Source organism: Klebsiella sp. 1SOBk10mer, assembly GCF_046602535.1.
Taxonomy (GTDB): domain Bacteria; phylum Pseudomonadota; class Gammaproteobacteria; order Enterobacterales; family Enterobacteriaceae; genus Klebsiella; species Klebsiella quasipneumoniae.
In genome coordinates this window covers 1-224,486 of record NZ_JBKIUP010000003.1, presented here as the reverse complement: position 1 = coordinate 224,486, position 224,486 = coordinate 1, and the positions used below count along the sequence as shown (strand labels likewise).

Here is a 224,486-nt window from a genome sequence, read left to right as displayed (position 1 = left end):
GTGGCCTCCTATCTGTTCAACAGCCAGCTGCTGAGCAAACCCGACGGCAAGATGCTGATTGTGGTGCCAGAGGAGTGCCGCCAGCGGGAAAACGTCTGGCGTTACCTGAGCGATCTCGCGGCCGACAGCGCGTCGCCGATCGATGAAGTGGCGGTTTTTGACCTGCGGGAAAGCATGCGCAACGGCGGCGGCCCGGCCTGCCTGCGGCTGCGGGTGGTGCTCAACGAGTCTGAACGTAAGGCGGTCAACGCCCACAGCCTGATGAACGACGAACGTTACCAGCAGCTGACGGCGTGGGTGGAAAAACATTACCGTGACCGGCTGCACGCCCGCGATCTGGCAGACCCGCAGCTGCTGCGCGAGGTTTATCAGGCGCTGGATGAGCTGACGCAGATCCTGCGTCTGGGCGCTGTCTATGATTTTCAGCGTTAAGGAGCGGCAGATGGAGCATCTGGTTAACGATTTACTGCACTGCCGCCTGCAGGCGTGGACCTTTCCGGCGGACATCGAGGCCCGCTGGCTGGGCGAGGGCATCCTGCAGCTGCTGCCGGCCACGCCGTGGCGTCAGGCGACGATCCTCTCCGCTGGCGTCCATGGCAATGAGACCGCGCCGACCGAGCTGCTGCTGCAGCTGACTCACGATCTGAGCCAGGGGCGGCAGCCGCTCACCCAGGCGCTGCTGATCGTTTTTGGTAACCTGCCGGCGATCCGCGCCGCGCGTCGCTATCTGCACAACGACCTCAATCGCCTGTTCGGCGGCCGCCATCTGGCGGTCACCCCGGGCAATGAGTCGCGGCGGGCTTTTGCTCTCGAGCAGGCGGTGCAGGCCTTCTATCGCGCCGCCGATGCGGCGGGGCCGGTCAGCCGTAGTCATCTCGATATGCATACTGCCATTCGCGGGTCGCTGTATCGCCAGTTTGCGCTGCTCCCGGCCCACGAGGAGGATTTTTCGCCCGGCTTCTATCAGCTGCTGCAGGCCAGCGGGATGGACGCCATCGTGCGCCATACCGAAGCGGGCGGGACCTTCACCCACTTCACCTGCGAAAAGTTCGCCGCGCAAAGCGCCACCCTTGAGCTGGGAAAAGTGATGCCGTTCGGCGCCAACGATCTTAGCCTGTTCGCCGCCGCCGACGCGGCGATCCGGGCCTGGATTTCTGACGCGCCGCTGCCGGCGCGCGATAAAGCGCCGGTGGATTACTTCCTGGTCGAGGAGAGCATCATCAAGCGCGAAGGGGAATTTACGCTCAATCTGGCGGCCAACGTCGAGAACTTCACCGCGCTCCCGGCAGGGTATGAGATCGCCCGCCAGGCAGAGAAACGGTGGGTGGTGCAGGCCCGTGCCCCCTATATTCTCTTTCCCAATGCCGGGGTCGCTACTGGCCAGCGCGCCGGGCTGCTGCTCCGCGCCGCGGCGCTTCACCTCCCGCAACCAGCCTGAGGAAACACCATGACTGAACATCAACATCAGGCGCCATCTGCCGCCGGAGGTGAAGGCGCGTCACAGCTTAAGCGCGGGCTTGGCGCCCGCCATATCCAGATGATTGCCCTCGGCGGCGCCATCGGCACCGGGCTGTTTATGGGGGCGGGGCGCAACATCGCCGTCGCCGGCACCTCGATCCTGGTTATCTATGTACTGGTCGGGTTCTTTACCTATATGGTGATGCGGGCGATGGGGGAGCTGCTGCTCACTCGCCATGACTACCGCTCGTTTGCCGACTTTGTCGGCGAGTATCTCGGACCGCAGGCCAGCTTTTATCTCGGCTGGACCTACTGGCTGAGCTGGGTGGTGACCTGTATCGCCGACGTGGTGGTGTGCGGGAGCTATATGCAGTACTGGTTCCCCGAGCTGTCGGCGTGGATGCCGGCCCTCAGCATGCTGGCTATCCTGTTCCTGCTCAACCTACTGTCGGTGAAGATGTTTGGCGAGGCGGAGTTCTGGTTCGCCCTGATCAAGGTGATCACCATTATCGCCCTGATCGTCACCGGCGGCTGGATGATTGCCACCGGCTGGACCTCTCCGGATGGCGTGACGGCTTCCCTGAGCCATCTCACCGACCCGACGGCCTTTATGCCTCACGGTATCACCGGCTTTTTCGCCGGCTTCCAGATAGCGATCTTCTCTTTTACCGGTATCGAACTGCTGGGGACGATGACGGCGGAGACCCGCGATCCGCAGCGCATTTTGCCCAAGGCGATCAATGCGCTGCCGCTGCGGATTATCATCTTCTATCTGCTGTCGATGGTGGTGATCATCGCTGTCGCCTCCTGGCCGGGGGTGTCGGCGGAGACCAGCCCCTTCGTAACGCTGTTTGCCAAAGCCGGGCTGCCCGCGGCGGCGGCGGTGATTAACTTCGTGGCGCTGACCTCGGCGATGTCCTCGGCCAACAGCGGGGTCTTCTCCAGCACCCGCATGCTGTACGGCCTGTCGGTGGAGAAGCATGCGCACTGGCAGTTCCGCATTCTGTCGCGCAGCACCCGCATTCCGGTGCGCAGCCTGCTGTTCTCCTGCTTCTGCATGCTGATCGGTACGCTGCTGCTGTTCCTGGTGCCGAATGTGATGACCCTGTTCACCATCGTCTCGACCCTGGCGGCGATTATGGTGGTGTTCAGCTGGGGGATGATCCTCGCGGCCTATCTGGTTTATCGCCGTCAGCGTCCGGACCTGCATGCCGGTTCGATCTTTAAGATGCCCTTTGGCGTGGCGATGAGCTGGGTGAGCCTGCTGTTTTTCGCCTTCGCCATCTTCATCATGATCTTTGACCCGGACACGCTGCTGGCGCTGCTGGCTTCTCCGCTGTGGTTTATCGCGCTGTGGGCCTTCTGGAAGCTGAAGCAGCGGCGCGAAGGGCAGCTTCAGCTGGACAATCAGAGCGCCTGACACCCGCCGGCCCTGGCGGCCGGCTAAGGGGTGTGGCCAGGGCGTCTTAGCCGTTGTTCCCGTTCGTCTGCCCGGTGGCGGCTGGCGCCTTACCGGGCCTACTGTCTTACTGAGCCTGGGATGAGCGGTTTCCCCCGCGGCGTGATCCCCCTGTAGGCCCGCGCAAGCGCAGCACCCGGGCAGGATGGTCGGCGCCGAGGTAGCCCGGACCGGCTGCGGTTAGGCGCTTTCCGCCCGGGAGCGCGCCGCGCCAGGGACGGATTTCATCCGGCTGGCGCAGAATATCGCCAGCAGCGAAATCGCCACCGTCACGCCCAGGTAGACGGCCACCGGTCGCCAGTCACCATCGTATTTCGCCAGCAGACCGGTGGCGATAAGCGGCGCGGTGCCCCCGGCCAGCGCGGCGCCCAGCTGGTAGCCGAGGGTGATCCCGGTATAGCGCACATTGGCGCTGAAAATCTCTGAGCACAGGGTGCCCAGCACCGCGGTCACCGGCGCCCACAGGATGCCGAAGGCAACGATCGTCGCCAGCATAATGCCCCAGCTGGTGCCGGTGTCGAGCAGCAGGAACCACGGGACGATAAACAGCCCCAGCAGCACCACGCTCAGGGTGTACATTTTTTGCCGACCCACCTTGTCGGACAGCAGCCCCATCAGCGGGATCATCACGGTGGCCACCAGCGCGCCCAGGGTGACGGATTCCAGCGCCTGCGACTTCTGATAGCTCAGGGTGGTGGTGGCGTAGCTGACCACAAAGGTGGAGAAGATATAGAAGGGGGCGGTCTCCACCACTTTCAGACCCGCGGCGATCAGCACTTCCCGCCAGTGGTGTTTGAGCGTCTCGCGCAGCGGAGCCTTCGCCACCTGGCCAGACTGTTTCACCTGCTTAAAGGCGGGCGTTTCGTCGATGTCTTTGCGGATCCACAGGCCGAGGAAAACGAGGACGGAGCTGAGCAGGAACGGAATGCGCCAGCCCCAGGCGAGAAACTGCGCCTCATCGAACAGGGTCATCAGCGAGACGATGAAGGTTGCCATCAGCATGCCGATGGTCACGCCGGCCTGGGGAATACTGCCGAAAAAGCCTTTCCGCTTTTCCGGGGCGTATTCGTAGGCCAGCAGCAGCGCGCCGCCCCATTCGCCGCCGATACCCATGCCCTGAATAATGCGCAGGGTAATCAGCAGGGCCGGTGCCCACAGGCCCACCATCTCGTAGGTGGGCAGCAGGCCAATGGCCACCGTGGCGCTGCCCATCAGCGACAGGGTGAGCACCAGCGTCTTCTTGCGACCGATGCGATCGCCGATATGGGCGAAAATGACTCCGCCGATGGGGCGGATAAAAAAGGTGAGCGAAAAGGAGAGCCAGGAGAGGATCAGACCAATGACCGGGTCGACCATCGGAAAGAAGATTTTGTTAAACACCAGCGCGGCGGCGGTGCCATAGAGAAAATAATCGAACCATTCGATGGCGCTGCCGGTCAGGCTCGCGATCAGTACCTTCTTGTTTTTCTGCAGAATGGATGCAGTGTTGCTTGCTGGATTGCTCATTACGAAACGTTCTCCCGCCACGGTAAAAGGTCAGGTGTCACTCTGTGCGTGCAGGGTGCAACCTGATGTGAAAAAGGTTGTGCAATTGTTAAGCAACTTAGAGTTGATGGTTACAATTGGCAAGTTATCCCTCGGCAATGCGGGCAAGAAAACGCGCTTTTGTCTGGTGTAACCGCGAGGTAAATTTTTATTTTCCACCTGTTTTTGCTGTTTTTTGTTATTTTCATGGTCAGTTATTCAGGTGCAACCTGCGTGTTTTTAGATGTTTCTTGTTATTTCAAAATAGTTACAAATCAGCGTCGCTTTGCGCCCCGGCAGGCGGCGTTTATGATGGCCAGACTATTCTCTCTGCGCGGCTGAGAGGTGATTAAGGAGATCAGAATGGCAGAACACTTTCCCCCGCTGTCGGCGACGACGCTGGCGGCGGCAAACCTGACCGGCGGCTGGCTGGCGCAAAACGATCTGGCGACGCTGACCGCGCCGCCGGCGGTGGATGTGGTGGTGCTGGCTGGCAACGCCGTGATCCCTACCATCGACGCCGCCTGCCGACTGGCGGCGGAGCAGGAGGTTCCGCTGCTGATCAGCGGCGGCGTAGGGCACTCCACCGGTTTTCTGTATGAGGCGGTGCGCGAAGATCCGCGCTACCGTTCGCTCGCGGTGGAGGGGCGTCCGGAAGCGCATATTCTGGCTGATATTGCGCATGACTTCTGGCACATTCCTCGCCCGCGGCTGGTGGTGGAGGATCGGTCGACCAACTGCGGCGAAAACGCGCGCTTTACTCGCACAATGCTGGAGAGTCGGGGGATCCCCCATCGTCGCGGGATCGTCATTCAGGACCCCACCATGCAGCGGCGGACGATGGCCACCTTCGCCCGCGTCTGGCAGGGGGCGACGACGCCGCCGCAGTGGCTGAGCTTTCCCGGCTGCACGCCGGTGCTGCAACAGACCGACGGCCAGCTGGGGTTCGTGGGCGGCGGGGCGGGGCTGTGGCCGGTGACCCGCTACCTGGCGCTGCTGCTCGGCGAACTGCCGCGTCTGCAGGATTCCCCTGAAGGGTACGGTCCACGGGGGAAAGACTTTATCAGCCACGTGACTTTCCCGCCGGAGATCCTCGACGCCTGGCGACAGCTGCGGGAGGATGACCGGCTCGCCGGGGCGCTGCAGGCCCGCATCCTCGGCTGATAAATGCCCGTTTGCGGCAGATTTATCGCAAACGGGCAATTTGTGTTATTGAAATGTAACCTCAACCGGGTATTTTTGGCCCGGTTTTATGAATCAGCTCACAAAACTGCGCCAACGTGCTGCGAAGCCACGGCTTATCCGCCCGATATTTAACAAAAAAATCACTTGTTAAATACAAATGCACCACAGGAGCAGCCATGACAGCACCCGTTCAACACCAGATGTATATTGATGGCCAGTTCGTTTCCGGTCACGGCGACGGCTGGATCGACGTGCTTAACCCGGCGACCGAAGCGCTGCTGTCGCGGATCCCGGACGGGACCGCGGAAGAGGCGCGGCTGGCGATTGACGCGGCGGAGCGCGCCCAGCCGGCCTGGGAGGCGCTGCCGGCCATTGAGCGCGCGGGCTGGCTGCGCAAAATTGCCGCCGGCATCCGTCAGCGTGCCGATGACATCGCCGGGCTGATCGTCGCTGAAGGCGGCAAGATCCAGCAGCTGGCGGCGGTGGAGGTGGCGTTCACCGCCGACTATCTCGACTACATGGCCGAATGGGCGCGGCGTTATGAAGGGGAGATCGTGCAGAGCGACCGTCCCGGGGAAAATATCCTTGTCTTCAAACGCGCGCTGGGGGTGACCACCGGGATCCTGCCGTGGAACTTCCCGTTTTTTCTTATCGCCCGCAAGCTGGCGCCGGCGCTGATCACCGGAAATACCATCGTCATTAAGCCCAGCGAATTCACGCCCAATAACGCTATTGCTTTCGCCGAGATCGTCCACCAGGTTGGGCTGCCGAAAGGGGTCTTTAACCTGGTGCTCGGCCGTGGGGAAACCGTCGGCCAGGAGCTGGCCGGCAATCCGAAGGTGGCGATGGTCAGCATGACCGGCAGCGTGGCGGCGGGGGAGAAAATCATGGCCGCCGCGGCGAAAAATATCACCAAAGTGTGCCTTGAGCTTGGCGGCAAAGCGCCGGCCATCGTCATGGACGATGCGGATGTGGAGCTGGCGGTGAAGGCGGTGGTGGACTCGCGGGTGATCAACACCGGGCAGGTGTGCAACTGCGTCGAGCGGGTCTATGTTCAGCAGGGGATTTACGACCGCTTCGTCAACCGCCTCGGCGAGGCGATGAAGGCCGTGCAGTTTGGCGACCCGGCGGCGCGGGATGACATCGCGATGGGGCCGCTGATCAACGCTGCCGCGCGGGATCAGGTGGCGCGCAAAGTGGCGAAGGCGGTGGCGCAGGGGGCGCGGGTAGCGCTGGGCGGTCAGCCGCTGGAGGGGAAAGGCTATTTTTATCCGCCGACCCTGCTGCTGGATGTGCGTCAGGAGATGGATATTATCCATGAGGAAACCTTCGGTCCGGTGCTGCCGGTGGTGGCGTTTTCAACTCTCGATGAAGCGCTGGCGATGGCCAATGACAGCGATTATGGCCTCACCTCCTCAATCTACACCCGCGATCTCAACGTGGCGATGAAGGCGATTAAGGGGCTGAAGTTCGGCGAAACCTATATCAACCGCGAGAACTTTGAGGCGATGCAGGGATTCCACGCCGGCTGGCGTAAATCAGGGATCGGCGGCGCAGATGGCCGCCATGGCCTGAATGAGTACCTGCAGACCCAGGTGGTCTATCTGCAGGCCTGAGACGCTCAATGCAGAATCGGCGGGCAGCGCAGGCTGTCCGCCGTTCACTTAGCGGGCAAATTTCTCCAGCACGCGGATCAGCTGGGTGACAAAACCGTATTCGTTGTCGTACCAGGCGACGGTTTTCACCAGCTGTACGCCGCCGGCCTCCACAATCTCCAGCTGGGTGGCATCGTAGATTGAACCGAAATGGCTGCCGATGATATCGGAAGAGACAATCTCTTCTTCGGTATAGCCAAAGGATTCATTGCCCTCAGCCGCCTGCTTCATCGCTTGATTAACCTCATCCGCAGTCACCTTTTTCTCAAGCACCGACACCAGCTCTGTCACTGAGCCGGTTTTGGTCGGTACGCGCTGGGCATGGCCTTTCAGCTTGCCGCTCAGGGCGGGGATCACCAGGCCGATAGCTTTGGCCGCGCCGGTGGTGTGCGGGATGACGTTTTCCGCCGCCGCCCTGGAGGCGCGCAAATCTTTACCGCGCGGTCCGTCCACCAGCGACTGGGTGCCGGTATAGGCGTGGATGGTGGTCATGGTGCCTACGGTGATGCCGAAGGCATCCTGCAGCACTTTGGCCATTGGCGCCAGGCAGTTGGTGGTGCAGGAGGCGACGGAGATGATGGTGTCATCCGCCGTCAGGGTGTCATCGTTGACGTTATAGACGATGGTTTTCATCTCGCCGGCGGGGGCCGAAATCAGTACCTTGCGTGCGCCGGCCTGAAGATGGGCCTGCGATTTCTCTGCCGAGGTGTAGAACCCGGTACACTCCACAATCACTTCCGCGCCCGCCGCCTGCCACGGAATATGTTGCGCCTCTTTTTCGGCATACACGGTGATGGTCTTGCCGTTGACGATCAGCGCATCTTCCGTGAAGTCGACGCTCCACGGGAAGGGGCCGTAGTTTGAATCATGCTTTAACAGGTAGGCCAGCACTTTTGGCGAGGTGAGGTCGTTGATGGCCACCACCTCGAGGCTGCTGTCGACTTCTAATAAACGGCGTAACACCAGACGTCCGATACGACCAAAACCATTAATCCCAAGTTTACTCATGGATATTCTCCGGTTGGTAAAACGACTCGATGTGATAAAACTTCTCCAGGCTTAGTCCTGACTGGCAGCCAGGTCAACTGACAATCTGTGCGGTTCGCTGTCAGGCCCACAGCATGAGGCAAAAAAGTGGATGTTTTGGCGGACTTTTTTATCCGTGACGGCAGGAAATAATTTTTGTTACCGGAGATGAGGGCGCAGCCTGCTGGCGAAGCGGTGAAAAGCGTCTATGCTTAACTATTGAATAGCTTAGTAAAATGTTGACATTAGATGAAGGGAGAACTTATGGGATTCTGGAGAATCGTTTTTACTATCATTCTGCCGCCGCTGGGGGTTCTGCTGGGGAAAGGTTTCGGCTGGGCGTTTATTCTCAACATTATTTTGACCCTGCTGGGCTATATTCCAGGCCTGATCCACGCCTTTTGGGTGCAGACCCGCGATTAAGAGCTGGCCCCGCAAACCAGACTTCCCCCCGGGACCCGCTCAGGGGGGAATCAGGCTCTCTTTATACAGCAGCCTGTTATCCTTCGACCAGTAGTGGCGAGTCTCCTCGTCCAGGTCGACGCTCCACTTAAACACCCCGGCGCTGGCGAGATCCTTACAGTATTGTTCAAAGTTGATGGCGCCGGCAAAATGGCGGATGACCGCAGCCGAGGTCAGCTGCTGGTTGGGGGCGCTGCGCACGCGCAGCAGGCTGCGGGCGCTTTTTATCGTGATCACCTTGTCGTTTGCCATCACGAAATTCATATTGCCGGTGGAGACAAAGTAGATGTAACACGAGACCTGGTGCCGACGTAGTTCATTGGCGAAGGTGGCAAAATCGGCATCTGCACGCACTTGCTCAAAAAAATAACCCAGCCTGGCCAGCAGTTCCATTTCTATCCTTATTGTATTGCTGTGTGCGGCTTTGGCCGGTAGCGGCAGAAACCATTCACGAAGTTACTTATTCGTATTTTAATAATATAGCCGCGTTATATTAATGGTTATTTGATGACTGGAACACCGTTTCAAGTGTTACAATCTATTGCAATCGTTTGCCTGCACGGCCCATCTGATGGTGAGGACATGGCGAGACGGGGAAATCCATGCCGGCGATGAAGGTCGCCGGCGGGAAAACGGGATTACTTCTGGATCAGATAGCGAATGGTCGGGCCATCCTGCTGAATATCCAGCACCGTATAGCCATGGTTCCTGGCATCGAGCGGAATGTTATTGATCGACTGCGGACAGTCGCTTATCACTTCGAGGATCTCGCCTTTTTGCAGAGAGGGCATCGCCTCCAGGGTGGCGACCGCCGGATAAGGGCAGGGCTCGCCGACCATGTCCAGGCGATAATCAGGGATGATGTTTTTCATGCACTCTCCTTCACGGTCCGGACCGCTGCCGACTGGCGGCGGAAAAAATGTCTCTCCCAGGCGATCACCAGCAGCAGGGCGATCAGCAGCAGCAGATAGGTCGCCAGCAGTCCGCCGAAGGGACCAAAAGCGTTCAGCAGGTTGACCTTTTGCCAGTGGGTGGCGAGCGGGGCGGCGATATCGTCCCAGCACCAGGCGAGCAGCGTGGAGCCGATGATGTTGCCCAGCCCCACCCACCAGTAGTGAACCTGACCTTCCACCGCCCGGTACATCCAGCCGGTTTCACAGCCGCCGGCCAGCACGATGCCAAAGCCGAACAGTAGCCCGCCGATCGCCGCGTTGGGACCGGCCCACATGATTTTCGGCGCCATCCCCAGTTGCACATAGCTGAAGATGCCGATGGCGCTCGCCGCCATGCCGAAGATTATCGCCTTCGCCATCACCGTCCGGCCGGTGATCCACATATCGCGAAAGGCGGAGGTAAAGCAGATCTGCGCCCGCTCGATAAGCAGACCGAAGCCGATGCCGAACAGCATCGCCAGGCCGAGCGCAGGGTGGTCTGCGGCGGTGAGCAGGCCCCAGCCGATCATGGCGAAAAAGACCACCATGCCCAGGCGGAAACGGCGGCGTGCCTGCAGCGGTTTTTGGGTTAACGGCGAAGCGGCGGATACCTTTTGCATTTTTACCGGGATGCGAAATAGAGGCAGCAGGGTGAAGCGAGCGCCAAACCAGGAGCCGATGGCGGTGGCGATGGCAAACAGCCAGGCGTGCAGGGAGAACTGCGGAATGCCGGTGAAAAACGCCGCCAGATTGCAGCCCATCGCCAGCCGCGCGCCGAACCCGGCGATGATACCCCCGGCCACGGCCTGCACTATGCGGATCCGGCTGCGTGGCAAGCGCAGTTTGACGTTATTGGCCCACAATGCCGCGGCCAGGCAGCCGCCGAACATGCCGATGATCATCCTGCCGTCGATGCGGGTCAGCGGCGTCCCGTCGAGATGGATCAGCTGATAATAGCCCCACTGTTCGCTGTGGACCCCCAGCAGCTGCAGCAGCTGGCCACCCCAGCGGGTAAATTCGCCGGTCACCGCCCAGAAGGTGCCGGTGATGCCAAAATAGTAGGTTGAGAGAATGCCCGCGGCGATGACCGCCGGGACGGGAGACCAGAACCGGATAAGCCAGGCCTGTTTGAAGGATTGCCATGTCATAAAAATGCCTCTGAACTCAGAAGGTATTAACGGTCGATGACCGACCGAAGGGGGCACATAGTATCCGCCTTAGCGCCTGCTTTCTCTGTTTTGGATCAAGACCCTACGCCTGCGCCAGCACCGCAAGCAGCGCCAGCAGCGCGGGCAGCGCCTGAATATAGAGAATTTTGCGGCTGGCGGTCAGCGCGCCGAATATCCCGGCGGCCAGCACGCAGGCGAGGAAAAAGATCACCACCTGCACGCCCGATGCCCCCAGCCACAGCCCCCATGCCAGGCCGGCGGCCAGGAAACCGTTATACAACCCCTGGTTGGCCGCCAGCACCCGGCTTTCCCGGGCGAAATCGGCGCTGAGGTTAAAGGCCCGGCGCCCGGCGGGCGCTTCCCAGAAAAACATCTCCAGCACCAGGATGGCGAGATGAATAATAGCGACCAGCGCAACGAGGAGAGTGGCTAACACAGCAGTCCTTAATCAATAAGATGAATGTGTCAGCAGTATAGCCGCTGGCGCTCACCAGGCGAGAGGGCGACTGCTATAGTGCTTATAGCATCATGTTTGCCTGCCGCGAAAAGCGTCGGTGTATCTGATTGCCCTTTGGTTTAGCTTCGCGGTGATAGTATGCCGGGTTCTTTTTTTACAGGTGTGGCGTAGGTTACTGAATGTTAAATAAATTATGGATTTTGTTATCCGGGCTATTGTTGGTTGCCATGCCGTCGGCGCAGGCCGGGGAATTCAATCTTTATTCGATGAATACCGGCTCCTATGTTTATCACATGACCGGTAACCACGGACAATATAACGAGCATTTCAACAACAACTTTTTCTCGGTGGAGCGCAAGTTTTCAGCGGATTCAAAATACAGCGCGCTGGTCGGCACCATGAAAAACAGCTTCGACGATCGCTGTCTGACCCTCGGCGTGCGCCGCGACTGGCTGAAAAACGACACCGGCTGGCTGCTGAAAGGCGTGTATGCCTATACCGGGGAATTTTTCTTTGACGCTTTCAGCCACTGCGGCGACTCAGGCACCTACCGCACCGCCAAAAAAATCACCGGCGTCGGTTTTTCGCCCTATATTTATCATGGTCTGCAATACAACTTTACCGATTACTTCGGCGTCGAGGGCGGGATTATTATACCGGCGATCTTCGTGATGAGTATTCAGTGGAGCTTTCGCTAAGCGCCTGGATCAGCCTGAAAAAGAAGAGGCCACGCTGGGTGGCCTGCTCATGGTGCCTTGACGGCAGGGATTAATGGAAACCGAGACGGATCAGATCTAACGGGCAGAAGCGTTCCTCGCAGCCGTCGATTTCCACGCAGTCCGCCCGACGCAGCTGCTCGGCGGTTTTCCCCTCGCCATGGATCGCTTTAATCACGCCCGTCGTACCGTTACCAGCGATCATGACCATACTGCCGGTAGCAATAGCGTTACGATTACGGTCATAGGTTTTCATGGTCTCCTCCTCAATAAACCAGGGTAAGCAATGATTAAGCGGCCAAATTAATACCGCTTCCCGCCTAAAAAAGTTTTGAGGAATATCAAAATTATTTTAATAGTGACGATAAAAGCACAGCGAGAAGGCCAGATCGTCGCGCGATGCGCTTGGTCAGCACGCCGGGTATGACTCAGGCATGCTGCCCGAAATATGTCCGTCAGATGACGGTTTTGCGGCAGGATTATTAACCTTGCCAGTCCGCGAAAAATAGCGAAATATGGCGCTATCTGGGCATCAACGGTGCCAGTGCCTGTCCTGAGGGAGCCATGAGTCAAGACGTCACCGCGAAGATGTTAAAGCCCGATTTTGATATGGAAGTGTCCGGCCTGGTGTATGGCTATCTGTTTCACGAAGATCACCCCCCACAGCCTATTGCCTCTGGTGAGGTATGTGCCAGCTATCAGGCGCTGGCTGACGATAAGGCCTTTATCTGGCTGCATCTTAATCTCAATCACGCCACCGCCGAAAAATGGCTAATCAGTCACTTTCCCGTGGCGGACTTTTTCTTTGAGGAGATCCGCAGCGGCTCGCATACCACCCGTATTGAACGGCAAGGGGAAAATCTGTTCGCCGTGCTTAACGACGTGCTGTTTCGTCCGCAAGACACCAGCGCGGAAACCGCCACGCTGTGGCTCTACTGTAGCCCGAAGCTGGTGGTGACAGCGCGTTTCAAACCATTGCGGTTTATCGAATGGATGCTGCCGCGTCTGCATACGCTTAAGGTGCATACCTCCGCTGAACTGCTGGCCTTTTTGCTGGAGGAGCAGGAGGAGGTGCTGGAGCAGGTGGTGCGCCAGGCCAGCCGCCACGTCGACCTGATTGAAGAGCGACTCCTGAGCAATCACGTGCAGCGTAATCGGGCCGATCTGGCGCGGCTGCGGCGGATGCTGCTGCGTTTTCAACGGCTGCTGGCGCCGGAACCGGCGGCAATGTTCCGGCTGCTTAACCGGCCGCCAGCGTGGATGGATCGCGCGGTGGTGCAGGCATTTCGTCAGTTCACCGAAGAGTTTAGCGTGGTGCTTAATGACCTGTCCGGCCTGATCGAGCGCATCAGCCTGCTGCAGGAGGAGATCGGCGCCCGCCAGCTGGAGCAGAGTAACCGCACCCTCTACACCCTGACGGTGATCACGGTCCTCGCGCTACCGATTAACATTGTGGCCGGTTTCTTCGGCATGAACGTCGGCGGGATCCCGCTGGCGAGCAATCACCACGGGTTTATCCTGCTGGTGGTGATTGTCGGCATCTTTACCCTCGGCGCCGGCTACCTGGCGTTCCGCCGGCGTGACGATCTGTAGTCAGTGCCGCGCGTCAACTGAGGCTGCGCAGGGCGGCTATCAGCCCTGCGACACCGCGCTCCAGCTTCTCGCGTGGACAGCCGACGTTGAGGCGCAGAAAGCCATTGCCTTCGGGACCATAGGTATATCCCGGCATAATCGCCACCTTCTGCCCGGCGATCAGCGCCTGCTGCAGTGCGCGGTCGTCAATGTTGAGGGGGCGCAGGTCGATCCACGCCAGGTAGGTGGCCTCCGGCGGCTGCCAGCGCAGCGCAGGGAAGGCGCGATTGAGCGTATCAGCCACATAGCGCAGGTTCTCCTGCAGGTAGTCGCGCAGGGCGTCGAGCCAGGGCGCCCCGTCGCGGTAGGCGGCGATATGAGCCAGCAGCGCCGGCACCGAGGGCGACGAGAGTCCATCGCGCGCTTTCAGCGCCTGCAGATAGCTGTCGCGGCAGTTTGCCTCAGGGATAAAGCCATAGGCCCCGGTAAAGGCCGGAATATTGAAGCTCTTTGATCCGGAGGTGAACAGCGCCCACGGCCCCTGAGCCACCTCGCTCCACGGGATATGACGGTGGTCGCCCCAGGTCATGTCCATATGAATTTCGTCGCTAATCACCCTGACGCCATGCTTTTGGCACAGCGCCGCCATGGTCTGGAGCTCCTCGCGGCGCCAGACTTTGCCCGTTGGGTTGTGCGGGCTGCAGAGCAGCAGCAGGGTATTCTTCGGCTCCGCCAGCGCCGCTTCCAGGCGCGCCATATCGCAGTGCCATTGATTGTCCGTCAGGGTCAGTGGCACCGGGGCGATCTGTCGGCGGTTAGCGGTGATAGTGTTATAGAACGCATCGTAGGCGGGAGTATGGACGACGACGCCGTCGCCTACTTGCGACCACTGGCGGATGGTTTCCGCCACCATATAAATAACCGACGGTCCGTAAACCACCGTTTGCGGATCGATGACGCTGTGAAAGCGGCTGGCGTACCAGTGGGCTATCGCCCCGAGAAACGCCTCGTTCTGCCAGCGGCTGTAGCCGAACACGCCGTGGGCCAGCCGCCGGCTGACGGCGTCGAGGATGCAGGGCGCGGTGGCGAAATCCATATCGGAGATGGTGAACGGCAGCAGGTCGGGGACGCCAAAGCGGTCTGCGACATAGTCCCACTGCGTGCACCAGGTGCCGTGGCGGTCGATGGGTATGGAAAAATCAAACATCGGAACTTCCTTAGCAAGGGTCCCCCTCCGTGCCGGAAGGGGACCGGTGAGATCAGGCCTGAACGGTATTCATCAGCGTGGCCATTTCATCTTTTACCGACTGCACCTGCGGGCCAATCACCACCTGCAGATTATGCTGGTTGAGCTGAACCACCCCGATGGCGCGGTGGGCTTTCAGCGCGGCAGCGTCCACTTTGCTCATATCGTGTACCGACAGACGCAGACGGGTAATGCAGTTATCCAGCGAGACAATGTTGTCGGCGCCGCCGAGGGCCGCCAGAATCGCCGGCACGTTATACCCGGATTTACCAATGGTGCCAGCGACCGCTTTCTCCACGCTGGCGGCGGTGTCGATATCGCGGCCCGGCGTTTTCAGATTGAAGCGGGTGATGGCGAAGCGGAAGATGGCATAGTAGGCCGCAAACCAGATTGCCGCCACCACCGGCACCAGATACCACTTGGTCGCCAGACCATGCAGGATGCCAAACACCACGAAGTCGATAATATTGCCGTCGGTGTTGCCGATGGTGACGCCGAGCACCGCCATGATGGTAAAGCCGAGACCGGTCAGCAGGGCGTGGATGACATACAGGACCGGCGCCACGAACAGGAACAGGAACTCCAGCGGCTCGGTGGTGCCGCCCACCACGCAGGCGATCACCCCGGAGATCAGCAGGCCTTTAATTTTATGCCGGTTTTCCGGACGGGCGCAGTGGTACATCGCCAGCGCGGCGCCCGGCAGACCGCCGAGGAAGGCTGGCATCTTACCCTGCGACAGGAAGCGGGTGGCGCTTTCGGCGAAGCCGTGGGTGGTCGGGCAGCTCAGCTGCGCCTGGAAGATGGTCAGCGCGCCGCTGACGCTGTGGCCGCAGACGTCGAGGGTGCCGCCGGCTTCCGTGAAGCGGATCAGCGCCACCAGGATGTGGTGCAGGCCAAACGGCAGCAGCAGTCGCTCGCCGGTGCCGAAGATCATCGGCCCAAAATCGCCGGCGCTATTGATCATCTTCCCGAGGGCGTTGATCCCCATGGCGAAGACCGGCCACACCAGCGGGATCGCCAGCCCGACCAGACCCAGCACCACGGTGGTGACGATCGGCACGAAGCGGGTGCCGCCGAAGAAGGCCAGGGCGTCCGGCAGGCGAATGTTGTGAAAGCGCTCATGCAGCAGCCAGACGATAATCCCGGCGATAACCGCCCCGAGGATCCCGGTATCGATCGATGGAATACCGATGATGTTCTGGATATTGTTGGCCTTAAGGATCGCGGCGTCGGTGGTGGGCAGAATGCCTTTCGCCGTCAGCCAGAAGTTGACCGCCAGGTTCATGACCGCGTAGCCGACAAAACCGGCGAAGGCGGCGACGCCTTTGTTCTCCCGTGCCAGCCCCAACGGGATGGCGATACAAAACATCACCGGCAGGAAGCTGAAGGCAAAGGAGCCGACTTTGCTCATCCAGATAAAGATGGCCTGCAGCAGCGGCATATCCAGCCACGGCAGCAGGGTCAAAACATCCTGACTGCTTAACGAGCTGCCGATCCCCAGCATGATCCCGCAAAACGAGAGCAACGCCACGGGCAGCATAAAGGTTTTTCCCAGCTGCTGGAAAAATTCCCACAAGGTGATTTTTGGTGCGGTTTTCGCCGTCATAGCACGGTTCCTGATTCTCAAGTGGTCGGGAAGAACTAACGCCACGGCAAGATAAAACGTTTTACCACTTTTTAGTGCGATAAAAATCACATATTCAAGCGATAATAAGGTTTATAAAGATCGCACAATGATAAAACGTTTTATCGACAGGCAAGGGAGTCAGCCAGCAGGTTATGGCAATCGCAAAAAAGATCACCATCAATGATGTGGCACTGGCCGCCGGCGTCTCCGTGAGCACCGTTTCGCTGGTGCTGAGCGGCAAAGGGCGCATCTCCAGCGCCACCGGCGAGCGGGTTAATCAGGCCATCGAGCAGCTGGGATTTGTGCGCAACCGTCAGGCCGCCTCGCTGCGCGGCGGACAGAGCGGGGTGATTGGCCTTATCGTCAGCGATCTCTCTAAACCGTTCTATGCCGAGTTAACCGCCGGCCTCACCGATGCCCTGGAGAGGCAGGGGAAAATGGTGTTTCTCACCCAGGGGGGACGCAGCGGCGAGAAGATGGCTCAACGGTTTGATACGCTGGCGGCGCAGGGGGTGGACGGGGTGATCATCGCCGGGGCCATCGACCGCGGCAGCGAGCTGCGCGAGCGGGCGGCGGAGGCGGGGGTGCCGCTGGTGTTCGCTTCCCGCGCCAGCTATCTCGACGATGTCGACCTGATCCGCCCGGACAACATGCAGGCGGCGCAGCTGGTGACCGAGCATCTGATCCGCCGCGGCCATCAGCGGATCGCCTGGCTTGGCGGCCAGAGCTCGTCGCTGACCCGCGCCGAGCGGGTCGGCGGCTATTGCGCCACCTTGCTGAAATACGGTCTGCCGTTTCACAGCGAATGGGTGCTGGAGTGCGAGTCGAGCCAGAAGCAGGCGGCGGAGGCGATGAGCGCGCTGCTGGGGCAAAATCCGACCATCACCGCGGTGGTGTGCTACAACAACGTGGTGGCGACCGGCGCGTGGTTCGGTCTGCTGCGGGCTGGAAGGCAGAGCGGGGAAGATGGCGTCGACAGCTACTTCGAGCAGCGGGTGGCGCTGGCGGCGTTCGCCGATGTGCCCGAGGCCGCACTTGACGACCTGCCGCTTACCTGGGTCACTACCCCGGCGCGCGAGATGGGCAAAACGCTGGCGGAGTCGATGCTGCGGCGGCTGGAGGAGGGCGCGGGCGAGACGCGAAACCAGATCATGCCCCCGCGGCTGGTGACGAGAAAATGACGGAGACGGCGCGCGGTGGCCGTCTCCTGAGCCGATACGTTACGGCTGCGGGGCGGCGTCGTCCTGCTGAGGCGCGGCGTCATCCTGCTGCGGCTGGCCGTCCTGCGGCGCGCCGTCCGGTAGCGAAGGCGCTTCCAGACCAAACATCGCGGCAAAATCCTCCAGCGGCATTTTCTGGCCGTTCAGCGTCACCTGGCCGTTCGCGTACTGCAGGCTGCTGCTGATGGCGTTATCTTCCATGGTGGTGATGCGGAACATCTGGCCCATCGCCGCCAGGCCTTTGACCTGCTGATCGGCGAGTTTGGCGGCGTCGGCTGGCTGGTAGCCTTCCAGACCGGCGATCTTAGTCATAAACTCCGTCGCCATATCCACCGGGATCACCATTTTGCCGTCAAGGGACTGCACCACGCGATCCAGGCTGTCCGCCAGCGTCTGCGGCGGAGCGGTCACCTGGGCCGGATCTTTCAGCAGAACCGAGAGGTTGAGGGTGCTTTCGCCTTTGGCATTGCGCCAGCTCAGCGGGGAGATGGTCACCGACGGATTGCCCTTAAGCAGGATCGGCAGCGCATTGAACAGGGTTTCGGTAAGCGCCTGCTGGTACAGCTCCGGGTTCTGCGCCAGCTCTGGCTTCGCCAGCAGCGCCTGAGACTGCGCGCTGTACTGCTGGCTGAACTGGTGCCACGCCTGACCGTCGACGTTATCCACTTTCAGCGTCAGTTTGCCGCTGCCCATATCCTGACCCTGCAGCTTAAGGCTGTTGACGGTGTAGTTCACCTGGCTGTTCACGCCTTTGCCGTCCTTGGTCAACGTCGAGCCGCCGTCCAGCGCCATGCCGTCAACCAGCGCCAGCTCTTTGCCTTCGACGCTGATGGCCAGCTTATCGAGGGTCATTTTTTGCTGGCCGATACGCTCGTTGAAGCTGGCCAGCTCGGTGGCGCCGTCGGTGGTCAGGTTGACGAAGCGCAGTTGCACCTTCTGGTTATATTCGTTGAGGGCATCGATCTGACCGCTGCCGGCCTGGCCCTTCAGGCTGATGTTTTTGCCGTCGCGGTCGGCGTCGAGCTGGAACTGGCCGCCGCTGAAGGTGACTTTCTCATCCCCTTTGGCGTAGTCGAGGGCATTGAGAACGATCGCCGACTGGCTGTCGCCGCTGTAGGCGATGCGCGTATCAACGGTGAAGGGGGTAGTGCCTTTGGCTATCTCGAACAATGCCTGGCTGGCGTCGTTTTTCACCAGCGTGGTGTGGACCGAAGCCATCGCCGGAGCCAGATTAAAGGTTTTTAACGAGGCCAGCGGGAAGGGGCCGTGATCGACCACCTCGTCAAGCACCACGCTCTGTCCGGCGGCCAGCCAGCCGTTAGCCTGACCGGCGATGGGCTTCACCACCAGCTGCAGATGGCTGCTGAACAGCCCGCGCTGGTAGTCCTGATAGCTCAGCTCCAGACCTGACTCCGGCGCGCTGCTGCGTAGCTGTGCGTTAGCCTGCTGCACCATATCGGCAATTCGGCCTTCCAGCTGTTTACCGGTGTACCAGGCGCCGCCTGTCCATACCACGCCCAGCGCCACGATGATTCCTGCTGCGACCAGCGATTTTTTCATAGCATTTGTCCATAAATGAAGCCAGGCGGAGAGACCGCCTGGCTGAGTTGTCATAATCAGTAAGCGAGACCTGAAAGGTCAGTCGTTTACTGGAGCTTATTGAACACGCGCGCCACGCGGCCATGGCCGCTGACCTGCACCGGCGATTCATTGGCGGCCACAAAGGCCGATTCGCCCGGCTTGAGGGTCAGGCTCTGGTCGCCTTTGCGCAGCACGGCTTCGCCGTCGACGCAGAAAACGATCGCCGCGCTCGCCTGGGCCAGATCGCTGGCCTCGGTGGAGAGATCGTGCAGCGAGAAGGCAAAATCTTCCACCGGGATCGGGAAGTCCAGTTCCGCGCCGTGGCGCTGCGGCTGGGTCAGCAGCTCACCCGCCGGTTTAGCCTCGAACTTAACGTTGGCCACCAGCTCAGGGATATCAATGTACTTCGGCGTCAGGCCGGCGCGGAGCACGTTATCCGAGTTGGCCATCACCTCCAGCGCTACCCCTTGCAGATAAGCGTGCGGCGTTTCGGCAAACAGGAACATCGCTTCGCCAGGATTCAACTTCACCACGTTCAGCAGCAGTGGGGAGAAGAGGCCGCTGTCGTCGGGATAGAATTCCGCGATCAGGCGGATGGTTTGCCACGGTTCGCCCTGCTCACGGTCCAGCACCTCGCGCAGCGCCTGCAGCGCCTGGGCTTTTTCCTCGCCCTGCATATTCAGCAGGCTGGCAAACAGCTGGCTCAGGCGAGTCGCGTCCGGCTGCTGCAGGAAGGCGCCGATCGCCGGGTGTGCGTTGGCCACCGGCTGCAGCAGGCTGACAATTTCGCTGAACTCGCGAAACGCGTTCATCGCCAGGAACGGGGTCAGGGCGAAAACCAGCTCCGGCTTGTGGTTCGGATCTTTGTAGTTACGTTCGGCGGCGGAGAGGGGGATGCCGGCGGCGTTCTCGCGGGCGAAACCCTCTTCGGAGGCCTGCTTGTTAGGATGGACCTGAATGGAGAGAGGCTGCGCGGCGCACAGCACTTTAAACAGGAACGGCAGCTCACCGAAGCGTTGCGCCACTTTTTCGCCGAGCAGGGCGGCTTTATCCGCGTCAATCACCTCGCGCAGCGAACGCGGCTGGCCATCGGCCGTCAGGACCTGCGAGCTGCTCTTCGGATGCGCCCCCATCCACAGCTCTGCCATCGGCTGGTTGTCCGGGTTGGCGATGCCATACAGTTCAGTTAAGGCGGTATGGCTTCCCCAGGCATAGTTCTGTACGGCGTTGATCAGCTTTTGCATTCTCATTCCCTGTATCAATCAAAGTAAAATTATCGCCCTATTAAACCAGCAAACGCTGGAGAAGCAACTGCTGAAAGAAAAAGTCGTCCCTGTCTCAGTTTTTGTTAAAAAATTGTGTAAGATTGATCGACTCGCTTTTCTACAGGCACATGGAGTCCCTGCCTGAAACATAATCAGCCAAAGCAGTAAGTGAGAGTACAATGTCGAATAAACCGTTTGTTTACCAGGATCCTTTTCCCCTCAAAAAGGATGACACCGAGTATTATCTCCTCAGCAGTGATTACGTCTCCGTCGCCGAATTTGCCGGCCAGGAAGTGCTAAAAGTTGACCCTCAGGCGCTGACCCTTCTGGCGCAACATGCCTTCCACGACGCCTCCTTTATGCTTCGCCCGGCGCATCAGCAGCAGGTGGCGGATATCCTGAACGACCCGGAAGCCAGCGAAAACGACAAATACGTCGCCCTGCAGTTCCTGCGCAACTCCGATATCGCCGCCAAAGGCATTCTGCCCACCTGTCAGGACACCGGCACCGCGATCATCATGGGTAAAAAAGGTCAGCGCGTCTGGACCGGCGGAGGCGATGAGGCCGCCCTGGCGCAGGGGGTGTACAACACCTATATCCAGGACAACCTGCGCTATTCGCAGAACGCCCCGCTGGATATGTATAAAGAGGTTAACACCGGCACCAACCTGCCGGCGCAGATTGACCTCTATGCTACCGATGGCGATGAGTATAAATTCCTCTGCATCGCCAAGGGTGGCGGCTCGGCTAACAAAACCTATCTGTACCAGGAAACCAAAGCGCTGATCACCCCGGCGAAGCTGAAAAACTATCTGGTCGAGAAGATGCGCACCCTGGGGACCGCCGCGTGTCCGCCGTACCATATCGCCTTTGTCATCGGCGGGACTTCGGCGGAAGCGACGCTGAAAACCGTCAAGCTGGCCTCCACTAAATACTACGATGGCCTGCCGACCGAAGGTAACGAACATGGGCAGGCTTTCCGCGACGTGCAACTGGAGCAAGAACTGCTGCTGGAAGCGCAGAACCTCGGCCTCGGCGCGCAGTTCGGCGGCAAATATTTCGCCCACGATATCCGCGTGATCCGTCTGCCGCGTCACGGCGCTTCCTGCCCGGTAGGGATGGGCGTCTCCTGTTCCGCCGACCGCAACATCAAAGCCAAAATCAACCGCGACGGCATCTGGATTGAGAAGCTGGAGAGCAATCCGGGGAAATATATCCCTGAGCATCTGCGCCAGGCTGGGGAAGGCGAAGCGGTGAAAGTGAATCTTAACCAGCCGATGAGCGAGATCCTGGCGCTGCTGTCGCAGTACCCGGTGTCCACGCGTCTGTCGCTGAGCGGCACTATTATCGTGGCCCGCGATATCGCCCACGCCAAGCTGAAAGAGCTTATTGATAATGGCGAAGCCCTGCCGCAGTACGTCAAAGATCACCCGATCTACTACGCCGGCCCGGCCAAGACGCCGGACGGTTACGCCTCCGGCTCCCTCGGCCCGACTACCGCAGGGCGCATGGACTCTTACGTCGATCTGCTGCAGTCGCACGGCGCGAGCAAGATCATGCTGGCGAAAGGCAACCGCAGCCAGCAGGTCACCGACGCCTGCCACAAGCACGGCGGCTTCTACCTCGGCAGCATCGGCGGCCCGGCGGCGGTACTGGCTCAGCAGAGCATCCGCAGCCTTGAGTGCGTGGCGTATCCGGAACTGGGGATGGAGGCTATCTGGAAAATCGACGTGGAAGACTTCCCGGCGTTTATTCTCGTCGATGATAAAGGCAACGACTTCTTCCAGCAGATCCAGACGTCGCAGTGCGCCCGCTGCGTGAAGTAAACCTGGCCGCCCTTCGGGGCGGTTTTTTTATGCCGCTTCGCGGCACGAACCACCAAAACAACTTTTCAATCTGGCCAATACTTACTCTTTTAAGCAGGTGAGCTTTGTCGCTATGACGCACTTTTCATCCAAGGAGAAAGTAATGACAACGCATCGCAGTGAAAAAGACTCGATGGGCGCCATCGACGTCCCGGCCGATAAACTCTGGGGCGCCCAGACCCAGCGTTCTCTGGAGCATTTCCGCATCTCGACCGAAAAAATGCCCGGGGAACTGATATATGCCCTCGCGCTGACCAAGCGGGCGGCGGCGAAGGTCAATCAGGATCTTGGCCTGCTGACGCCGGAGAAAGCCGGGGCGATCGTCGCCGCCGCTGACGAAGTGCTGGCCGGAAAACACCCCCAGGAGTTCCCGCTGGCTATCTGGCAGACCGGTTCCGGCACCCAGAGCAATATGAATATGAACGAGGTGCTGGCCAACCGCGCCAGTGAACTGCTCGGCGGTGAGCGGGGGATGGCGCGAAAAATCCACCCCAATGACGATGTCAATAAAAGCCAAAGCTCGAATGATGTGTTCCCCACCGCCATGCACGTCGCGGCGCTGATTGCCCTGCGGGAAAAATTGCTCCCGCCGCTGCAGGCGCTGCGGGCCACGCTCAACGAAAAAGCGGTGGCCTTCAGGGATATCGTTAAGATCGGTCGCACCCATCTGCAGGACGCCACGCCGCTCACCTTAGGCCAGGAAATCTCCGGTTGGGTGGCGATGCTGGACCATAACCTGAAGCATCTTGACGCCAGCCAGCCGCATCTCGCCGAGCTGGCGCTGGGCGGGACGGCGGTGGGTACCGGGCTGAATACTCATCCGGAATATGCCGTGCGGGTGGCGGCCGAACTGGCATCGCTCAGCGGACAGCCGTTTGTCACCGCGCCGAACAAATTCGAAGCGCTGGCCACCGTCGATGCCCTGGTCCATGCCCACGGCGCGCTGAAAGGTCTGGCGGCCTCGCTGATGAAAATCGCTAACGATGTCCGCTGGCTGGCCTCCGGGCCGCGCTGCGGGATTGGGGAAATCGCCATCCCGGAAAACGAGCCCGGGTCATCGATTATGCCCGGCAAAGTCAACCCGACGCAGTGCGAAGCCCTGACCATGGTCTGCTGCCAGGTGATGGGTAACGACGTGGCAGTGAATATCGGCGGCGCCTCGGGTAACTTCGAGCTCAACGTCTATCGGCCGATGGTCATTCACAACTTCCTGCAGTCGGTGCGTCTGCTGGCGGACGGCATGTCGAGCTTTAACGAGCACTGTGCGGTGGGGATTGAGCCGAATCGCGAGCGGATCAACCAGCTGCTCAACGAGTCGCTGATGCTGGTGACCGCGCTGAATACCCATATCGGCTATGATAAAGCGGCGGAGATCGCCAAAAAAGCGCACCATGAGGGGCTGACCCTGAAGGCCTCGGCGCTGGCGCTGGGCTACCTGACGGAAGCCGAATTCGACAGCTGGGTGCGCCCGGAGCTGATGGTCGGCAGCCTGGCTACTCGCTAGCCAGCCAGAGGTGCAGGCGAGGGATCAGTAATCTCAGCGACTGCGCCTCCGGTTTGTAGCGGTATTGCACGTTGTCGGCATCGTAGTTGAGCAATTCGCCCATATCCGGCACGCTGACCCCCTGGCTGCCGGATATCAGGGCGATCAGCGGGCTGGGGCAGGCGTACTGCACCTGTTTCTGCTCGCTGGCATACCAGACGCGGGCAATCGGCTGTACTTTCACCGGCCGTTTAATTTTCAGCCGCGCCCGCTGCGGCAGGGCGGCGATATCCTGATACTCCCTCTCCAGTTTGCTCTGCCACTGCTCGCGGGTCCAGGGCGGCACCGCCCGCGGCGATTGCAGGCTTTTCTCCAGCATCATCAACACCTGGTCGCGGGTCAGGTTTTTGATCACGTGCTTATTGGCCCAACCGAAGCGGATAGTGCTCGGGTCGAGAAGGGGCGTTAGCGTGCGATAGGCGCTGAGGGTAATTAATCCAGGCAAATGGCGATGCACCCACTCAAAGCGGGCGGTGGGGGGCAGGCCAGAGTCGACGGTGACGATTTTCTCGAAGGTGGCCTTAAGGGTGTTGATCTGCTGAATGCGCGCCAGCAGCGCCTGCTGTTCCGCGGCGGTGACCTGCAGGCAGATAGCACCCGGCAGGCGGACGGCGGCTTTGCTGCTGCGGGTTTCCGATTGCTGCTGGATAAACAGATGGCCATAGTGTCGCAGGGCGAGATCCAGCGCCGCCTCCCCGGTGTGCTGGACGACAGTAATGTTCGCCAGCGGGTCATGCTCGGCATCTTTACTGATTGCCGGCAGCTCAAACACCCGGCCCGCCAGCAGTCGACAGGTCGTTAACGCCTGGCGCAGCGCCTGCAGCTCCAGCTCGATCTGGCGAAAGGTATCATTCAGACGTTCAACGAGGTCGTAGCTGGCCATCGCATTCACCTTAGTTACAACATACTATTCGATTTTTACAGCATACCCAGCCCGCGGCCGCTGTGCAACTTTTATTCAGGCAGAGGTAAAATCGGGCAACTGATGATAGACCGGCCAGCTAAAACAGAAACGGGCGCCGCCGAGAGGACTGGCCTCGCAGCGAACCTCGCCTCCCATCGCCTGGGCGATACTGTGGACGATGGCCAGGCCGAGGCCACAGCCTCCGGTCGCCCGATCGCGGCTGGGGTCTAGACGAACAAAAGGCTCGAACACCCGCTCGCGCTCCTCGGGGGCAATGCCCGGGCCGTCATCATCGACCTGCAACGACGCGCGGGAACCCTGCAGGGTCAGGCTGACCGCCACCCGCTGACTGCTGTAGCGCAGGGCGTTATTCACCAGATTATCCAGCACCCGCTCCATCAACCGCATATCCAGCGCGCCATAGTTGCCGCGGGTCAGCGTCGCCAGGCAGACCTCGCGCTGCGGGTTGACCATCTGGATATCCTCGACGTGGTCGCTGATCCAGGCGGGAAAATCGGGGGTGGTCAGGCTGAGCTCCGTCTGCGGGCGGTCGAGACGGGCGTAGGTCAGGAGCTCTTCAATGAGCGCCTCCAGCTGGCCGATATCACGGTTCAGCGCCTGCGATTCCGCCTCGGTGAGGTTTTCGCTCATCTCCAGACGGTAGCGCAGGCGCACCAGAGGCGTCCTGAGCTCATGGGCGATGCCGTCAATCAGCTGCTTTTTGCTGGCAATGAGGGCGTTAATGTTGTCGGCCATCTGGTTAAAGGCCACCCCGAGCCGCTCAAAGCTGGACATGCTGTCAAAATGAATACGCTCGCTGAGGTGGCCTTCGCCAAAGCGCTGGGCGGCGGTCTCAATGCGCAGCATGTCCTGCCAGTGCGGACGCATCCAGATAAACACCGGGAAGGCCAGCGAGATAGCGATAAACGCCATCAGCGCCACGTCCAGCAGGCGCATTTCATGCAGAAAATAGAGATAGGGTACCGGGCCCACGGATAACACATAGTGGCTGCGGGGGATGCGCTGGATAAAGGTGTACTGGTCGTCGAGCGCAACAATATCCCCAGCGCGCAGGTGCTGCATCGAGCTTTCCGACAATTTAAATTTGCTCATCGGCTCGATGTGCAGGTCGAACGACAGATTAAGGTCCAGCTCTTTAAGCGTCTTGCTCCAGTCGCGAGGGGGAATTTCCCGCAACTCGCTGCGCATCAGATACAGTGAGCTTTTCATCAGATCGTCAAGCGACTGCCTTCCGGCGCGTTCAGCGGTAAATTTATAGACCAGGCCCACCAGCATGGTCATCACCAGAAAGCAGACGAAGAGCAGAAGATAGAACTGCACGAACAGCTTTTTCATTACATTACCGCATATTCAAAAAGAGAAACCTGCCGGCGCCCCGGACCATCTGCAGGGCAGGGCGAAAACGTCACGGATTTACCGGGGCGAGCCGAAGCCCGCGCGGGCATAACCGATACGCTATCAAAGCAGGGTTTATGCCCCCTGACAATAGCCAGCCGGGGGGAGCGACGCCGTTAAAAATGTGACGCTGTCACTCATTGCGGGCTTACGTCTGCATGAGGCCAGGATTGTGGCCAGCGTATTCTGCGCGCCGCTGGGCGCTACTCGCGATAGTAGGGTATATCCACCGGATAGAGGGTGGCCAGGCTCAGCAGCCGACAGCGCACCAGCTGTTCTGCTTCGGCATACCAGTAAGCAAATTCGCCGGTGGTCTGGTGGTAAATCATCTGATCAAGATTAGCAAACGGGATCACCAGCAGCGGCCCCTGGCGCACGTATCCGCCGCCGGTTTCGAAATGGTGATCTCCCCAGGATTGCTGGGTATGTTGATAGCGGTGAAGAAGCACCTTAATCTGCCCGCGCTGTGGACAGAGGAGCCGGATATCGGCGTTGTCGAGAGAAAAAGCCCAGCCAGAGAGTGACGTGAAGAGAGTAAGTGCCAAAAGTACAACGTATTTCATCATGCAAAAGTCCTGTGTTTTCAGGCTTTATGCCACTCTGATAACGCTAAGTCCTTGAACACAATCATATTGAGGGGTTATGTGATGGGCTTCTGTACGGCGAAACATATTGATTTACTCAATATGACAAATGGGCGGCGGTCAGCCAGCGCGAAGGTGGCGAAAAAATGCGATGCGCTTGCCGCCGGGGAACAGGCGGTGAAACGGGCCCCTTTCAGGGCCGCAGACTGACCGCTCAGTTATCCCAGGCGTGGGGGGCGAAGAGGTAGCCTTTGTTGCGTACCGTCTTAATCCGGTAGGGTTCGGTGGCGTTGTCGAGCAGTTTTTTGCGCAGGCGCGAGATAGCGACGTCAACGCTGCGATCCATCCCGTCGTAGGTGACGCCGCGTAAATTTTTCAGCAAGGCGTCGCGGTCCATAATCTGCCCGGCGTGGGTGGCCAGTTCCCACAGCAGGTCGAAATCGGCGGTGGACAGGGCGATGCTTTCTCCGCCGAGCAGCACCTGGCGGTTGACCGGGTCAATGGTCAGTGAGCCAAAGGAGATGGTCTTGTGCGGGGTCAGCGTCGAAGGCGCGCCTGTACCCGCCGGGGCGATATGCTGGCGCAAATGCAGACGCAGTCGCGCCAGCAGCACCGCCGGCGGTGTGGTCTTCAGGATATAATCGCTGGCACCCATCTCCAGGGAGAGGATATGGTTCATATCGCTGTCGAGCGAGGTCAGCAGAACAATCGGCCCTTGCCATTGCCCACGCAGATCGCGACAGAGGGTCATTCCGTCCTTGCCGGGCAGCATAATGTCCAGCAGCACGAGGTCCGGTTTCTCCCGCGCGATCACTTCCTCTGCGCGGTCGCCGCGAGGCTCGACCACCACCTCCATATCATGCTTGCCGAGATAGGCGGCGATCAGCGCTCCTACCTCAGGATCATCCTCAACAAAAACGATTTTATTCATGTCTATTGCACATCAGTAAAAGAAGTAACATACACCGCGGCTATTTTACCCGCCATTCCTGTTTTATAAACAGCGCTAATTCCGCTATGCTGCGCTAACTTGTTGATTCATTGTTAAGGCATATGGACATGGGGCTGTTACTCAAAGGGCTGCTGGGCGCGCTGGTGGTGGTGCTGATTGGCGTGCTGGCGAAAACCAAAAACTACGCCATCGCCGGGCTTATTCCGCTGTTTCCCACCTTTGCGCTCATCGCCCACTATATTGTTGCCAGCGAGCGTGGTATTGAAGCCCTGCGCGCCACTATCGTGTTCGGCATGTGGTCGATCGTTCCCTATTTTATCTATCTGCTGTCGCTGTGGTACTTCACCGGCATCATGCGCCTGCCGTTAGCGCTGGCAGGCGCAGTGGGGTGCTGGGGGCTGTGCGCCTGGCTGTTGATTGTTGGCTGGAGCCGCTTCCACTAACGCAGAGGGCGACCGCCGTCGACGGCGTATGACCGGCCGGTCACGTAGCGGCTGGTAAACAGATAGTCGATAAGGTCGCTGATCTCTTTCTCGCCCGGGGCGATTTTCATCAGCGATTTATCCAGCGCCTGCTGACGATACGCCTCGTCGTCACCTTCATTGAACATGATCAGCGACGGGGCTATAGCGTTGACTTTGATCTCCGGCGCCAGCTTGCGGGCGAAGGAGCGGGTCATGTTGTCCAGCGCGGCCTTGCTGGCGGCGTAGGCGATATGTTTATCGCTCCCGCGCTCCACCACGTAATCGGTGATATGGATAATGTCGCTGGCGGCATGGCCGTGGCCGCGCAGGAGTTCTTCCAGCGCGTGGTTGAGCAGATAGGGGGCATGGACGTGGATCTGCATCATGCGGTTGATCACCGTGCTGAGCGGTACTCCCGGCTTCTCCGCCATCCAGTCGCTGGCGTTGTGGATGATGGCCCGCAGGCCGCTGGTATGCGATTTAACCGCTTCGGCAAAGGTCAGAATGCCGTCATCGCTGCTGAAGTCGGCCTGCAGACAGAGAGCGCCTGCCTGGCGCAGGTCATCGATCGCCGGATAGGGCGTGCGATAGCTGACGATGACCGGCTGATGTTGCTGCAGAAAATGGTGCGCCAGCGCGAGGCCGATGCGGCGGCCTCCTCCTGTGATCAGAACCGGGCGGGGCTGTAGTTCAGCCATGGGTATCTCCTTTGATTTAGGCGGCAGGGCGACCGCTTACCCCACCAGCATCCACGTTGCCGGCACAGCGGCAACCAGCAATAAACCAATTAGCGCCAATTCGCGGCGTTTGAGCGAACGATCGTGCTGGTGCGTACGCCGCGCGTACAAAAAGACCAGAAGACCCGGAGCGTAAAGTACCACCGACAACAGCAAATGCACAGGTCCCGACGCGTATAATAACCATAAGCCATAAATGCAGGCGCCGATACCCACCGCTTGATGCAGCGGACGGGTGGCGATTTTCAGCAAAAAGGCGCCGACCAGCAGATAGGGCACGAGGATCATCTCTGACGCAATAGTCAGCAGGGTGCCGTAGTCCGAACCGGTCAGCCAGATCAAAACCAGCGACGCCTGAACGCTGATATTGGTCAGCCACAGCGAGGCGGAGGGGGCGTTGTTGCGGTTCTGACGGGCGAACAGGCGCGGGAAGGCTTTGTGGGTGGCCGCGAGGTAAGGCACTTCGGCGGCCATGATGGTCCAGCTGAGATAGGCGCCGCACACCGACACGATAAGCCCGGCGGCAATCACAATTTCACCCCACGAGCCCATCAGTCTGACCATCAGTCCCGCCATCGACGGGTTGCGCATTTCGGCCAGTTCGCTACGCGGCACCACGCCCAGCGACAGCAGGGTGACCAGCAGATACACCGCGAGGGCCGAAAGCACCGCCAGCAGCGTCGCGCGCCCAACGTCGCGCTTGTGACGCGCGCGTGCGGAGACCACCACCGCGCCTTCGACGCCGATGAACACCCACAGAGTGATCAGCATCGTGTTTTTAACCTGCTCCCACACCGGTACGCCCAGCGCCAGGCCGCTGAAATCGAGGCGGAACGTATCCAGCTGAAAGGCCAGGGCGGCGAGGGCGACAAACGCCCCCAGCGGCAACAGCTTGGCGAGGGTCGCGACCAGGTTAATCCCCGCCGCCGTCTGCACCCCACGCAGGACCAGAAAGTGGACTACCCACAGCAGAACTGAAGCGCCGACGATCGACTGCCAGGTGTTGCCATCGCCAAACAGGCGCAGCTCAGGGGTATCGGTGAAGAAACTGAGCGCCGAAAAGACGATCACCAGATAAGAGACATTGGCAATCACCGCGCACAGCCAGTAGCCCCACGCGGAACAGAAGCCGATCAGCTCGCCGAACCCTTCACGGGCGTAGGTGAAGATCCCGCCGTCGAGGTCGGGGCGAATACGGGTCAACAGCAGCATCGCGAAGGCGAGGAACAGGATCCCGACGCCGGTGATCGCCCAGCCGATGAGCAGAGCGGAAGGGCTGGCCACGGCCGCCATATTTTGCGGCAAACTGAATACGCCAGCGCCGAGCATTGAGCTAAGGACCAGGGCGGTCAGGGCGCTCAGGCCCAGTTTCTTTTCCATTGCATTCCCGAGGTGAAAATGGCTGTTCCAGAATATTTATTTTGCGAAATCGCATAAAAATGGAGGATTGCGCTAAGGCGCGGGATTTTACGGAGTGTCCGGGGGCCATGCAATGGCGGGGGATGAAAAAAAATGAAAAGGCGGCAATGCGCCGCCTTTTTAGCCAGTCTGCAGCGATTATTTGTACAAATCGGCGCTGATGGTGATGTTGCCGCCGCGTTCCTGCCACTGGCGGGTAATGTGGTAGTACTTCGCCCCTTTCTTCGCCGCGCGTTTCGCCGTCTGATAAGAGATTTCCGTCATGTTGCCATAGTTGCCGGTGAACTTGATGTTATCGAACGGCACCATTTGCGCCGCGGTCACTTTGTTCACTTCTTCAACTTTGGTGCCGTCCGGCAGCGTGACAGTGTAACGTCCGCCTTTCGACGACTGGGTCTCGAAGAAACGACCTACGCCGGTGCCGGAGCCAACCGCCGCGGTGGTGGCGACACCCGGGATTTCGACGTTTTTCGCCGCTTCGCCGCCTTTGGCCAGCGCCGCGCGGCCGGCTTCAGAATCAGCCGGGATAGCGTCCGGGCTCTGCAGAACGCGTTTCTCCGCATCTTTTTTGTAAATATAGGCGGTAATGCGCTGGTTGCCGCCCTGGTTGGCGTCCACCTGGCGGACGATGAAGAACGCATAGGCGCCTTTCGCTTTCGCCGCTTTGGTGATGGCGTCGTTCACTTCCGGCTGACTGCGATAGAAGCCCTGGACGGTGACGGTGTCGTAAGGCATCAGCTCAACGGCCTGATCTTTCGGCAGCTCCATCACGCCATTGATGATGCGATTTTTCGGCGCATCCGCTTTCGGCGCGTCGTCTTTATAGAGGTCAGCCGTGACGCGCCAGTTGCCGCCATTGCCGTAATCCGACGTGTCGACAACATAGAATGAGGCCGCGCCGTCTTTGTCAGCTTTGCGCGATACCGCTTGCACCGCGTCGCCAATGGCATTAAACCGGCCGGTGACGACAACGCGATCGTAGGGCTTCAGCGCAGCCGCCTGCTCCGGGGTCAACTCGGTCGCTGCGTGGGCAGACAACGTGGCGGTTGTCAGGAGAGCAGACGCCAGGAGGGTGTTTTTAAGCTTCATAAAAATAATCCTTTGCCTTGCGCAAACCATATACTGGTGTTGTTGTTGACTGAAAACGTTTGATTATTGCATTTAATCGCTGTGACTGTCTGCGTCATTTTTTGCTTGCCGCCCGAATCGTATACCACGGAAAGATAACATTTTTCGATATGTTGAAAAAACAGCCGCTTGACCAGCAAAAACGATAATCGATACCACTTTTATTAGTTAATGTAATGTTAATACAATGATCTCAATGGCGATAAATGGCGTTTTATACCACTGGATAAGCGGATTATCAGGCCTGAAAGGCAAATTCAGGTAAATATTGCTGCCCGGAACCATCTGTGCTGACAATAAGCAATAAAATCAAAATTTCTGTTTTATCGCTGTAGATCACAATCGCTATTTTCAGTAGGTTATAAAAAGTTTGTTACTGTTTCATTTTGCAGACAGCGAAAGACGGCGAGGACGATTTTGCCGTCCTGTCGTTGTTGGTCAGAAAAGTAAACCATCATCAAAAACCGATGGAAGGGAAAACTATGCGTATTGGTGTACCACAAGAAAGGCTAGCCCAGGAGACCCGGGTCGCCGCCACGCCGAAGACCGTTGAGCAGTTGCTCAAACTCGGCTTTAGCGTCGCGGTAGAAAGCGGCGCCGGGAAGCTGGCCAGCTTTGACGATGAGGCCTTCGCCCAGGCGGGAGCTGAGATCGTGACCGGCGATGAGGTGTGGCAGTCTGATGTCATCCTCAAGGTCAATGCTCCGAATGACGATGAAATTGCCCTGTTGAATCCAGGAACCACGCTGATTAGTTTTATCTGGCCGGCGCAAAACCCGCAGCTGATGGAAAAACTGGCGGCCCGCAATATCAACGTGATGGCGATGGATTCGGTGCCGCGTATCTCCCGCGCCCAGTCGCTGGATGCGCTCAGCTCAATGGCCAATATCGCCGGGTACCGCGCTATCGTTGAAGCGGCCCATGAATTCGGCCGTTTTTTTACCGGGCAGATTACCGCGGCAGGCAAAGTTCCGCCCGCCAAGGTGATGGTTATCGGCGCCGGGGTGGCCGGTCTGGCGGCGATTGGCGCCGCCAACAGCCTGGGGGCGATTGTTCGCGCCTTCGATACCCGTCCGGAAGTGAAGGAGCAGGTGCAGAGTATGGGCGCCGAATTCCTCGAACTGGATTTTAAAGAGGAAGCGGGCAGCGGCGACGGCTATGCCAAGGTGATGTCCGAGGCCTTTATTCAGGCCGAAATGGCGCTGTTCGCCGCCCAGGCGAAAGAGGTCGATATTATCGTCACCACGGCGTTAATTCCGGGCAAGCCGGCGCCGAAGCTGATCACCCGGGAAATGGTTGACGCCATGAAGTCGGGCAGCGTGGTGGTCGATCTCGCCTCGCAAAACGGCGGCAACTGCGAGTACACCGTGCCGGGCGAAGTGGTGACCACCGCCAACGGCGTGAAAATTATCGGTTATACCGACCTGCCAGGCCGTCTGCCGACCCAGTCCTCCCAGCTCTACGGCACCAACCTGGTGAACCTGCTGAAGCTGCTGTGCAAAGAGAAAGACGGCAATATCGTCATCGATTTCGATGACGTGGTGGTGCGCGGTGTGACCGTGGTGCGTGAAGGCGAAATCACCTGGCCGGCGCCGCCGATTCAGGTCTCCGCTCAGCCGCAGGCCGCGGCGAAAAAAGTGGAAGCGCCGAAAGAAGAGGTGAAACCGGCGTCGCCGTGGCGCAAATATGCGCTGATAGCGCTGGCGATTATTCTCTTCGGCTGGCTGGCCAACGTGGCGCCTAAAGAGTTCCTCGGCCATTTCACCGTCTTCGCGCTGGCCTGCGTGGTGGGTTACTACGTGGTATGGAATGTCTCCCATGCGCTGCATACGCCGCTGATGTCGGTGACGAACGCCATTTCGGGCATTATCGTGGTTGGCGCGTTGCTGCAGATAGGCCACGGCGGCTGGGTCAGCTTCCTGAGCTTTATCGCGGTACTGATCGCCAGCATTAATATTTTCGGTGGTTTTACCGTGACTCAGCGCATGCTGAAAATGTTTCGCAAAGGATAAGGGGTAGCACATGTCTGGTGGATTAGTTACAGCTGCATACATTGTTGCTGCAATCCTGTTTATTTTCAGCCTGGCGGGTCTGTCGAAACACGAAACCTCGCAGCAGGGCAACTATTTCGGCATCGCCGGGATGGCCATCGCCCTGATCGCCACTATTCTGGGTCCGGACGCCGGCAACGTCGGCTGGATTATCCTCGCGATGGTGATCGGTGGGGCAATCGGTATTCGTCTGGCGAAGAAGGTCGAAATGACCGAGATGCCGGAGCTGGTGGCCATCCTGCACAGCTTCGTGGGCCTGGCGGCGGTGCTGGTAGGGTTTAACAGCTACCTGCAGCATGAAACCGGCATGGAGCAGATTCTGGTCAATATCCATTTGACCGAAGTGTTCCTCGGCATCTTCATCGGCGCGGTGACCTTCACCGGTTCGGTAGTGGCGTTTGGTAAACTGCGCGGCAAGATCTCCTCCAAACCGCTGATGCTGCCTAATCGCCATAAGCTTAACCTGGCGGCGCTGGTGGTTTCCTTCATCCTGATGGTGATTTTTGTGCGCTCCGATAGCACCGGCACCCAGGTCCTGTGCCTGCTGGTGATGACCGCGATCGCGCTGGCCTTCGGCTGGCACCTGGTGGCCTCCATCGGCGGCGCGGACATGCCGGTGGTGGTCTCGATGCTCAACTCCTACTCGGGCTGGGCGGCGGCGGCGGCGGGCTTTATGCTGAGCAATGACCTGCTGATCGTCACCGGCGCGCTGGTGGGCTCTTCCGGCGCCATCCTCTCTTACATTATGTGTAAGGCGATGAACCGCTCCTTTATCAGCGTGATCGCCGGCGGCTTCGGCACCGATGGTTCCTCCAGCGGCGGCGATGAAGAAGTGGGCGAGCACCGTGAAATTAGCGCCGAAGAGACGGCGGAGATGCTGAAAAATTCGCACTCGGTCATCATCACCCCGGGCTATGGTATGGCGGTGGCCCAGGCGCAGTATCCGGTGGCAGAAATTACCGAGAAGCTGCGGGCGCGCGGCATTAAGGTGCGCTTTGGCATTCACCCGGTCGCCGGCCGTCTACCGGGACATATGAACGTCCTGCTGGCGGAGGCTAAAGTGCCTTACGACATCGTGCTGGAGATGGATGAGATCAACGATGATTTCAGCGATACCGACACCGTGCTGGTCATCGGCGCTAACGATACCGTCAACCCGGCGGCGCAGGACGATCCGAAGAGCCCGATCGCCGGCATGCCGGTGCTTGAGGTGTGGAAAGCGCAGAACGTGGTGGTCTTTAAGCGTTCGATGAACACCGGTTACGCCGGCGTACAGAACCCGCTGTTCTTTAAAGAGAACACCCATATGCTGTTCGGTGATGCCAAAGCCAGCGTCGATGCGATCCTGAAAGCGCTGTAATGTAACATTATTGTTTTACAACGTTTGTTTATAAGCCGTCTCCTGTGAGACGGCTTTTTTATATGCACAAGGATGCCAGGGATTGTTCATAAAATAAGCGGTAAAAGGTGATATAATGTTCCGGTTCTTACATCAGACAGAGGATATTATGGATACCGAGTTAACCCCAACGCAGATGGCCATCGAATTCTTACGCCGCGACACCACCGTCATGACTCCAGCGCAGTATCTGAAAAAACTTAAACTGCTGGAACTGGAGTTTGCTGACCTGATGGCGCTCTCCTCGCTGGAGCTGAAAGAAGAGATCGATCTGGCCTGGCGTCTGGGTATCCACTGAGTCGTTCAGGGTCGCCATGCCATGACGGGGCCGCAAGCGGCCCTTTTTTGTGCCTGAGGGAAAGCGGGCAAAAAAATCCCCCGCGAGGCGGGGGATGATGAACGTTCCGGGAGGGAAGATTAATCGTCGTCGTCGTCGTCCAGTTCCACCGGCGTCTGATAGGCCTCTGGTTTAAGCACCAGCAGATCGCAGCGCAGGTGGTCGACAACCTGCTCCGCGGTATTGCCAAGGAACGCCGCGGAGAGGCCGGTTCGTCCGACCGTACCCAGCACCACGATCCCCGCCTGCAGATGCTCGGCGAGATCCGGGATCACCTCCTCAGGCAACCCTTTTTCCACGTGGGTGAATTTCTCGTCAATGCCAAACTTCTGCCGCAGGGCTTTCATCGCCAGCAGATGCTGGCCGCGGATGGCGTCGTTGTAGACGCTGGGATCGAAATCCGGCAGCTCAATCGCGATATTGATCGGGGTGACCGGATAGGCGCCGATAAGGTGCACTTCAGTGTGGTTGACTTCTTCCGCCAGCGACAGGGTCTCGCGCACCAGCTTCTCGTTGAGGGTGTTGTGATAATTTTCTTCACTGGCCAGATTGACGGCGACCAGCGCTTTACCGCCTTCTGGCCATGGCTGGTCTTTCACCATCCAGACCGGGCAAGGGCACTTACGCAGCAGATGCCAGTCGGTCGGGGTGAAGATCACCGCTTCCAGCTTGTCGTGTTGGTGGGCCATCTTCAGCAGCAGGTCGTGTTTCTCACTGATCACTTCCTGAATAATGGCTTCGAAGGGGCGGTTGTGCCACACCACCTTCACGTCAATCGGCACACCGGATTCAAGATAGAATTTCGCCTGCTCGCGGATCCAGGCCGTTCGTTGGGCAATGACGCCCTGACGCATCGCCGTCCGTTCATCCGGCGACAGCAGGGTGGTCATTTCATAAGAAAAATCATAGATCGGCAAAAAGGCTTTGATGCGTCCACCAATCCGTTGGTGCAGGTACACCGCTCGCCTTAGCGCCGGCTGGTCGTCCTGGTTAGGATCGATTACTACCAGCATGCTCTGATACTTCGCCATACAGGGTCTCCTTACAACTGCAGCTACCGTCAGTTATTAAAAAGATAACCTATATGGATGAATTGAAACAGGGGAGGAGCCTGGTCAGATCAACAAATCTGAAAAAATTGCCGATCCTGACCAGGTGTTGCGCGGAGATTAAGCGACGTTACGCGCCTGACCGGCCAGCTGGGCCAGCAGGTCGCCGTTTTCAATGGTGATGTATTTGCCTTTCACCGCCAGCATGCCGCTCTTCTGGAAACGCCCCAGCAGACGGCTGATGGTTTCGACGGTGAGGCCGAGATAGTTGCCAATGTCGCCGCGGGTCATGGTCAGACGGAACTCACGGGGAGAGAAACCGCGCTGCGCGAAACGGCGGGACAGGTTATAGATAAACGCGGCCAGGCGCTCTTCGGCGTTCTTTTTGGAAAGCAGCAGGATCATATCCTGGTCGCCTTTGATCTCACCGCTCATCAGGCGCATCATCTGCTGACGCAGATTCGGCATTTTTCCGGAAAGATCGTCGAGGGTTTCAAAGGGGATCTCGCATACCATCGACGTTTCCAGCGCCTGGGCGAAGCTCGGGTGCAGGCCGGTGCCGATGGCGTCAAAGCCCACCAGATCGCCCGCCAGGTGGAAGCCGGTAATCTGCTCATCGCCTTGCTCGGTGATGGTGTAGCTTTTGATGGTCCCGGAGCGAATGGCATACAACGATTTCAGCTCATCACCGGCTTTGAACAAGGTTTGACCTTTCTGGATGGGCTTTTTCCGCTCGATAATATTATCCAGCTGATCAAGCTCGTGCTCGTTCAGAGTAAAGGGGATGCAGAGCTGGCTGATACTGCAATCCTGACAATGGATAGCACAACCGCCAGACTGAATGCGTCGAATAATTCGCTTCTCAGGGATCATATGTCTGCTCAGGCCTTAATTGATATTGGTCAATTTTAACATCTTTTTGATGAGCAGGTAAGTCTTCAGGCTCTGAAACACGTAATATCAGCAGGGGAAATCAAAACAGGCTGATATCTGCTTGATTAAAAATAGATTATTCAGCCACATTTGATTGTAAAATTACCTGAAAATTCCAGAAAAGGCATTTTCAGTCAAAGCAACAGATAGCCCTCGTGGCGCAGAAGCCACTCTTTACGCTGCACGCCGCCGGCATAGCCGGTCATCGTACCGTTACGTCCGATGACCCGATGGCAAGGCACCACAATACTCACCGGGTTGGCGCCATTGGCGGCCCCCACCGCGCGCGCCGCGCCGGGACGACCAAGCGCTTCGGCCAGCTGACCGTAGTGCATTACCTGGCCGCAGGGGATATCGCGCAACGCCTGCCAGACCTGGCGCTGGAAAGGGGTGCCGGCGGTGGCGGTAGGCAGGGTCTCGATAACGGCCAGGTCGCCGGCAAAATAGTCGTTCAGCTTACTGCTGAGACCGCCCGGATTGCGGCAGTCGACGCGCTGATAGCCTTCCCGGCGATAGTGTACGTCGAGCAGGGTTTCCATCCGATCGCGGTGCTCGTCCCACTCGACGGCGCGTAAATTAAACTGTTCGTCGCAGAGTACCCACAGCGCCCCCAGCGGGGTATCCATTTTATCCTGCAGCAAGGTCAACATCGTTTCAGTCATCCACCATCGTACACGAGGGCCACACGATACCACGCACCGGCGGCGGTCAACTATACTCCCAAAAGATAAACCCGTATCCCCGGCCGGCTTCCTGCGGCCTGTACGTTGATTTATTTTTGGATCGATCCTGGCGGGTTATCGGGCATGGTTTTTGCTACTTTTAAGCTGACGACGCCGGTCCTCCGCGCCGCTTTGCGCGCCCGGGAAGGTGCCACCGCGTCGTCGCGGCGCGGTTAATAACTCAGAGGTGGGGCTATGCAATATATACTGACTGGTGTAATCGTATTGATCTTCAGCGGCCTGGTTATCCACGGCCTCACGCTGTTGCTCGAACGCGGGTATCGCGCGCTTTTCGGCTTCTTCGCCGGAGCCGCAGATGTCCCCCGTAAGGTCAAAATGAAGGTGCCGCGTTAAGAGTAAGCAGCCGTCCCTGGCGCTTCAACGGCTTAAGGGAGCCGCGGATAAATGCCAGGGCCGATGGGCAGTCCTGCCAGATACCAGCCCACCAGCAACAGCAGCCAGACGGCGAGAAAAATCAGCGGGTAAGGGAGCACCAGCGAGTAGTAAGTCCCGAGGCGGGCGTCGGGTCGGTAGCGCTGTAAAAAACCGAGAAACAGCGGTACAAACGGTGAAACCGGCGCCAGCGGCAGCACCGATGAATCGGCGATGCGAAACAGGATCTGCGCAAACGCCGGGTGGAAGCCCAGCAGCATAAACATCGGCACGAAGATCGGCGCCAGAATCGACCAGATGGCCGAGCCGCTGGCGATAAACATGCACAGAAAAGCCGACAGCAGCGCCAGACCGACAAACGCCGGGACGCCGTTCATGCCGGCGCTCTCCAGCAGGTCCGTCAGGCCAACGGCCATAAACTTGCCCATATTGCTCCAGTTGAACATCGCCACGAACTGCGCCAGCGGGAAGACCATCACGATAAATCCAGCCATCTCTTTCATCGGCTCAATCATCAACTGCGGCAGATCGGCCTGACGGCGAATTTTGCCAGTGGCGATGCCGTAAGCCAGCGACACGACAAAGAAGAAAAAGATGATCAGCGGCACGATGCCTTTGATAAACGGCGAGGGCATCACCGTGTGCTGAACCGGATCGCGAAGAATGCCGTTTTCAGGAACCACCATCAGGGCGATGACCGCCACAAACGCCAGCGTCGCCACGCCGGCGATGCGCAGGCCGAAACGCTCCTCAGTGGTCAGGGTTTGCAGCTTTTCGTCGCGGCTGCCTTGCCACTGTCCCAGCCTCGGCTCCACCAGCTTGTCAGTGATTAAACCGCCGACGAGGGTCAGGAGGATCACCGAGGTCGCCATAAAGTACCAGTTGTCGATCACGCTGACGTGCAGAGAGGCATCGATGGATTTGGCCGCCTCGGTGCTGATCCCGGAGAGCAGCACGTCGGTGGTGACGATCAGTAAATTGGCGGTAAAGCCGCAGCCCACGCCGGCTATCGCCGCCAGCAGGCCGGCGACCGGATGCCGACCGACAGCGAGAAACATCAGCGCCCCCAGCGGCGGCATGATCACCAGCGCGGCGTCGGAAGAGATATGGCTGAAAAAGGCGATGAATAGCACCATATAGCTGGCATAACGGGCGCTAACGTGGGAGGCCATCTTGACCATCAGCGCGGGCAACAGGCCCACCCGCTCGGCAAAGCCGGCGCCCAACACCAGGGCGAGGATCGCCCCCAGCGGCGCGAAACCGCTGAAGTTTTTAATCACGTTCGGTAAAAACCAGTGCAGCCCTTCCACGCTGAGCAGGTTTTTGACCACCACCCGCGACCCGTCCGCCGGGTTTTGCACCCCGACGTTGAAGGCGGAGAGTATCGCCGTGGCGGCGATCAGCGCCACGATAAGATAGATAAACAGCAAAAACGGGTGCGGGACCTTATTACCGATCTTCTCTACCCAGCCATAGCGCTTTCCGGCGGGTGAAGGCGACGGTATGGATGACATACTCATGGGCGTTCCTCTGTTGTCGTTGTTGTGTTGGGCAGGCCTGCTCCCGTACTGCCGGCGGTTATTATGGTCGGTGCGTGCCGCTATGCCGGTCAGCGTCTGTCAGGAGCGGTCTGGTCTTATGGTTATCGTAAAACCGACGGTCTCACCTCCGCCGGAATCGGGCAGCGGTAAGGATGTTCGGCCAGCGCCTGCCTGAGCTCTCGCTGGCTGGCCTCCAGCAGCGCGCGGTCGCTGAATAAACGGATCGCCGTCGCCGCGAGGACTTTCCCCGCCAGCAGCATCCCTTTATGGGCGATGGCGGTGCGTCCCTGGCTCACCAGCTGCCAGCTGTGCAGCGGGGTACCCACCGCGAAGCAGGGGCTGAAGCATTGGGCCACCGGCGCTTTCCAGCTGACGTCGCCGACGTCGGTGGAGCCGGCGAGAATCGTATCCGTGGCCGCCCACGGCGCCACCTCATCAATCAGCAGCGTATCGCGGTGGCGACAAGCGAAGGTTTTCCCCGCCTCGCCGCCGGTGCCGGCGATATTGTTCAGGCTGTTGTTGATATCGTTGGCGCTGAGCGTGGCGCGGATCGCCGCGGCAAAGGCGCGATCGTCGTCGCTCCATGCCGGCGTGCCGTAATGCGCTACCGCCTGATACATCGCCGCTTCGAGCGTGCGGTTGGGCAGATAGCTGGAACAGGCTTTTTCAAAGCGGCAGCTGACGTGGGTCTCGGTCATCAGCGCGGCCCCCTGGGCAATCTTCTCAATGCGGGCGAAGATCTGTTCTACATCTGCCATCTCCGGGGCGCGGATCAGATACAGCACTTCCGCCTGGGCCTGGACGACGTTGGGCGAGACGCCGCCGGTATCGGTAATGGCGTAATGAACCCGCGCCTTTTCGATAATATGTTCATTCAGGAAGTTACTGCCGGTGGTCATCAGGGTGACCGCGTCCAGGGCGCTTCGCCCCAGGTGCGGCGAATTGGCGGCGTGGGCGGCGGTGCCGGTAAAGCGCCACGCCGCCTGAATGTTGGCGAGGGTGCGGGTGCTGAACATCCCGGCCCAGGCCTCCGGATGCCAGGTGAGGGCCGCATCGACGTCATCAAACAGCCCTTCGCGCACCATGAACGTTTTGCCCGAGCCGCCTTCTTCCCCCGGGCAACCGTAGAAGCGCAGGGTGCCCGCGCCGCCGTGCTGCTGCAGCCATTTTTTGGCGGCAACCGCCGCGGCGAAAGCCGCTGTCCCGAGCAGGTTGTGCCCGCAGCCGTGACCGTTGCCCCCCGGCGTTGACGATGTCGGCTCCGCGCAATGGGCCTGCTGGCTGAGACCCGCCAGGGCGTCAAACTCGCCCAGCAGGGCAATAACCGGTTGGCCCTCGCCGAGGCTGGCGATAAAAGCATTGGGGATCCCGCCAGCATCACGGGTCAGCTGGAAACCTTCCGCTTCCAGGGCGTCCGCCAGCCGCCGGGCGGACCAGAACTCCTCAAAGCGCGTCTCCGGGTGGTCCCAGATATCATCGGCGATGGCGCAATAGGTCTCGCGGCTTGCCTCAATTACCTCTTCAACAAACTGAAAAATCGGGTCCATCACACCCCCCGCTGCCAGGGAAAGTTAAGCGCGACGCGCGCCAGGGTGTCGACCGCGACCGTCATTACGCTCTCGTCGAAGTCAAACTTCTCGTTGTGATGACCGGCGCTCAGTTCGGTGCCGAATATCATGTATGACGCAAGGCCGCCGCGCGCCTGGACCCGGGCCATCATCAGGGTGGCGTCTTCCGATCCCGCCGGGGCGGCGATGCGATCCACCGCCTGCTGCACGCCGGGCACCCGCGCGGCCTGTTCGCGCAGGTACGCCACCCACGCCGGCGACGGGGCGCTGGCGGTGGCGGCCCCCATCATGCGTAACTCGTACCCGGCTTGATACATCGCCGCGGCCCCGGCGATGACGTGCTGCGCCCGGTCAAAAACATACTGGTTGATGGCTTCGCTTTCGCCGCGGGTTTCCACTTTTAACAGAGCCGAGGAGGGCACCACGTTGCGTCCGGTGCCGGCCTGCATCACCCCGACGTTGACCCGCGAAGCGCCGGCGCTGTGCGGTGGGATGGCGTGCAGGGCAAGGGCGGCCTGGGCGGCGGCGAGCAGCGCGTTGCGCCCATCTTCAGGCTTGCCGCCGGCATGAGCGGCCACGCCGCTGAACTGCACATCGAATTTGGTGGTGGCCATAAAGTTGTCGCCACCGCACACCACGGTGCCGACCGGGACGCCGGTGCCGATATGGATGGCGGTAAAATAGTCCACCTCGTCCACCACGCCGGCGGCCACCATCGCGCGGGCGCCGCGGGTACCCTCTTCAGCAGGCTGGAAAATCAGTTTAATGACGCCATTGAGCTGGGCGACATACTGCTTGAGCACATGCGCCAGCCCCAGCCCGATGGCGGTATGCCCATCGTGGCCGCAGGCGTGCATCATGCCGGCGTTGCAGGAGGCGAAATGGTCGCGATGGGGGCGATGGCTGTCATCGTGCTGCTCATTGAGGTCGAGGGCGTCCATGTCGACGCGAAAGGCCAGGGTTGGGCCGGGACGTCCGGTGTCGAGCGTCGCCACCACGCCGGCGAACCCGCCTTCAAACGCCGGCAACCAGCGTTCCGGCGCCCCTTGCTCGCGGGCGCGCTCGAAAGCCTTGGCCAGGGTCTCCTCATCCGGCAGCCCCATCCGGCTGTCGGCATCGATGACGTCGCGCCCCAGCGCCAGCTGGTAGCCGAGCCCGTCGAGGATCTTCGCCACCTTACTGGCGGTGCGAAACTCCAGCCAGCCGGATTCAGCGTGCAGGTGAAAATCGCGGCGCCATTGGGTCATGGCTGGCGCCAGCTGGCGCAGGTATTCATCAAGTTGCGGCATAGCTTATCCTGTCATAAGTAAAAAATGTGATGGCGTTCACGATGTGATAGCTTTTATTTATCACTGACGCGCTACAGGCCTTAACGCTCTTAACCTGCCACAGCCTGATGGATTACAGTAGATGTCATTTTCTTGCGTCTGATAAACAACGGTTATCACCAAAAGCATGGCCTTTCAGATCAAATTTCATCAAATTCGCGCCTTCGTCGAGGTGGCCCGGGAAGGGAGTATTCGCGGCGCCAGCCGCTCGCTGGCGATCTCGCAGCCGGCCCTGACCAAAGCGATTAAAGAGCTCGAGGAGGGGCTTTCCGCTCAGTTGTTCGTCCGCCGCCGCCAGGGGGTGGCGCTGACTGACAATGGCGAAAGTTTTTATCAACATGCGAGCCTGATACTTGAGGAGCTGCGGGCGGCGCAGGATGAACTGCTGCAGCGTCAGGGAGAGCAGGCCGGGCAGATCAATATTGGCCTTGGCGCCAGCGTCGCCCGGTCGCTGATGCCGTCGGTGATCTGCCGCTTTCATCAGCAGCATCCTCAGGTGAAGGTGCGGATCATGGAGGGCCAGCTGCTGGCGATGATCAATGAGCTGCGCCAGGGGGAGCTGGATTTCACCATCAATACCTACTATCCCGGGCCGTACGACCATGAGTTCAGCTTTGAAAAACTGTTTGAGAAACCGTTCGCGGTGTTCGCTCGGGCGGGGCATCCGGCGGCGCAGGCCACCTCGCTGGTGGAGCTGATGGATCACCACTGGACCATGCCGACGCCGCGCGGCAGCTACTTTAAACAGCTGCAGGACAGGTTTAATCAGGCCGGGCTGGCGCCAAAGGTGAATATTGTGTGCGAGACCTTCTCGTCGTGCATCAGCCTGGTGGTGAAAAGCGATTTTCTCAGTATCCTGCCGGTGGAGCTCGGCAACGATCCGCTGATGGCGGACAAGCTGATGATGATCCCCGTCCGCGAAGCGTTGCCGACGGCGGCCTATTTTCTGATCCAGCGGCGCGACACCCGACAGACGCCGCTAACGGCGTCATTGATCACCCTGTTTCGCCGCCAGAGTCGACAATGTTTTCCTTAACCGCCCGTCGCGCTCACTTTGCCAGCAGACGGGGATAAACGCATTGAGGGGGGAGCACGAGGCGGCTATAGTAGCTGGCGACAGCCGCTGGAGGAGAGCCCATGAACCTTGATGACAAATCCCTGTTTCTTGACGCCATGGAAGATGTCCAGCCCCTGAAACGTAACAATGACGTGCACTGGCATCCCGGGCGCAACAGTCGCGCCCCGCAGCGCGTCGACACCCTGCAACTGGATAATTTTCTCACTACCGGCTATCTCGATATCGTACCGCTCGCCACGCCGCTGGAGTTTAAGCGCGAAGGGCTGCAGAGCGGCGTGCTGGATAAGCTGCGGCGGGGGAAATACGGCCAGCAGGCGAGCCTCTCCCTGCTGCGCCAGCCGGTGGAGCAGTGCCGGCAGATGCTCTTCGCCTTTATGGTGCAGGCGCAGAAAGAGGGGTTACGCAATGTGCTGATCGTTCACGGCAAAGGCCGCGACGATCAGTCCCACGCCAATATCATCCGCAGCTATCTGGCGCGCTGGCTGGAAGAGTTGCCAGAGGTGCAGGCCTTCTGCGCCGCGCTTCCGCACCACGGCGGCAGCGGCGCCTGCTATGTCGCGCTGCGTAAATCGGCCGAAGCGAAGCAGGAGACCTGGGAGCAGCACGCCAAGCGCAGCCGTTAGCGCATCAGCAGCGTCAGCTCGCGGGCGGCTTTTTGCAGCTCCGGCAGCACGCGGTCGATCATTTCGCGGGCCGACATCTGGCCCGCATGCACCCCGACGTTCAGCGCCGCCTGCACCTGACCCTGGGCGTTAAACAGCGGTACCGCGAGGGAGCGCAGGCCCATCTCCAGCTCCTGATCGTTGAGGGCATACCCCTGTTGATGCACCCGTTTCAGCTCGGCGCGCAGTTTCGCCACCGAGTCCACCGTCTGCGGGGTATAGCGGATCATGGTTACCCTCGCCAGCATATCGTTGAGCTTCTCCTCTGGCTGATGGCTGAGCAGCACCCGGCCCATCGAGGTCGCCCACGCCGGAAGGCGGCTGCCGATATCGAGGTCGATGGTCATGATCCGCGAGCTGGAGGCGCGGGCGATATACAGAATATCGTCGCCATCGAGGGTGGCGATGGAGCAGGACTCGTTGAGCATTTCGCTCAGATGCCGCAGCACCGGCTGCGCCGAACGCGCCAGCGGCGTCGAGGCCAGCCAGGCGTGACCGAGGGCCAGGATCCGCGGCCGTAGCTGAAAGTTTTTACCGTCTTCGGCATAGACGAACCCCAGCTTGCTCAGGGTATACAGGCAGCGGCGCACCGCGGCGCGCGGAATACCGGTCTTCTGACTGATCTGTGAGATAGACAGCAGGGGCCGCTGCGGCGTGAATGCCTGAATGACCTCCAGGCCGCGCGCCAGCGAGGCCATAAAGTTAGGATCGCCCTTAAACGGATCGCCGTCGCCGGTCAGTAAATCGTCTGGATGCTTATCCATTTCTGTTCCCCATATTTGCCATCGATCACATTCTTTCGCTAAAGATAACCGATGTTCGATTATCGCACCATATTTCGATTATCGCCCTTGACCGACATCGTTAAGCGGGTCACATTTTGTGCGAACAACGAATAAAAGTGCGATTACCGCACATCAATGGAGCGACCTGATGATTGATAAAAGCGTATCGACGCTGAGCGAGGCCATCGCCGGGATCCACGACGGGGCGACTATTATGATCGGCGGCTTTGGTCCTGCCGGCCAGCCGACCTTTCTGATTGACGCCCTGATAGACCAGGGCGCCCGCGACCTGACCATCATTAACAACAACGCCGGTAACGGCGAAGTGGGGCTCGCGGCGCTGCTGAAGGCTGGCCGAGTGCGCAAAATGATCTGCTCCTTCCCGCGCCAGGTCGATTCACAGATTTTTGATGACCTCTATCGCCGCGGCAAAGTGGAGCTTGAGCTGGTGCCGCAGGGCAACCTCGCGGCGCGGATCCAGGCCGCCGGCGCAGGGCTGGGCGCGGTCTTTACCCCCACCGGCTACGGCACGCCGCTGGCGGAAGGGAAGGAGACACGGGAAATCGACGGCCGCCACTATGTGCTGGAGTATCCGATCAAAGCCGATTTCGCGCTGATTAAAGCCCACCAGGGCGACCGCTGGGGCAACCTGGTGTATCGCAAGGCAGCGCGCAACTTTGGCCCGATTATGGCGACGGCGGCGAAAACCACCATCGTTGAAGTCTCGCAGCTGGTGTCGCTGGGCGACCTCGACCCGGAACACATCATCACCCCCGGCATTTTCGTCCAGCGCGTGTTCTCGCTGGAAAACCTGACTGCCGCACAACGCGCCTGAGGAGCCCGAGATGCAAAAACTGACCCGTGACGAAATGGCCCAGCGCGTGGCCCGCGATATCCCCGAAGGCGCTTACGTTAACCTCGGCATTGGCCTGCCGACCCGGATTGCCAACTACCTGCCTGCCGACAAAGAGGTGTTCCTGCACAGCGAGAACGGCCTGCTGGGCATGGGGCCGAAGCCGCAGCCCGGAGAAGAAGATCCCGAGCTGATCAATGCCGGTAAAGAGTACGTCACCCTCCTGCAGGGCGGCTGCTATTTCCACCATGGCGACTCCTTCGCCATGATGCGCGGCGGCCATCTCGATATCTGCGTGCTGGGGGCCTATCAGGTCTCCGCCAGCGGCGATCTCGCCAACTGGAGCACCGGCGCGCCGGACGCCATCCCGGCGGTCGGCGGGGCGATGGATCTGGCCATCGGCGCTCGCCAGGTGTTTGTGATGATGGACCATCTGACCCGCGACGGCGAGTGCAAGCTGGTGGAACAGTGCAGCTACCCGCTGACCGGGGTCGGCTGCGTGAGCCGGCTCTATACCGACCTGGCGGTGATCGACATTACCGACCGCGGCCCGGTGGTGCGGGAAATCTTTAACGGTCTCTCTTTTGAAGAGCTGCAGCGCATCACTCCGGTGACGCTGACCTTTGAACAACTGGCGGAAAGCGCGTAAGGAACCTATGATGAATCAGGCATTTATCTGTGATGCGGTGCGTACACCCTTTGGCCGTTTTGGTGGTACCCTGGCGACGATGCGCGCTGACGACCTGGCGGCGCTGCCGCTGAAAGCGCTGCTGGAGCGTAACCCGGGACTGGATCCTTCGCGCATTGACGATGTGATCTTTGGCTGCGCCAACCAGGCCGGGGAAGACAACCGCAACGTGGCGCGGATGGCGCTGCTGCTGGCCGGGTTGCCGGAGAGCGTGCCCGGGAGCACCATCAACCGCCTGTGTGGCTCCAGCCTCGACGCGATCGGCGTCGCGGCGCGGGCGATTAAAAGCGGTGAAACGCAGCTGATGATCGCCGGCGGGGTGGAGAGCATGTCCCGGGCGCCGTTTGTGATGGGTAAAGCGGAGAGCGCCTTTAGCCGCAACATGCAGATGGAAGATACCACCATCGGCTGGCGCTTTATTAACCCGCAGATGAAAGCCTTGTACGGTGTCCATTCCATGCCGGAGACGGCGGAAAACGTCGCCGATGAGTTTGCCATTTCCCGCGCCGATCAGGACGCGTTCGCCTTGCGCAGTCAACTGCGCGCCGCCGCGGCCCAGGAGGCGGGACGTTTCGCCGATGAGCTGATCGCCGTCCAGGTGCCGCAGCGCAAAGGCGAGCCGCTGCGGTTTAGCCGCGATGAACACCCGCGCAGCACCTCGCTGGAGGCGCTGGCTAAACTGCGCGGCGTGGTGCGCGCCGACGGCAGCGTCACCGCCGGGAATGCCTCCGGCGTTAACGATGGTGCCTGCGCGCTGCTGCTGGCCAGCGAAACCGCGCTGGCGGCCAACGATCTTCAACCGCTGGCCCGGGTGGTCGGCGTGGCGACGGCGGGGGTGGCGCCGCGCATTATGGGCTTTGGCCCGGCGCCGGCGGTGCGGAAGGTGCTGGCGCAGACCGGCCTGACGTTAGCCCAGATGGATGTCATCGAGCTGAATGAAGCCTTCGCCGCCCAGGCGCTGGCGGTGACCCGCGATTTGGGCTTACCGGACGATGCCGCCCATGTGAACCCCAACGGCGGGGCGATCGCCCTGGGGCATCCCCTCGGCGCCTCCGGCGGCCGCCTGGCGATGACCGCGGCTTACCAGCTGAAACGGACCGGCGGCCGCTACGCGCTGTGCACCATGTGCATCGGCGTCGGGCAGGGGATCGCCCTGATTATTGAACGTGTTTAAGGAGCCAGAATGAGTTTGTTGACCCCGATGTTGCGCAGCAGTCCGCTGACCGACTGGTTCAGCGACGCGCAGCGGGTGCAGGGCATGCTGGATTTTGAAGCGGCGCTGGCCCAGGCGCAGGCCGCCTGCGGCATGGTGCCGACGGCGGCGGTCGGGCCGATTGTCGCCGCCTGCCGCCACGAGGCGATCGATTTTACCGCCCTCGGCGAGGCGGCGGTGGGGGCGGGTAACCTGGCGATCCCGCTGGTGAAACAGCTGACGGCCCAGGTAAAAGCGCGCGATCCGGACGCCGCGCGCTACGTTCACTGGGGCGCCACCAGTCAGGACGCCATCGACACAGGTCTGGTGCTCCAGCTGCGCGGGGCGCTGGAGGCCGCTGAGACCCTGCTTGAGCAGCTGTTGGCGGCCCTCGCCGGGCAGGCGGATCGTTATCGCGATACCGTGATGCCGGGCCGGACCTGGATGCAGCACGCGCTGCCGGTGACCTTTGGCCTGAAGCTGGCGGGTACCCTCGACGCGCTCCTGCGCTGGCAGCAGCGGCTGCGCGAGATGCGTCCGCGTCTGCTGGTGCTGCAGTTCGGCGGCGCCGCGGGGACCCTGGACGCGCTAAAAGAGAAAGGGCCGGCGGTTGGCCAGGCGCTGGCGCAGAATCTTGGTCTGACGCTGCCGGATACCCCGTGGCACAGCCAGCGCGATCGGCTGCTGGAGGCGGGCGCCTGGTTCGCCGGCGTCTGCGGCACCCTGGGGAAATTCGCTAACGACTTCTCCCTGCTGATGCAGACCGAAGTGGCTGAGGTGGGCGAGCCGGTAGCGGAAGGGCGCGGCGGCTCGTCGACGATGCCGCATAAGCGTAATCCGGTGGCCTGCGCGGCGATCCTGACCGCCGCCCAGCGCACGCCGGGGCTGATGGCGACCCTCTACGCCAGCCAGATTCAGCAGCACGAGCGGGCGCTGGGCGGCTGGCAGGCGGAGTGGGAGACGCTGCCGGAGCTGATTACCCTGGTGGGCGGGGCGCTGGCGCAAAGCGAGGCGCTGGTGCGCGACATGCAGGTCTTCCCGCAGAAGATGCGCGCCGACCTCGATATTACCCACGGGCTGATCATGGCTGAGGCGGTGACCCTGGCGCTGGCGGAATTCATCGGCAAAGCCGAGGCGCATCATCATATTGAGGCGCTGTGCCGTCAGGCGCTGGACCGCCACTGTCCGCTGGTCGATCTGCTCGCGGCGGATCCGCAGGTCAGCCAGTATCTCTCCCGCGAACGTTTAACCACGCTGCTGGACCCGGCAACGGCGACCGGCAGCGCCGAATGCTTTGTGCGCCAGGTGCTGGCGCGTTATCAGGAGCAACATGATGAATCTTGATTATCAACTCGACGGACCGGAAGGTGCGCCGGTTATCGTTCTCTCCAACTCGCTGGGCACCACCCGGGCGATGTGGCAGCCGCAGATTGAGGCGCTAACCGCCCATTTCCGAGTGCTGCGCTACGACACCCACGGCCACGGTAAAACGACGAAAAATGGCAAAGTGACCCTCGCCCAGCTGGGGGAAGATGTAATTGCGCTGCTCGATCATCTGAATATCGACCGGGCCTGGTTCTGCGGGATTTCGATGGGCGGTCTGACCGGTCTGTGGCTGGGCCGCTTTGCGCCAGAGCGTTTTTATGGTCTGGCCGTCGCCAACACCGCGGCGCGCATCGGCGATCAGGCCAGCTGGCTGTCGCGGGCGCGGGCGGTACGCCAGGAAGGAATGGCGGTAGTGGCCGCAGGGGCGGCGGACCGCTGGTTCACCCACGCGTTTCGCCAGAAGGCGCCGGAGGTGGTGGAGGCCCTGTGTCACCAGCTGACCCATACCGATGCCGAAGGCTATGCCGCCTGCTGTGAGGCGCTGGCCGCCGCCGACCTGCGGGGCGAAGTGGGGCAGATCCCGCTGCCGACGTTAATCATCGCCGGTGAAAGTGACCCTGTCACCACGGTCGCTGACGCCAATTTTCTGCAGCAGCAGATCCCCGCTTCCCAGGTGGTGGTTCTGCCGGCATCGCATCTGTCAAACATTGAGGCGGCGAAAAGCTTTACTTCAGCGCTGCTGAGCTTTTTCCAGGGAGAACGCCATGGAGGATAAACAGCGCTACCAGGACGGAATGGCGGTGCGGCGCAAAGTGTTGGGCGACGCCCACGTCGACCGTACCCTGCAGCATCTGACGCCGTTGAATGACGAGTTTCAGGACTTTATCACCCGCTACGCCTGGGGTGAGACCTGGACGCGTCCGGGGCTCGACCACCACACCCGCAGCATGATCACCATTGCCATGCTGATCGCTCTCAATCGCGAGGCGGAGCTGAAGATGCATCTACGCGCGTCGTTTAACAACGGGGTGACCCGCGATGAGCTGAAAGAGCTGATCATGCACTCTGCGCTGTATTGCGGGCTGCCGGCGGCCAATGCCACGATGCATCTGGCGCAGCAGGTGTTTGACGACATCGACGCCGGGCGGGGTTAAGTCGTCGTCCGAGTCGGATTGCCCGGCAGTTGTTGTAGGCCGGGTAAGGCGTAGCCGCCACCCGGCGAAATAACGGCACAACCGGAAATGTCCCTGTTCGCACTATGTTTGGTAGGGCCATAACGTTTGGCAGGGCTACAACTGCTATGTTAATTTCGGGCAGATTGCGCTCCCGGTTGATCTTCTGCGTTATGTCTCTTATGGCGCAGGGAGCGCACAGGGGGCGGCCAGTCGCCGCCGCCCCCTGTACCCCCGGGCTCCGGCCAGCAAAATCGCCACTGCGTGGTGCCTTCGACTTATCCCTGCAGGCATCGGGTCGGGCCGAGGCAGCGTCCCTGCAAAACACGGCCCTCAGCCCGCATCCATGCGGGCTGCCCCGGCCTTCCGGGAACGTCTCAGCGATTTTGAGGCCGCCAGCATCGGCAGTTTCAGCAACAATGGTGAATAAATTAACGGCAGGTCGTACGTACATAGGCCGGGTAAGGCGTAGCCGCCACCCGGCATAATGGCGGGTACGGCGCCGATAGATTGCGCAGCGGCGCTGCGCTTGCCGGGTCTGCGAGGTGTAAGCCTGTGAGAGGATCCTGTAGGCCGGGTAAGGCGTAGCCGCCACCCGGCGACATTGCCGATACGTTAACCCTTATTTCTCAGGCTCCTGCGGCGCGACAGCCGGGGCGGCGTACCAGGCTTCCTGCGGCACCACCACCGCGGCTCGGGGCTGCATCACATAGTTCGGCGACATAATCTGCACCCCGAATTCGTTAAACACATCAATAATGCTGCTGTGTAACGCGTTACGGCCATCTGGCAGCTTCGTCGCGGGTAATAAGCGCACCTGCAGCTCATACGAGGTGTACCAGTCGAGCAACCCCAGCTTACGCACCACCGGCGCAATTTGCTGATCGACCCCGGGGGTGCGTCTCGCCGCCAGCTCCAGCAGCGCATGAACCTGGCGCCAGGGCGTATCGTAGCCGATGGTGACGCTGGTAGTGAGATTGAACCCGCCGTCGCTGCTCTCGGCGCTGAGATTGACAATCTTGCCGCTCACCACCACCGCGTTCGGTACCGTCACGATGTAATTCTCACGGGTGAGGATCTTGGTCGCCAGCACGCCAATCTCGCTGACCTGTCCCTCATTGTCAGCGAGGCGGATCCAGTCGCCTTTACGCAGCGCCCTGGAGTAGATTAGCACCAGGCCGCTCATCGCATGGTTCATTACCCCGGTCGAGCCGAGGGTCAGCATCAGGCCGAAGAACACGCTGATGCCCTTGAAGGCAAGGGAGTTGGCGCCGGGAAGAAACGGGTAGGCGGCGGAGAGGGCGAACAGCCAGATGACCACCGAGATAAGCCGACGGGTAGCGCTCACGGTCTCCGGATGAATGCCGGGAACCTGAATGCGGCCGGCGGCGACCTGGTCGAGAACCACTTTCACCAGGCGAATGATGAGCCAGGTAATGAGAAAAATAAGCACCACGATCATCAGCCCCGGCAGGGAAGCGACAATCGACAGCGAGATATCGCGGATCACCCCCAGCGACCAGTCACCCAGCGATTCACTCCATACGCGCGTCCAGGGAAACAGACTGAAGGCCCAGCTCAGCCAGATGTAACAGGCCAGGACACCGACGAGGATCGCCAGCGCGGCATACAATCGGACCTCGATATTGCCGAGAAAGCGCCGCCAGTGCTGGGGAATAGCGCTGCGCTTTTCGAGGATCCGCAGCTGGAAAAAGCGCCGTACCCGCCGCCAGGCGCGGAAAGCGCCGTAGTAAAACAGCGCCAGCAGCAGCGCCCCGGCGAGGGCCTTACCGGCGGAGATCAGCAGATAGCGTTGATTGAACTGTTCCTGCAGGCCGGTGCGCTGGGCTTCCATCCGCGCCAGCACCCGCTGGGCCGCCTGGTCGAGGGTTAAATCATCACCTTCGTCGAGATCCGCCTGGCTCAACAGCAGCACCGGTTTGCCGTTCATCAGAAACAGCCGTCCTGGCTGACCATAGCGAATAACCGGCACGATCCGCAGCGGCTGGCGAATATCATCCTCGGTAAATGCGCGCAGGGCGCTGCGGGTGCGCAGCACGCGCTCTTCTGGCGTCGTCTGGCCAAAGGTCGCCTGCAACATCACTACCGGCTGGTGGAAAATATATACCGTGCGCGCCTTTTCGCGAGCGGTTGGCTGCTGCCGAGGCTCTGCGGCCAGCGCCGGCTGTAATGCGAGCAGCGCCAGTACCCAGAGGATAACCACGTTTATCCTGTTCATAGAAGCACCTGAGAAAGAGAATTATTGTTATTTTTCAGCAAGCAAGGTAGGACTTGTAGTTGAGCATAGCCTGGCAGGAAGTGAATTCAAGCTGGCGCGGCGCGGGCATAAAAAAAGCCGTCACCTGAACGGCGACGGCCTGCTGTTAGCGCCAGAAGGGGGTGTTAGCCGTGCTGTTTACAGCCAGCGCACTGCTTGTTCTGGATCTGCTGGAAGAAATCGTTGCCTTTATCGTCGACGAGAATAAACGCGGGGAAATCTTGCACTTCGATTTTCCAGATAGCCTCCATCCCCAGTTCCGGGTAGGCCACGCACTCGAGGCTCTTGATGCTCTGTTGCGCCAGCACCGCCGCCGGGCCGCCGATGCTGCCGAGGTAGAAGCCGCCGTGTTGGTGGCAGGCGTCGGTGACCTGCTGGCTGCGGTTGCCTTTCGCCAGCATCACCATGCTCGCACCGTGGGACTGCAGCAGATCGACGTAAGAGTCCATGCGGCCAGCGGTGGTCGGGCCGAGGGAGCCGGAGGCGTAACCGGCAGGCGTTTTGGCCGGGCCGGCGTAGTAGATCGGATGATCTTTCACGTACTGCGGCAGTTCCTCGCCGTTGTCGAGCAGCTCTTTCAGCTTAGCGTGCGCGATATCGCGGGCGACGATAATGGTGCCGTTGAGGCTCAGGCGGGTGGAAACCGGATGGGCAGATAGTTGCGCCAGGATCTCGCTCATCGGCTGATTCAGGTTGATGCTGACCACCTTGCCTTCGCCCTGCTGACGCAGATGTTCAGGGATATATTTCCCCGGATTGCTCTCCAGCTTCTCAATCCAGATGCCGTCGCGGTTGATTTTGGCTTTGATGTTGCGGTCGGCGGAGCAGGAGACGCCCATGCCGATCGGACAGGAGGCGCCGTGGCGCGGCAGGCGGATCACCCGGATATCGTGGGCGAAGTATTTGCCGCCGAACTGCGCGCCGAGGCCGAGGTTCTGCGCTTCCTGCAGCAGTTCCTGTTCAAGCTGCACATCGCGGAACGCCTGACCGTGCTCGTTGCCTTCGGTTGGCAGGCCGTCGTAGTAGCGGGTGGAGGCCAGCTTGACGGTCTTCAGCGTCGCTTCCGCCGAAGTCCCGCCGATGACAAAGGCGATGTGGTACGGCGGGCAGGCGGCGGTACCGAGGGTGCGCATCTTCTCGACCAGATAGTTTTTCAGCTTCGTCGGGGTGATCAGCGCTTTGGTTTCCTGATAGAGATAGGTTTTATTGGCGGAACCGCCGCCTTTCGCCATGCACAGGAATTTATATTCGTCGCCGTCGACGCTGTAGAGATCGATCTGCGCCGGCAGGTTGGTGCCGGTGTTGACCTCTTTATACATATCCAGCGGGGCGTTCTGGGAGTAGCGCAGGTTATCTTCGGTATAGGTGTTGTACACGCCCTGCGCCAGGGCGGCTTCGTCGCCGCCGCCGGTCCAGACGCGCTGGCCTTTTTTACCCATGATGATGGCGGTGCCGGTGTCCTGACAGGTGGGCAGGACGCCTTTGGCGGCGATTTCCGAGTTGCGCAGGAACTGCAGGGCGACATACTTATCGTTATCGCTGGCCTCCGGGTCGAGCAGAATCGAGGCCACCTGCTGCTGATGGGAGACGCGCAGCATAAAGGCGGCATCGTGGAAGGCCTGTTGCGCCAGCAGGGTCAGCGCCTGCGGTTCCACTTTCAGCACTTCCTGGCCGTCAAACTCGGCGACGGAGACGTGCTCTTTGCTGAGCAGATAGTATTCGGTATCGTCGTGCGCCAGCGGGAATGGATCCTGATAAACAAACGGTTTAGTCGACATAATCACTTACTCCATAAAGATAAAAACCGCCGGGGTGCTCCCGGCGGTTATGAATCAGAACATCATGGACATCCACGGATAGCCAATCAGCAGCAGGGCGGCCAGGAAGATGGCACCAAAGATGGTGCCGAGGCGCCAGTAATCTTTGGTTGGCAGATAGCCGCTGCCGTAGTAGATCGGGCTCGGGCCGGTACCGTACGGGGTGATGATCCCCATCACGCCCAGCGAGGTCACCATCAGCAGAACGAACACTTCCATATTCATTCCCGGAATGGTGGCAGCGATGGTCAGCATGGCCGGCAGCAGCGCGGTAGTGTGCGCGGTGGTGCTGGCAAACAGATAGTGCAGCAGGTAGAACGCCAGCAGCAGGACGATGGTCGCCATCCCCGGGGAGATACCGCTCATCAGCGCGCCGCCCTCTTTACCCAGCCAGGCGATAAAGCCGGTGGAGGAGAGGCCGTCGGCCAGCGCCACCAGGGTGGCGAACCAGACAAAGGTGTTCCACGCCGCTTTATTGTTGGTGATATCGCTCCAGGAGAGCACGCCGGTCCACAGCATCAGCACGATAACCAGCAGGGCGGCCAGGGCCGGTTCAATCCAGTCGGCGGCGAAGATCCACATCATCAGCGCGAAGCAGACGAACACCAGCAGCAGGATCTCATTGCGCGACAGTTTGCCCAGTTTTTCCAGTTCACGAGCGGCCCACAGCGGCACTTCGTTATTGACTTTCACTTCCGGCGGGTAGAACCAGTAGGCCAGCAGCGGCATGGTCAGGATCAGCAGTACGCCAAGCGGCAGGAAGGCGATGAACCAGGTGCCCCAGGAGATATTGATACCGACGATGCTTTTTACCAGCGCCAGCGCCAGCAGGTTCGGCGCCAGTGCCGACAGGAACATCGAGCTGGTAATACAGGCGGCGGTGATCGCTACCCACATCAGATAGGAACCGATTTTACGCGCGCTCGGATCGTTCGGTTTTGAACCGTACAGCGGCGGCAGGTTGGCGATAATTGGGTAAATGGTGCCCCCGCTGCGCGCCGTATTCGACGGCGTAAACGGCGCCAGCAGCAGATCCGCGAAGGTGATGGCGTAGCCCAGCGTCAGGCTGCGACGGCCGAGATATTTCACCAGAATCAGCGCCAGGCGGCGGCCGAACTGGGTTTTATCGTAGCCGGCGGCGAACATAAAGGCGCCGAAGATAAGCCACACGGTGGAGTTGCCGAAGCCGCTCACCGCCCACTTAAAGGAGGCGCCAGCCATTTTGAAGCCGGGTGCGGCCATCTGTTCCGGGCTGAACAGCAGCCACTGACTGCACAGGGCGATGACCACCACGCCGGTGATGCCGATAACGGCGCCAGGCAGTGGTTCAAAAATCAACCCGACGATCACCCCGACGAAGATAGCGAAGTAGTGCCAGGCGTACGGCGGCAGGCCGTCCGGGACCGGGACGAAGAGTAACAGCACAGCAACGATAATCGGCAGCGCCATCATCAGGAGACGTTTTTTATTCGCAGTCGTTGGATTGACTGCACCGGCAGGCGGTATGGTTGTCTTTTTCTCTTTCATAATGAGTATCTGCAAGTTGTTGAAAATAACGTTTCCGCCAGCGATGCGCTCAGTGATTTCTTTAATTACAAAAATTACTTTAGTTTTTATTTTGCGTTTCTGAGTATCGTCTTGGCGATTATTTAACGCGGTTTGATGGGCGTTAAATTAAATTTGTTGGTTATTTATATATTGCGCTTTCAATGGTCGTTGCAATTGATCGAGATCAAGAAAAGCAGGTGATTTCACTATTTTTTTTATTTTCGATATAACCCTATCTGATGAGGTGTTATTTTGGCGAAAATATCGATAAATGTTAAAATAAAAATGTACAATTAATGCTGTTTTTACTCGACACATGCCTATGCCTATGAAATAAAAACAAATAATCTTGATGGTTGGTCGCTTTGAATGTTAACGGAAGTATCTAAAATGTTATCCTTTATTTGTATTATGTAAATGCCATTTATTATTTTAATAATACAATAGGGGTAGCGATGTTATTGCTGGGGTTAAATAGTTTTATAACTAACGTAATTGATTTAGTAACTAAAAAAGTCGCTATATTATTAGCATGACAACAGGAATTAAAAAACCACAACCATTAATGATTCCGTCACCCCATTCTGAATTTTTAATATTTCAAAATCTGGAGCGTAACTTATGACCAGTAACGAACGTATTTTGCAGCCATTTACTTTACCAAATGGTACGGAGCTGAAAAACCGTTTGCTGATGGCGCCGATGACCACCTGCACCGGTTATTTCGACGGGACTGTCACCAGCGAGCTGGTGGAGTACTACCGCGCCCGCGCCGGCAGTATCGGCACCATTATTGTTGAGTGCTGCTTTATTGATGACTACGGTCTGGCCTTCCCGGGCGCTATCGGTATCGATAACGATGAAAAAATCGCCGGCCTGGCGAAAATCGCTGAAGCAATTAAAGCGGAAGGTTCGAAAGCGATTCTGCAGATCTATCACGGCGGCCGCATGGTCGACCCGCAGCTGATTGGCGGACGTCAGCCCGTGGCGCCGAGCGCCATCGCCGCCCCGCGTGAGGGCGCCGCGATGCCGCGGGCGCTGAGCGGAGAAGAAGTGGAGGGGATGATCGCCAAGTTTGGCGAGGGCGTCCGCCGCGCTATCCTTGCCGGCTTCGATGGGGTCGAAATTCACGGCGCCAACACCTACCTTATTCAGCAGTTCTATTCGCCAAACTCCAACCAGCGCGACGACGAATGGGGCGGTAGCCGCGACAATCGCGCCCGCTTCCCGCTGGCGGTTCTCGACATCACCCATAAAATGGCCCGCCAGTACGCTGACGATGCCTTTATCATCGGCTACCGCTTCTCGCCAGAAGAGATGGAGGTCCCGGGGATCCGCTTCGATGACACCATGTATCTGCTGGAAAAACTGGCCGCTCGCGGCGTCGATTATCTGCACTTCTCGGTGGGCGCGACCCTGCGTCCCTCTATCGTCGATACCAGCGACCCGACGCCGCTGATCGAGAAATACTGCGCCATGCGCTCTGACACTCTGGCTCAGGTGCCGGTGATGGGCGTCGGCGGGGTGGTTAACGTTGCCGATGCCGAGCTGGGCCTCGATCACGGCTATGACCTGATCGCTGTGGGCCGCGCCTGCATCGCCTATCCTGACTGGGCGGCTCGTATCGCCGCGGGTGAAGAGCTGGAGCTATTTATCGACAGCACCCAGCGCGAAGCGCTGCACATTCCGGAACCGCTGTGGCGCTTCTCGCTGGTGGAAGCGATGATCCGCGACATGAGCATGGGCGACGCTAAATTTAAGCCGGGGATGTTTGTTGAAACCGTTCAGGATGACGCCAATGAACTGGTGATCAACGTCAGCCTCGAAAATGACCATATCGCCGATATCGAACTGGCGGCGAGCCCGGTGCAGACCGTGGAGTTCACCACCAGCTTCGAAGAGATCCGCGAACGTATTCTCACCGCCAATACCCCGCACGTCGACGCCATTTCCGGGGCCACCAGCCAGAGCGAGGCGGTGAAAAAAGCGGTCGCCAAAGCGATGCTGAAATCGAGCAAAGCGCTGGCGGCGGAAGAGGGCGGCAATGACGCTGCGCCGAAAAGCTATGATGTGGTGGTCGTCGGCAGCGGCGGCGCCGGCCTGGCGGCCGCCATTCAGGCTCACGACGAAGGCGCCAGCGTGCTGATCGTCGAGAAAATGCCGACCATTGGCGGGAACACCATCAAGGCTTCCGCCGGGATGAACGCCGCGGAGACCCGCTTCCAGCGCGTGAAAGGCATTCAGGACAGCAAAGAGCTGTTCTATCAGGAAACCCTGAGGGGCGGGCACAATAAAAACAATCCGCAGTTGCTGCGCCGCTTTGTGGAGAATGCCCCGCAAGCCATTGAATGGCTGGCGGACCGCGGCATTATGCTCAATGATATCACCACCACCGGCGGGATGAGCATTGACCGCACCCACCGTCCGCGCGACGGGTCAGCGGTCGGCGGCTATCTGATTAGCGGCCTGGTGCGCAACATCACCAAACGCGGCATCGACGTCCTGCTGGATACCTCGGTGGAAGAGATCCTGATGAGCGGCGATGAAGTCAGCGGTGTGCGTCTGATCAACGACGAAAACGAGATCGTAGAGATCCAGACTAAAAGCATTGTGGTGGCCACCGGCGGCTTCAGCGCCAACAGCGCGATGGTGGTGAAGTATCGTCCTGACCTCGAAGGCTTCGTCACCACCAACCACAAAGGGGCCACCGGGAGCGGTATCGCGCTGCTGGAGCGCATTGGCGCCGGTACCGTGGATATGGGCGAAATTCAAATCCACCCGACCGTTGAACAGCAGACCTCCTATCTGATTTCCGAGTCGATTCGCGGCGGCGGGGCGATCCTCGTCAACCAGCAGGGTAACCGCTTCTTCAACGAAATGGAGACCCGCGATAAAGTCTCCGCGGCGATTATCGCCCTACCGGAACACTATGCGTACATCGTCTTTGACGAACATGTGCGGGCGAAAAACAAAGCCGCCGATGAGTACATCGCCAAAGGCTTCGTCACCAGCGCCAGCTCGCCGCGTGAACTGGCGGATAAACTGGGGATGGATTACCATGCCTTCCTCGCCACCCTCGAGTGCTACAACGGGGCGGTGGAAAAACAGCATGATGAACAGTTTGGCCGTACCACCGCGCTGCGCGCGCCGATTAACGAAGGTCCGTTCCATGCCATCCGTATCGCCCCGGGGGTGCACCACACCATGGGCGGCGTGACCATTAACACCGATGGCGAAGTGCTGGACGTTGCCCGGCAGCCGATCCGCGGCGCCTACGCCGCCGGTGAGGTGGTCGGCGGGATCCACGGCGGCAACCGTATCGGTGGTAACGCGGTGGCGGATATCATCATCTTCGGCACCCTCGCGGGTCGCCAGGCGGCGAAACGCGCCAGAGGATAAGACGTAATTGCTGATGCCGGGCTGGCGCTCTCGCCGCCCGGCTTATCCCTTCTAAGGAGAGCCCGATGTCTGATAACCGCGTCTATAGCTACTCCGCCGTTCTGATGGGTTCTCCCATCCAGCTCAAACTCTGCTCCCATAATGAGGCGCTGGCCTCCCGCGTATTTCAGTTAATCAAACGCTACGAAGATCTGCTTACCGTTAACCGCGCCGAGTCGCAGGTAATGGATATCAACCACGCCGCCGGACGTCACCCGGTGACGGTCAGCCGCCCGGTCTTTCAGCTCATTCAGTGCGCCAAAGCCGCCAGCATGGTGCGCGACAGCGCCTTTAACCTCGCGATTGGGCCGCTGGTGAAGCTGTGGCGAATTGGCTTTCAGGGACACCGTGTGCCTGACGCCGGCGAAATCAGGGCCCGGCTGGCGCTGACCCGCCCGCAAGAGGTGATCCTGGATGAGGCAACCGGCAGCGTGTTTCTTCAGCAGCCGGGGATGGAGCTGGATCTTGGGGCGATCGCCAAAGGCTATATCGCTGACCGGGTGCGTGATTATCTCCGTCAGCAGCAGGTGGAAAAGGCGCTGATCAACCTCGGCGGCAACGTGCATACCCTTGGCGAATGGGCCATTGGCCTGAAAAAACCGTTTGCCGATGCGCAGGCGCTGATCGGCTCTCTGACGGTTAACGGACAGTCGGTGGTCACCTCGGGCACCTACGAACGTTATTTCGAGCAGGATGGCAGGCGCTGGCACCATATTCTCGACCCGCGCAGCGGTTACCCGCTGGATAACGAACTCGACAGCGTCACGGTGATTTCCACTGATTCTTTAGACGGCGATATCTGGACCACGCTGCTGTTCGGTCTCGGCGTCGAGAAAGGCTGTGCAGCGCTGCGTCAACGGCAGGATATCGACGCGATTTTCGTCACCAAAAATCGCGACATTATACTTTCATCGCCGCAGCGATTGCGCTTTGCGGCGCTGGATAGCGGCTACCGCGTTATTGACTGTACTGCTTAAGCAAACTGTACTGTTCGGCCACCAGCCGGTAGCGATAGACCGGCCGCCCGGTGGCGCCGTAGTGGATAGTGGTATAGAGAATATTGATCTGCGCCAGCCAGATCAGATACTTACGGCAGGAAACGCGGGAGATATTCACCGCCGCCGCCAGCTCATCGGTAGAGAATTCAACGTCCGGGTGGGCGTCAATCCACTGGCACAGCGTGCGCAGGGTTTGCGCGGTCAGCCCCTTGGGCAGCTTGCGCGCGTCGCTGGCCTCCGGCGTGCCGCCGTGCAGCAGGCGGTCAACGTCGGCCTGCTCGTAATAGGGTTGGCCGGTTATCAGCTTGCGCTTCTCCCGCCAGGTAGTGAGCGCCTCTTCAAAACGGGGAAACTGGAAGGGTTTGATCAGGTAATCGACTACCCCGTAATGCATGGCGGTCTGCACCGTGGCGGCATCCGCCGCTGAGGTGATCATGATGACGTCGATGGCGCGCCCCGATTGACGGATAGTCGGCAGCAGATCGAGCCCACTGTCCTGCTGCATATAGACATCCAGCAGCACCAGATCGATCTCCTGTTGCGGATCGTTAATCATCTCCTGGGCTTGACTGAGCGTCGAAGCGCTCCCGCTGCAACGAAAGCCGGGAACCCTTGCCACGTACAGGCGATTCAGTTCGGCCACCATGGCATCATCGTCAACAATCAACACATTTATCACGCACGTTTCCTTTTACTATCCCAGGGGAGATGAACAAAAAATTGAGTAAATACGCCGGGTTCCGACTCGACGGCGAGGGTGCCGCCCAGCTCGCGTAATTGCTGGTTGGCGAGAAACAGCCCGACGCCGCGATTCTCGCCTTTGGTGGAGAAGCCTTTGTTAAAGATAGCGTCGATGTTGTTTTCCGGGATCCCCGGCCCGTCGTCGCTCACTTCACCGCTTAGCCAGCCGTCCTGATAGTGCAGCAGCAGGCCGATCTCGCCCTCCGCCTGACCGTTCATGGCATCCAGCGCGTTCTCAATAAGGTTGCCCAGCACCGTCACCAGCACGGTGACCTGCTTCTCGTTCGGGCAATCCGGCACCAGGCTCTCTTCCGCCAGCTTAAGGGTAAAGCCGCACTCGGTGGCGCGCTGCATTTTACTTATCAGAAAGCCGGCGACCACCGGGGATTTTATGCGGTGCTGAATATCGCCGATGTCCGCCTGGTAGCGATGGGCGGTCTGCAGCACGTACTCCTCGAGTTTGCCATAGCTTTTCATATTCAGCAGGCCGAGGATCACGTGCAGTTTATTCATAAATTCATGGGAGGTGGTGCGCAGGGCATCGACATAGCTCATCATACCGTCCAGCCGCTGCAGCAGCTGGCTGACTTCGGTCTTATCGCGGAAGGTACAGATGGCGCCGACCACGGCCTCCTGGCTGCGGATAGGCACCGTGTTGCTGATTAGCAACAGGCCATTGCATCCTAGCTCGCGGTCGTACATCGGCTCGCCGCTGTGCAAAACCGTCTGCAGGTCAGCGAGCAGCGGGGTATGAGCGAGCGTCTTGTCCGGCCCGGAAAAGAGGATCTCGCGCGCCGCCGGGTTGATCAGGTTAACCTCACCATGGGCATCGACGGCCACCACCCCCTCCTTGAGGGCGTGCAGCATGGCCTGACGCTGCTGAAACTGAGTGGAGATTTCGTGCGGCTCCAGCCCCAGCAGGACGCGCTTCAGGCCGCGCACCAGGCTCCAGGTGCCGAGGGCGCAAACCAGCGCGCTGAACAGGATGGTCAGCAGCACGTCCCAGCGGCTGTTGGCGATCTGCTCGTCCACTTTACTCAGCGAAATGCCGACCACCACCACGCCAATCTGCTGATGCTGATCGTTGAACACCGGGGTAAACACCCGTAGCGCCGGGGCCAGCACGCCGTGGTTAATGGCCACGTTCTCTTTTCCCTGCAGCGTCGGCTGGATATCGTGGCCGATGAAGGGTTTGCCAATAATTGAGCTGTCCGGATGCGAATAGCGAATACCCTGCATATCGGTGACGATAGCGTACAGCAGGTCGTTGCGCCGGGTGATGGTCTGCGCCAGCGGCTGAATAATTTGCTGCTGCGGCGGCGCCTCCAGTCCGCGCTTCACCTGCGGCATATCGGCCATGGTGCGCGCCACCGCCAGCGCGGTCTCTTTCAGACCATCGCGAGTGGCATTGCTGATCTGCATATACCACAGGGCATAGACCAGCAGCAGCACGGCGCCGATCACGCTGCCGATCATCAAGGAGACGGCGGTGCTCAGCTTTAGCGGTAAGGGGCGTTGACGAACGCGAGGCGGGTGCTCTGATGCCTTCATGACGATCCCGGATAGAGTCAGTAAATGATTATTATCGCTGATAGCGTGGCATTCATAAAGCCGTGTAATCAAAGCAAAAGGCCGCTTTTGCTACGGTAGCCTCGTCCCGTCCACGATAAACTGTCGCTTTTCGCCACAGGCTTAAGGCAGACATGATGGAACTGGCATCTCTGGTCCGGGATATTCTCCGGCAACAGCACGTTGAACAACTGGCGCAGCATCGTGAACAGGACCATGAAGCGGAAGCAGAGTGGCAGATCGCGCGCTGGCGACATCGCAGCGGGGTGGTGATCCAGCACCGCTACGAACTCGAACTTCCGCAACAGGATGCCGCCTCCTGCCCGGAGTGCTGGATCGAGTGGCAGGTTATCGATAGCGCCGGCCTGGTGGTGCAGCCAATGCGCAAACAATTTTATAACCTCTGTCAACAATCCTTCTGGCTGGCCATGCAGGCGGACGGCGAAGATGAGAGCTGAGACAGGATTGTTCAGATAATCGGCAATTGCCCGTGAATGGGCGATCGGGACGGTAAACTGTGACCCCGACGGCGGTAAAGCGCGGAAGATTCCCCTTATAGTGGCGACAGAGGTTAAATAGTCCTGATGAATATAAGGATATGCATCAGGCCGCTGATTTCGCCGAGATGCGCTTTTTCTGTCGTAAATGGAGGTTGTTATGAGCAGTTCGCTAACCGCGTCAATGCAGGCACGTCGTCACCCGGATACCACCCACATCGATCGCCTCGCCACCGCCGACATGCTGGCGATGCTGCATCAGGATGATAAGCAGATATCGGAGGCGGTTGGCGCCTGTTTGCCGGATATCGCCCGGTTGATTGATATTGCCACCGCGACAATGAGCCGGGGAGGGCGTCTGGTTATTATCGGCGCCGGGGAATCAGGCCGCACGGCTGTCCAGGCGGTCAGCGACTACTCTCCGGAAGGCAAACACGCGCTGGTGGGGCTGATTGCAGGTGGGCAGACGCCGGCGATGGCCGAGCGGGAGACCGCGGCGAATAATTACGATCTAGGCGCCTTCGAGCTGCAGTCGCTGGACTTTTCCAGCCACGATATGCTGCTGGCGCTTACCGTTAGCGGCAAGACCCCATGGGTCTGGGGGGCGATGCGCCACGCCTGGTCGCTGGGGGCTCCGATCGCGGTGGTGACTCAGCAGGCGGCCAGCGAGGCGGCGCAGCTGGCGGATATTATTATTGCTCCGCAAACCGGGCCGGAAGCGGTGGCGGGCTTGACCAATCCGAAGGCCCGGCTGGCCCAGCGGCAGATCCTTAACATGGTGTCGACGGGCCTCGCTATCCGTGACGGCCGGGTGTACAGCAACCTGCGAGTGGATCTGCAGGCTGACAGTCCACACTGGGCGGAGCGGCAGGTGGCGATTGTCATGGCGGCCACCGACTGCACGCGCAGCGAAGCGAAAGCCGCGCTGACCAGCTGCCACCACCAGTGCCGCACCGCCATCCTGATGCTGCTCAGCGGGCTGGACGCCTGGCACGCGCGGGAGCTGCTGACCAAACATCACGATCATCTGCGTCTCGCCCTGCGCGAAGCCCAGCGCAGCGCTGTCACTCCCGCCCATTAAGCCTTTAGCCAGGCGCGCACAAACGGTATGCGCGCCTGCACTTTATTAACTAAAGAAATTCCTCTCCTCTATTTATTCCGGTAATTGCGCTGAATTCTCAGTGAGATTTTACGCCGGCGCTTATTTTTTAGTGCCGCTCTGATTTTTTAAGTTAAATAATTATTTGATTAAAAATGCGAGAGTGTAAATGATATTTTAAAATAAAGTAAAAGTGCGTTAATATGCTGCCTCTTATTACCGTGTGCTACGTGATAATTCTATTATGCCTGCAATGAAAAAAACGATTATTTCCTTTACCGCATTAGCGATGTTCGTCAGCGCGGCGACGCATGCTGAAGCGGATACCTCTAAAAAAACCGACTTCCTGCTGATTGGCGGCGGGATCATGAGCGCCTCGCTTGGCACCTGGCTGCAGGCGCTGCAGCCGGACTGGAACCTGACGATGGTGGAGAAACTGGACGGCGTGGCCCTGGAATCCTCCAACGGCTGGAATAATGCCGGTACCGGTCACTCGGCGAATATGGAGCTGAACTATACGCCGGAGCGGGCGGACGGATCGATTGACGTCAGCAAAGCGCTGGATATTAACGAACAGTTCATGATTTCCCGTCAGTTCTGGTCGGCACAGGTGAAGCGCGGTATTTTGCACGACCCGCACTCCTTTATTAATTCCACGCCGCATATGAGTTTCGTCTGGGGCGATAATGTCGACTATCTGCAGAAGCGTTATACCGCGCTGCAGCAGACCACCTTATTCCAGGGGATGAAATTCTCCACCGACCACGCGCAAATTAAACAGTGGGCGCCGCTGGTGATGGAAGGCCGCGATCCGCAGCAGAAAGTGGCTGCCACCTGGACGCCGGTGGGTACCGACGTTAACTATGGCGAAATCACCCGGCAGCTGATCGGCAGCCTGAAGAAAAACAGCCATTTCACCCTGCAAACCTCCTCTGAGGTCACCGATTTCAAACGCAATGCCGATAACTCCTGGCACGTGACCATTAAGAACGTGCAGAGCGGCGAGGCGCAGACCATCGATGCGAAATACGTCTTTATTGGCGCCGGCGGCGGCGCGCTGAAGCTGCTGCAAAAAACCGGTATTCCGGAAGCGGACAACTATGCTGGCTTCCCGGTGGGTGGTTCGTTCCTGATGACCGAGAACCCGGCGGTCACCGCGCAGCACCTCGAGAAAGTGTATGGCCAGGCTTCGGTCGGCGCACCACCGATGTCGGTACCGCACCTTGACGCCCGCTACCTCGATGGCAAGCGCGTGGTGCTGTTTGGGCCTTTCGCCACCTTCTCGACCAAGTTCCTGAAGAACGGTTCCTTCTTCGACCTGTTGAGCACCACTACCACTGACAACGTGCTGCCGATGACCCACGTCGGTCTCGACAACTTCGATCTGGTGAAATATCTCGTCAGCCAGGTGATGCTCAGCGATGATGACCGCTTCGCCGCGCTGAAAGAGTACTACCCTGACGCGCGTAAAGAGGACTGGAAGCTGATCCAGGCCGGCCAGCGCGTGCAGATCATTAAGAAAGACGCAGAGAAGGGCGGCGTGTTGAAACTGGGCACCGAAGTGGTGGTCGATCAGCAGAAAACCATTTCCGCGCTGCTTGGCGCGTCGCCGGGGGCTTCCACCGCTGCGCCGATCACGCTCAATGTGCTCAAGCAGATGTTCCCGACGCAGTTTAACTCGCCGGAGTGGCAGACCCGTATCCACCAGATCGTGCCGAGCTACGGCCAGAAGCTGAACGGCAACGTGGCGCTGACCCAGCAGGTTTGGGATGATACCGCCGCGACCCTGCAGCTGACGAAACCGCCGGTGATCCAGATGCCAGCGGCTGCGCCCACCGCGACCGCGAAGCCGGCTGAGCCTCAGCGCGACGCCTCGCCGCAGCATGATATGGCGCTGTAAAAGCAAACTTGATAGTGAACAAAAGGGAAGACCACGGTCTTCCCTTTTTTGCGTCTATTCCCCGCCTGCGCCGCGCTCTGCCTGCAACTTTGCCGTCATAAACGATATACTGATTTGAATTGAAAAAGAAAAGCAAATCAGGAGTGTGGAAGGGCTATGCAAGACGATATCAACCAGGAGATCACCTTCCGCAAGTTGTCGGTCTTTATGATGTTTATGGCGAAAGGCAATATCGCCAGAACCGCCGAAGCGATGAAGCTCAGCAGCGTCAGCGTCCACCGCGCGCTGCATACGCTGGAAGAGGGGGTGGGCTGCCCGCTGTTTGTTCACAAAGGGCGCAATTTACTGCCGCTGCAGGCGGCATGGACGCTGCTGGAATATTGTCAGGATGTGATGAGTCTGATGAGCCGGGGGCTTGAGGCGACGCGCAAAGTCGCCGGCGTCGGCCAGGGGCGGCTGCGCATCGGCACTCTTTATTCCCTGACCCTGGAAACCGTCCCGCGCATTATCATGGGCATGAAGCTGCGGCGCCCTGAGCTGGAGCTGGATCTGACCATGGGTTCTAACCAGATGCTGCTGGATATGCTGGAAGACGACGCTCTCGACGCTATCCTGATCGCCACCAATGAAGAGGAGTTCAATAATACCGCTTTCGACGTGGTGCCGCTGTTTGAGGACGATATTTTTCTCGCCGCCCCGGCGACGGAGCAGCTGGATGCTTCACAACTCGCCGACCTGCGCGATTACGCCGATCGCAAGTTTGTGTCGCTGGCGGAGGGGTTCGCCACCTATGCCGGATTTCGGGAAGCATTCCATATCGCTGGTTTCGAGCCGGAGATCGTCACCCGGGTGAATGACATCTTTTCGATGATTAGCCTGGTGCAGGCGGGCGTCGGGTTTGCGCTGCTGCCGGGGCGAATGAAGAAAGTCTATGAAAAAGATGTACAGCTGTTAAAGCTGGCGGAACCGTACCAGATGCGCCAGCTGATCTCGATTGTCTATTCACACCATCGCGAGCGCGATGCCGACCTGCTGGCGCTGGCTGCGGAAGGAAGGATGTACGCCCGGAGCCTTATTCGTTAAGCCGCTGCGCCAGATGGCGGGCAACGTCCACGCCGCTGCGTTCCAGCGAAAGGGTCTCCCCGCGCCAGCCCGCCTGGCGGGTCAGGCAGGTGAGCACGCCGCCGGGCGGCATCTCGATTGCCAGCCTCGCGTCGCGTTCATCAGCGGCGATCATCGCCTCCTGCCAGTGGACGGTGCGCGCCATGTTCATCGCCAGATCGTCGGCGATCCGCTGCGGCTCCCACAGCACGCGCGCCGTCGAGCCGCTTAAATAGGCGCACTGCGGGCGCGTTAAGGTCAGGTTGGCAAAGGCTTTTGCCAGCGCGGCGGCGGGTTTATCCAGCAGCGCACAGTGCGATGGCACGCTGACCGCCAGCCGCTGCGCCTTGCTGGCGCCCGCCTGCAGCGCCAGCTGTGCCACTTCGGCCATGGCTTCATCGCGTCCGGCGATAACAATCTGCGTTTCGGCGTTGAGGTTGGCAAGATAGACCTCGTGGCCCTGCATCAGCGCCTCAAGCCGCGGGCGGGTCAGGCCCATAATCGCCGTCAGCCCGTAACCTTCAGGATAGGCCTGCTCCATGAGATCGCCGCGCAGGGCTACCAGCCGCAGCGCGCTGGCGAAATCGAGCGCGCCGGCAATGACCGCTGCGGGAAAGGCGCCGATAGAGAGCCCGCTGACCATCTGCGGATCCACGCCCTGGCGCTGTAGCTCGCGCGCCCAGGCTACCCCGACGATCAGCAGACAGAGCTGGGCCGCACGGGTGTGTTTTAGCGCATCAGCGCTATCGAGGGTCTCGACTTCATCCCCCAGCACGGCGCGCGCCTGGCTGAGGATCGCTTCGCGGTCGGGGATAGCCGCCAGCATGTTGGGACGCTGGGCGCCCTGTCCGGGAAAAGTAAACAAAATCTTCATCATTCCTCCCTGCGCCACGGCGCAGTAGTTAAGCGCGCACCGTGTGACGTTTTCAGCAGCGCCCGCCCATCGCGTAGCCACTCATTGAGGGCGAAGGCGCCGTACGGCGTTTCGACCTGGGTATCGGCGCGGCACGGGAGCTTGGCCACCCGGGACTGCCATTCCAGCAGCGCCTCGCGGGCCAGCGGCTGCGGCGCGCGGATCAGCAGATCCAAATCGCTTGCTGCATGGAGTACCGGGATTTCGGTCGCCAGCGCGTAGCCAGTGCTGCCGGTGACGCCCCAGCGCCAGGGCCAGTCGTCCAGCGTCAGGGCGATAGCCGCCTGCACCGGCGGCTGCGAAACAAAAGGAGAGCCCAGCAGGCGCTCGCGCTCCACCAGCATCTCCGGGGTGACGCTGCGCACGATATTCTGCGCCTGTACCCAGCCAGCGACGCGCTGCTCGCGCTTCATGCCCCGCACCCCAACCGGGATGCGGGCCTGGCCGTCAACGTCGCGCCTCACCACCACCGGCAGCGCGGCTCGCCACTGCTGAACCACCCACGGCTCGGCAATATCTTCCAGGGCGCTGGCGTGGTTTAACCAAACTAAATCGTGGGGACGCGGCGTTGATGACATGGTTTACAGTCCTGAAGTCAAAGAGATAAACAGCGGTAACGACAGGATACACAGAACCGAGCTTAACAACAGCACGGCTTCAGCATCCGGGGACTGCACGCCGAAGCGGTTGCCGAACACCACGCCGAAGAAGCCGGCGGCCAGGGCAATCATCAGGATCGCGGTAATGGCGATAGAACCGTGCAGACCCAGCAGCATCACCAGACCCCAGGCAATAAACGGCTGCACCAGCAGTTTTACGATGGTTGATGTAGCGATCAGCGCATTGAGCTGCAGTTTACGTGCCGACAGGATCACCCCGGTGAGGAACAGCGCGGCGGCGGTGGCGGCCAGGCCCAGCGGTTTGATGGAGGCCAGCAGCAGGTCCGGCATGTAAATGCCGATAGCGGAAAGCACCACCCCGAGCAGCGGGCCCCAGACGATCGGTTTTTTCACTGAACGCCACATCAGCACCGGCAGCATCGCCAGCGTAGAACCGCTGTTTTCACCCGCAGCGCGGGCTTTTTCACGCTCCAGAATCAGCAGGCAGAACGGGGTCATCAGGACCGAACCGCAGGCGATAGAGACCGCCACCGACAGCGAGGTTGACGCGCCTTCACCCAGCACGCTGCCAAGGATCGGCAGGCCCAGCGCGGCGTAGTTCGGCAGCGCGACGGTGAGGGTCAGCACCGCGGCATCCTGCGGGGTGCGTTTGAACACGCTGGTGGCGAGGAAGTAGATCCCGGCGTAGATGATCCACATCGCGCCGGTGAGCACCAGCACCAGCGGCGACTGGGCGACGATACCGGCCCATGGGGTTTGCACCGTGGCGCTGAACAGCGTAGCGGGTAAGGCGAAATCCATTACAAAGATATTGAGCAGGGAGACATTTTTGTTATCTACCATCCCGGCCTTACCGGCCCAGAAACCCAGCAGCATAATGACGAAAATCGGGGCAAGAGCATGAATAATCACATAAGTCATAAATCACCTGTAAATAAAATAGAGTACTGGCGCGATTGTTATTTTTTCTAAAAGCCGTCCCTGCCCGGCGCGGTTATTACGCGCTCCGGGGGACGGCTTCCGGCAGGTTTTCTTCTACTACTTACGTACGAACGTCTTACCAGCTGGCACGCATAAGGTCGCGGACCTGCTGCGAACTGCGGCGGTTTTCCGCACCCAGGCGGCACTTCAGCGAGGGATCCTGGCGCGCGTCAGCGATGGCGTCGCGCAGGGTGTGGCTGACCAGCGCCAGATCGTGGTCGTCAGGCGCGTCCGGATTGCTGATGTCAAGCAGAGCAGAGAGCAGGCCGAGCGTGGCGTAGTTGTTGACGTCATAGGCCATCGGCGGGATGGTTGCCGCCAGTTTCTCCAGCGCCTCTACGCTGCGCAGGGTAATGCGCGCGGCCGATGCTTTCCCCATCGCGTGAACCAGTACGCCGCTGTCGTTAAAGGCTATCAGGCGGTTGGCCTGATAGCCGTGGGCCAGAAACGCCCCGGACATCGCTTTGCCGACAATCAGGCCAATCACCGGGTGGCCGGCCAGACGGGCTTTGGCGTAGGCGCCTGCCGCTCCGGCCAGCGCCTGGTGAATACCAAAGGCTTCTTCGCGACGGCCATAGGCCTGGCTCGGCACATCGATCACGGCGACGATCGGCCGTTTACCAGGCTGGTCGGCGTCAGCGGCGATGGTTTCGTTGACCACTTTCGCCAGCGTCCAGCCTTCCAGCAGGCCGACTTCGCCGCCGGCGGCGCGCGGGTAGTGGTTGTTAGCGTCAGGTACCACGGCGATAAAGCGGACGCTTTCGCCATCAATCTGGCCATCTGCGACCTGCACCGAAGGGCACAGACCACTCATCAGCGGCGCGTCGGGCGCCAGTTTGTTCAGCCACAGCGCGGCGCGGTTTGGGAACTGGCTCATTATTTCTCCTCCCGGGCAAAAAGCTGTTTAATCTGCGCGGTATCCGCCTGCTGGCGGGTGTCGAACTGGCTTAAACGGCGCAGGTAATCGTCATAATTGTCGCTGCGGTGCTGCGCCGGTACGCCTTTGGCGATCGCCTCGTTCATCGCGGTTTTAACGGCGTTAACGCCATCGTTAACCAGCGCGTCGACCAGCCCGCTGGCGGCGCGAATTTCGCCGCCGGTCATGCTCCAGATAAACGGCCGGTTGCGGGAGTCGTACTCTTCAATGCCGGCTTCCTGCTCGATAACCTGTGGGCCGTTGAGACCAAGACGGGCTTCACGGGTGACGATAAGATAGCTGCACAGCGCCGCGGCGATGGACATACCGCCGAAGCAGCCGACGGTGCCAGCGATGATGCCGACCACCGGGGTGTAGCGGCGCAGGTCGACAATCGCGGCATGAATATCGGCGATGGCGGCCAGACCGAGGTTGGCCTCCTGCAGACGTACGCCGCCGGTTTCGAGGCACAGCACCGCCTGGGTCGGGATACCGTTGCGGTTATCTTCCGCCGCCAGCTCCAGCGCGGCGGCCATTTTGGCGCCGGAGACTTCGCCCATACTGCCGCCCTGGAAGGTGCCTTCGATGGCAATCACCACCGCCGGCTGGCCGTTGATCGTGCCTTTGGCGACCACCATACCGTCGTCGGACTGCGGGACGATGCCCTGCGCGCCGAGCCACGGCGACATAATGCCGTCAAACGGATCCAGCAGTTCGCGGTAACTGCCGTCGTCCAGCAGGGCGTGGGCGCGTTCGCGAGCGCGCAGTTCGATAAAGCTGCGATCGTTACGCATGAGCGGCCTCCTCAAAGACTTGTTCAATACGAATACGGGCGACGCCCGGCGTGGCGCCGAAGTCGTGAATAACCAACTGTCCGGCGGGCAGGCCGTTGATCAGGTTCAGCCGGTCGAACAGCGCCTGCCAGCGCGCCTGGCTGTTATCCACCGAGGTGGTAATTTGCACGCGGAGCGTATCGCTCCCGGCGGCGGTATAGAGCACCTCCATATCGCCTGAACCTACAACCCCTGCCAACGCTCTGCCGCTGAGGGCGCGGCTGGCAGGAAATGACAATGTAATCTGTTCCATAACATCCTCTGAATGCGTTAGCCGGCAACCCGGTCGAGAAACAGGGTGGCGGCAAGGAGATCGGCGGCGCCGCCCGGCGAGGCGTTGTGCGCCAGCATCTGCGCGTCAAGCCGCGCCAGGGCGGCGCGTCCGGCGACGCTGGCGCAACCGCCGGCCGCCAGCACCTCGCGGGCGCCCTGCTGCATGGTCTGCAGGCCGCTCATGCCGGCGCGCGACAGCACGCAGGTATCGCTCAGCGAGGTCATGATGGCCATCAGCGCGTCAAGTCGCGCCTGCGGCTCGCTGGCGCCCCGGGCGCGGCTTTGCTGTAACTGCGGCAGCGCCAGGGCGGTGATATGCGGGAAACCGCGCTGCGCCTCTTCGCGCGCGCCAGGCACCTGCCAGCGGCGGCTGGCGCGCAGCCCTTTACTGAAGCTTTTCGGCGCCAGGCTGTCGGGCAGGCGGGCGAGGGCGGCGGCGGTGTCGGCGATCGTCTGTGATTGACCCTCTCCACCCAACATCGCCACCGCGCTGACCAGCAGCCCCAGCGCCCAGATGGCGCCGCGGTGGGTATTGACCCCGCCGGTGGCCTGCATCATCTGCGCTTCGCCTTCGCGACCGAGGCGGCCGACGGTTTCGCGCAGCGCGATATCCGCCGGGCGGCGCCAGCTTTGCTGGGCCAGCGCATGGAAGGTCGGCTGCAGGCTGCGGGCGGAGCGTTCCATCAGCGCCAGCGTGAGGTCCTGATGCGCGCCGCTGCCGCGGCTGTCGACCAGACCCGGTTTCGGGCTCAGACGGGCTTCGTCAATCAGGCAGGCGCTGGCGGTGTCCGCCAGCCAGCTGACGCGACTTTCGGCGTGCAGGGGAGAGAGAATTTTCATTACCAGCTCCGGAATTTTGCCGGTGGGTTGTACAGTCCGTCGGACCATTCCACCAGGTCGGCGACGCTGCCGGCGGCCAGCAGTGAACGGGTTGCCTCGCTGCGGCGAATACCCAGATCTTCCGGGTAGACCACTTTGCCGCTCTGACGCAGGGCAGCCACGCGTTTTGCGTCCACCCCGAGGCCAATGTCGGTGATCCCGGCCACTGCGGCGACCATCGCCCGGCGCTCTTCCAGGCTTTCCGCACGATACAGATAGGCGATACCCTCTTCGGTCAGCACGTGGGTGACGTCATCGCCGTAAATCATCACCGGCGCCAGCGGCATGCCGGAGGTTTTAGCGACGTCGACCGCGTCGAGGGTCTCAACGAAGGTCGGTTTCACGCCGGCCTGGAAGGTTTCGACCATCTGCACCACCAGTTTTTTACCGCGCTGCATTGGGTCCGGCTCGGTGATCATATTGAGCCAGGCAGGGGTAGCGTGGCGGCGGCCGTGCGGATCGTGGCCCATGTTCGGCGCGCCGCCGAAGCCGGAAAGGCGGCCGCGAGTTACCGTGGATGAGTTGGCGTAACCATCAACTTGCAGGGTTGAACCGATAAACATATCCACCGCGTACTGACCCGCCAGCTGGCAGAAGGCGCGGTTGGAACGCATGGAGCCGTCCGGGCCGGTAAAGAAGATATCCGGGCGGGCGCGGATGTACTCTTCCATCCCCAGCTCGCCGCCGAAGCAGTGCACGCTCTCCACCCAGCCGCTCTCGATCGCCGGGATCAGGGTCGGATGCGGGTTCAGGGTCCAGTGTTTACAGATTTTGCCTTTCAGGCCGAGCTGTTCGCCGTAGGTCGGTAGCAGCAGTTCGATGGCGGCGGTATTGAAGCCGATCCCGTGATTGAGGGACTGCACCTGATGCTCTGCGTAGATGCCCTTGATCGCCATCATCGCCATCAGAATGTGTTCTTGCTTAATCAGGCGCGGGTCGCGGGTGAACAGTGGTTCAATAAAGAACGGCTTGTCGGCGACCACCACGTAATCAATCCACGAGCCGGGAATATCGACGCGGGGCAGATCGCACTCGTCGTCCACCAGTTCGTTGACCTGAGCGATAACAATGCCGTCGTGGAAGGCGGCGGCCTCCACCAGCGCCGGGGTATCTTCGGTACTCGGCCCGGTATAGAGGTTACCTTTGCGGTCGGCTTTGTAGCCGGCGATCAGCGCGACGTTAGGCGACAGATCGACGTACAGGCGGGAGTAGAGTTCGATATAGGTATGAATGGCGCCGATTTCCAGCAGCCCATCTTCCAGCAGCTGCGAAATGCGCAGGCTTTGGGTACCGGAGAAGGAGAAATCGAGCTTACGGGCGATGCCTTTTTCAAACAGCTCAAGGTGCTCGCTGCGCCCGACGCTGGGCATGATCATATGCAGATCGTGGATTTTCTGCGGATTGACTTCCGCCAGCATGCGGGAGAGAAAATCGGCCTGCTTCTGGTTGTTGCCTTCCAGCACCACCCGGTCGCCGGGGGCGAGCAGGTTTTCCAGTACGCTGACCAGCTGGTCAGTGGGGATGACTTTGCCCGGGATGTTGGCCTCGGCCAGCCGCCGTTGCTTTTCCGTCCGGCGACGGTTCCAGACCCGCCCCGTCGTTTGTTCGGCATTCATTATTAACCTCCTGATTCGACAAATCGTTTTGTTTGTCCTGGTGGAGGGTAGTGTGCGACGCGGGGCGCGGAGCATCAATTAAGCACGGCGGCCAATCGTTAGCCTGAGAGTAACAATGGTGAGTGGCCCTTTGTGATGAGGATCAATAATACAAAAGGCGTAGTGGTCTACTGCAGGTGACAAGGAGAGGAGGGCCGGTCAGCCACCGGCCCGGGGAAGGGTTACTGTTTGCTCACATCACTTAATAAGAAGGCGATGCTCTGCCCGCCGCTGGTCTGCTCAAGGGCAATTTTGACGATAATCGTCAACGGCACCGACAGGAGCATACCGACCGGACCCAGCAGCCAGCCCCAGAAGATCAATGACAGGAACACCACCAGGGTGGAGAGCCCCAGGCCGCGCCCCATGATCCGCGGTTCGAGAATATTGCCGAACACCAGGTTAACGATCAGATAGCCGGCCAGCACCACCAGCGCCTCGTACAGGCCGCCGAACACCAGCACCTGCAGGATCGGCGGGATGGCCGCCAGTACGGAACCGATATTGGGAATATAGTTCAGCGCGAAGGCCAGTAGCCCCCACATAAAGGCGAAGCGCACGTCCAGCAGAACCAGCATCCCCCAGACCACCAGCCCGGTGACCAGGCTAATCGCGGTCTTCAGCACCAGATAATGCGACACGCTGTCGATAGCGCGCTGGATAGCCCCCATGCCTTCTACCGGGCGGGACATCAGCTGCTGGAGTTTAGCGGGGAGCTGCGGCACCTCCAGCAGCATAAACACCACCGTCAGCAGCAGCAGAAAAATCGAGGACATGGCGTTCGACAGCTGAGTGAGCAGACTGGTGACCAGGGTCATCACGGCGTTGGGGTCGATGTATTTGTTAAGCTCCACCACCGAGACGGTAAAACCCAGGCGCTGCAGCCAGGGGGCGATGGTTTGCATCGGTTCGTAGAGATAGTTGCGGTACTGCGGCAGGGTGCGCGCCAGCTCGTTAAGCGAGGTCCCCAGCGAGGCCAGCAGCACAACGGCTAACATCACGATAAGGCCAATCAGCAGTGAGATCGCCAGCACGCGCGGTACCCGGCAGCGGACCAGCAGCTGCACCAGCGGATTAAGGATCACCGCCAGAAAAAGCGCGAGAATAAACGGGACAATAATGTCTGCCGCAAAGCGAATGCCGGTCAGGATGATCACCAGCATGCCCAGCATGATGACCATCTTTAGTCCGTTAAGTGTAATAATAGGTTTAGCCATAGGATCCCGTCCTCAATCTTCCTTGCCTGTTAACAGGTTGCGTTACATTAGCATAATGACGTTTTTTTTCAGAAAAAACGCATTGCTGCAAAACCGCGGCGTAAAGAATTGCAAAGTCTTTGAATTAAATGTAGCACTATGCTACAAATCTACCTGTGTTTAACTACTGAGGACAATTTCCATCCGCACCGGACGAGAAGCAACACCGCGGATAATTGTAATTTTATGGACAATCAGTTCAGGATGTATATTTTAAATCACCCCGCAGTATCCCTCACTTTTTCCCGTTTTGCCGGCGAACAGCACTGGCATTCGGCGCTATAGTCACCTTCTTTCTGCCTGAGCTGGCGCCAAGCGCACAGCGAAATCTACGTCAGAAATTTTCCGGTTTACGCGTCGCGTAAACGGTAATGGATTATATTCTCAAGCAGGAGAAGGGATCATGTTTTATTGGATTTTATTAGCTTTAGCTATTGTTGCTGAAATTACCGGCACGTTGTCGATGAAATGGGCAAGCATCAGCGGTGGGCATACCGGCTATATTTTAATGCTGGCCATGATAGCTCTGTCATATATTTTTCTCGCCTTTGCAGTTAAAAAAATTGCCCTCGGCGTGGCTTACGCGTTATGGGAAGGGATTGGCATTTTGCTGATCACCCTGTTCAGCGTTCTGTTATTTGATGAAAGCTTGTCGCTGCTGAAAATAGCCGGTCTGACCACACTGGTGGTGGGGATCGTCCTGATTAAGTCCGGCACCCAGAAAAAAGCGTCGTCGAAGCAGGAGGTGGCTCATGCAGCAGTTTGAGTGGATCCACGCCGCCTGGTTGGCTATCGCCATTGTTCTGGAGATTATTGCCAACGTCTTTTTGAAGTTTTCCGACGGTTTCCGCCGCAAGGTCTATGGCATCCTGTCGCTGGCGGCGGTGCTGGGCGCATTCAGCGCCCTGTCGCAGGCGGTAAAAGGCATCGATCTGTCGGTTGCCTATGCGCTGTGGGGCGGCTTCGGTATCGCGGCGACCATCGCCGCCGGCTGGGTGCTGTTTGGCCAGCGCCTGAATAACAAAGGCTGGGCGGGAGTCATCCTGTTGGTTGCCGGCATGGTGTTAATTAAACTCGCCTGACGTCGCGCCGCCTGCAAAGCCAGGCGGCAAAACGGGTCCGCTGTAGTATGCTTACCTCAAGACCGGCCCCGCAGTTATTGTGCCCGGTGACGATGAGGACTGCGCATGTTCACAGCTTTCGGCTGGCGGAAAATTCCTTCCGCCAGGACGTTGTCAATAATGATTTTTCTCGCCGGGCTCGGCCTCACCGCGTCGGTGATCTCCCTGCTTTACCTGTCGCAACACCTCATTGCCAGCAAATCCAATGAAATTGACCAGCAGCGTTCGGTCCTGTCGGTGGAAGGGGCGGTGCAGACATCGGTCAACCGGGTGCTGTCCCTGGTGCTGGACAATGCTATCTGGGACGATGCGGTGACCCAGACTTACGCCCCCAGACTGGATCAAAAATGGCTGTACGACACCTGGGGATCGGGCTTCAAAATCAATAACCTGTACGACGGCACCTTTGTCCTTGATGAACATTATCACATTTTGTGGGGCGCCTTTCAGAGTCAGGTGATGCCCCGGACAGACCTTTCATTTCTCGGCGCCGGGCTGACCAGCCTGATCCGTTATCATGCAAAGGCTCTGCGCGAGGGCAAAAACGCCTTCGCCGGCATCACGCGCACCGAGGCAGGGATCGCTTTCGTCGGCATCGGCCTGATCCGGCCAACGACCGGCCGGCTGCAGGTGGCTGACGATACCCGGCGCTATCTGGTCATTACCCGGCACATCAGTCCTCAGCTGCTGCAGCGTTTAGGCGACACCTTCCAGATAAGTCATCTCCATCTCAGCGACAGCCCCGGGGAACACCGTATTCCGCTGCGCACGCAGGGAGGCGAGGTGCTGGGCTATCTGGCGTGGCAGCCGCGTCTGCCCGGCGCCGAAGCGGCCCTGGCCTCATCAGGCAGTATGCGGCTGATCGCCGGGGTGGCCGCCAGCCTGATCCTGCTGTTTATTCTGTTCAGCAGCCTCGGCATGTATAAGCTGGCCCGCGGCGAACGTCAGGCGCGGGAGATCGCCCTGATTGACTGGCTCAGCCGGCTGCCCAACCGACGAGCGCTGCTGCTGCGGTTAAGCCAGGTGTGCGACACGAGTAAGCACGACATGCAGTGCGTGGTGTTTATCGATCTGGACGGATTTAAAGATGTGAATGATAACTATGGCCACGATGTGGGCGACGCCCTGATCCGCCATATCGCCAGCGCGCTGCAAAAACGGGTGCCGGCGGAGGCCATGCTGGCAAGAATGGGCGGGGATGAATTCGCCATGGCGGTGAGCGGCGAACAAGCGATCGACCGGGCGGCGGCGTTCGCCTGGGCGGCGCTGGAGCTGCTGAAAGCGCCGGTGGCACTGAGCAAACGCAAAATTTATATCGGCGCCAGCATCGGCATCGCCAGCGGAACCCCGGCGGAATGCTCCAGTACCGAACTGTTTCGCCGGGCGGATATCGCCATGTACCACGCCAAGAAGAGCGGCAAGGGGCAGACGGCCTGGTATGACGATGCGCTGGATGCCGTGCGACGTCATCAGCTGATGATCGAGAATGGCATCCGTCAGGGGCTGGAGCAGGATGAATTTGAGGTCTGGTATCAGCCGGTAGTCGATGCCGATACCCTGACGATGACCGGTGTTGAAGCGCTGCTGCGCTGGCCGCGTCGCCCGCAGGGTGCGCTGGCGCCGGATGCATTTATCGCCATTGCCGAGAGCAGCGGCCTGATTGACACCCTCGGCCAGTTCGTTCTGCAACGTGCCTGCAGCGACCTGCAGCCGGTGAGCGATCTGCTGCTGTCGGTGAACATCTCCCCGGCGCAATTTCGCGATCCGGCCTTTGAAAGCCGGGTGATGGAGACGGTCGCTGCCTGCCGCTTTCCGCCGTCGCGCCTGCAAGTGGAGGTGACGGAGAGTTATGTGCTGGAAAATCCGGAACGTTCGCAGGCGGTAGTGGAGAATCTAAAGGCCCAGGGCATCGCCGTGGCGCTGGACGATTTTGGCACCGGTTATTCGAGCATCGGCTATTTACGCCGCTTTCGTTTTGACAGCCTGAAGATTGACAAATCCCTCGCCGGGCGGGTGGACTGTGATGCGCAGGCGGCGGAGATGGTGCGCGGCACGGTGCGCATCGCCCGCGCGCTGGGGATGACGGTCGTGGCTGAGGGGGTTGAAGATCCGCAACAGCTGGCGCTGCTGCGGCGGGCCGGTTGCGACCGGCTACAGGGCTTTTACTTCAGTAAACCGATGCCGATCGCCGACCTGCTGCAGCGGCGCCAGCAGCAGGGGTAATTACTCTCCGGCCAGCGCCTCCAGCTTATCGCGAAAGCCGGTCACCGCGATGGCGCGGTTGTCCGCTCGCCAGCGATCCTGCGGGCCGGGAGCCGAACTTTGCACGGCGATCACTTGCCAGCCGTCCGCGGTTTTCAGCAGCAGCGGCGAGCCGCTGTCGCCGGGCAGGGTGTCACACTGGTGCGACAGGACGCTGTTTTGCGCCCAGCCGGTGACGATGCAGTCCTGGTGGCTATAAAGATTATCCAGATGATCTTCAGGATAACCTGACTGGGTCACTTTCCGGTCCGCCGCCTTCAGCGCCGCGGTTAAATCGGCCTTACTGCCGGGGAAGAGCGGGATCGGCGTGATGCCTGAGGGAGCATAGCGCAGCACGATCAGGCCAAAATCCGAGGGCGCCGCGGCGGAGGGAACGATCCAGCCGTCGCCGTCGGCTTTCAGGCGCTTGCCTAAGCCGGGATCCACTCGTCCGTCAATGCCGTGGATCTCATACACCCAGTTCCCCTTGCGGGAAATAAAGCGCAGAGCGACCGCTTTATCCGGCTTGCCGCGCGGGGGTGTTAACAGGCAGTGGCCCGCGGTCAGCGCCAGGTTGGGGGAGATGAGCGTCGCCGTGCACAGATTGCCGCTGGCGGTCTCCAGCTGGCCAATCGCGTCCCACGGGCTCTCCTCCGGACGGCTCACCGCTTTACGGTCATCGTGACCGAAAAACAACGTCTTAATATCTTTGGCGCTCAGTCCGTTATCATCGGCATGTGCGCCCAGAGGTAACAGATAAAATGAACACAGTAATAACAGAACGTTTCTACGCATATCACTCTCTGGGGAGGCTATGATGTCTATTGACAGTAGCAGGAGATTTAAGTTTATGAAAGTAAACAATAATTCTTATCAGGCCAAACGGCATGTCTCATCTGCGCTCGGCGGGCCCTGGCGCGGGTAAAACCGTCTGATTTCAATCGGTTAATACCAGTAACCTTCTGCTGCTATTTCCGCAGAAAGCGCGGTCTGGCGCAAGAACATTCGTGTATCAGAACGTACTGAAATTGGCGAATAATGCAGCAACACTTCTTTAAGGTTATTCCTGGTTTGTCAGCGGAATGCGCAAAAATAATACGTTTACCCGCCAGAACTTCACCAGAATTCGCACTTCTTTACGCCTCACGTAATAATTTTCAATGCGAAACATTTTCTCACCGAAAACATTGTTACCGTCACCCCGCCGTTGAGTAAATAGAGAGGTAATACCGGCGATGATAGCCTGAATTCTATTTCCCCGGCGTTCGGAGGGTATATGTCTAAAAAAGGTATTCGCGCACTGGTCTATGTTTCCCTGGTCTCCGTGGCCATCTGGGGCGCAACCGGCTATCTGGTGATGGAAGCGGTACGTGCTTTGTGATGAGTCTGGCCGCCGCGTGGGGGCCAGGCGCGCGATGGTTTCTTGCTAACGTGTCTGGCGTCTTCGGGCGCCGGGCATTATTTGCGCCGCTGGCAGCGGCAGGGTACAGAGAGTGGTAAGAGGCAGGCAATAATATTTGCGCGACATTCACCTTCCGGGAAGTCTGCGCCAGGCGGCAAAACGGGAGAGGGGGCGAAACAATTAATAGAGGAAAAAGCGGGTCGCAACCACTGCGCAAATGATTAACAGGATCAGGATGAGCTCAAAACGATAGCGCCGCAGCATAGTGCTCTCCAGAAAAAACGGCGCTGAAACAGCGCCGATTATTTAAGAAGGTTGGTTCACCGGGAGGAATTATGCTGCCGGCTGTGCAGCAGGTTTAGCGGCCTGGTGTTTGGTGGTTTTGTGGTGTTTTTTCGCTGCCTGGGCTTTCTGGGCTACCGGTTTAGCGGCAGCTTTGTGGTGCTTTTTAGCGGCCTGGGCTTTCTGCGGAGCGGCTGGTTTAGCTTCTGCTTTTTTGTGTTTTTTAGCGGCCTGGGCTTTCTGGGCAGCGGCTGGTTTCGCTTCAGCTTTCTTGTGTTTTTTGGCAGCCTGAGCTTTCTGCTCTGCAGCTGGTTTTGCTGCGGCTTTATGGTGTTTTTTATGATGGGTGGTCTTGGCAGCAGTGCTGTGGGTAGCAGCAGGCGCCTGAGTGGTGCTTACTGCGTCAGCAGCGAAAGCGGCGGAAGAGAGACCCATAGCAGCGGCAACGACCAGAGCTAATACTTTTTTCATTCTGATATCCTCGAAAAGTTTTCTTAATTTCAACCCCACTGCGGGGCCGGTGAAATTACTATATGCTTGTCTTTTCGGGCTTTCCGTGAGTGTTTGGTATCGGCGTGTAACCGAATGTACAAGGCGGGGAGCGAAGGACGCGCCGGGCAGCCCGGCGCGGACGATTACAGATAGCGGGCGGTAAGGTGGTCGCGGAAGTAGCGGCTGTTAAGATCCTCTCCGGTGGCCTGCTGGATCAGCTGCGAGGTGGTGAAGCGGCTGCCATGCTGCCAGATATTCTGCCGCAGCCAGTCAAACAGGGCGCTGAAATCCCCTTCCGCGATATCGCGGTCTAACGTCGGCAGCGCGCGGCGGGCGGCGGCCATCAGCTGCGCGGCGTACATCGCCCCCAGCGTATAGGAAGGGAAGTAGCCGAAGCCGCCGTCGGTCCAGTGAATATCCTGCATACAGCCGTCCCGGTAGTTGCCGGTGGTCGACAGTCCCAGCCAGTGCTGCATTTTCTCATCCCACAGCGACGGAATATCTTCCACCTCGATCTCGCCGTCGATCAGCGCGCGTTCAATTTCATAACGCAGGATCACATGCGCCGGGTAGCTGACCTCATCGGCATCAACGCGAATAAAGCCTGGTTTCACCCGCTGGTTCCAGGCGACAAAATTCTCCTCGCTAAAGGCCGGCCGATCGCCAAAGCGTTCGCGCACCGCCGGCAACAGGCGGTGGAGGAAGCGCTCGCTGCGTCCCAGCTGCATTTCAAAGAACAGGCTTTGCGATTCATGGATAGCGGTAGAGCGGGCCAGTCCTACCGGCTGGTCGACCCACGGGCGAGGCAGATTCTGCTCATAGCGGGCGTGGCCGGTCTCGTGGATCACGCCGAACAGGGCGCTGAGCAGGTCGTTTTCGTTGTAGCGGGTGGTGATGCGCACATCCTGAGGGACGCCGCCACAGAACGGGTGGGCGCTGATGTCCAGACGCCCGCCGTCAAAGTCAAAGCCGAGGATGCGCATCGCCTGCAGGCCCAGCTCGCGTTGCTCAGGGATCGGGAACGGCCCCTGAGGGGCGATCAAAGTTCGCGTCGCCTGCTTGTCGACCGCTTGCCGCAGCAGGGATGGCAGCCAGGACTTGAGGTCGGCAAACAGGCTGTCCAGCCGGGCGCTGGTCATATCCGGTTCGAAAATATCAAGCAGCGCGTCATAGCGTGAGCCGCCCCGGGCGTCGGCGCGGATCTGCGCTTCCTCGCGGCTCAGCCTGACCACCTCACGCAGATTTTCGGCAAAGCCAGCCCAGTCGTTAGCCGGCCGCTGGCTGCGCCAGGCATGTTCGCAACGGCTACCGGCCAGTGATTTGGCCTCCACCAGGCTTTCCGGCAGCAGCGCCGCCTGATCGTACTGACGCTGCATTTCCCGCAGGTTGGCCTGTTCGAGGTCGTTGAGATCCTGCTGGCGGGCCGCCTGCAGCCATTGGCCCACTTTTTTATCGGTCAGGATCTGATGCTGTAGCACGCCGAGTTCCGCCAGCGCTTCGCTGCGGGCGGCGCTACCGCCCGGAGGCATCATGGCGAACATATCCCAGCCGGCGATGGCGGAGAGATGCGAAAAGCGCGACAGGCGCTGAAAGGTGCGGGTAAGCTGCTGATAAGGCGTATTTTCAGTCATAGTAGCGTTCGGTCCGTGACAGGTGAATGAACAGATTATCGGTATGCCTCTACACTATCCTGATACGCCTGGCGGGTCGAGCGTTGCGCGCAGGAGGCGTGGTATAGCATCAGCCGGGAGATAGCAGGAAAAAAAGCGTGGCTCTGTGAGCGGTATTGCAGAAATCGGCAACGTATCGTGACTAAACTGTGATCGATTACACAGGTCTGGAGGTTCGGGGGTGGTTTATGAATCCGTTCACCTGGCTGTTTATTGCCTTACTGTCCGTTGATGCCGTCAGAGAGCTGATGGGCTTGTCATCTATCATGGGCATGTGGTGAAACGTGGCCCGCAGGCCACGTCACGGGCGATTATTTTAGTCGGCGATACAAGCAAGTGCCGGTCACCAGCGCGGCAAGGAGCAGCAGCGCGATAAATCCGCCGACGCCGTTCCAGCCGTAGCGGTGCCAGAACACCCCGCCTAACGTCCCCGCCAGGCTTGAGCCAAGATAATAGCTGAACAGATATAGCGATGACGCCTGACCGCGGGCGCGGCGCGCGCGTGGGCCAATCCAGCTGCTGGCGACGGAATGCGCGGCGAAGAAGCCGGCGGAGAACAGCAGCATGCCGATGAAAATCAGCCACAGGGAAGAAAAGAGCGTCATCAGCAGGCCGCAAAGCATCACGCCGGTAAAGCCGAGCATCACCGGACCGCGGCCATAGCGTACGGTCATGGCGCCCGCTTTCGGCGAGCTCCAGGTTCCGGTGAGATACGCCACCGACAGCAGACCCACCACCGCCTGGCTTAACGACCACGGCGACATCATCAGACGGTAGCCAATGTAGTTAAACAGAGTGACAAAGGCCCCCATCAGCAGGAAACCTTCGACGAACAGCTGCGGCAGGCCGCGATCGCGCCAGTGCAGGCGGAAATTAATCAGCAGCGTTTTTGGCCGCAGCGAGGTCGGGCGGAAATGGCGCGACTCGGGCAGGATACGCCAGAACATAATCGCCGCTGCCAGAGCGAACCCGCTGATCACCGCCAGCGCCACGCGCCAGCCGAAGAAATCGGTAAAGACCCCGGTGAGCAAGCGGCCGCTCATGCCGCCGATGGAGTTGCCGCTGATATAGAGTCCCATGGAGAAGGCCACGAAGCTGGGGTGGATCTCCTCGCTCAGGTAGGTCATGCCGACCGCCGCCACGCCGCTCAACGACAGGCCGATCAGGGCGCGCATAATCAGGATGCCGTGCCAGCTGGTCATCATGGTCGACAACAGCGAGCAGCAGGCGGCCAGCAGCAAGGCGGTGACCATCACCGGCTTGCGGCCAATGGCGTCCGATAGTGGGCCGGTAAACAGCAGGCCCACCGCCAGCATCGCTGTGGAAATGGAGAGAGAGATACTGCTGCTGGCCGGCGATACGCCGAACTCGTTCGACAGCACCGGCAGGATCGGCTGCACGCAGTAGAGCAGGGCAAAGGTGGCCAGACCGGCGGAGAACAGCGCGAGAGTGACGCGCATAAACTGCGGGGTGCCGCGCTTAATAAATTGATCCGGGCGGGATGCACCAGCGACGCTGACCTCGTCCGCCGGCACGGTGTCAACGGTTGTTGTACGACTCACAGAGAATTCCTTGGATAGAAGTTGCTGCTTACCAACAGAGTGTTGTGACCATTCAGCTCACATTTTTAGGGTATGAAAATGTAAATATTCTGTCTAATATATTAATAATCTCAAATAAGAGGTTTTAAATATGAATATCGAGTTGCGTCATCTGCGCTACTTTGTCGCCGTCGCCGAGGAGCTGCATTTTGGCCGCGCCGCGGCGCGACTGAACATCTCTCAACCGCCGTTAAGCCAGCAAATTCAGATCCTCGAGCAGCAGACCGGCGCCCGCCTGTTCGCCCGCACCAACCGCAGCGTCAGCCTGACGGCGGCGGGCAAACAGTTTCTCGCCGACAGCCGACAAATTCTCGCCCAGGTGGAGGACGCCGCCGCCCGCGCCGCCCGCCTGCACCATGGGGAAACGGGCGAACTGCGTATCGGCTTTACCTCCTCGGCCCCTTTCATCAAGGCGGTATCCGATACGCTGTCGCTGTTTCGTCAGCGCTACCCGGATGTGCATATTCTCACCCGCGAGACCAATACCCGCGAACAGATTGTCCCGCTGAGCGAGGGGGCCCTCGACCTTGGCCTGTTGCGCAATACCCAACTGCCGGACACCCTGGCGTGGCAGCGGGTCCTGCGTGAGCCGCTGCTGGCGATGGTCCCGGCGGACCATCCGCTGGCCCGCCTGCCCTCGGTCAGCCTGGCGGCGCTGGCGCGGGAGCCGTTCGTCTTTTTCGACCCGCATGTCGGTACCGGCCTGTATGACGATATCCTTGGCCTGCTGCGCCGCTACGGCCATACGCCGGTGATTGCCCAGGAGGTGGGGGAGGCGATGACCATTATTGGCCTGGTGGCCGCCGGACTGGGGGTGTCGATCCTGCCGGCCTCCTTTCAGCGCGTGCAGCTCAGCGAAATGCGCTGGCTGCCGATCGACGAACAGGATGCGGTGTCAGAGATGTGGCTGGTGTGGTCGAAACACCATGAGCAGGGAGCGCTGGCAAAACGCTTTCGTGACACGCTGCTGGCCTGGAAAAGCGAGCGCAATTGAAGCAAAAATGGGCTGGAAATGTGCGGTAAATCACAAGGCTAAGCAAAAATTTGACGTTCACCATCGAAGTGCTTCACCATAGCCGAAAGTTTATTTCGAAGCGCGAAAATAAAGGGAGTCAATGGTGGTAGCGGATAGTCAACCAGGCCATATCGATCAAATCAAGCAGACCAATGCGGGCGCCGTCTATCGCCTGATTGATCAGCTCGGCCCGGTATCGCGTATCGACCTCTCCCGATTTGCGCAACTGGCGCCCGCCAGCATCACCAAAATTGTCCGCGAAATGCTGGAAGCGCACCTGGTGCAGGAGACCGAAATTCAGGAGCCCGGCAGCCGCGGGCGGCCGGCGGTGGGGCTGATGGTGGAAACCGAGGCATGGCACTATCTGGCGGTGCGCATCAGCCGCGGCGAGATCCACCTTTCGCTGCGTGATTTAAGCAGCCAGCTGGTGGTGGAGGAGCAGCTGGAGCTGGCGCTTGCCGACAGCACGCCGTTTCTGACGCGGATTATCGACCATATCGATCGCTTCTTTATTCGCCACCAGAAGAAGCTGGAACGTCTCACCTCCATCGCCATCACGATGCCGGGTATCATTGATACTGAAAACGGCATTATTCATCGCATGCCGTTTTATGAAGAAGTCAAAGACGTCCCGTTGGGCGAAACGCTGGCCAACCATACCGGGGTGCCGGTCTATATTCAGCATGACATCAGCGCCTGGACCATGGCGGAATCGCTGTTTGGCGCCTCGCGCGGCGCCCGGGACGTCATTCAGGTAGTGATCGATCACAACGTCGGCGCCGGGGTTATCACCGATGGACGTCTGCTGCACGCTGGCAGCAGCAGTCTCGTGGAGATCGGTCATACCCAGGTCGACCCCTACGGCAAACGCTGCTACTGCGGCAACCATGGCTGTCTGGAAACGATCGCCAGCGTGGAGAGCGTGCTGGAGCTGGCGCAGATGCGGATGGCGCAGTCGATGAGCTCGCTACTGCATCAGCGTCCGCTGAGCGTGGAGTGGCTATGTCAGGCGGCGCTGCAGGGCGATCTGCTGGCCCGGGACATTATCAGCGGCGTCGGTAATCACGTCGGCCGCATTCTGGCGATCATGGTCAATCTGTTTAACCCGCAGAAAATCCTGATTGGCTCGCCGTTTAACCTGGCGGCAGACATTCTTTTTCCGGCAATTTCCAGCTGCATTCGGCAACAATCACTCCCGGCCTACAGCCAGCATATCGCGGTTGAAAGCACCCAGTTCTCCAACCGCGGAACGATGGCTGGCGCGGCGTTGGTCAAGGATGCGCTCTATAACGGATCCTTACTCATACGACTGTTACAGGGTTAACATTTTTTCATAGTCACACCAAAAATTGCGCTATCTCAAGCTGACCCCCAGCGGCTTCACGTAGACTTTGCCCACTGTTGATTATTTCTCTCCCGTATATTTCATCGACAAAACTGTGGGGTTAGTGATGTTTAAGCGTTTCTTTATTACAGGTACAGACACCTCTGTCGGGAAGACAGTGGTTTCCCGTGCGCTGTTGCAGGCACTTGCTGCCAGAGGCAAAAGCGTGGCCGGGTACAAGCCTGTGGCGAAGGGCAGCAAAGAGACGCCGGACGGTTTGCGTAACAAAGACGCGCTGGTGCTGCAGAGCGTCTCCACGCTGGCGTTACCCTATGAGGCTGTCAATCCCATCGCCTTAAGCGAAGACGAAAGCAGCGTGGCGCACAGCTGCCCGATCAACTACGGTCTGCTGTCGGATGGTTTGCAGCGGCTGACCGGGCAGGTTGAACATGTGGTGGTTGAAGGCACCGGCGGCTGGCGCAGCCTGATGAACGACCTGCGACCGCTCTCCGAATGGGTGGTACAGGAGCAGCTCCCGGTGCTGATGGTGGTGGGGATCCAGGAAGGGTGCATCAACCATGCGCTGCTGACGGCCCAGGCGATCGCCAATGACGGGCTACCGCTGATCGGCTGGGTGGCCAACCGCATTAACCCCGGTCTGGCGCACTACGCCGAAATCATCGATGTGCTCAGCAAAAAGCTGCCGGCGCCGCTCATTGGCGAGCTGCCGTATCTGCCGCGCGCCGAGCAGCGTGAGCTAAGCCGCTACGTCGACTTAGACATGCTCGGCAACGTGATGGCGATAGATCGAATCCCGGCGTAACGTCCGCGACAGCACCGACGCCGCCACGCAGGTGATCAACAGGCCGGGAAGCAGCGTATACTGCCCGGTCATCTCACAAATCATCAGGGTCGACATAATGGGCGCATGGGTGGTGGCGGCAAGAAACGCCGCCATGCCGGTCAGTCCCATCATCAAAGCCATCTCCTGATCCCCCGGTAGCCACAGCCCGCTGAAGCGGGCAAACAGCATGCCCATCGCCAGACCAACAAACAGCGTGGGGGTAAACACCCCGCCCGGCGCGCCGGAGCCACTGCTGGCCAGCACCGCCAGCAGTTTGCACAGGAATACCGCCACCAGCAGCGCGCCGGGCGGCGGCAGCAGGAGATAGCTTTGCACCACGCTGTAGCCGTTGCCCCACACCGCCGGAGTGATGAGCGATAAGCCGCCGACTATCAGCCCGCCCAGCGCCAGCTGCCACGGCGGCGCCAGCTTCAGCCTGACGAACCCGCGGTGGCTGTAGGCCATCAGCCAGATAAACAGCGGCCCGCACAGCCCGGCCAGCAGTCCGGTGGCGAGCATCAGGCCATAGTGCAGCGCGCTAAGGTCCTGCTGCAGGACGACATGGTACAGCGGCGCGGCGCCGCCGTTGAGAAACTGGGTGAGCAGCAGGGCGATCACAGCCGAGATGACAACCGGCCCAATCGAGGCCAGCATCAGCGTGCCAAAGAGAATTTCAGCGATAAACAGGCTGCCGGCCAGCGGGGCATGATAGGCGCTGGCCATCCCGGCGGCGGCGCCGCAGGCGACCCACAGCTTCCATTCTGCCTGCGGCGTGAAGCGGCGGGCGAACAGCGAGGCCGCCAGCGCGGCCAGCAGGATCATGGCGCCTTCCCGGCCAATCGCGCTGCCGGTGACCACCACCAGCAGCGAGGCCAGCGACTTCACCAGGCTTGCCGGCGTATCGAAGCAACCGTCCCCGGTTTCCAGGGCTTCCATATAATCGGTGGCGGCGTGCGGGCGGGCAATGCTGCGCCGCTGCCAGAGCCAGAGAAGTGTCCCTGCCGCCAGTCCCCCCAGCGCCGGGGTAATCAGCCGCCGCCACGCCGGCAGCGACTGCGCGGCGTTGACCAGGCTCCCGCTGTCGTTACCGAGAAACAGCGTTTCCAGCACCACTATGGCATGGCGAAACAGGGCCACCGCCAGGGCGGCGAGCAGGCCAATCAGCGTGGCGATCAGCAGGCGACGAAACATCACCTGCACGTCAGGATAGGGATGAAGACGGTGCATCGGTCATGGCGAGAGTCGGAAAACATGGCCTTATTGTGATAGGGAATAACCTTATATGCAAAAGCGATAAGTGCGGGTCACGGTCAGGCGTGCAAATAAGGAAACCGCGCCGACTACCGGCGCGGTAAAGGGATTAGCGATAGAGCGGCTTTTCCGCCACGGCGATCGGCAGATTCTCCTGCCACTGCGCCAGGGTCGCCTGCGCCAGCTGACCCAGCGCCTGGTAGAAGGGGTGGGCAGCGCGTTCGACAAAGACGCTCAGGAAGCGTCCGGACCACGGCAGCAGATGCCAGGCCAGCAGCTGGCCAAACAACGCCTCCTGCTCCGTTTCGCACAGCCACGCCGCCAGCAGCAGCAGGGTGCCGAAATGGTCTTCCGGCTCGTTGCGATTGGCGTCCAGTGCGATGCCGTTCGCGCGCATCCATTCGCGCAGGGCCAGCGTGGATTCGCCGAACAGCACCGATTCTTTATCCAGCCAGACGGATCCCCATGGCGGCGCCGGCAGGGCCCATGGTCCGATAAACAGGCGCTGCCAGGCTTCCGGCAACGACTCTTCAACCGACGCGGCAAACCCCGATGCCAGCGGGGCGGCAACCGGGTAGGGCCACTGTTGCTGCCAGCTGCCGTCCTGGAAGGCGGCGACCAGCGGCGCGATTTGCGCGTTATTCGGCGCATAAGAGAACAACGCGCCCAGGGTACGGGCGCTTAACGCGACGGCGTCGCGGTGTGGGAACGGCATCATCACTTATTCCTTTCTGCGGCGCGCGCCGGCGCGCCGTCTCATTAACCGGCAACCGCCATACCGACGGTCATATGTAGCCCATAAAACAGGCCGCGGCCAATACATTCAGCAATCAAGACCAGCAGCAGACCAGCCAGTAGCCCCGCCGCGCGCGGCGGCTGGCGACGGATCAGCGGGCACAGCCAGCAGCTGAGTCCCAGCGCCAGCAGGATCAGGCGTAAGGCCTGCAGTCTGCCGTAATTCGGCAACAGGCTGGCCGCCTGCTGAACGGAGCTGTGAATAGTACTGAGCCCGGCGCTTTGCATGACGATCACCGCGGCGCTGATGACCAGCGCGGCCACGCTCAACCCAGCAATAAACCAGCCGTTAACGTCGACTTTCGCCATTTGCAACAGCAGGGCGGCGAACAGCGGCCCGCTAAGGAGTATCGTCAGGAAGAAGGCGCTGGTGGTGTAGCCAGTGTACCATGTCGGTACAGTATCGATTTGATAAACCCGGGTCATCGCGAGGACAAACAGCAGCCCCAACAGCAGGGTGATCACCAGCCAGATTTTGCCCAGCGCCGCCGGCATTTTTTCCAGCACTGCCAGCAGCCACCAGAATCCGCCCACAGCGAAAAACAAGGCGCCGCTGGCGATTTCGTTGCTCAGCGCCGAGGCGCCGACGCGGTTCAGCGAGTTAAACGCGCGCAGTGGCGAACCGAGATGCATAACTGAAGCGAGAAAGCCGATCCCCATCAGCAGCCAGATAAAAAACATGCTGCGCACCAGACGCTGCCGCGCTTCGCGCTGGTCCGCCAGCTCGAGCCAGACCAGACCGCTGATGAGTGTCGCGCCCACCACGCATTGCCCCAGTACCGTAAACAGCACCAGCGGCCATTCATGCCATCCGCTTCCCATCTCACACCTCCTTCGGGTTTGCCAGATAACCGGTGGTATCGCCACACGGCCGGGCGTTGCGGTTAGGGTTGATCGCGATGCTCGGCTGAGTGAAGTGCGCCGAGGGCAGCGGGGCTACCGCCGCCAGTTGGCCGTGCTTAGCACGCAGTTCAGCAATCGGCCCGAAATCGAGCGCCCGCAGCGGGCAGGACTCGACGCAGACCGGCTTTTTCCCCTCGACGACGCGCTCATGACAGCCGTCGCACTTGGTCATATGGCCTTTGTCGGCGTTGTACTGCGGCGCGCCGTACGGACAGGCCATATGACAGTAGCGGCAGCCGATGCACACCTCTTCATCCACCACCACAAAACCGTCTTCGCGCTTGTGCATCGCCCCGCTCGGGCAGACTTTGGTGCAGGCCGGATCGGCGCAGTGGTTACAGGCGATGGAGAGGTAATAGGCAAAAACGTTCTGCTGCCAGACGCCGTTGTCCTGCTGCCAGTCGCCGCCGGCGTACTCGTAGATGCGACGGAAACTGACTTCCGGGGTCAGGTTTTTATAGTCCTTACAGGCCAGCTCGCAGGTTTTGCACCCGGTACAGCGAGCGGAGTCGATAAAGAATCCATATTGCGTGCTCATGGTTTACTCCTTAAACCTTCTCGATATCGACCAGGTTGGTATGCTGCGGATTCCCTTTCGCCAGCGGCGACGGGCGATGGGTGGTCAGGGTATTCATGCAGGCGCCATGGTCAACCCGGTCGCCGGCCATATTGGCGTCGTGCCACGCGCCCTGGCCCATCGCCGACACGCCCGGCATGATGCGCGGCGTCACTTTCGCCGGCAGCCGGACTTCGCCGCGCTGGTTGAACACCCGCACCAGATCGCCGTTATTAATCCCGCGTTTTTCCGCGTCAAGCGGGTTGATCCACACTTCCTGACGGCAGGCGGCCTGCAGCACATCCACGTTGCCGTAGCTGGAATGGGTGCGCGCCTTATAGTGGAATCCAAATAGCTGCAGCGGATACTGACTGCGCAGCGGATCGTCCCAGCCTTCAAATGTGGAGGCGTAGACCGGCAGCGGGCTGATGACGTCGTCTTTCTCCAGCTGCCAGCGGGCGGCAATCTCGGCGAGCCGGCTGGAGTAGATCTCAATTTTGCCGGACGGGGTGTTGAGCGGATGCGCTTCGGGATCGCGGCGGAAGTCGCGATAGGCGACGAAGTGGCCGTTCGGATCCTTGCGTTTGTAGATGCCCATTCGCTTCAGCTCCTCGTAGGCCGGCAGCGCCGGATCTTTCGCCACCATTTTGGTGTACAGATGCTGCAGCCACTGCGCCTGCGTGCGCCCCTCGGTAAAACGCTGGTAGACATCGTCGCCGAGCCGTTTCGCCACTTCGCTTAAGATCCAGTAAATCGGTTTGCGTTCAAACTTCGCCGAGGTGGCGGGCTGGATGAAAATCAGATAGCCCATATTGCCGGCGTAATCGTTGGGAATGATATCCTCTTGCTCAACGGTCATCAGGTCGGGCAGCAGCAGGTCGGCATATTTCGCCGACGAGGTCATAAAGTTGTCGATGACCACGATGGTTTCGCACTTGCTCTCGTCCTGCAGAATATCGTGCGTCTTATTGATGTCGGAGTGCTGGTTGATGATGGTGTTGCCCGCGTAGTTCCACAGGAATTTGATTGGCACATCCAGCTTCTCTTTGCCACGCACACCGTCGCGGGTGGCGGTCATTTCCGGACCACGGGCGATAGCGTCGGTTCAGGTGAAGCAGGAGATGGCGGTTTTCACCGGGTTTTCCAGCACCGGCAGACGCTCGATGGTGATGGTGTAGGTCGATTCGCGGGCGCCGCTGTTGCCGCCGTTGATGCCGACGTTGCCGGTTAAGATCGGCAGCATGGCGATTGCCCGGGCCGAGAGCTCGCCGTTGGCCTGGCGCTGCGGCCCCCAGCCCTGGCAGATGTAGGCCGGTTTGCTCATGCCGATGTCGCGCGCCAGCTTAATGATGCGATCGGCTGGGATGCCGGTGATACGCGAGGCCCACTGCGGCGTTTTGGCGACGCCGTCGTCGCCCTCGCCGAGAATATAGGCTTTATAGTGGCCATTCTCAGGCGCCCCGGCCGGCAGCGTCTTCTCATCGTAGCCGACGCAGTATTTATCAAGGAACGGCTGATCCACCAGATTCTCGTTAATCAACACCCAGGCGATACCGGCGACCAGCGCGGCGTCCGTGCCGGGGCGAATGGGGATCCACTCATCTTCGCGACCGGCGGCGGTATCGGTGTAGCGCGGATCGATAACGATCATCCGCGCGTTGGAGCGCTCGCGGGCCTGTTCCAGATACCAGGTAATGCCGCCGCCGCTCATGCGGGTTTCCGCCGGGTTGTTGCCGAACATCACCACCAGCTTGCTGTTTTCAATATCTGAGGTGCTGTTGCCGTCGTTACTGCCGTAGGTGTAGGGCATGGCGCAGGCGATCTGCGCGGTGCTGTAGGTACCGTACTGGTTAAGCGAGCCGCCGTAGCAGTTCATCAGCCGCGCCACCGGCGAAGCGGAAGGCGAGGAGCGAGTGATGTTCCCGCCGACAATTCCTGATGAGTAGTTAATGTACACGGCTTCGTTGCCATATTCCGCGACGACGCGCTTCAGGCGGTCAGCAAGGGTATCCAGCGCTTCCTGCCAGCTGATACGCTCAAATTTACCTTCTCCGCGTTTTCCCACGCGCTTCATCGGATAGTTAAGGCGATCCGGGTGGTTGATGCGCCGGCGAATCGAACGCCCGCGCAGGCAGGCGCGGACCTGGTGATCGCCATAGCGGTCGTCGCCGGTGTTATCCGTTTCGACATACACCACTTCATCATCACGCACGTGTAACCGCAGGGCGCAGCGGCTGCCGCAGTTGACCGAACAGGCGCCCCAGACAATGCGGGTGTTGTCGCCGGCAGCCTGTTGTACTGCCGCCGCGGCGCTGCGCAGCGTAAAGGGGAGGGGAAGCCCGCCGGCGGCCAGCGCCAGAGAACCGAGGGCTGTGGATTTAAGTAACGCGCGTCGGGTGACGCCGCCGGAAGATTCCTGATTCGACATTGCTCACTCCATGATGGTTATGCTGGGCGGAGAAGGGCCGCCGCGTCATTAACAGACGCCGGGGTGAGCGATAATACATTATGGGTAGCCGGCAGATCTTATCCCTGGTCAATGCAGGGATAAGATCTTTCGTTTGAAAGCGAAGTGGGCTTACTGTGCGTCGTTTTCGGCGGGACTGTCGCTGTTACGGGTGTAGGTGATTTTGAAGGTGTCATTGGCGCAATGACCGACCACCTGAGCGCCGGGCTGGTCCGCCTGGTCGTTGGGCACAATGGCCAGACTGAAGGCCGTTTCCGGTACGCCATTGTTAATGATCTTCTGTTGAATATCATTTTTGACCCGTTCACAGGAGTCGGGGGCCGCCAGTACGGTCGTGGAGCACAGCAGCAGCGCGGCGCCTGTCCAGAGGGATAGTTTCATCTTACGCTCCTTATCGATGTTATCCAGATTTAAGCATAGCAGAACTGGTGTAAACAATTGTATTTGCTAATATGATTGGATGTACACAAAAGGAATCACCTGTGAAAAGACTGTATTGGCTGATCCCGACCGCGCTGTTGCTGACGGCGTGCGACCGCGAAAGCGTCCCGGAAGCCTTCACCCCGGAGATGGCGAGTTTTTCCAATGAGTTTGAGTTCGATCCGCTGCGCGGACCGGTGAAAGATTTTAGCCAGACCCTACTGGACGAACACGATGTGGTGGTCAAAAAGGTGAGCGCGCAGCTGTCAAAAGAGGGATGTTTCGATCTGTTGACGCTGGAGGATGTGGAGAATAACACCGGCGCGACGCTGCTGCTGGACGCCAACTATTACGTCGATGGCCGCACCCATGAGAAGCGGCTGCGTCTGCAGGGGAAATGTCAGCTGGCGGAGATGCCCGCCACCGGCGTGAGCTGGGAAACGGATGATAACGGCTTTATTATTAGCGCCCGCGGCAAAGAGACCACCGCCACCTACCGCTACGACAGCGATGGCTATCCGCTGGGGAAAACCACCACCGCCAAAGAGGAGCGATTTACCGTTGCCTCCACGCCGTCGAAGGATCCGCGCAAGAAAATGGACTATACCGCCATCAGCACCTTCAACGACCGCACGCTGGGCACAGTGCGCCAGACCTGCGACTACGATCGCCATGACAATCCGCTGAGCTGTGAGCTGCAGGTGATCGATGAAAGCGTCCAGCCGCCGCTGACCCGCCACTACACGATTAAAAACCGCATTGATTATTACTGAGCCGTCGGCTTCAGCAGGGAGGGCCCCGGCGTTTTGTGTTCCGCCAGATACTGATGCTGGAACAGACACATGCGGATGGTGTTGCGATACTCGCCGTTAATGAAAAACTCATGGATCAGTTCACCCTCGACCATAAAGCCGAGCTTGCGGTAAATATGGATCGCTTTTTCATTCTCTTTATCGACAATCAGATACAGCTTATACAGATTGAGCACGGTAAAGCCATAGTCCATCGCCAGCCGCGCGGCGCGGGTGGCGAGGCCTTTTCCCTGGAAGTCGGGCGAGATGATGATCTGGAACTCGGCCCGGCGGTGCACATGGTTGATTTCAACCAGCTCCACCAGTCCGGCTTTATCGCCATTGCATTCGATCACAAAGCGACGCTCGCTTTGGTCGTGAATATGCTTGTCGTACAGATCGGAAAGCTCAACGAAGGCTTCATAGGGCTCTTCAAACCAGTAGCGCATCACACTGGCGTTGTTGTCGAGCTGGTGAACAAAGCGCAAATCTTCGCGCTCAAGGGGGCGGAGTCTGACGTGTAGCGCGTCGGTCATGGGAATTCCTGTGGTCAAAGCGGAAAAGAGGGGACGGAAAGGCGGCGCCCGCAGGCGCCAGCATGCTCAGGGATTGATCGCCCGGCCGGTACGGCGGTCAAGGCAGCGCAGGGTGTTTGGTTCCCAGTAGGCATTGACGTTGGCGCTCTTCTGGCAGTTATCCTGCGCGTCAAAGGCGACATCGGTTTTGTCCCACTCTTTTTCCGCCCGTTTGTTCACCTTCTGGCGCAGGCTGCGGGTGTCGTTCCATTGCTCTTTTTCCATCGACGCCTGCTGACGGCTTTGCGCGCTGTCGCCTGACTCAATCACCAGCCGGTCGGTGGCTGCGAATGAGCTGGAGGTATAGACCACGGCGCTTAACGCCAGAATGGCGGTCAGGCACCAGCGTTTGTTCAGTGTCATGTTCATCACGATTTCCTTTAGGTGATGGGTTAACCCTCAGGTTAAGTTTACTACAGCTGTTTTGCCGGGCATAGCCGACAAAACAGCATAGGGAAAGGGCTATTATCGCGTAGAATAGTTCAACGCTTTGTCTCTTTTACGAATCTTTTAATGCTCAAAACCACGCTGCTGTTCTTTGCCACCGCTCTGTGTGAAATCGTCGGCTGCTATCTGCCGTGGCTATGGTTAAAACGCGGGGCCACGCCGCTGCTGCTGATCCCCGCCGGCCTGGCGCTGGGGCTGTTCGTCTGGCTCCTGACGCTCCATCCAACCGCCAGCGGGCGGGTATATGCCGCCTACGGTGGCGTGTATGTTTGTACCGCATTGCTCTGGCTGCGGGTCGTTGACGGAGTCAAATTAACCCATTATGACTGGGCGGGGGCGGCCATCGCGCTGTGTGGGATGCTGATCATCGTGGCGGGCTGGGGACGGGCATAAGCCCGTCTAATGTGATCCCTGCCACTTTTTTAAACCCTAATTCTTGTATGGTAGTCGACCTGTTGCCTTACTTATCAGACATCATATTGGGTTATGACTCTGTAAGGAACAACGATGGCTATTGAGACATTTGCCCCACAGGCGGGTGCAACGCCGCTGCGCATCCGTCGGGTGCAGAAGATCACCCTGACGCTGCTGTTTATCGCCGGTATCGTTAACTTTCTGGACCGCTCTTCCCTGAGCGTCGCCGGGGAGGCGATACGCGCCGATTTGGGTCTGAGCGCCACCGAGTTCGGGGTGCTGCTCTCCGCTTTTTCGCTCTCCTACGGCTTCGCGCAACTGCCCTCGGGCATTTTGCTGGATCGCCTCGGACCGCGGGTTGTGCTGGGCGCCGGGCTAATATTCTGGTCTGCGATGCAGGCCCTGACCGGGATAGTCAATTCGTTCTCGCATTTTATTCTGCTGCGCATTGGCCTCGGGATCGGCGAAGCGCCGTTTATGCCCGCCGGCGTGAAATCGATCAACGACTGGTATGCGCAACGAGAGCGCGGCACAGCGGTGGGGATATTTAACTCCTCGACGGTGCTGGGTCAGGCCATCGCCCCGCCGGCGCTGGTCATCATGCAGCTGGCCTGGGGCTGGCGGACAATGTTTGTGGTGATTGGTGTAGCCGGTATCCTGGTCGGCCTGTGCTGGTATGTGGGATACCGTAACCGGCGGCAATTCACCCTGCAGGAGGAGGAGCAACGCTATCTGGCCAGCGAGGAGGCGGCCCGACCGGCGCTGAAACTGAGCGAATGGCTGGCGCTGTTTAAACGACGTACCACCTGGGGGATGATCCTCGGCTTCTCCGGGGTGAACTATACCGGCTGGCTGTATATCGCGTGGCTGCCGGGTTATCTGCAGGCGCAGCAGGGATTGAGCCTTGCTAAAACCGGCTGGGTGGCGGCGATCCCGTTTCTCGCTGCGGCGGTGGGCATGTGGGTCAATGGGCTGGTGGTCGATGCGCTGGCGCGCAGAGGCTACGATCTGGCGAAAACCCGCAAAACGGCGATTGTAGCCGGACTGGTGCTTTCCGCGCTCGGCACGCTGTTGGTGGTGCAATCAAACACGCCGACCCAGGCGGTGGCGTTTATCTCCATGGCGCTGTTCTGCGTCCATTTCGCTGGCACCTCGGCCTGGGGATTGGTACAGGTGCTGGTGGCGGAACATAAAGTGGCGTCGGTGGCGGCGATCCAGAACTTTGGCAGCTTTGTGTTTGCCTCCTTCGCGCCGATCGTCACCGGCTGGGTTGTGGATACCACCCACTCTTTCAATCTGGCGCTGGTGATCGCCGCCGGCGTGACCTTCGCCGGGGCGCTGTGCTACTTCTTTATCGTCAAAACCCGCATCGATTAACCGGCCTGGAAGCAACAGGCCCGCAGGGAGGCGTGGCCTGTGCCATGTTCCGTCTTCTCTTACCGCTTCGTGGTGGATTTTCTCCTGTCATCTCAGAGATTTTGTGACCGCTCGCCAGCGAGCACAACCCGGCAAAAGCTTCTTGTATGGTAGTTGACAGAAATCAAAGATGTTATACCAATTGCGTGAGATGGTTGAGGCACAAAGGCATTCTCCTCGAGAGTTCTCCCAGAGAATGGTTGATGAGCCACATAACAACGAGAGTTACCATGGAAAACACCCTCTTAACCGCTAACGCCATCCTGCCCGGCTACGATCGCCACGCGCTGGTCCCCTGTATCGTCCATCTGGGTTTTGGCGCGTTTCACCGCGCCCATCAGGCGGTATACGCCGATATACTGGCCAGCGAGTACGGCAGTGACTGGGGCTACACTGAAGTCAACCTGATTGGCGGCGAGCAGCAGATCGCCGATCTCCGGCAGCAGGATCTGCTGTATACCGTGGCCGAAATGTCCGCCGACGCGTGGACCGCGCGCGTGGTCGGGGTGGTGAAGCAGGCGCTGCATGCCCAGGTCGATGGTCTCGAGGCCGTGCTTTCGGCGATGTGTGAGCCACAGGTGGCCATTGTCTCCCTCACCATTACCGAGAAAGGCTATTGCCATTCGCCCGCCAGTGGCGAGCTGCAGCTCGATCACCCGCTGATCGCCGCCGATCTCGCTAACCCGCGCCAGCCGAAATCGGCAGCGGGCGTGGTGGTGGAGGCTTTAGCGCGCCGCCGGGCGGCAGGGCTGCCTGCCTTTACCGTGATGTCCTGCGATAACATGCCGGAAAACGGTCATGTGATGCGCAACGTCGTTTGCGCCTACGCCCGGGCGCTGGACGCGGACCTCGCTGCATGGATAGAACAGAACGTCACCTTTCCGTCGACCATGGTGGACCGCATTGTCCCGGCGGTGACCGCGGAAACCCTCGATAAAATTGAACAGCTGACCGGCGTGCGCGACCCGGCTGGGGTGGCCTGTGAGCCGTTCCGCCAGTGGGTGATTGAGGATAATTTTGTCGCCGGACGTCCACAGTGGGAGAAAGCGGGGGCGGAGCTGGTCGCCGATGTGGTGCCTTTCGAAGAGATGAAGCTGAGGATGCTCAACGGCAGCCATTCGTTCCTCGCCTATCTCGGCTATCTGGCCGGTTATCAGCATATCAACGACTGTATGCAGGATGACAACTACCGCCGCGCGGCGCTGGCGCTGATGCTGGACGAGCAGGCCCCGACCTTAAAAGTGCAGGGGGTGGATCTGTCACACTATGCCAGTCTGCTGATTGACCGCTACTGCAATCCGGCGCTCAAACACCGTACCTGGCAGATTGCAATGGACGGTAGCCAGAAGCTGCCGCAGCGCATGCTGGACTCGGTACGCTGGCATCTGGCGCACCAGCATGACTTCACGCTGCTGGCGCTGGGCGTGGCGGGGTGGATGCGCTATGTCGGCGGTGTTGACGACGCCGGCCAGGCAATCGAAATTTGCGATCCGCTGCTGCCGGTGATCCAGCAGGCGGTAGCCGCCAGCGCCGATGGCGAAGCGCGCGTCAAAGCGCTGTTGGGCATTGAGGCCATCTTTGGCCGGGAGCTGCCGCAGGAAGCGCGGTTCGTCTCGGCGGTGACCCGCGCCTATGTAGCGCTACAGCGTCAGGGGGCGAAAGCCACCGTTGCCGCATGGGCTGAGGCGCAATAATCATTTGTTCCCGGTGTCGGTCATGGGGTCGACACCGGCTCTTCTGCTGTTTCTGCACGGTTCCGCTGATAAATCTTTTTTGCTGTTGATCGCTTTTAGCAGGCTAAAAATATGATCGAACGCAATGTCCTTACATAACTCTATATTTCCCTGATTTACTAAAGATAATTAGCTGTTATTTTTCCGAATAATGGCTGGTCATTCACCGCAAAAATGGCATAGTTAAGTTATTGAAAAATCATTTTCTCTGGAAAAGGAGTGCGGGCCATGTATAAAAAGATTTTATTGCCTGTTGATGTTTTTGAAATGGATTTAAGCGATAAGGCAGTGCGTCACGCGGAATTTCTCGCATCGGCGGAAAATGGCGAGATCACCTTGCTCAACGTCCTGCCGAACAGCAGCCGTTCGTTATTACGCGGATTTACGGCGGATATTCGTAAATTCGAAGCCTATATGCAGGAAGAGTCAGAGAAAAAGATGCGCGAGGTGGCGCGACTGTTCGACCTGCCAATGTCACGGATCCATACCCGGGTCGTGTTTGGTAACGTGCGCGATGAAATTCTGGCTATCAGTAACAACGAAGCGTTCGATGTGATAGTGATTGGCTCCCGCAAACCGGGGATCTCCACCCATCTGCTGGGCTCCAACGCCGAGTCCATTTTGCGCTACGCCAAAACGCCGGTGCTGGTGGTCAGATAATCCCCTCCGTCACGACGGCTGCGTCAGCCTTATTTCGCAGCCGTCTGGTCCTTACTCTTCGCTAAACCAGTCGCGATTCTCCTGGCGGATCAGCAGCACAGATTCGCTGATTTCATGCAAATGAATACTCATGGCTTTCTCGACTGCCTCAGCGTCGCGTTTTTCCAGCGCGGTAAAAATTTCGTGATGCTGGCGCAGAAGCATCTCCGGGGAGGAGACATGGTCAAGGCTCATGTAGCGCACGCGGTCAATGGCGGCTTTGATGTTTTCCACCGTATCCCAGGCCAGCTGACAATCGGCAATAACCGATAGCTTCTGGTGAAATTCATCATCAAGCAGGAAAAAATCGTTTAACTGCTGGCGGTCGACGGCAATACGCTGCTGATGGAGATTCTGCTCCAGCTGATAGACTTGCTCATCGTTAATCATGCCAGCGGCACGGCGGACCACCGCGCACTCAATCGCCTGGCGGACAAAGCAACCATTGCGCACCTGAGACAGGGAGATTTTGTTGACGTAGCTGCCGCGCTGGGGACGGATCTGGATAAGTCCATTCTCCGCCAGCTTAATAAAGGCCTCGCGCACCGGCTGACGAGATACCGCAAAACGCACGGAGACTTCTTTCTCCGACAGCGGCGTGCCAGGCGGGATGAGGCAGTGAACGATATCCCGGCGGAGGATGCGATAAATTTGCTGATTAACGGGTTGCGTCGGATTCAGTTGCGATTCTGCGGCCATTGATGGTTACTTTTTATGGGGTTATGCGCACTATTTTACGCGTTTTTTGCGGTTCCGCCCATACCCGGCCATCAGGCCGGGTGGCTGACGGTTAGCCCTGGCGGTGAACGCTGAGCCCGGCAAAGCTCTGGCTCACCGGCATCATCTCCAGGGTGTTGATGTTGACGTGTTTCGGTAGGGTGGCCACCCACCAGACCGCCTCGGTCACATCTTCCGGCGTCAGGGCTTCGGTGTTCTCGTAGGTTTTACCGGCTTTGGCGTCATCGCCTTTAAAGCGGACGTTAGAGAACTCGGTGCCGCCCACCAGGCCCGGCTCGATGTCGGTGACGCGCACCGCGGTGCCGTGCAGGTCAGTGCGAAGATTGAGGCTGAACTGGCGCACAAAGGCTTTGGTCGCCCCATAGACGTTACCGCCGGCATAAGGCCAGCTGCCCGCCGTGGAGCCGATGTTGATGATATGGCCGCGATTGCGCGCCACCATGCCCGGCAGGACGGCGCGGGTCATGTACACCAGCCCTTTATTATTGGTGTCGATCATATCTTCCCAGTCTTCCACGCTGGCGCGGTGCGCCGGCTCCAGGCCGAGCGCCAGACCCGCGTTGTTCACCAGCACATCGATAGCCTGCCACTCGGCGGGCAGGTCAGCAATCAGCGTCTCAATAGCGGCGCGGTTGCGGACGTCCAGTTGCGCGATATAAAGATTATCGCCCAGCTCGTCTTTCAGCGTCTTCAGGCGCTCTTCGCGACGTCCGGTGGCAATCACTTTATGACCGTTAGCGACAAAACGGCGAGTAATACTTTCACCAAAACCGGCAGTGGCGCCGGTGACCATGATAATCATCTTACTGTTCCTCAACGCTTTTTGTGTTTTCATACCATAGCACGCACAGGCGGCGACCGGTAACGGAAATCATTGCGACCCCTTAAGGAGAAGCCTAATCTTACAGGATTAGCCTGTGCAGGAGAGAAAGATGTCCGAACAAAACCCCTTTTTTAGCGTCAGTCTGTTGCCTTACCAGGCGCCGCGGTTTGACCTGATCGAAGACAGTCACTATCGGCCGGCGTTTGATGAGGGCGTTCGGCAGCAGCGCGAGGAGATCCGCGCCATTATCGACAATCCGCAGCCGGCCAGTTTCGCCAACACGCTCGAGGCGCTGGAGCAGAGCGGACAGCTGCTGGCGCGGGTGACGCGGGTCTTTTTCGCCATGGCCGGCGCCCATACCAACCCTTATCTTCAATCACTGGATGAACAATTTTCCGCCGAGCTCGCCGGGCTGGGGAATGACATCTGGCTCAACGAGGCCTTATTCCAGCGGGTGAACAGCGTCTACGAACAGCGCGAGACGCTCGCGCTTGACGGCGAATCCCTGCGTCTCCTGACCCTGACATGGCAACGTTTTGTTCACGCCGGGGCAACGCTGGACCCGGCGCAGAAGGCGGTGCTGCGCGCGCTGAACACTGAAGCGGCCACTTTGCAAAGTCAGTTCCAGCAGCGGCTGCTGGGGGCGGCGAAAAGCGGCGGCCTGGTGGTCGATGACCGGCATCAACTGGATGGCCTGAACGATGAGGAGATAGCGGCGGCTGCCGAGGCGGCGCGCGAAAAAGGGCTCAGCGATCGCTGGCTGCTGACGCTGACCAACACCACCCAGCAGCCGCAGCTGCTTGCGCTGCGCGACCGGCAAACGCGGGAAAATCTTTTCGCCGCCGGCTGGACGCGCAATCAGCAGGGCGATGAGCATGATACCCGTCGTCTGGTGCTGCGGCTGGCGGCGATCCGCGCGCAGCAGGCGGAACTGCTGGGGGCGGCAGATTACGCCAGCTGGGCGCTGACCGATCAAATGGCGGCTTCCCCGGCGGAGGCATTGGGCTTTATGCGTCAGATCGCGCCGGCGGCGCGGGCGAGGGCGGAACGTGAGCTGGCGGACATCCAGCAGGTGATCGACAACGAAGGCGGGGCGTTTCACGCGCAGGCATGGGACTGGCTTTACTACAGCGAGCAGGTGCGGCGGGCTGCCTATGCCATTGATGACGCGCAGCTTAAACCCTATTTTGCCCTCGAGCGCGTGCTGCAGGACGGCGTCTTCTGGACGGCATCGCAGCTCTTTGGGCTCCGCTTCGTGGAGCGCTTTGACATCCCGGTGTACCACCCGGATGTGCGGGTCTGGGAGATCTTCGACCACAATGGCGAAGGGATGGCGCTGTTTTATGGTGATTATTTCGCGCGCGATTCAAAGAGCGGCGGCGCCTGGATGGACGTGTTTGTCGAACAGTCGACCCTGCGGGAGCAGCGCCCGGTTATCTATAACGTCTGCAACTACACCCGGCCGCAGAGCGAGCAGAGCGCGCTGTTGTCATGGGATGAGGTGATCACCCTGTTCCATGAGTTTGGCCACGCCCTGCACGGGCTGTTTGCCAACCAGCGTTATGCCAGCCTCTCCGGCACCAATACCCCGCGGGATTTTGTCGAGTTCCCGTCGCAAATCTTCGAACATTGGGCCAGCCATCCGCAGGTATTTGCCCATTATGCGAAGCATTATCGCTCCGGAGAGCCGATGCCGGAGGCGCTGCGCGACAATATGTTGCGTGCGGCAACTTTCAATAAAGGATATGACATGAGCGAGCTGCTAGCCGCCGCGCTGCTCGATATGCGCTGGCACACGCTGTCGACCACTTCGTTACCGGAAGAGGTGGATGCGTTTGAACAGAAAATACTTCGGGATGAGCAACTGGATCTGGCGGCCGTTCCCCCGCGCTATCGCAGCAGCTACTTCTCCCATATCTTCGGCGGGGGCTATGCGGCAGGCTATTACGCCTATCTGTGGACCCAGATGCTGGCCGATGACGGCTATCAGTGGTTCGTGGAGCAGGGCGGTTTGACCCGTGAGAACGGTCAGCGCTTCCGGGAAGCGATTCTGTCGCGCGGCAATAGCACTGATTTAGCTGAACTTTATCGCCAGTGGCGCGGACACGATCCACAGATTGAGCCGATGCTGGAAAACCGTGGGCTGAGTGCGTAGGGTCATTTCGGGCTGACACGATAACCGGGCGCGATGCCCGGTTTATTGACCCCTTTTTGTTCCTCAAATGTCTCCACACTGTTCTCCCCAGTCCCCCCTCAAATTCTGAGAAAAAACGATACCGGCGATATTTCCGTCGCAGTAACGGGGCGGCACAGGTGACAGCGACTTTGTCCGTTTTCCAAACACAGAAAAAGAGGACATCAGGCGCCACTTATTTCCCTGCAAACACGGGTGTTAAGGTTTAATTAACAAACAGGCAGGATACTGACCTCGCCAATCCTCTCATAAAATGGCCAAATCATGAACGAACAGTTACGTAATGCACTACCGCATAAAGACACCCCTTTTTTCCGCATGCTGCATATTATTGTCGCCACCCTGATTCTGCTGCAGATTATTAGCTCTAATTTCACTGAAAGTGAGGCGCTTCGCGACCTGAATATTACCGGGGTCGTCACATGGTTTCATATTGTCTCGGGATTAGCGCTGATTGCGCTTGGTGCGGTGATGCTGGTTTGGATGCTTAATACGCGCGGGTTTCGATACTATTTTGCCTGGTCGACGTTTGATTTTCGTGGTGTGGTTGAAGACAGTAAACAGCTGATGACATTTCGTCTTCCTGAAGCCCATGCCGGGGGCATAGCGGCAATGATTCAGGGGCTTGGCGTACTGGCACTGTTAGCGGTCGCACTCTGTGGTGGACTCTGGTTTGTACTGGACACCGCGTCATGGGCGTCACCGTCGCTGGCGGAAACAGTCCTTCATTGGCATAAGTTTCTGACGGTGTTCATTGAAACCTATTTCTGGGCACATGGTGCGATGGGAGTGCTGCATATCTTTCTCTCCTTTCGCCGTCAAAGGAAACAAGCGATTATTGATTAATGTTCTGCACTTTCTAATTCCGATGAGGATGCGTATTTAAAGGGAAACGACATGCATCTTGAACGACACAGCATCGAAACCGTCGGCTGGCTAAGGGCTGCGGTTCTGGGAGCAAATGACGGGATTGTCTCAACCGCAAGCCTGGTGCTCGGCGTCGCCTCTGCAAACAGCGGCTCTTCGGGTGTACTACTGGCGGGGGTCGCCGGGCTGGTTGCTGGCGCCATGTCTATGGCCGCAGGAGAATATGTTTCGGTATCATCCCAGGCGGATACCGAAGCCGCGGCGCTTGCCCAGGAAAAAAGCGAGCTTGACGCAGATTATCAGGGAGAGGTGCGGGAGTTGACATCACTTTATATCCAACGTGGTGTGGAGCCAGCGCTTGCCCGGCAGGTAGCAGAGCAGCTTATGGCTAAAGACGCTCTGGAGGCTCATGCCCGCGAAGAACTGGGGTTAACGGATGTCCTTTCTGCGCGACCTTTGCAGGCGGCTCTCTTTTCGGCAGTGAGTTTTTCCGTCGGGGCGGGGTTGCCTTTGATCGTTGCCTTGTTATCGCCAGCAAAATTGATATCCATCTCTATCTTCTTTTCTACACTTTTTTCACTGGCTGCGCTGGGCTATCTCTCTTCCGTTGTGAGTAACGCACCGCCTGTCAGGGCGATCATCAGAATTACGTTCTGGAGCTCGCTGGCCATGCTTTTTTCGATGGGGATTGGGCGTATCGCCGGGCAGATACTATTGTAGAATTGTCGAGGGTCTGTTCCTCGACCGCTCCTCATCACTGGTTGAGCTCATCGTGGGGTTTTAATCGGCAGGGAGGAGCACTGCCCACCTCATTCGTCAAGGAGATACGTTTGCATATTGAGACTCATCGCCTGCGTCTTCGCCCTGTCATGGCTGAAGATGTTGTCGATCTATACCGAATTTATGGCGATCCGGCGACAAATACCTTTAACCCCGCAGGGCCCTATCCGGATATTGACTATGCCAGTACGGTTCTCCAGCGCTGGCTTGCCCACTGGCACGATCGCGGATTTGGCAACTGGGCCATATCGGCGCGTGATACCCCGGAAAAAATCATTGGCTTTGGCGGCGTAAGTCTACGCAGTTATAACGATGTCACCATTAACAATCTCGGATATCGGTTTTCCACTGAGGCATGGGGAAAAGGACTGGCCACCGAGTTTGCGATTGGCGCGATAAGATATGGCTTCGAGGCGCTTAAACTTGCGGAGATGTCAGCGGTTGTCCGGGCTAACCATCTGGCTTCGCAGAAAGTTCTCGAGAAAGCCGGGATGAGGTACATTAACGATATTGCTGATGTAAAAGATGCGCCGCCGAGTCTGCTCTATTCGTTGACCTTAAGCGAGTGGTTAAGCCAGTCGGGGTAACCCGCGGGCGCTTATTCGCAAGGCTGGATCGCACCGCAGCCGGCGCATCAGGTGGGGATTGCTCACAGAATCATGCGTTCATTCTACTGGCTCAATTAACTCTGGCCCTTGATTGTTGACATTGCCGACCGCCCGCGATACCGCATGCCAGATGAAATCGTCGGCGGTGACGGCTCCGTCCCTGGCAATCTCCGCCGCTTCCGCGCCGGTGACTTCTTGCCTCATCCATTCCCGGGCGGCTTCCGGCGCCAGGACCAGCGGCCGGCGGTCATGAATATCGACAAGACCGCGATCGGCGGCAGCGGTCACCAGCAAAAATCCTTCGGCGCTATCCCCGCGTTCGAAGGGCGTGCTGCCAATAGCGGCCATAAATATCGGCTGGCCATCCTTGCGCTGGATGAAGTAGGGCTGCTTTTTCTCTCCGGCCTTTTTCCACTCAAACCAGCCGTCGGCGAAGCAGATCGCCCGCCCGTGCTGCCACAGCGGTTTGAACATCCTGCTGGTGGCTGCGGTCTCAACGCGGGCGTTGATCAGCGGGGATTTATCCCACCATCCTGGCGCATAACCCCAGTAAACGGGATCGAGGTGGAGTTGCGCATTCCTTTCACTCAGGAGTAACACTTTTGTCCCGGGTGCCACGTTATACCGCCCAATCGGCGCCGGGTCCCAGGGGATATCATGTTCAGCCTCTTCGGCAAGATAAGCCAGATATTCTTCCCGCGTCTGTGCTTGCGCAAAACGTCCGCACATCGCCACCTCCAGCATAATGTATAAAGGAAAGTATAGTTCATCAGGGAGGGGCCGTTGTGAGAAATGATTTTGAAATCATGCGATTGTGATTCCTTCCCCCAGGCGTATGGCTGACGTCTGGGCACATACTGTTTAAGTTGCCTATATTGCAGGCCATGATTCTGGCCTGAAATATATTAATAGAAGTTACGTATTCACCATGTGAATTGTTGTTGCGATAAATGTACGCAGGCGCAAGTACTGAGTATATGTCGCCTGAACAAGGCGTGTAGATGGGGTTGAAGGTGGGGCGTTTACCCGCCGCTGCAACAGACGAAAGGCAACGGCGTAGAAAAAGATTAGTTATCCGGGTTGTTGGAGATGCCTCTCCATACCATCCCCAGACCGATCAACATCGACGCGAAGAGGGCGAACAGGGTGGTAGAGATAAAAATGCTGGTCATTATGATGCCTCAGAAAGTGCGTATGCAGATTATTAGGCACGGGGGGACGAGAAAGGTTCCTTCCCTGGCGGATTATCTTTTCACCAGCGTCTTTCCGTCTGGCGCCAGCGAGGCGGATGTCATATCGAGGCACCGCTCTTGACGGAGGGATAATGCGGGGAGCCGTGTTTCTCCCTGCGCTGTTGCAGGAAGCCACTGGCAGGGGGATGCGTCGCGTTTCGGGCGTTGACATCCCATTGTACAAGTTATATATACATGTCGCTTCTGTTTATTGAATGTTAAACAGCATCAGTTATGGGACTCAGAAGCACCACACCCCCGCCGTCGGGCGGGGGTTACTTTGCCACCTGACCTGGTTATTTCTCACTGTGAGTGACGAAGAAAATTTTTATTTCAGGTCTTGAAAAACGCGCTTTAGCTATTATTTTATATAGCGGACAAGCAATGCTTGCCTTTATGTTGAGCTTTTGAATGGATATTCAGGAGGTTAATGATGGCACTCAAAACCTTGTCAGCACTCCCGGTATTTGCTGATTCCCTTTTTGCCGATCGCTTTAATCGTATTGACCGTCTTTTCAGCCAGTTAACTGGCGATACGCCGGTGGGTACCTTACCTGCCTACGATTTACAGAAAGTGGATGACAGTAATTTTCTGCTCAGCGTCAGCGTACCAGGCTGGAAAGATGATGAACTGGAAATTGAGACCGTAGGCGGTAATTTACATATTACCGGCAAACGCGCGCAAACCGAAAATCATTCCGGCGGCAGCCAGGGCTGGATTTATAAAGGCATTCGTCGGGCTGATTTCCAGCTCAGTTTCTCGCTTCCTGAACACGCCCAGATTAATCAGGCGCAGCTGGATAGCGGGATCTTAAAAATTGCTATCCATCAGGAAATACCCGAGAGCGAAAAACCGCGCAAAATTGCGATTGAGAATCAAGGCAGGGTGATCGAGCATAAAGTTTGATTGCGCCTCTGTCCTAAAGTTATTCATTTCAAGGCCCGCGCTGCGGGCCTTTATATTATCCGCTAAAGGAGGCGTAAACGGCCGCCCGGCGATCAGAGAAATCGATATGCTATCCTGTAAACAGGGCCTGTGAGGCTGTGTTCCTTCTAAAAGTCGGCGAGGTGTCAGAATGACGGACCAAATCGATAAAGACGCACAAAATACCCATGAATTGACCACTCGGGTGGCCCGGGCGCTTATTGCGAGAGGCTGGCGACTGACCACGGCGGAATCCTGCACCGGTGGCAATCTGGCGGCGGCGCTCTGTGCTCAGGCTGATACCGCGGCCTTTTATGATACCGGCGTGGTTACCTTCAGCGATGAAGCCAAGCGCAACGTGCTGCAGGTCCGCGCGGAAACCCTGGCGGTACATAGCGCTGTCAGCGAAGCGTGCGTTCAGGAAATGTCGACCGGTATTTTGACGTTAGCCGGGGCCGATATCGCCATCGCCATCAGCGGCTATGCGGGGCCGGAAGGAGGGGAGGATGGAACTCCCGCCGGGACGGTATGGTTTGCATGGAACTTTCGCGGCCAGATCGAAACCCAACGGATGCGCTTTACCGGTGACTGCGAGGCAGTGGTGGCACAAGCGGTGCGCTTCGCCATGGCGGCGCTGGGCGAAAAGCTCGCCCACTGGCAGTGACGCTACTGGACGCTGCGCCCTTACAGATCCGCAGCCTGGCGCTCTACCGGCCAGAGAATCTCCCCGATGCCATTCAGACAAGGCCGGGAGAACAGGAAGCCCTGAAACAGGCGAATGCCAACCGACTGTAGCCAGCACCACTCCTCCAGGGTTTCAACGCCTTCCGCCACGACCGTGATGCCTAAATCTTCGCAGCAGCGGACGACCGAGGCGACAATCGCCTGCTTGGTGCCGCTGATATGAATGTTGCGCACCAGCTCTGCGTCCACTTTAATTTTGTCAGGCTGAAAGCGGGTCAGTAACGACAGGCCGGAGTAACCCGCGCCAAAGTCATCGATGGCGAGCTTCATGCCCGCGACGCGCAGCGCTTTGAGCACCTTGCGGAACTGGTCGAAGCAGGTGATCACCTCCGTTTCGGTGACCTCTATCAGCACCTGGTCCGGCCTGAGGCCGGCCGCCAGCAGGCTGTTCATCAGCCAGCCGACGGCGTCAGGATGGTTATACAGTGAACCGGGCAGCAGGTTAATGGCCAGTTGGTGTTTGCCAAGCGGTAGCTGACCTGCGAGAGAGAAGGCATATGCTTTGCTCTCGAGGTCGAAACGGTAACGATCCTCCGCCGGGATGGCGGCAAACATCTCCACAGGGGATCCGCCGGTAGGGCTGCGGATCAGCGCTTCAAAGGAGGAGATTCGCTTTTTCGCTGGTTCGACGATAGCCTGCAAGGCAAACTGGCAGGGTTGATCGGGCAGATGACGCGGCGTGGCTGTGCCCCCGGCGGCCCTCATCGTCCAGCGAGAAGGCTGCAACGGCTCGGGGAGACAATAGCGCCCACCGTTAGCGATAAAGGCGTTAATCAGTCGGAACATCCGGTCGTTGATTGGCTCGGTGACCCCGAACGAGCTAATGCGCAGGATCTCCTCCAACGCGCCATCGTTATCGTAAAGACGGAGATCCAACATGCGCATCCCGGTGCCGCGAAAGCGACGGTAGGCCGAATAGTCGCGCATCAGCTCAACCACATCGCGATGGCGCGGATCGCTTTGTATTTCGTGGAATAACGACTCCAGACTCTCCTCGCTCCCTTCCAGCACCTGGAAGAACTGCAGGCCGTTAAACAACAGAATGCCGGTGATGCCAAGGGGCGTATTTTTCCCGCAGGCGCGATGAATTAAAGCGTCGAGATCGGTGAGCGGGCGGTCAGGATCAACCTGGCTGCGATAAATCAGGGTGGTTAGCATTAGTCATTCCGGTCGCTGCAGCAAAGCTGCGATGGCCTGTGCAGCGCATGTTGAGAAAAGTATGGCCTGCCCCCCAGATAGGGAGTCTGTATTTGGTGCCCTTTAACTAACCGTGATGTCCGCACGCAGAACGTGAGTTTCACTTGGTGACTACCTTCACTCTACAGGGAATCTAAAGTTTAGCTATCTTTTTCGCATGCTCAATGCAAAAAAGGGCAAACAGACCGATCGCATTTTTTGGAAATATTGGCTCAGCGTATTAACTTACCGGTTAATACTCGTCACCAGGAATTATCCTACCATTCTATTTCACGCTCTCAAAAAGCGATGCTGGTCTTGCCTCGATAAAATGGAATGCATAATATCAGTCCAGGTTAAATTTCTTTTTTTAGGTCTGCTATGAGTGACTTGTTTATTATTTTATGCCTGATTCTCTGCCCCGTTATTTCTTTGTGGAGTGGTGTTTCTTACATTCGGGAAAGACGCAAAAGACGCTACGTCTTCCGTTCCAGAAGATAATCTGCAGAGGTAATACAATGGCGATTGTATTAACGTCTTGCGAGTAGTTTTACGAGGTTGTTAAATTGCTGGCGGCTGTTTAAATTGAACTTGCACATAATATTCTTTTTATGCGAATGAATTGTTTTATGGCTAATTTTAAGCGCCGCGGCGACTTCATGCGGACTTAATCCAATACTGAATGCGTAAATGACTTTGGTTTGCGCATCGCTGACCGTCTTGCAGGCGCAATTGATGCAACGCCGCAGGCGATTGAAGGATGGGTCATGATGAGGTGGCAGGGAGCGCTGAATCGCGCTGGCTATCTCATCTTTAAGAAGCTGAACGGGAGCGTGGGGAGGCATAAACACCGCCTGCCGCAGACAGTTGGGTAAACCCTCTTCGGCGGTAGCTTGTTCATTATCCTGAAAAATAAAAAGCGTGTATTGCTCTGGGGCATGCTGAAACAGGTCATGACACAGGTACCATTCTCCCGCCACCATTTCCGTGAAGATCACATTAGCTTGCGCCATCCCATCCGCGTTCCATTGTTGAGAAAACTGATACTCTGATCCCCCGTAGGTCTTCATCGCTTCATCCACCAGTTCCGCAATAGCAACCCGCAAATAGTGATTTTTTATATTGATCAAAAAATTCGTCATATAACTTCCCTGTTGGGTATTAAAAAAGGTGTCAGAATAAATTAAAGAATATAATGGTGAGGTGCAGACGTTTTTTAGCCGGGGTAATCTAAGGGATGTTTTTCATTAATGCAATATCTGCCTGGAAAAGTGAGATATCGGTGTATTGGTATGCGAAAGTTCCTAATAAACAAAATGTTAAGGATATATCGATCAGCGTTTTAAGCGTTTTGATGATTTTTTATTTTTGCGATGCATAAAAAGCTTAGTGATAGCCAGTATCTGTTGTTAGAATTAGCGGAGGACAAGATTACAGGAAGTATGTAGTGCTTATGAAGCAGAAACTCTATTTAAAAATGTTGGCGTGGCTGGAGGATAATATCTACTGTAACCCGGCGATCGATGACCTGGCACAGTATATGGGCTATTCGCGTCGGTTTGTGTACGAGGTGTTTTATCAATACGGCCGGTTACCCATCGGGCAGTATATTCGCCTGCGGCGCTTGACCATCGCAGCGGTCAGTCTGCGCTTAACGCGGCAACCGATCGCCGCCATAGCCTGGCAGTTAAGTTACGATTCGCCGCAGACCTTTTCCCGCGAGTTTAAGAAACGGTTCTCGCTTTCGCCACGGGAATACCGATGCGCAGCGCACTGGGATACGGCAAAACTGTTAAAAAAACTCTCCCCGGATGATGAACGTCTGCCATTGGCGCGGATCTGTTCCCTGCCGGAGCGGGTCTATTATGGCTACCCGATGAAGTATGAACTGCGCCTGTCGGATATGGTGCTGCAACGCACCGCCAAGACGGCTATCAGACAAAAGGTTGACCGTTTTTTTACCGCCGGAGAGGGCTCACTTTCCATACTCTCTGATTACGCCGCGGCGCGTCAAAATGAGCTTAACGTCGAGATTAACGCCTTTGTCGGTTGTCATGAGGCGCGAAAGCCATCGTCCACGTTGACCGCCCGGTCGGGACTCTATGTCGGAGTTGATTTCTACGGCAGCTGGTCACGCTATGCCCGTTTGTCCAGCGATCTCTATCTGGATCTGCTGCCAACGCTGGGGGTAAGCCGTCGCGACGGGTATGACATAGAATGTTTCATGGCACGCCATACGGAAGGCGGAGATACAGAAGAGAGGTGCTATCACGTACGCTATTTTATACCGGTGACGCTGAAAGCGGCGGCTCAGCAGCCGGGCAGCGATAATGAGTCAGTCCCCGCGAGGGGGACCCAATAAGGTGGCCGGAGCCACCCAAATAAACTTCACAGTAAAAACCACAGCAGCCAGGTAATGAGGAAGCCCGTCACCCCCATGATGGTTGTCAGTACGGTCCATGTTTTGAGTCCGTCCGGCACCGAGAGCCCCAGATAGCGCGTGACCACCCAAAATCCGGCATCGTTGACGTGTGACAATCCGAGTGAGCCGAAGCAGGTCGCCAGCGTCACCAGCACCAGCTGGAGCGGCTCCAGCCCGGCAACCGCCTGTGACAGCAGGCCGGAGGTGGTGAGGATCGCCACGGTGGCCGAGCCCTGCGAGGCCCGAAGCACCAGCGACAGCAGGAAAGCGGCGGGCATCAGCGGCAGATGAATCGTCTCCAGCGCCTCGGCTAAGGCATTGCCGATGCCGGAGGCGACCAGCACCCCGCCAAAGGCGCCGCCGGCGCCGGCGACAAGGATAACGTCCGCCGAGGAGGGGATCGCGCTGCCGGTCACTTCTCCCAGTTTTTTCAGGTTCATACCCCGCCGGATGCCCAGCGTCCAGCTGGCCAGCCCCAGGGAGATCAGCAGGGCGACGGGCGGGGTGCCAATGACGGTCATCAGCTGGCGAATCGCGTTTTCCGGCAGCAGCAAGGCCTGACAGAGCGTTCCGGAAACAATCAGCACGATGGGCACCACGATCAGCCCGCCGATAACCAGCGCATTCGGCGGCGCCAGTCGGGTCTGCTGCGCGTTGACGGAGAGGTCGGGCACCTCGGCCGTTTGCTGCTGTTCCAGCACGTTAATCGACAGATGATAATGGCGCTGATTGATCGACCGGGCGACAAAATAACCCACGATACCCACCACGACCGACACCCCAATCCCCGCCAGCATCAGCCAGCCGACATCGCTATGCAGAATACCTGCCGCGGCCGCCGCGCCAGGGTGGGTTGGCAATGCCACGTGGACGGTTAACATCACTCCGGCCATTGGCAGGCCAAACTTCAACGGCGACATATGAGCGACTTTACTGAAGCCGTAAATTAACGGAATGATGATAATAAAGCCGACTTCAAAGAAGACTGGCGTGCCGAGAATAAAAGCGACGATGGTTAAGGCGGCAATCGTCCGTTTAGAACCCAGCACGCCGGTCAGCGTTTTCGCCAGCGATTCGGCGCCGCCGGATATTTCAATGAGCACCCCCAGCATTGATCCCAAAATAATAATGCTGGCGATATGGCCGAGCAGGCCGCCCATCCCTTTTTCAATGGTGGTAATGATCTTATCCGCCGGAATGCCGGTGGCGAACGCCACCAGCAGGCTGACGATCAGGAGCGCCACAAAAGGATGCGCTTTAGCTTTGATCACCAGCAGGAGCAACAGCACTACGCTGGCTAACGCAATAAGTAACAGCGCCGATGTCGACATAGTTTTGCCTCGGGTATTAACAGGTATACAGAGAGTTATATTTTTAGAACCGCGCTTTATTTTTTCCGGTAGGGCGAAAACCATTCCAGTCCGGAAAGGGTATCCGCCCTGGGGATATATTCGCAGCCGATCCAACCGTCATAGCCCGCTTTATCCAGTAACGCATAGATCCATGAATAATTAATCTCGCCCTCGTCCGGTTCATGGCGGTCGGGCAGGGAGGCTATCTGAATATGGCGGTACTGACCGGCATACTCAGTAATAAGATGGCTTAAATTACCGTCCACTTTCTGCGCATGAAACAGATCTAACTGCACCGCGATGTTTGGCCGGTCGACCCGCTTCGCTATCTCCAGCGTCTGATATTGGCTGTGGTAGAGATAGCCCGGTTTGGTCTGCGGATTCAGGGCTTCAATGAGCACTCGCTTGTCGTGGCGGGCAAAGCACTCGGCGGCGTAGCGCAGGTTATCGACAAGCTCGGCCTCGCAGGCCGCGCGATCCATCCCCGGCGGCACCACGCCGGCCATGATATGCACCTGCGGACAATCCAGCTGGCAGGCATACTCCAGCGCCAGCTCAATATCACGCCGGGCCTCGGCGCTCCTGCCCGGCAGGGCGGCGAGACCCCACTCCCCGGCATTAACGTCGCCGGGCGGGGTATTAAACAGCACCAGCTGCAGCTGGTTTTCCTGCAGGCGCTGTTTAATTTCCCCGGCGGCATACTCATAGGGGAACAGAAACTCCACGGCTTCGAAACCGGCGCGGGCGGCGGCGGCAAAGCGGTCCAGGAACGGCAGCTCGGTAAACAGCATGGATAAATTTGCAGCGAATTTTGGCATGGTTTTATCTCAGTTCATCCACTTCGTCAGCGGTCAGGTAACGGATCTCGCGATTGCCGAGGGTAAACATCAGCCGCGCGGTCTCTTCCAGCTCTTCGGTATTGTTGGTGGCTTCGCGCAGCGATGAGCCGGTGACCACCGGACCATGGTTGGCCAGTAAAAAGGCGTTATAGCGCGGCGCCAGCCCGGCCAGCGCCTCGGCAATGCGGTCGTCACCCGGTCGGTAGTAGGGAACCACCGGGACGTCGCCGACCCGCATCACCACGTAGGGAGTAAAGGGGCGAATACAATTGTGCGGATCGAGCCCCTGCAGGCAGGAGAGCGCGGTCAAATAGTGGCTATGCAAGTGGACGATCGCCTTGCAGGCCGGGTTATGCAAATAGACCGCCCGGTGAAAAGCGACCTCTTTCGACGGTTTGTCGCCGGCGAGCCATTCGCCTTGCAGGGTGACCACCGACAACCGCTGCGCCTGCAGCTCGCCCAGGCAGGAGCCGGTCGGCGTCGCCAGCAGGTTGCCGTCCGGCAGCAGCAGCGACAGATTGCCGGCGGAGCCGGTGGCATAACCGCGGTTAAACAACGAGGCGCCAATTTGCACCATCTCATCTCGCAGCTGTTGCTCAGTCATGACAAAACTCCTGCTGGGCACGGGCAAAAAACGAGATATCGCCGAAATTCCCTGACTTCAGCGCCAGGGAGAGCGGCTGGCGGGTGTCACGCACCCAGGGAACTCCAGGAGAGATCGTCGGCCCGATATGGAACGCCTCTACCCCCAGCGTCTGCGCCACGATGCTCGACGTTTCCCCTCCGGCCACAATAAAGCGGGTGAATCCTTTCGCTTTCAGCGCGGCGGCGAGGGCGGCGAACAATTGTTCCACCCTTTCGCTGCTGGCCTTGTCGCCATATTGCGCCTGGATCCGCTGCAGCGTTTGCGGCTCGGTGGTGGCATAGACCATCGGCGCCAGCGGCGCATCGCGGTTTGCGTCCACCCAGGCTGCCAGCGTCCCGACATAGCCTTCGAGATCGGTAAAGCAGGCGCTTAAGTCAACGGCGCGGGCGGGAGCCTGTTCACGATAGGCCGCCACCTGGCTGTTGGTCATCAGCGAACAAGAGCCCGAGAGCACCACCGCCGGGCCGGGCAGCGGCATGCCCGCCAGGGATCCTTCACCCTGGGTTCCGTGGCGCTGCGCCCAGTTGCGGGCGAGGCCGATGGCGAGACCAGAGCCGCCGGAGACCAGCTTCATCTCCCGCAGCGCCGCCCCCTGGGTCAGCAAATGCTGTTCACTAAGGGCATCGAGCACCACATAGCGCACCGCCGGATCGCTGATGGCCGCCAGCGCGGCAGCGACCGCTTCCGGCCCCTGATCGATAATTGGCCAGGCTATCAGCGCCGCTTTACCGCCGCCCTGGCGTTCGATTAAGCGGCCGAGGTGGGCATCCTCCATTGGCGTCACCGGATGGTGGCGCATGCCGGACTCATTGAGCAACTGCTGGCCGACAAACAGATACCCCTGATAGACCGTGCGGCCGTTCACCGGCAGCGCCGGTGATATCACCGTCCGCGTCTCGCCCAGCTCTGCCAGCAGCGCATCCAGTACCGGGCCAATGTTACCCTGCGCGGTGCTGTCGAAAGTGGAACAATACTTAAAATAAAATTGCTGACAGCCCCGGGCTTGCAGCCAGCGCAGGGCCGCCAGGGACTGGCTGACGGCGGTTTCCACCGGGCAGGATCGCGTTTTCAGACTGATCACCACCGCTTCACTGGTCAACGGCAGTTCGTGGGGCGGTACGCCGTTTAGCTGCACCGTCGGCATGCCGTTGCGCACGAGGAAGCTGGCGATATCCGTGGCGCCGGTAAAGTCATCGGCAATGACACCAAGCTGCATCTTGTCTCTCCTCACTGTTTATGGCCCGGCAGGGTAATGCCGTTGAAAATCTTGATCACCGCGCTGTCATCTTCCCGGCCGAATCCGGCGTTGCTGGCGGAGGTGAACATATTCAGCGCGGTGGTCGCGAGCGGCAGCGGGAAGGTCAGCGCCCGGGCGGTGTCATTCACCAGACCGAGATCTTTGACAAAAATATCGACGGCGGATTTTGGCGAGTAATCGCCATCCAGGACGTGCTGCATACGATTCTCAAACATCCACGAATTACCCGCCGCGTGGGTCACCACGTCGTACATCGTCTCCAGCGGGATGCCGGCGCGGGCGGCGAGGGCCATCGCTTCGGCGGCGACGGCGATATGCACCCCGGCCAGCAACTGATGGATGATTTTCACCGTCGAACCGAGGCCAATGTCGCTCCCGATGCGGTAGACTTTGCCGGCCACCGCATCCAGCACTGGCGCGAGGCGGGCAAAGGCGGCATCGCTCCCGGAGGCCATTACCGTCATGTCGCCGGCGGCCGCTTTCACTGCGCCGCCCGATACCGGCGCGTCGAGCATCAAGAGCTGGTATTCTGCCAGCGCTACGGCTATCGCCTGGGCATCGGCGGCGGCGATGGTTGACGACACCATCACCGCGGTGCCCGGCTTCAGATGGGCGGCGAGGCCGCTCTCGCCGAACAGGATCCCCCGCACCTGGGCGGCATTGACCACCAGCAGTACGACCGCATCCAGCTCAGCGGCGAAAGGCACCGCGCTGGAGCCTGCGCCTTTGGCGCCCGCCTCCAGCAGCGCGTGGCAGTTGTCGGGGTTGATGTCCACCCCCCAGGTGTTCAGGCCCGCCTGCAGGCAGGCGCGGGCGGCGCCCATGCCCATCGAACCCAGTCCAATCACGCAGACGTTAGTGTGTGCAGTCATGACGGTCTCCTTGTGAATATTCGTTAATTAATGTTATTTAATGATAGAGTAAAGCGTTATCATGTGAATTTATGTGAGAGTTATCACGAATAACCCACATGAATATAAAAAATTCACAGGCGGAAAGTGGCTGCGCGATGGCGATTCTTGCCCTAAAATAGCGTAAAAACAGCGGTCAAGCGCAATAACAGTACAGGGTATCGTCAGGCTCCCGGCGTAAGTGGTGTGGTCTGGTGTGAAAAAATGGTAAGGGGAGAGCGGTGATTCCAATTGAACGTCATCAGCGTATTTTAGCCCTGGTGGAGCAGCGTGGGGCGGTAAGCATTAATGAGCTGACGGAGATCCTCGGCGTGTCCCATATGACTATCCGTCGGGACGTCAGTAAGCTGGAAGAACAGGGGCTGCTGGTCAGCGTCTCGGGCGGCGTGCGCGCCGTCAGCCGGCTGGCCGCAGAGCCCAGTCATCTGGTGAAAAGCACCCTGCAGAGTAAAGAGAAGCAGGCCATCGGCGCGCTGGCGGCCAGTCTCATTGCCAAAAACAGCTGCATCTATCTTGATGCCGGCACCACCACTCTGGCGCTGGCGCGGGCCATCCTCGACCGGGACGACCTGCAGGTGGTCACCAATGATTTTGAGATAACCCAGCTGCTGATAGATGCCAGCCAGTGCGGGGTGATCCACACCGGCGGCACCCTGTGCCGGGAGAACCGCTCCTGCGTCGGCGAGTCGGCGGCGCGCACCTTGCGCCACCTGGCTATCGATACGGCCTTTATCTCCGCCAGCGGCTGGGACAGCCGCGGAATTTTCACCCCTGATGAGAACAAAGTCACCGTCAAGGAGACCGTCAGCCAGGTCAGTGCCAGAAGTATCCTGCTGTGCGACAGTTCGAAATACAATCAGGTGGCCACGTTTATGGCGTTGCCCTTGACTCGCTTTACCACCATCATTACCGACCGGCATCTCTCCGATGCCGCCGCCGCCCATATCACCCGGCACGCCTGCGAGGTGCTGCGCGCCGGGTAAGGCGCGCGGCCTTCGCCGGGCTAGCGCTGCCAGTGTTCGATCAGCGCCGCGCCTATCCCGGCGATCTGCTGGTTACGTTCGGCCATGGTCGCTGCGGTATCCCGCAGATAGATCACCACGATACGCTCCGCTTTGCCGTCCGGGCCGAGCAGGGCGACAATGCCGCGTGAGCCCCGCTCACCGGCCCCGGTTTTATCGGCGATAAACCAGCCCGCCGGCAGCACGGCGCGGATCAACGGGCCGGCCACCCGGTCGTCAACCATCCACTGCAGCAGCTGCTGCTGCGAGCGGGCGCTCAGAGAGGGGGTGGTTAGCAGCTTGCGCAGGGTGGTGGCCATGCTGGCCGGGGTGGTGGTGTCGCGCACGTCGCCGGGAAGCGCCTCATTGAGTTCTGTTTCCCAGCGGTCAAGACGGGTGACGTTGTCACCGATCTGGCGCAGAAAAGCGGTCAATCCCGCAGGGCCGCCGACGATCTTCAACAGCAGATTGCCGGCGCTGTTGTCGCTCATGGTGATGGCGGCGGCGCAGAGTTCGCCAACGGTCATCCCGTCGGCAAGGTGTTTTTCGCTGACCGGGGAGTAGTCCACCAGATCCTGCTGGCGGTAGTGGATCCGCCGATCCAGCTGTTCGTCGCCGGCATCCACCCGGGCCAGCACCGCGCCGCAGAGCAGCACTTTAAAGGTGCTCATCAGCGGAAAGCGCTCACTGGCGCGCCAGGCGGCCAGCGTGCGGCCGCTGGCCAGATCCATTTCAACATAGCCCACCCGGCCCGCCAGCTGACCTTCGCTGATTTTAATCTGCTCAAGCGGCTGAGGGCTGGCGAATACCGCCAGTGGCAGGGCGGCAATCAGGGAGATAAGGCACAGGCGAACATAACGCATAACCGTAATACTTCCTTGTGTAAGGGCCGATAAAGGCGAGAAAAGGTGTGACGAATAAGAATAACCCGGTATTTTGCTGATTCACAATTCCTCTTTTTTCCTTCATCATTTGTCATCTTTTATTTCGAATAATCAATATTTAGCTCAGCCTAAGCACGCTATTTTTTGACTCAAGGCCGCAATGAACTATAAGAAAGTACTTAAGACCGCACGCTGGCTGGCGCCGCTGATTGCTGACGATACGCCCGCCGCGCTGCGCGGTTTGCCAATGATCTATGCCATCCCGGGAGGAACTGGTGCACCCGATAATTAAGGTCATGCTGGTGGGCGGTAAGGCGGATGGACTGCTGGTCAGCGTCGCCGACGATGCGACCGAGGTCTCGGTGACGCCTGCGCAATACGGTGCGCCGTCCGGGCAACCGCTCAGCTATCGTATCGTAAGTCAAACCATTGACGATGAACGCTATTTCTTTGGCGTCTTTAGTGACGCCCATCAGGATAGCGACAAGCTGACGCGGGTGGCGCTGACCCGCGGAATGAAAAAAATGTTCTGTTGAACCCGGGCGGAGTGAGGGGATGCGATAGTATCCATGCCGCGGCTTTGCTACTGTGGCAGCCTTCTCTCTCCGGGCCAGGACGCATCATGATTCAGTACATCCATATACAAAACTTTCGCTCAGTCAGGGATATCGAACTGGAGCTGGGGCCATTGAACATTGTCTTCGGTCCTAACGGCTGCGGCAAATCCAATATTTACAACGCCATCCATCTGTTGACCGCGGCTGCCGACGGCAGGCTGTCGGGGTTTATCAGCGCAGAGGGCGGCCTGGAAAATATGATGTGGTCCGGAGATCGTTCCCCCCTCGATCGCCATCCCCGCCGGCTGCAAATCGCCTGTCGGACGGAGAGCTTTGATTATGAACTGCAGGTAGGTTTCCCGGAAAAATTGCCCTATCCGACGCAGTTCATGCTCGATCCCATCGTCAAAGAAGAGCACATCTGGCTGGCAGGCTACTCCCGTCGGCCTTCCTCCCGCGTACTGCAGCGCAAGAATCAGGCGGCGTTCCTCGTCGATGTCACCGGGGAGAAAAGCACCTTCACCGAGAGTATTTATGAAAACGAGTCGGTGTTCGGTCAGCTTGGCGAGCCGCACCGTTTTCCCGAAGTGTCGCGGGTGCGGGAGACCCTGCGCCGCTGGCGGTTTTACCATGAGTTCGCCATTGGTCGCCACTCGCCGCTGCGCCAGCCGGCCGTGGGGTATCGTTCGCCGGTGCTCGACAGCGATGGCCATAATCTGGCCGCCGCCTTTCAGACCATTGTCGAGATTGGCGCGGAGGAGATGTTGCACGAGATCCTCGCCGACGCCTTTCCCGGCTGCCAGTTTTACTGTGAAAACGAGCACTCGCGTTTCGCCCTGAAAATGCGCCGGGAGGGGATCCGCAGGCCGCTGCTGGCGGCGGAGATGTCCGATGGCACGCTGCGCTTTCTCTGTCTCGCCGTCGCGCTGCTCAGCCCGCGCCCGCCGGCGTTTCTGGCGATCAATGAGCCGGAGAACAGCCTGCATCGCGACATGCTCCCGGCGCTGGCCCGGCTGATAATCGAGGCCTCCCGCTACAGCCAGATCTGGCTGACCAGCCACTCGGCTGAACTGGCGGAGCTTATCGCCGCCGGGGCGCCCTGTCAGCGCTATGCGCTGGAGAATAGCGGCGGAGAAACGCGCATTGTGGCGTAAACCCCGTCATCCCTGACGGGAGCGCCGGGATCAGGCGGGGGTCTGCGTCTCCGCTGCTGGCAGCAGGCTTTTGCCGCCGCGTAAGGTGATGAACGAGAGCAGGGTGAAGCTCAGGGTGATGCAGCCGAGGATCAGATAGGCCTGATGGAAGCCGACGGTGTCATACATCCGGCCCACCCAGGCGGAAAGGACCACCCCGGACAGCTGTTTCGACAGGTTAAAACCGATCAGGAACAGGGTGGCCGAGAGCCGCGGGTTAAAGGCGGAGGAGATATATTTAAAGGTCCCGACCAGCAGGAAGGGGATCTCAAACATATGCAGCATCTTGAGGATCACCACCTCTACCGCCGATGAGGCGAACGACGATCCGAGAATGCGCACTGACATGATCATCCCGGCGGTCAGCAGGGCGTTTTTGGCGCCGATGCGGTTAACGATGGCCGGGGCGCAGAACATAATTAGCGCGTTGAGCAGCTCGCCGCCGGTGGTGACGAAGCCAAACACTTCGGTACCGCGCTGCGGACTGGCGAAAAAGCTTTTGAAAAAGTTGGCGAACTGCTGATCAAACACGTCGTAGACGCTGGCGACTCCCACCACATAGACGATAAAGCCCCAGAAACGCGGCATACGTAACAGCTCGGCCGCGGTGCGCAGCGAAAAGGCCTGGCGATTGGCTCCCAGCGCCTCAATAACCTGGGCGCTGTTGCTGCTTTCCGGGCGCGACAGCCAGAGCAGAAGACCTAGCACCAGCGCAAAGCCGGAGGCGATCCAGAAGGTAATATTGGGGTCGATGCCGAACAGCACGCCGGTTATCGAGGCGCACAGCGCCCAGCCGACGCAGCCAGCGACCCGCACTTTGCCATATTCAAAGCGGTTTGCCCGGCTGACGCGCTCGATATAGGCTTCCACCGCCCCGGAGCCGCTGGAGAAAACAATCCCCAGGTAGATCCCGCCCACCAGCGAACCGGCGATAATATTCATCTGCAACAGCGGGGAGAAAACGAAAATAAAGAACGGCGCGAACAGAATTAACAGTACCGTGATGGTCCACAGCAGATGTTTGCGCAGGCCAAGCTTATCCGACATCAGACCAAATACCGGCTGAAAAATAATTGCGAACAGCGAGATGGAGGAGAAGACGATCCCGGTTTCCGTTTTGGTTAAATGGTTAACGTCCGCCAGCCACACCGGAAAAAAAGGAAAATAGGCCGACATAATGAAATAGTAAAAGAAAAAGAACAGCAGGAAATAGACAAAATTATGCCGTTCTCGCGGCGCCAGTTCAGAGAATTTCATCACCATGATCCCTTGTTATTCTGTTTGTAGGGTGGGGGCTGCCGCCCCCACGGATTAAAGGCAACGCAATGAGACCTCGTACTGCCAGCGCGTTTGGGTCAGGAGCCACTGCGGCAGCACGCTTGGGGTCCAGGAGTCATCGCCGCCCACTCCCATATGCAGGCCGTCGAGGGTGATCCACACCCCGTCTTCAGCCTGGATCTTGTGCCAGTGGTCGGTCTCCATCAGCTGACGGGTGCTCCATGGCTGAACGGAGAAGTGGAAATGACCGCTGACGTGCCAGCGTCCCCAATCCAGCGCCTGGGTATCACAGCGCAGGCCGTTTTCCGTCGGGAAGATGTAGGGCGTGCTCATCGCCGCCAGCGGCTGCTCCCAGCGGGCGAAGCAGGCGCTGCTCCGCCGGTCGGGGTAGTTCTCATGCGGTCCCAGCCCCAGCCAGCTCACCGGCGCCTGCTGTTCCGCCACCTGGAAATGCAGTCCGACCCGCGGCAGCGGCGGCAGCGTTTCCGCGCGCTCGCCGTCCACCGTCAGCCGTACCGTTCCGTCCGCAGTAAAGCGCATGCGCCAGTGGCTGACAATCACCACCTCGTCGCCGCGCAGGTAGTGCCAGCGGCTGTCGACAAGGGTCTCATTCGCCAGGCGCTGGGCATCGCACTGCACGCAGCGCGCCTCCAGGTCGAACAGGCCGGCGCTTTTCCAGCGCTCCACCCAGGCGTTGGGATCGATGCGCTCCACTTCGCTGACCCCGATGTCATTGTCGAGCGGCGCGCGGATAAACTGATCCTGCAGGGGGGTCAGCAGCTGCTCCTGACCGGCAAGCGACCAGCCACTCAGCAAACCGGTCCGCCGATCGACGGTCCAGCACTGCGTGCCGGCGCGGATCTGCCAGGCCTCCTCGCTGACGACGAGATCCGGGGCGCCGGCAGGCAACGTGGGCGCCGGCAGCGCCAGCGGGGCGGGCAGGGGAAACTGCTGCCAGGCGACGCGATGGTCCGCCGGGGACCAGTCAGTCGCCCGGGGCTGGACCACCTCCAGCGTCAGCCACACCGCGCGGGCGCCTGGCGGTATAATCAGGTCATCAAGCAGCGTTATCTCGTCACTGCTCTCCGGGGGAAGCGCCAGCGTCAGGTTGCCGTGATACAGGGTTTCACCGGCCGCCTGCACCTGCCAGCGCAGCGCTTCGTTATCGCTCTGGCGGAACAGGTATTCGCTGGCGATGCGCACGCGCAGCGGCGAGGTCGACAGCAGGGCGAACTGGAAATACTGCTGGGCGTGCTTCGCCTCGATCAGCGACGGATGCGGCGTGCGATCGGGGAACACCAGGCCGTTCATACAGAACTGGCGATCGTTCGGCTTATCGCCAAAGTCGCCGCCGTAGGCCCAGCCGACGCTGCCGTCGTCAAAGGTTTTGCAGATCGCCTGGTCGGCCCAGTCCCAGATAAACCCGCCCTGCAGCCGCGGATACTCGCGGAAGGCCTGCCAGTAATCGGCGAAGTTGCCGAGACTGTTGCCCATCGCATGGGCGTACTCGCAGAGGATCAGCGGCCGCTGCTCGCCGGGCAGGCTGATCCATTTTTTGATCCCCCACTTCGGTACCGCCGGGATCGGCTGGTCGCGTTCGACGCGGGCGTACATCGGACAGATAATATCGGTAGCGGTGGTATCCGCGCCGCCGCCCTCGTACTGCACCGGACGGCTCGGGTCGTTGCGCTTCAGCCAGTGGTACAGCGCTTCATGGTTGCCGCCGCCGCCAGATTCGTTACCCAGCGACCAGATGATAATGCATGGATGGTTGCGGTTGCTCTGTACCATCCGGGTGACGCGGGCGCTGAAGGCTGGCAGCCACGCCGGATCGTCGGACAGCCGGTTCATCGGCACCATGCCGTGGGTTTCAATATTGGCTTCATCGACCACGTACAGACCGTAGCGGTTGCACAGCTCATACCAGCGCGGCGCGTTGGGGTAGTGTGAGCAGCGGACGGCGTTAAAGTTGTTCTGCTTCATCAACAGAATGTCCTGCACCATATCCGCCTCGCTGACCACCTGACCGCGCAAATGGTGGTGTTCATGGCGGTTAACGCCGCGGATCAGCAGCGGTTTGCCGTTAAGGCGCAGCAGACCGTCGGCGATCTCGATGCGGCGAAAACCGATATCCCACGCCTCGGCCTCCAGCAGTTCGTCGCCACGCCACAGGGTGACCACGGCGCGATAACAGTTCGGGGTTTCCGCGCTCCAGTGCGCCGGCGCCGCTACCGCCAGGGAGAAATCGACCCGTTCGGCATAGTGGCCGCGCTCATCCACCGCCGGGGAGCCTAACGGCTGACGATGGGCGGCGACAGGCTGCTCGCCGCGCCACAGGCTAACCCCGACGCAGAGCCCGGCAAGCGCCGCCTCTGTCGCTTCGACGGTCGCCTGAACCTGCAGAGCGCCGTCGCGGCAGAGGGCGTCAAGGGTCGGCGTCAGCTGCACGTCGCATAGCCGCTGGTGCGGCTTATTCAGCAGCCACACCGAGCGAAAAATACCGCTCATTCGCCACATATCCTGGTCTTCCAGCCAGCTGCCGGCGCTCCAGCGCATGACCATCACGCACAGGCGGTTGTCGCCCGGGCGCAGGAAGGGGCTGAGATCGAACGCCGCCGGGAGGCGGCTGTCCTGGGAGTAACCGACCCAGGCGCCGTTGCACCACAGATGAAACGCTGAGTTGACGCCGTCGAAAATAATCTGCGTCTGTCCTTCCGCGCGCCAGGCGTCATCGATCGCAACGTGCAGGGAGTAACAGCCGGTTGGGTTATCCTCCGGCACCCGCGGCGGGATGGTGTCGATGGGGTAGCGGACGTTGGTGTAGATCGGCGCGTCATAGCCCTCCATCTGCCAGTTGGAGGGCACGGGCGTCCCGCGGCTGCCTGGCAGGTCCTGCGTCAGCCACTGCGCATCGACGGCAAACGGGCTGCGGGCGTAAGCAAATTGCCACTCGCCGTCCAGCTGACGACGTCGAGGCGAAGGGCGATTATCGCGGGCGGCAAGCTCATCGCGCCAGCTGGCGAACGCGGGATGCGCTGGCAGGCGGTTGAGATGGGTAATGGTCTGGTTCTGCCAGTCTTCGCGGGCGAGGACGGCGTGGAAGTCAGGCGCGTGGCGGCGACTGGTATCGCTTATTGGCATAGTAATCCCCGGTAAGTCAGAAAATGTCGATCGCTAAACAGGATAAAGAACGTTATCGGATAATTTGTTTTGTCCAGCAACGACGGCGGAAATGAAATTAACAGACGATCACGAAAGCGAGGGTAAAGCGCTGTTTTTTGTCGCGCGTTAAACATAAAATGTTAGCGCACGACATTGTTATTGCTGAGGAGAAAAAATGCCGCGTCGTACCGCTACCCTGGAGGATGTCGCTCGCGCGGCCGGGGTTTCCCAACAGACCGTCTCCCGGGTCCTGAACCGTCCTGAAGTGGTGTCAGCCCGCACCCGCGAGCAGGTAATCCGCGCGATGCAGGCGCTGCACTACGTACCTAACCGCTCGGCGCAGCTGCTCGCCGGCAAAGCAGCGCCCTCCATTGGGCTTATCACTGCCTCGCTGACCTTGCATGCTCCCTCGCAGATCGCCGCCGCGGTAAAGAGCCATGCCAGCCTGCACCAGCTGGAGGTGGCAATAGCGATGCCGGCGCAGGCCGACTTCGCCGCGCTGCAGGCCCGGCTGGACGAACTGCGCGCCCAGCATATTCGCGGAGTGATCGTTAGTCTGCCGCTGGAAAGCGCTACCGCCGAGCGACTGGTTAAAGAGAACCCGGATATGGCCTGCCTGTTTCTGGACGTCTCCCCGGAGGCCGATGTCTGCTGCGTGCGCTTCGATCATCGCGACGGCTGTGGGGCGTGCGTGCGCCATCTGTGGGAGCTGGGGCATCGCGAATTTGGCCTGCTGGCAGGGCCGGAAAGTTCGGTTTCCGCTCGTCTGCGTCTCGCCAGCTGGCGCGAGGCGCTGCACAGTCTGAATATCGCCCGTTCAACCACGGTGTTCGGAGACTGGAGCGCCGCCAGCGGCTGGCAGAAAACCTTTGAACTGCTGCACCTACAGCCGCGGATCAGCGCCATTGTGGTGGCGAACGATCAGATGGCGCTCGGGGTACTCAGCGCGCTGGCCCAGCTCAATCGCAGCGGCAGCCAGGCGGTATCGGTGACCGGCTATGACGACACCGCCGACAGTCTCTACTTTCAGCCGCCGCTCACCACGGTGGCGCAGGACTTCGATCTGCTGGGCAAGCGGGCCGTGGAGCGGCTGATTGCTCTGATGGCGGCCCCGCAGCTGCGGATCCGCGAGCTGCTGCCGACCCGGCTCATCGTGCGCCAGTCGGCGTGGCCGCTCGCCGCCGCGGAGGACCGGCAGCAGACCCTGGCGCAGCTGAAAGCGTTGGTGGAGAAGCTCTAGCCGCAGGCCGTTGAGGATTTATTGAGGTTGACCATGCTAACCTCGGGATCAAACGTAGAGAGGTCAGGATCCTCTGCCTGCGTAAAATGCAAAATACAATCTATCCATGCAAGCATTGATTTACCGCCAGTCACATGGCGGTTTTTTTTTGCCTTCCTCCGTTTCCCGCTTTGTTCCGTTCGTTTTTTCGCCTGGCATCCCCTGCGGCGGCATGCTACATCTTTCTTTCGGGATAGATGCCGAACACAACGGGAGTCAAGGTCATGATGGTGATTGAGGGGAAAGAGGCGATTGGGCGGGTAGACTGGCGGCGGGTGAGGACCATCGTCGCCGAGTCCGGGCTGAATGAACGTGATGTTCAGCAGCTGGAGCAGGCGTTTCTCCATAGCACCTTCTGCTGGTTTGGCTATGAGCACGGTCAGCTGATTGCCGTGGCGCGGGCCATCAGCGACTGCACCTGGAGCAGCTATTTGTCGGATGTGGCGATCGTCCCCGACCGCCAGGGGCAGGGTTACGGACAACAGCTAATGCTGGCCATCCGGGAGCAGCTGCTGCCCTTCGGCAAAATCTTTATCTATGCGGTGGCCGATAAAATCCCATTCTATCAGCGCTTTGGTTTTGCCATGCTGACCACCGGGATGGTCTGCGCCAGCGAGGAGGGCATGCGCAACATGCAGGAGCAGGGCTATATCCGCCAGCCCTGAGCGCGGATACCGGGCAACGCCTGGCTTAAGCGGTTAAACCAGGCGCAGGCACCGTCAGAGGGGCCGTTCAAGCACAAACAGATACGCTTCCCGCGACCAGAACAGGGCTGTACGGCGTCGCTCCACCGACATGGTTTTTACCTCCCAGCCTTCGCGGGTATAGCTACTGAGAAACTGGCTCATTTTGTCAGGGTCGGCTTTGGCTTCGCCAAAAAACAGGCTGCCCAGCAGGCCCTCTTTATAGATCACTACCCGACACTCTTTCTTCATCATCCACCATCCTGGCGACCGGTTTACTGTGGCCGTCTATTGTCCGCGGCTGGGACGATTTTGCAATCGGAGAAGTTGCAAACTGTTTACGGTACTGCAGTGGGCTTATCGCGAAGCGCTGGCGAAAATGGTGGCGCAGGGTGCCAGCGCTGGCAAAGCCGCAGCGCTCAGCGATCTGGTCGATGCCCATCGTGCTCTCCGTCAGGTGCTGACGGGCGCGCAGCAGACGCTCCTCCAGCAGCCAGCGGGCCGGGGTTTTACCAGTGGCCTCTTCAAAGCGGCGCAAAAAGGTGCGCGTCCCCATGCCGGCGCGCTGTGCGAGGGAGGCGACGGTGTGGCTGGCGGCGAGATGCTGGTGCAGATAATCAAACAGCTGGCCAAGGCGCAGACTCTCCCGGCTGCGGGCCACCGGACGCAGGACCTGCTGCGCCTGACCGCCGTCGCGATGGGGAGAGACCACCAGGCGGCGGGCGACCACATTCGCTGCCTCGCTGCCGAAATCCTCGCGCACCAGATGCAGACAGAGGTCGATCCCCGCCGCGCTGCCGGCGGAGGTCATCAGCAAATCATCACCCACGTACAGGACATCCTCCACCACCTGGATCTGCGGAAAACGGGACTGCAGCGCGGCGGTGTAGCGCCAGTGGGTTGTCGCCTGGCGGCCATTGAGCAACCCGGCGGCGGCGAGAACGAACACCCCGGAACAGATGGAAATAATCCGGCACCCGCGGGCGTGAGCGGCGGCCAGGGCGGCGCACAGCGCCTCGGGGACCGGGGAGTCGATGCCGCGCCAGCCGGGGACCACGATGGTCTGCGCCTGGGCGAGAAGCTCAGGGCCGCCGTCGGTCATCAACCGGACTCCGCCGGTGGCTCTCAGAGGCCCTTCATCGACGGCGGCGACGGCGAACTGGTACCAGCGCTCGCCCATTTCCGGGCGCGGCAGGCCGAAGATCTCCACGGCCACGCCAAACTCAAAGGTGCACAGGCCATCGTAGGCGAGGGCCACCACGCGGTGAGGTGACAGTGTCACCGAAGGAGTTGTCAGGATGTTAGCGTTTTCTGTCATGGTTGCCGGCAGATAAGGGTGATGGGCGTCAGTAAAGTAGTGTTATCACAGACAAGGAGAAGACGCCATGAGTGTAGTAACCCAATTTACCCCCGCCACCTCCGCCGAGGCTATCCGCTGGTTCCGCCATAAGCTGCATCTCGAGACCGACTGCGCCGATGTGCACAGCGCCCAGCGTGCCGGCGAGGTCGACTTTGTCCTGCTGCACGTGGTCGGCAGCGAGGAGGCCTTCGCCAGGCGCCACCTGCCCGGCGCGCTGCATCTCCCGCACAGCCAGATCAGCGCCGAGAGAATGGCGGCCTGGCCGGGAGAGACCCTGTTTGTGGTCTATTGCGCCGGGCCGCACTGCAACGGTGCCGACGTTGCCGCGCTAAAGCTGGCCGAACTGGGGCGGCCGGTGAAAATGATGCTCGGCGGGATCACCGGCTGGGAAGATGAGGGCTATGCGTTTGTCGCCGGTAAATGAATATTTTTCATGCACCATGAAATATTCTCGTTTGCGGCCCGTCGGCCTGCATGCCAGTATCTGGACATATAGCCATCCAGAAGTCTAAAAATTCAAATAATGAACTATCACGGTGGGCAACTAACGCGCCCACCGCTAAGGAGACAGCATGCAACGTCAACAGGCCCCGTTCCGCGCAGACATCGTCGGCAGTTTTTTGCGCCCGGACAGCATCAAACAGGCGCGTCAGCAGCTGGCTGAGGGGATTATCGACGCCGCTCAGCTACGCGAGATTGAGAATAACGCGATCCGTCACCTGGTCCAGCAGCAGTGCGACTGCGGCCTGCACGTGGTCACCGACGGCGAGTTTCGTCGCGCATGGTGGCATTTTGATTTCTTCGACGGCCTGCAAGGCGTTGAGCGTTACGATGCCGAGCAGGGGATCCAGTTCAACGGCGTGCAGACCAAAGCGCACGGCGTGCGCGTTACCGGCAAACTGGCGTTTGGCGACCACCCAATGCTGGAGGATTTCCGCTATCTGAAAAGCATCAGCGGCGACGCGCAGCCTAAGATGACCATTCCCAGCCCGAGCGTGCTCCACTTCCGCGGCGGTCGGAAAGATATTGATGCCACCGTTTACCCGGATCTCAGCGACTACTTCGACGACCTGGCCACCACCTGGCGCGACGCGATCCGTGCGTTTTATGACGCCGGCTGCCGCTATCTGCAGCTGGACGATACCGTCTGGGCCTATCTCTGTTCCGATGCCCAGCGTCAGCAGGTGCGCGAGCGCGGCGACGATCCGGATGCGCTGGCGCGCATTTATGCCCGGGTGCTGAACCAGGCGCTGGAGGGCAAGCCGGCCGATCTGACGGTGGGCCTGCACGTCTGCCGGGGCAACTTCCGCTCAACCTGGATCTCGGAGGGCGGTTACGAGCCGGTGGCCGAGGTGCTGTTTGGCGGCGTCAATGTCGATGCCTTCTTCCTCGAGTATGACAACGACCGCTCCGGAGATTTCGCGCCGCTGCGCTTTATTCGTCCCGGCCATCAGCAGGTGGTCCTCGGACTTATCACCACCAAAAACGGCGAGCTGGAGAACCCGCAGGGGGTAAAAGCGCGCCTCGCTGAGGCGGCGCAATATGTTCCGCTCGAGCAGATCTGCCTGAGTCCGCAGTGCGGTTTCGCCTCCACGGAAGAGGGTAACGCCCTCAGCGAAGACCAGCAGTGGCAAAAAGTCCGTCTGGTGACCGCCATCGCCGCCGACGTCTGGTAATTGCTTTCTTAGCGCAGCGTTGCACCGTGATGAGGCAACGCTGCCATCTCCTTCGCCTCCGCCCTCCGCCTGCGCCGCATCCCACTGTTCTCACAACCTGGCACCGTTTTTGCCTTATCACCTCTGGTTAGCTGTTAATTCTTTATTTTTGCGCTACTCAGGAGTGAATCATGCAACGTAGAACGTTATTAAAAGCTTTTGCACTCTCCGCCTCTGTTATGGCTATGGGTCTCTCATTCCAGGCCTATGCCGCCGACACTATTAAAGTCGGGATTATGCATTCGCTCTCCGGGACGATGGCGATTTCCGAAACGCCGCTGAAGGACGTCGCCCTGATGGCCATCGACGACATCAACGCCAAAGGCGGGGTGTTGGGCAAGAAGCTGGAGCCGGTGGTGGTCGACCCGGCCTCCAACTGGCCGCTGTTCGCCGAGAAGGCGCGCCAGCTGCTGGCCCAGGATAAGGTGGCGGTGGTGTTTGGCTGCTGGACCTCGGTCTCGCGTAAATCGGTGCTACCGGTGTTTGAGGAGCTGAACGGCCTGCTGTTCTACCCGGTACAGTACGAAGGGGAAGAGATGTCCCCCAACGTCTTCTATACCGGCGCGGCGCCTAACCAGCAGGCCATCCCGGCGGTGGAATACCTGCTGAGCGAGGACGGCGGCGGCGCCAAACGCTTTTTCCTGCTGGGAACCGACTACGTTTATCCGCGCACCACCAACAAGATCCTTCGCGCCTTCCTGCATGCCAAAGGGATCCAGGACAAAGATATCGAAGAAGTCTACACCCCGTTCGGCTATAGCGATTACCAGACCATCGTCGCCAATATCAAAAAATTCTCCGCCGGCGGCAAAACGGCGGTGGTCTCTACCATCAACGGCGATTCCAACGTGCCGTTCTACAAAGAGCTGGCTAACCAGGGACTGAAAGCGACCGACGTGCCGGTGGTGGCCTTCTCGGTGGGGGAAGAGGAGCTGCGCGGCATCGACACCAAACCGCTGGTCGGCAACCTCGCGGCATGGAACTACTTTGAGTCGGTCGATAACCCGACCAACAAAGCCTTTGTCGCCGATTATCGCGCTTACGCCAAAGCGCACAAGCTGCCGAATGCCGATACGGTGGTGACCAACGATCCGATGGAAGCGACCTGGGTGGGTCTGCATATGTGGGCGCAGGCGGTGACCAAAGCCGGCACCACCGACGTGGACAAAGTGCGCGACGCTATGGCCGGACAAACCTTCAAAGCGCCGTCCGGTTTCACCCTGACGATGGATGCCACCAACCACCATCTGCATAAGCCGGTGATGATTGGTGAAATTGAAGGCAACGGCCAGTTCAACGTGGTCTGGCAGACCGATGAGCCCGTCCGCGCGCAGCCGTGGAGCCCGTGGATCCCCGGTAATGATAAGAAACCTGACCATCCGGTGAAAACCGTCAGCCAGTAAGCGCCAGGGCCGACGGAGCGGGAACGTCGCGTCCGTCGGCCGCTGACCAGAGGAGAACGACATGAACGCATTGCGTCTCATGAGTGTGTTGACGCTACTGCTGATCCTGCTGCCATGGCGGGCACAGGCCGCGGAGGCGGACGACTTCGTTGCCGCCAGCCGCAGCCAGCAGGCGCAGCTGTTGACCAAGTGGGCGGCAGCGCCGCAGGCGGATCGTCTGCCGCTGCTGCGGGCGTTGACCACCGAGAGCCTGGTGATGGACGACGGAAAACATGCTTTCCGCACCCGACAGGGCGGATTACAGCCATTGGGTGCCGTCGCCGCGCCCCAGGGCGAAACCCGACCGGTGCGTCTGACCAACCGCCTGCGCAATCTGGCTGCCGGCGCGCTGGCCAGCCACCTTATTTTAAGTGACAACGTCACGGAGAGAGCTTCCGCCGCACGAACGCTACAGCGGGAAGCGACCCCGGCCATGGCCGCGCTGCTGCAGCAGCGGCTGAAGGCGGAAAGCGATGATAATGTGCGGGGCCTGCTGGAGGTGGCGCTGGCCCGGCTGCAGCTCACTCAGCCTGAGGCCAGCGCGCGGCTGGCCGCCGTGACGCTGCTCGGCCATTCCGCGGACCCGGAAACCCAGGCGCTCCTGATCCCCTTTACCGATGCCCAGCATGAGCCGGATGCGGCGGTGCGCGAGGCGGCCAGCGACAGCCTGCAAAAGATCAAACATCGTCTGCTGCTCGGCGATCTGCTGGGCCAGGCCTTTATGGGGCTATCGTTGGGCTCGGTGCTGCTGCTGGCCGCGCTGGGGCTGGCGATCACCTACGGCCTGCTGGGGGTGATTAACATGGCCCACGGCGAGATGCTGATGATTGGCGCCTACAGCTGCTGGCTGGTTCAGCAGGCGCTGGCGCAGCTCGCGCCGCAGTGGCTGGCCTTTTATCCGCTGGTCGCGCTGCCGGTAGCGTTTCTGGTGACCGCCGGGATCGGCATGGCGCTGGAGCGCACCATTATTCGTCATCTGTATGGTCGGCCGCTGGAGACGCTGCTCGCCACCTGGGGGATCAGCCTGATGCTTATCCAGCTGGTGCGCATGCTGTTTGGCGCGCAGAACGTCGAGGTGGCAAACCCCGCCTGGCTCTCCGGCGGCGTGCAGGTCCTGCCGAACCTGATCCTGCCGTGGAACCGGCTGGCGGTGCTGGCGTTCGTCCTGCTGGTGCTGTGCTTTACCTGGCTCATCCTGAACCGCACCCGTCTCGGCATGAACGTCCGCGCCGTGACGCAGAACCGGGCGATGGCCGCCTGCTGCGGCGTACCTACCGGGCGGGTGGATATGCTGGCCTTTGGCCTCGGCTCCGGTATTGCCGGGCTGGGCGGCGTGGCGCTGTCACAGCTCGGCAACGTCGGGCCTGAACTGGGTCAGGGATACATCATCGACTCGTTTCTGGTGGTGGTCCTGGGCGGCGTCGGCCAGCTGGCCGGCAGCGTGGCGGCGGCCTTTGGGCTGGGCATTTTCAACAAAATTCTCGAACCGCAAATGGGCGCTGTGCTGGGCAAGATCCTGATCCTGGTGATGATTATTCTGTTTATTCAGAAACGCCCGCAGGGTCTGTTCGCGCTGAAAGGGAGGGTGATTGACTGATGAGCCAACCTGTTACCTTAACGCTGGCGCAGCGCGCGCCGCGGCCTCTGCGCTGGCTGGGGATCCTGCTGGTGCTGGGGCTGCTGAGCATGCCATTTCTGGCACTGCTGCCGGCCTCCCATCCGCTGGCGGTGCCGAGCTGGCTGCTGACCCTGAGCGGTAAAATCCTCTGCTACGCCATTGTGGCGGTGGCGCTGGATCTGGTCTGGGGCTACGCGGGTATGCTGTCGCTGGGGCACGGGATTTTCTTTGCCCTCGGCGGGTACGCTATGGGCATGTACCTGATGCGCCAGGCGGCGGGCGACGGTCTGCCGGCGTTTATGTCTTTTCTCTCCTGGAGCGAACTGCCCTGGTTCTGGTGGGGCACGCAGCATTTCGCCTGGGCGATGGCGCTGGTTGTGCTGGTTCCCGGTCTGCTGGCCCTGGTTTTCGGCTGGTTTGCCTTTCGCTCGAAGATCAAAGGGGTCTATTTCTCGATCATGACCCAGGCCCTGACCTATGCCGGTATGCTGCTGTTCTTTCGCAACGAGACCGGGTTTGGCGGCAACAACGGTTTCACCGGTTTTACCACGCTGCTGGGTTTTCCGGTCACCGCCACCGGCACCCGCGCCACCCTGTTTATGGCCACGGTTTTGCTGCTGTTGCTGACCCTGTGGCTGGGCTCGGCGCTGGCGCAGAGTAAGTTTGGTCGGATCCTCACCGCGGTGCGGGATGCCGAGAACCGCCTGATGTTCTGCGGGTACGACCCGCGCGGCTTCAAGCTGCTGGTGTGGACGCTGTCGGCGGTACTCTGCGGCCTGGCGGGGGCGTTATATGTCCCGCAGGTGGGGATCATCAACCCCAGCGAAATGTCGCCGACCAACTCCATCGAGGCCGCCATCTGGGTGGCGCTCGGCGGGCGCGGCACACTGATTGGCCCGGTGCTTGGCGCCGGGCTGGTCAACGGCGCGAAGAGCATTTTCACCGTGGCGATGCCGGAGTACTGGCAGCTGTTTCTCGGCCTCATCTTTATCATCGTAACCCTGTTTTTACCCCGCGGGGTGATGGGCCTGCTGCGTCGAGGAGACCGCTAATGCAACCGGATGAAGGACTGTTTACCCGCCAGCTGCCCGGCGATCGCTTTCGTGCGCAAACCGACCCGGTACTGCAGCTGGAGAACATTAACGTCAGCTTTGATGGTTTCCGGGCGCTGACGGACCTGTCGCTGGCGATTGGCGTCGGCGAGCTGCGCTGTGTGATCGGCCCCAACGGCGCGGGCAAGACCACCCTGATGGATGTGATCACCGGCAAAACCCGGCCGCAGAGCGGCAAAGCGATCTATGACCAGTCGGTGGATCTGACCACCCTCGAACCGGTGGCCATCGCCCGCCAGGGCATCGGGCGCAAGTTTCAGAAGCCGACGGTCTTCGAAGCGCTGACGGTGGCGGAAAATCTCGCCCTGGCGATGAAGGGAGATAAATCGGTGTGGGCCAGCCTGCGCGCCCGGCTGAGCAGTGAACAGGACGATCGACTGAATGAGGTGCTGCGCCTGCTGCGTCTTGACGGCGAACGCTACCGCCAGGCGGGGCTGCTTTCCCATGGCCAGAAACAGTTCCTTGAGATCGGCATGCTGCTGGTGCAGGAGCCGCATCTGCTGCTGCTTGATGAGCCAGCGGCCGGCATGACCGATGCGGAAACCGAATATACAGCGGAGCTGTTTCGTACGCTGGCCGGACAGCACTCCCTGATGGTGGTGGAGCACGACATGGGATTTGTCGAGACTATCGCCGACCGGGTGACGGTCCTGCATCAGGGCCAGGTGCTGGCGGAGGGATCGCTGCGGGAGGTGCAGGCCAATGAGCAGGTCATTGAAGTTTATCTGGGACGTTAAGGAGCGCCAATGTTACAGGTGAGTCAGCTACATCAATACTACGGCGGCAGCCATATTTTGCGTGGGGTGGATTTTTCCGCCCGCCAGGGCGAAGTCACCTGCCTGCTGGGGCGCAACGGCGTCGGCAAGACCACCCTGCTGAAATGTCTGATGGGGCTGATCCCGGCGCGCAGCGGTGAGGTACGCTGGCAGGATCAGAACATTACCCACCGTAAACCGCACCAGCGGGTACAGGCCGGGGTGGCCTACGTCCCTCAGGGACGCGAGATTTTTCCGCGCCTGACGGTGGAGGAAAACCTGCTGATGGGGCTATCGCGCTTTCCCGCCCGCGAGGCGCAGCAGGTGCCGGAGGAGATTTACCAGCTTTTCCCGGTGCTCAAGACCATGAAGCAGCGGCGGGGCGGTGACTTATCCGGCGGCCAGCAGCAGCAGCTGGCGATCGGCCGGGCGCTGGCCAGCCGTCCGCAGCTGCTGATCCTCGATGAGCCCACCGAGGGGATCCAGCCCTCGGTCATCAAAGAGATTGGCGAGGTGATCCGTCAGCTGGCGAGCCGCGGGGATATGGCCATCCTGCTGGTGGAACAATTCTATGACTTTGCCGCCGGGCTGGCGGACCACTACCTGGTGATGTCGCGCGGCGCCATCGTCCAGCAGGGCAAGGGCGGAGATATGGAAACCGACGGCGTACGCGCCCTGGTGACTATCTGAACGGACCGGCGGCGTTCGCGCCGCCGGTTTCCTTGCTATTTACGCAGCAGCCGCTGCAGGCGCGCCTGGCGCCAGTTTTTGATCCATTCGCCGAACACGAACAGGCGTAATCCTCTCACCGCCAGCAGAGCGCCCCAGATCAGGGCGACCCAGCCGGACCAGGTGTACTGCGGGTTAGTGTACCGGTTGAGCAGCGCCAGCAGCACGCAGACCACCAGCGCCACCGACAGCGAACGAAAAAAGCGGCTCTCCTGCTGCACCCGCGCTTTCGCTTCCTCTATACGCAGATCCAGCGAGGCTTCCGGGCCCGGCGCGCCCTCCCGCGAGGCTTCGCCGCCGATCTCGGCCACCGTCACCTCAAAGACCGCGGCGAGGGCGCTGAGGGTCTCCAGTCCCGGGCGTTCGCCATTCTCAATGCGCTGGATCGTGCGGACGCTGAGACCCGCCATTTCGGCCAGCTGTTCCTGGGACCAGGCGCGCTGCAGCCGTAATTGTTTGACCTGATTGTTGCTGTTCATATTTGTATGCTCCATAACGTTCTGCGGATGTAAACCTGTGATGGAGTATGGAAAAGCGGGCCGCCAGCCACCACGACAGCGACCCGACAACGACCCGACAGCAACCTGACAGCCGCATGCCAGCTGGCGTCAGGCGTTGGCCAGCGGAGAATCCGGCTGCCAGGGGCGGGCATTGATCCCGCGGAAAATCATCAGCCAGGCGGCGACAATCGCCCCGATAAGAATGACAAAAAGCGACCAGTGCGGCAGATGGGTGAGGATCAACCCCGTCAGCATCGGGTTGAATGCCGCGCCCAGCCATCCCAGCGACTGAGCGGAGAAGTAGCTGGCCTTCATTCCCGGCGGGGCGATATGGTCAATCAGCATATACTCGCCGGGGGCATAAATCACCTCGCCAAGGGTGAAGACTGCCGCCGAGATCCCCCATGCCCACAGGCTGGCGCCGGAGAACATAAAGCCCACGAGGCCGATCACAAAGCAGACGGTGCCGAAGGTCATCAGCGGGCGGATATTTCTGGCGCTCAGTCGCCGGCCAACCGCATACTGCAGAGCGACGACCACCGCGGCGTTAACCGGCAGCACCACGGCCACCACTTTTTCGGCGAAGTCGCTGCTGGCGACCACCAGTACGTACTGCGAGATACAGGAGGCGAAAGCGCCGCCGACGAAGGAGGCCAGCAGCCCTGAACAGGTAAACCACAGCAGCGCGCGGTCGCGCAGCAGCACCGAAGGCGTCCAGACGGCAGCCCCTGGCTGGGCGGCGGCGGCGCCATCTCGCTGCAGAAACAGCTGAATAAACACTAACGGGAAGGCGGCGCAGGCTGCCGCCAGCCAGAATGGCAGATTAATGCTGTGCATCACCAGCAGCGTGCCGATGGGCGGTCCGACGGTCCAGCCGATGTTGAGGATGGTGTAGTTCAGCGAGAAGATGCGCGCTTTTTTCTCCGCCGTCAGCCGGTCGGCGAACCAGGCTTTCAGCACGGTGGAAAAGACCGAGTAGGCGCAGTTGATCAGCGCAAAGAAGATCACCACCAGGATAGCGTTATTGACCAGCGGTATCGCGCTGAAACCAAGGATAAACACCAGCACTGACCACACCATATAGCGCTTTTTGTCGAACTTGTCCGCGAGGATGCCAAAGCCCATGCTAAACAGCACGCCGACCACGAGGGCCAGCGACAGGGCGTAGCCAATCACATCCACCTCCAGCTGATAGCGTCGGGTGAGGTAGATGGTCATAAACGGCAGTGTGGCCCCGCGGCCGATAGTCAACAGTAGCGACGATGCCAGCAGCGCGATGGTGGAGCGCCGGAGTGTGGTGATCATGATTTCCTTGCCTGTCATGTTGTTATAATTTTATGTCTTCGATCACAAATAACACGGCCATCACGCCTTGTACAGGTCGCCCCGGTGGCGATAGGCACTTCCGAACCTGCCAAAAATAATGATCTATCCTGGCGACCGCTTTTTCGCTACTTTGATTTTGTTCACAAAAATTCTAATAACGACAGAGGCAGGGTATGACGAGGAAAGATGGACTGCTGGCGCTGCTGGTAGTGGTGGTGTGGGGGCTTAACTTCGTGGTGATTAAGCTGGGATTGCACAATATGCCGCCGCTGATGCTGGCGGGCCTGCGCTTTATGCTGGTCGCCTTCCCGGCGCTGCTGTTTGTCGCCCGGCCGGCCATTCCGCTGCGCCTGCTGCTGGGCTATGGCCTGACCATTAGCTTTGGCCAGTTTGCCTTTTTGTTCTGCGCTATCGGCCTGGGCATGCCGGCGGGGCTGGCGTCGCTGGTGCTGCAGGCGCAAGCCTTTTTTACCATCATTCTTGGCGCCTTCGTCTTTGGCGAACGCTTACAGGGCAAGCAGCTGGCGGGGATCGCGCTGGCGATCTTCGGCGTGCTGGTGCTGGTGGAGGGGAGCCTCGGCGGGGAGCATGTCCCACTGGTGGGTTTTATGCTGACCCTGGCGGCGGCGCTCAGCTGGGCCTGCGGCAATATTTTCAACAAAAAAATCATGTCCCAGGCGACCCGCCCGCCGATCATGTCGCTGGTGGTGTGGAGCGCATTGATCCCGGTGCTGCCGTTTATGTTTGCCTCGTGGCTGATCGATGGCCCGCAGCTCATGCTGGCGAGTCTACGCCAGATCGATATGCTGACGGTTCTCTCGCTGCTTTACCTGGCGTTTATCGCCACCATCGTCGGCTATGGTATCTGGGGCTCGCTGCTGGGGCGCTATGAAACCTGGCGGGTGGCGCCGCTGTCGCTGCTGGTGCCGGTAGTGGGGATGGCCAGCGCCGCGCTGCTGCTGGGGGAGACGCTGAGCGGACTGCAGCTCGCCGGGGCGGCGCTGATCATGGCCGGGCTCTATATCAACGTTTTCGGTCTGCGTCTGGTGCGGCCGGGCATGGCGCGCGGGTAAAAAAAAGCCCCGGAGACGGGGCTATACACAAGTATGCGTGTAATGGCATCACAGGTCGTGCTGCTGGTAGTACGGCACGCCTAGTTCGTCAGATTTATCATTGCCGGCCGCCATATGATTGAAATCAAACGGCGAGTCGTTATGGTCCGAAGGGAGAATCATTGTGTCACGCTGGTTTTGCCGCACCGGCGTGGTGGTTTGCTCCGCAAAGCTGAAGCTGGATGCCAGCGACAGAAGGACGATAGCTGCGGCAGCGAATAGTTTCATGATTTCCTCAATACGTCTTTGATATTACAGGCGATTAACATCAGTTATTTAGCGGATGCAGATAGCGGGATTCGCCAGGTACATTCGTTATGCGATATTTGTGGGGCGGAACATCGAAATAGTTTTTAAACGTTCGCGTCAAGGTCTGCTGCGATTCGAAACCGTAGCGTTCCGCCAGGTACAGGATTGGCTCATTGCTCTGCTTGAGCTTTTGCGCAATCTCCGTCAGCTTACGGCTGCGGATGTACTGGCCGAGGGAATGGCCAGTCTCTTTCTTAAACATACGTTGCAGGTGCCACTTGGAGTAACCTGAGCGCTCAGACACTTTTTCCAGCGACAGGGGCGATTCCAGGTTATCCTCGATCCACGACAAAATACTATGGATAGTGATGGCGTCATTATTACGTCTGGACATCATCTTACCTCTTCTTATTTTTACGGCAGGACCTTCTTGAGGAGTTGCTCAAGCATGGCGACTTCGTCCGCCGACAGATTTTTTGTTAACTCCTGGTGTAACTTCTGACCCACAACCTGATGACACTGCTCGCAAAGGGCTGCGCCGTCTGGCGTCAACTGCACCAGCACACCGCGCTTGTCAGCGGGGTTGGGTAACCGTTCAATCCAGCCTTTACACGCCAGGCGGTCGAGCATACGCGTCATCGCGCCCGGGTCGACTGAAAGCACGGTTTTCAGCTCAACGGGGGTAATACATACCTCGCAACGAATGGAACAGAGCACCCGAAACTGGGTCGCGGTAATATCCATAGGTGAGAGGTAGTCGTTGAGCAGGCGATCTTTTTTCTGGTTAACCATCTGGATCAAGCGGCCCAGCGGGATCATTTCGTTGAACAGGTCGCTGGTACTTTTCATGATGGTTGCCCAGGCAATGATTTAGTTGCGAGTGATACTATTGCCCAGGCAATCATAAGTCAACATTATGAATTAGCCGATGCCACGATTTGCTAAAACAAAAAAATTCGACACGTGTCACTGTTTGTGAATTTTCTAACGCTTGTTAATTTTTGGCGAAAGTGATTTATCAGCTGGCTGGCGTTGGAATTGTTGAAGCCGGTATACTCACGGATTGAAACCATCTTTAAAAAATGAATATTTACGGGACTTTATTTAACTATGTTCGATTTGTTTAAAGCGATAGGGCTCGGCCTGGCGGTGCTTTTACCGCTGGCGAATCCGCTGACTACCGTGGCGCTGTTCCTCGGCCTGGCGGGCAATATGAACAACGCCGAGCGTAACAAGCAGGCGTTGATGGCCTCGGTGTATGTCTTCGCCATCCTGATGGTGTCATGGTATGCCGGCCAGGTGGTGATGAATACATTCGGCATATCAATACCTGGGCTGCGAATCGCCGGGGGGTTGATTGTGGCCTTTATCGGTTTCCGTATGCTGTTCCCCCAGCAAAAAGCCCACGATTCGATGGAAGCGAAGATCAAATCGGAAGAACTACAGGATGAGCCGACCGCCAATATCGCCTTTGTGCCGCTGGCGATGCCAAGCACCGCCGGTCCGGGCACCATCGCGATGATCATTAGTTCCGCCTCGACCGTTAAGCACGGGGTGGACTTCCCGGAGTGGGTGGTGCTGGCGGCGCCGCCGATTATCTTTGCCCTGTTGGCGATCATTCTCTGGGGTTGCCTGCGCAGTTCGGGGGCGATTATGCGTCTGGTAGGCAAAGGCGGCATTGAGGCCATCTCACGATTGATGGGCTTCCTGCTGGTCTGCATGGGCGTGCAATTTATTATTAATGGCGTGCTGGAGATCATTTCGACCTGGCATCCCTGACCGCGGTGATGCGCAGAGAGACAACAGCCCGCCGGAGCGATACCGGCGGGCTGTTTTTGCGGCTAAATTAAGAGTGGTGCGGCTGGTGTTCTTCCAGCGATACCGGCCAGCGGCGGAAGATCAGCAGGGCCCAGATCAGGCCTGCCAGCGCCGGGATAGCGCCGATATAGCCGATGGAGGCCATAGAGAGATGCAAACTCACCTGGCTGCCCACCAGCGCGCCGGCGCCAATGCCGATATTAAAGATGCCCGAGAACAGCGACATGGCGACGTCGGTGGCGTCCGGGGCGGAGGCCAGCACTTTCACCTGCATGCCGAGACCGATAATCATAATCGCCACCCCCCAGAAGATGCTGAGCAGCATCAGGTGGTGCGGGTTATGCGAGGCCGGCAGAAGCAGCAGCAGACAGGCCAGCAGCAGGCCGATGGCGAGGCTTATCAGCCCCGAAGCGTGCTGGTTACCGAGCTTGCCGAACAGAATGCTGCCGATAATCCCGGCCCCGCCGAGGATCAGCAGCAGCACGGTGGCAAAATTGCCGCTCAGACCCGCCACCGTCTGGACGAAGGGTTCGATATAGCTGTAGGCGGTATAATGGGCGGTCACCACCACTACGGTCAGAATGTATACGCTGACCAGCGCCGGGCGACGGAACAGCACCGGCAGGCTCTTCAGCGAGCCTGAGTGTTCGCTCGGCAGGGTCGGCAGCAGTTTCACCAGGCAGACCAGGGTGGCTAACGCGCCCAGGCCGATCGCCAGGAAGGTCATTCGCCAGCCAAAATACTGGCCGATGATGCGGCCGATCGGAATCCCAAACACCATCGCCAGCGCGGTACCGGTGGCGATCAGACTGAGCGCCTGCGCCCGTTTGCCCGGGGGGGCCATGCGGATGGCTAGCGCCGACGTTATCGACCAGAACACCGCATGGGCGAAGGCGATGCCGATGCGGCTGATGACCAGCACGTCAAAATTCCATGCAAAGAACGACAGCACATGGCTGGCGATAAACAGAATAAACAGGCCGATGAGCAACCGCCGGCGCTCCACTTTGCTGGTCAGCAGCATAAACGGCAGCGACATTAACGCCACCACCCATGCGTAGATGGTCAGCATCATGCCCACCTGGGCAGTTTCCATGCCGAAGCTGTCGGCAATATCCGACAGCAGACCGACCGGGGCGAATTCTGTGGTGTTAAAAATAAACGCGGCGATGGCCAACGTCACGACACGTAGCCACGCTACCTTGCGTGAGACCGTATTCGTAGTCATAAGCTCTGGACTGGTGATTCAGGGGAAGATGTGACGCCGATCATAAAACGTTTGCTGGCGAAAAGACAATCATTATGTGATCTGCCTCTCGTTTCACTGCAAGCAGCCAGGCGCGGTTAAGCAATTAATTTTGCTATGGATAGTGTCAGAGGGGCGCTTTTATGTCATGTTGAAGGAAAGTAAAAAAAGTAAGGACAGTGTATGCAGGAAATTCAATTTTATCTGGTCGATGCTTTCAGCGATAAAAACTTCGGTGGCAATGCCGCGGCCGTCTGCCCCCTCAGCGAGTGGTTAGCCGACGATGTGCTGCTGAAAATGGCCCAACAGCATAATCAGTCCGAAACGGCGTTCTTCGTCCGCACCGACGAAGGCTATGAGCTGCGCTGGTTTACCACGCTGCACGAGATCAACCTCTGCGGTCATGCCACCCTGGCCGCGGCGCACGTTATTTTTGAGTATCTCGACCATCCCTCGGCGACCATCACCTTCAGCACCCGCTTCGTTGGCGACCTGCGAGTCACCCGCAGCGGAGACTGGCTGACGCTCGACTTCCCGGCGTGGACGACCAGCCCGGTGGCCAACCCGCCGGCGGACCTGCTGGCCGGACTAGGCCTCGAGGCGGCCGTCGAGGTACGTGAAGGGCGCGATTATCTGGTGCTGCTGGCGGATCGTCAGCAGGTTGAAGCGGTGCGGCCGGACATGGCGCGCCTGCAGACGCTTGGCAAAATGATCTGCGTCAGCGCGCCGGATGAGGAGTATGACTTTGTCAGCCGCTTCTTCTGCCCGGGTGAAGGGGTGCCGGAGGATCCGGTGACCGGCTCCGCCCATAGCATGCTGATCCCCTGGTGGGGCGAAAAACTGGGGAAAACCACCATGATGGCGCGCCAGGGCTCCGCCCGCGGCGGCGACCTGCGCTGCCAGTGGCAGGGCGACAGGGTGCTGATCGGCGGCCAGGCCACCACCTATCTGCGCGGGACTGTCTATTTGCGTTAATCATCACCGCCGCGTCGTTCCGCTGTCCGGGGACGGCGCGGCGTGCGTCATCAGGCGAGGGAGGCGCCACCGCACATCACCAGCTCCTGTCCGGTCATCGCCGATGCGCCCTCACTCAATAACCAGCTTATCAGCGAGACCACCTCTTGCGGGGTAATGAGCCGCCCCAGCGGCGGCAGCTGTGGCGGGGAGCTTTCCCTGCCGGGCTGACGGAGCATCGGCGTATCGGTTGCCCCGGGCGCCACCACGTTGACCGTCACCCCAGCGGGCGCCAGCTCTGCCGCCCAGCTTCTGGCAAGGGCGACCAGCGCGGCTTTGGTGGCCGTATACTGTGAACGACCCGCTGCGCCACGTGATGTACGGCTTCCCAGCAGAACAATCCGCCCACCCGGCCTCATGGCCGGGGCGAAGTGATTGACCAGCGTCTGGGCCGCGTCGACATGTAAACGCCACAGCGACTCGCCGTGCAGTGGATCCAGATTGCCCAGGGTTGCGGCGGTCATCGAGCCCGCGGCGTGGATGATGGCCTGAGGAGGCTCAATCTGCTCCAGCGCCGCCAGCAGCGCGCTGCGTTGGCTGACGTCGACCGTCAGATGGCGAAAGTTCGGCTGTGAGAAGGGCGGCAGCGAACGGCTCATGCCGACCACCTGCCAGCCGTCCTCCAGCAACTGCCTCACCACCGCGGCGCCGATCCCGGAACTGGCCCCGGTTACAATTGCCTGCTTCATCGCGCCTCCAGCATCGCCGCCGGGATCTTGAATACCGCCTTTCTGACCGGCGCTGGCGTCGAAACCGCACACAGCGCCTGGTGCGGTTCGCCGGGGTAAAAGACCGCGAAGTCGCCGGGACGCAGCAGAATAGAGACACTCTCCGGGGCCGGCTGACAGATATAGAGGTCGGGCTTAATCTCATTATCTTCCGGGCGCATCGCGGGAGCCATGCCCGCCTGGATCCGCTCCTCGCCGGCCAGGATGACCTGAATATCCGCCCACTGGCGATGATATTCCGTATGCCGCTCGGCCGCGGGCTGGGTTTGCACCACGCTGAGGGTGCAGAACCACGGCGCGCCGTCGGGCTGGAACCGGCCATCCTCTCTGGCGCTCAGGGCGGCCAGCGAGCAGACCTCGCTGCTCAAAAGCTGGTTTAACGCCGGCGGCAGGCCAGCCTGCTGCAGCGCCTGCAGATTACCGATAATCATGCGCTTGCTCCTTTCACCCACTGTGGCGAAACGCGAACATACTTGATCGCCTGGCGGTACCAGGTGTAGGCGATATGCAAATTACCGTCTGCTCCCTGTTTGATGCTGGGGTAGGAGAACTCCCGGTTCAGCTTCTGCTCCGAATTATTGGTCATGCAGTAGCCGTCACCCTCGTCAAGATTGCGCAACCACGGCCAGCTTTTGCCGCCATCGGGTGAAATCGCCACCGTCATCGGCGCGCGTGGCGCGCCCCAGAAGGCGCTTTTCCCGGTTGTTTCCGGCTCCTTACTGCCATCGTCATCCGCAATTTCATCGTACAGCGAGGCACGGCGTTCAGTGGCTCCGGCGGCGCTCATATTATTGAACACCAGCACCAGTTCGCCATTGTCGAGAGTTGTCGCCTGAATGGACGAGTTATTGTTCGGCAGCGTCGTGGGCGCCGGCGCAGACCAGCTTTCACCCTGGTCGCTGGAGTGGCTGAACCAGATATGATCCGCCCAGCGACTGCGAAAGAAGGCCGCCAGTCCGCCGTCGGGATGCGGGGTGATGCTCATATGGACGCAGCCAAGGCTCTCCGGGACTGCCACGTCACGCCAGCTTATGCCGCCGTCTGAGGAGATTTTCACCGCGCTGACGTCATTGTTACCCACCCATTTCTCGCCTGGTTCGGTGCGGCAGTAAAACACTGGCAACAGCCAGCTGCCGTCAGGCATGACGCTAATCGGCTGGCGAATAAAGGTACCGGGCTGATCCAACAGGGTGTCGATGGGACCCCAGCTTTGCCCGCCGTCATGTGACTGGCGGTAGCGGACAATGGCGGTATCCTGGTTGCCGGCGTATTGCGCCGTCCATAACAGCCACACTACCTGGTCAGGCGCCTGAAACAGCACCGGATTTTGTTCCGAGCGGTCAGGATCGTCAGAGAGCTTAACCGCTTCGCTCCAGCGATCGCTGTCGGTGGCTAACCGCGATCCCCAGATCGAAATGTCGGCTTTCCCTTCCTGCGAGCCGCCGAACCAGACGCACATCAGGCTGCCATCTTTCAGCTGAAGCAGGTTGGCGGCATGATTTTGCGGGCAGGCGCAGGGGAGCATCGCCCATGCGATATGTTCATCTTGTGGGTGCTGGCGAATGACGCCGTCGAAAGAAGGTATTGTGGTCATGTTTTAGACTCCACGTTGCTCAACAGGGGCAGGAGATGATTGTGATTTATTCGGGATCAAGCGATCGAGGACCATAATGATCGCCGGGGTCGCCAGGGCGACATACATGTTATTGATGCCGAACGGATCGCCAAGTAAATACCAAACGGAGGTCACCACGCAGGCGCCGATCAGACCGGCATTGGCGCCGCGGGTGCTCCGGAAAAACGGTGCGTAGAAGGCGATAACCGCCACCACGGTAATGGACAGGCGTATGGCGCGGGTGAAGAAGGAGAGTTTCAGCACTTCCGGCACCAGCAGCACAAAGACCAGCGGCAGGAAGCCGATAATTAACGATGCCCAGCGCGTGGCTCTGAACTCCTGGTCCGGGGTCGGGTTACGCCATGGCACGTAGAAATCTTTCACCACCAGCGAGGCAATGGCTAGGGCAACGGTACTAACGCTGACGAATATCGAGGCCACAAGTGACGTTGTCACGAGTCCCGCCAGCCACGGGTTCATGTCCTGCAGAAATACCGGCAGGGCGTACAGGCTGTTGATTTCCGGATGCAGATATTTCGCCGCCACGCCGATGATAGCGATGGCAAGGGCGATGGGCAGGCAGAAAAAGAAGGCGATCCAGGTGGAACGCTTTGCTGACCGGACATCTTTGGTGGAGCTGATCGCCTGGATAACAAACTGGGTGCAGAAGATGGAGCCGATGGTGCCGATAAGCCAGGCGAAGATGGTGCCAGCGCCAATGTTGCCATCCCACGTCCAGTAGTAATCCGGCATATTCTCAATCATCGGCGTGAAGCCGCCGGTTTTGGACAGAGCAAAACCCAGAATGATCAGCAGTCCGGCGTATTTTAACGCGCTGTGTAACATGGTGACCCAGGCGACGCCTTTCATGCCGCCGAAAGCGAAATAGAAGGTACTGACGATGGCGGTAATAAAGGCGGCCACGGGTAAGTTGACTTTTAAGACGGTGGAGATAGCCGCGGCGCCGCTGACGTAGTTGCCCACGTTAACCAGCAACAGCGCATAAATCATGATCAGGGAGATGATATTTTTGGTACTGGTGCCATATTTCTCAGCGATAGCGCCGGAGATGGTGATTTTCCCGGTGTTATAGATGCGTTTTACCAGAATCAAACCGAACAGCGGGAAACCGATGGCTGCCCCCAGCACGGACCATGAAGCGGCAATGCCGCTCTCAAAGGCGGCCTGAGCGGTACCGATGGTTGATTTGGCACCAATATATTCCGACATCAGTAATATACCGACAATTAAGGCCGGCATGGCGCGCGAGCCTTCCATAAAATCCCCGGAATTTTTACTACGAATACGGAATGTCAGCCAGGTGGTAAACAGAATATAGGCAATGACAATGCCGACAATAATAAAGGTATCTTCAGCGGTAAAATGATTCATCTTAGCCTCTCTCTGGGCGTACGAATCCTGGGTACGACGGTACCCGGTCTGTTTTATTTACGAAACGCAGCGGGTATTACGCTAAATAACGGGCAATGATGCCGCGAATTTCCTGCAGCTGCTGGTCACTGAACTGCACCGCGTAGCGGCTGTCGCCCACCTCATGACCCATTAGCTGCAGAGCTTTCTTCACCGCCGCAGGCGAGAACGCCACTTTATACAGATCGGTGCGTAGGCCCGTTACCTGCTCCTGGGCCTGGCGCGATCCGACGATATCCCCGGCGTGAAAGCGCGACCAGATGGCGTTAATTTCCGCGGGCGCGACGTTGGCAAGCCCCGAGATGCACGCCGAACAGCCGTCGACAAATCCCTGATGGATAAGCGAGTCCGGTCCGTTCAGAACGTCGAAACCGTCGATATCGCGCACCGCGTCGAGAAAACCTTTCAGGCTGTCGTAGCTGCCGGCGCTATCCTTAATGCCGACAATATTCTCGTGCCTGGCCAGCTGACGCGCGGTCTCCGGGGCAATGGTGTTCCCGGTGCGGGCGGGAATGTTGTAAAGAAAAAGCGGGACACTCAGCGCGTCGGCGATCGCCGTATAGTGGTTAATCAGTTCTTCCTGCTTCAAGGGCACGAACCACGGGGTAATGGCCGATACCGCATCAACCCCGAGGCGGGCGATCTGCTGGCCCAGCCGGAGAGTCTCGCGGGTGGAAACCTCCCCGATATGGGCCACCACCGGGACGCGACCGGCCGCTTCTTCCACACAGGTTCTGGCGACGGCGATCTTCTCTTCCTCATTGAGGACAAAAAACTCGCCGTTGGTGCCGCCGCAGAAAATACCGTTGCCCGCGGCGATCTGGCGCTGCACCTGCTGGCGTAGCGCTGGCAGGTTAAGCGCGCCCTCGACGGTAAAGGGGGTGACGATGGCGGTCAGTACGCCGCTGATAGCTTTCCTCATTTTACTTTCTCCTGTTAGGCATGTTCTGGAAACAGCGTCTGGTAGATGGCCGCGATCTCTTCGCGGCTGACGCTGCAGGGGGCATTGTTCATCAGGCGTTTAACGTTTTGCGCCGCCGCGCTGAGGGCGGGAATGCTCTCCTGCGGCACGCCGAGAGCGGCGAGGTTATCGGGCAGCGGTAAGCGTTTGACCAGCGCCGCCAGCCACGCGACCAGCGCATGGGATTTCTCTTCCTCGCTGAGCGTGCGATCCGCGTCGGGGATCAGATCCCAGACCTGAGCAAATTTCACCACCGCGTGGGGGCGGATCACCCTCATACAGGGCGCCAGAAGAATGGCGTTGGCCACTCCGTGCGGCAGATGCCAGGTGCCGCCGAGCGGATAGGAGAGCGCATGTACCAGGTGGGTGCCCGCATGGTTAATCGCCGCGCCGCCGTACCACGAGGCCCAGAGCATCTCCAGCTTCGCCGTCAGATCCTGCGGCTGATTCACCGAGCGTTCGATATGGCGCACCAGCTTGTGCAAACCGATTAACGCGGCGTTATCGCTTACCGGGTTGGCGACGGTGGAGGTAAAGCACTCCAGCAGATGGCACAGGGCATCAATGCCGGTCGACGCCGCGATGCTGGCCGGCATGCTGGTGGTCAGCTCCGGCAGCAAGGCGACATAGTCCGGCAGGAGCACCGGGGAGATGATCCCCACTTTGGTCTGCTGCTCGGGGATTGCCAGAATGGCGTTCGGCGTCGCTTCGGAGCCGGTCCCGGCGGTGGCCGGGATTAACAATGAGCCGATCCGTCGTTGCGGCTGCTCGCCTGCCAGCAGGGCCGTCAGAGCGGGCGCCTCAGGGTGCAGAAGTACGGACAGCAATTTTGCTACATCCAGCACGCTTCCCCCGCCGATGCCAACAACTAACTGTGGCTGGCTGGCGTCGAGCTGGCTGACGATCTGCGCCACATCGTGATGGCTGGGCTCGGCCGGTACCGTGTCAATGACCTCAACTACACGCCCCTCAGCCGCCAGCAGACGATGGATCGCCTGGGTTGCTTCCAGCGCCCCGACGTTCTTGTCGGTCACCAGCAGGATAGAGGTTTTACCGGCCAATAACGGGAGCAGAGCCGATGAGGCACCCGCCCCGCTGATAATCGTGCTGTGTATCGTCGCCACGCGTTTCTCCTTGGTAGCAATTGATTATTTTCAATCATTCGTGAGTTATGGAACTCGTCTGGTGGGGAAAGTTATAATTTATACGGCGGGTTAATAACTTGAGCTTGCTCACATTTAATCAATTATGATTGAATATAATCAATTCATAATTTCATCGACCACAAGGCAGGACAATGAACGACGGCAATAACAACGTGCTGGTGTTGGCGGATGACTTTACCGGGGCCAATGACGCCGGGGTCAGCCTCGCAGAGGCGGGAATGGCGGTGGAAGTGGCATTCACCGCCGGGCAGACGTCCTCCGTGCGGGCATTAATTCTCAACAGCGACAGCCGGGCGATGAGCGCCGCCGCAGCGGCGGACAAGGTCACCGGTCTGCTGCGCGACGCAGCGACATTCGTCCCACACTGGCAGGTAAAGAAGATCGACTCCACGCTGCGCGGGAACCCCGCAGCCGAGCTGGAGGCCATGATGGCGGTGCAGAACTGCCGGGTGGCGGTGGTGGCGCCGGCGTATCCGGCGGCCGGGCGGCATACCCGTGACGGACGCTGCTATGTGTATGGGGTGGCCCTCGATCAGACCGAATTTGCCAGCGACCCGAAAACGCCGGTGAGCCGGGCGGAGATTAGCGAAATTATCGCCATGCAGAGCCGTCTTCCCTGTCTGACCTTGAACGCTACCCAGCTCCCGGCGGCATTAGCGATGGCGGGCGAGGAGAAGCGAGTATTGATTGTCGACGCCTGGGAAGACAGCCAACTGGATCAGGTGATCGACGCCGTCGCGCCCCATGCGCGAGAGACGCTGCTGGTTGGCTCGGCGGGACTTTGCGAGGCGCTGGCCCGCCGCCTTCGCCGCAGCGAGCAGGGGCCTCTGCTGGCGGTGGTTGGTTCGATGAGCGAGATGGCGCAGCGCCAGGTCGCTGCGCTGCAGGCTCATTCCCGAGTGAGGAAGATTGAAATTGATGTCGAACAGGCCTTTAGCGGATCGCCGAAGGAGGAAGCCTCGCGGATCGCCGAGGTGCTGCGTGAGGGGCAGCACTGCGTGGTGACCACCCGCCCGAATCACGCCGCCCGGCACGGGATTGAAGCCCAGTGTCGCGAACATGGCCTCAGCCGCGCGGCCTACGGGGAGCGCATCTGCGCCTGGCTTGCCGACGTCACGGCGCAGGCGGTGGCGCAGTGCCCTCCGGGCGCGCTGTATCTTTCCGGTGGTGATGTAGCCATCGCCGTCGCGCACGCGCTGGGTGCCAGCGGTTTCCAGATCCGTGGCCGGGTGGCGGCCTGCGTTCCTTACGGACATTTTCTCGGTGGCCGCTGGTCGCGGCCGGTGATGACCAAAGCCGGAGGATTCGGCACCGACACCACGCTGTTACATGTTGTGAATTTTATTGAGGAGAAACTGAGTGTCTAAAATGATTGCAGTCACAATGGGCGACCCGGCAGGTATTGGTCCGGAGATTATTATTAAATCCCTCGCCGAGGGGGCGCTGAGCGGCGCGCCGGTGGTGGTGGTAGGCTGCGCGCAGACGCTGCGGCGGATCCTGGCGCTGAATATCACGCCGCGGGTGGAGCTGCGCATCATCGACCATCCCGCCGAAGCAGTATTTACCCCGGCGACGATTAACGTTATCGATGAACCGCTCAGCGATCCGCAGGTGCTGCGTCCTGGTGAAGTCCAGGCTCAGGCGGGCGATCTGGCATTTCGTTGCATCAGACGGGCGACCGCCCTCGCACTGGAGGGCGCGGTCGCGGCCATCGCTACCGCACCGCTGAATAAAGAGGCGCTGCATCTCGCCGGGCACGCTTATCCCGGCCATACCGAACTGCTGGCCCACCTGACGCAGACTACAGATTACGCCATGGTGCTGTATACCGAGAAACTTAAAGTTATCCATATCACGACCCATATTTCCTTGCGCCAGTTCCTCGATACCCTCAACCAGCCGCGGATTGAGACGGTGATTGGCGTGGCGGATCGGTTTTTGCGCCGCGTCGGCTATCCGCGTCCGCGTATTGCGGTCGCCGGCGTCAACCCGCACGCCGGGGAGAACGGCCTGTTTGGCGATGAAGAGATCCGCATCGTCGCCCCCGCGGTGGCCGCCATGCGGGCGCAGGGCGTGGAGGTGACCGGCCCCTGTCCGCCGGATACGGTGTTTATGCAGTGTCATGAGGGGATGTACGACATGGTGGTGGCGATGTATCACGACCAGGGGCACATCCCGCTGAAGCTGCTGGGATTCTATGATGGGGTGAATATCACCGCCGGGCTGCCGTTTATCCGCACCTCTGCGGATCATGGCACCGCGTTTGATATTGCCTGGACAGGTAAAGCGAAGTCTGAGAGCATGGCAACCTCCATTGAGCTCGCCATGCACATCGCGCAGGAATAACATGAAGGGATATAACCGGTTAGAGCAGATTATGGACTTCCTGAAAAGCCATAATCTGGTGACAGTCGACCAGCTGGTGGCGGCGACCAACGCCTCGCCGGCCACCATTCGCCGTGACCTGATCAAACTCGATCAGGAAGGGGTGATCAGCCGCACGCATGGCGGGGTGACGTTAAACCGGTTTATTCCTGCCCAGCCGACGACGCTGGAGAAAGCCCAGCGCAGCCCGCTGGAAAAGCAGGCGATCGCCAGCGCGGCGGCAGCGCTGGTGAAAGCCGGCGACGCCATTGTGCTTGATGCCGGCACCACCATGATTGAACTGGCGCGGCAGATCACCCATCTGCCGCTGCGGGTGATCACCAGCGATTTACATATCGCCCTGTTTTTGTCGGAGTTTAAGCAGATTGAAGTGACGATTATCGGCGGCCGCATCGATGACAGCAGCCAGTCGTGCATTGGCGATCACGGCCGCCGCCTGCTGCAGGCCATCTGGCCCGATCTCGCCTTCGTCAGCTGCAACGGCTGGGACCTTGAGAAAGGGATCACCGCCCCGACGGAAGAGAAGGCCGCCCTGAAGCGCGATCTGATGGCCAATGCCCGCCGGCGCATCCTGCTGGCGGACAGCTCGAAATACGGTGCCTGGTCACTGTTCAACATTGCCCCGCTGGAGTCGTTGACCGATATCGTTACCGACAGCCACCTGCCGGAAGCGACCCGCGAGGCGCTGGTGACCCTTTCCCCACAGCTGATCATTGCCGACTGAACCAGACGTCGCCGTCTGCCATCAGGGCAGACGCGCGATATTGGCTTTGATTACCGCAATCGACTGGCTGAACTTCGCCTGCTCTTCGTCGGCGAGCCGCAGTTCGATAATCTGCTCCACGCCCCCCTGGGCCAGCACCGCCGGCACCCCAGCCGCTGCGCCGCAGACCCCGTACTCACCGTCAAGAATGCAGGAGACCGCCAGCGCGCGGTGGCTGCCGGTAAAAATATTACGGCAGATCTCGGCGATGGTGCCTGCCACACCATATTCCGTACAGCCTTTCCCGGCGTAGATCTCAAACCCCAGCTTACGCACTTTGTCGGCCATCGCCTCGCGGTCGAGCGGCCGGCCGGTGCGCTGCTGGTAGAGGTCGGCTATCGGCGAGCCATACACCGAGGAGTGCGACCAAACCGGAAACTGAGTGTCGCCGTGCTCGCCGAGGATAAAAGCGTCGATGCTCTGGGCGCCAATGTTCAGCTCCTGCGCCAGCAGACGGCGCAGGCGGGTGGTATCCAGCCAGACGCCGGTGCCCAGCACCTGGCTGCGCGGCAGGCCGGAGAGCTGCCATACCTGCCAGGTGATGATGTCGCAGGGGTTCGTGGCTACCAGAAAGATGCCGTTAAACCCATTGGCCATCATCGTTGGCACGATGCGCTTCACTATCTTCGCGGTGGTGGTCAGTTCATCCAGTCGGCTCTGGCCTGGACGCAGCGCGCCGCCGGAGACGGTGATCACCGCGATGTCGACATCAGCGCAGTCGCTAGCCTCCCGGGTAGAGATGGTCATCATCCCCGGCCGATAGGCCGCGGCATCGCTGAGGTCCTGAGCGTGTGCCTCGGCGCGCTGTTGGTTAATGTCGACGAGGATCAGCTCCTCGCAGATGCTCTGATTGAGCAGCGCGTAGGCCGCCGACGCGCCGACGTTGCCGGCGCCAATAATCATCACTTTACGGGCTTTGGTGTGCATATTCAGCTCTCAAAAACGAACGGCAGGGGATAAAATTACTGTGTTTCAGTGAGTTAGCGCAAGTGGTTGGCGGCAATATAAGTTAATGCTATGGCGGAAACCGTCCTGAGGCGCGCTACAGTGGCGTAAAAAAAGGAGCTCACCTATGTATACCGTTACCGACATCGCCCCCACCGACGCCGAATTTACCGCCCTGATTGCCGCCCTCGACGCCTGGCAGGAGACACTCTACCCGGCAGAGAGCAACCATCTGCTGGACCTCGGCCAGCTGCCGCCGGAGACAGTGATCGCCCTGGCGATTCGCAGTCCGCAGGGCGAAGCCGTTGGCTGCGGGGCCATTGTCCTCAGCGCTGAAGGTTTTGGCGAGATGAAGCGGGTCTATATCGATCCACAGCACCGCGGACAGCAGCTGGGAGAAAAGCTGCTGGCGGCCCTGGAGGAGAAAGCGCGGCAGCGCGACTGCCATACTCTGCGCCTGGAGACCGGCATCCATCAGCATGCGGCCATCACCCTCTATACGCGCAACGGCTATCAGACCCGCTGCGCGTTTGCCCCTTACCAGCCCGATCCGCTCAGCGTGTTTATGGAGAAACCGCTGTTCGCCGATCTTCGTTCAGCAGCGCTATAAACGCCTCCAGCTGGCGGGTTTTGGCGCCCCGGCGCCACACCAGCCAGGTGGTGAGCCAGCGCCACTCTTCCGCCAGCGGCCAGGCGGATACCTGCTGATGGCCGGGCATACTTTCCAGCATACTGCGCGGGATCAACGCCAGGCCCGCGCCGGCGATCACGCAGGCCAGCATCCCGTGGTAAGACTCCATCTCGTGGATCCTGCCCGGGGTCGCTCTGTCGGCATGGAACCAGCTCTCAAAATGCCGGCGGTAGGAACAGTTGGCGCGAAAAGCGTAGACATTTGCCCCGTTCACTTCGCTGGCGCGGGCGATGGGCGCGTGGCCGTAGGGGGCGACGATCATCATCTCTTCAGGGAACACCGGCAGCCCCTCCAGGCCCGGATGCACCAGCGGTCCATCAACGAACGCGGCGCTCAGGGCTCCCTCCAGCACGCCGTCGATCATCGTCCCGGAGGGGCCGGTGGAGAGGGCGAGATGAATTTTCGGGTAACGCTGATTAAAGTGGGCCAGGGTGGTGGGGATCCGCACCGCCGCGGTGCTCTCCAGCGAACCGAGAGAGAACAGCCCCTGGGGTTCGTCGCCCGCCACCACCATTCGCGCCTCGTCAACCAGGGCGAGGATCTGCTGGCTGTAGCGTAAAAAGCTGTGGCCTGCGGGGGAGAGGCGCAGCCGCTGGTTCTCGCGAATAAACAGCTCAACGCCAAGATCAGCCTCCAGCTGGCGGATGCGGGTGGTGAGGTTGGACGGCACACGATGCACTTTTTGCGCCGCCTGGGTGATGCTGCCGGTGCTGGCGACAGCGTTAAACATCTCAAGTTGAGTCAGGTCCATACCATTCTTCTTTTGTGAATGCGTTGCTTAATATTATTCATTTTCAATGAATGGAAAGGTAAGCCAGAATACGCTCACTTCGCAAGCAACGAGAGAGAGAATAACGATGAATTTATCTGCAACGCACGCCGTCTCCGTCAACCCGACTACCGGTGAGGTGGTCTCCTCGCTGCCGTGGGCCAGCGAACGCGAGGTCGACGCGGCTATCGCTCTCGCCGCGGCGGGTTATCGCCAGTGGCGTCAGACGCCGCTCGCCGCACGCGCCGACGCGCTGCGCCGCATTGGGGCCGAGCTGCGCGCCCGCGGTGAAGAGGTGGCCCAGACGATCACGCTCGAGATGGGCAAACCGATTGCTCAGGCTCGCGGCGAGGTGGCGAAATCCGCCAACCTCTGCGACTGGTATGCCGAACATGGCCCGGCGATGCTGGCGACCGAAGCCACCCTGGTGGAAAATAACCAGGCGGTGATCGAATATCGTCCGCTGGGAGCCATTCTGGCGGTGATGCCGTGGAATTTCCCGGTCTGGCAGGTGCTGCGCGGCGCGGTGCCGATCCTGCTGGCCGGCAACAGCTACCTGCTGAAGCATGCCCCTAACGTAATGGGCAGCGCCCGTCTGCTGGGCGAAATTTTTGCCGCCGCCGGCCTGCCGGAGGGGGTTTTTGGCTGGGTCAATGCCACCAATGACGGCGTTTCGCAGATTATCAATGACGACCGCATCGCGGCGGTGACCGTCACCGGCAGCGTCCGCGCCGGAAAAGCGATTGGCGCTCAGGCGGGCGCAGCGCTGAAAAAATGCGTGCTCGAGCTGGGGGGATCCGATCCCTTTATCGTCCTGAACGACGCCGATCTGGATGAAGCGGTAAAGGCCGCCGTCACCGGCCGCTATCAGAACAGCGGCCAGGTGTGCGCCGCGTCGAAACGCTTTATCCTCGAAGCCGGCATTGCCGAAGCCTTCACCCGCAAATTTGTCGACGCCGTCGCGGCGCTGAAGATGGGCGATCCGCGCGACGAGCAGAATTACGTCGGGCCGATGGCGCGATTCGATCTGCGCGATGAACTGCACCAGCAGGTCACGGCGACCCTCGATGAAGGCGCGACCCTGCTGCTGGGGGCGGAGAAAATCGAAGGGGCGGGCAATTACTACGCGCCCACGGTCCTGGGCAACGTCACCGCCGGAATGACCGGCTTCCGCCAGGAACTGTTTGGTCCGGTGGCGACCCTGACCACCGCCCGAGATGCGGACCACGCGCTGGCCCTTGCCAACGACAGCGAATTTGGCCTGTCAGCAACGGTCTACACCACCGACGAGGCGCAGGCTCAGCGCTTTGCCCGCGAGCTGGAGTGCGGCGGCGTCTTCCTTAACGGCTACTGCGCCAGCGACGCCCGGGTGGCTTTCGGCGGCGTGAAGAAGAGCGGTTTTGGTCGTGAACTGTCGCATTTTGGTCTGCACGAGTTCTGCAATGCGCAGACCGTCTGGAAAGACCGTCGCTAATCTGCGTTTGCCCCTGACGACCGTCGTTCTCGTCTGCTATACTCGCCCACCAAAATTCGACGGTGGGCAAGGAGCCGCGCGTGGCGACGGTGATCAATAACGCAATGCTGGAAGCCATTCTGGCAGAAATCAGGCCGCTGATTGGCCGCGGTAAAGTGGCGGATTATATTCCGGCGCTGGCCAGCGTCAGCGGCGACAAGCTTGGCATCGCTATCAGTACAGTGGACGGGCAACATTTTGCCGCCGGCGATGCGCATGAACGATTCTCCATCCAGTCGATCTCCAAAGTTTTGAGTCTGGTGGTGGCCATGAACCACTATCAGGAAGAAGAGATCTGGCAGCGGGTGGGGAAAGATCCCTCCGGACAGCCGTTTAACTCGCTGCTGCAGCTGGAGATCGAGCAGGGTAAACCGCGCAACCCGTTTATCAACGCCGGGGCGCTGGTAGTTTGCGACATGCTGCAGAGCCGGCTCAGTGCGCCGCGTCAGCGGATGCTGGAGATAGTCCGCCGCCTCAGCGGCGTGGCCGATATCGCCTACGATCCGCTGGTGGCCCGCTCTGAGTTTGAGCATTCGGCGCGCAACGCCGCCATCGCCTGGCTGATGAAATCCTTCGGCAACTTCCATAACGACGTCACCACCGTGCTGCAGAACTATTTTCATTACTGTTCGCTGGAGATGAGCTGCGTCGAGCTGGCGCGAACCTTTCTCTTCCTCGCCGATCGCGGCATCGCCCCGCACCTGGAAAAGCCGGTTATCGCGCCTATCCAGTCCCGTCAGGTGAATGCCCTGATGATGACCAGCGGCATGTACCAGAACGCCGGCGAGTTCGCCTGGCGCGTGGGGCTGCCGGCGAAATCGGGCGTCGGCGGCGGAATTGTGGCGATCGTGCCGCAGGAGATGGCGATCGCGGTGTGGAGCCCGGAGCTTGACGAGGCGGGTAACTCGCTGGCCGGGGTGGCGCTGCTGGAGAAACTGACTCAGCGGCTGGGGAGGTCGGTGTTCTGATGGTCGATCAGGATCGGTTGTTTGCTCGTCTGGCGCGCTCGACGTTTCGTTCGCGCTTCCGGCTGGGTGGGAAAGAGCGGCAATATTGTCTCGATAAGGGACCGGAGGTCATCGACCAGCACGCCGCCGATTTTATTCGCCAGCGGCTGGCGCCCGCCGCGCCGGCCAATGATGGCAAGCAGACGCCGATGCGCGGTCACCCGGTGTTTATCGCCCAGCACGCGACCGCCACCTGCTGTCGCGGCTGCCTGGAAAAATGGCACGCCATTCCCCACGGCCGCGCGCTGAGCGAGCAGGAACAGCGCTATATTGTGCAGGTGATCCACCGCTGGCTGGTGCTGCAGATGAACGCGCCGTCTGTGCGCTAATTTGCATTTGATCGGCGCCGGAGTATGCCTGATAAATATTCTCATGTTATGATAATCCGCTAACTAACTATTAACATAATAATTGCCTGAAACAATTAGACGGATAATTACTGAATGTCTTCACTGTCGATTCGGTCATTTACGCTGTTTCGTGAAGAACAACCCGTGCGCGATGCACTGGTCTTATTTACGTTAACGCTACTGCTGCATTTTCTGGGCGCCATGCTGCGTCTGGTGCAGGAGCTCTCTTTCTTCTGGCCGCTCAACGCCGTGATGGCCGGGATTTTTGCGCGCTACGTATGGCTTAATCGCAGCTATTTTTATGCCGTCTGCTTTGCGGCAATGCTGGTCTATGACGGATTAACCTCGCGCTGGGGAATGGGCTTTGCCTCATTGCTGATTAACTTCTCCAATATTGTCTTTATTGTGACCCTGGCACAGCTGGTGCTGTGGGATAAACGACGCGCCGATTCCATGCCAGGCCCGATTAACGCGCTTAATTTATTCTGTTTCTGTCTGTTAGCCGCGTTGCTGTGCGCAGCGGTCGGCGCGCTGGGGTCGGTGGACGTCGAGCGCGCCACCTTTATTCCCCAGCTGGCGGACTGGTTTAGCGAGCAGTTCTCGACGGCGGTGCTTATCCTGCCGTTTATTCTGACCCTGACGCTGCCATCCGCGTTAAGCGGTTTTCGCTTTCACCAGCTGCTGCCAGCGCTGGCGCTGGTGCTGTCGATTGCCCTCGGCGTGGCGGTGGGCGGCGCCGGCAGCATTACCTTCCCGTTACCGGCCCTGATCTGGTGCGCCGTGCGCTATCCGCTGCCGCTGACCTGCCTGTTGACCTTTCTCACCGGCATCGGCGAGATACTGCTGGTGGCCAACTCGTTAATTCACTTTTCGCCGGATACGCGAATGCAGCCGTGGCAGCTGTTTTCCACCCGCCTGGGGATCGCGGCTATGCTGATAAGCCCGGTGATCGTCGCCTCCAGCGTCGAGGCGATTAACATGCTGGTGAAGCAGCTGGCCCTGCGCGCTGATTTTGATTTCCAGACCCGCGTCTATTCCCGTTCCGGGCTGAGCGAGGCGCTGAAGCGCCAGGCGCTGCCGGCGGATAAGCTGCTGACGGTGATGGTGCTGGATATCGATGGCTTCAAGCGAGTGAATGATGCTCTGGGCCATGAAGGCGGCGATTGCGTGCTGACCCAGTTTGCCCAGCAGGTTCGACACCTGGTGGGCGAGCAGGGGATGGTTGCCCGTATCGGCGGCGAGGAGTTTGCGGTGGCCGCCGTCGTCGACAGCGCTCAGCAGGGCTATGTGCTGGCGGAGAAGATCCGCCACGGTGTGGAGTCGCAACCCTTCGGCCTCGGTCAGAACCCGATCCATCTGACCATCAGTATGGGACTGGAGACCCGCGAGGTGGGCCACGCCCGGATTACCGAACTGTTTAACCAGCTGCTGCTGGCGGCGGATGATGAAATGGTCAAAGCCAAACAGACCGGCCGTAACCGCATCTGTATGCCGGCGCTCACCGAAAGTGCGCCATAAGAAAATCCTATCAGGATCTCTCTTGTGTTAATTTTTGGTTAAAAACATAGTGATGTGGTCGATAACAGGGAGCTCTTATGACCACATCCTTTTCACTGCGCACGCTGTCGCGTGACGATATTCTTCATCATCTTCCGGCATTAAGCGATATCCTGGCCAGCTGCGTTAACGGCGGCGCCTCGGTGAGCTTTATGCTGCCTTTCAGTCTGCAAACCGCGACGACCTTCTGGCAACGTACCGCTGACAGCGTGGCGGCCGGGGAGCGCATCGTGCTGGCCGCCCTTGACGCTGACTCGCGCCCCGTCGGCACCGTGCAGCTGATTATCAGCCAGCCGGAAAATCAGCCGCATCGTGCGGATGTCGCCAAACTTTTGGTTCACCAAAATGCCCGCCGCCAGGGTATTGCCAACGCGCTGATGGCGGAGCTGGAGCAAACCGCTCGCCGGGAAGGGAAGACAGTGCTGGTGCTGGACACGGCGACCGGCAGCGGGGCGGAGCAGTTCTATGTTCGCTGCGGTTGGGAAAAAGTGGGGGAAATTCCGCGCTATGCGCTGATGCCAGACGGCAAGATGACTGCCACCTCGCTGTTCTATAAGTTTCTGCCCTGACGGCCGCTATTGCAGAATGCTTTGATCAAAACAGGGTTTCAGTGGTCGTAAAACCTGATAACTTATTGGACCAATTAATCAGGTTGTATGACTACTATTAGAGGGAACCCATTGTGAAAACATTAAACCGTCGTGATTTCCCCGGCGCGCAGTACCCTGACCGTATCGTCCAGTTTGGTGAAGGCAACTTCCTGCGCGCATTCGTTGACTGGCAGATCGACCTGCTCAACGAGCATACCGACCTGAATGCGGGCATCGTGGTCGTTCGCCCCATTGACACGGATTTTCCACCGTCGCTGAACACCCAGGACGGCCTCTATACCACCATTATCCGTGGTCTCAACGAGCAGGGCGAAGCGGTTAGCGACGCGCGGTTGATCCGATCGGTCAACCGCGAAATCAGCGCTTACGCTGACTACGACGCTTTTTTACGACTGGCGCATAACCCGGAGATACGGTTTGTCTTCTCCAATACCACCGAGGCAGGCATCAGCTACCATGCCGGGGATCGGTTTGACGACGCGCCGCCGGTCAGCTATCCGGCGAAACTAACCCGCCTGCTGTTTGAGCGTTACCAGCATTTCGCCGGCGCAGCCGATAAGGGATGGGTGATTATCCCCTGCGAACTGATCGATTATAACGGTGAGGCGCTGCAGGCCCTGGTCCTGCGCTATGCCGCCGAGTGGCAGCTGCCGCAGGACTTTATCAACTGGCTCACCTCGGCGAACACCTTCTGTTCCACCCTGGTGGATCGCATTGTGACCGGCTATCCGCGCGATGAAGTGGCGGCTCTGGAGGCGCAAACCGGCTATCAAGACGCTTTCCTCGATACCGCTGAGCACTTCTATCTGTTTGTTATCCAGGGGCCCGCTTCGCTGGCCAGCGAGCTGCGTCTCGATAAGCTGCCGCTGAATGTGCGTATCGTCGACGATATCAAGCCCTATAAAGAGCGCAAAGTGGCGATCCTTAACGGGGCGCACACCGCCCTGGTGCCGGTGGCCTTCCAGGCTGGAATCGATACCGTCGGCGAAGCGATGAACGACGCGGAGATTTGCGCGTTTGTCGAAAAAGCGATTTATGACGAGATTATTCCGGTGCTGGACCTGCCGCGCGATGAGCTGGTGTCATTCGCCAGCGCCGTGACCGGGCGCTTCCGCAATCCCTATATCAAACATCAGCTGCTGTCGATCGCCCTCAACGGCATGACCAAGTACCGCACCCGTATTCTGCCGCAGCTGCTGGCAGGGCAGAAGGCGCATGGCACGCTGCCGCCGCGCCTGACCTTCGCGCTGGCGGCGCTGATCGCCTTCTACCGAGGAGAGCGGGAGGGGACAAGCTATCCGGTACAGGATGATGCTGACTGGCTGACGCGCTACCAGACGCTCTGGGCCCGCCATCGCGACGGTCAGATAAGCACCCGCGAGCTGGTTTCCGCTGTGCTCAGCGTGGAGTCCCATTGGGAGCAGGATCTAAGCCAGATCCCCGGACTGGTGGATCAGGTCGCCGCTGACCTTGACGCTATTCTGACCCGCGGGATGCGCGACGCCGTCAGGCCGCTCTGCTGATAGCGGAGTCTCTTCACCCGGCTGCGGCCGGGTTTATTGGCACTCAAATTAGTTACAACATACTTTTTTATTGTCCCGATAGAGCCGGTCAGCAGCCCCGCTGCAATAGGCTTTTTAGTGCCAAATCGCCCTGCGCAGGCGGGAATTATGGTTAAGCCGCTTGAACAAATATCTGCGCAGGAAAATAATGGCCTTAATACCTGGTTCCTGCCAATGTTCGCAGGCTAATTCATTCATCTGTAAGGAAACTCGCATGGTCATCGATATCCGGGAAGTAAGGCCGCATGACAAAGCCGAATGGCTTCAGCTCTGGGAAGGCTATACCCACTTCTACGGCAGTCCGCAGCCGGAAGAGGTGACCGAATGCACCTGGCAGCGGATGCTGGACGTGAACTCACCCGTGCTGGGCAGGGTCGCAGTGGTGAATGATACGGTGGTGGGATTCGCTATCTGCATTCTGCACGAAGGCACCTGGGTCACCACGCCGATCTGCTATCTGGAGGATCTGTTCGTCGATCCAGCTTTCCGCGGACAAGGCATTGCCAGAACGCTGATTAAGTCGCTGCAAACCGAAGGGACTGATCAAGGCTGGTCACGTCTGTACTGGCATACTCGCCGTGATAATCCCGCCCGCCACCTGTATGATGAATTCACCCCAGCTGACGATTATGTACGCTACAGGATCACCCTTGACTCCTGAAGCGATAAGATGCTGTTAAGCTTTTCCCGCTATAACAGGGGAAACAGGCTCAGGAGAAGCAACGATGGAAAAACGTCTCGAAACAGTGGTCAATCTGATAATGTTTCTTTCGCTATTGGCGACGGCCTGGGATCTGTCACTGGTGCATCATCTCGCCTGGTAGCAACTAAATAGCCTGAATCGCGGCGCCCTTGCAGGCGCCGCCTGACTTATTCACCCGCCATTTTGCCGGCGCTAAAACTCCAGTCCTCCAGCTGGTTAAACTGGATCACCACCATCACGTCCTGCGGGCTGACCGCCATCTCATCGGCTAACCGCGCGCAGAGCCGACGATAGAGACCCTGTTTTTGCGCCCGGCGGCGCGGTTTTCCGGCGAAAATATGAAACAGCACGAAGCGGTCGCTGCGACCGCCGCTAAGATAATGCGGGTCGTAAATGCGCTGCCCGTCGGCGGTCTGCTCGATAAACTGAAATTTGTCCGCCGGCGGCACGGCAAACTCCGCCACCAGACACTCATGGAATAGCGCCGACAGCTGAGCAAACTCCGCGGGACGCCATGCCGTACCAAGCGAAATACGGGTCAGAGGCATGGCGCCTCCGGCGCGTTCAGGCAGGTCAGGGCGCTGGCCGCCGCCGGCCAGCCGGCGTAGAACGCCAGGTGGGTAAATAATTCGACAATTTCCTTCTGGCTCAGGCCATTTCGATAGCCGTAGGCGATATGCCAGGGCAGTTGCTCGGTTTTGCCCAGCGCCGTCAGGGCGGAGAGGGTGATTAAGCTGCGTTCCCGGGGCGACAGCTCGCTGCGCGCCCAGATATCGCCAAACAGCACCGTTTCGGTCAGTTCTGCCAGTTTTGGCGCAATGGCAGCCAGCGTGTGGCGATCGACAGGGGTGGTATCCATGGTGACTCCCGTTACAGGTTGAAGTGGTCGTCACTGTCGCACGCTGAGGAAGGTGTTGAATATCGCAATGTTCAGGATAATTGATCCTGAAAAACAGGAATGTTTGCTGGCTCGACTTGCTTATGTATTGGTTATGTTTTACGCCACGCTCAAGGCAACCGTCAGGCGGCTATTTTTCGCGCCACGATAAACAGACGTGGAAAGCGTAGAAGCACCATTCCGTTACACTGTAACGGATAGTGGTCGGCCAACAATGCCAAATAGCGGGTCAGAAAGGCGCTTTTGGCCTGCTCATCGAGGTCCGTCAGATAAGGTCGCAATCCGGTGCCCTGCAGCCAGTCGACTATCGCCTGATGAGAAGCGAGCGGATGAAAATAGGTGGTGCGCCAGATATCAACTTCACAGCCCTGTCGGGTGAGCAGATCGTACCAGGCGTCCGGCGGAAGCAAGGGCTGGCGGCCGCGGTCCGGCATTCCCAGCTCGCCGGCGACCTGACGCATCAGAGTATGGGAGGGCTCCTGCCAGTTATCCGGCATCTGCACCGCCAGCGTACCCTTATCCGCCAGCTGATTCACCAGATGCGGAAACAGCGTCTCATGATCCGCCAGCCACTGCAGCGAGGCGTTGGCATAGATCACGTCTGGCGGTTGCGCAGGCCGCCAGCTGGCGATATCGGCCTCGATGAACTCACAGTCGGGTAAGGCCCGCGCCGCCTGGTCCAGCATGGCCGGGGAGTTATCGATACCGACGATCGCCGCCAGCGGCCAGGCGGCACGCAGCAGGCGGGTACTGTTGCCCGGCCCGCAGCCGAGGTCAACGACGCTCTCTACCTGCAGGTGAGCGATACGGGAAAGCAGGTCAGCCGCCGGGCGGGTGCGCTCAGCGTCAAACTGCAGATACAGCGAAGGATTCCAGTCAGCCATCGGGCGTTGTCCTGTGTGAGGGAGACAGGGCAAAGCATAGAACGCCCAGGGCCGCCTGTCAGGGGAAATGATCCCCTGCAGCACCTGGCAGCGTGACACTGTCACAGATAAAATGGCATCAGCAGGCTATCGCGTGCGGTATGGGCACATTGTGAGGGGAAGCGGATTGGTCAGCATCTGCGCCCGCAGCGGGCGCAGTGGCTTATTCGGCGTTCTTCAGCGCTTCGGCGCGGCTGGCGGTGGCGTAAACAAAATCCAGCATCGGCTCGAGATCGGTATCGTAGCCGGCCTGAATAATCTTCCCGCGCAGCCATTCGATTTCACTGGTGATATCGGGATGGAAAATGTTGTTATCCTGCGCCCGGCGCAGCCATTTCAGCAGAAAGTTGTTCTTTCCTCGGATACCGCCCGACTTTTTCGACTTTCCGTGCATCTTCAGCGCGACCAGGACGCAGTAATAGAAATGAACGCGCTGATTAAAACTTTGGTGCATGTCTGTGTTTCCCGCCAGAATCAGGAATTCACCGTGTGGGTCAGTGATTCGGATTGGACTACGGCGGCGGGCTGGATCGTTGCGCGATCTCTGTTGTTTTCCGCCACCGTCCTTGCATCTGTCGCCAGACGCTGAGGGGGATGTTGGCACGGAAGCCGAATCGTCGTCAATTGCCGATTCGTTTTTTACCGGTGTCGGCAGCCCGCGGCGATCCGCGAGCCGGGCCTGGCTACGTCCTGACCGCTGCCCGCTGTTGCAGATGTACGCGTAAAATCAGCAGGAAAGCGAACACGACGACGATCGCCGCCAGCAGATACAGGGTGGCGAGATCGTAGTAGCCGGCGACCCAGCCGGCCAGCGGCCCGGTCAGCCCCAGCGCGAGGTCAAGGAACGCCGAGTAGGTGCCGAGGGCGGTCCCCTGGTTTTGCTCTTCCACCTGTTTTACCGCCTCAACCCCCAACGCCGGGAAGACCAGCGAAAAACCCGAGCCGGTGAGGAAGGCGCCGATGCCCGCCACCCAGGCTGACGGCGCCAGCCAGATAAGCAGCAGACCGAGACATTCGATGACGAAGCAGGCCAGGGAGACCGGGACTCCGCCATAGCGGGTGATGGTATTCCCCAGCACCAGGCGAACACAGATAAAACCGACGCTGAACAGCGAGAGGGTAAACGCGGCGCCCTGCCAGCTGTGCGCGGCAAAGTAAAGGGTGATAAAGGTGGCGATAACGCCGAAACCGACGGTGCCAAAGGCCAGCCCCAGGCCATAAGGCCAGATTTTGCGCACCACCGCGTGAAAGGGCGCTCTGACACCGGCGGTCACGCTGACGTCTTGCCGCGTGCGGGCGAACAGCAGGCCGATGGCGGCGACCAGCACCACCACCGTGGCAAAGCCGCTGATGCCGAAATAGTGGTTAAGAGTGACCCCCAGCGGCGCGCCCACCGCCATCGCCACATAGGTCGCCACGCCGTTCCACGAGATCACCCGTGATGTATGGATCGCGCCGACGGTTTTGATCCCCCAGAGGGTGGCTCCGGTGGCGGTAAAGCTCTCGCCGACGCCAAGAAATACCCGGCCAGCCAACAGCGCGGCAATCGCCAGCATGGGCATCGTCTGCAACATTACCGCCAGCAGCGTGAAGGCGCCGCTAAGCAGACAGCAGACGATCCCGAGGCTAACCACTCTTTTCGGCCCCCAGATATCGGTATAGCGCCCGGCGTGCGGCCGGCTTATTAGCGTGGAGATGTACTGCAGACTGATCACAATACCGGCGACAAAGGTGCTGTAGCCCAGCTGATAGTGAATATAACCCGGTAGAACGGCCAGTGGCAGACCAATGGAGAGATAGCAGATACAGGTAAAAACAACGATCGAAATGATGCGCAAATTAAGCTGCGTGGTGCTGACGGAAGTGCTCATAGGGATAAAGGGTTAATACATAGGGATGTTTAGCATAGTGCGCCGCGAGAAGGCTGGCGAGTCGCGAAGGCGTTTTATCGGTAACCGACGGGAACGTTGTCTGTCCGAAGGTAAATAATTGCTTTTGCAGCGGTTGACGCCAGCCCCGATCATCGTCAGCTCGCCGCCACATGCGACTCATCGCCCACCACGCCCCAGGCGCGGTTTTGCAGCACGGTGCGATAGCCGTCGCGGTCGACGAAAGTGACACCGTTGACCTCCCAGTAGGGGTTGAACGCCGTGACGCGCAGAAACCCGGCGGCGTCCATGGCGCTGCATTGTGCCTCCCAGGCCTGACGCTGCGGATAGTACAGCACCAGCAGATCTTCATCTCCTGGCGAGGGAGTGACGGGATGGTGGCGGCAATGGGTGAATTCCAGATGCCAGCCGGCATCCGCGGAGCCGATCATAATCCCGCTAAATCCTTCATGATCGGTAAAGCTGCCAAGTTCCTGCAGCCCCAGCCCGGCGCAATACATGCTGGCGCTGGTCTCCAGTTCGCTGACCGGTCTGGCGATGCGCATGTGGCAGAACGACATAATGACTCCCATAAGGCGTAGGCCGGGTCAGGCGCAGCCGCCACCCGGCAAAAAAGCGGCGTCACAGCCGCGACCTGTGGCGAAAAGCGATTCTGTCGCTGTTGTCGCTCGGGTTGATACTGTAGCGGCAAAACGCCTCTGCGTTTGTCGGCAAGAGCTCTGGTTCGCCCCCTGCGCGTGTGTCACTGAATCCTCTTCTAGCTTAGCCGTTCGCAGCGCTTTGCAACAGGATGCGCCACTCGCTGAGGGCGGAGGTGCTGAACCCCTGACGCCAGATAAGCTGGGTGGTCGCCTCGCACAGCGGTTCGCTAAGACAGTTTTCGGGAAGCGTCATCAGCGACAGCACGCTCTGCGGCAGCAGGCAGACGTAGCGCCCGGAGGCCACGCAGGCCAGCATGCTGTGATAGGAGCTAACCTCATGCACCTCGACGGCCGCCTGTTGCTCCGCCAGCCAGCGCTCTCCCAACGCCCGATAGCTGCAGCCGCTGGTAAATGCCGCGAACCGCAGAGGGCCCGTGCCCTGCGGCCGGACCAGCATCAGGGTTTCCTGAAACACCGGGACAGATTCCAGCCCGGGCGGGCATGTCGGTTGGCCATCCGGCCCTGGCGGCAAGCAGACCAGCGCGGCATCGAGGGCGGCGGTGAATACCCCCTCGGCTAACTGGCGGGTCGGCCGGGTGCTGAGGGTGACATCCACCTGCGGGCATTGCTGTTGGAAGCGGGTAAGCAGCGGCGGCAGACGGCTGGCGGCGGTCGCCTCCATCGCGCCCAACCGCAGGCTGCCGCCGGGTGTGGTCGGATGCAGAGCCTGCTTTGCCTCCTCCGCCAGGCTCAGGATCCGCCGGGCATAGCTGAGGAACTGAACGCCTGCCGGCGACAGTACCATTTTTTTGTTGCCGCGGACGAAAAGTTCCACGGCAAGCTCCTCTTCCAGCTGCTGAATACGGGTGGTGATATTAGACTGGGCGCGGCCCAGCCGTTTTGCTGCCAGGGTGACGCTTTGCGTGTCGGCCACCTGGATAAAAATCTGCAGTGTGCTGTGGTTCATATTTTTATTCTCAATATGATAATGATGTTGATCTTATCATCTTTAAAAGAGATGGTAAGCCTCCGGCATCACTCATCTACGAGGAACTCATGCAAAATTCACTGCTTTCGCTTCTTGATATTGACTACCCCCTGATCCAGGCCCCGATGGCGGGCGTCTCCACCCCCGCGCTGGCTGCTGCGGTGAGTAATGCCGGGGCGCTGGGTTCGCTGGGGCTGGGCGCTTCAACCGTTGCCCAAGCGGAAGCGATGATCGTCGCCACCCGCCAGCTGACGGACCGGCCGTTCAATGTCAATTTATTTTGCCATGCGCAGCCGCGGCGCGACGCCCCACGTGAAGCGGACTGGGCAGAGACGCTGCGCCCCCATTTTACCCGCTTTGGCAGTACGCCTCCGGCATCGCTTAGGGAGATATACCAGACGTTTATCGGCCACACCGCCATGCTGGAGCTGCTTCTCGACCACTCGCCGGCGGTGGTGAGCTTTCATTTCGGCCTTCCTGAAAGTGAGACGATCCAGCGTCTGCGACAGCAGGGGATTGTCACCCTGGCGACGGCAACCTCGCTCCAGGAGGCGCTGCTGATTGAACAGCAGGGGATCGACGTGGTGGTCGCTCAGGGCTATGAGGCGGGCGGGCACCGGGGGATCTTTGCTCCGCAGGAGCCTGACGCGCAGCTGAGCACCTTCACCCTGGTGCAACTTCTGCGGCGTCGACTAACCATCCCGGTAGTGGCCGCCGGGGGCATCATGGACGGAGCGGGGATCGCTAGCGTGATGCAGTTGGGGGCGCAGGGCGTACAGCTCGGTACGGCGTTTTTACTGTGTCCGGAATCGGCCGCCGACGCCGGCTATCGCGCGGCGATCCACAACAGCCTTGACGGGCGTACGGTGCTGACTTCCGCGATCTCCGGGCGTCCGGCACGCTGTCTGGCGAATGCCTTCTGCGCGCTGGGGGAAGCCTGTCCGACGAGCGCCGTGCCGGATTATCCGCTGGCGTATGATATCGGCAAAGCGCTGGCCGCCGCCGCGAAAGCCCAGGGCGTCCATGAGTATGGCGCCCACTGGGCCGGGCAGGGGGTGGGGTTGATCCGCGAGTGTGACGCCACCAGTCTGGTCCGCCAGCTGGCGGCAGAGAGCGGCTGGAACTAATGACTGACGGCTAACGGCGGTGGGCCAGGCTGCGCACCAGCCGATCGCCGGCCATCTGCACGCCCTGAACCATCGCCACCAGGATCAGCACTGTGCCAAACATCACCTCATTATTGAATCGCTGATAGCCGTAGCGGATGGCGAGGTCGCCGAGTCCGCCGCCGCCGATCACCCCGGCCATCGACGAAAAGCCAATCAGCATCACGATGGTCAGCGTGATCCCGGCCAGCAGCGTCGGCAGGGCTTCTGGCAGCAGGGATTTAAAAATCACGTGCCAGACGTTGCCGCCCATCGACAGAATGGCTTCGATTCTTCCGTAATCCACCTCGTCGAGCGCGTTTTCCGTCAGGCGGGCAAAGAACGGAAAGGCGCCGATGGTCACCGGCACGATGGCGGCGGTGCTGCCCAGCGTGGTGCCGACGATCAGCCGGGTAAAAGGGATCAGGGCGATCAGCAGCACGATAAACGGTAGCGACCTGCCGATGTTGATCACCGCGCCTAACAGCGCGTTCAGTTTCGGCATCGGCGCCAGCCCGTTGGCGCGGGAAATAAATAACAACACACCGGTGGGCAGCCCGATCAGCACGGTAAACAGGGCCGCCAGGCCCACCATATAGAGCGTATCCAGCGTGCCGTCGAGTAATAACGGCCACAAATCTTCCCAGCTCATGCTACTCCGCATAATGGCCTCCCCTGAACGCCGTGACGGGTAAGAAAATCCTGTTCAGCCTGCGGGTCGTGCAGCAGCGACTGGCGCAGCCGCGACCATGGGGTCACCAGCAGGTCCGCGAGTTTGCCGCTCTCGACAATCTCGCCCTGTTCCAGCAGCGCCGCGTGGTCACAAATGGTTTTCACCACCTCCAGCTGGTGCGTTATCAGCACAATGGTCAGATTGAGCCGCTGGTTAATATCCGCCAGCAGAGCCAGCACCGAGGCGGTGGTCTCGGGATCCAGAGCGCTGGTCGCCTCGTCGCACAGCAGCACCTCCGGTCGGGCGGCCAGCGCCCGGGCGATGCCGACGCGCTGTTTTTGCCCGCCGGAAAGCTGCGACGGGAAAGCGGCGGCCTTTTCGCTGAGATCCACCAGCTCCAGCAGTTCGCGCACCCGCGCTTCGCGAGCGGCCCGCGGCACCCCGGCAATCTCCAGCGGCACCGCGATGTTATCGGCGACGGTGCGGGCATGCAGCAGATTGAAGTGCTGGAAAATCATCCCGGTGCGCAGGCGATAATCCCGCAGCGCCGCCTTGTTCAGCTGAGTAATATCCTGTCCGTTCACCAGAATGCGGCCCGAGGTGGGCCGCTCCAGCAAATTGAGACAGCGGATGAGCGTACTTTTGCCGGCGCCGCTGCGCCCGAGAATGCCGTATATCGCCCCTTTCGGGATCTGTAACGCGATATCGTTCAGCGCCGGTCGGCCGGTTCCGGCGTAGGTTTTGCTCAGCCCTTCGATGGTGATCATGACTGAGGGGCCACCGGGATCACCGAGCCGTTGTAGTTTTTACGGATAAACTCCGCCACCTGCGGCGACGTCAGGTCTTTCGCCAGCGCCTTAATACGCGGGTCATTCGCCAGGGCCGGGGTGGTCACCAGGATATTGGCGTAGGGGTTATGCTCGGCGCTTTCCAGCCCCAGGGCATCTTTCGCTGGCACCAGACCGGCTTCCAGCGCGTAGTTACCGTTAATCACCGCCAGGTCGACATCGTCGAGGGAGCGCGGGATCTGCGGCGATTCAATCTCCAGGATCTTCAGGTGTTTCGGGTTCTCAACAATATCCTTCGGCGTCGCCAGGGTGGTGGCCGGGTCGGTAAATTTGGGGTCCAGCTTAATAAGCTTCTGCGCCTGCAGCAGGAACAGCGCCCGGCTCAGGTTGGTGGTGTTATTCGGTACCGCCACCGTGGCGTTTTCCGGCAGCGACGAGAAATCTTTATGCTTATGCGAATAGATCCCCAGCGGCTCAATATGAACCGTGGCCGCCACGGCAAAGGTTTTACCCAGCGCTTTCTCCTGATCCTTCAGGTAGGGGACATGCTGGAAGTAGTTGGCATCCACATCGCCACTGGCCAGCAGTTCATTGGCGTTGACCCCGCTGGTCAGCTCCACCACCTTAAGATCGAGACTGGGATCGATTTTTTTGATGTAGTTGAGGATCTCCGCGTGGGGAACCGGGTCCGCGGCGACGCGCAGCGCGGCGGCCTGGGCAGACGTCCATGCCAGAGAAAGAGACAGTGCGACCCCTGCTAGTTTAAAAGCAGCATATTTCATGGTGTGTTCCTTTTTAGTTATGGTTAAACGATCAATTGCTCGGCGCGTTCGCGAAAAACGTCCTGATAGTAGCGTTCCGCCACGTCCGGATGGGAACGCAGACGGCCCTTGAGATAATTCCAGCCGACATCGCGCAGCAGCGGATTGTGCGGGTCGCTGTCCGGACCGCGCGCTTCACGCGCCAGCTCGGGCGGCAGGGTATAAACCGGCACCACCGCGTCAAGCTGGGCGCCAAGGAAGAAAGCGATGGAGAGGCGCTGCTGCTGAGCCGGCGGTGACACCACCCGGTGAACGGTAGCGCGCAGATAGCCGTTGGTGGCCAGCTCCAGCAGTTCGCCAATATTGACCACAAAGCTGCCGGCCAGCGGTACGGCGTCGATCCACTGCCCGGGCGCCACCTCAACCTGCAGCCCTTTCTGCTCGTCCTGCAGCAGGAAGCTGAGAAAACCGGAATCTTTATGGGCGCCAACGCCCTGGCTGCTCTGGGTCTCCTGCTGGCCGGGATAACGGATCAGCTTGATATGCTCGTTGGGTTGGTCGCCGTAAAGCCGGTCAAAGGCATTCTCCGGGAGCTGCAGCGCTTCGGCAAAGGCGCGCAGCAGGCGGATCCCCACCTGAGTCATCTGCTGTTGCCAGTGAAGTAATACCGGTTTTAGCGATGGCAGCGCGGCAGGCCACAGATTCGGACCCTGCAGGCGCTGCCAGCGCGGCGCGTCGTCGCTGAGGGTCAGCGCCGGACGTTCGGCGCCGATATCAAACTGCTCTCGCCAGTCAGGCTGGCCGCGCGTCAGCTCAGAGGCCGCGCGGTTATAGCCGCGAAAATGGGGGGAGTGGATCATCGCCACCTGCTGTTTTTGCGCATCATCGAGCGCAAAAAAGCGCTGGGACTGGCGCTGAACTTCATATTGAAGCGCGTCGTCGACACCGTGGTTGATCAGATAAAAGAAGCCGATGTCGCGGGCGGCGTGACGCAGGTCGGCCAGGAAGGCCGCTTTATCCGCGGGGTCCGCGTAGCGGGCCAGATCGAGAATCGGCAGGGTGGTCGCGTTCATTGTGTTCTCCGAAAACGGGATAATAAGTTATGGGTCGATTCAGGTTCAGGGTTCTGGCACAACAGCAGCGCATGGTGATTTCCTCTGTCCGGGGCTGAGCACAGCTTGCCTCAGGGCCAGATAAGCAACCAATAACGTTATTTTCTAATTTATGTCCGCGCGGGGTTCAGTGCTTTTGCGTTAAATAGATAAAGGCGTAAGGGCGAACTGAAGCCGTTGCGCCCGTCACCGAGAGTCAGTAAGGTGGGCGCACTTTTTTAATGCGGAACGGATGTATCCTCATGCACAGCTCAAAAGATCCCCTGCACGGCGTGACGCTGGAAGCGCTGCTCAATGCCCTGGTGGCGCGCTACGGCTGGGCGGAAATGGCCCGCCAGGTCAACATTAACTGCTTTAAAAGCGATCCCAGCATCAAGTCCAGCCTGAAATTTCTCCGCCGGACGCCGTGGGCGCGTAAATAGGTGGAGGCGATGTATCTGGCTTCGCTCGACGACGATGCGCCGGCAGAGAAACCGGATCCCTGGGCAAACTGGCAGAAAAAATAACCCTTACCACAGGACAACATCATGCAGAGCTGGAGCAGTAAAGATTTCACCGCCGACCGCGCGTGGGGCGCGCTGGACATTGCCAATTTTTCCGGCACCACCGTGCGCCTGCACTGGACCGACCAACCCTATATCTGGCACATCAACGACGGTCAGGAGGTGTTTGCCGTGATGGATGGTCAGGTGGCGATGCATGTGAAGGTCGACGGCGAGGAACAGGTGATCATGCTGAACGCCGGAGATATCTTTTACGCCGAGGTGGGATGCGAGCATGTCGCCCATCCCCAGGGGGCGGCGCGTATTCTGGTGATTGAGAAAGAAGGGTCGGTCTGATCCCGCCGGCGGGCAATTCGTTAGCCCGCCGTTTCATCGCCTGTCACACTCAACATACCGCGTTGATATAAATCACTTATCCAGCTTTCAATATACATAATTCTTGTTTGCCATTGCCTTCACCCCAGCACTATCTTTTGCCGCAGACGTCTTAACAGGCACAACCCCGGGAGAGATCATGGCCACCTTGCAGTGGGATCACGCAGTACAGTTTGTGAATCAGCCGGAAGCGGCGATTGAAATCTTTGCCGGGCAGCAGCTGCGGGCGGCGGTCGGCGGGCGCCATCCGGGCAGGGGAACCCGCAATGCGCTGAGCTATTTTGGTCTGACCTATATCGAATTCCTCGCCATTTCCGACCCGGACGAACTGCGCGCCGCGACGGACAGATTTCTGCTCTCGCGGGATGCCGCGCGGTTGCTGCCGGAGAACGAAGCGCTGTTACGCGTCGCGCTGCGCAGCGACGACATCGACGCCACCCATGACCACTTGCGTCGCAAGGGGCTGGCGGTGTCACCGATTGTCGATGGCCAGCGCCACGATCCGCAGGGCAATGTCATCCGCTGGCGGATCTTCACCATCGATGGCGACACCGACGGGCTGGTCTTTCCCTTTGTGCTGCAGTGGGGAGAAGACGACGAGACCCGGCTGGCGCGGCTGCGCGCTCAGGGGCTGGACGTGCCTCATCCGCTGGGCGACATTGTGCTCGAGCAGGCGGTGTTCGAGGTGGACAATCCGCAGGCGGTGCGCGACCGCTGGCAGGCACTACTGGGCTTCCCGTCACAGGGGGAGCAGGGGCTGGACGCGGGCGGCCAGTGGTTTATTTTTCGCCAGGGACCCGCCAACCAGCTGGCCGAGCTGGTGTTTCGCGTCGCCAACCCGGCGCTTAAGGGGCAACGCTTTCGCGTCGGCAACGGCGTGTATCGCTTTATATAAAGGCTGACGCTAGCGTACCGTCGCGCGCAGTGCCCCCGGCGGCTGGCCGGTGATGCGTTTGAAAGCCCGGCTAAAGGCCGCCAGCGACTGATACCCGAGGCTGAAGGCGACTTTTTCCAGCGCCTGGCCTTCGTGGGTGATGTACTGCACCGCCAGCCGCATACGCAGCTCGGTGAGATAGCGGGCGGGGGTGGTGCCGGTGGCGGCAAGAAAACGCTCGGCGAAGAGAGAGCGCGACAGCCCCGCCTCCCGCGCCAGATCTTCCACTTTCCAGTTAACGCCCGGACGCTGATGCATGGCGTAGATCGCTTTCGCCAGCCGGGGATCGCGCAGGACCTGCACCCAGCCGGTGGCGTTACCGCACCCGCAGGCCACCCAGCCGCGGACTATCAGCGCGGCCACTACGTCCGCCAGTCGGGCGAGGATCCCGGCATAGCCCGCCTGGCGGGTGAGCGATTCCCGCTCCATCGCCGCCAGCAGCGGCTGGATCTCCGGCCAGGTGTTGAGCAGGCAGCTCACCCGCATCACTTCGGGCATGGCCTTCACCAGCGGCTGCATGCCGCCGAGTTCAAAGTCCATACAACCGCTGAAAATCACGGCGCGCTCCGGGCAGTCAGGCTGGCCGCCAGCGTTGATACAACTGACCGTGCTGCACACCGTTTCGCTGTTCAGCTGCGCCACATTCACCACCGCGGCCTGCGGATCGGAGAGCAGGGCGTGCCCGTCGCCGTTGGGAATAAACAGCGCGTCGCCGCTCTCCAGGGTGAACTGTTCTCCGCTGGCCATGCGCAGCAGCACCGGCCCGCGGCTGATGAAATGGAACTGGGCTTTGCCCGCCACGGCGCTAAAGCCGACGCCAAACGGGCGGGAGGTCTCGATGCGCCGGTAATTCACGCCGGAGAGGCGCATACCGCGCAGCAGTTCGCTGGTCAGGTCGATAGTGGGCTGGCTCATGGTAATTCCGGACGAATAATCAATAACTGAAGAGTATGCATCATATATCGTCCAGGGGTAAGCCCCTAAGATGACCAGGATGTTAATAAACCTGGAGAGATGTATATGACTTCCTGCATAGCTGCTGACGCGAGCCTGTCACCCGTCAGGCCTGCCTGGCGCGCCGTCTATGCCCTGGCCCTCGGGGTGTTCGGCCTGATCGTGGCTGAATTTCTGCCCGCCAGCCTGTTAACGCCGATGGCCAGCAGCCTCGGCGTCAGCGAAGGGATGGCCGGGCAGGCGGTGACCGCCACGGCGTTAGTGGCGTTAGTCACCGGCCTGCTGATCGCCACCGCCACCCGCAATATCGACCGCCGCTGGGTGCTGATGTTCTTTTCCGTGCTGCAGATTGTCTCCAGCCTGATGGTCGCTTTTGCCGGTTCGCTGGCGTTTCTCCTGCTTGGTCGTCTGCTGTTGGGGATCGCCATCGGCGGTTTCTGGGCGATGTCCACCGCCACGGCGATGCGTCTGGTGCCGGCGGCCCATGTGCCGAAAGCGCTGGCGATCATCTTTTCCGCGGTGTCTGTCGCCACGGTGGTGGCCGCGCCGCTCGGCAGCTACCTCGGAGAGCTGATCGGCTGGCGCAACGTGTTTATTCTCTGCGCGATACCCAGCCTGCTGGCGCTGCTCTGGCAGCTGTGGGGGCTGCCCTCCATGCGGCCGGAAAGCGTTGGCACCTTCTCCACGCTGTTCAGGGTGCTGCGCCGTCCCGGTATGCTGGGGGGCATGCTGGCGTCGATCCTGATTTTCAGCGGCCATTTTGCCTTCTTCACCTACCTGCGACCGTTCCTTGAGACCGTCGCGCAGGCCAGCGTTGAAGGCGTTTCGCTGATTTTGCTCGGCTTCGGTGTCGCTAACTTTATCGGCACCTCGGTGGCGAGCTATCTGCTGAGCCGCAGCCTGCGTCTGACCCTGGCGCTGGTGCCGCTGATGATGAGCGTCCTGGCGCTGCTGATGGTGACGTTTGGCCATCTGTCCGTGCTCGACGGGTTGCTGGTCGCCCTGTGGGGATTTGCCTTCGGTCTGGTGCCGGTGGCCTGGTCCACCTGGCTGGCCACCACCGTGCCGGATGAGGCGGAAAGCGCAGGCGGTCTGCTGGTGGCCTCTATTCAACTGGCCATCAGCGCCGGCGCCGCCGGCGGCGGGGCGGTGTTCGATCTACATGGCGCCAGCGGCGTCTTCACCGGCAGCGGTTTGCTGCTGTTGACCGCGATGGTCGTGGTCTTCACCGCCGTGCGGGTGAAACCGGTCGCCAGCGCCGAGCAGCCGGAGACCGGCCGCTTATCCCGCGAGATCGATAACTAAATTGGCCGACAGGCTGCGGGAGCAGCACAGCGCGATATGCTGCTCCGCGGCCTGTTTTTCCGCCTCCGACTGCACGGTATCCCGGTGGTCTACCGTTCCCTCCCGCACCGGCGTCAGGCAGGCGCCGCAGATCCCCATCTCGCAGGAGAGCGGCACCTCAACGCCATGCTCCTGCAGCACCCGGGCGATGGTTTTGTCCTCCGGGACCGGCCAGCGCTCCCCGGTGGAGGCGAGGGTGATGGTGAAGGTGCCGTCCTCCGCCGACGCCGCCGTCGGGACGGTCGGCTGGAACGCTTCGCTGTGCAGTTGCGTTTCCGCCCAGCCGGCCGCCAGCGCGGTGTCGCGCACCTGGGCCATAAACCCCGGCGGTCCGCAGAAATAGACTCGGGTGTCGGCGTCCGGCGCGCCCAGATCCTGCGCCAGCCGCAGGCGCGGACTCTGCCCGTCGGCAGAGCTGTGGATCAGGCAGGTTCCGCCGGTGAGCTGGCTGGCGATCTCGGTGGCGAAGGCGGCCTCCTGCGCGCGGCTGACGTAATAGTGCAGCGTAAAGCTGGCGCCGGACGCCGCCCGCGCATGGGCCATCGCCAGCAGCGGCGTAATGCCGATCCCGGCGGCGAGGAGCACCACGTGGCCGCCCCCGTGCAGGGGAAAGTGGTTGCGCGGAGCAGAGATCAGCAAGGGCTGCCCCGGACGCAGGGTGTCATGAATATAACGGGAGCCGCCTCGCGACTGCGCCTCGCGGGCGACGCAGAGCAGATAGTGATCCCGTCTGGCCGGGCTGCCGGTCAGCGAATACTGACGGATCAGCCCGCAGGGGAGATGGAGGTCGATATGGGCGCCGGGCGCCCACGCCGGCAGCGGTTGCCCATCGGCGCTCACCAGACGAACGGCCAGATTTTTCGCGCCCTGGCGCCACAGGCCATCGACCACCACCGGGAGTATGTCGCGCATAAGACCTCCACTCATACCAGAAAGAAATCGCCAAAGCCCATCTTCTTCAGCCCGCGCCGGTAGGCGATAGAGCTGCGGTCTGCCGGAATATGCGCCTCCAGGGTCAGATCCAGCGGCAGCCGCTCCGGGCGCTGGGTCTCAACCATCAGGCGGTCCTCCTCAAACACCCGCAGGTTGAACGCATGAACGTCTTCCACCGGCACATGCAGGTCAAAATTGCGGGCGATAGGGGCAAACATTCGCGTCACGCGCGACGACACCGGCGAGGCGGCGTTCATGATCACCAGCTTCGCATCGGCAGGGAAATGGATGGTCAGCGTGGCGGTGAACGGCAGATGCATTTCAAAGTGACGCAGCCACTGGAACCCTTCCGGCGCGCGGAAATCGGAGCTGGCCGGGTAATTGCCTACCGAGCTCCAGTAGTCGGCAACAAAGCCGAACGGCGTCTCCTGCGGGGTGTAGTCCGGCACCTGTTGGTTGTCCGGATCGGCGAAGGTCTCGGTGTGGATCCACGCGAAGTGGGCGACATCGAGAAAGCCTTCGACCTGGCGGCCGGCAAAGCCCTTCACTTCAAAGGCCGGACAGTTGATTTGCTGAAAGCCGGCGTCGTCCCAGTGCGGCATGGTCGGTAACGGCGGCGGATTGTCCGGATCGCAGGCCAGGCAGGTCCAGATCAGCCCGTAACGCTCCTCCACGGCGAAGCTGGTGAGATGCAGTTTGGCCGGAATGGGTTGCCCCGGACTGGAGGGGATGCGGTTGCAGCGGCCATCCTCGCCAAAGCGCAGGCCATGATAGGGGCAGACGATGCCTTCTTCTTCATGAAACCCCAGGGTCAGCGGGACGCCGCGGTGCGGGCAGACGTCGCGGGCGACAACCACCTGGCCTTTTATACGATAGATAACCAGCTGTTCGTCCAGCAGGGTGGCTTTCACCGGAGCGCCGTCAATATCGCAGGCGCGGGCCACCGGGTGCCAGCAACGGGCCAGCCGCAGCCAGTCTTCCGGATCGAAGGTGCAATGGGCGGGGGGCGTGGGGGTGGTTGTCTTCATGATTTCTCTTCCTGCTCACATCGGTGATTGTTTTATTGTTGTGAGATTATTGTTGTCATATTAGGGTGTTCACATCCATCACCATTAATTCACTCTGCTGTTGCAAAAAAGAGTACAGGGGCACCATGAGTCCATTTTCCCGTTTCGCCCACTATTTCATCGCCGTGGCTCGCTGCGGCAGCCTGCGCCGGGCCGCCGAGCAGCTGCATATCTCGGCCTCGGCGATTAACCGCCAGATCCTGCAGGCCGAGGAGGCCTTCGGGACGCCGCTGTTCGAGCGGCTGCCGGAGGGACTACGGATGACCACTGCGGGTGAACTGCTGTATGACAATCTGTTGCGCTGGCAGAAGGAGTTTCGTCAGACCCGGCAAAAATTTGATGAGCTGCAGGGGATGAAGCGCGGGAGCGTCAGCGTCGGCATGGTGCAGGCGCTGGCGGAAGGCGGCTTCGCCGCCGCGCTGGCGGAAATCATCGCCCGCTGGCCGTGGCTGGAGCTGGATCTGCAGGTGGCCGACAGCCACACCGTCAGCCAGAAAGTGCGTCAGGGGGATCTGGACGTCGGTTTGATCCTCGATCCGCAGGGGCAGGCCGGACTCAGCGTGCTGGCCTTTGCCGAACTGGAGGTGGGGATTGTGATGCGCCCGGACCATCCTCTGGCGGGGGCGAAGGCCCTGTCTCTGGGCGAGCTCAGCCTGGAGCGGCACATCGTGCCCGGCGCGCCGCTGATTGTTCATGAGCGTGTTGCGCTCCTCTATCGCCACCATGACTTTGCGCCGGAGAATACCATCAGCTGCAATGATATTCGACTCATTAAGTCGCTGGTGCTGCGCGGCAGCGGCGTGACGCTCCTCAGCCTGCTCGACGTGCTGGACGAGGTTCAGCGCGGACAGCTGGCCTTTATCCCGCTGCGCAGTACGCTGCTGCGGCCGCTGACTCTGGCGCTGTGCACCGCGCCCTCGCGTCAGCTATCGCGTCCCGCGCAGATGGCCATTCAGACGCTGAGCGCGGTGATTGAGTCCATGGCGACCGTCAGCCCAGCGGCCCGCTGAGGATGGTGTCGCACATGCCGTTGATAATCCGTTCGCCGGTCTCCTCCCGCAGCTCCTGGTACCAGGCTTCGGTGAGCTGCATATCCTTACCGTGGGTGATATCGCAGCGCTTGCGCGCCTTCAACACCAGATCGCGAACCCGATCGCAGCGCTGGGCTTCATATTCGCGCAGGGCGGCGTCAATATCGCGGGTCTGGCGGAAAACGGCGCCCAGCACCACCGCATCTTCCATCGCCGCACATCCCCCCTGGCCAATATCCGGGGTGGTGCTGTGTCCGGCGTCGCCCAGCAGCGCGACGCGACCGCGCACCAGGCGGCTGAACGGTTCGATATCGTGGATTTCAATACGGTTGGTGGTCTGCGGGTCAAGGGCGGCGATCAGCTTCTGCACCGGCGGCGCCCAGCCGGCAAAGTAGCGGCTGAGGTCAGCGCGCAGGGTGTCACGATCCTCGGCCAGACCCGCCGGCAGCGGCACATCAAAGAAAAAGTAGAACCGGCCAGCGGAGACCGGCATCAGCGAGACGCGCTTGCCTTCGCCGACAAAGGTGGTCCACTGATCGCCGGGCGCCAGCGCTTCATCTACTTCCACCAGACCGTTCCAGTTGACGTAGCCGGCGTAGCGGCGCTGCGGGGTAAAGCCTAGCACCCACGGACGCAGCGCGGAATGGCTGCCGTCGGCGGCAATCAGCAGATCGCCGCTGGCGCTGCTGCCGTCGGTAAACCACACCGTCACGCCGTCGGCGTTTTCTTCACAGCGGGTGACGCGTTTGCCGAACTGCACGCGCTCCCGTCCCCAGAAATCCAGCATTTCCCGCTGCAGCTCTGCGCGGGATACCGGGCAGGGGCGGCTGCCGGTGCGTTCGATCAGCGGCGCGAGGCTGAACTGGGTCATGTTCTCGCCGCTGCGGAAATCGCGATACGCCATGCGGCGCAGCGGTCCGCCGAAGGTCTCCATGATGTCGCCCATGCCGAGGTGGGCCATGCACTTCACGCCGTTGGGCCACACGGAAATCGCTGCGCCGACCGGTTTGATCTCTTTCACCGCCTCATAGACGTCGCAGTCGATCCCCGATTGTTTGAGCGCCACTGCCGCACTTAAGCCGCCGATGCCGGCGCCAATCACGATTGCTTTCATTTTTTTCTCCTTCTCCATATGTAGTGACTGACTACAGCAATTTGCGTACCAGTTCGCCGGAGGGAGGAAAACCGCCCGCCAGAGGCACTGCGACAGGTCATGGTGCACCGTATCGGTGCAATGTGACGCATTGGTTGCCTTTTTATGAATCAAAAGTTTCTGTATGTTGCATTAAGAATCTATCGTTTCAGTGCTCTGGTTCAGCAGCGGAGGGGGGTGATGCATCACTCGAGTAATTTAAGATTATGATTTTTCAGTGTTAATAAATTTATCCGTGCGCTTTTGTCGTCTCTGGCCTGCTTTGTGCAGTAGCCCATGCACTTCTCTTTGCTACGGGATAACACCATGTCTGACGAACATCACAGCGGCCTGCTTTACGGCCTTGAACAGCGGATCCCACCGCTTCCGGCCTTTTTTAGCGCCCTCCAGCATGTGCTGGCGGGTCTGGTGGGTATCATCACGCCGCCGCTGATCATCGGCGCCACCCTCGGACTCGGCGACTGGCTGCCGTATCTCATCAGTATGTCGCTGCTGGCTTCGGGTATCGGTACCTTTCTGCAGTCCAACCGGGTCTGGGGCATTGGCGCCGGGATGATCTGCATGCAGGGCACCAGCTTCGCCTTTCTTGGCGTGGCGGTAGCCGGCGGGATGTGGGTGAAAGCGCAGGGCGGCGGGCCGCAGGACATTATGGCGATGCTGTTTGGCGTTAACTTTGTCGCCGCCCTGGTGCCGGTGATTGTCAGCCGCTTTATCGAACCGCTGAAGAAAATCTTTACCCCCATCATTACCGGCAGCGTGATTGCGCTGATCGGCATCAGCCTGATCAAGGTCAGCGTCATTAACTGGTGCGGTGGGGAAAAGGCGCAGGATTTCGCCAGCATGAGCAATATCGCGCTCGGAGCGGGTACCCTTGGCGTTATCGTCCTGCTGAGCTGCGCCAAAAACCGCTGGCTGCGGCTCTCCTCGGTGGTGGTGGGCATTGCCTTGGGCTGTGTGGCGGCAGGGCTGAGCGGTCAGTTCCATCTTCACAGCCTGGGCGACACCCTGTTCCGCCTGCCAACGCTGTTTCCGTTTGGCTTTCAGTTTAACAGCGCGATCTTTCTGCCGGTGGCGCTGGTGTCGCTGGTGTGTATTCTGGAGGCGGTAGGCGATCTCACGGCCAATTCGCTCATTTCACAACAGTCTGTTGACGATCGCGCTTTCCGCAACCGGCTGAAGGGCGGTATCCTGGCGGACGGCGTCAGCTGCATGGTGGCCGCGATGCTCAGCGCCTTTCCGAACACGACTTTCGCGCAGAACAACGGCGTGATCCAGATGACCGGGGTGGCCAGCCGCTATGTCGGGCGCTACATTGGCGTGATTCTGATCCTGCTCGGGCTGTTCCCGCCGGTGGGCGAACTGCTGCGGCAGATCCCGGCGCCGGTGCTGGGGGGCGCCACGATGGTGATGTTTGGCTGTGTGGTGGCGGCCGGGATCCGGATCATTACCCAGAACCCGCTCACCCGACGCGATGTGCTGATCGTGGGTCTGGCGTTTGGCGCGGGTCTTGGCGTGGAGTCGGTGCCGGCGTTTCTCAGCCATTTTCCGCCGATGGTCGGCGATCTGTTCGGTTCGGCGGCCACCAGCGGTGGGCTGGTGGCGATAGCGCTGAACCTTGTTCTGCCGCAGGAGCAGGCGGCGACGAAAACGATAAGGAGTCAGGATGATCGCGCTGAGTCAGTTTAACAGCCTGAGTGACGATGAGGCAGGGGAGCTGCTGGCTCCCTGTGTGGCGATCCCGGCCTGGAGCGATACGCTGTTGAACTTGCGCCCCTTCGCCAACCGTGAAGCGCTGCTGCAGGTCGCCCGGGAAGCGATGGGCGACTGGGGAGAGAACGATCTGAACGCGGCGCTCAGCGCCCATCCGCGGATCGGCGAAAAACCGAGCGGCAGCCAGGCGCACGCGACGATGTCACGCCAGGAGCAGTCGGCGGTGGACAGCGATAATGAAAGACTGGCGCAGGCCCTGCGGGAGGGGAATGCCCGCTACGAAGCCCGCTTTGGCCGGGTGTTTTTAATCCGCGCCAAAGGGCGCAGCGGCGAAGAGATTCTGCAGGCGCTGACGCGCCGGCTGCAGCATACCGCTGACGAAGAAGTGGCTGAGGCGCTTGCCCAGCTGCGGGAAATTACGATGTTAAGACTGGAAGGAGCGATTGGCGAATGAGCACCCTGAGCACCCATATTCTGGATATTTCCACCGGCACGCCGGCTGAAGGCGTCGCGGTCAGCCTGAGCCGGGAGGGCGAGACCCTGGCGAACCTGGTGACCAACGCCCAGGGGCGTATCGTCACCTTCAGCGCCGCGCCGCTGCCGGCGGGGCGCTACTGTTTAACCGCGGAAACCGGGGCGTGGTTTGCCCGTGCCGGGCGCGAGAGCGTTTTTACCCGAGCGCAGATTGATTTTGTCATTGGCGAGGCGGCAGAGGACCATTTCCATCTGCCGTTTCTGATCGCCCCGGGCGGGTGGTCGACCTACCGCGGCAGCTAAGCCCGGCTGCGCGTTGCCCGAGTGACAGCCATTGCCGGGCGGCGCTGCGCTTGCCCGGCCTGGATGATGATGAAACTGGTAGCGACAGCCCGTAGGCCCGGTAAGGCGCAGCCGCCACCGGGCAGACCACGTTGCTCCGGCTGCCATCCCTTCTGCTTTATCCCTACGTAAGGATAATCATTGACCTATCCCCACCAGGGGATAAACTTGACATTATCCCTTGCAGGGTATAAAACCAGTTTTATCCCGATAGGGGGATAAATGATGGTGAGGAACAAGGCGATGAATTCCCCGCAGATATACAGTCCGGTTCAGCTGGCCAATTACCTGAAACTGCTGCGCCAGCAAAATCACTGGACTCAGGAGGCGCTGGCCAGCCGGATCGGCATTAAACAGGCGACGCTGTCCAATTTTGAAAATCACCCCGACAAAACCACCTTAACCACCCTGTTTAAGATCCTCCAGTCGCTGGGGGTGGTGATGACCCTGAACGCCAAACCGGCAGAGACGGCGATGATTCCCGATAACACCACGGATCTTGACTGGTAATGGCGACGCTCACCACCTGGATGAACAATGCGCGCGTGGGAACCTTAACCCGCCAGGCCAACGGGGCGCACAGTTTCCGCTATGATGAGGAGTGGCTGCGCAGCCCGCGCGCCAGACCGCTCTCCCTCTCGCTGCCGCTGCAGTATGGCAATATTACCGCCGACGCGGTGTATCACTATTTTGATAACCTGCTGCCCGACAGCCCGCAGGTCCGCGAGCGGATCGTCAGGCGCTATCAGGCGCGTTCGAAACAGCCGTTCGATCTGCTGGCCGAGGTCGGGCGGGACAGCGTAGGGGCGGTGACTCTGCTGCCGCCGGGGGAAGAGGCGCATCTTGCCGCGTTGCGCTGGCAGACGCTGGATGAGGCGCAGCTGACCGCTTTGCTGACCGCCTACCAGTCGGATATTCCTCTCGGAATGGTGACCGGCCAGGACGATTTTCGTATCTCGGTGGCCGGCGCTCAGGAGAAAACCGCGCTGCTGCGAATGGGCGAGCACTGGTGTATTCCGCAGGGCACCACCCCGACCACCCATATCATTAAACTGCCCATCGGCGAGATAAAGCAGCCCAATGCGACGCTGGATCTGCGTGAAAGCGTGGATAACGAATATCTGTGCCTGGCGCTGGCCAGGGCGTTGGGCCTGGCGGTGCCGGAGGCGGAGATTATCAACACGCCGCGGATCCGTGCGCTGGCGGTGACCCGCTTCGACCGGCGCTGGGCGCAGGAGGGGCGCGTGCTGCTGCGTCTGCCGCAGGAGGATCTGTGTCAGGCATTCGGCATACCGTCGTCGATGAAATATGAGTCTGACGGCGGGCCGGGTATCGCCGCGATCATGACCTTTCTGCTGGGTTCCAGTGAGGCCCTGAAAGATCGCTATGACTTTATGAAGTTCATGGTGTTCCAGTGGCTGACCGGGGCAACGGACGGGCATGCGAAGAACTTCTCGCTCTTTTTGCTGCCCGGCGGCAGCTACCGGCTCACGCCGTTCTACGACATTATTTCGGCATTTCCGGTGCTGGGCGGGACGGGACTGCATCTGCGCGACCTGAAGCTGTCGATGGGGCTCAATGCCACAAAAGGGCGGAAAACGGAGATTAACGCTATCTATCCGCGTCATTTTCTGGCGACCGCCAAAGCGGTTAACTTCCCCCGGGAGCAGATGCTGGCGATCCTGGGCGAGTTTGCCGACCGCGTGCCGCAGGCCATCGAAAGCGCCCGCCGGACGCTGCCGTCGGACTTTTCCGCCCACGTCTGGCGGGCCATCACGGAGAACATGCTGAAACTGCACGCCCGCCTGCAGCAAGGGCTGCAGGCGGGATAGCGAAGCCGGCTGGCGGTTAGCTCTGCGGCGGCCCCCAGCGGCTGCGCAGGTAGTTAACCGCCTGGCGGGTCTGCGGCTGATTGAGGTTGTTTTCGCGGAACAGGATGGTGCCCTGGATCTGCGGCAGGGACTCATTGAGGTCGAGCTGTTTTTTCAGCTCCGGCACGCCGCCATCCACCGTCCAGTCAGGTTCATTTTTGGACGGTTCACCCACCTTGTACAGGGCCACGCCGATATACAGCCGGGTATGCGTCGGCTTGACCACCTCGGCCCACCAGTTGGCCAGCACATCGTAGCGCGCCGCATCGCGGGCAAACGGCCAGTAAATCTGCGGGGCGATGTAGTCGAGCAGTCCCTGCTGCACCCAGCTGCGGGTATCGGCATAGGATTCATCATAGGCGGCCGCGCCACGGGTATCAGACCCCGCCGGATCGTGGGAGCGGTTGCGCCACACCCCGGCCGGGCTCACGCCAAACTCGACGTTCGGATTGAGTTTTTTAATGGTCGCGGAGACATGGGCAATAAGCTGCTGAGTGTTATGCCGCCGCCAGTCGCCCTTCGAGGCATAGCCCTGCCCGTAACGACGGAAGGTCTCGTTGTCGTTAAGCGGGGAAGAAGCGGTTTCGGTGTAGAAATAGTCATCGAACTGCACGCCGTCAATCGGGTAGTTCTGCACCACTTCAGCGACAATGCTGGTGATCCAGTCACGCGCTTCGGGAATACCCGGGTCGAGAACAAAGCGATCGCTGGCGGTGCGGATCCAGTTACGGTGCAGGACGAACACGCTGGCCGGCACCTGAGTGAGGGTGTTGTTCAGCTCGGCAATCGTCGACGGTTTGGTGTTGACCGAGACGCGGTAAGGGTTAAACCATGCGTGGACCTTCATGCCGCGCTTGTGCGCTTCATCCAGCATAAACTGCAGCGGATCGTAGCCGGGGTATTCGCCGATTTTGCCGGTCAGCATATCGGACCACGGCAGAATATCCGACCGCCAGAGCGCCGTACCGTCCGGTTTCACCTGGAAAAAGACGGTGTTGATCCCCAGGCGCTGCAAATTATCGAGTTTGGCGAGCAGCGCCAGCTTCTGCTGGGTGATGCGGCTTTCCGGCGTACTGGCGATAATTGACCCGACCGGCGGCCAGTCAAGGCGCGAGACGGTGGTCAGCCAGACGCCGCGTACCGGCTCCCGGTGCGTCTGACCGGCTTTAACGGCCGCGCTTTTCGGCGGCGTGACGAGGGATTTGGGGGCCTTACTGGTGCAGCTGAACAGCATGCCGGCGGCGATGAGCGCCGCGCCTGCCAGCGCCACTTTGCTGGCTAGGGGGAATCGACGAGAATGGCTGATGATGAACTCCCGTGTAATCAGATCGTCGCGTGTAGCGGCTATTCTCTTACGATTCGCCGGCCAGAGCAATTCCTTGATAGGACTGTTGACATCAGGTGGGAGAGGTCAGTCGGGCTCCCACGCCAGAATATCGCCAGGCTGACACTCGAGCGCCTCGCAGATGCGCGACAGGGTATCAAAGCGGATGCCTTTGACTTTACCTGACTTGAGCAGCGACAAATTCTGTTCGGTAATGCCAACAAAGGCCGCCAGCGCCCTGGACGTCATCTTTTTTTCCACCAGCAGTTTGTCCAGATTCACCACCACAGCCATCGTTAAATAAACTCCTTATTCTCTTCTTCCGCACGGATCCCGTGGAGCATGGCGTGAAATGTCACAAACAGCAAGCTTCCTGTCAGAAGCAGCACCCCGTCGCTGAGCAGAAACACCACCTGGTAATAAGGCTGCGGCCACCAGGCGAGCAGCGGGATGAGAAAGCGGCAGACCGGCAGTAAGATCCCCATCCCCACCATGGCCAGAGCGATGTAACGAACGCTGTGCGCCAGGGAGAGGCTGAGCACGCTGCGCTGGCGGACGCTACGGGTTACCTTCATGCCCTGCCAGATAGCGAACGCGAACAGCCCGGCCGGAAGATACAGCAGGGCCAGCAGCAACAAACGTCTCGCCATCCCAGGCGCCTGGGCCGGGTTGTCGGTTAACGGCACTTCAGCAAAGTGCAGCAGGGTGGAAAGAAAATATCGTTCGCCGGTAAAGAAAATCCACAGCGGCACGATCAGGGCGAGCATAAAAAAGAGGGGCAGTATGCCGCTAATAATAGCCAGACTCAGCCGGGTTCTGGATTGCTTCACAATTTACCTTCCTGATTGATGAGAATAATTAAAGCACCAGCCGCGTCAAGCATGACATAAGGGCCACGGCGAAGACAACGCTCATCGCCCGGACGCCGCGTCGACGGCTGGCAAACCACGGACGGGTCCAGACGCGGTAGAGGCTGAGGGTGATGAACGATGCCTGGATGGTCCAGGTCAGCATCCGAAACAGGTAGCCCATTTTGCCGAGATTCTGCAGGGTCTGGAAAACCTCGGCGAGATAAATAACCCCGGTCACCAGCAAAACATAATTGAGCAGGCGTATTTTTCGCTGCGCCAGCCAGTCGCCGGAAATAAACAGGATCACCGACAACAGCGTTAACAGCGCCCAGAGGATGTCAATTCCGTTCATTACGCGCCTCCTGTTCATCAGGGGTGGCAGCCAGTAAGAGCTTGATGGCAGGCCCGATCACCGGCCAGGCGGTATCGGAGAGGATCACTACCGCGGTCTGTCGCTGTCGGTCGAAGGCCATCATTGCCGCAAAGCCGCCACTCTGCCCGTCATGCCAGACGATCTCCCGTCCGCGGACGCGGGTAGTGAACCAGGCATAACCCACCCGGGAATCGGGATCATCGGTGGCGAACAGGGGGGGCATGCCTTCACTGCCCGCCAGGTTTCCTGCCAGCAGCGCCTGGGCATATTTCGCCATATCGACAATCGTGGCGCGTACGCCGCCGGCGGGGGCGAAGGCGTCCATCACCCATGGCTGCTGAGGGAAACCAGAGGCTGACCAGCCCACGGTAAACGTCGGCGAGGCTGGAGTATTGTGCCGGGCCACTTCCGCGTCCTGCATTCCGGCGGGGGCAAAGACCCGTTGCGCCATCAGTGTGGCAAAATCGCGATGAGACGCCCGCTCCAGCGCCAGTCCGAGCAGGGCAAACCCGGCGTTGGAATAATCAAACCATTTCGTCGGCTGCAGGGTGGCCTGGTTCATCATCGCGATCAGCGCGGGTCGATCGTAGCGCCAGGGATTCTGCCGCCGGGCAATGTCGCTCAGAATAGCCAGCCGCTGCCCAACCGACGCGGTAAGCGGTGGCAGTCCTGAACGGTGAGAAACCAGTTGCTCCAGGGTAACGTCCCGCACCGGGCTGACAATCTCCGGGACCAGCGCCGACACCGGCGTCTGCGCGGTGACTTCGCCGCGGCGAATAGCCTCCAGCAGCAGGCTGGCGGTCATGGTTTTGCTCAGGCTGGCGATCTCATACTGCGTCGTATACTCGCTCCCCCACAGGCCGTAACGCACCCCCTGAGGCGTAATCAGCGCTGCGGCGACCTGTCCGCGGGCGCCATTGAGCAGGGGCGTTAATATCGAGACCAGCTGTTTATCCCCCGTCGTCCGGGAGCTGGGGGGATGAAAGCCGGGCTGCAGGGCGATCCCCGCCGCCACAATGACGGTAAAAACCAGCACGGCGGCAATGATCTGTCTGTCCCGGCGATAGCGGTTCCAGCGCATGTTTTCTCCTTAACGCGGTACGACATCCAGGTGAGGGAATACCGTTTCTCCCTGGTGTTAAAGTGAGCGCAGGTTAGCCTGGTGTTTATCGTTTTACAATAAATTTTTATCGTTTTATGATTAACTTTATGAGGGGTAAAGCAGACACACCCGGCGCGGTGTGGAGAACGCGGGGGGCAATAGAGGCCAGGGGATAAAGTGCGCTGACGAAGGGCGGTACTCGCCAGCGAGAAATGTCGGCTATGCCGATATACCGGGAGAAGAAAACTTAGCGGATCCGCGACTGCTCGTCGTCGCGTAGCGTCAGCACCTCAAATCCGTTGGCGGTGACGGCCACGGTGTGCTCCCATTGCGCGGAGAGTTTTTTATCGCGGGTGACCACCGTCCAGCCATCCTTTTTGGTCTTGATACGACTGTCGCCCTGGTTCACCATCGGTTCAATAGTGAATACCATGCCTTCCCGCAGCACCGCGCCTTCACCGGGCCTGCCGTAGTGCAGCACCTGCGGCTCTTCATGCATTTCCTGACCGACGCCGTGACCGCAGTATTCTCTGACCACGCTGTAGCCATGGTCCTCGACCCAGCGCTGAATGGCATGGCCGATGTCGCCCAGCGTCGCGCCGGGTTTCACCACCTCAATGCCTTTCCACATCGCTTCATAGGTGGTCTTTACCAGCCGGCGAGCCAGCGGGGAAACGTCGCCTATCAGGTACATCTTACTGGAGTCAGCGATCATGCCCGCTTTCTCGAGGGTGATATCAACGTTAACGATCATCCCGGAGCGCAGATGCTCGGTCGCCTTCGGGATCCCATGGCAGACCACATCGTTAATTGAGGTGTTCAACACATAGGGAAAGTCGTATTGCCCCTTGCTGGCCGGTCGGGCGTGCAGCTGGTTGACGATAAAATCTTCCACTCGATCGTTGATTTCCATCGTCGTCACGCCGGGGACGATAAAGGTATCCAGCATGTCAAACACCGATGCCAGCAGCTGGCCGGCATGGCGCTGGCGCGCGAGCTCATCGGCGGTTTTAATGATTATTGATGGCATTGATCACCTCCAGCAGACGGTCAGAGCCGGATTTCAGCATCAGCAGTTTGATCTGCTGGTGGTTAAGCTCGGGGTAGAGTTCGCTCATCATGCCCAGGCGGATCCAGTATTCCGCCTGGGCATTAACGGAGCGGGACATGGCTTTGCTGGCATCACGAATGTCATCGTGCAGCAGATCGGAGATTTTGACGATTCCCATAGAAACAGACCATATATGATTCGTAGATGTATCGTATACAAACCAGCTCGGGATGTCCTTGGCATTTTGTGGCGTGGGTGACGAGCGTCATGCAAAAAAGCCCGACCAGCGGGCTTATTTACCGTATTTTTACAGGTTAAAAATTCGCGCGGCTCACCATGGCGAAAATTACCCATTAGGTTATCGGTATGCGGAATGAAAATAACATGATGACGACGCATCAATATATTTTATGCAGGTGTTAATTTTGCGTATGAATATTCTCCCGTCAGGCCGGGAATCCGGGGAATTTACAGCGCGTCAGTGAGTTTATCCACCACCACTTTACCCGCATTATCGAACTGCGTAATGCGGAAGCTGTCGCTCCAGGAGCGGCGGGTGGTGAAGCGGTCAAACAGGGATACCCGGCCTTTACGCTGGCCATCTTTACTTAAAATAACCCATTCAGTTACCGAAGAATAATGCTGACTATTGTCATGACGACTCTGTTGTTCAACCAACCGATCTTCTTTTTCCACTTTTAAATAATCACGCAACATATTTAACCTCCATAGAAAGTATTATTAACATTACTCCTTTTATTTATTCTTTCAATCAAACTTTTTAATCAATAAAAGTAACTATTAGTGGGCGACCTAAGTGCGAAAATCGCCGAGGTTATCCCCCCGAAGATGGCCTGGTCCACTACGCTTAACAGGAGTGTCCGCCGCGCTATCGGCGGTTGTCCGGGCCGGAAAGGCGACCATAAAACACCTTAACCTTGTATTCATTATGGGCGTGATTCTGTTATATCTAATGCGTTTTGCCACGACCGAGCCACAGAGAGCGCTGTACCATGAGTAACGATCACCTGACGGACATTGCCTATCGCCACTTTATTGAAAGTGTTAAAGATTATGCCATCTATATGCTGAGCGCCGACGGGACGGTCATTAGCTGGAATGAGGGCGCCCGCCGGGCAAAAGGGTACCTGAGCGATGAGATCATCGGTCGCTACTTCGGTCTCTTCTATAGCGAAGCCGAACAACTCTCCGGGGTGCCGGCGAATAATCTGCAAATTGCCCTGCGTAGCGGGCAGTTCGAAGGCGAAGGCTGGCGGTATCGTAAAGATGGCTCCCGGTTCTGGGCGCATGTCATGATCAATGCCATCCGCGATGAGCAAAATAACCTGCTGGGCTTTGCCAAAATTACCCGCGACATCAGCGAACAGAAGGCGATCAATGACCGCATCGCGTGGATGGCGCGTTACGATGCGCTGACCGGTTTACCCAATCGGGTGGAGTTCTTTGAGCGGGTGGAAAAGCTGATCACCGGGAATGACGCCCGCCGCTTTGCCGTTTTCACCATCGATTTAGATAAGTTTAAAGAGATTAACGATCTGCAGGGCCATCTTATTGGCGATCAGCTGCTGCAGCGCGTGGCAGGCGCCGTACTCAAAACGCTGCAGAAGGAGGAGATGGTCGCCCGCTTCGGTGGCGATGAGTTTGTGGCCGTCAAACCTTTTGCCGATGAAAGCGAGGTGGACGCCTTTGCCGCCCGTCTCTGGCACTGCTTCAGCGGTAAGCAGACGTTTGCCGCGACGGAAGTGATCCTTTCCGCCAGCATGGGTATCTCCGTCTACCCGGAGGACGGGACGGATATTAATACGGTTCTGAGCAATTCCGATCTGGCCATGTATCGGGCAAAGAGCAGTCTCGACCACAAAATTTGCTGGTATGAACGCGAGATGGACGACAAGACGCGGCAGCGGAATATGATGGCCGCCGACATCCGCCGCGGTATTCAGGCGGGGGAGTTTTCGCTTCACTATCAGGCGATCCGCAATATTAAAGATCGTCGCATCACCGGTTATGAAGCGCTGTTGCGCTGGCAGCATCCTCAGCTGGGCGCTATTCCGCCGGACGTGTTTATTCCCATTGCCGAAGAGAGCGGCGCCATCGTGCCGTTAGGCTACTGGGTGCTGGAGCAGGTGTGTAACGAAGCACTGGAAAAGGGTCTCAACAGAAAAATTTCGGTCAATATCTCGCCGGTGCAGCTGCGTCATCGTAGCTTTATCGAAAAAGTCCGCGAGATCCTGATGCGTACCGCCTATCCGGTCAGCCTGCTGGAGTTTGAGGTCACCGAGACGGCGTTTATCGTGAACAAGCAGCTGGCATTCAGCGTCCTGCATCATCTGCAAAAGATGGGGATCAGTATCGCACTGGATGATTTCGGCACCGGCTACTCCTCCCTGAGCATGCTGCGCGATTTTCATTTCGACGTCATCAAGCTCGACCGCAGCTTTATGCTGGATGTGGAAAGCAATCCCCAGGTCCGCTCATTCGTGCGGGCCATTATTTCGCTAGGCAACTCGATCAATACGCCGCTTATCGCCGAGGGCGTGGAAACCGCAGGACAACTGCAGATCCTCGAAGAGGAGGGATGTGACGAAATGCAGGGGTTCCTGTTCGGCGAGCCGGTCGATATTAAACACCTGCCCGATCAGCGCTGAATCGCCCGCCGTCCGCTGGTGGGCGCAAGGTCATCACTGATGCGCAAGCGCTGCCTGCCCGGAAAGGTGCAGCAGCGCGGAGCGCAGGGAGACCTCGAACATCTGACCATGGGTCAGCCCAGGGTAGCGCCAGAAGGCCACCCGCAAGCCGTTGTCCGCCAGTTGCTGTTGGGTCTGACGCAAAACCGCCAGGGAAGCCACGTGCCCGGACGGCTCTCCAGGGGCTTTGCCATCCCCCTCCAGCAGATACAGCGATTTCCCGGCGAAAGCCGCGGCATCGATGTTTTTGCTGTCTTTAAGCGGAGACTCGAGTGCCTGGCCGAGCGACGGGCTGGTGGAATAAAAGATATGGAACAGGTCGCTCTTACGCCACGCGTCGAGTACAAACAGTCCGCCATAGGAGTGACCCCAAATAGCGCGCTGGCGGGGATCGATTTTCAGCTTAGCTTCTGCTTGCGGAACCATCGTTTCGCTCAGCAGCTGGCGAAACAGGTCATTACCCCCGGTTTTTCGCGGCGGCAGCGCGGATTTTCCAGCGCGAGGTTGATGCGTCTTAAGCGGCGGAGTGTAATCCCAGGCCCGGGCTGCGGTATCGAAGGGCAGCGCCGTCTGGTAACCAATAGCGACGATGACCGGCGGGGAACCAGCGGAGAGCTGTTGCAGAAACGCGTCGTTGAGTTTATCCATCACCGCGTTGCCGTCCAGCATATACAGTACCGGATAACCGGCGGCCGGCGGCGCTTTATCCGGCACCGCAGTCCACACCCGGTAATGGCGTTCGCCATCGGCAGAGTCGTACTGGCGCTGGGTAAAATGGTAGAAAGCTGACCCTTTGTCCGCAATATTCGGCCCCAACGGCTGCAGATCCGGCCGGGCGAAACTGCCGCTGCTGTAGAAGAGCGCGGCGCCTATCGCCAGCGTCAGCAATCCGTGCGCCTGCCGCGCTATGATGATCCCTGAATCCTGCTTCACCTCGTCTGTCCCCCTGTTTTCTGTCATCTGGCGTTTTGCCTGGGCTGACACGTTAGCATAGCTTCATTGATAATGGTTCTCATTTCTTTTCATGCGCGCTGTAGCAGGCTGCATGCCGCTAAGGCTGGTGGCGGAATCAGTCTGACAGGAGGAGAGATGGCCGCCTGTCGGCGGCCGTGAGAGAAAAGTCAGGACCGATCGTGAAGGGTGCTCAGCAGTTTTTTGACCAGCGGGGTAAGCGCCATAAACAGCAGCGCAACAATGACAATCAATAAGATAGTCAGACCTTTATGGTGATTGATAAGCACCAACAGCATCGCCAGCGTCATGGGCATGCTCCTTTAATAACGGTATTCAGCGCCGCTGAGGTGAATGAAATTCAGCAGAATGGTCATCACCACCCAGGCCAGCAGCAGAAAGCGTCGTTTGTCGCGTCGCGCTTCCAGGGCGGCGAAATAATTAGCGCTATACCAGGTCGATATAATAATAGCCAGCGTGATGATGACCTGCCAGACTGCCTGACGATAGCCTGTCACGATGCTTATCCCGCGAAAGCAGAGGACGATCGCGATACCATTAAGCGCGTTACACATCAGCCATCCCCACAGGCTTGCGGGCCGGCTAAATAAATATCCAAATCGTAAAACCAATGTCGTATACACCTTTCCAAAATAATCGCGCTGTAAAATGCATTTTAACGCTGGAGGCAGTATTGATATAAATCAAAACTAATGGGATAGCGCAGGAATCACTGGCGCACGGCACTCACGTCCTGAACAGCAAAGCAAAGGATGCAAAGCCCTTTCAATGGTTAACATGCTGTTTTTATAGGTCATTTTCCCATATTGAATAAGAGCTGTCGCATAATAAATAGAGTTGATAGCCATTCGATATGCGTTAATTTCCCCGGTTATTATTGTGAGTGACGTGATAACGGAGAAAATTAGATTTTTCGTAATGCTTGCTTTCTGCGAGACCAATAAAATTAGGCGATGGCCGGGGGCAGAGCCCCGGCCGGTGGGCACTTAACGGGGTAGCGCGTTATGCTGGAGGATCTTCAGGAAGTCATTTTTGTCGGAGATTAATGACAACGCATTCGCGATCAGCTCATCGCTGAATATCGAGGAAATTTCTTTGAGCACGTCAATATGCTCTTTCTCTTTCGCAATCACGCCAATGGCAATAAACATCACGTTGCCGCGATCCCAGATAACGCCATCAGGAAACTGATAGATCTCAATCCCGGTTTTAAGAATGATATCCGTCGCTGATTTCGGCAGATGCGGCAGGGTGATGCCATTGCCCAAAAAAGTGGAAACCTGATGTTCACGCTCCAGCAGAAAGTGAACGCACTCCTGATTGACATAGCCTTTGGCTTTACACTCTGCGCCAATCATGGCGATGACTTCCGCTTTATTAGTGGCCTTGCAGCCGATGTGCAGATTATCCAGCGTGATGTTATCGATCATAGCCAACCTCCCTGGTGAGACGAGTAGATTTTTTATCCTCATGATTCGCTGACAGCTCCGCTTCTAACTGCTCCAGCGATTTATTGGAGGTCTCCGGCAGGGCGAACACCACGAACAGAATCGCCAAATAGTTGATGGCCGCGAAGATAAAGAAGACCGGCCCAAGGCCCAGTTTCGCCTGCAGCAGCGGGAACAGGTAGCTGACCACCGCGTTCATGATCCACATGAAAAATACCGAGATCCCCATCGACAATCCGCGGAATTTCAGCGGGAACAGCTCGGCTAACACCACCCAGGTGATAAAGCCCATCGAACCCTGCATCACGCCGACGAACAGCGCGCCCAGCAGCCAGATAGCGGTGGCTTTGAGGTCGCCCACCAGGGTGTAGTCGACCGCGGCGATAATCAGGTGCAGCGAGGCCATAATGGCGAAGCCGTAGATAATGATCGTCTTACGCTTAAAACGATCGACGAGAAACAGCACGCCAATCAGCATACCGCCGACGGAGAAGACGCCGTTCAGCACGTTACAGATCAGCGAGGTACGCTCTGAGAAGCCGGCGGCACTCAGGATTTCCGTGCCGTAATACATAATCACGTTCACCCCGGTGGTTTGCTGCAGCGCGGCCCAGGTAATGCCCACCAGCAAAATTTTGAGGATCCATGGCGTTTTGAGGATAGTGGTGAAGGTGTTCTGGGTGCTGTACTTATTGCCGGCTTCAATTTTGATCAGGGTGGAGATGTCGTCGAATTCTTTCTGCGCGCGTTCCGCCGGGCGGATCTGTTTGAGAATATGCAGCGCTTCCTCGTGGCGGTTTTTGCTGATCAGCCAGCGCGGACTTTCCGGCGCGCGCCACATGCCAACAAACAGGCAGATAGCGGGGATCGCCTGCACCAGCAGCATATAGCGCCAGACGTCCGGCAGATGGCCCCAGATGATGCCAATGATCGCGTTAATGGCAAACGCCGCCAGCTGGCCGATAACGATGGCGACTTCATTCAGGCCGGTCAGCTTACCGCGCATCTCGGTGGGCGCCACTTCAGAAATAAAGGTGGGGGCGGTGACCGAGGCACCGCCGACGGCGTAGCCCAGCAGGGCGCGGGCAATCAGCAGGGTAGTGATATCGGGAGCCGCGGCGGAAAGCAGGGCGCCGATAAGAAAAACAAAGGAGAGGAAGAGCAAGTATTTGCGCCGGCCGAAGTAGTCGGCGAACTTACCGCCAAACACGCTGCCCAGCGCGGCGCCGATCAGCAGGACGCTCATCACCAGCCCTTCGGTGGTCGGGGTCAGCGCCATGTACTGCTTCAGTGAGGAAAAGGCGCCGTTGATAACGCCGGTGTCGTAACCGAAAAGCAGGCCGCCGAAGGTGGCCACTAAGGTGATCTGATGAAGTCGTTTTCTCTGTTGCTGGTTCAGGTTTGTTATAAATGACATGGTAGTCCCTTTATTTTGTTGAACGACACAAGATAAAAATACATCTCCCCAGTCAGGATTTATCACGCCTGTGTTGTCGTATCTAACTGAATTAAATGATTTTCTTCTTTGTGTAATTGCTCAGCACAAGGCAGGGTACGCTAAGCAATGGCGGTCAAAGAGGTTTACGGCTTGGTGTTGGCATGGATGTCGTCGATATCCGTTCTCCTTTTCGGGTTAGCGGTCTTCAGTGCGTCGGCAGCGCCGACGTTGGCCGCAGGACAGCGCCCTGGTGTGGCACGTTGCTGTCGTTCCGGCGATTTACCGTGCTAAGAATATGGCACAAAGAAATGGAATGAGCATGCTACAAGATCACATTATGAAAATTTAATTTCAAATTGGTGTTGCAGGAAGGTAAATACATGAAGCGAATCACAATGGCATGCGGCAGTATATCCCTATGAAATGCGGGTTAAATTTGCGAGTTAGTAATAATGATTTTGTTTTCAGTGGGTTAATGTAACGCAGAGAATACAACGCAGATCACATTTTTACGCCATAATATCGAAGAATAGAATTTATATTTCATTACTCTGTTCAGGGAAAATAGTGGCTGGCGATGCTGTGATGTCAGCCTGGCTGGCGTCGCGCAGGCCATTGACGCGTTGGCGCTGAGGGAGGCTATGGAAGGAGGTATCGCGGGATGGATGCCGGCGATAACCCTGCCGAGAGGGGCACTCACGGCAGGGTCGTGGCAAAAAATCAGTGCAGCGCGGGCCAGTAACCTTCGTTGGCGACGATCAGCTCATCGAGAATCGCTTTCGCCACCGCGGCGCTGGGCACCGTTTTTGACAGGGTGATGGCCTGCCACAGTTTCTGGTAGCTTTTCTCAATCCAGGCGTCAACGACCAGCTTCTCCACCGCCACCTGCTGCTCCATCAGCCCTTTCTGGAACGAAGGGATTTTTCCCATCGCCAGCGGTTCCGGGCCGTTGACGCCCACCAGGCAGGGGACTTCCACCATCGCCGTCTCGTCAAAGTTGGCGATCGCCCCGTTGTTTTCCACGATCAACAGCATCCGCTCCTGGGTGTTAAAGGCGATGGCGCAGGCGAGGTCGACGATGAAGGTGGCATGGGCCCCGGCATGGAAATGCGCGCCTTCCGCGGTGCCGCGACGAGTGATCTCCCGGGCCATATCGAAGACCTCTTTTTCACGTCCGGCCATCACTTCGTTGGCCCGCGTAAAGTCCGGGTCAGAGTGGGCTACCTCGTAGTCAGGATAGAGGTAGTATTTCAGATAAGTGTTAGGCAACGTCAGGGGATCGAGGGCAAACACATCCTTCACTTTTTTAAAGGTTTCGATCCAGCTCGGCGCTTTATGCTGAAAATCTTCTTTTGGGCTACTGTAACCCAGCTCCGCCACGTGACGCTTGAGCGCCGGCATCAGATCGTTACCGGCTTTATCGGTGATGCTGGTCCACCAGCCAAAATGATTCAGGCCATAGTAGCGGACGTTCAGCGCCTTGCGCGACGGCAGACCGAGGATATCGGCAAACAGCCCCTCGATGGCCACCGGCATATCGCAGATGTTGATGATGCGCGCGTCGGGCCGCAGGCGACGGGTCGCTTCCGCGACGATGGCCGCCGGGTTGGAGTAGTTAAGCATCCACGCCCCCGGGGCATACTGCTGCATATAATCGACCAGCTCCAGCACGCCGGCAATCGAGCGCATACCGTAGGCGATCCCTCCCGGTCCACAAGTTTCCTGACCCGGCACGCCATATTTCAGCGGGATTTTTTCATCCTTTTCCCGCATCTCATACAGGCCAACGCGAATATGCGCCATCACAAAATCCACGTCGGTGAAGGCCGCCTGCGGATCGGTGGTATAGCTGAATTTTACCTGCGGGAAGCGTTCCGCCACCAGAATGGCGCAGGCGTCGCCGATGGTCTTCTGACGCTCTTGATGGTTATCGTACAGACGGATCTCCCGCAGGGGAAAGCGCGCCATATTTTCCAGCAGCATCATGACAATCCCCGGCGTATAGGTACTACCGCCGCCGGCAATCGTGACCACAAAATTATCTTTCATTTACCACCTCGTTATTCAGTTACACCCAGACTGGCGTTGACCGCCGTTCGAATTTTGTTAACCCCCAGGCCGTAGATCACCTGAACATGATTACCTTTAATCAGCACGCTGCTCCCGCCGCTCTCTTTTAACAGCGTCTGCTGGATGAGTGCGGGGTCGCGCACATCGACCCGCAGGCGGGTAAAACAGTTTTCCACCGCACAAACATTTTCTTTGCCGCCCAACCCCGCAATCACCATCGCGCCTTTGTCAGACTCGCCATTTGCCGGATCCGTCTGTGGGGAACGCACCGCATCGGCAGCGGCTTCGCGCCCCGGGGTAAGCATTCGCAGGCGGGTAATACAGACGGTGCCGACCAGGTACATGGTGGCGGTCTCCAGCAGCCCGAGGGCGACAAACACCGGCCAGCGCGTCACGCTGGCGCCGGCGGGCAGGTTATAGACGACAAAATCGATAAGACCGTTGGTGGCGCAGACCCGCACGTGAAGCAGCCAGGCCAGCATCTGGAAAAAACCGTCCAGCAGGGAGTAGATAAGCCACAGCAGCGGGGCGGTGAAGATGAAGAGAAACTCAAAAGGTTCGGTGATCCCCACCAGCACGGAGGTGACAATTAAGGGGATCAGCGTGACTTTGAGCCGCTGTTTATTCTCCGGTTTCGCCGTGCGATAGAAAGCGAGCGCCATACCGGCGGTGCCGAAAATCTTCACCATCCCATAGGTCAAAAACCGGGCGGAATCACTGAGCGTGTCAACGGGATGACGGGCGATTTCGGCGAGAAAAATAGGCTTGGCGCCAATGACGGTCTGGCCATCAATCAGCAACTGACCGCCGATAGAGGTAAAGACGAACGGCGACCAGATCAAATGATGCAGCCCGGTGGGGATCAGGAACCGGTTGAGAAAGCCGTACAGGAAGACCCCGATGGCGCCAAAGGATTTCATAAAGCCGGTCAGCGCCGAGATACCCAGCTCCACCACCGGCCATAGATAGACGGTGGCGATAGCAAACAGGCCCACCAGCGGCAGCATCACGATCAGCACCAGCTTGCTGTTGCCGTAGATCGACAGCGCGCCGCGAAACTCAATGCCAACCACGCGATTGTGAACAAAGGCGACGGCGCAGCCAAGGATAATACCGAGGAACACGCCCATATCGATGACCTGAAAACCGAAGATATAGGTTTGTCCGCTGCCATATAGTTGCGCGTTGGTGGCTCCGGTCGCCAGACGATGGGTCAGGGTCAGCCAGCTGTTGTTCGCCGCCAGATAGACCAGCCAGGTCATGGCCGCCACGAAAGCGGCTTCGGCTTTGCGGGTTTTCGCCAGACCGCTGGCCAGTCCGAGGCAGAACAGAAACCCGAGATTGTTCATCAGCGCCCAGAGCATGCTGGAGACGAATTTCCCCAACAGATAGATCCCGCTGCTTTCATCCACCCACAGCCGGTTGGTGGTCATGCTGAACAGGGCGATCAACAGGCCGATAGCCGGCAGATACAGCACCGGCCCGATCATCGCCTTGGAAAAGTCCTGAAGCTTTTTCACGCCAATCATGGTTGTCCTCTCGTCTTCATAGCCCGCTGTCATCACCTGATCAATAGGCTTATCAGACTAGGAGCAGACCACCGGGATCCCGAGCAGGAAAAAGGCCATCTGTGACGAAAGTCATATATATTGTTGCAGGAGAGATATATAAATATAGCCATTTTTATAGATGAGTTAACGCTGCTTATGGCGCGTGAAAATTAATTTTCATGAATAGATACAATGCATTAAATGCATATGCATTTGACATCATTCCTCTCGGTGAGACATCTAAAAGTGATTTATAAAAAGATTGCCACAGAACTGAAGGCCCGCATCAACAGCGACGACTATGCCGTCGGCGATATGCTGCCCAGCGAAAAAGCGCTGGCTGCTGAGCTGCAGGTCTCGGTGATGACGCTGCGCAAAGCGCTGGCGCTACTCGAGGAGGAAAAGCTGATCGCCCGGCGGCACGGCAGCGGAACCTGCATTGTGCGTAAAAGTAACTATCATGGCGGAGAGCTGGAGGGATTTAACTACCAGATGCAGGTGGTGGGGGTCACCAACTACCGCAATAAGGTTATTGAGTTCACCTTGCTTGACGCCCCGCCGGCCATTGCCCAGCAGTTAAAGATCCAGCCGGGAGAAAAAGTCTACTACGTCAGGCGGCTGCGGCTGATTGATGAGGTCCCGATCCTGGTGGAGAACAGCTACATTCCCTACGCCGCTTTTCCGTGGCTCAGCGTGGGTAACCTTGAGCAGTCTAAGTTCAACTATTTCAAAAAAGAGTGCCATATCACCATTATTGAGAGCCACCGCAGCTATACCCCAGTGCTGGCGACCCGCGAGCAGGCGGAGCTGCTGCAGGTGGCGCCTAACAGCCTCCTGCTACGGGTGCAGTCTGTCAGCCACGCCCAGAACCGGGCGATCGTTGATTTCTCAGAGATCTACCAGAACACCAGTAAATACAATGTGAAGCACATTACCCGCCGCTAGGACGATTCCGCCAGCAGCCCCCGGAGGACAAGCTCCAGTCCCAGCGCCAGCAGGAACAACAGAAAGCCCTGACGAAAGCGCTGCGGACTGAGACGCGAGCGGATCCGCTCTCCCAACCACATACCGAGCAGCGCGGGCGCCAGCGCCAGCGCCGACAGCAGCAGCGATTCTGCGCGCCAGCCAGCGTGCAGAGAGAGGCCGGCCGCCATCGCCACAGTGGACAGGGTGAACGACAATCCCAGAGCCTGGACCAGTTCGTCGCGACGGAAGCCCAGCGCCTGCAGCCAGGGCACCGCCGGAATAACGAATACCCCGGTCGCCCCGGTGATCAGTCCGGTCAGTACGCCCATCAGCGGCGACAGGCGCTTTTCCACGCGGGCGGAAACCTGCACCGCCGGACCACGGAGCGCGTATCCGGCATAAGCTATCAGCACGGCGCCCAGCGCCAGCGCCGACCACCGCGGATTAAGGTGGATGAGCAGTGACGAGCCCGCCAGCGTGCCGATAATCATCCCGGTCATCATTAACCAGAGGCGACGCGCAATCTGCGCCAGCGCCGGGCCTGCCAGCAGCTGCCAGAGATTGGTCAACAGCGAGGGGAGCACCAGCAGGGCCGCCGCGGCCGGTGGCGGCATCAGCAGGCCAAGCAGGCCCATCGCCACGGTGGGCAGCCCCATACCGGTCACCCCTTTGACCAGGCCGGCGGCGATAAAGATCAGCAGTAAAAAGAGAGTGTGTAGATCAAACATCATGGCTCACTTATCGGCTCAGAGAAGGGCATTGAAACAGCTGGTCGCGGGAGGGACAATGCGGTATGTTGCCCACAGGCTACGGTAAAACCGAAGGGAAGGAGGGCGTTATGCGACTGGATCTCGCCGATCTGCGGCTGTTTATCGCCATCGTGGATAGCGGCAGCATTACCGGCGGGGCGGCGGCGGCCCATCTGGCGCTGGCCTCCGCCAGCGAAAGGCTGCGCAAAATGGAGGCGGAGGTCGGTGTGCCGCTGCTGCACCGTCATGCCCGGGGAGTGACAACGACCGAGGCCGGGGAGGTGCTGGCGCGCCATGCTCGTCCGTTGTTAGAGCAGCAGCGGCGTCTGCGCCAGGCGATGCACGCCTTCGCCCGCGGTCAGCAGGGAACGCTGCGCCTGTTCGCTAATACCTCGGCGATGTCGGCTTTTCTGCCGGGCAAGCTCGCCGCGTGGATGGCAGCGCATCCCGGGATACAGATCGACACCGAAGAGCGCACCAGCGCGGATATTGTCAGCAGCATTCTGGCGGGCGTAGCGCAGGCCGGGGTGGTGTCCGATGCGGTCGACCCCGGGCCGCTGCGCCTGGAGCCCGTCGCGGAGGATCCTCTGGTGCTGATCGTGCCGCCGGCCCATGCCTTGCGTGAAACCGCCGAAGTGGCTTTCGCGACGATTATCCATGAGCCGCTGGTCGCGCTCTATCAGACCAGCGCGCTGCAGCAGCATATCGAAGAGCAGGCCGCCGGGCTCGGCCAGGCGCTGAACGTCCGCATCAGGATGAGCCATTTTGAAGGGCTTTGCGAGATGGTGGCTCACGGCGCCGGCGGGGCGATCCTGCCGCGCGTTATTGCCGAACGCTACCAGCCGCGCTACCGGTTCACCATTATCACATTGCAGGATCGCTGGGCGATGCGTCGGCTGTGTCTGTGCTATCAGGATGACGACCGCCTGTCGCCAGCGATGGGCCGCTTGCTGGAGTGGCTCCGCCAGCCCTGAGCCGCTATAAACATGGCTAACACATAGTGACAGTGTCACTTTTTATGGCGGTTATTGCTACTGACTTCCGTGCCAGAGATGCGATAGTAGACGTCCGCCATTTATTAACACGCGAATCAGGACAGACAAGATGAGTACATTACCAAAGGTCGCGGTGCTGGGACTCGGCGCCATGGGACACGCTTTTGCCAGCAATCTGCTGAAGAAGGGCTTTACCGTCGCGGGCTGGAACCGTTCGCCAGCGCGCGGCGAGGATTTACAGGCGCAGGGATTATCCCTGCACGCCACGCCGCAGCAGGCGGTGGCCGATGCCGAGGTGATCATCAGTATGCTCGCCGACGGTCAGGCTACCCTGGAGGTACTGGCGCAAATAGCGCCTGCCTGTCAGCCGCGGGCGATCTATTGCCAGATGGGCACCATTGGCCTGGCGGAGACCCAGGAGGCTATCGCCTTGCTGCGGGCGCTTCAGCCGGCAATGACCTTCGTCGATGCCCCGGTTTCAGGGACCAAAGCCCCGGCGGAGAAGGCGCAGATCCTGGTGCTCGCCAGCGGGGAACGTGAACAATGTGGCGCGGCGGAGCAGGTATTTGCCGCTATCTCCCGTGGGACGCAGTGGTTTGGCGAGGCGGGCAACAGCCAGAAAATGAAGCTGGTCCTCAATGCCTGGCTGATTTCGATGATGCAGGGCATCGCGGAAAGCGCTCAGCTGGCGAAGACGCTGGGCTTTACCCCCGACCAGCTGTGGAGCGCACTGGAAGGCGGCCCGCTGGCCGCACCGTATGTCAAAGTCAAACTGGACGCCATCGCCAATGAGCAATTCGTGCCGCAGATGCAGCTGGCACATGCGCTGAAAGATGCCCGGCTGGCGCTTTCCCTGGCCGAGCCGCACACCATGCCGGGGCTGGATAACATCGCCGAACTGTGGCAGCAGGCGGCGGACGCAGGATATGCCGGGCAGGATTTGTCCTCGATATATCAGTGGCTGTCGACGTCGGCGAAAGCGTAGTACCGCATCCTCAGGAAAAAGTGGCCGTGGTGGCCACTTATCCAGAGAAGAGTTATTTCCCGGAGAGAGCCGGGCGAGTGTCGATCCCTTCGTCAATGCGCTTGATCATATAGGGAAAAAACGGATTGGAAGACTGGCGCATCAGCGAGTCCAGGCCCACTACCAGCACAGAACGCTCGCCGCGAGCTGCAAACGTGCCGAGGCTGATCCCGTATTGATTCAGCGGATGGGGATAGCGTCCGTACAGCGAATCGCTTAAGGGGAAGGGAAGCGCGACATGAGAAAGGGAATACACGTCCGGTAAATAATGCAGTCCCTGTAGCTTCTCCACCGTAGTGTCTGTTTTCCCGGCAGGTGTTGTTCGGATCTCCATCTCTGTACTGGCGGAATTGGCGTTAGTGATGATCGTGGTTTGATAAGCTCGCGGCGCTGCGGGCAGCAACCGCGCCAGCGCGGTGTAAGACGTCCGGCGTAATAATGAATTAAACCTGACCGCATGATTTAAATCGAACAGGACAATTTCACTGCCATTATCCGGCAAGCGGTTATACAGCGCCGTCACGATGGCCCGCGTACTGACCGTTGAATCCATGACGGACTGAAAGGTCAATACCGGCGGTAAGCTGTTAAGTTTCTGATTTCTCGCGTCAGCCACTATCTGCTTTTGCAGCGCTTTGGTCAGCAGGAAGGACTGCCGGGCGGCGTTCGTCGGGAAGGAGTTATATTTAAACGGATTAAATTCGGGCATGATGTTTAACCATGCGGCTTTCGAGAAGGCGGGAAGAAACGCGGGCCAGCCAGCGAGGCCGGAAAAACGCGCGAAGCTAGTAATGCCGATCATCGGAGAAATCAGGATCACCCGCTGGGGTTTTGCCAGTTCGGCATTATCCAGCGCGTCCAGCGAATACTTCATTGCCAGCGCGCCGCCGTTGGAAAATCCGACGATATGCAGGGGCGCATCTTTACCCGTCAGTCGTTTCGCTTCTCTCACCGCCAGGCGCGTGGCGGCCAGCCAGTCCTGCCAGTCCACGTCGGTCAGCCCGGCGGGAACCATCCCATGGCCCGGTAATCTGATACCGATGGCGACATAACCCTGTTGGCGGTAATTTTCAGCGATATGCCGCAGGCTGTAGGGGGTATCTGTCAGACCATGCAGCAACACCACGGCACCTTGCGGTTTACCATCCGGCATCATGATGTATGACCGATTCCAGTTGGTTGGAAACGAGTCCGGATAGATGGGGCTGTGGCTGTAGTAACGATTCAGTTCGGTTTGCTGCTCAGCGTCCAGCTTATCGGTAACCTGGCGTTTTACCTCACTGAAGAGCGCATTCTCTTTTTTGATGTAATCGTTCCAGGCAGCATTGTCGATTTCATCCGCGTCCATCTCATGCGGAACCCAGGTATGCCAGAGCTGCAGATCGGGCCCGCGCTGAATGTCATAAAGGCGTAGTCCCAGAGCGCCAACGATCAACAGCAGCAGGGACAACACGATACGTTTTAACCAGGTTAGCCATTTCAATGCGTAGCTTCCTTTCTTAATGACATGTTTTCTGAGTATAAATAAACATGGTCAGGGAGATTTACTTTTTATTAGGTTTCCTGTTACCCAGGCGTTGCAGCAGCAGGTGAGCAAGTTCTTTGACTTGTAGCGAATAACCTGGCAACCCCCTGAGACGAGGATACGACGGCACGCCACTCATTTTTCACAAGTCTCGCCTGAGGACGTCATTCTCAGGTGTAACAACAGGCTTAACGATGCAGGTAAAACGGTCAGTGTAACCAGCGTGGCAATCAGTAGCCCCCCAATAATCGCATAGGCCATCGGTCCCCAGAATACCTGATGGGAGATGGGGATCATCCCCAGAATGGCGGCACAGGCAGTCAGGCAGATGGGGCGCGCACGATGCTCTGCGGCCGCAATAATGGCGGCATCGCTTGCCATCCCCTGAGCAAGATTGCTGTCAACCTCGCTAATTAGTATGACGGCGTTACGAATGATCATGCCAGCGAGCGCAATCACGCCAAGCAGAGCGACAAATCCCATCGGTGTTCCGCCAGGTAACATAGCCAGTACGATACCCGGTAAACCAAACGGGGCCATCAGTATAGCCAACGCCATACGGGAATAGTTGCGCAACTGGAGCATCAACAGCAAGAGCATGATGACCATTGTCACCGGCAGAACCGCATAGACCGAACTATTACCTTTTTCCGATTCAGCAACCGCGCCTCCTTCTTCAATGCTGTAGCCTTCAGGCAGTTCCGCGCGCAACCTGTCTACCGCTGGTCGCAACGCTGCGGATACTGCTTCGGCGCGAAGTCCCGGTGCGAGGTCAGTTTGCACGGTGATGAAAGGCAAACGCTGTCGACGCCAGATCACCGGATCATCCACGCCCCAGGCTGGTGTGGCAAAGGCGCTGAGGGGGATTTGTTTACCGTCATTCCCCTGAATAGTCAGCGAAGAGAAGGTGGCGAGGTTAAGACGCTCATTGTCCCTGGCCCGGAGCACTACATCAACAAGGCGGTCATTTTCGCGAACCGACGTGACTATACTGCCGGACCAGACGGTATTGAGCATCCGGGCCAGACTTTCTGACGACACACCCGCAGCCCGGGCGGCGGTCTGATTGACCTTGAGGGTCATGACTCTCTCCGGCTCGCCTGCCGTCTGATTAACCTCGCGGGAAGAGGGAGACCGACCAATGACATCACTCAGGCGATTCGCGATCGACCTGACCTTCAGATAGTCAGGCCCACTCACCCGGTATTTGACTGGCCACCCGACCGGGGGCCCAAGTTCCAGGGGCGATACGCGCGTGATGATGTCGCTAAAGCGCGTAGCCAGTATCCTGTTTAACTGTCGATGAAGACGATCCCGCGCTTTAAGATCTTTAGCCACCACCACCATCTGGGCGATATTTTCATTTGCCAGAAGCACATCCATAGGCAGGTAAAAACGGATCGCTCCCGACCCAACGTATGTCGAAAAGCGCTCAACGTTGCGGTTGCCTGCCAGGGCCTTCTCCAGCTTTTCAACCCTATTTTGCGCTTCCGACTGCGAGGCATTTGCCGGTAGCGTCAGGCTTACCAGCAATTCTGGCCTGTCGGAGGCGGGGAAAAACTCCCCCTGCATAAAGGTTGTTCCGTATACGGACAGACCAAGCACAATGAGGGCAATACACACGGTGGCGAAGCGGTGACGCAACGCCTTGCGCAGTAGCCACTGGTATCCGCGGGCCATCCATCCAGGACCTTTCGCCTTCTGTCTGATGTTGTCAGATAACAGCCACGTGCCGGTTAACGGTGAAAACAGGATCGCGACAACCCATGAGCACAGCAGGGCGATGAGCACCACGGCAAACAGGGAAAAGCAATATTCACCGGCGCTGGACGCAGCAAATCCCACGGGAATAAACCCGGCAATCATCACAAGGGTGCCCGTCAGCATCGGAAATGCGGTCGTTTTAAAAGCCCGGGTAGCCGCCTGCCGGCGGGAATCCCCGGCTTCCAGACCAGAGACCATGGTTTCCACGGTGATCATGGCGTCATCGACCAGCAGGCCCAGCGCGATAATCAATGCGCCGAGAGAAATACGCTGCAGACCTATTCCTGCCAGCATCATTCCCGTAAAGGTCATGGCCAGAACCAGGGGGATGGCCGCAGCCACGACCAGTCCAGCTCGTAAACCCAGTGAGACAAACGAAACGGCCAGGACGATCGCCACGGCTTCGATAAGCACCCGGATAAACCCGCTTACGGCGTCGCTGACCACCGCTGATTGATCGGCAACCTTGACCATCTCAATACCGTGCGGCAGCGTGACGCTTATGGCATGCATTTTTGCATTCAGTGCGGCGCCGAAACGCAGCATATTACCCGTCGGCGCCATCGAGATAGCCAGCCCGATGGCGGGTTTGCCGTTGACCCGATAAACCGGTTGGGGAGGCTCGCCGTTTTCCCGGCTAACGGTGGCAATATCCGTCAGAGGAAGGTAACGATCGTTAATATGCAGCGTGACGGCACGTAAGCTCGCTTCAGATGTCAGCTCCCCGCTGACCTTTATCGCCATATTTTCCTGTCCGGTGCGGATTATACCTGCCGGGACAACCGCATTTTGTGCTCTGAGGGCATCCGCTACCTGCTGGATGTTCAGCCCCATACCTGCCAGACGCGCTGGAGAAAAAGAGAGGACTATCTGTTCCTGCTGCTCACCCAGCAGAGTGGTTTTTCCGATATCCGGTAACGACATGAGTTCCCGGCGAATGGTCTCAACTTGGTCCCGGACCTCCCGTAGGGTATAGCCCTCAGGTATAAAGCCATAAATCGTACCGAACGTGTCATCAAACTCGTCGTCGACGGCGGGGCCCTGAACGCCTTCTGGCAACGACGGGGCAATGTCCTGCATTTTCTTACGTACCTGATACCAGATATCCGGCACCTTTTCCGGCGGGGTATCGTCACGAAGATTGACATAAATAACGGATCTCCCGGCACGGGTTTCACTTTTGAGATAATCAAGCCAGGGGGTTTCCTGCAGCTTTTTTTCCAGCGTATCGGTCAGCAGTCGGGTGGTATCCGTTACGGATGCCCCGGGCCATTGCGCGGAAACGACAGCCGTTTTAATCGTAAACGCCGGATCTTCATTACGTGGCAGCTTCTCATAACAGAACGCGCCCATAGCAATGATCAGCAGCATGAAGAAACTGACCATCTGTTGATTATTTAGCGCCCAGGCGGAGAGGTTAACTTTCTCATTCAATACTGGTTTCATGATTCGCACTCCCCGGCAATCACCGGCTCGCCGGAGCGTAATTTACTCACGCCGGCGGTAATTACCCGGTCGCTTGGTTCAAGGCCGCCGGAGATAATGACCGAGGTGGCGGTATAGTATGCTGGCACCACCACGCGAAGCTGTGCCTGCGACTGCGGATTAATTACATAAACTGCCGGTTTGTCGCCGACGCGGCTCAGCGCTGAAGCGGGAAGGGCGTATCCATGCGGGCCGGTTGCGGGTAACGTGACGGTGACGCTGGCGCCCAACGCCATTGCCAGCGGCGGGTTTTGCAGAGTAGCCCTGACGCGCCATGTGCGGGTCTGAGGATCGGCCTGCGGGCTGATATCTCTTAGCGCGGCGGACGCTTGCACCGACGGGTCGTTGAGGAGGGACACTCGCAAGCCAGCCTGTTCCTGTGGCGGGATCGCATCGGGTTTAGCGATATCAAACACCACATCGCGGGCTTCACCGGTCGCCAGCGTCAACACCGACTGACCACCACTGACCACCTGACCTGCAGAGGCGCTTACTTCGGTGATCACGCCGCTTTGCGGCGCCATCAGACGCGTCCAGCCAAGGCTTTCCCGGGCATTACGCAATGCGGACTCGCTGTTTTTTAAACGCGCGCGGGCGACAAGCCAGTCTGCGCGGGCGGTATCGAGCTGCGTGCGGGCAATCGCGCCTGTTGGCATGAGCTTTTGCATTCGGTTGAGGTTAAGTGCAGCAACCTGAGCAGCGGCTTTGGCTCCTTCATAATCAGCCTGTGCGCCATCGAGCTGATTCTGACTGGTTGTATTTTCAAGCGTGGCCAGCAGTTGCCCTGCATTGACCCGATCGCCAATATCGACGCTACGCGTCACTATCCGGCCGCCGGTACGAAAGCTGAGAATCGTTTCATCGTGCGCATGGATCTCTCCGGTTCTTTCCAGCGCGGGAAGGGTTTGCGCTGAGCCAACAACAACGTAGCGCACCGTTCGCACAGGATCAGTCGTATTACCATGGTTGTCCCCGCATCCGGGCAGCAGAAAAATCACTACCGAAAGAAGGGTCAGAGGGAGAAAGTGCACCCAGGAAAGGGTGCGCGCCACGTCGTACAAATGGTGCAGACTGTGGCGGAGGGAGAGTAAAAATTCATCTGACATAACGCCGCTCCATAAAGGTTATGGCGTTATTAAATGCGCGCTTAGTCGAGAAAGATTCGACGTTTCGTCAAGGTATTATCAAGAGCGGCTATTTTCCATCTCAGACGACGTCCAGGGTAACAAAATGCTGACTGCGAGTCCGCCGGTTTCAGGTAACGACGCGCTGATACTGCCACCATGGGCCTGACAAATCGCGCGAGCAATCGACAAACCGAGACCGCTGCCGCCGGAGTGGCGGGCACGCGACTGCTCCTCCCGGCTAAAACGGTTGAACATTTCCGGCAGGAACCGGGAGAATACCCCCGGGCCGTCATCGCGAAATTCGAGGCAATATTGCCCGCTGGCGTAGTGCAGCGTGACATCAAGATGGCCGCCATCACGCCCGTAACGGAGGGCATTTTCCATAAGGATAGTAAACACCTGGCCCATACGGAACGTATCGCCTTTGAAAGGACACGCCTGAGAATGATGAAGCCTGATGGTAAAACGATGTGCATCAGCCTGGGGCATGATCCATGTCACCCGTTCCTTAAGCAGCTCATCCAGACGAAAGGGTTCGTTTTCCAGAACCAGATTCCCGGCATCAGACAGCGAGAGCAGATGAAGTTCATCGGTCAGGCGATTCAGGTGCTGAAGCTGTTTCATTACCATGGCCAGTTGCTCCGGGCTGGCATCAAACACGCCATCCAGCATGCCCTGTAAACGTCCAATAGCGGCAGTCAGGGGGGAGCGAAGCTCATGCGCCATGGCCACATGAGAGGTACGTAACTCTTTTTCATAGCGGGCCAGTTTCCCCGTCATGGTATTAAAGTCACTGGCAAAGCTGACCATTTCAGCCGGCGCATTCCTGATGAGCTCTGCCTGACGGCCAAATTGCCCTTCGGCGACGTCCTTTGCCGCATCACGCAACCGGCTGAACTGCAGCGCCAGTGGCCTGGCATATCTCAACCCCATCACCACAATAAAAGGGATCATGACCAGGACCAGTAACGCCACGGTGACCCAGTCTGCCGAGGCGATGGAGGGTGTTGAATAACTCAACCCCCACCAGGTATCGACGATTTGATGGAAGCGCGCCGGGTCCGCCTGCGGGTTCTGGCTGAGCGCAAGAAACTCTTGTCGGACCGATGCCGGCATTCTGCTCATGATCCAGTAATTCTGCACCGCATAACGTAGCCACATACAGGTCGCTATGACAATTACGCTTCCGATGGCCAGCGCTAATATACGTGCGCAAATCCAGCGCCACAGGGAGGAATAGCGGGTTTTTGTCATGGTTGTCTGAACCTGTAACCTACGCCGCGAACGTTAACCAGCACGCCGGAAATACCCGCCGCTTCGAGTTTTTTACGCAGGTTATAAATATGGGTATCCACCACACGCTCCAGGGCTTCACTTTCCGGCAAACAGTGCTCCAGTAAATGCTGGCGGGAAAAAGGTCGTGAAGGAGAGCGCATAAGCGTGGTCAGTAGTGAAAATTCGGTTGGGGTGAGGTCTAACGTCCGCGGTGTGTTGTTCCCGTCGACAATACTCGCCACGATGGCCGTGACATCCACTTCAAGTGATTGCCAGCGAAGAATCTCTTCCTTTGTTTCTTTTTTATTGCTACGGCGCAGTACCGCCTGTACCCGAGCAACAACTTCTCCCGGATGGTAAGGCTTAACAACATAATCATCAGCGCCATAGCGCAGAGCGCCAATACGATCGGGAGTATCGCCCATGGCGGTGACCATGATCACCGGAACATCATTTTTGCGACGCAGGCCAGCCAGGACTTCGGTGCCGTTAAGCCCCGGAAGCATCACATCCAGCAGGATCAGATCGGGTTTCCACCGGTGCGCCATATCCAGCCCGGAAAGTCCATCTCCGGTAATGACGACATCGTAATTTTCACGGCGTAAATAGGCTTCGAGCACGCCAGCCGCATCGGCGTCATCTTCAATAATCAGCACTCTTCTGGACAACATCCGTTCACCTTGACCGATTCTTAACACTATCCCGACGATTCATTGATTTTGCCAAATCATACTGCGCCAACATTTTGTGGCAGCTCCTGCCTCAGGAGAAACCAGCATCCGTGAGGAGAACAGTATGATAGCGATAAAAAAAGCCCTGTATATGACCGTACCGCTTTTGACGGCCATCACATCCTGTGTACAGGCAAATGATGACGGCTCTTTCACTATCGGGCTGGGGGGGCGCTACGCTCCGCGATATTCAGGTTCAGACAAGCAGGTATGGCAGGTGGTTCCGGTGCTTCAGGGTCGTAACGGCGCTTTCTTTATTGATACGCAGAAAGGGGTAGGGTATGACCTGCAGAACGCCAGCGGCTGGTACTTCGAACATACGCTGGGATACGATCTGGGAAGGACGGATAAAAACGCCAGCTGGCGGGCAGGGGCAAATAATCTGAAAGGGATGGGAGACATTGACGTCTCACTGAACACGGCCCTTGCCGTTGGCTGGCAGGCGCTTTCGTGGCTCAGTGTTGAAGGTAAAGCGACGCTGCCTTTAACGGACAGCCAGGGGGTAAGCTACCAGGCATCCTTCATGTTGATTCCCGTACAAACTGGCCAGGACACGTTCGCCTTTCAAACGGCGGCCCTGTTTGGCGACAAGCGTTACCTGAATACCTGGTATGGCGTGAATTTGCAGCAGAGCCAGCGCTCAGGTTATAGCCGCTATTCAGCACCGGGGGGATTTTATGGCATAGACAACAGTCTGGTCTGGAGCCACCAGTTTGATGCCCACTGGGGCACGGTTTTGAGTGCTGACTATACCTGGCTTGGGGAGCATGCTAATGAAAGCCCAATCGTGTTACGACGTAACGAGGCGGCACTGACAGCAGCTGTCACATGGACATTTTAGGTCGGAAAGTATGGCGTGCGTTTTGCCGGGAAAGGTCAAAATTGAGAGAGTCAGCATTATCTGGCAGATACGCAACCAGAAGCGAAACATGTTGTTAACCGCGCCGGCAGACCTGGTGCGGTCCTTGTGTCGCCGACGTGCGTTCGGTTATTGATCCCAACGACGATCGAGAGCGACACAAACGTGCCGGAGGAGTTTTATGAACAACGCCATAGCTGGTTTGTCGGGAAGTTTTCAGTCACGTCGTTCGTCAGCATGAGAACACCGAATCCACCAATAACAACACCAATCCGCTTTTCTAAGGTTATCATCTTTATTACCCCAGCCGTCATCAACTGTCACCCGCCCTTACTGAAGTTATCTCGATATTACGCTACCGTAATGCCTCTTAGCTTTATTTCGAAGCGGCCACCCCGGGCGGAAGTAATATAATTCACTACCGATTTCACTTGTGGCTGTGGAGAATTTATTGAAGCTTACCAGCTGACTTTCTCAGCACAGTAATATCCCTCTTGGGTGACTCCCCGAACATCCGCGTATATTCCCGGCTGAAATGGGATAAGCTTTCGTAACCGACAGCATAGGCTGCTGTGGTGACATCGTAATGTTCATTCAGCATCAGTCGCCTGGCTTCATTGAGGCGCAGCCATTTCTGATACCGGAGCGGGCTCATTCCCGCAAGCTGCCTGAAGTGTTGGTGAAAAGAGGGCGTGCTCATTTGCACCCGACTTGCCAGTTCCTCTACGCGTAAAGGTGACGCAATATTGGTTTTTAACCAGTCGATAGCTTTACCGATACGGTAGCCATGGCCGTCTACTGCTGCAATCTGTCTGAGATGATCGGACTGATCGCTCATCAAAAGCCGGTAATGTATCTCCCTTTGAATCAGCGGCCCGAGAACAGGAATGGCTTCAGGCTCGTCAAGCAAAGAAAGCAGACGGCAGAAAGGTTCCAGCAAAACATCAGTAACCGTTCCTATACCGACACCCGTTCCCGCGTCTCGTTTTTTGACCGGCGGCAGGCTTCCCTGGGCAATTAATTCCATCAGCACGCGCTGGTCAAGTTTATAGGCTACGCCGACGCAGGGCCGGGATGTCGAAGCCTGTAAAACCTCCGAGCTGGCTGGCAGGTCAAGGGAGGTGATCAGGAATTTTTCCGCATTGTATTCGTAAGGTTCACCACCAACCCACATGATCTTCGCGCCATCGGCCACCAGAACGATACTGGGAGGGACCAGGCAGCTCACCGGAGGAGCGGTTTCGTTTCGGCGGAACAGTTGGAGTCCTTCTACCGCTGTTGGGAAATCACCGGTGCCCGGAGTGCGCTGAGCAATATCACGGGAAAGCACGCCGAGTAGTTTTTCAACCGTCTTGTCAGAAATCATTCTGTAATACCTCACGTTTATTGCGGCTTTTGACGTTAACAACTTAGCAGCGATGAAAATTGAAATATACGCTTTAAATTCAGTTTCAGAGGATCAGGCAAATAATGCAGAGTATTTTAATAACAACTTTCATGTAAGGCACTCAAAATAACAACACTGAAATGAAGCTGTGACCTGTCAGTCAGCTTTCACAGCGAGCCAATTTAAACCGTTCAGGTTAAAGCCATTTTCACTGTCAGACAGGTTATCCGGAGGAGACATACGTGAAAGAGTTTACTTTCTACAACCCAACCCGAATCGAATTCGGTTCCGGAAAAGAGAGTTGTAACTGAAATACTCATGCATGCTGTCTGAAACTATCCCTCAACATCCAATGAAAGGTTTTAATATCATGACGCTAAAATCTTCAACGCGCTTTTTTAATCGCGCACTCATCGCCGGAGCGATGGCTCTGATTTCAACAGAAGCTGCGGTCGCCCAGCCGGCACCAGGCACAGCAGATTCTTCAGTCCATCTGGTTCAGACGTGGGATAAAACTTTCCCAAGGAGCGAAAAAGTGGATCATCAAAAAGTTACTTTTAAAAATCGTTACGGTATTACGCTGGCCGCAGATGTGTATCTTCCTAAAGATCGCGGGAACAAGAAGCTTGCTGCGCTTGTGATTTCCGGGCCATTTGGCGCGGTAAAAGAGCAGGCTTCAGGTCTCTATGCTCAGACTTTGGCAGAGCGCGGATTCGTGACGCTGGCATTTGATCCATCTTATACCGGTGAAAGCAGTGGTGAACCCCGCAATATTGCTTCCCCTGATATCAATACCGAAGACTTTATGGCCGCAGTCGATTTTATTGGGCTGCAACCTTATGTGGATCGTGAACGTATCGGTGTCATCGGTATTTGCGGCATGGGGGGGATTGCCCTGAACGCTGTTGCCGTGGATAAACGCGTAAAAGCGGTCGTTGCCAGCACCATGTACGATATGAGCCGCGTAATGTCGAAAGGCTACAATGACAGCGTAACGCCGGAGCAACGCGAGCAGGCGCTGGAGAAGATGAGTCTTCAGCGCTGGGAAGATGCGGCAAACGGCAAGCCTGCATACCAGCCAGCCTATAATAAACTGAAGGGCGGGGAAGCACAGTTCCTCGTGGACTATGCGGACTACTACATGACCAAACGCGGTTATCATCCACGAGCCGTCAACTCTGGCAATTCATGGTCGGTGACAACGCCGATGGCCTTCATGAATTTCCCGCTCATGACCTATATCAAGGAAATTTCTCCGCGTCCGATCCTGTTCATCCATGGCGAAAAAGCGCATTCGCTTTACTTCTCCAAAACGGCTTATGAAGCGGCAAATCAACCAAAAGAGCTTCTGATTGTTAAAGATGCCACACATGTCGATTTATATGATCGTATGGATAAGATCCCGTTCGATAACATCACTGCATTTTTTAACAAAAATCTTAATAAGTAAGCCATAGCACCGTCCGGTGCTTTCAGATGCAGTGTCTGTGCGACAAACGACAGACACTGCTCTTGAAAGAGGAGAAGTTTATGTTCTGGAACCCTGAATTATTAACAAGAATAGATGCGGCCGACGACCTGAAAATCGCTCCGTATCATCCCGATATGAATACGACCGGTACGCCGACGTGGATTTGGGAAGTGAAGGTGGAGAACAGACTTTTCGTCCGAGCCTATAGTGGTACCCGTTCAAAATGGTATCAGGCTGCATTGTCCCAGCAGGCGGGTAAGATACTGGCTATTGGACAGGAGTTCGACGTCCTGTTCGCAAAACCATCAGACCCTGAGCTTGAAAGTAAAATTGATCAGGCTTATCAGAAAAAGTACTCCAGCAGCAGCTATGTTTCAGCAATGACAGGGACACGCGCCAGAGCGGCCACGATTGAGATTTTACCTTCGTGATTTCCTGTCAAAGTGATACTGGGTGTTCTGTGAGACAAAATCTGCCTGTTTAACTTTAATTTCCCTGAAACTGGAGGCAAGTATGAAACATACACAACCGCCAGTTTCTGGTCCGTTGAAAGTTCATCTTCAGGAAGCATTGTCCATTAAGGTAGGAGTTTAAATATTGATGATAGGGCGAACATGTACTATGAACATAACGCAAGAAAAGGGATGTCAGTCATAAATAAGTACCGTGTTGATTTGTTAAGAGGCCGCTGTCAAATATGAAGTTATTGGGCATTACATTCCATTTAACTTATGTTGTGTGAGAGTTCAGTTCATAAACCATATGGTACATATCTCATTGCTTTAAAAGATATTTTTAATAGAAAGATGAAATCACTTCAAGAGAACTTCATGAACTAACAGGAAATGCACCTCTTATGAGTATTTCCTGACAGCTTAATCTGCTTCAGTTCATGGACCATTCCCAATGTAATAAAAGGTTGTAAAATGCGTTTTACCGTCACTGGGGTAGGGTGTATTGATATCACGGGGAGCAGGTCAATCCAGTACCAAGCCGCGCGTTAGTGTTTGTTTCATCGACCAGTCCACCACATTACGGGCAAAAAGAGTCCTATTCCCCTCAGGAAAAATCCACTTCGCACGATGCGGCTTTGACGTGCCTGAAGACGCACCTTAAGGTATTATCTGCACCAAATTTTCTACGATGAATACAACACATCGTAAGGTTTTCTTCATAGCAGGATGATTCATGAACGACAAAATCAATCAGGACACTATCAACAAAGCCCTGTGGGCCGCGTGCGATACCTTCCGTGGCACCATCAGTGCCGATACCTATAAAGATTTTATCCTTACCATGCTGTTCCTTAAGTACATTTCGGATGTCTGGCAGGATCACTATGACGAATATAAAAAGCAGTATGGTGACGCGCCGGAGCTGATTGAAGCGATGATGGCTAACGAACGCTTCGTGCTGCCGAAAAATGCTAGTTTTTATGCACTGTATGAGCGCCGTCATGAGCCGGGCAACGGTGAGCGTATCGACCAGGCGTTACACGCCATTGAAGAAGCCAACGGCACCAAACTGAAAGATGCCGGGAAAAGCGTGTTCCAGGATATCTCGTTTAATACCGACCGTCTGGGTGAAGAAAAACAGAAGAATACTATTCTGCGGCAGTTGCTGGAAGACTTCGCCGGTGAAGATCTTAACCTGAAGCCAAGCCGTGTCGGTATGCTGGACATTATCGGTAATGCCTATGAATATCTGATCAAAAATTTTGCTGCCAGCGGTGGACAGAAAGCTGGGGAATTCTACACCCCACCAGAAGTTTCAGACCTGATTGCTGAACTGCTTGATCCGCAACCCGGTGACACCATCTGTGACCCAGCCTGTGGTTCTGGCTCATTATTAATGAAGTGCGGGCGTAAAATCGTCTCCGGGCATAAGAGCCGTAACTATGCGCTATTCGGTCAGGAAGCGATTGGCTCCACCTGGTCGCTGGCGAAAATGAACATGTTCCTGCACGGCGAAGACAACCATAAAATCGAGTGGGGTGATACCATTCGTAACCCGAAACTACTCGATAAAAATGGCGATCTGATGCTGTTTGATATCGTGACCGCCAACCCGCCGTTTAGCCTGGATAAGTGGGGCCATGATGAGGCCGGGCACGACAAGTTTGGTCGCTTCCGTCGCGGCGTGCCACCGAAAACCAAAGGGGATTACGCCTTTATTCTGCATATGATTGAAACCCTGAAACCGGGAACTGGTCGTATGGGTGTAGTGGTGCCACACGGTGTGTTGTTCCGTGGCTCCAGCGAAGGCAAGATCCGCCAGAAATTGATTGATGAAAATCTGCTGGATGCAGTGATTGGTCTGCCGGAAAAACTGTTTTACGGTACCGGTATTCCGGCTGCGATTCTGATTTTCAAAAAGCAGAAAGTGGATGACAAGGTGCTGTTTATCGACGCCAGCCGTGATTACAAGGCTGGTAAAAATCAGAACCAGCTCAGCACAGAAAATATCCAGAAGATCGTTAAAACCTATCGTGAAGGCGATAACGTTGAGAAATACGCCTATCTCGCCAGCCTGAAGGAGATTCAGGATAACGACTATAACCTTAATATTCCACGCTATGTCGACACCTTTGAGGAAGAGGACGAGATCGATTTGCTGGCCGAGCGTAAAGAGCGTGAGCAACTGAAGGTGGAACTGGCGAAGCTGGAAGTTGAGATGGCGGGTTATCTGAAGGAGTTGGGTTATGGTGCCTAAGGGGTGGGAAGTTCTGCATCTTAAGGATGTTGCTAGTAAAATTCAGGATGGAAATTATGGGGCCGATTATCCAAAGGCCGATGAATTTGTAGCAAGTGGCATCCCATTCTTAACTTCAAAGGTCATTGGTGGTATTGGTACTATTAATCCCGATAAGTTTGACTATATAAAAGAAGAAAAGCATCAATCGTTAAAAAAAGCGCAAATAGTAGCTGGTGATATTCTTTTTACAAATCGCGGTGCGAATGTTGGAACCATAGCGATCGTTCCTGATTATATAGCTACTGCAAACATTGGTCCCCAGTTAACGCTCGTGAGATGTAATGACTGTATCCTCAAGGAGTATCTGTTCCAATTTTTAAGAGGCTCATTTTTTCAAAAACAGATTCAACAGCGAGATTCCGGCAGTGCAATGAATTTTTTCGGGATTAAGGATACTGAGCGCTTCAAAGTGCTTGTTCCCTCTCTCTCCGAACAAAAGAGAATCGCCCAAATTCTGTCCACCTGGGATAAGGCGATTTCGGTGACGGAAAAGCTTCTCGCCAACAGCCAGCAGCAGAAAAAAGCCCTGATGCAGCAATTGCTTACCGGGAAGAAACGCTTGCTGGATGAGAATGGGGTGAGGTTTAATGGTAAATGGGAGAAAAAACTTCTTTCAGATGTAGCTGATGTTTATCAACCAAAAACAATATCCCAGTCTATGATGTCTGATTCGGGGTATCCAGTTTATGGCGCAAATGGAGTTATTGGATTTTATCAAGAGTTTAACCACGAAACTGAACAAATAGCCGTAACTTGCCGGGGTAGCACATGCGGCATAGTCAATTGGACTCAAGCAAAATCGTGGATTACCGGAAATGCAATGGTTATCAATACGGATAACTATTCCTACGTGAGTAAAAAATTTCTATTCTATACTCTGAATGGCAGTGATCTGAAGTATTTAATATCCGGTTCCGGTCAACCACAAATAACCGGAAACATTAAAACGCATATCATTAATTTGCCCTGTATCGAAGAGCAACAAAAGATCGCCACCGTGCTGTCCGCAGCCGACGCCGAAATCTACACACTTGAGAAAAAACTCGCCTGCCTGAGAGATGAGAAAAAAGCCCTGATGCAACAGCTACTGACTGGCAAACGTCGTGTTAAGGTCGATGAGGCGGTTGCCGAATGAAACTGACGAAAAGCGGGCCGCTGATTGACCGGGAAATCGACTGGCTGGAAGAGGTGTTGATGAAATACGGCAATGATGACTCTGTGCTCTGTTTCTCTGAGCTGGATGGCTTTCTGACGGCGATTGTCTCTGGCCCGAATACGATTTCCCCTAATACCTGGCTCAGTGCTATCTGGGGGCGAGGTGATTACCACCCTCGCTGGACCACTGAAAAAGAGATGACGCGTTTTGTGGGGCTGTGTTTTCAGCATATGAACGATATCGCTGGCTGCCTGTATGAGGCCCCTGAACAGTTTGAACCGATTTTCAATGAGCGTGAGGTAAAGGGGGAAAAATATACCATTGTGGAAGAGTGGTGTTTTGGTTATATGAAAGGAAAGTCACTGGATGACTGGTCTGGTCTTCCCGGTGAGTTACGGCCTTCTCTGGAAGTGATCGCTCTTCATGGCGTGGAGAAGAATTTTCCTGTACTTGAGAAAATGACCGGAGAGCAGTTTGAGAAAAGTATTTCCCTTATTCAGCCTGCTGCACTGGCACTTTATCAGCACTGGTTGTCAGTGAGAATGTCAGAGGCATCATCCCGGCCTGTTCCAGTGAAGGGGGCAGAAAACATGCCCGGGCGAAATGACCCGTGTCCGTGTGGCAGCGGTAAAAAATTTAAGAAGTGCTGTCTGCATTGATGAATCTTCATGTGACCAGTAGCGAGTAGCGCCAGAAAGAAAAGGATTAATGATGAACCAGACGTACACGCCAAAATTCCAGGAAGAATACAGCGCCAAAATTCCGGCACTGACGTTACTGACCAGCCTCGGCTGGACGTTTTTATCTCCGAAACAGATTATGGATTACCGGGGCTATAAACAGGATGAGGTGGTGCTGCGTCCGGTTCTGCGTGAAGAGCTGTCGAAGCGTTCCTTTATGGCGGGTGGCAAAACCTGCCAGTTATCGGAAAAAGCACTGGATAACCTGATATCACAGGTCTGTTCTCCGGCGCTCAATGAAGGGCTGCTCAAAGCCAATGAACGGATGTATAACCATCTGCTCTACGGTATCGCCGTCACGGAGTTTGTCGATGGCAAGAAGGTGAACCCCACCATTGCGCTGATCGACTGGGAACATCCGGAAAATAACCAGTTCCATTTTACCGAAGAATTTACGGTATTGCGGTCAGGCGGTGTCGAAACCCGCAGGCCGGATATTGTGTGTTTTGTGAATGGTATCCCGCTGGCCGTCATTGAAGCGAAAAGCCCGGCGGGTCACGGCAAGAAAGGGCCAACCATTGACGAAGGGATATCCCAGAGTATCCGCAATCAGCTCAACGACGAAATCCCGCAGCTGTTTGCTTACAGCCAGATATTACTGTCGATTAACGGGCATGACGGGCGCTACGGTACCTGTCATACACCAATGAAATTCTGGGCGGCATGGCGCGAAGAAGATATTACTTACGCGCAGATGTATGCGCTGCGCAACCATAAGTTATCGACTGAACAAATTCATGCGTTGTTTGATCATCGTCCTTCAGTCGATCTCAAATGGTATCAACAGTTAATCGATGGGGGGGAACTGGCAGTCAGCGGGCAGGATAAGCTGCTCATCAGTCTGCTTTCACCGGAACGTCTGCTGGAGATGACCCGCTTCTTCACCCTGTTTGATAAAAAAACCGGAAAAATTGTTGCCCGCTATCAGCAGGTGTTCGGGATAAAAAGACTGCTGGAACGCATCAGTACCCGCAGACCAGACGGGGGCAGGGAAGGTGGGGTGATCTGGCATACCACGGGGTCAGGTAAATCTTACACCATGGTGTTCCTCAGCAAGGCGCTGATTCTTCATGACAGCCTGAAGCGGTGTCGTATCGTGGTGGTGACGGACCGTATCGATCTTGAAGAACAGCTCAGCAATACCTTTGCATCCGGCGGCGAGTTGGCCGGGAAAAAAGACAAAGCCAATGCAATGGCGACATCCGGGCAGATGCTGGCGAAACAGATTGGCTCCGGTAAAGAACGCATCATTTTCACCCTAATCCAGAAATTTAATTCAGCGACAAAACTTCCTGAATGCGTCAATACCAGCCCCGATATCATCGTTCTGATTGATGAAGGACACCGTAGCCAGGGTGGTGAGAACCATGTGCGAATGAAACTGGCACTGCCGAACGCCGCCTTTGTAGCATTTACTGGTACGCCATTGCTAAAAGAAGATAAGACCACCAATAAATTCGGACCGATTGTCCACGCTTATACCATGCAGCGAGCGGTAGAAGATAAAGCCGTTACACCTTTGCTGTATGAAGAACGTATTCCCGACCTTGAGGTTAACGATCGGGCAATAGATGCCTGGTTTGATCGTATTACCGATGGGTTAAGCGAAGCGCAAAAAGCCGACCTTAAGCGTAAATATGCCCGTAAAGGTGAGGTTTATAGTGCAGATGATCGCATCCGTCTGATCGCACTCGATATCGCCACGCACTTCTCGAAGAATATTGATGAGGGACTGAAAGGCCAGCTTGCCTGCGACAGCAAGATTTCCGCCATCAAATATAAAAAGTATCTTGATGAAGCCGGGTTGTTTGAGTCAGCTGTAGTTATCAGCCCGCCGGATACCCGGGAAGGGAATACTGAGGTGGATGAAAGCAAACTGCCGGAAGTGACGAAATGGTGGAAAGATAACGTCGGCACGCAGGATGAGTCTGTGTATACCCGCAATATCATCAGTCGTTTCGATACCGATGAGAAGCTCAAATTGCTGATAGTCGTTGATAAACTGCTCACCGGGTTTGATGAGCCGAAGAATACCGTGCTGTATATCGACAAGCCGCTTAAGTCCCACAACCTTATCCAGGCGATTGCGCGGGTGAACCGACTGCATCCACTAAAAAAGTTCGGTCTGCTGATTGATTATCGCGGTATTTTGGCTGAGCTGGACACGACTATCAGCAAATATCAGGACCTCGCCTCCCGAACTCAGGGCGGATACGATATCAAAGATATTGACGGGTTGTACAGCGCCATGAGTTCTGAATATAAACGTCTGCCGCATCTGTATAACCAGTTGTGGGCCATATTTGCCGGTGTTAAAAACAAAAATGATACTGAGCAGTTACGTGCAGTACTGGTGCCTAAAATGGAAGAACGTGACGGAGAGATGGTCGATATCCATCAGAAAACCCGTGATGATTTCTTCGAGGCGCTAACGGCCTTTGCCGGATGCCTGAAAGTAGCGCTGCAGTCCGCCACCTTCTTCACCGACAAGAGCTTTACGGAACAAGACCGAAATCTCTATAAAGAAACCGTAAAACAGATGTCCAGCCTGCGCCAGTGGGCGATGCAGGTCAGTGGTGAGCAGGTCAATTATGACGACTACTCGGAGCAGGTGAAAAAATTGCTGGATAAGCATGTCACCGGCGTTGAGGTTCGTGAACCGGATGGCGTGTATGAAGTCGGTAAAATGGGCAAGAGCGAAAAGCCCGAAGAGTGGGACAGCAACAAAACCCGCAATGAAACCGACATCATTAAAACCCGCGTGACGAAGATGATTGAGCAGGAGCTGCGTGATGACCCGTATGCTCAGGAGGCATTTTCCAAACTTCTGCGTATGGCTATCGAAGAAGCAGAAAAACTGTTCGACCATCCGCTGAAGCAATATCTTCTTTTCCGCGAGTTTGAGGCGCAGGTGGAAACCCGCAAACTCAGCGACATCCCGGATGCGCTGGCCGTAAACAAACATGCGCAAGCATACTACGGAGTATTTAAAAAAGAGCTACCTGAGGTTTTCGCGGTAAACGATGATCAGGTTCAGGATAAATGGACGAAGCTGGCTTTCGAAGTGGACACTATTATTGTCAAAGCGGTTTCGGAAAATTCCCTCAATCCTCAGGATATTGAGAAAGCCGTTAAGACAAGCCTGTTGCCGCGACTGTTTACTGCCTGTCGAGAGATCGGTGCTGGAATGAACCAGGTAAACCGTATCGTTGAAACCATCATCCAGATCCTGCGCGTTGGTTTGATGAAATCATGAGTGAGAAAAAGTCACTATCCATAAATGCTGTACGGTTTGTTTATGGTGATGAAACCATCGTGGTGCAGTGTGCTCTGCGGCAGGTCGTCAAAGGCAGGATACTTATCAAGGTTCATCCGGACTGCCGGGTAGTCGCATCTGTACCATCCGGAACGCCGGAGCAGGATGTGCTGTCTGCGCTGAAAAAACGAGGGCGTTGGATATACCAGCAACTGCGCGACTTCAGGGAGCAACAAACACATATCGTCCCGCGCCAGTACGTGAGTGGCGAAAGCCATTACTACCTTGGCAAGCAATACCAGTTGAAAGTAACAGAAGATGCTGCTGTCCCGCAAAAAGTGAAAATGTTGCGGGGCCGTCTGGAAGTCACCGTCAGACACAAATCCGCTGAACGCGTTAAGGCGGTGCTGGCTGAGTGGTATCGGGAACGTGCAAGAAATGTGTTTCAACGCAGACTGGATTTACTGATACCGCAAACCTTATGGGTAAGTGAGCGTCCTCCGATACGTTTACGAGCAATGCAGACGCAATGGGGAAACTGTTCTGCAAAAGGCTGCCTGACACTTAACCCGTGGCTGGTAAAGGCTTCCTCGGAATGCATCGACTATGTATTGCTCCATGAGCTATGCCACGTTGCTGAGCACAACCACAGCGAGGAGTTTTACCGGCTGATGGGGCAGGTTATGCCCGGATGGGAAAAGGTAAAAAAACGCCTGGATGGAATGGCCGGGATGCTGTTGGCTGATATGTAGTTTGGTTACTTACCGTTCCATGAATTGCATGTGATGGCTAACTATTCAGGGTTATCGTAATTAACGCTTCTCTCCGATAATAAAAAAGGCCTTTACCGAATGTTTGCATTGCTTCATCCCGAGCGGAATGTTTCGCATTAAAGCACCACTTTTTTTTCGCGAATAGTGTCAACGTCTACAGGCCTGGGTGACGTATAGTCGAAATGGCAAGAATTATAACGCTCACTGTTTACAGGGAAGGGATTGTAAATAGACCCGTTTTAGTTCCATGCATTTTTTGAGATCCCGGCCAAATAATGGTGCTGTCGGTATTCCTCCGGTGTCATATTGTTCAGTGATTCATGAGGGCGTTCAC

The 224,486-nt window shown here is 58.8% G+C and carries 219 protein-coding genes and 4 pseudogenes (1 of these 223 running past the window's edge); 102 read left to right on the top strand and 121 right to left on the bottom strand.

Annotation, left to right across the window (positions count from 1 at the left end; all coding sequences use genetic code 11):
- The 3 genes in view from astB to ACLH1I_RS11005 are tightly spaced (at most 10 nt apart) and all read left to right on the top strand, a layout consistent with a single transcriptional unit that may run on beyond the window.
- Positions 1–432, top strand: partial view of an N-succinylarginine dihydrolase gene (astB, locus tag ACLH1I_RS11015; RefSeq protein ID WP_004204080.1) — the 3' portion only. 909 nt of this gene lie to the left of the window's left edge; 432 of the gene's 1,341 nt are visible here — the last part of the coding sequence; its start codon lies beyond the left edge, outside the window; its stop codon occupies positions 430–432.
- A gap of 10 nt (positions 433–442) precedes the next feature.
- Entirely contained in the window at positions 443–1,438 is a 996-nt protein-coding gene (astE, locus tag ACLH1I_RS11010; RefSeq protein ID WP_004204082.1) for a succinylglutamate desuccinylase, read from the top strand.
- A 9-nt stretch (positions 1,439–1,447) separates the two neighbouring features.
- Complete coding sequence (locus ACLH1I_RS11005; RefSeq protein WP_017898712.1) at positions 1,448–2,878, top strand: amino acid permease; 1,431 nt, start codon at positions 1,448–1,450, stop codon at positions 2,876–2,878.
- A gap of 219 nt (positions 2,879–3,097) precedes the next feature.
- Here ACLH1I_RS11005 and ACLH1I_RS11000 read toward each other — a convergent pair whose 3' ends face one another.
- Positions 3,098–4,423: an MFS transporter gene (locus ACLH1I_RS11000; protein WP_004204084.1), complete on the bottom strand. Its 1,326-nt coding sequence runs from the start codon at positions 4,421–4,423 to the stop codon at positions 3,098–3,100.
- 381 nt (positions 4,424–4,804) lie between these two features.
- Here ACLH1I_RS11000 and ACLH1I_RS10995 point away from each other — a divergent pair, with 381 nt between their 5' ends.
- Positions 4,805–5,605 carry a YdcF family protein gene (locus ACLH1I_RS10995; RefSeq protein ID WP_048324039.1) on the top strand — a complete coding sequence of 267 codons (801 nt, stop codon included), beginning with the start codon at positions 4,805–4,807 and terminating at the stop codon, positions 5,603–5,605.
- 61 nt (positions 5,606–5,666) lie between these two features.
- Here the strand turns inward: ACLH1I_RS10995 and ACLH1I_RS10990 are convergent, their stop codons facing one another.
- A complete protein-coding gene (locus ACLH1I_RS10990; protein WP_032425978.1) occupies positions 5,667–5,804 on the bottom strand; it encodes a hypothetical protein in 138 nt (45 codons plus the stop codon).
- Between ACLH1I_RS10990 and aldA the strand changes: the two genes are divergently transcribed.
- Positions 5,803–7,242, top strand: a complete 1,440-nt coding sequence (gene aldA / locus ACLH1I_RS10985) for an aldehyde dehydrogenase (protein ID WP_004204088.1) — start codon at positions 5,803–5,805, stop codon at positions 7,240–7,242. The two genes, ACLH1I_RS10990 and aldA, sit on opposite strands and share 2 nt — an antisense overlap.
- A 48-nt stretch (positions 7,243–7,290) precedes the next feature.
- Here aldA and gap read toward each other — a convergent pair whose 3' ends face one another.
- Positions 7,291–8,289, bottom strand: coding sequence for a type I glyceraldehyde-3-phosphate dehydrogenase (gene gap / locus ACLH1I_RS10980; protein ID WP_023318131.1), 999 nt, complete (start codon positions 8,287–8,289; stop codon positions 7,291–7,293).
- Between the two features lie 282 nt (positions 8,290–8,571).
- Here gap and ACLH1I_RS10975 point away from each other — a divergent pair, with 282 nt between their 5' ends.
- Positions 8,572–8,730 (top strand): YqaE/Pmp3 family membrane protein, encoded by a 159-nt coding sequence (locus tag ACLH1I_RS10975; protein WP_002903230.1) that lies wholly within the window; start codon positions 8,572–8,574, stop codon positions 8,728–8,730.
- 39 nt (positions 8,731–8,769) lie between these two features.
- Here ACLH1I_RS10975 and ACLH1I_RS10970 read toward each other — a convergent pair whose 3' ends face one another.
- The 4 genes from ACLH1I_RS10970 to ACLH1I_RS10955 form a co-directional block, all read right to left on the bottom strand.
- Positions 8,770–9,162, bottom strand: a complete 393-nt coding sequence (locus ACLH1I_RS10970) for a DUF1398 domain-containing protein (protein WP_004204091.1) — start codon at positions 9,160–9,162, stop codon at positions 8,770–8,772.
- A 245-nt stretch (positions 9,163–9,407) separates the two neighbouring features.
- On the bottom strand, positions 9,408–9,641 hold the full coding sequence (gene yedF / locus ACLH1I_RS10965) for a sulfurtransferase-like selenium metabolism protein YedF (RefSeq protein WP_004204092.1): 234 nt from the start codon (positions 9,639–9,641) through the stop codon (positions 9,408–9,410).
- Positions 9,638–10,849 (bottom strand): selenium metabolism membrane protein YedE/FdhT, encoded by a 1,212-nt coding sequence (gene yedE, locus ACLH1I_RS10960; RefSeq protein WP_043522946.1) that lies wholly within the window; start codon positions 10,847–10,849, stop codon positions 9,638–9,640. The genes yedF and yedE overlap by 4 nt, the downstream gene beginning before the upstream one ends.
- Positions 10,850–10,952: 103 nt before the next feature.
- Positions 10,953–11,306, bottom strand: coding sequence for a DUF1304 domain-containing protein (locus ACLH1I_RS10955; protein ID WP_017898710.1), 354 nt, complete (start codon positions 11,304–11,306; stop codon positions 10,953–10,955).
- A 239-nt stretch (positions 11,307–11,545) separates the two neighbouring features.
- On the opposite strand from ACLH1I_RS10955, the gene ACLH1I_RS10950 reads away from it, so the two are divergent.
- Positions 11,546–12,025: a hypothetical protein gene (locus ACLH1I_RS10950; RefSeq protein ID WP_075201775.1), complete on the top strand. Its 480-nt coding sequence runs from the start codon at positions 11,546–11,548 to the stop codon at positions 12,023–12,025.
- Positions 12,026–12,095: 70 nt separating this feature from the next.
- Here ACLH1I_RS10950 and ydfZ read toward each other — a convergent pair whose 3' ends face one another.
- On the bottom strand, positions 12,096–12,299 hold the full coding sequence (gene ydfZ / locus ACLH1I_RS10945) for a putative selenium delivery protein YdfZ (protein WP_017898709.1): 204 nt from the start codon (positions 12,297–12,299) through the stop codon (positions 12,096–12,098).
- Between the two features lie 308 nt (positions 12,300–12,607).
- On the opposite strand from ydfZ, the gene ACLH1I_RS10940 reads away from it, so the two are divergent.
- The gene (locus tag ACLH1I_RS10940; protein ID WP_048294707.1) at positions 12,608–13,636 is read left to right on the top strand and encodes a CorA family divalent cation transporter; all 1,029 of its coding nucleotides are present in this window, start codon (positions 12,608–12,610) and stop codon (positions 13,634–13,636) included.
- A gap of 13 nt (positions 13,637–13,649) precedes the next feature.
- Here ACLH1I_RS10940 and ACLH1I_RS10935 read toward each other — a convergent pair whose 3' ends face one another.
- A complete protein-coding gene (locus tag ACLH1I_RS10935; RefSeq protein ID WP_064794816.1) occupies positions 13,650–14,822 on the bottom strand; it encodes a MalY/PatB family protein in 1,173 nt (390 codons plus the stop codon).
- A 52-nt stretch (positions 14,823–14,874) separates the two neighbouring features.
- Positions 14,875–16,467: a maltose/glucose-specific PTS transporter subunit IIBC gene (gene malX, locus ACLH1I_RS10930; RefSeq protein ID WP_017898706.1), complete on the bottom strand. Its 1,593-nt coding sequence runs from the start codon at positions 16,465–16,467 to the stop codon at positions 14,875–14,877.
- A gap of 173 nt (positions 16,468–16,640) precedes the next feature.
- Here malX and ACLH1I_RS10925 point away from each other — a divergent pair, with 173 nt between their 5' ends.
- Positions 16,641–17,669, top strand: a complete 1,029-nt coding sequence (locus ACLH1I_RS10925; RefSeq protein WP_017898705.1) for a Mal regulon transcriptional regulator MalI — start codon at positions 16,641–16,643, stop codon at positions 17,667–17,669.
- A gap of 39 nt (positions 17,670–17,708) precedes the next feature.
- Here the strand turns inward: ACLH1I_RS10925 and ACLH1I_RS10920 are convergent, their stop codons facing one another.
- Positions 17,709–19,268: a YdgA family protein gene (locus ACLH1I_RS10920; RefSeq protein ID WP_064794817.1), complete on the bottom strand. Its 1,560-nt coding sequence runs from the start codon at positions 19,266–19,268 to the stop codon at positions 17,709–17,711.
- An 86-nt stretch (positions 19,269–19,354) separates the two neighbouring features.
- Positions 19,355–20,533, bottom strand: coding sequence for a mannose-6-phosphate isomerase (gene manA, locus ACLH1I_RS10915; RefSeq protein WP_004204108.1), 1,179 nt, complete (start codon positions 20,531–20,533; stop codon positions 19,355–19,357).
- A gap of 200 nt (positions 20,534–20,733) precedes the next feature.
- On the opposite strand from manA, the gene fumA (ACLH1I_RS10910) reads away from it, so the two are divergent.
- Positions 20,734–22,380, top strand: a complete 1,647-nt coding sequence (gene fumA, locus ACLH1I_RS10910) for a class I fumarate hydratase FumA (protein WP_023318141.1) — start codon at positions 20,734–20,736, stop codon at positions 22,378–22,380.
- A 142-nt stretch (positions 22,381–22,522) separates the two neighbouring features.
- Positions 22,523–23,923 (top strand): class II fumarate hydratase, encoded by a 1,401-nt coding sequence (fumC, locus tag ACLH1I_RS10905; protein ID WP_049004203.1) that lies wholly within the window; start codon positions 22,523–22,525, stop codon positions 23,921–23,923.
- Here fumC and tus read toward each other — a convergent pair.
- The 4 genes from tus to rstA form a co-directional block, all read right to left on the bottom strand.
- Positions 23,913–24,845 carry a DNA replication terminus site-binding protein gene (gene tus, locus ACLH1I_RS10900; RefSeq protein ID WP_065904130.1) on the bottom strand — a complete coding sequence of 311 codons (933 nt, stop codon included), beginning with the start codon at positions 24,843–24,845 and terminating at the stop codon, positions 23,913–23,915. The genes fumC and tus overlap by 11 nt on opposite strands.
- Before the next feature lie 75 nt (positions 24,846–24,920).
- Positions 24,921–26,222, bottom strand: a complete 1,302-nt coding sequence (gene rstB, locus ACLH1I_RS10895; protein ID WP_049004202.1) for a two-component system sensor histidine kinase RstB — start codon at positions 26,220–26,222, stop codon at positions 24,921–24,923.
- Between the two features lie 263 nt (positions 26,223–26,485).
- Positions 26,486–26,848 carry a hypothetical protein gene (locus tag ACLH1I_RS10890; protein ID WP_004887058.1) on the bottom strand — a complete coding sequence of 121 codons (363 nt, stop codon included), beginning with the start codon at positions 26,846–26,848 and terminating at the stop codon, positions 26,486–26,488.
- Between the two features lie 232 nt (positions 26,849–27,080).
- On the bottom strand, positions 27,081–27,797 hold the full coding sequence (gene rstA, locus ACLH1I_RS10885) for a two-component system response regulator RstA (RefSeq protein ID WP_004887056.1): 717 nt from the start codon (positions 27,795–27,797) through the stop codon (positions 27,081–27,083).
- A gap of 128 nt (positions 27,798–27,925) precedes the next feature.
- On the opposite strand from rstA, the gene ACLH1I_RS10880 reads away from it, so the two are divergent.
- Entirely contained in the window at positions 27,926–28,261 is a 336-nt protein-coding gene (locus ACLH1I_RS10880; protein WP_043523134.1) for a GlpM family protein, read from the top strand.
- Here ACLH1I_RS10880 and folM read toward each other — a convergent pair.
- The 3 genes from folM to ydgH all read right to left on the bottom strand — a co-directional run bounded on the left by folM (position 28,258) and on the right by ydgH (position 31,527).
- Complete coding sequence (gene folM, locus ACLH1I_RS10875) at positions 28,258–28,980, bottom strand: dihydromonapterin reductase (protein WP_004887050.1); 723 nt, start codon at positions 28,978–28,980, stop codon at positions 28,258–28,260. The genes ACLH1I_RS10880 and folM overlap by 4 nt on opposite strands.
- 36 nt (positions 28,981–29,016) lie before the next feature.
- The gene (locus ACLH1I_RS10870) at positions 29,017–30,399 is read right to left on the bottom strand and encodes an amino acid permease (protein WP_032455954.1); all 1,383 of its coding nucleotides are present in this window, start codon (positions 30,397–30,399) and stop codon (positions 29,017–29,019) included.
- Between the two features lie 177 nt (positions 30,400–30,576).
- Positions 30,577–31,527, bottom strand: a complete 951-nt coding sequence (ydgH, locus tag ACLH1I_RS10865; protein WP_004887044.1) for a DUF1471 family protein YdgH — start codon at positions 31,525–31,527, stop codon at positions 30,577–30,579.
- Between the two features lie 521 nt (positions 31,528–32,048).
- Between ydgH and pntA the strand changes: the two genes are divergently transcribed.
- From pntA to ACLH1I_RS10850, 3 genes are all read left to right on the top strand, one after another.
- Positions 32,049–33,578, top strand: a complete 1,530-nt coding sequence (gene pntA / locus ACLH1I_RS10860; RefSeq protein WP_017898698.1) for a Re/Si-specific NAD(P)(+) transhydrogenase subunit alpha — start codon at positions 32,049–32,051, stop codon at positions 33,576–33,578.
- A 10-nt stretch (positions 33,579–33,588) separates the two neighbouring features.
- Positions 33,589–34,977, top strand: a complete 1,389-nt coding sequence (pntB, locus tag ACLH1I_RS10855) for a Re/Si-specific NAD(P)(+) transhydrogenase subunit beta (RefSeq protein ID WP_004887040.1) — start codon at positions 33,589–33,591, stop codon at positions 34,975–34,977.
- A 148-nt stretch (positions 34,978–35,125) separates the two neighbouring features.
- Positions 35,126–35,314 (top strand): YdiH family protein, encoded by a 189-nt coding sequence (locus ACLH1I_RS10850; protein WP_004887037.1) that lies wholly within the window; start codon positions 35,126–35,128, stop codon positions 35,312–35,314.
- Positions 35,315–35,433: 119 nt separating this feature from the next.
- On the opposite strand, the gene uspE is transcribed toward ACLH1I_RS10850, so the two are convergent.
- The 3 genes from uspE to ogt form a co-directional block, all read right to left on the bottom strand.
- Positions 35,434–36,384 carry a universal stress protein UspE gene (gene uspE / locus ACLH1I_RS10845; protein WP_004887033.1) on the bottom strand — a complete coding sequence of 317 codons (951 nt, stop codon included), beginning with the start codon at positions 36,382–36,384 and terminating at the stop codon, positions 35,434–35,436.
- Between the two features lie 138 nt (positions 36,385–36,522).
- On the bottom strand, positions 36,523–37,275 hold the full coding sequence (gene fnr / locus ACLH1I_RS10840; protein ID WP_004887031.1) for a fumarate/nitrate reduction transcriptional regulator Fnr: 753 nt from the start codon (positions 37,273–37,275) through the stop codon (positions 36,523–36,525).
- Between the two features lie 194 nt (positions 37,276–37,469).
- Entirely contained in the window at positions 37,470–37,985 is a 516-nt protein-coding gene (gene ogt, locus ACLH1I_RS10835) for a methylated-DNA--[protein]-cysteine S-methyltransferase (protein WP_004887029.1), read from the bottom strand.
- Between the two features lie 267 nt (positions 37,986–38,252).
- On the opposite strand from ogt, the gene ACLH1I_RS10830 reads away from it, so the two are divergent.
- Positions 38,253–38,411: a hypothetical protein gene (locus tag ACLH1I_RS10830; RefSeq protein ID WP_004887027.1), complete on the top strand. Its 159-nt coding sequence runs from the start codon at positions 38,253–38,255 to the stop codon at positions 38,409–38,411.
- 32 nt (positions 38,412–38,443) lie between these two features.
- Here ACLH1I_RS10830 and abgT read toward each other — a convergent pair whose 3' ends face one another.
- The 3 genes from abgT to ACLH1I_RS10815 all read right to left on the bottom strand — a co-directional run bounded on the left by abgT (position 38,444) and on the right by ACLH1I_RS10815 (position 42,848).
- On the bottom strand, positions 38,444–39,970 hold the full coding sequence (abgT, locus tag ACLH1I_RS10825; RefSeq protein WP_023318148.1) for a p-aminobenzoyl-glutamate transporter: 1,527 nt from the start codon (positions 39,968–39,970) through the stop codon (positions 38,444–38,446).
- A 122-nt stretch (positions 39,971–40,092) separates the two neighbouring features.
- Positions 40,093–41,538: a M20 family metallopeptidase gene (locus tag ACLH1I_RS10820; RefSeq protein WP_151628563.1), complete on the bottom strand. Its 1,446-nt coding sequence runs from the start codon at positions 41,536–41,538 to the stop codon at positions 40,093–40,095.
- Positions 41,538–42,848, bottom strand: a complete 1,311-nt coding sequence (locus ACLH1I_RS10815) for a M20 family metallo-hydrolase (RefSeq protein WP_064794820.1) — start codon at positions 42,846–42,848, stop codon at positions 41,538–41,540. The genes ACLH1I_RS10820 and ACLH1I_RS10815 overlap by 1 nt, the downstream gene beginning before the upstream one ends.
- Before the next feature lie 166 nt (positions 42,849–43,014).
- Here ACLH1I_RS10815 and ACLH1I_RS10810 point away from each other — a divergent pair, with 166 nt between their 5' ends.
- Together ACLH1I_RS10810 and smrA are read left to right on the top strand one after the other, a co-directional pair.
- On the top strand, positions 43,015–43,923 hold the full coding sequence (locus ACLH1I_RS10810; RefSeq protein WP_048324066.1) for a LysR family transcriptional regulator: 909 nt from the start codon (positions 43,015–43,017) through the stop codon (positions 43,921–43,923).
- A gap of 101 nt (positions 43,924–44,024) precedes the next feature.
- The gene (smrA, locus tag ACLH1I_RS10805) at positions 44,025–44,588 is read left to right on the top strand and encodes a DNA endonuclease SmrA (protein WP_004887017.1); all 564 of its coding nucleotides are present in this window, start codon (positions 44,025–44,027) and stop codon (positions 44,586–44,588) included.
- Here the strand turns inward: smrA and ACLH1I_RS10800 are convergent.
- Positions 44,585–45,391 (bottom strand): IclR family transcriptional regulator C-terminal domain-containing protein, encoded by an 807-nt coding sequence (locus tag ACLH1I_RS10800; protein ID WP_004887014.1) that lies wholly within the window; start codon positions 45,389–45,391, stop codon positions 44,585–44,587. The genes smrA and ACLH1I_RS10800 overlap by 4 nt on opposite strands.
- A 169-nt stretch (positions 45,392–45,560) precedes the next feature.
- Here ACLH1I_RS10800 and ACLH1I_RS10795 point away from each other — a divergent pair, with 169 nt between their 5' ends.
- From ACLH1I_RS10795 to pcaC, 6 genes are read left to right on the top strand one after another with little or no spacing between them, the layout of a single operon-like run.
- The gene (locus tag ACLH1I_RS10795) at positions 45,561–46,247 is read left to right on the top strand and encodes a 3-oxoacid CoA-transferase subunit A (protein ID WP_023289514.1); all 687 of its coding nucleotides are present in this window, start codon (positions 45,561–45,563) and stop codon (positions 46,245–46,247) included.
- Positions 46,248–46,257: 10 nt separating this feature from the next.
- Positions 46,258–46,914 (top strand): 3-oxoacid CoA-transferase subunit B, encoded by a 657-nt coding sequence (locus ACLH1I_RS10790; protein ID WP_064794821.1) that lies wholly within the window; start codon positions 46,258–46,260, stop codon positions 46,912–46,914.
- 10 nt (positions 46,915–46,924) lie between these two features.
- A complete protein-coding gene (gene pcaF / locus ACLH1I_RS10785; protein WP_064177881.1) occupies positions 46,925–48,127 on the top strand; it encodes a 3-oxoadipyl-CoA thiolase in 1,203 nt (400 codons plus the stop codon).
- A gap of 9 nt (positions 48,128–48,136) precedes the next feature.
- Positions 48,137–49,489, top strand: coding sequence for a 3-carboxy-cis,cis-muconate cycloisomerase (locus ACLH1I_RS10780; protein WP_017898693.1), 1,353 nt, complete (start codon positions 48,137–48,139; stop codon positions 49,487–49,489).
- Positions 49,479–50,246: a 3-oxoadipate enol-lactonase gene (pcaD, locus tag ACLH1I_RS10775; protein ID WP_004887001.1), complete on the top strand. Its 768-nt coding sequence runs from the start codon at positions 49,479–49,481 to the stop codon at positions 50,244–50,246. Before ACLH1I_RS10780 ends, pcaD begins: the two co-directional genes overlap by 11 nt.
- Positions 50,236–50,625 (top strand): 4-carboxymuconolactone decarboxylase, encoded by a 390-nt coding sequence (gene pcaC / locus ACLH1I_RS10770; protein ID WP_004886998.1) that lies wholly within the window; start codon positions 50,236–50,238, stop codon positions 50,623–50,625. Before pcaD ends, pcaC begins: the two co-directional genes overlap by 11 nt.
- A gap of 640 nt (positions 50,626–51,265) precedes the next feature.
- Here pcaC and ACLH1I_RS10765 read toward each other — a convergent pair.
- The 3 genes from ACLH1I_RS10765 to ACLH1I_RS10755 form a co-directional block, all read right to left on the bottom strand.
- Positions 51,266–52,882 carry a mechanosensitive ion channel family protein gene (locus tag ACLH1I_RS10765; RefSeq protein WP_064794822.1) on the bottom strand — a complete coding sequence of 539 codons (1,617 nt, stop codon included), beginning with the start codon at positions 52,880–52,882 and terminating at the stop codon, positions 51,266–51,268.
- Between the two features lie 164 nt (positions 52,883–53,046).
- Positions 53,047–54,699 (bottom strand): class I fumarate hydratase FumA, encoded by a 1,653-nt coding sequence (gene fumA, locus ACLH1I_RS10760; RefSeq protein ID WP_198079754.1) that lies wholly within the window; start codon positions 54,697–54,699, stop codon positions 53,047–53,049.
- A 54-nt stretch (positions 54,700–54,753) separates the two neighbouring features.
- The gene (locus ACLH1I_RS10755; RefSeq protein ID WP_049092623.1) at positions 54,754–56,265 is read right to left on the bottom strand and encodes an anion permease; all 1,512 of its coding nucleotides are present in this window, start codon (positions 56,263–56,265) and stop codon (positions 54,754–54,756) included.
- 642 nt (positions 56,266–56,907) lie between these two features.
- Here ACLH1I_RS10755 and ACLH1I_RS10750 point away from each other — a divergent pair.
- On the top strand, positions 56,908–59,685 hold the full coding sequence (locus ACLH1I_RS10750; RefSeq protein ID WP_032455986.1) for a flavocytochrome c: 2,778 nt from the start codon (positions 56,908–56,910) through the stop codon (positions 59,683–59,685).
- Positions 59,686–59,750: 65 nt separating this feature from the next.
- Positions 59,751–60,701: an FAD:protein FMN transferase gene (locus ACLH1I_RS10745; RefSeq protein WP_004206080.1), complete on the top strand. Its 951-nt coding sequence runs from the start codon at positions 59,751–59,753 to the stop codon at positions 60,699–60,701.
- On the opposite strand, the gene dcuR is transcribed toward ACLH1I_RS10745, so the two are convergent.
- On the bottom strand, positions 60,682–61,401 hold the full coding sequence (gene dcuR / locus ACLH1I_RS10740) for a two-component system response regulator DcuR (RefSeq protein WP_017900307.1): 720 nt from the start codon (positions 61,399–61,401) through the stop codon (positions 60,682–60,684). The genes ACLH1I_RS10745 and dcuR overlap by 20 nt on opposite strands.
- A complete protein-coding gene (locus ACLH1I_RS10735; protein WP_048324075.1) occupies positions 61,398–63,014 on the bottom strand; it encodes a sensor histidine kinase in 1,617 nt (538 codons plus the stop codon). The genes dcuR and ACLH1I_RS10735 overlap by 4 nt, the downstream gene beginning before the upstream one ends.
- A 155-nt stretch (positions 63,015–63,169) precedes the next feature.
- On the opposite strand from ACLH1I_RS10735, the gene ACLH1I_RS10730 reads away from it, so the two are divergent.
- The 4 genes from ACLH1I_RS10730 to ACLH1I_RS10715 all read left to right on the top strand — a co-directional run bounded on the left by ACLH1I_RS10730 (position 63,170) and on the right by ACLH1I_RS10715 (position 67,611).
- Positions 63,170–63,490 carry a hypothetical protein gene (locus tag ACLH1I_RS10730; RefSeq protein ID WP_064794824.1) on the top strand — a complete coding sequence of 107 codons (321 nt, stop codon included), beginning with the start codon at positions 63,170–63,172 and terminating at the stop codon, positions 63,488–63,490.
- A gap of 199 nt (positions 63,491–63,689) precedes the next feature.
- Entirely contained in the window at positions 63,690–64,610 is a 921-nt protein-coding gene (locus ACLH1I_RS10725) for an N-acetylmuramic acid 6-phosphate etherase (protein WP_017900310.1), read from the top strand.
- A 307-nt stretch (positions 64,611–64,917) separates the two neighbouring features.
- Positions 64,918–66,528, top strand: a complete 1,611-nt coding sequence (gene mqo, locus ACLH1I_RS10720; RefSeq protein WP_231829823.1) for a malate dehydrogenase (quinone) — start codon at positions 64,918–64,920, stop codon at positions 66,526–66,528.
- Positions 66,529–66,684: 156 nt separating this feature from the next.
- Positions 66,685–67,611 carry a LysR substrate-binding domain-containing protein gene (locus ACLH1I_RS10715; protein ID WP_064794825.1) on the top strand — a complete coding sequence of 309 codons (927 nt, stop codon included), beginning with the start codon at positions 66,685–66,687 and terminating at the stop codon, positions 67,609–67,611.
- On the opposite strand, the gene mdcH is transcribed toward ACLH1I_RS10715, so the two are convergent.
- The 9 genes from mdcH to ACLH1I_RS10670 form a co-directional block, all read right to left on the bottom strand.
- Positions 67,601–68,503 (bottom strand): malonate decarboxylase subunit epsilon, encoded by a 903-nt coding sequence (gene mdcH / locus ACLH1I_RS10710; RefSeq protein WP_064794826.1) that lies wholly within the window; start codon positions 68,501–68,503, stop codon positions 67,601–67,603. The genes ACLH1I_RS10715 and mdcH overlap by 11 nt on opposite strands.
- Positions 68,503–69,120, bottom strand: coding sequence for a malonate decarboxylase holo-ACP synthase (locus tag ACLH1I_RS10705; RefSeq protein ID WP_064794827.1), 618 nt, complete (start codon positions 69,118–69,120; stop codon positions 68,503–68,505). The genes mdcH and ACLH1I_RS10705 overlap by 1 nt, the downstream gene beginning before the upstream one ends.
- Before the next feature lie 3 nt (positions 69,121–69,123).
- Positions 69,124–70,083, bottom strand: coding sequence for an AEC family transporter (locus tag ACLH1I_RS10700; protein WP_064794828.1), 960 nt, complete (start codon positions 70,081–70,083; stop codon positions 69,124–69,126).
- Between the two features lie 136 nt (positions 70,084–70,219).
- The gene (mdcE, locus tag ACLH1I_RS10695; RefSeq protein WP_032455992.1) at positions 70,220–71,020 is read right to left on the bottom strand and encodes a biotin-independent malonate decarboxylase subunit gamma; all 801 of its coding nucleotides are present in this window, start codon (positions 71,018–71,020) and stop codon (positions 70,220–70,222) included.
- Positions 71,020–71,853 carry a biotin-independent malonate decarboxylase subunit beta gene (locus tag ACLH1I_RS10690; protein ID WP_049003718.1) on the bottom strand — a complete coding sequence of 278 codons (834 nt, stop codon included), beginning with the start codon at positions 71,851–71,853 and terminating at the stop codon, positions 71,020–71,022. Before ACLH1I_RS10690 ends, mdcE begins: the two co-directional genes overlap by 1 nt.
- Positions 71,846–72,145 (bottom strand): malonate decarboxylase acyl carrier protein, encoded by a 300-nt coding sequence (mdcC, locus tag ACLH1I_RS10685; protein ID WP_017900317.1) that lies wholly within the window; start codon positions 72,143–72,145, stop codon positions 71,846–71,848. Before mdcC ends, ACLH1I_RS10690 begins: the two co-directional genes overlap by 8 nt.
- Before the next feature lie 17 nt (positions 72,146–72,162).
- Entirely contained in the window at positions 72,163–73,005 is an 843-nt protein-coding gene (locus ACLH1I_RS10680) for a triphosphoribosyl-dephospho-CoA synthase (protein ID WP_023318165.1), read from the bottom strand.
- A complete protein-coding gene (mdcA, locus tag ACLH1I_RS10675; protein WP_064794829.1) occupies positions 73,005–74,660 on the bottom strand; it encodes a malonate decarboxylase subunit alpha in 1,656 nt (551 codons plus the stop codon). The genes ACLH1I_RS10680 and mdcA overlap by 1 nt, the downstream gene beginning before the upstream one ends.
- Before the next feature lie 221 nt (positions 74,661–74,881).
- Positions 74,882–75,916 (bottom strand): AI-2E family transporter, encoded by a 1,035-nt coding sequence (locus tag ACLH1I_RS10670; protein WP_004206059.1) that lies wholly within the window; start codon positions 75,914–75,916, stop codon positions 74,882–74,884.
- A gap of 138 nt (positions 75,917–76,054) precedes the next feature.
- On the opposite strand from ACLH1I_RS10670, the gene ACLH1I_RS10665 reads away from it, so the two are divergent.
- From ACLH1I_RS10665 to kpnF, 3 genes are all read left to right on the top strand, one after another.
- Complete coding sequence (locus ACLH1I_RS10665; protein WP_004148297.1) at positions 76,055–76,240, top strand: hypothetical protein; 186 nt, start codon at positions 76,055–76,057, stop codon at positions 76,238–76,240.
- Positions 76,241–76,358: 118 nt separating this feature from the next.
- Positions 76,359–76,721, top strand: coding sequence for a multidrug efflux SMR transporter subunit KpnE (gene kpnE, locus ACLH1I_RS10660; RefSeq protein ID WP_004206058.1), 363 nt, complete (start codon positions 76,359–76,361; stop codon positions 76,719–76,721).
- On the top strand, positions 76,708–77,037 hold the full coding sequence (gene kpnF / locus ACLH1I_RS10655; RefSeq protein WP_004206057.1) for a multidrug efflux SMR transporter subunit KpnF: 330 nt from the start codon (positions 76,708–76,710) through the stop codon (positions 77,035–77,037). Before kpnE ends, kpnF begins: the two co-directional genes overlap by 14 nt.
- Before the next feature lie 74 nt (positions 77,038–77,111).
- On the opposite strand, the gene ACLH1I_RS10650 is transcribed toward kpnF, so the two are convergent.
- Positions 77,112–77,225, bottom strand: coding sequence for an ArsR family transcriptional regulator (locus tag ACLH1I_RS10650; protein ID WP_224052065.1), 114 nt, complete (start codon positions 77,223–77,225; stop codon positions 77,112–77,114).
- On the opposite strand from ACLH1I_RS10650, the gene ACLH1I_RS10645 reads away from it, so the two are divergent.
- Positions 77,197–79,299, top strand: coding sequence for a putative bifunctional diguanylate cyclase/phosphodiesterase (locus ACLH1I_RS10645; protein ID WP_228713070.1), 2,103 nt, complete (start codon positions 77,197–77,199; stop codon positions 79,297–79,299). The genes ACLH1I_RS10650 and ACLH1I_RS10645 overlap by 29 nt on opposite strands.
- Here ACLH1I_RS10645 and ACLH1I_RS10640 read toward each other — a convergent pair whose 3' ends face one another.
- The 3 genes from ACLH1I_RS10640 to ACLH1I_RS10630 form a co-directional block, all read right to left on the bottom strand.
- Positions 79,300–80,112, bottom strand: coding sequence for a trypsin-like serine peptidase (locus ACLH1I_RS10640; protein ID WP_004206054.1), 813 nt, complete (start codon positions 80,110–80,112; stop codon positions 79,300–79,302).
- Between the two features lie 940 nt (positions 80,113–81,052).
- Positions 81,053–81,472, bottom strand: coding sequence for an acid resistance repetitive basic protein Asr (gene asr, locus ACLH1I_RS10635; RefSeq protein WP_004206052.1), 420 nt, complete (start codon positions 81,470–81,472; stop codon positions 81,053–81,055).
- Positions 81,473–81,636: 164 nt separating this feature from the next.
- Entirely contained in the window at positions 81,637–83,124 is a 1,488-nt protein-coding gene (locus tag ACLH1I_RS10630) for a carboxypeptidase M32 (RefSeq protein ID WP_004206051.1), read from the bottom strand.
- Positions 83,125–83,351: 227 nt separating this feature from the next.
- Between ACLH1I_RS10630 and ACLH1I_RS10625 the strand changes: the two genes are divergently transcribed.
- A complete protein-coding gene (locus tag ACLH1I_RS10625) occupies positions 83,352–83,444 on the top strand; it encodes a KPN_01571 family protein (protein WP_004206050.1) in 93 nt (30 codons plus the stop codon).
- A 30-nt stretch (positions 83,445–83,474) separates the two neighbouring features.
- On the opposite strand, the gene ACLH1I_RS10620 is transcribed toward ACLH1I_RS10625, so the two are convergent.
- Positions 83,475–84,725, bottom strand: a complete 1,251-nt coding sequence (locus ACLH1I_RS10620; RefSeq protein WP_198079753.1) for an MFS transporter — start codon at positions 84,723–84,725, stop codon at positions 83,475–83,477.
- Positions 84,726–84,855: 130 nt separating this feature from the next.
- On the opposite strand from ACLH1I_RS10620, the gene ACLH1I_RS10615 reads away from it, so the two are divergent.
- From ACLH1I_RS10615 to bioD, 3 genes are all read left to right on the top strand, one after another.
- Positions 84,856–85,758: a LysR family transcriptional regulator gene (locus tag ACLH1I_RS10615; protein ID WP_004206047.1), complete on the top strand. Its 903-nt coding sequence runs from the start codon at positions 84,856–84,858 to the stop codon at positions 85,756–85,758.
- 124 nt (positions 85,759–85,882) lie between these two features.
- Positions 85,883–87,103 carry a sugar metabolism global transcriptional regulator Mlc gene (mlc, locus tag ACLH1I_RS10610; protein WP_004206046.1) on the top strand — a complete coding sequence of 407 codons (1,221 nt, stop codon included), beginning with the start codon at positions 85,883–85,885 and terminating at the stop codon, positions 87,101–87,103.
- 127 nt (positions 87,104–87,230) lie between these two features.
- On the top strand, positions 87,231–87,926 hold the full coding sequence (gene bioD, locus ACLH1I_RS10605) for a dethiobiotin synthase (protein ID WP_004206045.1): 696 nt from the start codon (positions 87,231–87,233) through the stop codon (positions 87,924–87,926).
- Here the strand turns inward: bioD and clcB are convergent.
- The 6 genes and pseudogenes from clcB to ACLH1I_RS10575 form a co-directional block, all read right to left on the bottom strand.
- Positions 87,879–89,174 carry a voltage-gated ClC-type chloride channel ClcB gene (gene clcB, locus ACLH1I_RS10600; RefSeq protein WP_198079751.1) on the bottom strand — a complete coding sequence of 432 codons (1,296 nt, stop codon included), beginning with the start codon at positions 89,172–89,174 and terminating at the stop codon, positions 87,879–87,881. The two genes, bioD and clcB, sit on opposite strands and share 48 nt — an antisense overlap.
- Positions 89,175–89,307: 133 nt before the next feature.
- Positions 89,308–89,916 carry a Tat proofreading chaperone DmsD gene (dmsD, locus tag ACLH1I_RS10595; RefSeq protein ID WP_048324097.1) on the bottom strand — a complete coding sequence of 203 codons (609 nt, stop codon included), beginning with the start codon at positions 89,914–89,916 and terminating at the stop codon, positions 89,308–89,310.
- 41 nt (positions 89,917–89,957) lie between these two features.
- Positions 89,958–90,815, bottom strand: a complete 858-nt coding sequence (locus ACLH1I_RS10590; RefSeq protein ID WP_048324100.1) for a DmsC/YnfH family molybdoenzyme membrane anchor subunit — start codon at positions 90,813–90,815, stop codon at positions 89,958–89,960.
- 1 nt (position 90,816) lies between these two features.
- Complete coding sequence (locus ACLH1I_RS10585) at positions 90,817–91,434, bottom strand: DMSO/selenate family reductase complex B subunit (RefSeq protein WP_048324102.1); 618 nt, start codon at positions 91,432–91,434, stop codon at positions 90,817–90,819.
- Positions 91,435–91,444: 10 nt separating this feature from the next.
- Positions 91,445–93,880, bottom strand: a pseudogene (gene ynfE / locus ACLH1I_RS10580) (selenate/tellurate reductase subunit YnfE).
- A 150-nt stretch (positions 93,881–94,030) separates the two neighbouring features.
- The gene (locus ACLH1I_RS10575) at positions 94,031–94,300 is read right to left on the bottom strand and encodes a DUF1161 domain-containing protein (protein ID WP_004206039.1); all 270 of its coding nucleotides are present in this window, start codon (positions 94,298–94,300) and stop codon (positions 94,031–94,033) included.
- Positions 94,301–94,401: 101 nt separating this feature from the next.
- On the opposite strand from ACLH1I_RS10575, the gene ACLH1I_RS10570 reads away from it, so the two are divergent.
- Positions 94,402–95,112 carry a YnfC family lipoprotein gene (locus ACLH1I_RS10570; RefSeq protein ID WP_017900332.1) on the top strand — a complete coding sequence of 237 codons (711 nt, stop codon included), beginning with the start codon at positions 94,402–94,404 and terminating at the stop codon, positions 95,110–95,112.
- Here ACLH1I_RS10570 and speG read toward each other — a convergent pair.
- Positions 95,106–95,666: a spermidine N1-acetyltransferase gene (gene speG, locus ACLH1I_RS10565; RefSeq protein WP_004206037.1), complete on the bottom strand. Its 561-nt coding sequence runs from the start codon at positions 95,664–95,666 to the stop codon at positions 95,106–95,108. The two genes, ACLH1I_RS10570 and speG, sit on opposite strands and share 7 nt — an antisense overlap.
- A gap of 66 nt (positions 95,667–95,732) precedes the next feature.
- The gene (locus ACLH1I_RS10560; protein ID WP_004206035.1) at positions 95,733–96,074 is read right to left on the bottom strand and encodes a DUF1283 family protein; all 342 of its coding nucleotides are present in this window, start codon (positions 96,072–96,074) and stop codon (positions 95,733–95,735) included.
- 108 nt (positions 96,075–96,182) lie between these two features.
- Between ACLH1I_RS10560 and ACLH1I_RS10555 the strand changes: the two genes are divergently transcribed.
- The 4 genes from ACLH1I_RS10555 to ACLH1I_RS10540 all read left to right on the top strand — a co-directional run bounded on the left by ACLH1I_RS10555 (position 96,183) and on the right by ACLH1I_RS10540 (position 100,375).
- Entirely contained in the window at positions 96,183–96,545 is a 363-nt protein-coding gene (locus ACLH1I_RS10555) for a YnfA family protein (protein ID WP_072140454.1), read from the top strand.
- A 114-nt stretch (positions 96,546–96,659) separates the two neighbouring features.
- On the top strand, positions 96,660–97,943 hold the full coding sequence (locus tag ACLH1I_RS10550; protein WP_048324105.1) for an MFS transporter: 1,284 nt from the start codon (positions 96,660–96,662) through the stop codon (positions 97,941–97,943).
- Between the two features lie 269 nt (positions 97,944–98,212).
- The gene (locus ACLH1I_RS10545) at positions 98,213–99,676 is read left to right on the top strand and encodes a mannitol dehydrogenase family protein (RefSeq protein ID WP_064794832.1); all 1,464 of its coding nucleotides are present in this window, start codon (positions 98,213–98,215) and stop codon (positions 99,674–99,676) included.
- A 267-nt stretch (positions 99,677–99,943) separates the two neighbouring features.
- A complete protein-coding gene (locus ACLH1I_RS10540; RefSeq protein WP_004206026.1) occupies positions 99,944–100,375 on the top strand; it encodes a universal stress protein in 432 nt (143 codons plus the stop codon).
- A 51-nt stretch (positions 100,376–100,426) separates the two neighbouring features.
- On the opposite strand, the gene ACLH1I_RS10535 is transcribed toward ACLH1I_RS10540, so the two are convergent.
- Complete coding sequence (locus ACLH1I_RS10535; RefSeq protein ID WP_004206025.1) at positions 100,427–101,113, bottom strand: GntR family transcriptional regulator; 687 nt, start codon at positions 101,111–101,113, stop codon at positions 100,427–100,429.
- A gap of 91 nt (positions 101,114–101,204) precedes the next feature.
- The gene (gene ydfG / locus ACLH1I_RS10530) at positions 101,205–101,954 is read right to left on the bottom strand and encodes a bifunctional NADP-dependent 3-hydroxy acid dehydrogenase/3-hydroxypropionate dehydrogenase YdfG (protein ID WP_004206024.1); all 750 of its coding nucleotides are present in this window, start codon (positions 101,952–101,954) and stop codon (positions 101,205–101,207) included.
- Between the two features lie 130 nt (positions 101,955–102,084).
- On the opposite strand from ydfG, the gene dcp reads away from it, so the two are divergent.
- From dcp to ACLH1I_RS10510, 4 genes are all read left to right on the top strand, one after another.
- Entirely contained in the window at positions 102,085–104,130 is a 2,046-nt protein-coding gene (gene dcp, locus ACLH1I_RS10525; protein WP_004206022.1) for a peptidyl-dipeptidase Dcp, read from the top strand.
- A 303-nt stretch (positions 104,131–104,433) separates the two neighbouring features.
- The gene (locus tag ACLH1I_RS10520) at positions 104,434–105,015 is read left to right on the top strand and encodes a cytochrome b/b6 domain-containing protein (protein WP_004206021.1); all 582 of its coding nucleotides are present in this window, start codon (positions 104,434–104,436) and stop codon (positions 105,013–105,015) included.
- A gap of 51 nt (positions 105,016–105,066) precedes the next feature.
- On the top strand, positions 105,067–105,756 hold the full coding sequence (locus ACLH1I_RS10515; protein WP_032455996.1) for a VIT family protein: 690 nt from the start codon (positions 105,067–105,069) through the stop codon (positions 105,754–105,756).
- Between the two features lie 110 nt (positions 105,757–105,866).
- Positions 105,867–106,403 carry a GNAT family N-acetyltransferase gene (locus ACLH1I_RS10510; RefSeq protein WP_004206018.1) on the top strand — a complete coding sequence of 179 codons (537 nt, stop codon included), beginning with the start codon at positions 105,867–105,869 and terminating at the stop codon, positions 106,401–106,403.
- A gap of 78 nt (positions 106,404–106,481) precedes the next feature.
- Here the strand turns inward: ACLH1I_RS10510 and ACLH1I_RS10505 are convergent, their stop codons facing one another.
- Both ACLH1I_RS10505 and ACLH1I_RS10500 read right to left on the bottom strand, forming a co-directional pair.
- On the bottom strand, positions 106,482–107,153 hold the full coding sequence (locus ACLH1I_RS10505) for an SOS response-associated peptidase (protein ID WP_048324107.1): 672 nt from the start codon (positions 107,151–107,153) through the stop codon (positions 106,482–106,484).
- 338 nt (positions 107,154–107,491) lie between these two features.
- Entirely contained in the window at positions 107,492–107,587 is a 96-nt protein-coding gene (locus tag ACLH1I_RS10500) for a YnaM/YnfT family protein (RefSeq protein WP_272481999.1), read from the bottom strand.
- Here ACLH1I_RS10500 and ACLH1I_RS10495 point away from each other — a divergent pair.
- From ACLH1I_RS10495 to ACLH1I_RS10485, 3 genes and pseudogenes are all read left to right on the top strand, one after another.
- Positions 107,547–107,639 (top strand): annotated as a pseudogene (locus tag ACLH1I_RS10495) (hypothetical protein); the annotation flags it as partial. The gene ACLH1I_RS10500 and the pseudogene ACLH1I_RS10495 overlap by 41 nt on opposite strands.
- Before the next feature lie 450 nt (positions 107,640–108,089).
- Entirely contained in the window at positions 108,090–108,563 is a 474-nt protein-coding gene (locus ACLH1I_RS10490; protein WP_017900339.1) for an Hsp20 family protein, read from the top strand.
- A 169-nt stretch (positions 108,564–108,732) separates the two neighbouring features.
- On the top strand, positions 108,733–109,245 hold the full coding sequence (locus ACLH1I_RS10485; protein WP_004206011.1) for a 2-oxo-tetronate isomerase: 513 nt from the start codon (positions 108,733–108,735) through the stop codon (positions 109,243–109,245).
- Between the two features lie 20 nt (positions 109,246–109,265).
- Here ACLH1I_RS10485 and ACLH1I_RS10480 read toward each other — a convergent pair whose 3' ends face one another.
- Positions 109,266–110,483 carry a diguanylate phosphodiesterase gene (locus tag ACLH1I_RS10480; protein WP_004206010.1) on the bottom strand — a complete coding sequence of 406 codons (1,218 nt, stop codon included), beginning with the start codon at positions 110,481–110,483 and terminating at the stop codon, positions 109,266–109,268.
- Positions 110,484–110,882: 399 nt separating this feature from the next.
- On the opposite strand from ACLH1I_RS10480, the gene ACLH1I_RS10475 reads away from it, so the two are divergent.
- Positions 110,883–111,002 carry a small membrane protein gene (locus ACLH1I_RS10475; RefSeq protein ID WP_138100189.1) on the top strand — a complete coding sequence of 40 codons (120 nt, stop codon included), beginning with the start codon at positions 110,883–110,885 and terminating at the stop codon, positions 111,000–111,002.
- A gap of 29 nt (positions 111,003–111,031) precedes the next feature.
- Here ACLH1I_RS10475 and kbvR read toward each other — a convergent pair whose 3' ends face one another.
- Entirely contained in the window at positions 111,032–111,643 is a 612-nt protein-coding gene (kbvR, locus tag ACLH1I_RS10470; protein WP_004206009.1) for a LuxR family transcriptional regulator KbvR, read from the bottom strand.
- Positions 111,644–111,954: 311 nt separating this feature from the next.
- Between kbvR and ACLH1I_RS10465 the strand changes: the two genes are divergently transcribed.
- Positions 111,955–112,863 (top strand): helix-turn-helix domain-containing protein, encoded by a 909-nt coding sequence (locus ACLH1I_RS10465; RefSeq protein ID WP_048324109.1) that lies wholly within the window; start codon positions 111,955–111,957, stop codon positions 112,861–112,863.
- 26 nt (positions 112,864–112,889) lie between these two features.
- Here ACLH1I_RS10465 and ACLH1I_RS10460 read toward each other — a convergent pair whose 3' ends face one another.
- From ACLH1I_RS10460 to ltnD, 5 genes are read right to left on the bottom strand one after another with little or no spacing between them, the layout of a single operon-like run.
- Positions 112,890–114,254: a GntP family transporter gene (locus ACLH1I_RS10460; RefSeq protein WP_004206005.1), complete on the bottom strand. Its 1,365-nt coding sequence runs from the start codon at positions 114,252–114,254 to the stop codon at positions 112,890–112,892.
- Positions 114,255–114,310: 56 nt separating this feature from the next.
- Complete coding sequence (locus tag ACLH1I_RS10455) at positions 114,311–115,093, bottom strand: HPr family phosphocarrier protein (RefSeq protein WP_017900342.1); 783 nt, start codon at positions 115,091–115,093, stop codon at positions 114,311–114,313.
- Positions 115,094–115,097: 4 nt separating this feature from the next.
- Complete coding sequence (locus tag ACLH1I_RS10450; RefSeq protein WP_017900343.1) at positions 115,098–115,718, bottom strand: aldolase; 621 nt, start codon at positions 115,716–115,718, stop codon at positions 115,098–115,100.
- Positions 115,711–116,976 carry a 3-oxo-tetronate kinase gene (gene otnK / locus ACLH1I_RS10445; protein WP_064177859.1) on the bottom strand — a complete coding sequence of 422 codons (1,266 nt, stop codon included), beginning with the start codon at positions 116,974–116,976 and terminating at the stop codon, positions 115,711–115,713. Before otnK ends, ACLH1I_RS10450 begins: the two co-directional genes overlap by 8 nt.
- A gap of 11 nt (positions 116,977–116,987) precedes the next feature.
- Positions 116,988–117,890: an L-threonate dehydrogenase gene (ltnD, locus tag ACLH1I_RS10440; RefSeq protein ID WP_198079749.1), complete on the bottom strand. Its 903-nt coding sequence runs from the start codon at positions 117,888–117,890 to the stop codon at positions 116,988–116,990.
- A 260-nt stretch (positions 117,891–118,150) separates the two neighbouring features.
- Between ltnD and ACLH1I_RS10435 the strand changes: the two genes are divergently transcribed.
- Positions 118,151–118,912 carry a DeoR/GlpR family DNA-binding transcription regulator gene (locus ACLH1I_RS10435; protein WP_023318186.1) on the top strand — a complete coding sequence of 254 codons (762 nt, stop codon included), beginning with the start codon at positions 118,151–118,153 and terminating at the stop codon, positions 118,910–118,912.
- A gap of 20 nt (positions 118,913–118,932) precedes the next feature.
- Here ACLH1I_RS10435 and ACLH1I_RS10430 read toward each other — a convergent pair whose 3' ends face one another.
- A complete protein-coding gene (locus ACLH1I_RS10430; RefSeq protein ID WP_049003700.1) occupies positions 118,933–119,793 on the bottom strand; it encodes a broad-spectrum class A beta-lactamase OKP-B-41 in 861 nt (286 codons plus the stop codon).
- A gap of 181 nt (positions 119,794–119,974) precedes the next feature.
- Here ACLH1I_RS10430 and ACLH1I_RS10425 point away from each other — a divergent pair, with 181 nt between their 5' ends.
- The 3 genes from ACLH1I_RS10425 (at position 119,975) to ACLH1I_RS10415 (ending at position 121,525) form a co-directional block, all read left to right on the top strand.
- Positions 119,975–120,106, top strand: coding sequence for a hypothetical protein (locus ACLH1I_RS10425; RefSeq protein WP_023318188.1), 132 nt, complete (start codon positions 119,975–119,977; stop codon positions 120,104–120,106).
- Positions 120,090–120,350, top strand: coding sequence for a hypothetical protein (locus ACLH1I_RS10420; RefSeq protein ID WP_004205993.1), 261 nt, complete (start codon positions 120,090–120,092; stop codon positions 120,348–120,350). The genes ACLH1I_RS10425 and ACLH1I_RS10420 overlap by 17 nt, the downstream gene beginning before the upstream one ends.
- An 86-nt stretch (positions 120,351–120,436) precedes the next feature.
- On the top strand, positions 120,437–121,525 hold the full coding sequence (locus ACLH1I_RS10415; protein WP_004205990.1) for an AAA family ATPase: 1,089 nt from the start codon (positions 120,437–120,439) through the stop codon (positions 121,523–121,525).
- 30 nt (positions 121,526–121,555) lie between these two features.
- Here ACLH1I_RS10415 and ACLH1I_RS10410 read toward each other — a convergent pair whose 3' ends face one another.
- Complete coding sequence (locus tag ACLH1I_RS10410; protein WP_004205989.1) at positions 121,556–122,821, bottom strand: MFS transporter; 1,266 nt, start codon at positions 122,819–122,821, stop codon at positions 121,556–121,558.
- Positions 122,822–122,875: 54 nt separating this feature from the next.
- Positions 122,876–125,983, bottom strand: coding sequence for a beta-galactosidase (locus ACLH1I_RS10405; protein WP_198079748.1), 3,108 nt, complete (start codon positions 125,981–125,983; stop codon positions 122,876–122,878).
- 196 nt (positions 125,984–126,179) lie between these two features.
- Between ACLH1I_RS10405 and ACLH1I_RS10400 the strand changes: the two genes are divergently transcribed.
- Together ACLH1I_RS10400 and ACLH1I_RS10395 are read left to right on the top strand one after the other, a co-directional pair.
- Positions 126,180–127,244: a LacI family DNA-binding transcriptional regulator gene (locus tag ACLH1I_RS10400; protein WP_004205987.1), complete on the top strand. Its 1,065-nt coding sequence runs from the start codon at positions 126,180–126,182 to the stop codon at positions 127,242–127,244.
- A 263-nt stretch (positions 127,245–127,507) separates the two neighbouring features.
- Positions 127,508–127,948 (top strand): GNAT family N-acetyltransferase, encoded by a 441-nt coding sequence (locus tag ACLH1I_RS10395; protein WP_062913929.1) that lies wholly within the window; start codon positions 127,508–127,510, stop codon positions 127,946–127,948.
- Positions 127,949–128,002: 54 nt separating this feature from the next.
- On the opposite strand, the gene ACLH1I_RS10390 is transcribed toward ACLH1I_RS10395, so the two are convergent.
- Both ACLH1I_RS10390 and ftrA read right to left on the bottom strand, forming a co-directional pair.
- Positions 128,003–128,218, bottom strand: coding sequence for a DUF4177 domain-containing protein (locus ACLH1I_RS10390; protein WP_004205985.1), 216 nt, complete (start codon positions 128,216–128,218; stop codon positions 128,003–128,005).
- Positions 128,187–129,284 carry a transcriptional regulator FtrA gene (gene ftrA, locus ACLH1I_RS10385; RefSeq protein ID WP_062913930.1) on the bottom strand — a complete coding sequence of 366 codons (1,098 nt, stop codon included), beginning with the start codon at positions 129,282–129,284 and terminating at the stop codon, positions 128,187–128,189. The genes ACLH1I_RS10390 and ftrA overlap by 32 nt, the downstream gene beginning before the upstream one ends.
- 67 nt (positions 129,285–129,351) lie before the next feature.
- Here ftrA and ACLH1I_RS10380 point away from each other — a divergent pair, with 67 nt between their 5' ends.
- From ACLH1I_RS10380 to urtE, 7 genes are all read left to right on the top strand, one after another.
- Positions 129,352–129,750, top strand: coding sequence for a rhodanese-like domain-containing protein (locus tag ACLH1I_RS10380; protein ID WP_032456007.1), 399 nt, complete (start codon positions 129,352–129,354; stop codon positions 129,748–129,750).
- A 148-nt stretch (positions 129,751–129,898) separates the two neighbouring features.
- Complete coding sequence (locus tag ACLH1I_RS10375; RefSeq protein ID WP_053810405.1) at positions 129,899–131,002, top strand: cobalamin-independent methionine synthase II family protein; 1,104 nt, start codon at positions 129,899–129,901, stop codon at positions 131,000–131,002.
- A 170-nt stretch (positions 131,003–131,172) separates the two neighbouring features.
- The gene (urtA, locus tag ACLH1I_RS10370) at positions 131,173–132,444 is read left to right on the top strand and encodes an urea ABC transporter substrate-binding protein (RefSeq protein ID WP_004205981.1); all 1,272 of its coding nucleotides are present in this window, start codon (positions 131,173–131,175) and stop codon (positions 132,442–132,444) included.
- A gap of 61 nt (positions 132,445–132,505) precedes the next feature.
- Positions 132,506–134,080: an urea ABC transporter permease subunit UrtB gene (gene urtB / locus ACLH1I_RS10365; RefSeq protein WP_151628574.1), complete on the top strand. Its 1,575-nt coding sequence runs from the start codon at positions 132,506–132,508 to the stop codon at positions 134,078–134,080.
- Positions 134,080–135,153: an urea ABC transporter permease subunit UrtC gene (gene urtC / locus ACLH1I_RS10360; protein ID WP_017900354.1), complete on the top strand. Its 1,074-nt coding sequence runs from the start codon at positions 134,080–134,082 to the stop codon at positions 135,151–135,153. Before urtB ends, urtC begins: the two co-directional genes overlap by 1 nt.
- Positions 135,153–135,950 (top strand): urea ABC transporter ATP-binding protein UrtD, encoded by a 798-nt coding sequence (urtD, locus tag ACLH1I_RS10355; RefSeq protein WP_004205978.1) that lies wholly within the window; start codon positions 135,153–135,155, stop codon positions 135,948–135,950. The genes urtC and urtD overlap by 1 nt, the downstream gene beginning before the upstream one ends.
- 9 nt (positions 135,951–135,959) lie before the next feature.
- On the top strand, positions 135,960–136,658 hold the full coding sequence (gene urtE, locus ACLH1I_RS10350; RefSeq protein WP_004205977.1) for an urea ABC transporter ATP-binding subunit UrtE: 699 nt from the start codon (positions 135,960–135,962) through the stop codon (positions 136,656–136,658).
- A gap of 35 nt (positions 136,659–136,693) precedes the next feature.
- Here the strand turns inward: urtE and ACLH1I_RS10345 are convergent, their stop codons facing one another.
- Together ACLH1I_RS10345 and ydeE are read right to left on the bottom strand one after the other, a co-directional pair.
- On the bottom strand, positions 136,694–137,176 hold the full coding sequence (locus tag ACLH1I_RS10345; protein ID WP_004205976.1) for a helix-turn-helix domain-containing protein: 483 nt from the start codon (positions 137,174–137,176) through the stop codon (positions 136,694–136,696).
- Between the two features lie 129 nt (positions 137,177–137,305).
- A complete protein-coding gene (ydeE, locus tag ACLH1I_RS10340) occupies positions 137,306–138,502 on the bottom strand; it encodes an efflux MFS transporter YdeE (RefSeq protein ID WP_004205975.1) in 1,197 nt (398 codons plus the stop codon).
- A 194-nt stretch (positions 138,503–138,696) separates the two neighbouring features.
- On the opposite strand from ydeE, the gene eamA reads away from it, so the two are divergent.
- Positions 138,697–139,596: an O-acetylserine/cysteine exporter gene (gene eamA, locus ACLH1I_RS10335; RefSeq protein WP_023318194.1), complete on the top strand. Its 900-nt coding sequence runs from the start codon at positions 138,697–138,699 to the stop codon at positions 139,594–139,596.
- A gap of 48 nt (positions 139,597–139,644) precedes the next feature.
- On the opposite strand, the gene marB is transcribed toward eamA, so the two are convergent.
- Genes marB through marR form a run of 3 tightly spaced genes read right to left on the bottom strand, consistent with a single transcriptional unit; the run spans position 139,645 to position 140,733 of the window.
- On the bottom strand, positions 139,645–139,863 hold the full coding sequence (gene marB / locus ACLH1I_RS10330) for a multiple antibiotic resistance protein MarB (RefSeq protein ID WP_043519537.1): 219 nt from the start codon (positions 139,861–139,863) through the stop codon (positions 139,645–139,647).
- A 40-nt stretch (positions 139,864–139,903) separates the two neighbouring features.
- Complete coding sequence (gene marA / locus ACLH1I_RS10325) at positions 139,904–140,278, bottom strand: MDR efflux pump AcrAB transcriptional activator MarA (RefSeq protein ID WP_002904397.1); 375 nt, start codon at positions 140,276–140,278, stop codon at positions 139,904–139,906.
- 20 nt (positions 140,279–140,298) lie between these two features.
- A complete protein-coding gene (gene marR, locus ACLH1I_RS10320) occupies positions 140,299–140,733 on the bottom strand; it encodes a multiple antibiotic resistance transcriptional regulator MarR (RefSeq protein WP_004143563.1) in 435 nt (144 codons plus the stop codon).
- Positions 140,734–140,994: 261 nt separating this feature from the next.
- Between marR and ACLH1I_RS10315 the strand changes: the two genes are divergently transcribed.
- On the top strand, positions 140,995–141,663 hold the full coding sequence (locus ACLH1I_RS10315; protein ID WP_004205969.1) for a MarC family NAAT transporter: 669 nt from the start codon (positions 140,995–140,997) through the stop codon (positions 141,661–141,663).
- 67 nt (positions 141,664–141,730) lie between these two features.
- Here ACLH1I_RS10315 and ACLH1I_RS10310 read toward each other — a convergent pair whose 3' ends face one another.
- Positions 141,731–142,930 carry a sugar transporter gene (locus ACLH1I_RS10310; protein ID WP_004205967.1) on the bottom strand — a complete coding sequence of 400 codons (1,200 nt, stop codon included), beginning with the start codon at positions 142,928–142,930 and terminating at the stop codon, positions 141,731–141,733.
- Between the two features lie 201 nt (positions 142,931–143,131).
- Here ACLH1I_RS10310 and ACLH1I_RS10305 point away from each other — a divergent pair, with 201 nt between their 5' ends.
- Positions 143,132–143,923, top strand: a complete 792-nt coding sequence (locus ACLH1I_RS10305) for a PhzF family phenazine biosynthesis protein (RefSeq protein ID WP_048324138.1) — start codon at positions 143,132–143,134, stop codon at positions 143,921–143,923.
- Between the two features lie 50 nt (positions 143,924–143,973).
- Here the strand turns inward: ACLH1I_RS10305 and ACLH1I_RS10300 are convergent, their stop codons facing one another.
- From ACLH1I_RS10300 to ACLH1I_RS10275, 6 genes are all read right to left on the bottom strand, one after another.
- The gene (locus ACLH1I_RS10300) at positions 143,974–144,651 is read right to left on the bottom strand and encodes an SDR family NAD(P)-dependent oxidoreductase (protein ID WP_057215131.1); all 678 of its coding nucleotides are present in this window, start codon (positions 144,649–144,651) and stop codon (positions 143,974–143,976) included.
- Positions 144,648–145,121, bottom strand: a complete 474-nt coding sequence (locus ACLH1I_RS10295) for a YhcH/YjgK/YiaL family protein (protein WP_048324142.1) — start codon at positions 145,119–145,121, stop codon at positions 144,648–144,650. The genes ACLH1I_RS10300 and ACLH1I_RS10295 overlap by 4 nt, the downstream gene beginning before the upstream one ends.
- Entirely contained in the window at positions 145,118–146,284 is a 1,167-nt protein-coding gene (locus tag ACLH1I_RS10290; protein WP_198079746.1) for a sialidase family protein, read from the bottom strand. The genes ACLH1I_RS10295 and ACLH1I_RS10290 overlap by 4 nt, the downstream gene beginning before the upstream one ends.
- 3 nt (positions 146,285–146,287) lie before the next feature.
- A complete protein-coding gene (locus tag ACLH1I_RS10285) occupies positions 146,288–147,697 on the bottom strand; it encodes a sodium:solute symporter family protein (protein WP_048324146.1) in 1,410 nt (469 codons plus the stop codon).
- A gap of 76 nt (positions 147,698–147,773) precedes the next feature.
- Positions 147,774–148,658, bottom strand: a complete 885-nt coding sequence (locus tag ACLH1I_RS10280) for a dihydrodipicolinate synthase family protein (RefSeq protein ID WP_064150080.1) — start codon at positions 148,656–148,658, stop codon at positions 147,774–147,776.
- 14 nt (positions 148,659–148,672) lie between these two features.
- Positions 148,673–149,821, bottom strand: a complete 1,149-nt coding sequence (locus tag ACLH1I_RS10275; protein ID WP_060655797.1) for an iron-containing alcohol dehydrogenase — start codon at positions 149,819–149,821, stop codon at positions 148,673–148,675.
- 173 nt (positions 149,822–149,994) lie between these two features.
- Between ACLH1I_RS10275 and dtnK the strand changes: the two genes are divergently transcribed.
- Genes dtnK through ACLH1I_RS10260 form a run of 3 tightly spaced genes read left to right on the top strand, consistent with a single transcriptional unit; the run spans position 149,995 to position 152,972 of the window.
- The gene (gene dtnK, locus ACLH1I_RS10270) at positions 149,995–151,230 is read left to right on the top strand and encodes a D-threonate kinase (RefSeq protein ID WP_064794842.1); all 1,236 of its coding nucleotides are present in this window, start codon (positions 149,995–149,997) and stop codon (positions 151,228–151,230) included.
- Positions 151,223–152,209 carry a D-threonate 4-phosphate dehydrogenase gene (locus tag ACLH1I_RS10265; protein ID WP_064794843.1) on the top strand — a complete coding sequence of 329 codons (987 nt, stop codon included), beginning with the start codon at positions 151,223–151,225 and terminating at the stop codon, positions 152,207–152,209. Before dtnK ends, ACLH1I_RS10265 begins: the two co-directional genes overlap by 8 nt.
- A gap of 1 nt (position 152,210) precedes the next feature.
- Positions 152,211–152,972: a DeoR/GlpR family DNA-binding transcription regulator gene (locus ACLH1I_RS10260; protein WP_048324158.1), complete on the top strand. Its 762-nt coding sequence runs from the start codon at positions 152,211–152,213 to the stop codon at positions 152,970–152,972.
- Between the two features lie 21 nt (positions 152,973–152,993).
- Here ACLH1I_RS10260 and ACLH1I_RS10255 read toward each other — a convergent pair whose 3' ends face one another.
- Entirely contained in the window at positions 152,994–153,938 is a 945-nt protein-coding gene (locus ACLH1I_RS10255; RefSeq protein WP_017900360.1) for an L-lactate dehydrogenase, read from the bottom strand.
- A gap of 145 nt (positions 153,939–154,083) precedes the next feature.
- Here ACLH1I_RS10255 and ACLH1I_RS10250 point away from each other — a divergent pair, with 145 nt between their 5' ends.
- Positions 154,084–154,566, top strand: coding sequence for a GNAT family N-acetyltransferase (locus tag ACLH1I_RS10250; protein WP_017900361.1), 483 nt, complete (start codon positions 154,084–154,086; stop codon positions 154,564–154,566).
- Here ACLH1I_RS10250 and ptrR read toward each other — a convergent pair.
- The gene (gene ptrR / locus ACLH1I_RS10245; protein ID WP_032456014.1) at positions 154,520–155,398 is read right to left on the bottom strand and encodes a putrescine utilization regulator PtrR; all 879 of its coding nucleotides are present in this window, start codon (positions 155,396–155,398) and stop codon (positions 154,520–154,522) included. The two genes, ACLH1I_RS10250 and ptrR, sit on opposite strands and share 47 nt — an antisense overlap.
- 106 nt (positions 155,399–155,504) lie before the next feature.
- Here ptrR and sad point away from each other — a divergent pair, with 106 nt between their 5' ends.
- The 7 genes from sad to ACLH1I_RS10210 all read left to right on the top strand — a co-directional run bounded on the left by sad (position 155,505) and on the right by ACLH1I_RS10210 (position 162,677).
- Positions 155,505–156,890: a succinate-semialdehyde dehydrogenase gene (sad, locus tag ACLH1I_RS10240; protein ID WP_004205961.1), complete on the top strand. Its 1,386-nt coding sequence runs from the start codon at positions 155,505–155,507 to the stop codon at positions 156,888–156,890.
- Between the two features lie 80 nt (positions 156,891–156,970).
- On the top strand, positions 156,971–157,897 hold the full coding sequence (glsB, locus tag ACLH1I_RS10235) for a glutaminase B (protein WP_004205960.1): 927 nt from the start codon (positions 156,971–156,973) through the stop codon (positions 157,895–157,897).
- Positions 157,897–158,265, top strand: coding sequence for a DUF4186 domain-containing protein (locus ACLH1I_RS10230; protein WP_064190025.1), 369 nt, complete (start codon positions 157,897–157,899; stop codon positions 158,263–158,265). The genes glsB and ACLH1I_RS10230 overlap by 1 nt, the downstream gene beginning before the upstream one ends.
- Positions 158,266–158,379: 114 nt before the next feature.
- Positions 158,380–159,804: a GGDEF domain-containing protein gene (locus ACLH1I_RS10225; RefSeq protein WP_004205958.1), complete on the top strand. Its 1,425-nt coding sequence runs from the start codon at positions 158,380–158,382 to the stop codon at positions 159,802–159,804.
- Between the two features lie 77 nt (positions 159,805–159,881).
- Entirely contained in the window at positions 159,882–160,412 is a 531-nt protein-coding gene (locus ACLH1I_RS10220; protein ID WP_032456019.1) for a GNAT family N-acetyltransferase, read from the top strand.
- 113 nt (positions 160,413–160,525) lie between these two features.
- Positions 160,526–161,977: a tagaturonate reductase gene (locus ACLH1I_RS10215; protein ID WP_049003684.1), complete on the top strand. Its 1,452-nt coding sequence runs from the start codon at positions 160,526–160,528 to the stop codon at positions 161,975–161,977.
- A 253-nt stretch (positions 161,978–162,230) separates the two neighbouring features.
- A complete protein-coding gene (locus ACLH1I_RS10210; RefSeq protein WP_017900367.1) occupies positions 162,231–162,677 on the top strand; it encodes a GNAT family N-acetyltransferase in 447 nt (148 codons plus the stop codon).
- Positions 162,678–162,886: 209 nt separating this feature from the next.
- Here the strand turns inward: ACLH1I_RS10210 and ACLH1I_RS10205 are convergent, their stop codons facing one another.
- The 7 genes from ACLH1I_RS10205 to ACLH1I_RS10175 all read right to left on the bottom strand — a co-directional run bounded on the left by ACLH1I_RS10205 (position 162,887) and on the right by ACLH1I_RS10175 (position 168,037).
- Positions 162,887–163,267, bottom strand: a complete 381-nt coding sequence (locus ACLH1I_RS10205) for a tautomerase family protein (RefSeq protein ID WP_004205951.1) — start codon at positions 163,265–163,267, stop codon at positions 162,887–162,889.
- Positions 163,258–163,578 carry a carboxymuconolactone decarboxylase family protein gene (locus ACLH1I_RS10200; protein ID WP_064794845.1) on the bottom strand — a complete coding sequence of 107 codons (321 nt, stop codon included), beginning with the start codon at positions 163,576–163,578 and terminating at the stop codon, positions 163,258–163,260. Before ACLH1I_RS10200 ends, ACLH1I_RS10205 begins: the two co-directional genes overlap by 10 nt.
- Positions 163,579–163,739: 161 nt before the next feature.
- Positions 163,740–164,501, bottom strand: coding sequence for a trans-aconitate 2-methyltransferase (gene tam, locus ACLH1I_RS10195; protein ID WP_064794846.1), 762 nt, complete (start codon positions 164,499–164,501; stop codon positions 163,740–163,742).
- 202 nt (positions 164,502–164,703) lie between these two features.
- Positions 164,704–164,994 (bottom strand): hypothetical protein, encoded by a 291-nt coding sequence (locus ACLH1I_RS10190; protein ID WP_004205945.1) that lies wholly within the window; start codon positions 164,992–164,994, stop codon positions 164,704–164,706.
- Between the two features lie 229 nt (positions 164,995–165,223).
- Positions 165,224–166,411 (bottom strand): MFS transporter, encoded by a 1,188-nt coding sequence (locus tag ACLH1I_RS10185; RefSeq protein ID WP_043519545.1) that lies wholly within the window; start codon positions 166,409–166,411, stop codon positions 165,224–165,226.
- Between the two features lie 155 nt (positions 166,412–166,566).
- Positions 166,567–166,989 (bottom strand): VOC family protein, encoded by a 423-nt coding sequence (locus tag ACLH1I_RS10180; protein ID WP_064177844.1) that lies wholly within the window; start codon positions 166,987–166,989, stop codon positions 166,567–166,569.
- Positions 166,990–167,191: 202 nt separating this feature from the next.
- Positions 167,192–168,037, bottom strand: a complete 846-nt coding sequence (locus ACLH1I_RS10175) for a LysR substrate-binding domain-containing protein (protein ID WP_064794847.1) — start codon at positions 168,035–168,037, stop codon at positions 167,192–167,194.
- An 89-nt stretch (positions 168,038–168,126) separates the two neighbouring features.
- Between ACLH1I_RS10175 and ACLH1I_RS10170 the strand changes: the two genes are divergently transcribed.
- A complete protein-coding gene (locus tag ACLH1I_RS10170) occupies positions 168,127–169,185 on the top strand; it encodes an NAD(P)H-dependent flavin oxidoreductase (RefSeq protein ID WP_064794848.1) in 1,059 nt (352 codons plus the stop codon).
- 10 nt (positions 169,186–169,195) lie between these two features.
- Here the strand turns inward: ACLH1I_RS10170 and ACLH1I_RS10165 are convergent, their stop codons facing one another.
- From ACLH1I_RS10165 to ACLH1I_RS10150, 4 genes are read right to left on the bottom strand one after another with little or no spacing between them, the layout of a single operon-like run.
- Entirely contained in the window at positions 169,196–169,855 is a 660-nt protein-coding gene (locus ACLH1I_RS10165) for a methionine ABC transporter permease (protein WP_004217626.1), read from the bottom strand.
- Positions 169,852–170,643 carry a methionine ABC transporter ATP-binding protein gene (locus tag ACLH1I_RS10160; RefSeq protein WP_008804932.1) on the bottom strand — a complete coding sequence of 264 codons (792 nt, stop codon included), beginning with the start codon at positions 170,641–170,643 and terminating at the stop codon, positions 169,852–169,854. The genes ACLH1I_RS10165 and ACLH1I_RS10160 overlap by 4 nt, the downstream gene beginning before the upstream one ends.
- On the bottom strand, positions 170,640–171,446 hold the full coding sequence (locus tag ACLH1I_RS10155; protein WP_004205939.1) for a MetQ/NlpA family ABC transporter substrate-binding protein: 807 nt from the start codon (positions 171,444–171,446) through the stop codon (positions 170,640–170,642). Before ACLH1I_RS10155 ends, ACLH1I_RS10160 begins: the two co-directional genes overlap by 4 nt.
- Positions 171,447–171,469: 23 nt before the next feature.
- Positions 171,470–172,498, bottom strand: coding sequence for an isopenicillin N synthase family dioxygenase (locus ACLH1I_RS10150; protein ID WP_043519549.1), 1,029 nt, complete (start codon positions 172,496–172,498; stop codon positions 171,470–171,472).
- A gap of 281 nt (positions 172,499–172,779) precedes the next feature.
- Here ACLH1I_RS10150 and ACLH1I_RS10145 point away from each other — a divergent pair.
- The 3 genes and pseudogenes from ACLH1I_RS10145 (at position 172,780) to ACLH1I_RS10135 (ending at position 174,310) form a co-directional block, all read left to right on the top strand.
- Positions 172,780–173,043: pseudogene (locus ACLH1I_RS10145) on the top strand (VF530 family DNA-binding protein).
- 21 nt (positions 173,044–173,064) lie between these two features.
- On the top strand, positions 173,065–173,376 hold the full coding sequence (locus ACLH1I_RS10140; RefSeq protein WP_004205936.1) for a cupin domain-containing protein: 312 nt from the start codon (positions 173,065–173,067) through the stop codon (positions 173,374–173,376).
- Positions 173,377–173,554: 178 nt separating this feature from the next.
- On the top strand, positions 173,555–174,310 hold the full coding sequence (locus ACLH1I_RS10135; protein WP_198079742.1) for a VOC family protein: 756 nt from the start codon (positions 173,555–173,557) through the stop codon (positions 174,308–174,310).
- 9 nt (positions 174,311–174,319) lie between these two features.
- Here ACLH1I_RS10135 and ACLH1I_RS10130 read toward each other — a convergent pair whose 3' ends face one another.
- The gene (locus ACLH1I_RS10130) at positions 174,320–175,264 is read right to left on the bottom strand and encodes an AraC family transcriptional regulator (RefSeq protein ID WP_004205934.1); all 945 of its coding nucleotides are present in this window, start codon (positions 175,262–175,264) and stop codon (positions 174,320–174,322) included.
- Between the two features lie 105 nt (positions 175,265–175,369).
- Here ACLH1I_RS10130 and ACLH1I_RS10125 point away from each other — a divergent pair, with 105 nt between their 5' ends.
- Positions 175,370–176,608 carry an MFS transporter gene (locus ACLH1I_RS10125; RefSeq protein ID WP_198079740.1) on the top strand — a complete coding sequence of 413 codons (1,239 nt, stop codon included), beginning with the start codon at positions 175,370–175,372 and terminating at the stop codon, positions 176,606–176,608.
- Here the strand turns inward: ACLH1I_RS10125 and hpxE are convergent.
- Positions 176,585–177,559, bottom strand: coding sequence for a molybdenum cofactor-independent xanthine hydroxylase subunit HpxE (gene hpxE / locus ACLH1I_RS10120; RefSeq protein WP_048324172.1), 975 nt, complete (start codon positions 177,557–177,559; stop codon positions 176,585–176,587). The genes ACLH1I_RS10125 and hpxE overlap by 24 nt on opposite strands.
- An 11-nt stretch (positions 177,560–177,570) precedes the next feature.
- Entirely contained in the window at positions 177,571–178,608 is a 1,038-nt protein-coding gene (hpxD, locus tag ACLH1I_RS10115; protein ID WP_004205930.1) for a molybdenum cofactor-independent xanthine hydroxylase subunit HpxD, read from the bottom strand.
- A gap of 125 nt (positions 178,609–178,733) precedes the next feature.
- On the opposite strand from hpxD, the gene hpxR reads away from it, so the two are divergent.
- Complete coding sequence (hpxR, locus tag ACLH1I_RS10110; protein ID WP_048324174.1) at positions 178,734–179,657, top strand: LysR family hpxDE operon transcriptional regulator HpxR; 924 nt, start codon at positions 178,734–178,736, stop codon at positions 179,655–179,657.
- Here the strand turns inward: hpxR and hpxO are convergent.
- Entirely contained in the window at positions 179,638–180,792 is a 1,155-nt protein-coding gene (gene hpxO / locus ACLH1I_RS10105; RefSeq protein ID WP_032456029.1) for an FAD-dependent urate hydroxylase HpxO, read from the bottom strand. The genes hpxR and hpxO overlap by 20 nt on opposite strands.
- A 345-nt stretch (positions 180,793–181,137) precedes the next feature.
- Between hpxO and ACLH1I_RS10100 the strand changes: the two genes are divergently transcribed.
- From ACLH1I_RS10100 to ACLH1I_RS10080, 5 genes are all read left to right on the top strand, one after another.
- Entirely contained in the window at positions 181,138–182,517 is a 1,380-nt protein-coding gene (locus tag ACLH1I_RS10100) for a nucleobase:cation symporter-2 family protein (protein ID WP_048324178.1), read from the top strand.
- On the top strand, positions 182,495–182,995 hold the full coding sequence (gene uraD / locus ACLH1I_RS10095; protein WP_151628579.1) for a 2-oxo-4-hydroxy-4-carboxy-5-ureidoimidazoline decarboxylase: 501 nt from the start codon (positions 182,495–182,497) through the stop codon (positions 182,993–182,995). Before ACLH1I_RS10100 ends, uraD begins: the two co-directional genes overlap by 23 nt.
- Entirely contained in the window at positions 182,992–183,318 is a 327-nt protein-coding gene (gene uraH / locus ACLH1I_RS10090; RefSeq protein WP_017900379.1) for a hydroxyisourate hydrolase, read from the top strand. Before uraD ends, uraH begins: the two co-directional genes overlap by 4 nt.
- A gap of 282 nt (positions 183,319–183,600) precedes the next feature.
- A complete protein-coding gene (hipB, locus tag ACLH1I_RS10085) occupies positions 183,601–183,867 on the top strand; it encodes a type II toxin-antitoxin system antitoxin HipB (RefSeq protein WP_004205921.1) in 267 nt (88 codons plus the stop codon).
- Positions 183,867–185,189 (top strand): type II toxin-antitoxin system HipA family toxin, encoded by a 1,323-nt coding sequence (locus ACLH1I_RS10080; protein WP_017900381.1) that lies wholly within the window; start codon positions 183,867–183,869, stop codon positions 185,187–185,189. Before hipB ends, ACLH1I_RS10080 begins: the two co-directional genes overlap by 1 nt.
- 16 nt (positions 185,190–185,205) lie before the next feature.
- Here ACLH1I_RS10080 and ACLH1I_RS10075 read toward each other — a convergent pair whose 3' ends face one another.
- From ACLH1I_RS10075 to ACLH1I_RS10040, 8 genes are all read right to left on the bottom strand, one after another.
- Positions 185,206–186,498: a glycoside hydrolase family 10 protein gene (locus ACLH1I_RS10075; protein ID WP_198079787.1), complete on the bottom strand. Its 1,293-nt coding sequence runs from the start codon at positions 186,496–186,498 to the stop codon at positions 185,206–185,208.
- 141 nt (positions 186,499–186,639) lie between these two features.
- Positions 186,640–186,846 (bottom strand): helix-turn-helix domain-containing protein, encoded by a 207-nt coding sequence (locus tag ACLH1I_RS10070; protein WP_004205917.1) that lies wholly within the window; start codon positions 186,844–186,846, stop codon positions 186,640–186,642.
- Between the two features lie 2 nt (positions 186,847–186,848).
- Positions 186,849–187,382, bottom strand: a complete 534-nt coding sequence (locus ACLH1I_RS10065) for a DUF2975 domain-containing protein (protein ID WP_004205916.1) — start codon at positions 187,380–187,382, stop codon at positions 186,849–186,851.
- Positions 187,383–187,410: 28 nt separating this feature from the next.
- Complete coding sequence (locus ACLH1I_RS10060) at positions 187,411–187,755, bottom strand: hypothetical protein (RefSeq protein ID WP_004205915.1); 345 nt, start codon at positions 187,753–187,755, stop codon at positions 187,411–187,413.
- Positions 187,742–188,857 (bottom strand): serine hydrolase domain-containing protein, encoded by a 1,116-nt coding sequence (locus ACLH1I_RS10055; RefSeq protein ID WP_049093366.1) that lies wholly within the window; start codon positions 188,855–188,857, stop codon positions 187,742–187,744. The genes ACLH1I_RS10060 and ACLH1I_RS10055 overlap by 14 nt, the downstream gene beginning before the upstream one ends.
- A gap of 268 nt (positions 188,858–189,125) precedes the next feature.
- Positions 189,126–189,908, bottom strand: coding sequence for a type I methionyl aminopeptidase (map, locus tag ACLH1I_RS10050; protein ID WP_049003659.1), 783 nt, complete (start codon positions 189,906–189,908; stop codon positions 189,126–189,128).
- A complete protein-coding gene (locus ACLH1I_RS10045) occupies positions 189,889–190,107 on the bottom strand; it encodes a ParD-like family protein (protein WP_002904808.1) in 219 nt (72 codons plus the stop codon). Before ACLH1I_RS10045 ends, map begins: the two co-directional genes overlap by 20 nt.
- 290 nt (positions 190,108–190,397) lie before the next feature.
- Complete coding sequence (locus tag ACLH1I_RS10040; RefSeq protein ID WP_004205912.1) at positions 190,398–190,646, bottom strand: hypothetical protein; 249 nt, start codon at positions 190,644–190,646, stop codon at positions 190,398–190,400.
- 296 nt (positions 190,647–190,942) lie between these two features.
- On the opposite strand from ACLH1I_RS10040, the gene ACLH1I_RS10035 reads away from it, so the two are divergent.
- The gene (locus ACLH1I_RS10035; protein WP_017900386.1) at positions 190,943–192,598 is read left to right on the top strand and encodes a putative bifunctional diguanylate cyclase/phosphodiesterase; all 1,656 of its coding nucleotides are present in this window, start codon (positions 190,943–190,945) and stop codon (positions 192,596–192,598) included.
- A 33-nt stretch (positions 192,599–192,631) separates the two neighbouring features.
- Here ACLH1I_RS10035 and ACLH1I_RS10030 read toward each other — a convergent pair whose 3' ends face one another.
- The 7 genes from ACLH1I_RS10030 to ACLH1I_RS10000 all read right to left on the bottom strand — a co-directional run bounded on the left by ACLH1I_RS10030 (position 192,632) and on the right by ACLH1I_RS10000 (position 200,094).
- On the bottom strand, positions 192,632–193,570 hold the full coding sequence (locus ACLH1I_RS10030; protein WP_049003655.1) for an alpha/beta hydrolase: 939 nt from the start codon (positions 193,568–193,570) through the stop codon (positions 192,632–192,634).
- Positions 193,571–193,758: 188 nt separating this feature from the next.
- A complete protein-coding gene (locus ACLH1I_RS10025) occupies positions 193,759–193,899 on the bottom strand; it encodes a hypothetical protein (RefSeq protein ID WP_049003653.1) in 141 nt (46 codons plus the stop codon).
- A 12-nt stretch (positions 193,900–193,911) separates the two neighbouring features.
- Positions 193,912–194,163 (bottom strand): hypothetical protein, encoded by a 252-nt coding sequence (locus ACLH1I_RS10020; RefSeq protein ID WP_049003652.1) that lies wholly within the window; start codon positions 194,161–194,163, stop codon positions 193,912–193,914.
- A gap of 432 nt (positions 194,164–194,595) precedes the next feature.
- Positions 194,596–195,039, bottom strand: coding sequence for a PTS sugar transporter subunit IIA (locus ACLH1I_RS10015; protein ID WP_198079739.1), 444 nt, complete (start codon positions 195,037–195,039; stop codon positions 194,596–194,598).
- A complete protein-coding gene (locus tag ACLH1I_RS10010) occupies positions 195,029–196,474 on the bottom strand; it encodes a sugar porter family MFS transporter (protein ID WP_151628580.1) in 1,446 nt (481 codons plus the stop codon). The genes ACLH1I_RS10015 and ACLH1I_RS10010 overlap by 11 nt, the downstream gene beginning before the upstream one ends.
- Before the next feature lie 741 nt (positions 196,475–197,215).
- The gene (locus ACLH1I_RS10005; RefSeq protein WP_114465381.1) at positions 197,216–198,544 is read right to left on the bottom strand and encodes a 6-phospho-alpha-glucosidase; all 1,329 of its coding nucleotides are present in this window, start codon (positions 198,542–198,544) and stop codon (positions 197,216–197,218) included.
- A gap of 11 nt (positions 198,545–198,555) precedes the next feature.
- Positions 198,556–200,094 carry a PTS transporter subunit EIIC gene (locus ACLH1I_RS10000; protein ID WP_151628581.1) on the bottom strand — a complete coding sequence of 513 codons (1,539 nt, stop codon included), beginning with the start codon at positions 200,092–200,094 and terminating at the stop codon, positions 198,556–198,558.
- Positions 200,095–200,361: 267 nt separating this feature from the next.
- Between ACLH1I_RS10000 and ACLH1I_RS09995 the strand changes: the two genes are divergently transcribed.
- The gene (locus ACLH1I_RS09995) at positions 200,362–201,060 is read left to right on the top strand and encodes a GntR family transcriptional regulator (RefSeq protein WP_151628582.1); all 699 of its coding nucleotides are present in this window, start codon (positions 200,362–200,364) and stop codon (positions 201,058–201,060) included.
- On the opposite strand, the gene ACLH1I_RS09990 is transcribed toward ACLH1I_RS09995, so the two are convergent.
- Complete coding sequence (locus ACLH1I_RS09990; RefSeq protein WP_198079785.1) at positions 201,057–201,809, bottom strand: sulfite exporter TauE/SafE family protein; 753 nt, start codon at positions 201,807–201,809, stop codon at positions 201,057–201,059. The two genes, ACLH1I_RS09995 and ACLH1I_RS09990, sit on opposite strands and share 4 nt — an antisense overlap.
- Positions 201,810–201,919: 110 nt before the next feature.
- Between ACLH1I_RS09990 and ACLH1I_RS09985 the strand changes: the two genes are divergently transcribed.
- Positions 201,920–202,804 (top strand): LysR family transcriptional regulator, encoded by an 885-nt coding sequence (locus tag ACLH1I_RS09985; protein WP_048324193.1) that lies wholly within the window; start codon positions 201,920–201,922, stop codon positions 202,802–202,804.
- A gap of 130 nt (positions 202,805–202,934) precedes the next feature.
- The gene (locus ACLH1I_RS09980; RefSeq protein WP_151628583.1) at positions 202,935–203,810 is read left to right on the top strand and encodes an NAD(P)-dependent oxidoreductase; all 876 of its coding nucleotides are present in this window, start codon (positions 202,935–202,937) and stop codon (positions 203,808–203,810) included.
- 52 nt (positions 203,811–203,862) lie between these two features.
- On the opposite strand, the gene ACLH1I_RS09975 is transcribed toward ACLH1I_RS09980, so the two are convergent.
- From ACLH1I_RS09975 to ACLH1I_RS09955, 5 genes are all read right to left on the bottom strand, one after another.
- Positions 203,863–205,332 (bottom strand): alpha/beta hydrolase, encoded by a 1,470-nt coding sequence (locus tag ACLH1I_RS09975; RefSeq protein WP_135731124.1) that lies wholly within the window; start codon positions 205,330–205,332, stop codon positions 203,863–203,865.
- Positions 205,333–205,509: 177 nt separating this feature from the next.
- On the bottom strand, positions 205,510–208,584 hold the full coding sequence (locus ACLH1I_RS09970) for an efflux RND transporter permease subunit (RefSeq protein WP_151628584.1): 3,075 nt from the start codon (positions 208,582–208,584) through the stop codon (positions 205,510–205,512).
- Complete coding sequence (locus tag ACLH1I_RS09965) at positions 208,581–209,729, bottom strand: efflux RND transporter periplasmic adaptor subunit (RefSeq protein WP_198079737.1); 1,149 nt, start codon at positions 209,727–209,729, stop codon at positions 208,581–208,583. Before ACLH1I_RS09965 ends, ACLH1I_RS09970 begins: the two co-directional genes overlap by 4 nt.
- Positions 209,730–209,807: 78 nt before the next feature.
- The gene (locus ACLH1I_RS09960; RefSeq protein WP_151628587.1) at positions 209,808–211,004 is read right to left on the bottom strand and encodes a sensor histidine kinase; all 1,197 of its coding nucleotides are present in this window, start codon (positions 211,002–211,004) and stop codon (positions 209,808–209,810) included.
- Positions 211,001–211,696: a response regulator gene (locus ACLH1I_RS09955; protein WP_043519565.1), complete on the bottom strand. Its 696-nt coding sequence runs from the start codon at positions 211,694–211,696 to the stop codon at positions 211,001–211,003. The genes ACLH1I_RS09960 and ACLH1I_RS09955 overlap by 4 nt, the downstream gene beginning before the upstream one ends.
- Positions 211,697–211,820: 124 nt before the next feature.
- On the opposite strand from ACLH1I_RS09955, the gene ACLH1I_RS09950 reads away from it, so the two are divergent.
- Entirely contained in the window at positions 211,821–212,597 is a 777-nt protein-coding gene (locus tag ACLH1I_RS09950) for a MipA/OmpV family protein (RefSeq protein ID WP_065802340.1), read from the top strand.
- 466 nt (positions 212,598–213,063) lie between these two features.
- Here ACLH1I_RS09950 and ACLH1I_RS09945 read toward each other — a convergent pair whose 3' ends face one another.
- Positions 213,064–213,981 carry an AraC family transcriptional regulator gene (locus tag ACLH1I_RS09945; RefSeq protein ID WP_048324208.1) on the bottom strand — a complete coding sequence of 306 codons (918 nt, stop codon included), beginning with the start codon at positions 213,979–213,981 and terminating at the stop codon, positions 213,064–213,066.
- A gap of 373 nt (positions 213,982–214,354) precedes the next feature.
- Between ACLH1I_RS09945 and ACLH1I_RS09940 the strand changes: the two genes are divergently transcribed.
- From ACLH1I_RS09940 to ACLH1I_RS09910, 7 genes are all read left to right on the top strand, one after another.
- The gene (locus tag ACLH1I_RS09940) at positions 214,355–215,452 is read left to right on the top strand and encodes an alpha/beta hydrolase (RefSeq protein ID WP_048324209.1); all 1,098 of its coding nucleotides are present in this window, start codon (positions 214,355–214,357) and stop codon (positions 215,450–215,452) included.
- An 80-nt stretch (positions 215,453–215,532) separates the two neighbouring features.
- Complete coding sequence (locus tag ACLH1I_RS09935) at positions 215,533–215,904, top strand: DUF2255 family protein (RefSeq protein ID WP_025999258.1); 372 nt, start codon at positions 215,533–215,535, stop codon at positions 215,902–215,904.
- A gap of 757 nt (positions 215,905–216,661) precedes the next feature.
- Entirely contained in the window at positions 216,662–218,185 is a 1,524-nt protein-coding gene (locus ACLH1I_RS09930; RefSeq protein ID WP_151628589.1) for a type I restriction-modification system subunit M, read from the top strand.
- Positions 218,175–219,362: a restriction endonuclease subunit S gene (locus ACLH1I_RS09925; protein ID WP_048324215.1), complete on the top strand. Its 1,188-nt coding sequence runs from the start codon at positions 218,175–218,177 to the stop codon at positions 219,360–219,362. Before ACLH1I_RS09930 ends, ACLH1I_RS09925 begins: the two co-directional genes overlap by 11 nt.
- Positions 219,359–220,042 (top strand): YecA family protein, encoded by a 684-nt coding sequence (locus ACLH1I_RS09920; protein WP_198079736.1) that lies wholly within the window; start codon positions 219,359–219,361, stop codon positions 220,040–220,042. Before ACLH1I_RS09925 ends, ACLH1I_RS09920 begins: the two co-directional genes overlap by 4 nt.
- A gap of 52 nt (positions 220,043–220,094) precedes the next feature.
- On the top strand, positions 220,095–223,379 hold the full coding sequence (locus ACLH1I_RS09915) for a type I restriction endonuclease subunit R (RefSeq protein ID WP_001741679.1): 3,285 nt from the start codon (positions 220,095–220,097) through the stop codon (positions 223,377–223,379).
- A complete protein-coding gene (locus tag ACLH1I_RS09910; protein WP_001459733.1) occupies positions 223,376–224,131 on the top strand; it encodes a M48 family metallopeptidase in 756 nt (251 codons plus the stop codon). The genes ACLH1I_RS09915 and ACLH1I_RS09910 overlap by 4 nt, the downstream gene beginning before the upstream one ends.
- A 260-nt stretch (positions 224,132–224,391) precedes the next feature.
- On the opposite strand, the pseudogene ACLH1I_RS09905 reads toward ACLH1I_RS09910, so the two are convergent.
- Positions 224,392–224,486 (bottom strand): annotated as a pseudogene (locus ACLH1I_RS09905) (integrase); the annotation flags it as partial.

Bases quoted from the DNA above. Each gene is read 5' to 3' on its own strand.
- astE (WP_004204082.1), top strand. From the start codon at position 443: ATGGAGCATCTGGTTAACGATTTACTGCACTGCCGCCTGCAGGCGTGG.
- ACLH1I_RS11005 (WP_017898712.1), top strand. From the start codon at position 1,448: ATGACTGAACATCAACATCAGGCGCCATCTGCCGCCGGAGGTGAAGGC.
- ACLH1I_RS11000 (WP_004204084.1), bottom strand. From the start codon at position 4,423: ATGAGCAATCCAGCAAGCAACACTGCATCCATTCTGCAGAAAAACAAG.
- ACLH1I_RS10995 (WP_048324039.1), top strand. From the start codon at position 4,805: ATGGCAGAACACTTTCCCCCGCTGTCGGCGACGACGCTGGCGGCGGCA.
- aldA (WP_004204088.1), top strand. From the start codon at position 5,803: ATGACAGCACCCGTTCAACACCAGATGTATATTGATGGCCAGTTCGTT.
- ACLH1I_RS10990 (WP_032425978.1), bottom strand. From the start codon at position 5,804: ATGGCTGCTCCTGTGGTGCATTTGTATTTAACAAGTGATTTTTTTGTT.
- gap (WP_023318131.1), bottom strand. From the start codon at position 8,289: ATGAGTAAACTTGGGATTAATGGTTTTGGTCGTATCGGACGTCTGGTG.
- ACLH1I_RS10975 (WP_002903230.1), top strand. From the start codon at position 8,572: ATGGGATTCTGGAGAATCGTTTTTACTATCATTCTGCCGCCGCTGGGG.
- ACLH1I_RS10970 (WP_004204091.1), bottom strand. From the start codon at position 9,162: ATGGAACTGCTGGCCAGGCTGGGTTATTTTTTTGAGCAAGTGCGTGCA.
- yedF (WP_004204092.1), bottom strand. From the start codon at position 9,641: ATGAAAAACATCATCCCTGATTATCGCCTGGACATGGTCGGCGAGCCC.
- yedE (WP_043522946.1), bottom strand. From the start codon at position 10,849: ATGACATGGCAATCCTTCAAACAGGCCTGGCTTATCCGGTTCTGGTCT.
- ydfZ (WP_017898709.1), bottom strand. From the start codon at position 12,299: ATGAAAACCTATGACCGTAATCGTAACGCTATTGCTACCGGCAGTATG.
- ACLH1I_RS10940 (WP_048294707.1), top strand. From the start codon at position 12,608: ATGAGTCAAGACGTCACCGCGAAGATGTTAAAGCCCGATTTTGATATG.
- ACLH1I_RS10935 (WP_064794816.1), bottom strand. From the start codon at position 14,822: ATGTTTGATTTTTCCATACCCATCGACCGCCACGGCACCTGGTGCACG.
- malX (WP_017898706.1), bottom strand. From the start codon at position 16,467: ATGACGGCGAAAACCGCACCAAAAATCACCTTGTGGGAATTTTTCCAG.
- ACLH1I_RS10925 (WP_017898705.1), top strand. From the start codon at position 16,641: ATGGCAATCGCAAAAAAGATCACCATCAATGATGTGGCACTGGCCGCC.
- ACLH1I_RS10920 (WP_064794817.1), bottom strand. From the start codon at position 19,268: ATGAAAAAATCGCTGGTCGCAGCAGGAATCATCGTGGCGCTGGGCGTG.
- manA (WP_004204108.1), bottom strand. From the start codon at position 20,533: ATGCAAAAGCTGATCAACGCCGTACAGAACTATGCCTGGGGAAGCCAT.
- fumA (WP_023318141.1), top strand. From the start codon at position 20,734: ATGTCGAATAAACCGTTTGTTTACCAGGATCCTTTTCCCCTCAAAAAG.
- fumC (WP_049004203.1), top strand. From the start codon at position 22,523: ATGACAACGCATCGCAGTGAAAAAGACTCGATGGGCGCCATCGACGTC.
- tus (WP_065904130.1), bottom strand. From the start codon at position 24,845: ATGGCCAGCTACGACCTCGTTGAACGTCTGAATGATACCTTTCGCCAG.
- rstB (WP_049004202.1), bottom strand. From the start codon at position 26,222: ATGAAAAAGCTGTTCGTGCAGTTCTATCTTCTGCTCTTCGTCTGCTTT.
- ACLH1I_RS10890 (WP_004887058.1), bottom strand. From the start codon at position 26,848: ATGATGAAATACGTTGTACTTTTGGCACTTACTCTCTTCACGTCACTC.
- rstA (WP_004887056.1), bottom strand. From the start codon at position 27,797: ATGAATAAAATCGTTTTTGTTGAGGATGATCCTGAGGTAGGAGCGCTG.
- ACLH1I_RS10880 (WP_043523134.1), top strand. From the start codon at position 27,926: ATGGGGCTGTTACTCAAAGGGCTGCTGGGCGCGCTGGTGGTGGTGCTG.
- folM (WP_004887050.1), bottom strand. From the start codon at position 28,980: ATGGCTGAACTACAGCCCCGCCCGGTTCTGATCACAGGAGGAGGCCGC.
- ACLH1I_RS10870 (WP_032455954.1), bottom strand. From the start codon at position 30,399: ATGGAAAAGAAACTGGGCCTGAGCGCCCTGACCGCCCTGGTCCTTAGC.
- ydgH (WP_004887044.1), bottom strand. From the start codon at position 31,527: ATGAAGCTTAAAAACACCCTCCTGGCGTCTGCTCTCCTGACAACCGCC.
- pntA (WP_017898698.1), top strand. From the start codon at position 32,049: ATGCGTATTGGTGTACCACAAGAAAGGCTAGCCCAGGAGACCCGGGTC.
- pntB (WP_004887040.1), top strand. From the start codon at position 33,589: ATGTCTGGTGGATTAGTTACAGCTGCATACATTGTTGCTGCAATCCTG.
- ACLH1I_RS10850 (WP_004887037.1), top strand. From the start codon at position 35,126: ATGGATACCGAGTTAACCCCAACGCAGATGGCCATCGAATTCTTACGC.
- uspE (WP_004887033.1), bottom strand. From the start codon at position 36,384: ATGGCGAAGTATCAGAGCATGCTGGTAGTAATCGATCCTAACCAGGAC.
- fnr (WP_004887031.1), bottom strand. From the start codon at position 37,275: ATGATCCCTGAGAAGCGAATTATTCGACGCATTCAGTCTGGCGGTTGT.
- ogt (WP_004887029.1), bottom strand. From the start codon at position 37,985: ATGTTGACCTTGCTGCAGGATAAAATGGATACCCCGCTGGGGGCGCTG.
- ACLH1I_RS10830 (WP_004887027.1), top strand. From the start codon at position 38,253: ATGCAATATATACTGACTGGTGTAATCGTATTGATCTTCAGCGGCCTG.
- abgT (WP_023318148.1), bottom strand. From the start codon at position 39,970: ATGAGTATGTCATCCATACCGTCGCCTTCACCCGCCGGAAAGCGCTAT.
- ACLH1I_RS10820 (WP_151628563.1), bottom strand. From the start codon at position 41,538: ATGGACCCGATTTTTCAGTTTGTTGAAGAGGTAATTGAGGCAAGCCGC.
- ACLH1I_RS10815 (WP_064794820.1), bottom strand. From the start codon at position 42,848: ATGCCGCAACTTGATGAATACCTGCGCCAGCTGGCGCCAGCCATGACC.
- ACLH1I_RS10810 (WP_048324066.1), top strand. From the start codon at position 43,015: ATGGCCTTTCAGATCAAATTTCATCAAATTCGCGCCTTCGTCGAGGTG.
- smrA (WP_004887017.1), top strand. From the start codon at position 44,025: ATGAACCTTGATGACAAATCCCTGTTTCTTGACGCCATGGAAGATGTC.
- ACLH1I_RS10800 (WP_004887014.1), bottom strand. From the start codon at position 45,391: ATGGATAAGCATCCAGACGATTTACTGACCGGCGACGGCGATCCGTTT.
- ACLH1I_RS10795 (WP_023289514.1), top strand. From the start codon at position 45,561: ATGATTGATAAAAGCGTATCGACGCTGAGCGAGGCCATCGCCGGGATC.
- ACLH1I_RS10790 (WP_064794821.1), top strand. From the start codon at position 46,258: ATGCAAAAACTGACCCGTGACGAAATGGCCCAGCGCGTGGCCCGCGAT.
- pcaF (WP_064177881.1), top strand. From the start codon at position 46,925: ATGAATCAGGCATTTATCTGTGATGCGGTGCGTACACCCTTTGGCCGT.
- ACLH1I_RS10780 (WP_017898693.1), top strand. From the start codon at position 48,137: ATGAGTTTGTTGACCCCGATGTTGCGCAGCAGTCCGCTGACCGACTGG.
- pcaD (WP_004887001.1), top strand. From the start codon at position 49,479: ATGAATCTTGATTATCAACTCGACGGACCGGAAGGTGCGCCGGTTATC.
- pcaC (WP_004886998.1), top strand. From the start codon at position 50,236: ATGGAGGATAAACAGCGCTACCAGGACGGAATGGCGGTGCGGCGCAAA.
- ACLH1I_RS10765 (WP_064794822.1), bottom strand. From the start codon at position 52,882: ATGAACAGGATAAACGTGGTTATCCTCTGGGTACTGGCGCTGCTCGCA.
- fumA (WP_198079754.1), bottom strand. From the start codon at position 54,699: ATGTCGACTAAACCGTTTGTTTATCAGGATCCATTCCCGCTGGCGCAC.
- ACLH1I_RS10755 (WP_049092623.1), bottom strand. From the start codon at position 56,265: ATGAAAGAGAAAAAGACAACCATACCGCCTGCCGGTGCAGTCAATCCA.
- ACLH1I_RS10750 (WP_032455986.1), top strand. From the start codon at position 56,908: ATGACCAGTAACGAACGTATTTTGCAGCCATTTACTTTACCAAATGGT.
- ACLH1I_RS10745 (WP_004206080.1), top strand. From the start codon at position 59,751: ATGTCTGATAACCGCGTCTATAGCTACTCCGCCGTTCTGATGGGTTCT.
- ACLH1I_RS10735 (WP_048324075.1), bottom strand. From the start codon at position 63,014: ATGAAGGCATCAGAGCACCCGCCTCGCGTTCGTCAACGCCCCTTACCG.
- ACLH1I_RS10730 (WP_064794824.1), top strand. From the start codon at position 63,170: ATGGAACTGGCATCTCTGGTCCGGGATATTCTCCGGCAACAGCACGTT.
- ACLH1I_RS10725 (WP_017900310.1), top strand. From the start codon at position 63,690: ATGAGCAGTTCGCTAACCGCGTCAATGCAGGCACGTCGTCACCCGGAT.
- mqo (WP_231829823.1), top strand. From the start codon at position 64,918: ATGTTCGTCAGCGCGGCGACGCATGCTGAAGCGGATACCTCTAAAAAA.
- ACLH1I_RS10715 (WP_064794825.1), top strand. From the start codon at position 66,685: ATGCAAGACGATATCAACCAGGAGATCACCTTCCGCAAGTTGTCGGTC.
- mdcH (WP_064794826.1), bottom strand. From the start codon at position 68,503: ATGAAGATTTTGTTTACTTTTCCCGGACAGGGCGCCCAGCGTCCCAAC.
- ACLH1I_RS10705 (WP_064794827.1), bottom strand. From the start codon at position 69,120: ATGTCATCAACGCCGCGTCCCCACGATTTAGTTTGGTTAAACCACGCC.
- ACLH1I_RS10700 (WP_064794828.1), bottom strand. From the start codon at position 70,083: ATGACTTATGTGATTATTCATGCTCTTGCCCCGATTTTCGTCATTATG.
- mdcE (WP_032455992.1), bottom strand. From the start codon at position 71,020: ATGAGCCAGTTCCCAAACCGCGCCGCGCTGTGGCTGAACAAACTGGCG.
- ACLH1I_RS10690 (WP_049003718.1), bottom strand. From the start codon at position 71,853: ATGCGTAACGATCGCAGCTTTATCGAACTGCGCGCTCGCGAACGCGCC.
- mdcC (WP_017900317.1), bottom strand. From the start codon at position 72,145: ATGGAACAGATTACATTGTCATTTCCTGCCAGCCGCGCCCTCAGCGGC.
- ACLH1I_RS10680 (WP_023318165.1), bottom strand. From the start codon at position 73,005: ATGAAAATTCTCTCTCCCCTGCACGCCGAAAGTCGCGTCAGCTGGCTG.
- mdcA (WP_064794829.1), bottom strand. From the start codon at position 74,660: ATGAATGCCGAACAAACGACGGGGCGGGTCTGGAACCGTCGCCGGACG.
- ACLH1I_RS10670 (WP_004206059.1), bottom strand. From the start codon at position 75,916: ATGGCTAAACCTATTATTACACTTAACGGACTAAAGATGGTCATCATG.
- ACLH1I_RS10665 (WP_004148297.1), top strand. From the start codon at position 76,055: ATGCTACAAATCTACCTGTGTTTAACTACTGAGGACAATTTCCATCCG.
- kpnE (WP_004206058.1), top strand. From the start codon at position 76,359: ATGTTTTATTGGATTTTATTAGCTTTAGCTATTGTTGCTGAAATTACC.
- kpnF (WP_004206057.1), top strand. From the start codon at position 76,708: ATGCAGCAGTTTGAGTGGATCCACGCCGCCTGGTTGGCTATCGCCATT.
- ACLH1I_RS10645 (WP_228713070.1), top strand. From the start codon at position 77,197: ATGATTTTTCTCGCCGGGCTCGGCCTCACCGCGTCGGTGATCTCCCTG.
- ACLH1I_RS10640 (WP_004206054.1), bottom strand. From the start codon at position 80,112: ATGCGTAGAAACGTTCTGTTATTACTGTGTTCATTTTATCTGTTACCT.
- asr (WP_004206052.1), bottom strand. From the start codon at position 81,472: ATGAAAAAAGTATTAGCTCTGGTCGTTGCCGCTGCTATGGGTCTCTCT.
- ACLH1I_RS10630 (WP_004206051.1), bottom strand. From the start codon at position 83,124: ATGACTGAAAATACGCCTTATCAGCAGCTTACCCGCACCTTTCAGCGC.
- ACLH1I_RS10625 (WP_004206050.1), top strand. From the start codon at position 83,352: ATGAATCCGTTCACCTGGCTGTTTATTGCCTTACTGTCCGTTGATGCC.
- ACLH1I_RS10615 (WP_004206047.1), top strand. From the start codon at position 84,856: ATGAATATCGAGTTGCGTCATCTGCGCTACTTTGTCGCCGTCGCCGAG.
- bioD (WP_004206045.1), top strand. From the start codon at position 87,231: ATGTTTAAGCGTTTCTTTATTACAGGTACAGACACCTCTGTCGGGAAG.
- clcB (WP_198079751.1), bottom strand. From the start codon at position 89,174: ATGCACCGTCTTCATCCCTATCCTGACGTGCAGGTGATGTTTCGTCGC.
- dmsD (WP_048324097.1), bottom strand. From the start codon at position 89,916: ATGATGCCGTTCCCACACCGCGACGCCGTCGCGTTAAGCGCCCGTACC.
- ACLH1I_RS10590 (WP_048324100.1), bottom strand. From the start codon at position 90,815: ATGGGAAGCGGATGGCATGAATGGCCGCTGGTGCTGTTTACGGTACTG.
- ACLH1I_RS10585 (WP_048324102.1), bottom strand. From the start codon at position 91,434: ATGAGCACGCAATATGGATTCTTTATCGACTCCGCTCGCTGTACCGGG.
- ACLH1I_RS10575 (WP_004206039.1), bottom strand. From the start codon at position 94,300: ATGAAACTATCCCTCTGGACAGGCGCCGCGCTGCTGCTGTGCTCCACG.
- speG (WP_004206037.1), bottom strand. From the start codon at position 95,666: ATGACCGACGCGCTACACGTCAGACTCCGCCCCCTTGAGCGCGAAGAT.
- ACLH1I_RS10560 (WP_004206035.1), bottom strand. From the start codon at position 96,074: ATGAACATGACACTGAACAAACGCTGGTGCCTGACCGCCATTCTGGCG.
- ACLH1I_RS10550 (WP_048324105.1), top strand. From the start codon at position 96,660: ATGGCTATTGAGACATTTGCCCCACAGGCGGGTGCAACGCCGCTGCGC.
- ACLH1I_RS10545 (WP_064794832.1), top strand. From the start codon at position 98,213: ATGGAAAACACCCTCTTAACCGCTAACGCCATCCTGCCCGGCTACGAT.
- ACLH1I_RS10540 (WP_004206026.1), top strand. From the start codon at position 99,944: ATGTATAAAAAGATTTTATTGCCTGTTGATGTTTTTGAAATGGATTTA.
- ACLH1I_RS10535 (WP_004206025.1), bottom strand. From the start codon at position 101,113: ATGGCCGCAGAATCGCAACTGAATCCGACGCAACCCGTTAATCAGCAA.
- ydfG (WP_004206024.1), bottom strand. From the start codon at position 101,954: ATGATTATCATGGTCACCGGCGCCACTGCCGGTTTTGGTGAAAGTATT.
- dcp (WP_004206022.1), top strand. From the start codon at position 102,085: ATGTCCGAACAAAACCCCTTTTTTAGCGTCAGTCTGTTGCCTTACCAG.
- ACLH1I_RS10520 (WP_004206021.1), top strand. From the start codon at position 104,434: ATGAACGAACAGTTACGTAATGCACTACCGCATAAAGACACCCCTTTT.
- ACLH1I_RS10515 (WP_032455996.1), top strand. From the start codon at position 105,067: ATGCATCTTGAACGACACAGCATCGAAACCGTCGGCTGGCTAAGGGCT.
- ACLH1I_RS10505 (WP_048324107.1), bottom strand. From the start codon at position 107,153: ATGTGCGGACGTTTTGCGCAAGCACAGACGCGGGAAGAATATCTGGCT.
- ACLH1I_RS10490 (WP_017900339.1), top strand. From the start codon at position 108,090: ATGGCACTCAAAACCTTGTCAGCACTCCCGGTATTTGCTGATTCCCTT.
- ACLH1I_RS10485 (WP_004206011.1), top strand. From the start codon at position 108,733: ATGACGGACCAAATCGATAAAGACGCACAAAATACCCATGAATTGACC.
- ACLH1I_RS10480 (WP_004206010.1), bottom strand. From the start codon at position 110,483: ATGCTAACCACCCTGATTTATCGCAGCCAGGTTGATCCTGACCGCCCG.
- ACLH1I_RS10475 (WP_138100189.1), top strand. From the start codon at position 110,883: ATGAGTGACTTGTTTATTATTTTATGCCTGATTCTCTGCCCCGTTATT.
- kbvR (WP_004206009.1), bottom strand. From the start codon at position 111,643: ATGACGAATTTTTTGATCAATATAAAAAATCACTATTTGCGGGTTGCT.
- ACLH1I_RS10465 (WP_048324109.1), top strand. From the start codon at position 111,955: ATGAAGCAGAAACTCTATTTAAAAATGTTGGCGTGGCTGGAGGATAAT.
- ACLH1I_RS10460 (WP_004206005.1), bottom strand. From the start codon at position 114,254: ATGTCGACATCGGCGCTGTTACTTATTGCGTTAGCCAGCGTAGTGCTG.
- ACLH1I_RS10455 (WP_017900342.1), bottom strand. From the start codon at position 115,093: ATGCCAAAATTCGCTGCAAATTTATCCATGCTGTTTACCGAGCTGCCG.
- ACLH1I_RS10450 (WP_017900343.1), bottom strand. From the start codon at position 115,718: ATGACTGAGCAACAGCTGCGAGATGAGATGGTGCAAATTGGCGCCTCG.
- otnK (WP_064177859.1), bottom strand. From the start codon at position 116,976: ATGCAGCTTGGTGTCATTGCCGATGACTTTACCGGCGCCACGGATATC.
- ltnD (WP_198079749.1), bottom strand. From the start codon at position 117,890: ATGACTGCACACACTAACGTCTGCGTGATTGGACTGGGTTCGATGGGC.
- ACLH1I_RS10430 (WP_049003700.1), bottom strand. From the start codon at position 119,793: ATGCGTTATGTTCGCCTGTGCCTTATCTCCCTGATTGCCGCCCTGCCA.
- ACLH1I_RS10425 (WP_023318188.1), top strand. From the start codon at position 119,975: ATGAACTATAAGAAAGTACTTAAGACCGCACGCTGGCTGGCGCCGCTG.
- ACLH1I_RS10415 (WP_004205990.1), top strand. From the start codon at position 120,437: ATGATTCAGTACATCCATATACAAAACTTTCGCTCAGTCAGGGATATC.
- ACLH1I_RS10410 (WP_004205989.1), bottom strand. From the start codon at position 122,821: ATGAAATTCTCTGAACTGGCGCCGCGAGAACGGCATAATTTTGTCTAT.
- ACLH1I_RS10405 (WP_198079748.1), bottom strand. From the start codon at position 125,983: ATGCCAATAAGCGATACCAGTCGCCGCCACGCGCCTGACTTCCACGCC.
- ACLH1I_RS10400 (WP_004205987.1), top strand. From the start codon at position 126,180: ATGCCGCGTCGTACCGCTACCCTGGAGGATGTCGCTCGCGCGGCCGGG.
- ACLH1I_RS10395 (WP_062913929.1), top strand. From the start codon at position 127,508: ATGATGGTGATTGAGGGGAAAGAGGCGATTGGGCGGGTAGACTGGCGG.
- ACLH1I_RS10390 (WP_004205985.1), bottom strand. From the start codon at position 128,218: ATGAAGAAAGAGTGTCGGGTAGTGATCTATAAAGAGGGCCTGCTGGGC.
- ftrA (WP_062913930.1), bottom strand. From the start codon at position 129,284: ATGACAGAAAACGCTAACATCCTGACAACTCCTTCGGTGACACTGTCA.
- ACLH1I_RS10380 (WP_032456007.1), top strand. From the start codon at position 129,352: ATGAGTGTAGTAACCCAATTTACCCCCGCCACCTCCGCCGAGGCTATC.
- ACLH1I_RS10375 (WP_053810405.1), top strand. From the start codon at position 129,899: ATGCAACGTCAACAGGCCCCGTTCCGCGCAGACATCGTCGGCAGTTTT.
- urtA (WP_004205981.1), top strand. From the start codon at position 131,173: ATGCAACGTAGAACGTTATTAAAAGCTTTTGCACTCTCCGCCTCTGTT.
- urtB (WP_151628574.1), top strand. From the start codon at position 132,506: ATGAACGCATTGCGTCTCATGAGTGTGTTGACGCTACTGCTGATCCTG.
- urtC (WP_017900354.1), top strand. From the start codon at position 134,080: ATGAGCCAACCTGTTACCTTAACGCTGGCGCAGCGCGCGCCGCGGCCT.
- urtD (WP_004205978.1), top strand. From the start codon at position 135,153: ATGCAACCGGATGAAGGACTGTTTACCCGCCAGCTGCCCGGCGATCGC.
- urtE (WP_004205977.1), top strand. From the start codon at position 135,960: ATGTTACAGGTGAGTCAGCTACATCAATACTACGGCGGCAGCCATATT.
- ACLH1I_RS10345 (WP_004205976.1), bottom strand. From the start codon at position 137,176: ATGAACAGCAACAATCAGGTCAAACAATTACGGCTGCAGCGCGCCTGG.
- ydeE (WP_004205975.1), bottom strand. From the start codon at position 138,502: ATGATCACCACACTCCGGCGCTCCACCATCGCGCTGCTGGCATCGTCG.
- eamA (WP_023318194.1), top strand. From the start codon at position 138,697: ATGACGAGGAAAGATGGACTGCTGGCGCTGCTGGTAGTGGTGGTGTGG.
- marB (WP_043519537.1), bottom strand. From the start codon at position 139,863: ATGAAACTATTCGCTGCCGCAGCTATCGTCCTTCTGTCGCTGGCATCC.
- marA (WP_002904397.1), bottom strand. From the start codon at position 140,278: ATGTCCAGACGTAATAATGACGCCATCACTATCCATAGTATTTTGTCG.
- marR (WP_004143563.1), bottom strand. From the start codon at position 140,733: ATGAAAAGTACCAGCGACCTGTTCAACGAAATGATCCCGCTGGGCCGC.
- ACLH1I_RS10315 (WP_004205969.1), top strand. From the start codon at position 140,995: ATGTTCGATTTGTTTAAAGCGATAGGGCTCGGCCTGGCGGTGCTTTTA.
- ACLH1I_RS10310 (WP_004205967.1), bottom strand. From the start codon at position 142,930: ATGACTACGAATACGGTCTCACGCAAGGTAGCGTGGCTACGTGTCGTG.
- ACLH1I_RS10305 (WP_048324138.1), top strand. From the start codon at position 143,132: ATGCAGGAAATTCAATTTTATCTGGTCGATGCTTTCAGCGATAAAAAC.
- ACLH1I_RS10300 (WP_057215131.1), bottom strand. From the start codon at position 144,651: ATGAAGCAGGCAATTGTAACCGGGGCCAGTTCCGGGATCGGCGCCGCG.
- ACLH1I_RS10295 (WP_048324142.1), bottom strand. From the start codon at position 145,121: ATGATTATCGGTAATCTGCAGGCGCTGCAGCAGGCTGGCCTGCCGCCG.
- ACLH1I_RS10290 (WP_198079746.1), bottom strand. From the start codon at position 146,284: ATGACCACAATACCTTCTTTCGACGGCGTCATTCGCCAGCACCCACAA.
- ACLH1I_RS10285 (WP_048324146.1), bottom strand. From the start codon at position 147,697: ATGAATCATTTTACCGCTGAAGATACCTTTATTATTGTCGGCATTGTC.
- ACLH1I_RS10280 (WP_064150080.1), bottom strand. From the start codon at position 148,658: ATGAGGAAAGCTATCAGCGGCGTACTGACCGCCATCGTCACCCCCTTT.
- dtnK (WP_064794842.1), top strand. From the start codon at position 149,995: ATGAACGACGGCAATAACAACGTGCTGGTGTTGGCGGATGACTTTACC.
- ACLH1I_RS10260 (WP_048324158.1), top strand. From the start codon at position 152,211: ATGAAGGGATATAACCGGTTAGAGCAGATTATGGACTTCCTGAAAAGC.
- ACLH1I_RS10255 (WP_017900360.1), bottom strand. From the start codon at position 153,938: ATGCACACCAAAGCCCGTAAAGTGATGATTATTGGCGCCGGCAACGTC.
- ACLH1I_RS10250 (WP_017900361.1), top strand. From the start codon at position 154,084: ATGTATACCGTTACCGACATCGCCCCCACCGACGCCGAATTTACCGCC.
- ptrR (WP_032456014.1), bottom strand. From the start codon at position 155,398: ATGGACCTGACTCAACTTGAGATGTTTAACGCTGTCGCCAGCACCGGC.
- sad (WP_004205961.1), top strand. From the start codon at position 155,505: ATGAATTTATCTGCAACGCACGCCGTCTCCGTCAACCCGACTACCGGT.
- ACLH1I_RS10230 (WP_064190025.1), top strand. From the start codon at position 157,897: ATGGTCGATCAGGATCGGTTGTTTGCTCGTCTGGCGCGCTCGACGTTT.
- ACLH1I_RS10225 (WP_004205958.1), top strand. From the start codon at position 158,380: ATGTCTTCACTGTCGATTCGGTCATTTACGCTGTTTCGTGAAGAACAA.
- ACLH1I_RS10220 (WP_032456019.1), top strand. From the start codon at position 159,882: ATGACCACATCCTTTTCACTGCGCACGCTGTCGCGTGACGATATTCTT.
- ACLH1I_RS10210 (WP_017900367.1), top strand. From the start codon at position 162,231: ATGGTCATCGATATCCGGGAAGTAAGGCCGCATGACAAAGCCGAATGG.
- ACLH1I_RS10205 (WP_004205951.1), bottom strand. From the start codon at position 163,267: ATGCCTCTGACCCGTATTTCGCTTGGTACGGCATGGCGTCCCGCGGAG.
- ACLH1I_RS10200 (WP_064794845.1), bottom strand. From the start codon at position 163,578: ATGGATACCACCCCTGTCGATCGCCACACGCTGGCTGCCATTGCGCCA.
- tam (WP_064794846.1), bottom strand. From the start codon at position 164,501: ATGGCTGACTGGAATCCTTCGCTGTATCTGCAGTTTGACGCTGAGCGC.
- ACLH1I_RS10190 (WP_004205945.1), bottom strand. From the start codon at position 164,994: ATGCACCAAAGTTTTAATCAGCGCGTTCATTTCTATTACTGCGTCCTG.
- ACLH1I_RS10185 (WP_043519545.1), bottom strand. From the start codon at position 166,411: ATGAGCACTTCCGTCAGCACCACGCAGCTTAATTTGCGCATCATTTCG.
- ACLH1I_RS10180 (WP_064177844.1), bottom strand. From the start codon at position 166,989: ATGTCGTTCTGCCACATGCGCATCGCCAGACCGGTCAGCGAACTGGAG.
- ACLH1I_RS10175 (WP_064794847.1), bottom strand. From the start codon at position 168,037: ATGAACCACAGCACACTGCAGATTTTTATCCAGGTGGCCGACACGCAA.
- ACLH1I_RS10170 (WP_064794848.1), top strand. From the start codon at position 168,127: ATGCAAAATTCACTGCTTTCGCTTCTTGATATTGACTACCCCCTGATC.
- ACLH1I_RS10165 (WP_004217626.1), bottom strand. From the start codon at position 169,855: ATGAGCTGGGAAGATTTGTGGCCGTTATTACTCGACGGCACGCTGGAT.
- ACLH1I_RS10160 (WP_008804932.1), bottom strand. From the start codon at position 170,643: ATGATCACCATCGAAGGGCTGAGCAAAACCTACGCCGGAACCGGCCGA.
- ACLH1I_RS10155 (WP_004205939.1), bottom strand. From the start codon at position 171,446: ATGAAATATGCTGCTTTTAAACTAGCAGGGGTCGCACTGTCTCTTTCT.
- ACLH1I_RS10150 (WP_043519549.1), bottom strand. From the start codon at position 172,498: ATGAACGCGACCACCCTGCCGATTCTCGATCTGGCCCGCTACGCGGAC.
- ACLH1I_RS10140 (WP_004205936.1), top strand. From the start codon at position 173,065: ATGCAGAGCTGGAGCAGTAAAGATTTCACCGCCGACCGCGCGTGGGGC.
- ACLH1I_RS10135 (WP_198079742.1), top strand. From the start codon at position 173,555: ATGGCCACCTTGCAGTGGGATCACGCAGTACAGTTTGTGAATCAGCCG.
- ACLH1I_RS10130 (WP_004205934.1), bottom strand. From the start codon at position 175,264: ATGAGCCAGCCCACTATCGACCTGACCAGCGAACTGCTGCGCGGTATG.
- ACLH1I_RS10125 (WP_198079740.1), top strand. From the start codon at position 175,370: ATGACTTCCTGCATAGCTGCTGACGCGAGCCTGTCACCCGTCAGGCCT.
- hpxE (WP_048324172.1), bottom strand. From the start codon at position 177,559: ATGCGCGACATACTCCCGGTGGTGGTCGATGGCCTGTGGCGCCAGGGC.
- hpxD (WP_004205930.1), bottom strand. From the start codon at position 178,608: ATGAAGACAACCACCCCCACGCCCCCCGCCCATTGCACCTTCGATCCG.
- hpxR (WP_048324174.1), top strand. From the start codon at position 178,734: ATGAGTCCATTTTCCCGTTTCGCCCACTATTTCATCGCCGTGGCTCGC.
- hpxO (WP_032456029.1), bottom strand. From the start codon at position 180,792: ATGAAAGCAATCGTGATTGGCGCCGGCATCGGCGGCTTAAGTGCGGCA.
- ACLH1I_RS10100 (WP_048324178.1), top strand. From the start codon at position 181,138: ATGTCTGACGAACATCACAGCGGCCTGCTTTACGGCCTTGAACAGCGG.
- uraD (WP_151628579.1), top strand. From the start codon at position 182,495: ATGATCGCGCTGAGTCAGTTTAACAGCCTGAGTGACGATGAGGCAGGG.
- uraH (WP_017900379.1), top strand. From the start codon at position 182,992: ATGAGCACCCTGAGCACCCATATTCTGGATATTTCCACCGGCACGCCG.
- hipB (WP_004205921.1), top strand. From the start codon at position 183,601: ATGAATTCCCCGCAGATATACAGTCCGGTTCAGCTGGCCAATTACCTG.
- ACLH1I_RS10080 (WP_017900381.1), top strand. From the start codon at position 183,867: ATGGCGACGCTCACCACCTGGATGAACAATGCGCGCGTGGGAACCTTA.
- ACLH1I_RS10070 (WP_004205917.1), bottom strand. From the start codon at position 186,846: ATGGCTGTGGTGGTGAATCTGGACAAACTGCTGGTGGAAAAAAAGATG.
- ACLH1I_RS10060 (WP_004205915.1), bottom strand. From the start codon at position 187,755: ATGAACGGAATTGACATCCTCTGGGCGCTGTTAACGCTGTTGTCGGTG.
- ACLH1I_RS10055 (WP_049093366.1), bottom strand. From the start codon at position 188,857: ATGCGCTGGAACCGCTATCGCCGGGACAGACAGATCATTGCCGCCGTG.
- map (WP_049003659.1), bottom strand. From the start codon at position 189,908: ATGCCATCAATAATCATTAAAACCGCCGATGAGCTCGCGCGCCAGCGC.
- ACLH1I_RS10045 (WP_002904808.1), bottom strand. From the start codon at position 190,107: ATGGGAATCGTCAAAATCTCCGATCTGCTGCACGATGACATTCGTGAT.
- ACLH1I_RS10040 (WP_004205912.1), bottom strand. From the start codon at position 190,646: ATGTTGCGTGATTATTTAAAAGTGGAAAAAGAAGATCGGTTGGTTGAA.
- ACLH1I_RS10035 (WP_017900386.1), top strand. From the start codon at position 190,943: ATGAGTAACGATCACCTGACGGACATTGCCTATCGCCACTTTATTGAA.
- ACLH1I_RS10025 (WP_049003653.1), bottom strand. From the start codon at position 193,899: ATGACGCTGGCGATGCTGTTGGTGCTTATCAATCACCATAAAGGTCTG.
- ACLH1I_RS10020 (WP_049003652.1), bottom strand. From the start codon at position 194,163: ATGTGTAACGCGCTTAATGGTATCGCGATCGTCCTCTGCTTTCGCGGG.
- ACLH1I_RS10015 (WP_198079739.1), bottom strand. From the start codon at position 195,039: ATGATCGATAACATCACGCTGGATAATCTGCACATCGGCTGCAAGGCC.
- ACLH1I_RS10010 (WP_151628580.1), bottom strand. From the start codon at position 196,474: ATGTCATTTATAACAAACCTGAACCAGCAACAGAGAAAACGACTTCAT.
- ACLH1I_RS10005 (WP_114465381.1), bottom strand. From the start codon at position 198,544: ATGAAAGATAATTTTGTGGTCACGATTGCCGGCGGCGGTAGTACCTAT.
- ACLH1I_RS10000 (WP_151628581.1), bottom strand. From the start codon at position 200,094: ATGATTGGCGTGAAAAAGCTTCAGGACTTTTCCAAGGCGATGATCGGG.
- ACLH1I_RS09990 (WP_198079785.1), bottom strand. From the start codon at position 201,809: ATGTTTGATCTACACACTCTCTTTTTACTGCTGATCTTTATCGCCGCC.
- ACLH1I_RS09985 (WP_048324193.1), top strand. From the start codon at position 201,920: ATGCGACTGGATCTCGCCGATCTGCGGCTGTTTATCGCCATCGTGGAT.
- ACLH1I_RS09980 (WP_151628583.1), top strand. From the start codon at position 202,935: ATGAGTACATTACCAAAGGTCGCGGTGCTGGGACTCGGCGCCATGGGA.
- ACLH1I_RS09970 (WP_151628584.1), bottom strand. From the start codon at position 208,584: ATGAAACCAGTATTGAATGAGAAAGTTAACCTCTCCGCCTGGGCGCTA.
- ACLH1I_RS09965 (WP_198079737.1), bottom strand. From the start codon at position 209,729: ATGTCAGATGAATTTTTACTCTCCCTCCGCCACAGTCTGCACCATTTG.
- ACLH1I_RS09960 (WP_151628587.1), bottom strand. From the start codon at position 211,004: ATGACAAAAACCCGCTATTCCTCCCTGTGGCGCTGGATTTGCGCACGT.
- ACLH1I_RS09955 (WP_043519565.1), bottom strand. From the start codon at position 211,696: ATGTTGTCCAGAAGAGTGCTGATTATTGAAGATGACGCCGATGCGGCT.
- ACLH1I_RS09950 (WP_065802340.1), top strand. From the start codon at position 211,821: ATGATAGCGATAAAAAAAGCCCTGTATATGACCGTACCGCTTTTGACG.
- ACLH1I_RS09945 (WP_048324208.1), bottom strand. From the start codon at position 213,981: ATGATTTCTGACAAGACGGTTGAAAAACTACTCGGCGTGCTTTCCCGT.
- ACLH1I_RS09940 (WP_048324209.1), top strand. From the start codon at position 214,355: ATGAAAGGTTTTAATATCATGACGCTAAAATCTTCAACGCGCTTTTTT.
- ACLH1I_RS09935 (WP_025999258.1), top strand. From the start codon at position 215,533: ATGTTCTGGAACCCTGAATTATTAACAAGAATAGATGCGGCCGACGAC.
- ACLH1I_RS09930 (WP_151628589.1), top strand. From the start codon at position 216,662: ATGAACGACAAAATCAATCAGGACACTATCAACAAAGCCCTGTGGGCC.
- ACLH1I_RS09925 (WP_048324215.1), top strand. From the start codon at position 218,175: ATGGTGCCTAAGGGGTGGGAAGTTCTGCATCTTAAGGATGTTGCTAGT.
- ACLH1I_RS09920 (WP_198079736.1), top strand. From the start codon at position 219,359: ATGAAACTGACGAAAAGCGGGCCGCTGATTGACCGGGAAATCGACTGG.
- ACLH1I_RS09915 (WP_001741679.1), top strand. From the start codon at position 220,095: ATGAACCAGACGTACACGCCAAAATTCCAGGAAGAATACAGCGCCAAA.
- ACLH1I_RS09910 (WP_001459733.1), top strand. From the start codon at position 223,376: ATGAGTGAGAAAAAGTCACTATCCATAAATGCTGTACGGTTTGTTTAT.